The organism is Azospirillum rugosum, assembly GCF_017876155.1.
Taxonomy (GTDB): domain Bacteria; phylum Pseudomonadota; class Alphaproteobacteria; order Azospirillales; family Azospirillaceae; genus Azospirillum; species Azospirillum rugosum.
Genome location: NZ_JAGINP010000001.1, coordinates 112,408 through 335,751, shown reverse-complemented (window position 1 = coordinate 335,751; position 223,344 = coordinate 112,408). Strand labels below are relative to the sequence as shown.

Genomic DNA, 223,344 nt, shown 5'->3' with positions numbered 1-223,344 from the left:
AGCATCGTCTGCGCCGGGTTGAAGGCGAAGACCACGCGGTAATCGGGCCGCGCCGTGTTGTTCGGCGTCGTCGTGAAGTGGGTTTTCACGCCGCTGACGCGGTTCTGCATGTTGTCGGTGACCAGCTGGCCGAAGCTCTGCGCGTCCATGCCGAAGGGATTGCCATGGATGACCACGCGCAGATCGCGGTTGGACGCGGCGTAGGCGACCTCCGCCCGCGTGTAGGCGGGCATCGGCTCGTCTGCCACCACGCGTTCGTTGGAGCAGGCCGCCGCCGCCGCGCAGAGGGCCAGGGCGGCGATACGGGTGAGAACCGTCATGGGCGTGCTTCGCTCTCTGTTGTCTCCCTGTCAGGAGAATGGAGCGTGAACGCCCGGCCGACAAGGCGCCGGCCGACAAGACGCCAGCCGACTGGCCCGCCGAGTTACACGTCGATGTCGTCCACGCGGACGAACTTCGCGTTGTCCTGGATGAATTGGAAGCGCAGCTCCGGCTTGCGGCCCATCAGGCTTTCCACCAGGGTCTTGGTCCCCTTGAAGTCGTCCTCCTGCTCCGGGTCGGCGGCGTTGGGCACGACGACGCGCAGCAGCGAGCGCTTGGACGGGTCCATGGTGGTGTCGCGCAGCTGGGCCGGCATCATTTCGCCCAGGCCCTTGAACCGGCTGATCTCCACCTTCTTGCCCTTGAACATCTTGCCCATCAGCTCGTCCTTGTGCGCGTCGTCGCGCGCGTAGACGGACTTGGCGCCGTGGCTGATGCGGTAGAGCGGGGGCAGGGCCAGGTACAGATGCCCGTTCTGGATCAGGCCGGGCATCTCCCGGTAGAAGAAGGTCATCAGCAACGAGGCGATGTGCGCGCCGTCCACGTCCGCGTCGGTCATGATGATGACGCGCTCGTAGCGCAGCTTGTCGCTGGAGAAGTCCTTGCCGATCCCGCAGCCGAGCGCCTGGGTCAGGTCGTTCAGCTCCTGGTTCGCCTTCATCTTGTCGACCGAGGCCGAGGCGACGTTCAGGATCTTGCCGCGCAGCGGCAGGATGGCCTGGGTCTCGCGGTTGCGCGCCTGCTTGGCGGAGCCGCCGGCCGAGTCACCCTCGACCAGGAAGATCTCCGTCCCCTCCGGCGTGTTGCGGGAGCAGTCGGCGAGCTTGCCGGGCAGGCGCAGGCGGCGGGTGGCGGACTTGCGCCCCAGCTCCTTGGACTGCTTGCGGCGCGCCCGCTCCTCCGCCTTTTCGATCAGGCGTTCCAGCAGCGCGTTGGAGGAGGACGGGTTGCCCGACAGCCAGTGGTCGAAGTGGTCCTTGACCGCGGCCTCGACGAGGCGGTGCGCCTCCGCCGTGACCAGCTTTTCCTTGGTCTGGCCCTGGAAATGCGGCTCCCGGATGAAGACGGACAGCAGAATGCAGGCGTCGCCCACCACGTCGTCGGCGGTGACCTGGGCGGCGCGCTTGTTGTTGGTCAGCTCGCCATAGCCCTTCAGCGCGCGCGTCAGCGCGGCGCGCAGGCCGGCCTCGTGCGTGCCGCCCTGGGGCGTGGGCACCGTGTTGCAGTAGGTGTGCGAGAAGCCCTCGTCGTCGTCCGGCCAAGCGATGGACCATTCCACGCGGCCCTGCTGGTTCGGGAAGTCCAGCGCGCCGGAAAAGGGCGTCGGCGTCAGGGTCTTGCGATCCTTCAGCGCGGCGTTGAGGTAGTCGAGCAGGCCGCCGGGGAAATGCAGCGTTTCCTGCGCCGGGGTGGTCGATTCCGGCGTCAGCAGCGACGGGTCGCAGCTCCAGCGAATCTCGACGCCGCGGTAGAGATAGGCCTTGGAGCGCGCCATCCGGTAGAGCCGGAACGGCTCGAAATGGGCGCCCTCGCCGAAGATCTCCGGGTCGGGGTGGAAGCGGATGGTCGTGCCGCGGCGATTGATCGCACCCTGCTTGGCGAGCGGCCCCTGCGGCAGGCCGCGGCTGTAGTTCTGGATGAACAGCTGCCGGTCGCGCGCCACCTCCACCGTCAGCCGGTCCGACAGGGCGTTCACCACCGACAGGCCGACGCCGTGCAGGCCGCCCGAGGTCTGGTAGACCTTGTTGGAGAACTTGCCGCCGGAGTGCAGCGTGGTGAGGATGACCTCCAGCGCCGACTTGCCGGGGTACTTGGGGTGGTCGTCGATCGGGATGCCTCGGCCGTTGTCGCGCACGATCACCGTGCCCTCGGCGGTCAGCTCCAGGTCGATGCGGCTGGCGTGGCCGGCCACGGCCTCGTCCATGGCGTTGTCCAGCACCTCCGCGACCAGGTGGTGCAGTGCCCGGTCGTCGGTGCCGCCGATGTACATGCCCGGCCGTCGGCGGACGGGCTCAAGCCCCTCCAGAACCTCGATATCCTGGGCGGAATAGCTGTCGGCCTTGCGCGCCGTGTTCTCGAAAAGGTCGCTCATGACCCAACTTTATAGGAATTTCGTCAGGGCTGCGCAAGCGCATGCGGTGGCCTTTATATACCCCGCGCACAAGATTTTGTGATGTGCTTTTTCGCCGTTAAGGAGGACCGATGAGCGACCACGCCTCTCCCACCGGAGCGTCCGCGCACCACGCCATGCCAAAGACCATGGACGACGGCCCGGCGTTGCGCACCATCGCCATGCCCGCCGACACCAACCCGAACGGCGACATCTTCGGCGGATGGCTGCTGGCGCAGATGGACCTTGCCGGCGGCGTGGTCGCCCTGCGGCGCGCCGGTGGGCGCGTTGCGACGGTGGGGATCGAGGCGATGACCTTCCACAAGCCAGTCTTCGTCGGCGACGAGGTCAGCTGCTACGCCTTCGTGGAGAAGGTCGGCCGCACCTCCATCCGGGTGCGGGTCGAAACCTGGGTGCGCCGGCAGCGCACCGCGCCGGAGCCGATCAAGGTGACCGAAGGCGTCTTCACCTACGTCGCCATCGGCGAGGACCGCAAGCCGCGCGAGGTCCCGGCGGAGTAAGGGGAGGCGAGGGGAGGCGAGGGCGGGCCGCAACGCCCGCCCCCGCCGGTTTCCCGATTACTGGCTGTTGGTGTTGCTGCCGCCCGGAGCGGCCGAGGGAGCGGGCGTGGTCGTCGGGGCCGGCGTTGTCGGCGGGGCGTTCCCCGTCACGCCCGAGGCGTTCTGGCCCGGCGTGCCGGCCGGGGGCGGCGGGGTGGTCGCCGGCCGTTCCGCCGTGGAGGTGGTGTTCGTATTCCCGCTGTCGTTCTTGGCCGACTGTTCGTCGCACGCGGCGAGGCCGAGGGCCAGCGCCGGAACGACGGCCAGCCAGAGCTTGCTACGCATGGAGTTCTCTCCCTTCCATGTTTTGCGTCCGCCGACGCAGCACCCGCCCCGGGAGGAGCGGCCGCAGCGGCAGCGCAGTCCAACAAACACGCTTCGTCCTGTCCTATTCCATTCAAGGCGGCGTTTTCTGCCGATGCCTTTCGAACGGGGTATCTCCGCCGCCGTTGCGGCAAGCTGAATGGCCGCTTTACTGTGCGCAGGAAGACAGCGGACCCGTGAATTCTTTTGGATTGCTTCTTTTTCGTTTGACCGAAGGAATCCCCTGTGATTCCATCCTGCCATGACCATGCTCTCGAACCTCTCCGACTCGTTGAAGCGCGCGGCGAAGAGCGCCCTTCGGCACACCATCGGCCCGGCCATCGGCGCGAGCGTCGTTGCCTATTTCGTCTATTATGCCGTGCAGGGCGACCGCGGCCTGCTCGCCATGAAGCATTTGGAGACGGAAATCGCGACGGCCGAATCCGTGCTCCAGCAGGTGAGGGCGGAGCGCGAGCGCATGGACAAGCGCGCCCAGCTGATGCGCAACGACCACCTGGACCGCGACATGCTGGACGAACGGGCGCGCACGATGCTGAACCTCACCAGCCCGCGCGACGTCATCATCCAACTACCAAAGGCGCCGGCGCCGGATGATCCTAGCGCTGAGAATAGCGCTGAGAAACGGCCCAGATCAGTGAATTAACCGGAAGCCGGTTAACTTCCAAATTCGCGTTTGAAAACAGGTATTTGCGTAGTCCGCGCTTGTCGTGTACTGTGCGCGCCATATCCACTTCCGGTGCGAGGGGGATGTTCCCTCGTAACGTGTTGCGGCCACGGCTGTTCGCTTGCCGTTGCCGTATGAACCCTGGGGAGGAAAAACATGGCCGCGTCACGACGCCGTCCCAAGGCGCAGACCGAGTCCGCGCCGAAGCAGGCCGCTTCGGCCGAGGAAATGATCAAGTTCTACCGCGAGATGCTGCTCATCCGCCGCTTCGAGGAGAAGGCGGGCCAGCTCTATGGCATGGGCCTCATCGGCGGTTTCTGCCACCTCTACATCGGCCAGGAAGCCGTCGTGGTGGGTGTGCAGGCGGCGCTGAAGGACGGTGACGACGTCATCACCAGCTACCGCGACCACGGCCACATGCTGGCCTGCGGCATGGACCCCAAGGGCGTGATGGCCGAGCTGACCGGCCGCCGCGGGGGCTATTCCAAGGGCAAGGGCGGCTCGATGCACATGTTCAGCCGCGAGAAGAACTTCTACGGCGGCCACGGCATCGTCGGCGCGCAGGTCCCGCTGGGCACCGGCCTCGCCTTCGCGCACAAGTACAACAAGGACGACGGCCTGTCCGCCGTGTACAGCGGCGATGGCGCCATCAACCAGGGCCAGGTCTACGAGAGCTTCAACATGGCGGCTCTCTGGAAGCTGCCGGTGCTCTACGTGATCGAGAACAACAAGTACGCGATGGGCACCTCGCAGGAGCGCGCGGCCGCCGGCGAGCTGTACCAGCGCGGTTCGGCCTACGGCATCCCCGGGCACCAGGTGAACGGCATGGACGTCCTGGAAGTCCGCGCCGCCGCCGAGAAGTGGGTGGAATACATCCGCGCCGGCAACGGCCCGGTCATCCTGGAGATGAAGACCTACCGCTACCGCGGCCACTCGATGTCCGACCCGGCCAAGTACCGCACCAAGGAAGAAGTCGAGAAGATGCGGAGCGAGTCCGATCCGATCGACAACCTGAAGCGGACCCTGCTCGACGGCGCCTACGTCACCGAGGACCAGCTCAAGGACATCGACCGCGAGGTCAAGGCCGTGGTGACCGAGGCTGCGGAATTCTCGCAGCAGAGCCCCGAGCCCGATCCGGCGGAGCTGTGGACCGACGTGCTGGTCGAGGCCTGAGGGTCGAAGCCTGACATCAACGCATAAGCGAGCGGTGCCGAGGGCCGGGGCATGAACCCTGGATGTCCCGCGCCGCCGGAGGTTGAGGAATGCCGATCGAAGTGCTGATGCCGGCGCTGTCGCCCACCATGACCGAGGGCAAGCTGGCGAAATGGGTCAAAAAGGAAGGTGACGAGGTCAAGTCCGGCGACGTGCTCGCCGAGATCGAGACCGACAAGGCGACCATGGAGGTCGAGGCGGTCGACGAAGGGCGCATCGGCAAGATCCTGGTGGCCGAGGGCACCGAGAACGTCGCCGTGAACACCCCGATCGCCGTCATCGTCGGTGAAGGCGAGAGCGCCGTGGACGCCGTATCGGCCGCCCCGGTGCCGGCGCCCAAGGTCACCGCGGAGCCGGTGGTCAAGGACACCGGCGCGCGCCCCGACGCCACCCTGCCGACCGGCCCGGAAAAGGGCCCGGCCGCCGCGCCGCCCGCGTCCGACGAGGACAAGTTCTTCGACAAGACGGTCAAGAAGACCGTCCGCGAAGCGCTGCGCGACGCCATGGCCGAGGAAATGCGCCGCGACCCGACCGTCTTCCTGATGGGCGAGGAAGTCGCGCAGTACCAGGGCGCCTACAAGGTGTCGCAGGGCCTGCTGCAGGAGTTCGGCGCCGACCGCGTCATCGACACGCCGATCACCGAGTACGGCTTCGCCGGCCTGGGCGTCGGCGCGGCCTTCAAGGGCCTGCGCCCGATCGTCGAGTTCATGACGTTCAACTTCGCCATGCAGGCGATCGACCACATCGTGAACTCCGCGGCCAAGACGCTGTACATGTCCGGCGGCCAGATGGGCTGCCCGATCGTGTTCCGCGGCCCGAACGGTGCGGCCGCCCGCGTCGCCGCGCAGCACAGCCAGGACTTCACGCCCTGGTACGCCAGCGTCCCCGGCCTGAAGGTGGTCGCCCCCTACTCGGCGTCGGACTTCAAGGGCCTGCTGAAGTCGGCCATCCGCGATCCGAACCCGGTCATCTTCCTTGAGAACGAGATCCTCTACGGCCAGACCTTCGAGGTCCCGGAGAGCGAGGACTTCATCGTTCCCATCGGCCGCGCCAAGATCCGCCGCACCGGCACGGACGTGACCATCACCGCCCACTCGCTGATGGTCAGCTACGCGCTCGCCGCCGCCGAGCTGCTGGAGAAGGAGGGCATCAGCGCCGAGGTCATCGACCTGCGCACGATCCGTCCGCTGGACACCGAAACCATCGTCAACTCCGTCAAGAAGACCAACCGCCTCGTCACCGTTGAGGAGGCTTGGCCGACCTGCGGCATCGGCGCCGAGCTGTCGGCCCTGATGATGGAGCACGCCTTCGACTATCTGGACGCTCCGGTGATCCGCGTGACCGGCCTCGACGTGCCGATGCCGTATGCTGCCAACCTGGAAAAGCTCGTCCTTCCTTCGCCGGACCGCATCGCGGAAGCGGCGAAGAAAGCCTGCTACCGCAAGTAAGGAGGGCGAGCCCATGACCATCCAGATTCTGATGCCCGCCCTCTCGCCCACCATGACCGAGGGCAACCTCGCGAAGTGGCTGAAGAAGGAGGGTGACTCGGTGAAGTCCGGCGACGTGCTCGCCGAGATCGAAACCGACAAGGCCACCATGGAAGTCGAGGCGGTCGACGAAGGCCGCATCGGCAAGATCCTCGTCCAGGCCGGCACGCAGGGCGTCGCGGTGAACACCCCGATCGCCGTGCTGCTGGAAGAGGGTGAGGACGACAGCGCGCTGGACAAGGCTCCCGCCCCGGCCACCGGCACGGCCGGCACCGGCGGCTATGGCAGCCAGGGTGCGGGCGCCCCGCCGGCCGACCAGGCCGTCGCGCCGAAGACGCCGGCCCCGGCCGCGGCGTCCACTCCGGCCCCGGCCCAGCCGGCCGCCCAGGTGGCTGCCAGCCACGGCGGTGACCGCGTGTTCGCCAGCCCGCTGGCCCGCCGTCTCGCCGAGCAGGCCGGGCTCGACCTGAAGGCCGTCAAGGGCAGTGGCCCGAACGGCCGCATCGTCAAGGCCGACGTCGAGGCCGCCAAGGCCGGCGGCGGCGCCAAGGCCGCCGCTCCGCAGGCTCCGGCCGAGGCGAAGGCCCCGGCCGCCGCTCCGGCTGCGGCTGCGGCTCCCGCCCCGGCCGTCAAGGCCGCGGGCATCGACGCCAAGGACCTGTCGGACAAGCTCGGCATGGCCTACAAGGCCCAGCCGAACAGCAGCATGCGCAAGACGATCTCCCGTCGTCTGACCGAGGTCCAGCAGACGGTGCCGGATTACTTCCTGGCCATCGACTGCGAGCTGGACGCGCTGCTGAAGGTCCGCGCCGACCTGAACGCCCGCTCCAAGGATTACAAGCTGTCGGTCAACGACTTCATCATCCGCGCCGCCGCGCTGACGCTGAAGAAGTTCCCGAACATCAACGCCGCCTGGTCGGAAGAGGCCATCCTGCGCTACGACCACGTCGACATCTCCGTCGCCGTGGCCACGCCGACCGGCCTGATCACGCCGATCGTCAAGAAGGCGGAGACCAAGGGCCTGGCCGAAATCTCCAACGAGATGAAGGGCCTGGCCGAGCGCGCCCGCGACGGCAAGCTGAAGCCGGAGGAGTTCCAGGGCGGCACCTTCTCGATCTCGAACCTCGGCATGTACGGCATCCGGGAGTTCGCGGCCATCATCAACCCGCCGCAGGCCTGCATCATGGCCGTCGGGGCGGGCGAGCAGCGGCCGGTCGTGAAGAACGGCGCCCTGGCCATCGCCACGGTGATGACCGTTTCGGTCACCGTCGACCACCGCGTGGCCGACGGCGCCCAGGGCGCGGAGTTCCTGGCGGCCTTCAAGAAGCTGATCGAGGACCCGCTCGCCATGCTCCTGTAACGAAGGACCGGACCGATGAGCGCCAGCCTCTCCCCCCTGCGCGCGGAGATCGACGCACTCGATGCGGAGATCATCGACCTTCTCGGGAAACGCTTCGGCGTCGTCCGGCGGGTCGCCGTCATCAAGCAGAGGGAGGGGCTGCCCGCCGTCTTGCCCGACCGCGTTGAAGCGGTGAAGGAGCGGGCGGCGGCGCTGGGCAAAGCCCAGGGGCTCGACCCGGACTTCATGCGGAAGCTCTTTGACACGATCATCGACGAGGCCTGCCGGGTCGAAGACGCGTTCTTCGCCGCATCCGCCGCCGACAAGGACGGCGCGGGCACGCCTTGATCTTAGGGAGGAACAACCCTTGGCCGACATGAACTACGACGTCCTCGTCATCGGCGGCGGTCCCGGCGGCTATGTGGCGGCGATCCGCGCCGCGCAGCTCGGCCTCAGCACCGCGGTCGTCGAGCGCGAGAACCTGGGCGGCATCTGCCTGAACTGGGGCTGCATCCCGACCAAGGCGCTGCTGCGCTCCGCCGAGGTGCTGCGCAACGCCAAGCACGCGGCCGAATACGGCCTGGTCATCCAGAACCCGTCCTTCGACCTGGACAAGGTCGTCCAGCGCTCCCGCAAGGTCGCCGGCCAGCTGAACGGCGGCGTCAAGCACCTGCTGAAGAAGAACAAGGTCGCCGTCATCGAGGGCGACGCCAAGCTGCTCGGCAAGGGGCAGGTGGCCGTCACCAAGAACGGCGCCGCGGTCGGCACCTTCGGCGCCAAGAACATCATCATCGCCACCGGCGCCCGCGCCCGCACCCTGCCGGGGCTGGAGGATGACGGCAAGCTGGTCTGGACCTACCGCAAGGCCATGACCCCGAACACCACGCCGAAGTCGCTGCTGGTCATCGGCTCCGGCGCCATCGGCATCGAGTTCGCCAGCTTCTACAACGAGTTGGGCGCCAAGGTGACGGTGGTCGAGGTGATGGACCGCATCCTGCCGGTCGAGGACGAGGAGATCTCGACCTTCGCCCGCAAGCAGTTCGAAAAGCAGGGCATGGGCATCATCACCGCGGCCAAGGCCGGCAACCTGCGCAAGGGTGCCGACAACGTCACGGTGGCGGTCGAGGCCAACGGCAAGACCGAGGACATCACCGTCGACCGCGTCATCCTGGCCGTCGGCATCGCGCCGAACACGGAAAACCTGGGCCTGGAGAACACCAAGGTCCAGACCGACCGCGGCCACATCAAGACCAACCAGTGGTGCCAGACGGAGGAGCCGGGCGTCTACGCCATCGGCGACGTCACGGGCGCGCCCTGGCTCGCCCACAAGGCCAGCCACGAGGGCGTAATCGCCGCCGAGCACATCGCCGGCAAGCACCCGCACCCGCTGGACGTCCGCAACATCCCGGGCTGCACCTACTCGCACCCGCAGATCGCGTCGGTCGGCCTGACGGAGAAGAAGGCCAAGGAGGCCGGCTACGACGTCCGCGTCGGCCGCTTCCCCTTCATCGGCAACGGCAAGGCCATCGCGCTGGGCGAGGCCGACGGCATGGTCAAGACCGTGTTCGACGCCAAGACCGGCGAGCTTCTGGGCGCCCACATGGTCGGCGCCGAGGTGACGGAGCTGATCCAGGGCTACACGGTCGCCAAGACCATGGAGACCACCGAGAAGGAATTGATGGAGACGGTGTTCCCGCACCCGACCCTGTCCGAGATGATGCACGAGTCCGTCCTTGATGCCTATGGCCGGGCGATCCACTTCTAATCGGCATGCCGAATGACCTCGGTCGGAGGATAATCCGCAAGAGCGCCGTGCACGACGGGGATGGCCCAGCCGGTCGGAGACCGACGACGGTATCCCTGCGGGCAGGCGCTATTGCCGGTGCGGTCCAAGCGTCGCTTAGACCATCGTCGTCTAGGCGATCCGTGTCCGGACTGCTAAACAGACTTGACCGGTTGGTCATTCCGGCCTATCCGGCGGACCTGTTTCCGCCGGAATGGCGCGCGTGAGCGTGTCCCCGTTCAGCATCGGCGCTGCCCGCGGGCAGCCCGTTGGGAGCTATTGACATCATGACCCTGGTCGATCAGTCCGAAAAGCTTCGCCATCCCGAAAAGGCCCACAAGCCGGACAACCCCATTCAGCGCAAGCCGGGCTGGATCCGGGTGAAAGCGCCGACCAGCCAGGAGTACAACGAGACCCGCCAGCTCATGCGCGGGCTCAAGCTGAACACCGTGTGCGAGGAGGCGGCCTGCCCGAACATCGGGGAGTGCTGGAAGCACAAGCACGCCACCTTCATGATCCTGGGCTCGATCTGCACGCGCGGCTGCGCCTTCTGCAACGTCGAGACCGGCCGGCCGGACCAGCTGGACCCGCATGAGCCCGACAACGTCGGCGAGGCCGTCGCCCAGCTGAAGCTCAGCCATGTCGTGGTGACGTCCGTCGACCGCGACGACCTCGCGGACGGCGGCGCGGAGCATTTCGCGCGCACCATCCGCGCCATCCGCGCGGCGTCCCCCGGCACGACCATCGAGATCCTCACCCCCGACTTCCAGAAGAAGAAGGGCGCGCTGGAGGTGGTGGTCGAGGCCAAGCCCGACGTCTTCAACCACAATCTGGAAACGGCGCCGCGCCTCTACCCGACGATCCGTCCGGGTGCGCGCTACTTCACCTCGCTACAGCTGCTGTCGCGGGTGAAGGAGCTGGATCCGACGATCTTCACCAAGTCCGGCATCATGGTGGGCTTGGGCGAGATGAAGGAGGAAGTCGGCCAGGTCATGGACGACCTGCGCGCCGCCGACGTTGACTTTATGACGATCGGACAGTACCTCCAGCCAACGCCCAAGCACGCGGCGGTGGACCGGTTCGTGACTCCCGAAGAATTCGAGAGCTACGCAACACTTGGCCGCGGCAAGGGTTTCCTGATGGTGGCCTCGACGCCGCTGACCCGCTCGTCCTACCACGCGGGCGCGGATTTCGAGAAGCTGCGCGAAGCCCGCCTCCGCAAGCTCGCGGTGGCCGCCGGTTGAGGGGCGCGGGCTGACGGGCTGCTGGAGACGAACGGAGCGGGTATGCCGACGCACGCGGAAAAGAAGGTCCTTCCCTACACGCCGGAACAGATGTACCGGCTGGTCGCCGACGTGGAGAGGTACCCGGAATTCCTGCCCTGGTGCCTGGCCGCCCGCATCCGCCGCCGCGAAGGCAACGTGATGTTCGCCGACCTGGTCATCGGCTTCAAGATGGTGCGGGAGCGCTTCACCTCCCGCGTCGAGCTGGACGAGCCGGGCCGGCGCATCGACGTGCAGTACACCGAGGGGCCATTCCAGTACCTGAACAATCACTGGATTTTCACCCCGCACGAGCGCGGCGTCTGCGTGGATTTCTACGTGGACTTCGAGTTCCGCTCGAAGATGCTGCAGAAGATCATGGGCGTGCTGTTCAACGAGGCCGTGCGCCGCATGGTCCAGGCCTTCGAAACCCGCGCCGACCAACTCTACGGCAACGGCGCCGTGCGGCCCGCCGCAGCGCGCACGGCCTGAACGCCTGCACCCAATTCCTTCTCCCCTCCGGGGAGAAGGTTAGGATGAGGGGGCGGCCGAAGGCCGGAAACGCCGCCTCATTGCAGTGCTTTGACGCCCAGCGGGCGCCCCCTCACCCTAACCCTCTCCCCAGGGGGGAGAGGGAATAGAGACCATCACCGAATGCTGCTGTCCGGCCGGGCTGTCTTCAGACGCTCCAGGGCGGCCTGTACGGTCGCGAGGCGGACCTCCTCGCGGTCGCCGGGGAAGTTGTATTCCTTGTGCTTGGCGGCACCCCGCCGCACCGCCGTGGCGATGTAGACGCGCCCGACGGGCTTCTCCGGCGTGCCGCCGCCGGGGCCGGCCACTCCGGTGACCGCCACCGCCACGTCCGCCTTCGACTTCGCCAGCGCCCCGACCGCCATGGCGACGGCCACCTCCGGGCTGACCGCGCCGTGGGCGTGGATCAGGCTGGGCGGAACGCCGAGCATCTCCGACTTGGCGACGTTGGAGTAGGTGACGAAGCCGCGGTCCACCACCTTCGACGAGCCGGGGATGTCCGTCAGCGCGCCGGCGATCAGGCCGCCGGTGCAGGATTCGGCCGTCGCCACGCTGTAGCCGGCCAGTTCATATTCGGCCAGCACCTTGGCGGCGAGTTCGCGGATGTGGTCGGGGAACATGCGCCGGCTCCTTTCTTCTTTTGACGCCCCACCTTACCCCGGCAGGCGCACCGTCGCCACCGCCTGCGCGGCGATGCCCTCGCCGCGGCCGGTGAAGCCGAGCCGTTCGGTCGTGGTGGCCTTCACGCTGACGCGGCCGGGGTCCATGCCCAGGATCTCGGCGATCCGGGCGACCATGGCTTCCCGGTGCGGGCCGACCTTCGGGCGCTCGCAGATCACGGTGACGTCCACATGGGCGATCTTTCCGCCACGGTCCGCCACGAGGTCGGCGGCGTGCTTCAGGAAGCGGGCGCTGTCGGCGCCGCGCCACTGCGGGTCGCTGGGCGGGAAGTGGCTGCCGATGTCGCCGGAACAGAGCGCGCCGAGGATCGCGTCCGTCAGCGCGTGCAGGCCGACATCGGCGTCCGAATGGCCTTCCAGCGTCTGCGTGTGCGGCACGCGCACGCCGCACAGCGTGACATGGTCGCCGTCGGTGAAGCGGTGCACGTCGAAGCCGGTGCCGGTGCGGATGTCGGACAGGCCCGCGTCCAGGATTCGCGCGGCACGGGTCAGGTCGTCGGGGGTGGTCACCTTGAAATTCTCCTCCTTGGCGGGCACCAGGGCGACAGACAGCCCCGCGCGCTCGGCGACCGCCGCGTCGTCGGTCAGTTCCAGCCCGGCCGCGGCGCGGTGGGCGGCCAGGATGTCCGGAAAGCGGAACCCCTGCGGCGTCTGGGCGCGCCACAGGCCGGAGCGGTCCACCGTGTCGGCCACGACGCCGTCCCGCCCGCGCTTCAGCGTGTCGGCGACGGGAACCGCGGCGATGGCGGCCGGCTGCTGGCCGAGCGCGGCGATGACCGCGCTGATGGTCGTGTCGTCGATCAGCGGCCGGGCCGCGTCGTGGATCAGGACGAGGTCCGGCGCCGACTCGGCGAGCGCATCCAGGCCGTTGCGCACCGAGTCCTGCCGCGAAGCGCCTCCGGCGACCGGTTCGGCCAGACCGAGTCCGGCGACGGCCGTCTCGTACAGGTCGCGAAACGCGGGGTTGATCACGACGCGCACCGCGCTCACCTGGGGATGGCGCAGGAAGGCCTCCACCGTGTGGCGCAGGACCGGCTTGCCGGCGACGTCGAGATACTGTTTGGGGCGCTCGGCGCCGAACCGCTGACCGCTGCCGGCGGCGGCGATGAGCGCGATGCAGGAAGGCATGGGACGGATCCGGTCCAAGTGGGATATATGTGGCGAGCGCGCCGGAGCCTAGCCTGTCGCCAAGGTTCCGCCAAGACTGGTTCCGCCAAGGCCCGCAACGCGGTCGGCGCACGGGCTTGGATCGTCCAGAAGAGGGAAGGGCATAGGGCCGCCGCATGTCGCAGAACATCGTCTACAGCCTGACCGCGCTGATGGCGCTGCTGCCCGCCTCCATCTACCCGTACCGCCGTATCGCCGGGCAGGGGGTGGAGGGGCGTTCCGCCTATTTCTGGGGCGCGCTGGTGCTCGGCTTCGCCGGCCCGGCGCTGTGGTCGCTGACCCAGGTGGCCGGCCGCTGGCACACGGGCCTGTCCACCGCGCTGTGGGTGACCATCGCGGCCTGCATGCTGCTGTTCACCGCGCTCAGCGCCGTCACCCGGTCGGCGTGGCGGCTGTCGCCGCTGCTGCTGCCCTACCTGCTGCTGGTTGGCACCTTCGCGACGCTGGCGGAGGAGGCCCCGGCCCCGCTCCTGCGCGGCGGCGCGCCCGGCATTTGGATCGACCTGCACATCGCCGTGTCGGTCATCACCTACGCGCTCTTGACGCTCGCCGCCGTGGCGTCCTTCGCCGCCTTCCTGCAAGAGCGCGCGCTGAAGACGAAACGGCCGACCTCGCTGACCCGCTTCCTGCCGCCGGTGACGGAGAGCGAGCGGCTGCAACTGACCCTGCTCGCCGCGTCGGAGGCCGTGCTGGGCGCCGGCCTCGCCACGGGAATGGCGGTGCTCTACTACGAGCAGGGCGTGTTGCTGCGGGCGGACCACAAGACTCTTCTGTCGGTGGCGAGCTTCGTCGTCATCGGAGGGTTGTTGCTGGCCAACGCGCGCACCGGCGTGCGCGGCCGGAAGGCGGCGCGTCTCGTCCTGATCGCCTATCTTCTGTTGACCCTTGCCTATCCGGGCGTGAAATTCGTCACCGACGTCCTTCTGGGCTAGTCCGCCCTCGGGGCTCATACGGGCGCATGGCAGCCACGGCGGCGGCACGACCGCTGGACGCTTGCGGCATGCCAAATCGCTGTGCTAGCGTGCACAAAATCTCATCATATCGACAATGTGCCCATCTCGTGGGCAGGTGCAAATGACCATTCAGATCGGCTCCATCACGCTTGAGGGTCCGGTGATCCTCGCCCCTATGTCCGGCGTGACGGATCTTCCCTTCCGTCGGCTCGTCAAGCGGGCCGGCTGCGGCCTCGTCGTGTCCGAGATGGTCGCCAGCCAGGCGATGATCCGCGAGAACCGGCAGACCCTGCGCATGGTGGAATGCGAGCCGGAGCAGTTCCCCATGGCCGTCCAGCTCGCCGGCTGCGAGCCGGAGGTGATGGCGGAGGCGGCCAAGCTGAACGAGGACCGCGGCGCCGCGATCGTCGACATCAACTTCGGCTGCCCGGTGAAGAAGGTGGTGAACGGCCACGCCGGCTCCTCCCTGATGCGGGACGAGGCGCTCGCCGCGCGGATCCTGGAGGCGACGGTCAAGGCCGTCTCAATCCCCGTGACGCTGAAGATGCGCAAGGGCTGGGACGAGGGCAGCTTGAATGCGCCGCGTCTCGCCCGCATCGCCGAGGACTGCGGGATCAGGATGGTCACCGTGCACGGGCGCACCCGCAACCAGTTCTACAACGGCACCGCCGACTGGGCCTTCATCCGCAAGGTGAAGGAGGCCGTGTCGATCCCGGTGGTCGTCAACGGCGACATCGCCAGCTTCGACGATGTGGACCGGGCGCTTGCCGAATCCGGCGCCGATGGCGTGATGATCGGCCGCGGCAGCTACGGGCGCCCCTGGTTCCCCGCCCAGGTCATGCATTATCTGCGCACCGGGGAGCGCCAGCCCGATCCGCCGCTGTCCCAGCAGCTCGACACGCTGCTGGAGCATTACGACGCCATGCTGGAGCACTACGGCGTGGAGGGCGGCCTGCGCGTCGCCCGCAAGCATGTGTCCTGGTATTCCACGGGCCTGCGCGGGTCCAACGAATTCCGGTCCGAGGTCAACCGCATGTCCAACCCCGAGGCGGTGCGCGGCTTCATCCGCGATTTCTACGCCCCGGCGATTGAAAGGATGGCCGCCTGATGGCCCGCAGTTCCGCCGCAACGCCGCTTCCCCGCCGTACGCCGCGCAGCCAGGCGCCGTCTTTTTCGGCAACGGCCCGGCCCGGTCGCGGCATCGACCCGTCGGTGGTCGTGAACGCGCTGCCCGATCCGGTCCTCGTCGTCGACGGGGCGGGCGACATCCGCTGCGTGAACCTGGAGGCGCAGGAGTTCTTCGACCTGTCGGCCGCCATGATGGAAGGCATGCCGCTGGCCGACCTGCTGCCGGCCGACAGCCCGGTGATGGGGCTGATCGAGCAGGTGCAGCAGGGGCGCCGCCGCGTCTCGCAGGAAGGCGTCACCATCGACACGCCGCGCATCGGCCCGCACCACGTCACCGTCCGCGTGACCGCGCTCGGCGATCCCACCGACCATGTGCTGGTGACCATCAACGAGCGCACGCTGGCGCGGAAGATCGACAACTCCCTGACCCACCGCAACGCCGCGCGCTCCGTGACGGCCATGGCGTCGATGCTGGCGCACGAGGTGAAGAACCCGCTGTCGGGCATCCGCGGCGCCGCGCAGCTGCTGGAGGAGAATTGCAGCGAGTCCGACCGCGTGCTGACCCGCCTGATCTGCGACGAGGCGGACCGCATCGTGGCGCTGGTCAACCGGATGGAGGTCTTCTCCGACCAGCGGCCGCTGGAACGCGACGCGGTGAACATCCACACCGTGCTGGAGCATGTGCGCAAGGTGGCGCAGAGCGGCTTCGCGCGGAACATCCGCTTCATCGAGCGCTATGACCCGTCGCTGCCGCCGGTCTATGGCAACCGCGACCAGCTCATCCAGATTTTTCTGAACCTGATTAAAAATGCGGCAGAAGCTGCACCGGATCCGGGCGGTGAGATCATCCTCAGCACATCTTATCAGCACGGCGTCCGCATGGCCCTTCCGGGCGGCGACACGCGCCTGCACCTGCCGCTGCTGGTGTCCGTTCAGGATAATGGGGATGGCATACCCGAGGATTTGCGGTCCAACCTGTTCGACCCCTTTGTAACCACGAAGGTGAACGGGACTGGCCTCGGTCTTGCATTGGTAGCCAAAATCGTCGGCGATCACGGGGGCGTCATCGAGTTTGACAGCCAGCCGCGCCGAACCGTCTTCAAGGTCTCGCTACCCATGTACGATGAATCGCAGATTTCCGGCGATCCCGCTCCGGTCCGAGGCGTCCGGGGAGCCCGCGGATGAGTGCCGCGACCATCCTCGTCGCGGATGACGACCGCGCCATCCGTACCGTTCTCACGCAGGCCCTTGCCCGCCTCGGCCACGAGGTGCGCACCACCGGCAACGCCTCCACGCTGTGGCGCTGGGTGGCGGACGGGCAGGGCGACCTGATCATCACCGACGTGGTGATGCCGGACGAAAACGGGCTCGACCTGATCCCACGGATCAAGAAGATCCGGCCGGACCTGCGGGTCATCGTCATGAGCGCGCAGAACACGCTGATCACCGCCGTCAAGGCGGCGGAGCGCGGGGCGTTCGAATACCTGCCCAAGCCCTTCGACCTGAAGGAGCTGGTGTCGGTCGTCGAGCGCGCGCTGAACTCCAATACGCCGCCGGCGGCCCTGCCGGCCGACGCGGGGGAATCGGACGAGCAGCTGCCGCTGATCGGCCGCTCGCCGGCCATGCAGGAGATCTACCGCGTCCTTGCCCGTTTGATGGGCACCGACCTGACCGTGACCATCACCGGCGAGTCCGGCACCGGCAAGGAGCTGGTGGCGCGCGCGCTGCACGACTACGGCAAGCGGCGCAACGGCCCCTTCGTCGCCATCAACATGGCCGCGATCCCGCGCGAGCTGATCGAATCCGAGCTGTTCGGGCATGAAAAGGGCGCCTTCACCGGCGCCACCAACCGCTCGACCGGCCGGTTCGAGCAGGCGCAGGGCGGCACGCTGTTCCTGGACGAGATCGGCGACATGCCGCTGGAGGCGCAGACGCGCCTGCTGCGCGTGCTCCAGGAAGGGGAGTACACCACGGTCGGCGGGCGTACGCCCATCAAGACGGACGTACGCATCGTCGCGGCCACGCACCGCGACCTGCGTACGCTGATCCGCCAGGGCCTGTTCCGCGAGGACCTGTTCTACCGCCTGTGCGTCGTGCCGATCCGCCTGCCGCCGCTGCGCGAGCGTACGGAGGACGTGCCGCTGCTGGTCCGCCACTTCCTGAACCAGTGCTCCGCCCAGGGCCTGCCGGTGAAGAGCATCGACCAGCCCGCCATGGACCGGCTGAAGCGGTACCGCTGGCCGGGCAACGTGCGCGAGCTGGAAAACCTCGTCCGCCGCCTCGCCGCCCTGTACTCGCAGGAGGTCATCAGCCTCGACGTCATCGAGGCCGAACTGGCCGACGCCACACCCGCCGCCCAGCCGGTGGAGGAACCGCAGGGGGAGGGCCTGTCGTCGGCTGTCGAACGGCACCTGAAGGACTATTTCGCCGCCCACAAGGACGGGATGCCGTCGAACGGCCTCTACGACCGCGTGCTGCGCGAGGTGGAACGCCCGCTGATCTCGCTCAGCCTGTCGGCGACGCGGGGCAACCAGATCAAGGCGGCGCAGCTGCTCGGCCTCAACCGCAACACGCTGCGCAAGAAGATCCGCGACCTCGACATCCAGGTGGTCCGCGGACTGAAGTGAGCCACGCCGCGGCGGCGGGGCATCACCGCCGCCGCGGCGTTACGGCCGTCCCACAGCGTGCCCTTTTTGTGACACGGTCCTCCCGCTGCCAACGGTGACGCGGGGTCCCGGCGGGCTCCCGAAGGCCTATCCGAAAGGCCAAGGGGCTTGCGGCTTGGCAGCCCGGCAACAGATGGTGTATCATTCCGGCAACAATACAGCTGCCGGATTCATGTCTTTCACAACTTCCGAGAATGCCACGGCCTTGTGGCAGCAATTCCTCCGCTGGGCGGCCCGCGTCGGGCTGGCCAAGCGGCTGGCGGCCGCGCTGTCCATCGCCGCCCTTCTGGCGGGCTTTGCGACCTACACCGCGCTGACGGAGAGCGCCCCCTTCGGGGAGACCAACCCGCGCACGGTCACGCTTCTGCTGACTCTCGACCTCGCGCTGCTCCTCCTGCTCGGCGTGCTGATCGCGCGGCGCATCGTCACGCTGTGGATCGGGCGGCGGCGCGGCCTCGCCGGGTCGCAGCTGCACGTCCGGCTGGTGGCGGCCTTCAGCCTGCTGGCGGTGCTGCCGGCCATCATCATGGCGGCCTTCGCCACGGTGTTCTTCTACGTCGGCGTCCAGTCCTGGTTCAGCGACCGGGTGCGCACGGCGGTCAATGAGTCCCTGGCCGTCGCCAGCGCCTATCTGCACGAGCACCAGCAGAACATCCGCGCCGACGCGCTCGCCATGGCGAACGACCTGAACCAGGAGGCGGCGCGGCTGGTCAGCGACCCCGACCGGTTCGAGCAGGTGGTCGCCACCCAGGCAATGCTGCGCGCGCTGTCGGAGGCAATCGTCTTCAACGGGACCACCGGCTCCATCCTCGCCCGCTCCGGCTACACCTTCGCGCTGGAGTTCGACCCGATTCCCGACGACAAGCTCCAGACCGCGCGGCGCGGCGAGGTGGCGATGATCGTCAGCGAGAACGACGACCGCGTTCGCGCGCTGGTGAGGCTCGACCGCTTCGCCGACACCTACCTCTATGTCGGCCGCATGGTGGAGCCGCGCGTGCTGTCGCACATGACCGCGGCGGAGGGGGCGGTGAAGGAATACGCGGCGCTGGAAAGCCAGCGCGGCAGCCTTCAGATCACCTTCACGCTGATCTTCCTGGTCGTGGCGCTGCTGCTGCTGCTGGCCGCCGTGTGGGCCGGCCTGATCTTCGCGACGAAGCTCGCCCGCCCCATCAGCGCGCTGATCGGCGCGGCGGAACGGGTGCGCGCCGGCGACCTGACGGTGCGCGTGTCCGAACCGCCGGCCGAGGACGAGCTTGGCCTGCTGTCGCGCGCCTTCAACCGCATGACCACCGAGATCGAAAGCCAGCGGCACGAGCTTCTGTCCACCAACCGCCTGCTCGACGAGCGGCGCCGCTTCACCGAGGCGGTGCTGGGCGGCGTGTCGGCCGGCGTGATCGGGCTCGACGCCGAGGGGCGCATCAACCTGCCGAATTTCTCCGCCGCGCGCCTGCTGGGGGTGGAGGACGCGGAAACGCTGATCGGCCGCAAGCTGGCCGACCTGTCGCCGGAGATGGGCGAGCTTCTGCATCACGCGCCGGCGCGCGCCGGGCGGGTCGTGCAGGACCAGATCCAGATCCGCCGCCCGGGGACCACGCCGCTGACGCTGCTGGTCCGCATTTCGGCGGAAGGGCGCGGGGGCGGGGAGGTGCGCGGCTACGTCGTGACCTTCGACGACATCACCGAACTGGTCTCCGCGCAGCGCAAGGCGGCCTGGGCCGACGTGGCGCGCCGCATCGCGCACGAGATCAAGAACCCGCTGACGCCGATCCAGCTGTCCGCCGAGCGGCTGCGCCGCAAGTACCTGAAGGAGATCACCACCGACACGGAGGTCTTCACCATGTGCACGGACACCATCGTCCGGCAGGTGGACGACATCCGGCGCATGGTGGACGAGTTCTCCGCCTTCGCGCGCATGCCGCAGCCGGTGATGAAGCCCTGCAACATCAACGACCTGGTCCGGCAGGCCGTGTTCCTGCAATCGAGCGCGCACGCCGGCAAGATCAAGTTCGAGACGGCTTTGCCGCCCGGCCCGCTTTCCGTGCAGTGCGACAGCCGCCAGATCAGCCAAGCGCTGACCAACCTGTTGCAGAACGCCGCCGACGCCATCGAAGGGCGCACCGCCCCTGCCGACGGCACGGAGCTGCCGCCGGGCGCGGTGTCCATCCGCGTCACGGCGGGCGAGGAGCAGGTCACGCTGGTGGTCGAGGACAACGGCAAGGGCCTGCCGGCCGACGAGCGCGACCGGCTGACCGAGCCCTATGTGACCACGCGGGCCAAGGGCACCGGCCTGGGGCTCGCCATCGTCAAGAAGATCATGGAAGACCATGGCGGCGTGCTGACCCTGGAAGACCGCGACAGCGGCGGGTTGGGGGGCGGGGCCCGCGTCAGCCTGATCATCCCGAACACGACACCGGCCGAGGCCACCGTCCACGGCGGAAGCGACACGCCGGCGGAGACCGGCGGAGAGAAGAGGCACGCAGCCCATGGCGCATGACATTCTGATCGTCGACGACGAAACGGACATCCGGATGCTGATCGCCGGCATCCTGAACGACGAAGGCATGAAGACCCGCGAGGCCGGCGACGCCGATCAGGCGTTCGCGCAGGTCGCCGCCCGGCGCCCAAGCCTCGTGATCCTCGACATCTGGCTCCAGGGAAGCCGCCTCGACGGCTTGCAGATCCTGGAACAGCTGATGCGCGACCATCGGAATCTGCCGATCATCATGATCTCCGGCCACGGCAACATCGAAACGGCCGTGTCGGCGATCAAGATCGGGGCCTACGACTTCATCGAGAAGCCGTTCAAGGCCGACCGGCTGCTGCTGATGGTGGACCGCGCCATCGAGGCCGCCCGCCTGAAGCGCGAGAACGAGGAACTGAAGCTGCGCGCCGGCGGCGAGGTCGAGCTGATCGGCCGTTCCTCCGCCATCAACCAGGTGCGCCAGAGCATCGACCGCGTCTCGCCCACCGGCAGCCGCGTGCTGATCACCGGCCCCGCCGGCTCCGGCAAGGAGGTGGTGGCGCGGCTGATCCACGCCCGCTCCCGCCGCAACGGCGGCCCCTTCGTCGGGTTGAACTGCGCCACCATGCGCCCCGACCGGCTGGAGATGGAGCTGTTCGGGACCGAGGCCGGGGTGGACGGCACCGGGCGCAAGATCGGCACCTTCGAGCAGGCCCATTCCGGCACGCTGCTGCTGGACGAGGTCGCCGACATGCCGCTGGAAACCCAGGGCAAGATCGTCCGCGCGCTCCAGGAGCAGGTGTTCGAACGCGTCGGCGGCGGCCACCGGGTCGAGGTGGACGTGCGCGTCATCGCCACCTCAAACCGCGACCTCCAGGCGGAGATCGAGCAAGGGCGCTTCCGCCAGGACCTGTTCTACCGCCTCGCGGTGGTGCCGATCCGCGTGCCCTCGCTGGCCGAACGGCGCGAGGACATCCCGCTGCTCGCCCGCCACTTCATGCAGCGGTCGGCCGAGGCCGCTGGCCTGCCGCCGCGCGAGTTCGGCGAGGACGCCATGGCCGCCCTCCAGGCCTACGACTGGCCGGGCAACGTGCGCCAGCTGCGCAACGTGGTCGACTGGCTGCTGATCATGGCCCAGGGCGACCCGAAGGAGGCGATCCGCGCCGACCAGCTGCCGCCGGAGATCGGCGCCATCACGCCCACGGTCCTGAAGTGGGACAAGGGCGGCGAGATCATGGGCCTGCCGCTCCGCGAGGCGCGCGAGGTGTTCGAGCGCGAATACCTACTGGCCCAGGTCACCCGCTTCGGCGGCAACATCTCCCGCACCGCCTCCTTCGTCGGCATGGAGCGCTCCGCCCTGCACCGCAAGCTGAAGTCGCTGGGCGTGCACGGCAACGAGAAGGGCAAGATGTTCGTGGAGTGATGCCTTGCTCGACGCCTCCGCAATGGTCATATTGAAATGACCATAGCGGTGAGGCGATTATGCCGGGGTCTGTCCTGACGGTCAGCGTGACCGAGTTCAAGGCGAAATGCCTTGCGTTGTTCGACGATCTGGAAGGCCGGAAGGTCTCGAAGATCGTCGTCACGCGCCATGGCCGGCCGGTTGCCGAGCTGAACGCACCGTCGTCTGAGTTGGCACCCATCCACGGGGCGCATCGGGGGTCCGTCCGGTTTCTGGACAGCGATGACGGGAGCGAACCGGTGTCCAGCGACGATGATTGGGACGCCGCGCACGGAATCCTGCACCGGTGAACCTGCTCCTCGACACCCATGCCATCCTGTGGCTGGACAGCGGAACCCCCATGACTCCCGAAGCCGTCGCGGCGATCGAGGTCGCGCGGCTGGAGGGCGGCGTTCTGGTGTCGCCGATCTCCGCGTGGGAAATTGGCTTGTTGGTTCGCAAGCGGCGCATCGCCCTCGACGTTGATCCCGTGGCTTGGTTCCAGCGGTTCCTCGGCATTCCCGGCGTCCGCTTGACGCCGCTGTCCGTCGAGGCCGCCGCGGGCTCATCCCTATTGCCGGAGCCGTTTCACGGCGACCCCGGGGACCGTATGATCACTGCCACGGCGCAGACTTTGAGCATTCCCCTGGTGACGCGCGACCGTGCGATCCGCGAGTTCGCCGCCTTGAACGGCACGCCGCGCATCATCGTCTGCTAGGCCCCGGAGTCGGCGCTGAGGTTCAAGGCAGCTTTCCCACCTTGGTCGGGGTCGCGCTTGGTGGTAGCCTCAGCGGTAAGTGTACGAAAATGCGGGCAAGCCTGCTTCGTTTTGGCTTCGAATTGACCTGAGATGGCTCGACCCTGACATGGCGCGATGGGCATACGTCAACGGCCGCTACCTGCCGCACGCGCAGGCGACGGTTCATGTGGAAGACCGTGGTTTCCAGTTCGCCGACGGCGTCTATGAGGTGGTGACCATCCTCGACGGTCGCTTCGCGGACCTGGACGGCCATATGGAGCGGCTGGGACGCAGCCTTGCCGAGCTGCGCATGGACTGGCCGGCGGCGCCGCGCGTGGTGGAGCGGATCCTGCGGGAACTGGCGCGGCGGAACGGGCTGGTGAACGGCTCCATCTACCTCCAGATCACCCGCGGCGTGGCGCCGCGCGACTTCAAGTTTCCGGCCAACGCCAAACCGACCCTGGTGATGACCGCCAAGCGCGTCGCGGCCTTCGCCAAGCCGGAGCAGCTGGAGCAGGGCGTGGCCGTGATCACGGTGCCCGACATCCGCTGGGGCCGGCGGGACATCAAGACGGTCGGGCTTCTGGCGCCGGTGCTGGCCAAGCAGCAGGCCGCCGAGTCGGGCGCCTACGAGGCGTGGCTGGTCGATTCCGACGGCACGGTGACGGAGGGAAGCTCCTCCAACGCCTGGATCGTGACGGGGGCCGGCACTCTGGTGACCCGCCCGCCGTCCCACGCGATCCTGAACGGAATCACGCGGCTGTCGCTGCTGCGGCTGGCCGCCGAGCGCGGCATTCCCGTCGAGGAACGGCCCTTCACGGTGGAGGAGGCGCTGTCGGCGCGGGAGGCCTTCGTGTCCTCGGCCGGCACTTTCGCGCTGCCGGTGACGCGGATCGACGGCCGTCCGGTGGGCGACGGCAAGCCCGGCGCGGTCACCATGGCGCTGCGCCAGGCCTATCTGGATTACGCGAAGGGGAGCACGGCGGCGTGAGCGGCGTGGCGGACATCCTGGACAGCCTTCCGGCCCTGCCGCGCGCGGTCCTGTACGACTGGGACAACACGCTGGTCGACAATTGGGGCACCGTGCGCGCCGCGCTGAACCACGCGCTGGTCACCTTCGGCCATGCCCCCTGGAGCGAGGCGGAGGCCCGGGAGCGAATCAAGCAGTCCATGCGCGACAGCTTCCCGCGCATCTTCGGGGAGCGCTGGACCGAGGCGCGCGACCAGTTCTACGCCTATTTCGAAGCCCACCACCTGGACCACCTGTGCCCGCTGCCCGGCGCGGAGTCGCTGCTGCGCGGCTTTGCAGAGCGTGGGATCTACCAGGCGGTGGTGTCGAACAAGACCGGCCGCTTCCTGCGGGCGGAGGCGGACAAGCTGGGGTGGACCGGCTTTTTCGGCCGTCTGGTCGGTGCCCAGGACGCGGAGTACGATAAACCGCACGTGGCGCCGGTGCGGATGGCGCTGCAACCGGCAGGCATCGAACCGGGGCCAGACGTCTGGTTTGTCGGCGATGCCGACATCGATATGGAATGTGCCCATGGCGCGGGAATGGTACCGGTGCTAATAGGATCGGGAGAGGGGAGCGGTTTCGGCCGTTTCCCGCCGACCCATCGGTACGACACATGCCATGCGCTGTGCGGCTTGGTGGTGCGCGGTGGTGACACCATATCGGTTGAACAGTAGTCGAGACGGTTGCAACGCACACCAAACCTTATCGCTGCGGGGAGCGGGCTCTCTAACAAAGGGCCCCAAAAACACTGAAGAAGGGGGCGACATAAATGTCTGAAAAAAGCCAAAACGTGCAGGACGTATTCCTCAATCACGTCCGCAAGAACAAGACTCCCGTGACCGTCTTTCTCGTGAACGGCGTTAAGCTTCAGGGGATCATCACCTGGTTCGACAATTTCTCGGTCCTGCTGCGGCGCGACGCGCATTCGCAGCTGGTCTACAAGCACGCGATCTCCACCGTGATGCCCGCGCATCCCATCCAACTCTTCGAGCCGCCCAAGGAAGGTGAAAGCGTCTGATCTTCCGACCAATGGCAACGGCCGGGCGCCCACCGCCTCCGGCCGCGCCATCGTGGTCCACCCCGTCCTCCGCAGCGAGACGGACGGGGCCTTGCGCCATCCCGAGTCCTGCCTGGACGAGGCGGTGGGCCTTGCGCTCGCCATCGATCTGGACGTCGTGCACGCCGAATGCGCGCGGGTGAATCGCCCGCAGCCCTCGATCCTGCTGGGATCGGGGACGGTGGAGCATCTGGCGCAGATCGTGGAGGAGCATGAGGCCACCCTCGTCATCCTGGACCACGCCCTCTCCCCCGTTCAGCAGCGCAACCTGGAAAAGGCGCTGAAGGCCAAGGTCATCGACCGCACCGGCCTGATCCTGGAGATCTTCGGCGCCCGCGCCCGCACGCGCGAAGGCATGCTTCAGGTCGAGCTGGCGTCCCTGACCTACCAGAAGTCGCGTCTGGTGCGGTCCTGGACCCACCTGGAACGGCAGCGCGGCGGTTTCGGCTTCCTGGGCGGCCCCGGCGAATCCCAGCTTGAGATGGACCGCCGCCTGATCGGCGACCGGATCGTCAAGATCAAGAAGGAGCTGGACGACGTCCGCCGCACCCGCGGCCTGCACCGCAAGGCGCGCGCCAAGGTGCCGTACCCGGTGGTGGCGCTGGTCGGCTACACCAACGCCGGCAAGTCCACACTGTTCAACCGGCTGGCCAACGCCGACGTCTTCGCCAAGGACCTGCTGTTCGCCACGCTCGACCCGACCATGCGGCAGGTGACACTGCCGTCGGGGCGCAAGGTGATCCTGTCGGACACCGTGGGCTTCATCTCCGACCTGCCGCACGGCCTCGTCGCTGCCTTCCGCGCCACGCTGGAGGAGGTGGACGCCGCCGACATCATCCTGCACGTCCGCGACATCGCCCACATCGACACCGACGCCCAGAAGGCCGACGTGCACGAGGTGATGCGGGATATGGGCATCGACCCGGACGAGGATGAGCGCGTCATCGAGGTGCTGAACAAGATCGACGCGCTCGACGCCGAGTCCCGCGAAGCGGTCCTGGCCCAGTCCCAGCGCAACCCGCGCGCCGTGGCCGTCTCCGCCCGCACGGGGGAGGGGATCGAGGCGCTCGACCGCCTGCTGGACGAGCGCATGAACGCGCACCGCCGCGTGGTGGACCTGTCCATCGACCTCGGCGACGGGGCGGCCCTGGCGTGGCTCTACGCCAAGGGCGAGGTGCTGGAGCGGCGCGACGACGACGCGCAGGCCCATCTGCACGTCGCCATCGATCCGGCGGATCTCGCCCGATTCGAGAAGCGCTTCACGGTCGAATGATCGTATACATATGACATTGGGCGACGGGCGCGGCATCTCGCCGCGCCCGGTCCGCCCTTCGTCAGGTCCCGAATGTCTTCACCGTCATAACTCGTAAGTAGTCTAGCGACTTTCGGGTGCGATCCCGACTTCTGGATGGGAGCAACGGCTTCCCCGGGAGGAGAACTGCCAATGCGATTGCAAACCGATCCGTATCGCTTTTCGATCACCGCCTTCATGGCGGACCAGGTGACCCTGGTCGCGCGCCAGGAACGGTTGTCGCCGGGTGCCGCGGTGCTGCGCATTCAGGAACTGTCGCGCGATCCCGCGGGGCGCGCGCATCTGCTGGAAATCATCAGCGAGGCCGCCCGGCACGAGACCAACCCGGTCGAATCCCGGAAGATCGCCGCAGTGCGGTCCGAACTGGCCGCCTGGGCGCCGTCGGCGACCTCCGACAATGGGCGCCCGCACGCCTGATCCTCCGCGTTTCCGGATCGGCATCGCAGGAATTGTTCATGGCGGTAATACGGGCGGGGCGCCATAATGGCGCGCCCGCCTGTTTCACGTTCCGACCGCCGGAGTCCCGTGCGTCTTCTCCTCGCCCTTCTGCCCGCGTTATGCCTGGTTGCCGCTGCCACAGCGGCGGCCGACCCGGCGCTTCCTCCGGGTTATGTCGAGGAGCCGGAGGTGGCGCCGGAGGATCCGCTCCCGCCGATGCCGGACGATTTCCCGCCGGCCCCGGTCGGCCCGGTGGTGACCGCGCCCGACGCCCGCGACCTGCTGAAGCAATGCAAGGAAGCGAGCTTCACCGACTGTTTCCGCCTGTGGCGCCCCCCGCCGCCCCCGCCGGAGGAGGAAACCAAGGAGGCGCGGCAGTCGCCGCTGCCCTTCGACGTGAAGATTCCGCCGCGCAAGCCGGACCCGGGTCCGCTCGTCGGACCGCCGCCGGTCCCGAATCCGGCGGCCGACCAGGCGACCTACGAGGCGCTGGTCAGGGCGCTGAAAGAAACGGGACTGGAAGGCAAGGTGTTGATCCCGGAGCCGCCGAAGGACGGCAGCACCATCCTCGAACTCGATCCGAAACAGAAAACGGCGCCGAAAAAGTGACGACCCAACCGAATCCGGGCCCGGTCCCGGAGTTTGCAATACCGGATGTGGACCGCGTCTCCGCCCTGATCCGCGACGTGGCCGAAACCGAGATCCTTCCCTATTTCCGCGACCTTGCCAACGCCGGCATCCGCGAGAAGACCGGCCCGGCCGATCTGGTGACGCTGGCCGACGAAGCGGCGGAGCGCGCGCTGACGCCGCGCCTGATGGACCTGCTGCCGGGCAGCACCGTGGTCGGGGAGGAAGCGGTCTCCGCCGACAAGTCGCTGCTGGACCGGCTGCATGGCGACGCGCCGGTGTGGATCATCGATCCGATCGACGGGACGATCAATTTCGCCAACGGCCGCCCGCTGTTTGCGGTGATCGTCGCGCTCGCCCGCGCCGGGGAGACGCTGGCCGGCTGGATCTACGACCCGTGCGACGGCCGGCTGGCCACCGCGGTGAAAGGGCAGGGCGCGTTCCTGAACGGCAAGCGCGTGCAGGTCGCGCCGGCCGTCCCGCTGCCGGAGATGGTCGGGGCGTTGTCCACGCGCTTCTGCGAGGAGTCCCTGGGACGGCAGTTGGACGAGCGCGGCAGGGCGCTCGGCCCGCGCGCCTGCCTGTCCAGCGCCGCGCAGGAGTATCTGCGGCTGCTGGAGGGCAGGGCGCATTACTCGCTCTACCACCGCCTGATGCCGTGGGACCACGCCGCCGGGGTGCTCCTGCACGCGGAAGCCGGCGGCTACAGCGCGTTGTTCGACGGCGCGCCCTACCGGCCGACCGTGCTGGGCGGCGGGGTCATGATGGCCCCCGACCGCGACAGCTGGCAGGCGCTGCACCGGCACCTGTTCGGGTAACGGGCCCCGCGGGTCAGGCGGGAGGGCCGGCTTACGACCGCTCCTCGCGCTTGGCCTGCTGCCAGAGGGCTTCCATCTCGTCGAGCGTCGCGTCCTGGGGCTTGCGGCCTTGATCGGCCAGCAGCGCCTCGATGCGGTGGAAGCGGCGCTCGAACTTGGCGTTGGTGCCGCGAAGCGCCGATTCCGGCTCCACCTTCAGGCGGCGGGCGAGGTTGACCAGCGCGAACAGCAGGTCGCCCAGCTCGTCGGCCACGCGCTCCTGGGCGCTGCCCGCGTCCATCTCGGCGCGCAGTTCCTGGACCTCCTCCTCGATCTTGTCGAGGATGTCGCGGGCGTCGGTCCAGTCGAAGCCGACGCGGGCGGCGCGGTTCTGAAGCTTCAGCGCACGGGTCAGGGCGGGCAGGCCGGCGATGACGCCTTCCAGCGCGGACGGAACGCGGCCTTCCTCGGCGGCCTTGGCGGCGCGCTCCGCGGCCTTGTGCTCCTCCCAGCGGGAGGTCTGCAGGTCGGCGGTGTTTACCTCGTCGGCGCCGAAGACGTGCGGGTGGCGGCGGATCATCTTGTCGGCGATGACGCCCGCGACCTCCTCGAAGTCGAAGAGGCCTTCCTCGCGCGCCATCTGGCTGTAATAGACGACCTGGAACAGCAGGTCGCCCAACTCTTCGCGGAGCGCGGCCTTGTCGTTCTTTTCGATGGCGTCGGCGACTTCATACGCTTCTTCGATCGTGTGGGGCGCGATCGTCGCATAGGTCTGTTCCAGGTCCCACGGACAGCCGCCGTTGGGATCGCGCAGGCGGGCCATGATGTCGAGAAGACGGTCGATGTTGCGGGCCATGGGCTCTCGTCTGGGGCGGAGAAAAGGAAATGGAGTCCGGGCGACCTTATCCGACCCGGAAGGCGGATAAAAGCCAAGCCACCCTGCTGGAGCCAATAAATCCTATAAGCGGTATTATGGAAAGTTTTGGGCGGACTGCGTGCGGGGAGGGCGCGTGGCCGTCTTCGCCCGTTTCTCCGCTTCCGCCTGGATGACCGCCGGTCCGGGATCGTCGAGCAGCTGAGCGTTCGGCGGGCGGGCTTTGCGCCGCTGTGGCGGGACCACGCTGCCGACCGGGATGACTTCGTCGTGGGTGCGCGCGAAGACGTTGCCGCATTGCCCGTTCCTGTGGGCGTCCGCGATTTCCTGGTCGCTGAGCAGCGAGCAATCGACCGTCTTCACCGCACAGGCCGATGACGCCAGAAGTGCGATCAACGGCAGCACGCGCTTCAGCGCTTTCGCCTCCATGCTCCAACGCTCCGATGGCAAGGCAACGGCTTTCACCGTAGCCTATACAGCCTCCGGCGCAACACTGTTCCGGCGGTAAGCCGGCCTGTCGCCGGGCCGTCGGCGGTAGCCCATCCACCCGCGGGAACCAGGCGCGCCAGCCGAAAATTCAGCGAGTGTCGCTGGTTTCCAGCAAAGCCAACAGGCCGGCCAGCAGCTCCGCCGGCCGTGGCGGACAGCCGGGAATGTGCAGATCCACCGGCAAGACCTCGTTGACCGGGCCGATGCAGGCGTATCCACCCCGGAACAGCCCGCCGTCCACCGCGCAGTCACCGCAGGCGACGACCCACTTGGGGTCCGGCGTCGCGTCCCAGCTGCGGACCAGCGCCTCGCGCATGTTCCGGGTGACCGGGCCGGTGACCAGCAGCACGTCGGCGTGGCGTGGCGACGCGACGAAGCGGATGCCGAACCGCTCCAGGTCGTAGATCGGGTTGTTCAGCGCGTGGATTTCCAGCTCACAGCCGTTGCAGGAGCCCGCGTCGACCTCGCGGATCGACAGGCTGCGCCCCAGCCGCGCCTTGGCCGCCTTCTCCAGCTTGCCGGCCAGTTCGGCCAGCGCCGGATCGGCTGGGGCCGGGCCGGCCTCGGTGACCGGGCCGCCCGTCAAGGACTTGAGGATATGCTTGAACACCGCTCCCCCTTACAGGTCATGCCCCGCGTAGGAACAGTTGAAGGACTTGTTGCACAGCGGAAAGTCCGCGACGATGTTGCCCTCGATGGCGGCCTCCAGCAGTGGCCACTGGAACCAGGACGGGTCGCGCGGGTGGCAGCGCCCAACGGTTCCATCCGCCTCGATCCGCACCCAGGTCAGAATCTCACCGCGGAAGGATTCGACGAGGGACATGCCTTCGCGGGCCCCCTGCCCTGCCGCAAGCGGCACCAGAGGCAACGGAGTCGTGCCGTCCAGGCCGCGCGGCAGGCCCGGCATCCGCTTTGCGATCTGCTCGATCAACGCGATCGACTGCTCCACCTCGCGAATGCGGATCCAGACACGGGCGTTGACGTCGCCCTCCGTGAGGACCGGCACCTCGAACTCCAGGTCGTCATATGGCGCGTAGCCGGGGTTGCGGCGCGCGTCCAGCCCGCGGCCGGAGGCGCGCCCGACCGGGCCGCCTGCGCCGAAACGGCTGACCAGCCCCGTGGCGACGACGCCGGTCCCCACGGTGCGGTCCTGCAAGGACGCCTTGCCGTCGTAGATGGTCACCAACGGCGGGAAGCGCCGGCGCAGCTCCGCGCAGAGGTCGAGCAGCAGGGCCGGTCCCCGTTCCGGCAAATCCGCCGCCACGCCGCCGGGCACCACGCGGTCCATCATCAGCCGGTGGCCGAAGCACAGGTCGGCCGCGCGCAGCACGGCTTCGCGCAGCTGGCTCATCTCCGCCAGCATGAAGGCGAAGGCGGCGTCGTTGCAAATGGCGCCGATGTCGCCCAGATGGTTGGCGACGCGCTCCAGCTCCGCCATCAGCGCGCGAAGCCAGACCGCGCGCGGCGGCACCCGGACGTCCAGCGCCGCCTCCACCGCGCGGGCGAAGGCCAGGCTGTGCGCGACCGTGCTGTCGCCGGAAATGCGGGCCGCCAGCCGGGCGGCCTCGGCGATGGGCTTGCCGCGCATCAGCCCCTCGACGCCGCGATGCACGTAGCCGAGCCGCTCCTCCAGCCGCACCACCGTTTCTCCGTTGGCGGTGAAGCGGAAATGCCCGGGCTCGATAATGCCCGCATGGACCGGCCCGACCGGGATCTGGTGCAGCCCCTCCCCCTCCACCGACAGGAAGGTGTAGGGGCCGGGATTCGGCGATGGCGCGCCCGGCCGGTCCGACAGCGGGCGACGCACGCCCCAGGCGTCGTGGTCCAGCCAGGGACGCGGGTCGGTCGTCCGCTCCGCGGTCAGGCCGTACAGGTCGTGGGCCGCGCGCTCCAGCCGGTTGGCGGAGGGTCGCACGGGGCTGAGGCTCGGGTAGCGCCCCTGCGGGCAGTCCAGGCTGACGACGGCGATGTCGCCGGACATGTCCTCGCGCAGCGCGGCGTAAACCTCCTTCGGCTCGCCCCACAGGCCCAGCAGGCTCCAGGCGCTGCCCTCCAACTCGGCGATCAGTTGAAGCCAGCCGTCGCGGGTCATGCGATACCGCGGCCACGGGCCGTGGTCCGCAACGGGCGCGCCGCCGATGCGGTTGAGCAGGCCAAACAGGGGTTGTTCTCCGTACACGTCGCCTCCCCTACCCCAGCAGCGCCGCGACGGTCTGGAACCAGGCGACCAGCGGCCCCGGCAGCCACAGCCCGGCGACGAGCACCAGGGCCAGATGCGCGAACAGCGGCACAAGCGATCCTTGGATGGGCGCATTCGCGCCGGAGGGCGTGCCGAAGCAAACCTGCTGAACCCGCAGCACGAGCGCGCCGAAGGCGACGAGAATCCCGATGGTCAGCGGCACGGCCAGCAGCGGCTCCCGCGCGAAGGTGCTGGTGACCAGCAGGAACTCGCTCATGAAGATGCCGAAGGGCGGCAGGCCGGCGATGGCGACCACCCCGGCCAGCAGGCCCCAGCCGAGCACCGGATGGCTGACCGTCAGCCCGGCGATCTTCTCGATCCGCTGCGTGCCCTTCACCTGCACGGCGTGGCCGACCGCGTAGAAGATGGCCGACTTGGTCAGGCTGTGCATGGCCATGTGCAGCAGCCCCGCGAAGTTGGCGAGCGGCCCGCCCATCCCGAACGCGAAGGTGATGATGCCCATATGCTCGATGGAGCTGTAGGCGAAGAATCGCTTGATGTCGCGCCGCCGGTACAGCATCAGCCCGGCCAGCAGCAGCGAGGCGAGCCCCATGGCGACCATCAGCGGCCCCGGCGCGATGGCGGCCCCGTTGGCGGCCAGCAGCATCTTGAAGCGCAGCACGGCGTAGAGCGCCACGTTCAGCAGCAGCCCCGACAGCACGGCGGAGATCGGCGTCGGCCCCTCCGCGTGGGCGTCGGGCAGCCAGGCGTGCAGCGGCGCCAGCCCGACCTTGGTGCCGTAGCCGACCAGCAGGAACACGAAGGCGAGGTTCAGGATGGCCGGGTTCACCTTGGCAACGTGGACCATCAGATCCGTCCAGGTCATCGCCGCCATGCCCGGCCCCATCACCGGCTGGGCGGCGAGGTACATCAGGATGGTGCCGAACAGGGCCAGCGCGATGCCGACGCCGCACAGGATGAAGTATTTCCACGCCGCCTCGATGCTGGCGGCGGTGCGGTACAGGCTGACCATCAGGACGGTGGTCAGCGTCGCCCCCTCCACCGCCACCCACATGACGCCCAGGTTGTTGGCGCTGAGCGCCAGCAGCATGGTGAACATGAAGGCCTGGTACATGGCGTGGTAGAAGCGCAGCTTCCCGGCGTCGAGCCTGCGGATCGCCACCTCGTGCCCGATGTAGCCGGCGGAGAAGACGCTGGTCGTCAGCCCGACGAAGGCGGTCAACGCGATCAGCGTAACGTTGAAGGCGTCCACCACGAACAGCGCGCCGCTGGACGGCTCCACCCCGAACTGGACGAGTGCCGCCACGAGCGTGATGGCGGAGAACAGGATGTTCAGCTTTGCGGCCAGCCGGTAATTCGGCACCAGCGCGAGGATGATCGCCGACAGCAGCGGGGTCGCGACGATGACGGTGATGGCGCCCATCAGTCGCTCTCCCCCCGGAAGCTCTCGATCTTCTGCATGTCGAGCGTGTCGAAGCGCTCGCGAATGTGGAAGAGGAAGATGCCGAAGATGATGAAGGCCACCATGACCGAGAAGGCGACGGACATCTCCACCACCAGCGGCATGCCGGCGACACCGACCGCGGCCAGGATCAGCCCGTTTTCGATGGACATGAAGCCCACCACCTGGCTGACCGCGTTGCGGCGCGAGATCATCATCAGCAGGCCGAGCAGGACCACCGACAGCGACAACGCCAGATTCTCGCGCGTGAGCGCCGTGGCGTCCTCCGTCACCGGCAGCACGAGCAGGATCGACAGCGTCACCAGTGACACGCCCGCCACCATAGTCAGCCCGATGCCCAGCGCCGGCTCGATCGTGCGCTGGATGTTCATCTTCAGGATGATCCGGTGCAGCGCGACCGGAATCACCACGGCCTTCAGCACCAGGGTCAGCAGCGCCGTAATGTAGAGGTGCGGCTCGTCGTGCGAAAAGGCCTGCCACGCCGCGGTGGCCGCGAGCGCCAGCGCTTGCATCGTGAAGACGTGCAGCAGGGAAAAGAGCCGGCGCTGGTAGAGCAAAGCGAAGCTCATCAGCAGCACCACGGCCCCCAGCATGTGCGCGGCATCGTAGCCGAGGTCGGTCATGACGTGCCCCCCAGCAGCGCTTTTTCCGTCATCCCCGCGAAGGCGGGGATCCAGGGCATTTCGAGGACGCGTCCGAACAGCCCTGGATCCCCGCCTTCGCGGGGATGACAGTGACGTTGCTTCCGGGACGAGGAGATGAATGCCCGCATCACACCCCCCGCGACACGTAGAGGAAGATCGCGCCGAGCAGGCTCAGCAGCAGCGCGCCGCCCAGGAACTCGCCGACGCGGAACACGCGCATCTTGGCGATGGAGGTCTCGAACAGGGCCAGCAGCGCGCCGCCGACGGCGAGCTTCAGTGCGAAGGCGGCCACGCCCCACAGCACGGCGAGCAGCCCACCCCCTGCCGTCGCCATGCCCCACGGCGCGAAGATGCAGGCGATCAGCGCCATGTAGAGCAGCAGCTTCAGCATGCTCGCTGCTTCGACCAGCGCCAGATGGCGGCCGGAATATTCCAGCACCATCGCCTCGTGCACCATGGTCAGTTCCAGGTGCGTCGCCGGGTTGTCGATGGGGATGCGGGCGTTCTCGGCGATCGCCACCATGACCAGCGCGATCAGCGCGAGCGCCAGCGAGATGCGCAGCCCCACCGCGCCGGACATCATGAAGTCGGCGATCTCCGCCAGCGAGGTGGTCCGCACCAGGATGGAGACGGAGAACACGATCATCAGCATGGCCGGTTCGGCGAGCGCCGCGATCATCATCTCCCGCGACGAGCCGATGCCGCCGAAACTCGTGCCCACGTCCATGCCGGCGAGCGCCAGGAAGAAGCGCGCGGATCCCAAGAGCGCGATCAGCGTGATCAGGTCGGCGGTCGGGGCCAGCGCCAGCTGGGTCGTGAAGCTCGGCACCAGCCCGGCGGCCAGCCAGATGGCCGTGAACATCAGGTAGGGCACGGCGCGGAACAGCCAGGAAGCGTTGCGGGCCAGCACCACCTCCTTCCGCAGCAGGCGGCGCAGGTCGCGGTAGGGCTGGAGCGGCGACGGCCCGCGCCGGCCGACCAGCCGCGCCTTCGCCAGCCGCACCCAGCCGGTCAGCAGCGGCGCCAAGGCCAGCACCAGCAGCATCTGCACGATCTGATAGAGGCTGGCGAGCAGGACCGTCATCGTTGCGTTACCGCCACCATCACGAGGAGAACGACCAGCGCCAGGAACATCAGCGTCAGGTAGCGGCGGATGGTCATGAACTGCAGCCGGTTCGCCCGCTCCGCCAGGCGGTCCACGGCCACGCCGACGGGCGTGAACAGCAGGGCCCAGGCCGGGTCGGTCCAGCGGACGGTCAGGCGCGCCGGGCGCGTGTCGCCGGGCTCCGGCATCTCCACCTCGTCGCGGGCGCGGAAGACCGTGCTGCCGAAGGCGCGCCGGATCGGCTGGCCGAAGCTGGAGGCGGTGTATTGCGTCACCGCCGCCGGATCCGGCCCATCGAAGCCGCAGCCCCAGGGAATCGACAGCCGCACCCGGTCGCTGGCGCGCCGGTGGATGACCAGCACCAGCAGGACCGACAGCAGCGCGATCACCGCCAGCATGATCAGCCCGTTGTAGGAATTGCCGATGGCCGAGGTCGGGGCGAGCCAGAACCAGGGTTGGTAGGCGCGGTCGTCGAAGGGGCCAGCCTCCACCATCAGCCGCACCGCGGGCTCGAACAGCCGGATCAGCGGCGTCGGCAGCACGCCGAGCGCGACGCAGAGCGCCGCCGGAACCGCCATGCCGAGCCGCATCCCCGCCCCGACCTCCGCCGCCTCACCCGCCGCGCGCGACCGCGGGCGGCCGAGGAAGGCGATGCCGTAGAATCGCACGAAGCAGGCGCCGGCGAGCGCGGTGGCGAGCGCCAGGGCGGCGCCGACCACGGCGATTTCGATCTTCAGCGACCATTCCGGCAGCGCCGGCCCGTTCAGGATCGCCTGGAACAGCAGCCATTCCCCGACGAAGCCGTTCAGCGGCGGCAGGGCGGAGATGGCGGCAGAGCCGATCAGCGCCAGCACGGCCGTGGTCGGCATCCGGTGGATCAGCCCGCCGAGCCGGCCCAGGTCCCGGCTGCCCGTCGCCGTCAGCACGGCGCCGGCGGTGAAGAACAGCAGGCTTTTGAACAGGGAATGGTTGGCCACGTGCAGCAGCCCGGCCGTGAGCGCGAGGGCGGCGATGACCGGCGTGTGGCTCGCCTTGAACACCAGCGCGAGGCCGAGCGCGATGACGATGGCGCCGATGTTCTCCACCGTCGAATAGGCCAGCAGCCGCTTCACGTCCTCCTGCATCAGAGCGTAGAGGACGCCCATCACCGCGGTCAGCGCGCCGAAGCCCAGCATCACCCCGCCCCACCACCAGGCGGGCTCGCCCAGCAGGTCGAACAGGACGCGGATCATGGCGTAGACCGCGACCTTGGTCATCACGCCGGACATCAGGGCGGACACGTGGCTGGGTGCTGCGGAATGCGCCAGCGGCAGCCAGACATGCAGCGGCACGAGGCCCGCCTTCGACCCAGCCCCCAGCAGCACCAGGACCACGCAGAACGCCGCGGCGGACACCGACGGCGCTTGGGCGCGGATCGCGTCGAAGCTGTAGTCCCCATGCGCGGTCGCCAGAAGCCCGAAGGCCAGCAGCAGGCAGGCGGTCCCGAAGCTCGCCATGATCAGGTAGAGGCGCGCGGCGCGCGGCGTCCCCTCCTCCCGGTGGGTCGACAGGACCAGCAGCCAGGAGGCCAGCGACATGAACTCCCACGACACCAGGAAGGCGAAGGCGTCGTCGGCGATCAGCACCATGTTCATCGCCGCCAGGAACAAGGGGAACAGCGGCAGGACCGGTCCCGCGTGCGAGTCGCGGTGCGCGCGCTCGTACCCCCAACCGAACAGGCTGGCGGTGATGCCGCCGAAATTGACGATCAGCAGGAAGAAGGCGGACAGCGCGTCCGCGCGCAGGTGCGTCCCGATCCACGGCAGGCCGATGGGGAGCACCCAACCCTCCGCCACACCGCCACCGCCTGCCAGGGTCGCCGCGGCCCACAGCACGACGATCGCGCAGGCGGCGGCCGATCCGCCGTAGACGATCGTTGGCACCGACGGCAAGCGCCGTGCCGCGACCCCGGTGGCCGCCATGACGAACAGGAAGGCGATTGCCGAAACGACAAAGCCCAAGGGAGAGATTCCGGCTGAAGTAGACCCACAACAAGTAAGGATGTTTCTCCCAACCAACGCAAGGGGAAAAACCCTGTCCGTCGCACGTGCCGCCGGCCGGTGGGCAATGCGCAACAGTCGCGCAGAAAAATGGCGGCATGCCGGTGCGGCAGCCGCCAAAGTCGGTTCGGGAGGAAACGCAACCAAGTTGCTGATGACCACCCTATCAACGGGGCCTGAATTATTGGTTAACGTGTTAACCGAATATCTTCACTATGCTGGATCTTGCTTACGGAGCATTTTAGGCAAAGAAAAAGCGGCTCAGCCGCAGATGCAGCGAGCCGCTGGAAGTTTGGTTCGGGAGGAAACGCAACCAAGTTGCAAGACGATGTATAGGGCTGACATGGTTAACGACGGGTAAATGCCGGGGCCTTTTTCTTCCCTTATACTTTTTTGCAAAACATACCGCTTTATCGTGAAAAGGCGAGGTATGCTCCGCGGCGGCGCCTTGCGCCGGACTTCGGCACCTATCAGCCGGGCCGCGTCCGCATCCTTTCCGGCGGCGCCGCGCCCCGATGTTCCGTCATACCCCAGATCGCCACTGGTCGTGGGCACCTCCTTCGCGGTATAGGAGCCGCCTTGTCTTTCACCAGTGACCGGTCATCCATGCTGTCCATCAGCCAGCGCATCGCCGACGAGCTTTCGGTTCGTGAGTCCCAGGTCGCCTCGGCCGTCAAGCTGCTCGACGAGGGCTCCACCGTCCCCTTCATCGCCCGCTACCGCAAGGAAGCCACGGGCGGGCTCGACGACACGCAACTGCGCACGCTGGAGGAGCGTCTCGGCTACCTGCGGGAGTTGGAGGACCGGCGCGCCGCGATCCTGTCCTCGGTTCAGGAACAGGGCAAGCTGACGCCGGAGCTGGAACTCCAGATCAAACAGGCGGACACCAAGACGCGCCTGGAAGACCTCTACCTGCCCTACAAGCCGAAGCGCCGCACCAAGGCGCAGATCGCGCGCGAGGCCGGGCTGGAGCCGCTGGCCGACCTGCTGCTCGCCGACCCCGCCAAGGTGCCGGAGGCCGAAGCCGCCGCCTTCGTCAGCGCCGAGAAGGAGGTCGCCGACGTCAAGGCCGCGCTGGACGGCGCCCGCCACATCCTGGTGGAGCGCTTCGGCGAGGACGCGGAGCTGGTCGGCAGGCTGCGCGCAACCATGGCCGACAAGGGCGTGGTCACCTCCAAGGTGATCGAGGAGAAGCGCGCCGAGGGCGCTAAGTTTTCCGACTATTTCGAATTCGACGAGCCCTGGGCGAAGCTGCCGTCGCACCGCGCGCTGGCGCTGTTCCGCGGCCGCGCGCAGGGCGTGCTGGACATCCGCCTCGACCTTCCGCTGGAGGAGGGCCAGCCGCACCCGGCGGAGCGCACCATCGCCGCCCACACCGGCATCCGCGACCAGGGCCGCCCGGCCGACAAGTGGCTGTCCGACGTGGTGCGCTGGACCTGGAAGCTGAAGATCGGCCCGCACGTCGAGACCGACTTGATGAGCGACCTGCGGGACCGTGCGGAGGACGAGGCGATCCGCGTCTTCGCCCGCAACCTGCATGACCTTCTGCTCGCCGCCCCGGCCGGCCCGCGCACGACCATCGGCCTCGACCCCGGTATCCGGACCGGCGTGAAGGTCGCCGTGGTGGACGCGACGGGCAAGCTGGTGGACACCACCACCATCTACCCGCACCAGCCGCGCAACGACTGGGACGGCTCCATCGCCGTGATCGCCGCGCTGGCGGTCCGCCACAAGGCGGAGCTGATTTCCATCGGCAACGGTACGGCCAGCCGCGAGACCGACAAGCTGGTCGCCGACCTGTTCAAGCGCCACCCCGAACTGAAGCTGACCAAGCTGGTGGTCAGCGAGGCCGGCGCGTCCGTCTATTCGGCCTCCGAGACGGCTGCGGCCGAATTCCCGACCCTGGACGTCTCGCTCCGCGGGGCGGTGTCCATCGCCCGCCGCCTCCAGGACCCGCTGGCCGAGTTGGTGAAGATCGAGCCGAAGTCGATCGGCGTCGGCCAGTACCAGCACGACGTGTCCGCCGGCAAGCTCGCCCGCTCGCTGGAGGCGGTGGTGGAGGACTGCGTGAACGCCGTCGGCGTCGACCTGAACACCGCGTCGATCCCGCTGCTGACCCGCGTGTCGGGCCTGAACGAGACGATCGCCCGCAACATCGTGGAGTTCCGCGACAAGAACGGCGCCTTCCGCTCGCGCAAGCAGCTGCTGGAGGTGCCGCGCCTCGGGCCGAAGACCTTCGAGCAGGCGGCCGGCTTCCTGCGCATCCGCGAGGGCGAGAACCCGCTGGACACCTCGGCCGTCCACCCCGAGGCCTACCCGCTGGTCGAACGCATCCTGAAGAAGACCGGCAAGGATCTGGGCAGCGTCATCGGCGACGCGCGCTTCCTGCGCGGCCTGTCCGCGGAGGATTTCACGGACGAGCGCTTCGGCGTGCCGACCGTGGAGGACATCCTGAAGGAGCTGGAGAAGCCCGGCCGCGACCCGCGTCCGGAGTTCAAGACCGCCGAGTTCAAGGAGGGGGTGGAGGAGCTGAAGGATCTCCAGCCCGGCATGGTGCTGGAAGGCGTCGTCACCAACGTGACGGCCTTCGGCGCCTTCGTGGACGTCGGCGTCCACCAGGACGGCTTGGTCCACATCTCCCAGCTCTCGACCAGCTTCGTGAAAGACCCGCACACGGTGGTGAAGGCGGGCGACATCGTGAAGGTCAAGGTGCTGGAGGTGGACATCCCGCGCAAGCGCATCGGCCTGACCATGCGCCTGACCGACGCCGCCCCGCGCCCCGAAAAGGCCCAGGGGCCGCGTGGGGAACGCCCGCGCGACGACCGTCCGCGTGACGGCCGCCCCCAGGACGGGCGCCGCAATGGGCCGCCAGCCGGCAAGCCGGCCGCGAAGCCGAACCCGGCACCGGCGCGGGCGCCGGAGCCGATCAACAACGCCTTCGCCGAAGCCTTCGCGCGCGCCCAGGCCGGCAAGAAGCGGTAACCGCCGCGGGCGCGGCCGCGGCGCTCCTTGCTCTGGGACATCCAAGCGTCCACGCCGTTGCGCGTGGACGCTTTGCCTGCGAAAGGTTAGGTTGGCGGAAAGGGCAAGGGCACACCGTCTCATATGACCGCACCCGCAATCAGGATCGCCGGCGCCTACGCTGTTCTCGCCATTGTCTGGGTGGTCGGGTCGCACGATCTTTTGAATGCCGTCGGTCTCGGCGGGAACGCCCTCGTCGCAAAGACGAAGGGCGTTGCCTTCGTCCTGGTCACGGCGGTCCTGCTGTGGTTCTTCCTGCGCCGGGAATTTATCCGCCGGGCGCGGTCGGAGGAGGCGCTCCGCTCGACCATGGAGCGGCTGGCGCAGTCCGAGGCCGACCTCCGGTCGATCATCGAAAATTTGCCCGACGCCTTCTACCGCACCGACCTGGACGGGCGCGTGATCATGGCCTCCCCCCATTTCGCGCGGGAGTTCGGCATCCCGCCGGAACAGGTCGTCGGCACGCGGATCACCGACCATTACGTGGAAGAGGACGGGCGTAGCCGCTTCATCGCCGCGCTGAAGGACGCCGGGGGGCAGATCCGCGACTACGGTATCCCCATGCGGCGCAAGGACGGCGAGCTGATCTGGGTAACCGCCAACGCCTACATTCGCCGCGACCCTTCGGGGCGCGCGCTGGGCATCGAGGGGGTGGCGCGGAACACCACCGCGCAGCACCATCTGGAGGAGCGGCTGCGCTATCTGGCCGGGCACGACATGCTGACCGGCCTGTGCAACCGCATACGCTTCGAGGACCGGCTGCAGCACGCCATCGCCCGCGCCCGCCGGGAGAACCGGAGCTTCGCGCTGCTGTTCCTCGATCTCGACGGATTCAAGGAGATCAACGACACCTACGGCCACCATAAGGGGGACGAGGTGCTGGTGATCATCGGCAAGCGCCTTGCCGGCGTCCTGCGCGACAGCGACAGCACCGCCCGCATGGGAGGCGACGAGTTCGCCGCCCTGCTCGAAGGCGACATATCGACCGCGAGCGCGCGCGCCGTGGCGGAAAAGATCATCGCCGCCATCGACGCCCCCTTGCCCGACCTGTCCCACCGGGTGTCGGCCAGCGTCGGGCTGGCGCTCTACCCCTGGGACGGGGCGGACGCGGACACGCTGCTGCATTCGGCCGACCAAGCCATGTACCGCGCCAAGCGCCTGGGCAAGAACCGGCTCGAACTGGGCGCGACCTGAACGTCAGCCGGGCCGCGCCGCGTCAAGCGCCAGCCGCAGCCCCAACGCCCCGATGACCGACGCCGCGACACGGTCGATCCAGCCCTTGGAGCGGAGGTAGGCCGCCCGCGGGCGTCCGGCGGAAAAGGCGACGGCGACGATGGCGTACCAGCCCGCCTCGATCAGGAACACGGCGGGCGGCAGCGTCAGCAGGACCCACGCTGGCGGGGCCGCGGGAAGCAGTGCTGCGAAGATGCTGCCGTAGACGATCGCCGTCTTCGGATTGCTCAACTGGGTGGCGAGCGCGAACCAGAAGGCACGGCCCGCGCCGGCCGTGTCCGCTGGGCTTTCTGCCACATGGATGGGCTCTCCGGCGCCGCGCCAGATGCGCACCGCCAGGTGGATCAGATACAGCCCTCCCGCGACCTTCAACGCGAGATACAGCCAGCCGACCTGCGTCAGCAGCGCGTGCAGGCCAAGCAAGGCGAGCGCCGCGAACACCACGCCCCCGACGCCCATGCCCAACGCCGCGGCCAAGCCGGCCCGCCGCGACTGGGCGATCGACGTGCGCGCCACCAGCACGAAGCTGGGGCCGGGGCTCATGGCGCCGATCGTCAGGGCGCCGAGAATGCTCAACAGGGCAACGGACGCGTCCATGGCAGCGGCTCCGCAATTCTCACGATGAGAGACGATAATCGAGGAGCGCGCGCCTGTCAGGTGTCCGAACGCCGCACTCCCGGACCGGCCATTTTTCGCAAAGTAAAGATAGCGGCGTTCCCTGCCAGTAAAAAGGAACGTACAGGGTCAAAAATCGCTCATTTACAAATACAAGTGAGTGCAGATCATCGAGTATTTTCTTGGCGAGAGAGTGCGGCACCGTGTTTGAGACGCGCGAAAAAGACAGCTTTGAAGGTTCGGCTTACTGTCCGGCCTGCGCAATCGCGCTCAATCCTTTCAAGAGGCTACAATGTCCAACACCGCCGTCGTCACCCTGGCCGACATCGCTCCCGGCCAGACCTTCACCGTCGCCATCAACACCCAGTCCGGCTGCACCTACTCCGTGAAGGTGCTGGACCAGGCCAACCAGGTCCTGGTCGACAAGACCGCCGGTGGCGTGAACTGGAACTTCACCACGGCCGTCGCCACGGCCCCGACCGACGCCAGCCGCTGGCCGCTCTCGCTCCAGATCACCGGCAACGGCGGCTCGACGCTGAGCGTGCTGGACCAGGTGACCAAGCTCGCCGGCTACAACGCCACCTACATCACCAGCTACGTCGTCTGCCTCGACGACGCCGGCACCGGCTCCGACCGCGACTTCCAGGATCTGGTCGTCACGCTGAACGCCTACCGCACCGTGGGCTGATAAGCCGCTCCGCGGGCCGAAGAAGCGAACGCTCCAAGGCCGACGGGCCGCCATCCTTCGATGGCGGCCCGTTCCGTTTCGATCGGCACCGGACGCTGACCGCAGCCTATTCCGCCGCCATCATCACGCCGGGGTTCTTGCGCGGAGCGCTGCGGGGCCGGCCGCGCTTGGCCGCCGCCGCATCCGCCGGAAGCAGGCCCAGCGTGCGCCCGACCTCCTCGTCCGTCGGCTTGCGCCGGTAGGCGGCGACGTAGCGGTCCAGAGCCGTCAGGCATTCCGCGATGGTGCCCGATCCCACGGCCTTGCAGTCCTCGAAGGCGTGGGGTTCCGGGCGGAACCAATGGGTGATGTAGCACTCCTCGGTTCCGTTCAGGCTGAGGGTGAGGGCGAAGCGGCCCTCGTGCCCGATACGGGCGTGAGCCGCGCGCAGCCGGGCCTGGACCTCCTCGATCATCATGGCGTCGCGTTCCTTATCTCTAGGCCGCTTCCGTCAGCAGCCGTTCTTCCAACCGGCGGGCCCACTCGGCGTCACGCGCCAGCGATTCCACCAGTGCGCGGGCCGGTGCCGCCGTCTCGGCCGGCGTGTCGGGGCGGAGCAATGCTGCCAGCCGCATGGCCATGCTCTCCGCCTCCGCCTCGACCCAGCGGGCGTACTGGCGCCGCCGGTCCGCCTCGTTCCAGTACCAGCGCGGCAGCTGGGCGTTGCTGCGCTCCATCTCGCCTTCCCAGGCGCTCATGCGGAACAGGCCGCTGGGAGAGCGTTCGGCGCGGGTTGCGGTCATGACGTCTCCTTTCCGGCCTGTGTCATGAGCTTCAGGCGGCCTCCATTTCGCCGCCGTCCTGGTCGCCGCTCTCTTCGCGCTTCAGGATCTCCGCCTTCTTCTGGGCGAACAGGCTGGTGATCCGGTGCTGCGCGGCACGGTCGACGCTGCCGATCTCGCGCAGGCGGGTGCCGACGCCGGCCCGCCAGACCTCCTCCAGGTCGTCGAGGTCCAGGCAGGCGCCGAGGCGCTTCCTGACCTCCTCCTCGAAGGCGGCGATGGCGGTGGGCTGCAGGTCCGGATTGGCCTTGGCGGCGTAGAAGGCCTCCGACTCCTCCCGGTACTTGCTATCGTCGAACTGCCCCATGTGGACGTCGGCGGCGAGGCCGAGTTGCACGAGGCATTTGCCGACCGCGTCGGTCATCGACATCTTGAAGCACTCGTCGTCGGGCGCCTCGATGCCGTTGCGGCGGCGGACCATCTCGGTGCCGCCCCACTGCGGGCCGGTCCAGCACTTCTCGCCCGTTTCCGGGTCGATGTACCAGACGCGGGCGCAGATGAAGACCATGCGTTCCGCGATGGTCCAGTCCATCTGCTCGTAGCCCCAGCCCTTGCCGACGGGACCGAACACCTCGGTCATCATCATCAGGCGCCAGGTCGGGTCGATCTGCGTGCCGCGGAAGCCGCCGGAGCGGGTGAAGGGCTTGGTCGCCTTCGGGTCCGTCCGCTTCAGCTTGTTCCACAGATGCAGGTTCTCGAAGGTGGGAGTGTCGGCCTTCGAAGCGTGGGCGGACGCGGACGCCGTCTCCGCCTTCGAGCCCGTGATCTTCGGCTCGGCCTTGCTCTCGGCCTTTTCGGTTTCGGCGACGGTGTCGGTCTTGCTCATGCGTCCCATGGTCGGGTCCTTCGTCTCTAGAAGCGTTCGTCTCTCCCCTCACCCCAGCCGCCGCTGAGCACAGCGTCCAGGCTCGGGTCAGGGGACAATCCCTCAATACCGTCCGCGGCGGGCTGCCACGGTTCGGCGGTGTCCAGGGCACGCCGCGGCGGCGGCCCGTAGCGCAGCGACAGGCGTCCCTCGCGGTCGCGGGCGAGGTACAGGCCGCGGCCCGGCTCCTCCCCCGCGAAGAAGGCGATGCGCGCGTCGGCGGGCATCAGCGCCTTCAGCGCCACTTCCGCCTCCTTGACCGCGATCGCGGTGGAGCGCTGCTCCACCAGCACCGCCGCCAGCGAGACGAAGCGGTTGTGCCGGGCCATGTCCACGACCCGCCGTGTCTCGTAGACCGGCGCGTCGAAGGGCACGGGGTCGCTCGGCTCCACGTCGTTGGCGACGTGCCACCAGAAGGCGCTCAGCGTTTCCAGCAACCGTTCGCAATCGTCCTCGTTCCTGCGAACACGCACGATCGCGTGGCCGGTCGGCCGCAGGATCGACAGCAGCCCGCGCTCCAGCCCCATCACCGCCAGCTGGTGCTGGAGCTGCCAGTGGTAGCGCTGCGCCAGCTCCGCGTCGGACTGGAAGCCGCCGGTGAACTTCGCCTCAACCACCGTGTCCGGCTGGCTTTCGCGTTCTCCGCCTTCCCAGGTCAGGAAGTCGGGGTGGGCCACCATCCAGTCATGCTCGGGGTGAACCCAGGTGTCTTCCGCCGCCACGCAGCGCACGCCGGTGGCGTGCTCCACGAAGCGGGCGTGCAGGTGTTCCGTGGCGATGCCGATCTGCACGGCGGCGACGAGGTCCAGGTTCGCGGGATCCGCGCGCCCGGTCTTCTCACGCCACAGCGCCACCCAGTCGCCCGCCATGATGCGGGTGGCGTCGGAAGACCCGATCCGCCCTGCCCGCGCGGCGCGCTGCGCGTCGGTAATCGCCATTCCCCTGTCGGCCCCCCAGCCGTTGCTGTCCTCTCCGCCTTACGCCCGCCCGAAATGCGCCTTCGCAGCACCTTCGGCATTAACCATAAGCTGTAGCCTGAATATGGGCTGCGAACATGCAGGATTCAAGAACAAAAAGAGAACCTGGAACGTGGCCGTAAGGATCGAAAGATCGAATGTTTTCAGGAAAGTAAGTCGCCGCTTGAGGAGCCGCGGCAGCGCTTCGCGACTCGGCGCGAGAGAGCACAGAGATGGACACGACCACGCCCGGTTTAAGAGGTGGTTCGTAAATAATTATCCGCGCGCCTTTGCGGCTCTCTTTGCGAAATTCTTCGTCAAATCCGCAGGGAGCGGACGACGTGCACGGCCACGCCGGCGACGTTCGCATCGCCGATCGGAGTCGGACGGCAGTCGGGGTCGGTGCTCACCGGAAGCAGTTGCGGCGGGAAGAAGCGGTAGCCGCAGACCGTGCCCTCCCCCACCGTCACCACCACGTCGCCGGCCTGGGGGGCGAGCACGTCGGTCGGCTCCAGGACGACGCAGTCATCGGGCAGGACGCCGGCGGCGTTCAGGCTCTTGGACGCGATGGTCAGGGCGAAGGCCCGGCGGGAGGACGGCCGGTCCACGGCGATGCTGCGCGCCCCGTCGCGGAGCGCGGCGGCGATGAAGGCCTCCCCCGCCCGGCGGCCGAGGTCCAGGAAGGCGTGCACCTGCTCCACGTTCAGCACGGGAACGCGGGTCGTCGGGGGGTAGGCGCGCTCGTCCAGGAAGCGCGGCTCGGATCCCGCGACGCGGGCGAGCCGGCCCAAGGTTTCCGCGCTCGGCACGCTGCCGTTGATGGGGTCGCGCAGGAACCGGGTGAGGTTCGTCGCCGTGACGCCGGCCAGGCGCGCCCAGGCGCCGGCGCTCCAGCCGCGCGCCTCCATCACCCCGGTCATCCAGCGCAGGATCGCTCGCCGCGTGTCGTCCATGGCCCGGTCCTCAACACCCCAACGCCCCTTTTGCGCCGATATGAGAGAACATTGACGGAACGCGCAAGGGTCCATCGACTATGCCGCAATTTCGTCGAGGATACGCTGCGATTTCGCAGTATCGCCTTGGGCTCCTCCCAGCCCGTCCGTCGTTCCGCCGATTCCCCCTATTGCGGCGGAAGAATCCGGCGCCACCTTCATGGCGCACACCAACGGGGAGCGTTGCCATGATCGTCACCAGCACCGACAACGTCGAAGGCCGCCGCATCACCCAGTACCTGGGCATGGTCGCCGGGGAGGCGATCCTGGGCGTGAACATGTTCCGCGACCTGTTCTCCGGCATCCGGGACATCGTCGGCGGGCGGGCCGGCGGCTACCAGAACGCGCTGCGCGACGCGCGGGAGGCCGCCTTCGCCGATTTGCAGGAATCCGCGCGGGCACTCGGCGCCGACGCCGTGGTCGGGGTGGACATCGATTACGAGGTGCTGGGCAAGGAAAACGGCATGCTGATGGTGTCCATCAACGGCACGGCCGTGCGGCTGGGCTGACATCTCGGCTGGCTGCGGGTTCCCCTTCAGGCTCCGCCAATTGCCCTACTGGACAGGTGGGAGGCTGCCCGTAGACTTCGCGTCCAAGCAACGCTTCTGCGAACGAAAAACATCCGGAGGGGAACCAACATGCGATCCGTGGCCATGCGCCTCGGCGGCCTCGCCATGGCCGCCGGGCTTCTGTGCGCGGCACCGGCCCTGGCGCTCGACGGCCTCGTCGAGAAGAAGGTCTTCGAGATGCCGTCCTACACGACCACCGGCGGCGGCACGATCAAGAACGTCCGCATCGGCTGGGAGAGCTACGGCAAGCTCAACGACGCCAAGGACAACGCGATCCTCGTCACTCATTTCTTCAGCGGATCCAGCCACGCCGCCGGGAAATACAAGGCGGAGGACACCGCCACCGGCTATTGGGATTCGATCATCGGCCCCGGCAAGCCGCTGGACACCGACAAATACTTCATCATCAGTTCCGATACGCTGGTGAACCTGTCGCCCAAGGACCCGACCGTGGTCACCACCGGGCCGGCCAGCATCAACCCGGACACCGGCAAGCCCTACGGCATGAGCTTTCCGGTCGTGACCATCCGCGACTTCGTGAACGTGCAGAAAGCCCTGCTGGACAGCTTGGGCATCAAGTCGCTCCAGGCCGTGATGGGCGGCTCCATGGGCTCGCTCCAGGCCTTCGAGTGGGGCGCCTCATATCCGGAGATGGTCAGGCGCGTCATCGCCGCCATCGGCGGGGCGGAGGCGGACCCCTTCCTGATCGGCTGGCTGAACCTGTGGGCGGCCCCCATCAAGGTCGACCCCAACTGGCAGAACGGCGATTACTACGGCAAGGAGGAGCCAAAGGCCGGCCTGACCGAGGCGCTGAAGCTGGTGACCCTGCACGCGCGCCACTGGAAATGGGCGGACGCCACCTTCGGCCGCAAATGGGCCGAGGAGGGCAAGGACCCGCGGCTGTCGATGAACAACCAGTACGCGATCGAAGCCTGGCTGGACAAGGCCGCAGCCGCCCGCGCGTCGGTCAGCGATGCCAACCACTTCCTCTATCTCGTGAAGGCCAACCAGACCTTCGTCACCGGCAACGGCGGCACGGTGGAGGAGGGGCTGGCGAAGATCAAGGCCCCGGTTCTGCTGATCCCGTCGGCCGACGACATGGTCTTCCCGCCCGACGGCAACATGCGCCCGCTGAAGGAGCGGCTGGAAAAGCAGGGGCTGAAGGTCGAATACACCGACGCGATCACCTCCACGCTCGGCCACCTGGACGGGGTGGTGAACATCGGCAAGGCGGGCGACACCATCGCGCAGTTCCTGACAAAGTAGCAGGGTGAAGCAGCAGGCCACGGAAAGCGGCAGGCGGCGGGCCGGGATGCTCCTGCCCGCCGCTCGCCGTGCGCGATATTCGCGTCTTTGTCGTTCCCTGCGACGATTATCTCGATAAAATGGCGAAAGTTGTCCCATCCCCGTATCAGTGGGTGCATATCGCCATGAATGTTTTCGCCAAGACCGCAGCGCTCGGCGCCATCCTCGCCGGGGTGGCCTTTCCCGCCCTGGCCCAGCAGAAGGCCGCCCTTCCCGTGCCGACGCCCGCCACCCATCTGGCCGGCGTGACCGGCTCGCTGGCCAGCGTCGTGGGCAAGACGAAGTACGTCCACGAGCAGGAGAACAACAGCCCCGCGGCGGTCGTCCTGCCGCTCGGCGACGGGAAGTACGAGGTCGAGGCCGACTGCTCCGGCTGGGTGTCGCACAACCTGAAGAAGCTGCCGCTCCAGTACGAGGCGGTGCACGCCTACCAGTCCCAGGTGCCGGGCGAGGCTTCGAAGCCCTACCCGCGCGCCAACGTCTACCGGCAGTATTTCGCCAACCTGAAGCCGGGCGCGCCCTTCACGCCCGTCCGCAAGCTGGCCGACGTGCGGCCCGGCGACATCCTGTCCTGGTGCCTGCCCGGCCATTGCGGCATCCCCTACACGGGCAAGCCGGCCAACGACACCGGCCACGTCATGGTGGTGATGAGCCAGCCGATCCCGGCCGGGCGCGGCAAGGCCTTCCTGATGGTCCTCGACTCCTCGTCGGTGGCCCACTACAGCGCCAAGACCCTGCCGCCGGCCGTGCTGAAGGCCAACCCGGGGCTCGCCCAGGCCTACGCCCGCTATCCGGACGTGCGCGACACGGTGGTGGACGGCAAGGTTTCGGCCAACGGCGTCGGACCGGGCTTCATCCTCTTCGGCACGGACGAGAAGGGCGCCATCAACAGCTTCCAGTTCGGCCCCGGCGACCATGTGAACAGCGAGGGCATCCTGTTCGCCGTCGGCCGTCCGGCCCAGCCGGCGGCCACGGTCGCGGCCAAGTGAACGCGCATCCACCTCCCGGCCGCGCCCGGCCGGGAGGTGGATGTCATGGGCTTCCCTGCCCGATGTAGTTCGGCATCAGCCGCGCCTGCTCCCCGACATAGACCCGGCAGCGGCTGTCCTGCCCGTCGAAGAAATAGACTTGGCCCGGCCGCCGCTTGCCCTGCGGGTCGATGAGATTCGCCCCGCCGGAAAAGGCGACGCCGTAGCGCTTGTCCGGCGTGCGGGCCCAATAGAATCCGTCGCTCTCCTGCACGAAGGCCCCGCGCTGGCACAGGTGCGACAGCGCTGGATCGAACTTGGCGAGGCCATCGAAGCCCTTCGGCAGGCTGTAGACCGCCTGGGAGCGGATGAAGCGCGTGCGGGGCGGCAGGACCTCCCTGGGAATCACGGGCGGTTGCATGAGCGCGCGCAGATGGCTGGGGTCTGTGCGGTCCACCCGCACCGGGTCGGCCGCCGCGGGCGAAGCGACCAGGATGACCAGAGCGACGACGGCCAAGCCTTTCATGCTGTCACCGGACCGACGGGTTGTTGGCGACGAAGGCGACGTAGGGCAGCTTCCGCACCGCCGTGGCGACCAGCAGATAGGCGACCGCGAAGGCCAGCAGAGACGACAGGAAATAGCCGTAGCCATACCACGCGAAGCCCATGCGGCTGAAAACCAGCGTCAGCCCGCTGTTGGCGGCCAGATAGAAGATCTGCACGAACAGATTGCGCCGGCGCAGGTCGAAATAGGCCAGGATCACCGTGCAGAACAGGAATCCGACCTGGAAGAAGGCGCCCAACGCGCCGAAGCGGAACATGCCGATCTGCTGGTAATGCAGGCCGAGCGCCCCGACGACGTTCGGCGCCAGGAAGATGGCGAGCGCGCAGACCGCCCCCTGGAGGATGATCAGGTTGCGGGAGCTGTCCAGCAGCGCCTGAATGATCCCCCGATGGTTGCGCGCGATCTGGTCATAGGTCGCGTGCTCCTGGATGTCGCGGTAGAAGCCCTGGTAGCGTTCGAAGAATCGCGTCTCGACGTTCACCGTGAACAGGGTCAGCGCCGGCATAATCGTCAGGTAGGCGACGAACATGGCGCTGTCATAGGCCGAATAGATCACCATGGCGCCGGACACCGCCTCGCGCTCCGGCACGAACCACATGATCCATTTGTCGACCCAGACCGCCAGGTTGGCGACCAGCCCGACCAGCGCCAGATCCCAATATTTGCGGAAATAGCTGACGAAGGCGAACAGCCGCGCGACGCGGTACGGATACTCCGCGAAGACGCGGGCGATCAGGCCGAACTGGATGACGGCGAGGCCCGCCGAGAATCCCCAGACCATTCCGGTCGGGCCGGCAAACGCCCCCAGCCCGGCGGTCGCGACGGTTCCCACCGCCATGCCGATCCCGAAGGCCGCCGTGACCGCCACATAGTCCTTCAGCGCCGACAGGAAGATCGACACGACCCAGATGCCGCTGACCAGGAAGAAACCGATCAGCGCCGCCGTCATCATCGGCGCCGGCAGGTCGCTGTAGAACAGGTAAAACGGCCCCGCCGTCACCGCCGACAGCCCGTAGGCGAGCCCAAGCGTCGTCAGCAGCATGCCCGGTGCCGTGTCCACCTGCTTGGCGTAGATCGCGTCCGCCAGATAGCGCGTGGCGACCAGCACCAGCGGCCCGGTCAGCACGACCGAGAAGCAGAAATTGTAGATCACCACCACGCGGAAGAGCGTCAACTCCTCCATCGACACGATCGACTGCCCGATCAGGTTGATGCCGGCGAGCGCCAGGATGGTGAACATCCACGGGCCGGAGGTGATGAAGGCCGAATGGGCGTAGCCTTGCAGGACGCCCAGCAGGTCGTCCCGCCGGGCCAGCTTGCGCAGCGCGAAACCGATGCCGGCCATGTCACGCCGCTCCCCGCGCCGGAGCGCGCTCGAACAGGGTCGTCTGGGTCGGCAGGGCGATGTGCTCGTCGTAGATGGCGCGGTAGATGCGGTCGATCTCCACCTTGTCGTAATAGCGGGCGACGCGTTGCGCGATGGCGGCGGCGCAGCGGTCCCGCCAGGGCTGGTCGAGCAGCAGGGCACGCAGTTCCCGCGCCGTGTCCAAGGGGCTCGCCAGCGGGGTGATGGCGCCGCCCGGTCCCAGCGGCGGAACCTCGTCGTCGCGCCCCAGGATCAGTTCGGAGCAGGAGCCGACGTCCGTCGCCACGCTCGGCACGCCCGACGCGCCGGCCTCCAGGATCACCAGCGGCTGTGCCTCGCTGACGCTGGTGAGCGCGATGGCGTCCACCTTGCCCAGCCAGTCCGTCAGCTTCACGCGGCCGGCGAAGATCACCGTCTCCTCCAGCCCCAGATGCTTCACGATGGTCCGGCACTCCTCCACATAGCCCGGGTCTTCTTCCAGCGGGCCGAGGATCATCGCCTTCAGGTCTGGGATGTCCTCGCGCAGGATGCCGGCCGCGCGGATGTAGGTCTTCACGTCCTTGATGGGCACCACGCGGCCAATCAGAGCGATGGTCGGCGGGCGCTTGGAGGTGTCGCGCTGAACCTTCGAATATCCAGCATAATCAATGCCGTTCGGGACGACCTTCAAGCGGCTTGGGTCGGCACCCTGGCGCCGCTGGAATTCCTGGTTGCCGCCGTAGAGCGTGAGGATCCGGTCGCAGGCGTCGTAGCAGGCCTTCGAGTAACTTGCGAAGGTGTCGAGCCAAAGGTCTCTCAGATCACGCTTTTTCTTGTCCACGACCAGCGAGGTATCGGCCCCCTCGAACAGCCATTCGGCCATCAGGATCTCGATCCGCCGCTCGTTGGTGTAGATGCCATGCTCCGTCAGCAGGGCCGGACGGCCGGTTTCCAGCGTCGCACGGGCTGCGAACAAACCGGCATAACCCGTTGAAATGGCATGATAGACCTTGGCCGCGGGCATCGGCGCCAGCATCGTGGCGAACAGCCCGCTCATCAAGGCGCGGGAGCCCCAGAAATACTCAAGGAAGGAGGCGTCGGGCAGGGTCTCCCGGCACAGCCCGACCACCATGCGGAAGGCTTCCTCGGAGTTCAGCAGAACCCGCCGCCCGACCTTCCCGCGTCGGCGCGACAGCAGGCGCACGACCTCCTCGACCTCGGCCAGGCCGCCGCCCTGCTGAAGGCGCTTCAACGGCGCTTCCAGCCGGCGCATCAGTTCGGCCTTGCCGGGCACCCACGGCCAGCCCGGGTCCGGGTCCTGGAGGTAGACGTGGGTCAGGCCGGTGACGTTCGGCGGCAGCTCGTAGGCCATCTTGCGGGTGGCCCGGTCGGCGACCAGCGAGACGACGTGGAAGGTCAGGTCCGCGTGCGACTTGATCAGGTCGTGCGTCCAGGTCGACACGCCGCCGAGGATGTAGGGGTAGGAACCTTCCATCAGCAGGCAGACGTCGGCCGGATCGTCGGATTTGCGGAAATCACTCATGCGGGCACCGGCTCCTTCTCACCTTCGACCGGCGCGGCCCACAGCGCCATGACCGACGCCAGCGTGTCGGTGCTGTCCGCGCCAATCGGCATCAGGTCGGCGCGGCGTTGCGCCAAGACGCGCAGGTCGCCGTAGCGGCCCAGGCGGAACAGGCATTCCGCGTACCAGAACAGGACCCGCCGGTCGTCCGTCCGCTCGATGAGCGGTTCCAGCGCGCGCGCCGCCTCCTCCACCAGCCCGCAGCGCAGCAGCAGGCGGCCGAAGTCGTGCCGGGCGTCGTCGTCGTCCGGTGCCAGCTCCAGACTGCGGCGGTAGCCGTCCTGGGCCTTGTCGCGGATTTCCTGCTCCCGGTTGGTGTCGAGCAGGCCGCAGAAGGCGTAGTCGTCCAGGTGCCGCGCCAGGGCCAGCCCCGCCCGCGCGTCCTGCGGGTTCGCCCGGACGGCCTCCTCCAACTCCAGCCAGCGCTCGTTGAACTCGTGCTCCACGCGCGCGGTGGCGGTCGCCGCCTGGACGCGGACGGACGGGTCGGAATCGGCGAGCCCGGCCTTCAGCGCCGGCGTGAAGGCTGGGCGGAAGTGCCGGGCGACCAGCGCGATCACCGCCTGCTTCTGCTGGGGGGAGCCAACCGACATCACGTCGGTGAAGGATTCCGCGGCGGCGAGGTGCGAGGTCTCGCGGCCCGACACGATCAGCTCGTACAGCTCCTGCGCCGGTTCGGACTGGCTTTCCGGGAACAGGGACAGATACCAGTCCTGGAACCCTGTGGCGTAACGCCGGAACAGGGCGTGCAGCAGGGTCGTCAGCAGCGTGCAGACCGGCCCGAGCGGCCCCAGCACCGGCGTGGTGACCAGCAGCAGTCCAGCCAGCCGCAGGTCCAGCCCGCGCCTCACCCGCGACCGCACCCAGAACGCGACCGCTGCCACGATGCCGGCATGCGCCGCAATCGCCCCCGCAAGCCCGAAGGGCGACCCCAGCCATGCGGCGCAGGTGACCACGCCAGCCTCCGCAACCAGCACCAGCGCGAGCGCGGCCAGCAGGTCGGCGGTGCCGAGGTTCGGCGCCTCCTCCAGCACGGCGTCGGCGGGTTCGGCGTGGGTGCTCATTCCGCGCCCACCTTCTGCGCCGTGAAGGTGATCGGCAGGTCGGTGAGGTCGGCCGGCAGGGATTTGCGCACGGACGCCTCCAGCCGTTCGGACACCAGTTGCGCCCGGTCCATGGGCGTGCCGGGCAGGACGACGCCGAACACCATCCCGTGCTGGCCGACGTCGCAGGCCATGTCCGTGTCGCGCAGCCCCTGCCGCACCGCCCGCCCGATCGCCGACGCGACCTCCGCCCGCCGGTCGGCGCTCAGCCGGGACAAGCCCTGCGGCCGGATGGTGACGGTCGTCGTCTCGAAGCCGAGCCGGCGGCCGAGGTTGGCCAGGAAGATGGCCTGCCGGTCGATGAAGCCCGACGAATAGAGCGAGCCGTCGCCCGAATAGAGGCGCTGCTCGTTCAGCTCCCGGAACTGCCGCGCCTTGGCCAGGGCGGTTCCGATCCATTCGCAGAGGATGCGGAAGTTCTCCAGGCTGTTCACGCCGAGGTCCAGGAATCCCAGGCTTTCGATCTTCAGCATGCCGACGACCTCGCCCGTGTCGTCGCTGACCAGCGGGCCGGCCAGCACGCCCTCGCCCTTCAGGATGCGCTCATCCTCGGCGCGGGCGACGCACAGGATGCGCTGGCGGCCGACCACCGTCTCGAACAGCTGGGAGGAATGGTCGAACCAGCGGGCGTAGCTGTCATCCTCGTCGTCCCAGCCCTCGTTCGTCACCGATTCCAGGACGTCGTTGTTCAGGAGGAAGAGCGAGAACTTTTCCGGCCGCATGACGGAGCGGACCAGATCGGCGACGCCCAGCATCACCTCCCCCTCGTCCAGCTTGTCGATGGCGCGGGCCGCCTGATAGAGCGTGAAGACGGTGCGAAGCTGGCCGGCGACGCGGGTTTCCAGGCTTTCCTTGACCGACTTCAGCTGCCGGTAGGAGCGCGTGATCGCGTCCGATTCCCGGCGGGCGAGGTCCAGGCCGGCGCGCAGTTCGTCCCGTTCCCGGATCTGGCGCATGCGCAGCTCGCCGAACAGCACGGCGGCGACGAGCCACAGGATGGGCTCCCGGCTGATCGTGAACAGATACTGGTAGAAGTCCTGGGAGATCAGCTGTTCCGGCACATTGCCGAGCCGCAGCGCCACCGACGCCACGACCGCGGCCAGCACGCCCTCGTTCGTGCCGTACTGGATCGCCAGCAGCAGAACCGGAATCCAGAAGGGATGCGGCTGCACGCCGTCGAAGCGCAGCCCCGCCCCGACCATAGCGTCCAGCCCCAGCGCCACCAGGAAGAACAGGGCAAGCTCCACCAGCGCCACACGGCGCAGGCCTAGAATGCGGCGCGGCCCGGCCTGCGCCGCCGCGGTTCCGGGGTCGAGGCCCGGTTCCAGTGTGGATTCGCTCATGCCGCGGTTCTTTCCAATGGCCGTTCGTCCCGTTGGCCGCGCCGTCAATAGCGCATGATCAGATAGCCGCCCGCCCCGGTGGCGGTGGTGCCGCTGCCGCGCGCCGTGGCGCGGGTGTAGCTGGCCCGCAGGCCGAGTTCCAGACGCTCCAGGGGTTCATAGGCGAGCGCCAGCGAGCCCTGCGGCCCGCCCTTCCCGCGCCGATCGTAGGCGTAGCCGCCCTGGATGCTGTAGCGCAGATAATCGGTCAGGGCGTCGTCCAGCGCGAGCTGAAGCGCGTGCACCTCGCGCGTCTGGACCGGCAGGGGCAGGTAGGCGACCCCCGCCTCGTCGACCCGGTCGGCGCGCCGCGCGACGTATTCCGCGTCCAGCACATAGGCGATGCTAGTCACCGGCCATTCCCGGATCAGCACATAACGGACCGCCCCTTCGACCGTCGCCGAAGTGGCGAGGTCGCCGGCCCCCGCAAGGCCATAACGATTCCAGCCGGCGCCGAGGTTGGCGGACCAGCGCTCCGACAGCCGTTCCTCGTGGGTCAGGAAGACGCGGTCGCGCCGGCCGCCGCCGACGATCCCCTCGATGAAGGTGTAGGTCGGCTCTCGCCACGCCACGCCGGCGCGGGTCTCCGACCGCTCCTCGCGCCAGCCATGGACATAGCCGGCGCCGACCGTCTTCTGCGCGGCGAACAGCGATAGTCGCGACTGCTGCACCTCCGGCCAGTCGTGGCGCAGAGTCAGCTCCGCGCGCTGGCGGCTGCCGTGGAAGGGCGCCACGGTCCCGTCGGCCCGCACCGCTTGATCCACATCTACGTCGCGGTTCTCCAGCGCGTAGAGGACGCTGGTGTTGCCGCCCACCTCCAAGCTTCCGGTCAGCCGGCCGATGCGCTGCACGTCGGCGTTCTTCACCTGGAACAGGTCCCAATCGACGCGCGCATGCTCTCCATGCTCGCGCAGCAGGTTGTTCTTGCTGGTGACGAGCGACGGCTCGTTCGGTGCCAGCTCCAGGGCGCGGTCGTAGAGACCCACCGCCTCCCGCCAGCGGCCGAGCCGCTCCTCACCTTGAGCAAGCAGCGCCGTGGATTGGACGTCGTTCGGGTTGGCCCGCAGCAGATCGCCTAGCAGGCTGCGCGCTTCCCGCACATCGCCCTGTTCCATCAAGGTGACCGCACGGAAATAGTCGATGCGCCGTTGCGCCACCTGTTCCGCCGCCTGCTCCTCCACGGTGAGCCGGCCGGTCGCGCGTTCCCGGGTGAAGGCGATGGTCACCCCGTTGGACTCGACGGAGACCTCCGCGGTCACGCCCTGGGCGAGAACCAGCAGCAGGCTGTCGTAGCCGTAGCGGACATTGTCCACCCAACCCTGCAGCCGATCCGGAACCGTGTCCAGCGGCGCGTCGCCGAGCGGGCGTGAGGCGCGGATCGTCAGTTCGCGGCCATCGCGTCCCGGATCCACCCTGACCGCGCCGGGCCAGCGGAGTGCAAGCCGAGCGCCCGTCTCCTCGCGGGTCGCCTCCACGCGGACGGCGGCTTTCGTCTGCGCAGCCGCCGGGGTCGCGGCGGCCAGCAGCAGGGTGGCGAGAAGCGCCCAAAACCCCCTCGCCCGCCCCCGGCGGGAGAGGGGATTCTGCGCGTGACGATTACGGAAGGTTGAGCACACGGCGCGCCTCCGTCATTCGTCCGCTGTCGATCAGCATCGACGCGTAGTCCGCCTTCAGCTGCCGGTCGGCCGGCCGCAGCTTGCGCAGCGTCTCGAACAGGACCACCGCATCGTCCACCTTGCCCAACCGGTGCAGGATGTTCGCCTCCGTCTGCACGACGTTGTCGCTCTTTGCTTTCAGCGCGCGGACCTGCTCGAGCGCGCGGCGGTAGAAGGGCACGGCCTCGGCCGGTCGCTTCTGGCCGGTCAGGGACTCGCCGAGGAAGTAGTTGGCCTCATAGTCGCCCGGCCGCTGGGCGAGGAAGCCGCGCAGAAACCGTTCCGCATCGGCGAGCCGGTTCTCGTCGTAGGCCAGCATGCCCAACTGCCGCAGAGCATCGCCATCGTCCGGCCTCTGCGACAGCACGGCCTTCCAGGCCTCCGCCGCGGCCCCGCGCTGGCGGGCCTGCTCCGCCAGGCGGGCGTAGCGACGCAGGCGCTCCGGCTCCCGCTCCTGGCCGACGGCGGACTTGACGGCCTCCGCCAGTTCCTTCCCCTTGCCCTGGGCGGCGAGCGCTTCGATGTAGGGGCCCTTCAGATCCTTGGCCGCGGGTGCGCCGCCCTGCCCCAACCGGTCGGCGACCCGACGCGCCCCGCCGAGGTCCGCCAGCCGCTCGTACCAGGCCGCCTGTTCGGCGGGGGACGCCGCACCCTTCGCCCGCCCTTCGATCCAATCGAGCGCCGCCGCCGCCGGACGCGGCCCCCACAGGAAGGTCAGCTGCTTGAAATCCGCACTGTCCGGACCCTGGCCCGCGGCCAATCGCAGCAACGCTTGTTCGGCCGATGCCTTATCGCCCTGGTCGAGCAGCGCGAAGGCGATCTCGCGCCGTTCCTTCGCGGGCACCCGGTCGTCGTGGGCGCGGGCGGCCAGATGGCGGCGCAGTTCGTCCTTGCGCCCCAGCTTCGTCAGCGCGTCGCGGTACAGGCCATCCCACCGTGCCTCGCCGCCGGAGGCCAGCTGCTTCAGCACGGGAAGGGCGCGCGCCGGTCCCCCGACGTCGAGCAGCAGCCCGGCGCGGTCCTCCCGCCCCTTCGCGTCGAGGTCCGGGCGCGCGAGGTCCGCTTCCAGAAGGTCCGCCAACTCGCGGACGGCTCCAGTCTTGCGGGCGGCGTCGGCGTAGGCGAACAGCCACTCCCCGCCCAGCCGCCGCGCCCGGTCGCGCAGGAACGGCAGCGCCGGACGGTAAGCCTTGAGGTCGAGCAGCGTGTAGAGGAGCGCCGTCTCTTCCTCCTCGCGCAGGCTGCCGCGGTTGAGCTTCGCAGCGACGAACCGGGCAAGCTCCTCGTTGCGGCCGAGCGCGCCGAGGGCCGCCGCGTAGGCCGATTCCACCGCCATCGGCTCCACTGGGGCCCCGCCGTCGGCGAGCAGGTCCGTCAGGTGCGGCAGGGCGTCGGCCGGCCGCTTGGCCGACAGCAGGGCGGAGGCGAGCGCGAAGCGGCTGCGCGGCGTCGGTGCCGCGGCGTAGACCCGCTCCGCCGCCTTCAGCGCCAGGACAGAGGCGCCCCGCTCCGCCGCGATCCCGGCGACGTCCTGCAACAGCGCAGGATCGAGCCTGGGGTGTGCGTCGAGCCAGGACGCGACCCGCCCCGGATCGCCGGCCTTGGCGGCGAGACGCACCCAGCCGAGGTCGCCGGCCAGAGACGGCATAGCGGCGCGGCGGGCGTCGAACCAAGCCACGCCGGCCTTGGCGCGATCGAGGTCGAGGAACAGCCCACCCAACTCCTCCAGCACCTCGTCCGGCAGCGCTCCGGTCAGGGCCAGCCGGTCGAAAGCGGCTGCGGCCGCCTCGCGCTGCCCGGCGCGGTCCAGAAGGCGCACGGCCGCCAGATGCTCGGCCAGCGGCAGTGCCGCGTCGGCCAGCGCCGCCCGGGCGTGGCGCGCCGCCTCCCCCTTGTCGCCGCGGGCGATGGCGATGTTCGCGGCGAGCACGGGGTGCTGCGCCAGGACGGCGTCGCCCAGTTCGCGCGTCATGTGCTCGAGGAAGGCATTGTCACGCTCCCGGAAGGCCGTTTCGGCCATGCCGACCAGCGCCCAGTCGGGGATCAGATTGAGGTCGCGCCCCTTCGCCGTCTCCAGCGCTTTGCGCCCCAGGCCGACGTTCATCTGCAAGGCGACCAGCCGGCCAAGCGATAGGTCGTCCACCGCGTCCGGCAGGGCGTCCAGCCGCGCCCGCGCCTCCTCCACCCGGCCGGCGGCGGTCAGCAGGTCGATGTGGGTCAGCTCCAGCGCCAGCGGCCGGGCCGGATCGGCCAGCTTCGGCTCCAGCAGCTTGACGGACAGGTCCGGGCGGTTCGCCGCGGCGAACTGGCTGAGCAGGCCGATGGTGTCGCCGACGGTCGTGCCCAGCGCGATCCATTGCCGGGCGCGCGCGTAGGCCTCCCCCGCCCGCCCCTGGTCGAGCAGCAGGCTCATCAGCAGCTCACGGCCGTTCGGCTCGATGGCCCCCTTGGCGCGATCGTCGGCGTTGCCGAGACGCTCCATCGCCTCCGCGTAGGCGCCCTGCGAAGCCAACAGCGTGCCGAGTTCCATCTGGGCGTCGCCATCCTCCGGCCTCAGCTCGCAATAGCGCCGCAGCGCGTCGATCTGGCGGTCGATCTGGCCGTGGAAGCCGGCCAACGTGGCCAGTTCCCGGTAATTCTCGTCGGTCGGACGCAGCCGGGCCAGCACCTCCAGATTCTCCAGGTAATCGCCCATGCGCTGGGCGTCGCGGTAGAGGCGGGAGAGGATCTGCCGTCCCTCGGCGTAGGAGGCGTTCGCCTCCGGTTCGCGGGCGACGAACGCCTCCATCAGCGCGATTGCCCGGTCGACCTCACCGCCGTCGAGGTACAGACGGGTCAGCGGCATGACCGTCGCGGCGGAGTGGTCACCGGCGTCGAAGCGCTGCTCATAGGCCAGCCGCGCTGTCGCGTAGTCCTGATCGCGGAACTTCTGAAGGGCCAACTCCTCGCCGCGCGGGATCAGCAGCAGGCTCACGCCCACGCCGACGGCGATTATCAGAAGGACGAACAGGATGTTCGCGCGCATCCCGTCCCCCTACCGTGATGTCCGCTGGACGCGCAGCGTCAGCGGCCGGATCGCGGCGGCGTCGATGGCGACGTTCAGGCGCCGGTCGGCCCCGACCTCGGCTTCGCTCTGCCACAGGACCGTGCCGCCGCGCTCCGCGGTGATGGCGTAGCGGCCGGGCTCCGGCACGTGCCAAGCCATCTCCCCCCGGCCGTAGCCCTGGGCGCCGACGCGGAAGCCGCCGCCGTCCACGACCAGACCGCTGAACGCCCAGCGCCCCTGCACGAGGTAGGGCCGGTCCGCCGGCGGATCGTTGTCGGCGCGCGCCGTCTCGCCCAGGGCCACCACCGGCTCCGCAACCGCGGGGTCGAGCGCCACATAGAGGCTGCCCTGGTGGTGCCGCTGCCCGAGCACCCCCGTGGACCGATTGAGGTCCACCGCGGTGAAGCTGGCGCGGTCGAAGCGCAGCGTGTTGAGGTCGCCGCGGTCCGTGACGCGCCACCGCCGCTCCCCGTCCGGAACGAATCGCGTCGCGTAGAATCCGTCCGCGATGGCGGCGTAGGTGGAGGCCATCACCGGGGCGATCTCCGCTTCCCGCGCGGCGGTCAGGTTCCGGCGCAGCGCCTGGACGCTGGCGGTCTTCTGCCCGGAATACATGTGGTAGTAGATGTTGAACGGCTTCAGCCGCAGCGGGCTGTCGGTGTTGCGCACCGTGTTGATCAGGTTCTGGAACCCGAAGAATCGGTTGGTCCAGAGGTCGGTGTAGGTGTTCTCGTTGCTGTTCCCGGAGTAGATCTGCCGCTCCGTTCCCACCGGAAGACCGATGGGCGGCACCGCGGTGATGGACGGGAACTCCGCGTCGAAGCGGGAATCGCCGCCGTTCATGTTGCGCGCACCGGCCTTGCGCGTCGCCGCGACGGCGGCCGAGAAGGGGGAGGTGTCGCCGGGCCACTGCACCAGCACGGCCTTCTTCCCCTCCGGCGCCATGCGCGTGAAGTAATCGAGCGCGCCGCCGATCTCCTGGTCCAGGTCGAAGGGGCGTTCCAGATAGGCGCGCGGGATGGAATAGCGCCCGATGTCCGACACCTCCCCCACTGCCTCGTGGCCGGGGGCGGTGGCCTTGCGGCGCCCCAGAAGCTCGTCGAAATAACCGCGCCGCGGGGCGTCGTCGGCGCGTTCGTTGAACACGGCTTCCTTCTGCGGGGTGTAGTCGGCGAAGAAGGACCAGCGGAAGGGGTGCGTCCAGGTGTGGCTGGCGGGCTCCACCTGCGGCAGGGCGAACAGGCGCGAGGCCGCGCCCCGCGTCTCCGCGGTGCCCTTCCAGTCGGCGTGCACGTCGCCGACGATGGGGGCGACCGTCACCGGCAGGTCCGGGAAGGCCTCGATCGCCTCGCGCCGGACGACGTCGGCGGCGATGACCCCACCTTTGTTGTTTGGATCCTTGTTGTACGGCTCCACCTCCGTCACGTTGCGCCAGCCATCGCCGTCGATGTGGCTGAAGTAGATGCGGCGCCCCGACAGGGTGGTGACGTCCGGTTTCGGCAGGTCGTCGGTCGCGAAGACCGTGCGGAAGAAGGCGAAGGGGTCGAGAATCCAGAGGCTGCGGTTCAGCTCCGCGTCATAGTGCCGGACATAGCCGCTGTAGGCGAAGCCGCCGTTCGGCCCGGTGACCACCAGATGGGTGTCCGTCGCCTCATCCCCGTTGCGGCGGATCACCAAGTGCGAGTCGTAGCGCCCGTCGGTCTTGCGGTAGAGCGCGAAGCCGGGCAGCACGCCGATGAGCGGCCGTTCGTAGCCGACCATGGCGTCGCTGACCACCGGGCGCGCACGGTAGGTCAAGTCCACATAGCCGTCGTCGTCGCGCAGGCCGAAGCGCGCGAAGAAGCGGTTGGACAGGGCAAGCGGGACCGTCTGCCCGTTCGACCGGCCGCGCACCCCCGCCTGGCCGAGCACGGCGAAGCGCAGGCCGCGGTCCATGGCGGCCGACGCCCAGGCGATGTAGGCCTGCGGATCGGCGAAGGGCTCGTTGGTGAACCAGGTGACGACGCCGCGCAGGTCCGGGTAGCGCGACAGGTCCGGAAGACCGTCCGCCACGTTCCAATAGGCGACGGTCAGGCCCAGGTGGTTCAGCGGCATCTCCGCCATCGTGTGGATGCGCGTGCGGCGGACGATGCCCTCCTCCCGCAAGTCCACGAGCGCGAGGATGGTGCGCGGAACCGCACCCCGCTCCGCCGCCCGCGCCGCAGCAGGCAGGAGGGCCGCGGCGAGGATCAGCAGGACGGCCAAGCGGTGAAGGAGACTCCCGAGCCTCACGGGGCCTTCTCCACGCCCCGGGCGGTGGCCGCCGCGGGCTCCGGCACGATGCGGTCCAGGTCGACCACGGACACGTAGGGCGCAAAGCCGTTCGCGCGCTGGAGCGCGTAGATGCGGCGCAGGCCCTCCGCGTCGGCCGGGTCCCAGTAGTCGAGGGAATAGAGGCCCAGCGCGGCGTTCAGCCGTCGGGCGCCGGTCAGCGCCTCGACCTGGAATCGGTAGTCGTCGGCGGATTGCAGGCGCGGCTTCTTGGCCGCGAAGTCCCACCCCGCGTAGACGCTCTCCCCCAGCGCATAGTCGAGCACCGGCGCGACGTCCGGCAGGATCTCGTAGGCGCGGTTCTGCATGATGCGGATGCCCGGCCAGTTGGCGCGGATGGCGCGGACGAGCCGGGCTGCCCCCTCCGTCATGCCGGCCCAGCGCTTGGCGTCGGTGCGCTCCAGGTGCGGCGGGTTGTCGAGCGTGTCGAGGAAGATGCCGTCGAACCCCCGGCGCAGGATGGACGGGACCAGTTCCTCGACCACCAGCTTGACCCAGCGGCTGTCGCGGACGTCCACGTAGAAGCTGCCGGCCCAGTTCGGGTTCTCCTGCGACAGCAAGCCCCAGTCCTTCACCTGGGCGAACCAGGGGCGGTGCAGCTCCACCTCACCCAGGCTGATGTAGCCGAGCAGCGTCTTGCCGCGGTCCTTCAGCACGCGCAGCGGCGGGTGGTGCGCGCTGTCGAGCACGAGCAGCCGGTAGGGCTCGAAGGCCTTCACGGGCTCCTTGTCGGCGTAATACACCGCCCATGGGGCGGGCGCCGGGGACGCCTGCGCTCCACGCGGGAGGGTCAGCGCCGCCGCTCCGCCCAGAAGGCCGTGCATGAAGGACCGCCGTCCGATCACGCCAGCCACGCCAACGTGTCGCGCAAGCCCTCTTCCAGCGACGTCTCGCAGGCCATGCCGAAGGCGGCGACCAGCCGCGATGGGTCGCCGATCGACACGCGGATGTCGCCGGGCCGCGCCGGTCCGGTGCGGCGGTCGAGCGGCTTGCCGGCGACGGCGGCCAGCACCTCCGCCAGCCGGTTCACCGTGGTCGGCGTGCCGGTGCAGACGTTGTAGACCGGCGCACCGGGCTGCGGACGCTCCATGGCGGCGGTCAGGTAGCGCACGAGGTCCTTCACATAGACGAAGTCGCGCACCTGCTCCCCGTCGCCGTTGACGGTGATCGGCTCGCCGCGGGCGATGCGGCCGGCGAAGATCGAGATCACCCCGGAATAGGGCGACTTCGGGTCCTGCCGCGGCCCGAACACGTTGAAGAAGCGGAAGCCGGTCGTCGGCACCCCATGCACCCCGTCGGCGACGCGGGCGTGCAGCTCGCAGCCCAGCTTGTCGGCGCCGTAGGCGGACAGGGGTCGGGTCGCGGCGTCCTCCGTCAGAGGCATGTTCGGGTTGTCGCCGTAGACGGCGGCCGAGGAGGCGTAAACGACCGGGACCGGCCCACCGCCCCGGGCGCGGCGGGCCGCGTCGAACACGGCGATGGTGCCGGACAGGTTAGCGTGGTGCGTCTCCAGCCACGCCTCGCGCGAGCGATCCACGGAGGCGACGGCGGCGAGGTGGAAGCAGCCGTCCACGCCGCTCATGGCCGCGTCGACCGCAGCCGGGTCGGCGACGTCGCCGACGGTGACCGGGACCGAATCCGGCAGGTTCTCGCGCTTTCCCGTGGAGAGGTCGTCGAGCACGCGGACCTCGTGCCCGGCGGCCAGCAGGCGTTCGATCAGGTGCGAGCCGATAAAGCCGCAGCCGCCGGTGACGAGATAGCGCGCCATCGTTTCTTCCCCTCTTTGAAGGTGCTGTTAAGGCGTTCGAAGTAGCCCGTTTGGACGTCTACGCAAACGGCCGCGGCCCGGATCTCAAGGCAGCGAAAAGGTCTCAGACGGCCGGAGCCGGAAGGGTCCTGTCCATGATGCCCACGATCGTCGCCAGGAAGTCCTTCGGCTTGATCGGCTTCGACACGTGCGCGTCGAAGCCGGCGTCGGTGAGCCGGCGCTTGTCGGCGGGCGTGGCGAGGTTCGTCACGGCGACCACGGGCGTGGCGGCCAGGGCGGCGTCGGCGCGGATCATCTTGATCAGTTCGACGCCCGAGACGTTCGGCATCACGATGTCCATGACGACGAGGTCCGGCGGCACGTCGCGCATCAGGTCGATGACCAGGCGCGGGTCCTCCGCCTCCACCACCGTGTAGCCGCCTTCCTCCAGGCAGCGGACGAACAGCTTGCGCATCAGCACGTTGTCTTCCACCACCAGGATGGTCTGCGCCTTGTTCACCGAAGTCATCGCCGTGCTGTCCGCAAGTTGAATAGGGGCATCAGAAATGCGCCACGCGCAACGGCTGTGGTCAAGCTGAGATTTACCGAAATCCAGCTGCCCCCGCAACGCGACCGCGTGTCCGTGTTCGGCGCGAATAAAATAGAATTATTCTAAAACTGCAAGCGGCTTGCCCAGGCGCCCCACCGTTTCGGGGGCCCTGTGGCCGAAGCGCCGCAACGGCGTGCGGCGACCCTACGCCGGTCCGCGTTCGCCCGGTGGTGACAAGGTCAAGGTGTCGGAACGGCTACGCGCCGTCGTCGTCCGGAGCGGCGTGGCCGGCGCATCGATGCGCCATCCGGACGAGCTGCGCATCCTTGACGGGATGGCGGAGCACGCCGGCGGCGCAGAGCCGTTCCGCCGTCTCCTCCTCGGTCCCGGCGTCGATGACCACGCAGACGGGCATATGGGCGAGATCGGGGTCCTGAAGCAGCGCGGCCCGGAACTCCCACCCGTTCATGCCCGGATCCTGAAGGTTCAGGCCGAGGAGGATAAGCGCCGGGCACACGCCCTCGTTCAGGCGGGCGAGCGCCGCTTGGCCGCCCGCGACCTCTTCGACATCGAACCCCGCCTTGCGCAGAGCATCGGCCATGCGCGCCCGCAGGACCGCGTCGTGTTCGACCACCATGACTGTGCTCATGCCGGTCTCCTCCCGATAGACGCCCACATCACCGCGGCGGCTGCTCGGCCACCGACTTGGCGTCGCCGAGCCACCACGCGTCGAAGGCCAGCGAGTAGGGCGGCAGCGTGGCCGGCCGCTTCAGGCGGTTCCAGTAGGCCACGCGGTAGACGCCCGAATACCACTGCGGCACGACGTAGTGGCCCCACAGCAGAACGCGGTCGAGCGCGGAAACCGCCGCCTTCAGATCCTCCTCGCTGCCGGCGCTGACCACCTTGCCGATCAGCGCGTCCACCGCCGGGTCGCGGATGCCGGCGAGATTCTGGCTGCCCGGCCGCTCCGCCGCGCTGGAACCCCAGAATCCCGCCTGCTCGTTGCCCGGCGACAGGGACTGGCCCCAGACATGGACGGTCATGTCGAAGTCGAAGTCCCGGATGCGGTTCTCATACTGCGTCGTGTCCACCGTGCGCACGTTGGCCTGGATGCCCAGCCGCTTCAGGTTTTCCACGAAGGGCAGCGTCACCCGCTCGAAGGTCGGGCTGTCCAGCAGGATCTCGAAGGACAGCGGTTGTCCCGTCGCGACCATGACGCGCCGGCCGTTGCGGACGTCGGTCCCGGCCTCGTCCAGCAGGCGCTTGGCCTCCAGCAGGTTGCGGCGCAGTCCGTTCTGGCCGTCGGTCGACGGCGCCCTGTAGGGCTTTTCGAAGACCTCGTCGGGGATCTTGCCGCGCCAGGGTTCCAGCAGGGCCAGCTCGCGCCCCTGGGGAACGCCTTGCGATTGCAGCGGGGAGTTCTCGAAGTAGCTCTCCGTCCGCTTGTAGGCGCCGTAGAACAGCGTCTGGTTCGTCCATTCGAAGTCGAAGGCCTGGGCGATGGCCCAGCGCACGCGGCGGTCGGCGAACATCGGCCGGCGCGTGTTGAAGACGTAGCCCTGCATGCCCGCGGGAACCTGATTCGGAATCTCCTCCCGCACCACCTTGCCGGCCTGGACGGCGTCGAAGTCGTAGCCGGTCGCCCAGGTCTTGGCGACGTTCTCCTGGCGGAAGTCGTACAGCCCGCCGCGGAAGGCCTGGAGCGCCACGCTGGCGTCGCGGAAATACTCGTAGGCCATAGTGCCGAAGTTGTTGCGGCCGACGTTCACGGCCAAGTCGGCGCCCCAATAGTCGGCCACGCGCTCGTAGCTGATGCTGCGCCCGGGATCGAAGGCGGCGATGCGGTACGGCCCGCTGCCGAGCGGCGGGTCCAGCGTCGTCGCCTGGAACTCCTTGCCCTCCCAGTAATGCTTCGGCAGGACCGGCAGCTGCCCGACGATCAGCGGAAGCTCCCGGTTGTCGCCCGGCTTGAAGGTGAAGCGCACCCGCCGGTCGCCATCGGCCTCCACCTTGTCCACGGCGGCGTAGTAGCTGCGGTAGAAGGGGTGGCTCTCGGTCAGGGTGTGGAAGGTGAAGACCACGTCCTCGGCCGTTACCGGCTTGCCGTCGTGCCAGCGCGCCTGCGGGCGCAGCGTGAAGGCGACCCAGGACCGGTCCTCCGGCACCTCGATGCTCTCGGCCAGCTGGCCGTATTCGGTGAAGGGCTCGTCCGCGGCGTTGGCCATCAGCGTGTCGTAGATCATCGTGGCGCCGGCCGCTGGCACGCCCTTCAGCGCGAAGGGGTTCAGCGTGTCGAAGGACCCGATGGCCTGCAACGTGACCTTGCCGCCCTTCGGCGCGTTCGGGTTCACATAGTCGAAATGCTTGAAGTCCGCGCCGTATTTCGGCTCCCCGTAGAGCGCCATGCCGTGGCGCGGCTCGGCGGCCGCCGGGGCCACCGCCATCAGCGCAACCAGAGTGAGGGCCGCCATCGAAGCGGCCAGCGGACCGGCAATCCCACGCATCTCCGTCTTCCCTCGCATGTCCCCCACCGTCGACAATTCAACAGATGGGGCGCAGGGGTCGGCACGGCGCCCTCTCCTTTCGGAACCTTCAGCCCGGCCGCCGGTTGACGGGAACGCCCACCTGCGAAGGGTCCCCGGCCATGATCCAGCCCTATCACCCGATCGACACGCAGCACGTCCTGTTCCTCCTGCGCCAGTGGCTGAAGGCGGTGTCGCCGCCGGCCGGGGTCGAATGGCTGGACGACGCCCGCGACACGGTGAACGAGGGCATGGACGACGATGTCTTCACCGCCGCCGTTGTGGAGGCGCCGAAGCGCCTCGGCCACGCGCCCCTGCGCCTGACGCGCGAGGATCAGGCGGACGCCGCCAAGGCCCGGCCGGGCTGGCGCCCACAGCGCTGGACCGCCGACGTGGCGGCGCGCGCGGTCCTGCTGCTCAGCTACGACGACAGCGACGGGGAGGCCTACGCCGGGATGGTGACCGGGCTGCTGAAGCTCGGCCGGGGCGAGATCTCCGCGGTCCTGTACCGCTGCCTGCCGCTGCTGCCCTATCCGGAGCGGCACCTGTCCTGGGCCACCGCCGCGACGCGGTCCGACCACCGGGAGCTGTTCGAGGCGCTCGCGCTCGGCAACCCCTATCCGGCGGAGCGCTTCGACGAGCCGTCCTGGAACAGCCTGATCATGAAGGCGGTGTTCCTGGGCGTCCCGCTGTCCGACGTGGACGGCCTGGACCGCCGCGCGAACCCGGTGCTGGCCCGCGAGCTGCGGGACTATGCGCAGCAGCGCAAAGCCGTCGGGCAGCCGGTGGATCCCGGCATCTGGCATGCCGCGGGCTGACCACCCGCGCGGACGTCCGAAGGATTCCCCTGGCATCGCTCAGGCTTCGCCGTCATGGTGCGGCCGATTCCACGCGCCCAGACGCGACGCCAGAAGGGAGAATAGAGACCGTGACCGCCGCCTACACCGTTTATGGCCAGTACAATTCCCAGCCGGCGACCCGCGTCGTGCTGTTCCTGTCGATGGCGGGCGAGCCCTTCGCCTACCGCCACATCGACCTGCGCACCGACCAGCAGAAGTCCCCCGGCTACCTCGCCATCAACCGGTTCGGCCGCGTCCCCACCCTGGTGCACGGCGACGTCAACCTGTCCGAATCGGGCGTGATCCTGACCTATCTCGCGGAGAAGACCGGCAAGTTCGGCGGCCGCGACGAGCGGGAGAAGCTGAAGCTCGCGGAATGGCTGTCCTGGCTGGCCGACGTCCTGCTGCCGGTGCAGCGCGCCCGCGCCGTGCGGCAATTCAACGGCGACCGCAACGCCCTGCCCTGGCTCGACGCCGCCGCGGCGGCGGGTCTTGCCCAGTTCGACCGGCACCTGGACGGCCGCAGCTTCATCGAAGGCGAGCGGGTCACCATCGCCGACATCTTCGCCTTTCCCTGGATCGACCTCGTGGAAGAGGCGGCCATCGACCTCGCCAAATACCCGAACGTCCAGGCTTGGCACGCCCGCATGCTGACCCAGCCCGGGGCCAAGCGCCAATACGACCTGATGCCCCGCCAGGACGTCGGCTGACAAGAAAAAGCCCTTCTCCCGCCGGGGCTAAAGTATTCACATACTTAGCTTATGCGGTAAGTGACTGGCGCCGTAAGAAAAAGCCCCTCTCCCTTGAGGGGAGAGGGGTTGGGGTGAGGGTGGCGACGGCCTTCTGGCCGGCCGGAAGCAAGCACAAGCAACCGAAGACGAGCATTTCTCCAGGCTATCGCCCGTAACGCCCCTCACCCCAACCCCTCTCCCACAAGGGGAGAGGGGCTTTGGAACAATACCGTTACTTCTTGGCGCTGACCGAGGTTACGAAGCTGTCGTACGGCAGCTCGGCCACGCGGGCCCACAGCTGGGTCTCTTCCAGGAACGGCTTCCAGTTCTCGTAGATCGTCTTGAAGTTCTGGTTGTTCTTGGAGATCTCGTCGTACAGGTCGAAGGCGATCTTGTGCGCCTGCTCCATCAGGTCGCGCGGGAAGGCGCGGAGGATGGCGCCCTTGGCGACCAGACGCTTCAGCGCCTTGGCGTTCTCCGCGTCGTAACGGGCCGTCATGTAGGTGTTGGCCTCGGCGCAGGCGGCCGTCAGGATCGACTGATAGGCCTTCGGGAGCTTTTCATACTCCTGCAGGTTGACGTAGAGCGAGACGTTCGGTCCGCCTTCCCACCAGCCCGGGTAATAGTAGTACTTGGCGACCTGATAGAAGCCGAGCTTCTCATCGTCGTACGGGCCGACGAACTCGGTCGCGTCGATGGTGCCCTTCTCCAACGCCGGGTAGACGTCGCTGCCCGCGATCTGGGTCGGGGTGGCGCCCAACTTGGTCATGATCTGGCCGGCGATGCCGGCGATGCGGATCTTCAGGCCCTGGAAGTCGGCGGCGGTCTTGATTTCCTTGCGGTACCAGCCGCCCATCTGCACGCCGGTGTTGCCCGCGGCGAACTGGATGACGTTGTGGTTCTTCATGAAGGCGCGCATCAGGTCCAGGCCGCCGGCCTGGAGCCAGGCGTTCATCTGGCGCGCGTTCGGACCGAAGGGGATCGCCGTGTCGAAGGCGAAGGTCGGATCCTTGCCGACGTAGTAGTAGCCGCAGGTGTGGCCGCACTGGACCGAGCCGTTCTGCACGGCGTCGAGCACCTGGAGGCCGGGGACCAGCTCGCCGGCGGCGTGGACGCGGATCTGGAACTTGCCGTCGGTGGACTCGGCGACGCGGCGGGCGATGACCTCCGACGCGCCGATCAGGACGTCGGTGCTCTTCGGGAAGCTCGACGCCAGGCGCCACTGGATCTCCGGCTGCGACTGCGCGATGGCCGGGGCGGCCACGCCGGCAACCGCAAGGCCGGCACCCGCCGCCGCCGCACCGGCGCCCGCCGACTTCAGAAACGCACGTCTTTTCACGACTCTATCTCCCATGGGCGTTGCCTCCCCGACGGTTCCAAGGGGCTTGGCCGGACGTCTCCGGGACCACTTGTTGCGGGGGATTTTTCACCCGCGTAACAAAGCAGTGTTTTAGAACCGTTTCACCGCATAAATCCGCATGTCTGGTCTACGCTGGGTCACCCCGCGCCGGTGCGCAGCCCGAGGAAGGCCGACAGCGGCGGCAGCACCAGCGTCCGACCGTCCGCGGTGACCTCCGGCGCCGGCGCGCCGGGCGGGCGCGGCAGGTCGAGTGCGACAAGTTGCGGCTTGCGTTTCAGGGAATACTCGGCCGGCTCGTCGGCGAAGTTGAAGGCGGCCAGCAGGCTCTCCCCGTCCGCCACACGCTCGAACGCGAGGACGGAGCCCTTGTCCTCCACGGCCTCCACGCCGCCCGCGGTTAGGGCCGCGTGGTTGCGCCGCACACGGAAGGCTTGGCGCCAGATGTCCAGCGGGCTTCCCGGGCGGCGCTCCTGCGCGTCGACGGCCAGCGCCCGGTGGGTTTCGGCCACCGGCAGCCAGGGCTCCCGCGCGGTGGAGAATCCGGCGTTCGACGCGTCGCTCCGCCAAGGGATTGGCGTGCGGCTGCCGTCGCGCCCCTGGAACTCCGGCCAGTAGGTGATGCCGAAGGGATCACGGAGCTGGTGGTGCTCCAGCGCCGCGTTGGGCAGCGCCAGTTCCTCCCCCTGGTACAGGCAGACGGTGCCGGGCAGCGCCGCGAACAGCGAGGCCAGCAGCGCGTTGAAGCGCTCCGGATCGGCGCCGGCCGGCAGCCAACGGCTGGCCGCGCGCTCCACGTCGTGGTTGGAGAAGCTCCAGCAGATCGACTCCGGCCGCGGCGTCCCGTTCAGCGCGCTGGCGAAACCCTTGGCCGTGAAGGGCTGCTTGGCCAGCGCCAGGGTGTAGGCGGCGTGCAGCCCTTGCGGCCCGCAGTAGGAGGCGATGCGCTGGCCGGCGCCGGGCTGGCTTGACAGTTCGCCCAGCAGCACCCGCCCCGGATACCGGTCCACGACCTCGCGCAGCCGGGCCACCACGTCACGCACGCTTGGGTGCATCATGTCGTAGAGGTGCCGTTGCAGCGCAAAGGGCTTCAGCGGCGGCTCCGGCGCGTTCCACACCACCGAGGGGTTGGAGCGCAGCTGCGGGTCGTGCGCGAAGAAATCCACCGCGTCGATGCGGAAGCCGTCCACGCCGCGCTCCAGCCAGAAGGCGGCGGTGTCGCACAGCGCCTGCATCACCACCGGGTTGTGCAGGTTCAGCGATGGCTGGCTCGACAGGAAATGGTGCAGGTAGTACTGGCGCCGCCGCGGCTCCCAGGTCCAGGCGGCCCCGCCGAACACCGACAGCCAGTTGTTGGGCGGCGTGCCGTCCGGCCGCGGGTCGGCCCAGACGTACCAGTCCGCGAACTCCCCGTCGCGGGCGCGGCGGCTGGCCGCGAACCAGGGGTGCGCGTCGGAGGTGTGGCCGCAGACCAGGTCGACGATCACCTTCAGCCCGCGCAGATGCGCCTTGTGCACGATGTGATCGAAGGTCGCCAGCCGGCCCATGCGCGGATCGATGGCGCGGTGGTCGGTGATGTCGTAGCCGAAATCCTTCAGCGGCGACGGGTAGAAGGGGCTGATCCACACCCCATCCACCCCCAGCGACGCCACGTGGTCGATGCCGTCCAGCACGCCGTCGAGGTCGCCCCAGCCGTCGCCGTTCCGGTCCAGGAAGCTGAGCGGATAGATCTGGTAAAGGGCCGCACCGCGCAGCCAAGACGAACCCGGGGCCATCGCCACCCTCCGCAGGAAACCCGTGCGAAGGGTCGGCCCCTCCCCCTAACGATTGGTTACCCGGCTACTTTTGGTCACCAGCCGGCAAGCGCAGCCACGGCGCCCAGGCCTGCCGCACCATCCCGGTCCACGCCTGCGTCCAGGCCTGCATCGGTGCGGCCCACAGCGCCATCATCGGGTTCGCCATCAGGGGGTTCGCCATCATCGGATTCGAAGCGGTGTTCTGCAGCATCTGTCTCATCAGCGCAGGCCCGAACTGACCGAGCGCGGCGTCGAAGGACGGTGTCGCCGTGATCTGCACCGCGATCATTTCGGCCCCGCGCTCCGGGTCCTCCCGGTGCAGGATCTGGATGTCCATGTTGGGCAGGGCGGCGGTCAGCTTGGTTTCTTCCATCGTCACTCTCCCGTAGGGCACGGCGGCCAGGATAGGGCTTTTGCACGTGCGAAGAAACTCTTCGCCATCTCGTCAACCGCAACCCCGCGCAACCAAAAAGCTCCGGCCCCCGTTGAAAGGAAGAATTCCGCCAAAAGGTTCCGACCTCATAGGTTTCCGATATGGATGGCTCCATCCCCACCGACCTGCAAGCCGATTCGAAGGAGGCCGCGGCCTGCGCCGGCCTCATCTACGTCTCCGACGAGGAGCCGGGCATCCGTCGGCGACGGGCCGGCAAGGGCTTCACCTACAAATGGCCGGACGGGCAGACGGTGACGGAGGAGGATACGCTGGCACGCATCCGCAAGCTGGCGATCCCGCCGGCCTACCGCGACGTTTGGATCTGCACCGAGCCGGAGGGGCATCTCCAGGCCACGGGGCGCGACGACAAGGGGCGCAAGCAGTACCGCTACCACCCCCGCTGGACCGAAATGCGCGAGGGCACGAAGTTCGGCCGCATGCTGGAGTTCTGCCGCGCCCTGCCCGCCATCCGCCAGCGCGTGGACGAGGATCTGTCCCGCCGCGGGCTGCCGCGGGAGAAGGTGCTGGCGACCGTCGTCCGCCTGCTGGAGACCACCCTGATCCGCGTCGGCAACGAGACCTACGCCCGCGAGAACCAGAGCTACGGCCTGACCACGCTCCGCGATGACCACGCGGACATCGAAGGCTCGGAAATCCGCTTCTCCTTCAAGGGAAAGTCGGGAAAGGAGTGGAACGTCTCGCTGAAGGACCGCCGGCTCGCCCGCGTCGTCCGGGCCTGCCAGGACGTGCCGGGCGAAGAGCTGTTCCAGTATATGGACCAGGACGGGGAACGGCACGCCATCGCGTCCGGCGATGTGAACGACTACCTGCGGGCCATCACCGGCCAGGATTTCACCGCCAAGGACTTCCGCACCTGGGCCGGCACGGTGCTCGCCGCCATGGCGCTGAAGGAGTTCGAGAGCTTCGACAACAAGACCAAGGCGAAGCGCAACGTCACCCGCGCCATCGAGCAGGTGGCCTCCCGCCTCGGCAACACGGCCAGCGTCTGCCGCAAGAGCTACGTGCATCCGGAGGTGCTGGACGCCTACCTGGAGGGCGACCTGCTGCAATCGCTGAAGCGCGAGGTGGAGACGGAGCTTCGCGAGGATCTGTCCGGGCTCGACGCGGAGGAGGCCGCGGTGCTCGCCTTCCTGCGCGAACGGCTGGAACGGGAAACCCGTGCCCGCGCCAGCGAGGGTGCCCGGCGGCGCAATGAGCGGCGCAACGCCGCGTGAGCCCGGCTGTTCTCGTGGAAGAGAAGTCACCCTTAAGGGAAGGAACCGGGAGAACCGCCATGGCAAAGACGACGACCGACCACGACGAAATCCGCCATTGGGCCGAAAGCCACGGGGGAAAGCCCGCCGTCGTGCGCAGCACCCACCATGAAGGCACCAAGAGCCGGAAGACCGGCGTCGGCCTGCTGCGCCTGATGTTCCCGAAGGCCCGGCAGTCCGACCACGACGAGCTGGAAGAAATCCAATGGGACGAGTTCTTCAAGCAGTTCGAGGACTCGAAGCTGGCGCTGCTCTATGAGGAAGGGTCCAACTTCAACAAGCTGATCGGCCGCGACACCGCCGAGAAACGCGAGCACGGCGACCACAAGGCCGCGCGGCATTGAGGTGGTGGGGGTGAGTGGTCGCACAGGGCCCCCACCCAACCCTCCCCCACTTCGCGGGGGAGGGCTTTAAGCGTCGAGCGGCGGAGTTCCCTCCCTCGCCGAAGGTGGGGGAGGGTTAGGGTGGGGGCCCAGTGCGACCACTCCCCCTCACCGCACCTCCCGCGCGCCCCACGGCAGCATCCGCGTCAGCGCGCCGTCCTTCAGCACATACTGGTGGAACATGGCCGCGGCGGCGTGCAGGCCGGCGACGATCAGGATCAGGTTGCCCAGGACCTCGTGCGCCTCTTCCAGCAGGTGGCCGAGGTCCTTGTTCTCGCCCAGCAGCGTCGGCAGCGTGAACAGGCCCCAGACCTCGACCGGGCGGCCATTGGCCTGCGACATCAGGACGCCGACGACCGGCACGGCGATCATCAGGACGTAGAGCGCCACATGCCCGCCCTTGGCGGCCAGCGCCATCAGCGGCGACGTTCCCGCGGGCAGGGCCGGCGGCGGGCTGACGTAACGCCAGACGAGCCGCAGGACGACAAGCAGCATCACGGTGGCGCCCACCGACTTGTGCACGCCCATGAGCGCGCTGCGCTCCGGTCCGCGGGGCATGCCGTCCAGGACCTGGATCAGGACGAAGGCGGCGATGATCAGCAGCGCGATGGCCCAGTGCAGGGCCTGCATGGGCAGGTCGTAGCGATCCTTGGCGGGACTCGACAGGGCGGGGTTGGACATGGTCGTCCTCCGTTTGGCAGAATCGTTCGTTCCCGCCATTCTGGACGACCGCAGCTGAACCTTGCCTGAACGGGCGCGCCGACCCGGCGAATTACGCCGGGGTCGCCTCCACCACCACCTCGGCCGCGGGCAGCAGGCGGCGGACGGTCAGGCAGACGACGTCGCCGGCAAGGCCCTGGGTGCCCACGTGATTGCCCAGCGCGTGCAGCACGGTTTCGATCCGGTCGCGCGCCGACCGGCCGTGGCCGTGCGCCAGGGCGGCGGCCAGCCGCTCTTCCCCGAAGGGCTCGCGCTCCGCGTTGGGCGCCCGCAGCAGCCCGTCGGTGCACAGGAACAGCGTGTCCTCCTGGTCGAGCCGGATGATCGCCTCGCCATAGGGAACGCCCTTGCGGACGCCGAGCGCCGGGCCTCCGGCATCCGCCAGCGCCTGCACCGTGCCGTCCGCCAGCACCCGGCAGGGCGCGCGGTTGCCGGCGCTGGAATGGCGCAGCATGCCGGTGCTGCGGTCGTAGAGCGCCACGAAGGCGGTGGCGAAGCCGTCGAAGGGGCTTTGCCCGCACAGCAGGTCGTTGGCCCCGGCCAGGATCGCGGCCGGCGTGGAGTCGGCGCGCACCAGCTCGCGGATGGCGCCGCGGACCAGCAGCATCAGGAAGGCCGCCGGGACGCCGCCGCCGGACACGCCGGCGACCACCATCAGGGTGCGGGTCTCGTCCAGCTCGATCACGTCGTAGAAATCGCCGCTGACGGTGGCGCCGGGAATCAGCAGGCCGTGGAACTGGCTGTCGCGGCCGGTGGGGAGCTGGCGCGGCAGAAGGCTCGCCTGCACGTCGCGGGCGGCACGCTGCTCTTCCTCGATCAGGCACTCGGCGGCGGCAAGCTTCTCGGTCTTGGTCTCCAGCTCGGCCGACTTCATGACCAGCTGGGCGTCCAGCGTCTCCTCGCGGGCGCTCGCCTCCAACGCCATGCTGCGGAAGACGCGGGCCAGCCGGCCCATCTCGTCGTTGCGCTCCATCGCGTCGTTCAGGGTGAAGGGGTTGAAGCGGCCGGCCTCCACGGCGGCCACGGCTTCGCCCAGCCGCTCGATCGGGGCCATCTGGCGGCGCGCGAAGCGGACCGCGGCGGCGATTCCGAGTGCCAGCACCACGGCCCCGATCAGCACGCCGACCTTGGCCTCCCGCGCCACGACGGCGGAGGCGTCGGCGGCCGGCACACGGACCACGGCGGTTCCTGCCCCCTGCCCGCCCGCCGGCTTCACCGGGGCGAAGGCCGTCAGGAAGGCGCCCTCGCGCAGCGTGCGGACCTCGCCGGCGGCGGTCGCGGCCTTGGCGGCCTCGATGGCGGCGTCCGACAGCGGCCCGCCGTCACCGGGTGCTGCGGCCCGCACCAGTTGACGCCCGGCGCTGTCGAGCAGCCAGGCGCCGTCGATGGCCTTGGTGGCGACGAAGGCCTCCATCAGCCCGTCGGTGCCGGCCTTGCGGGCGATATCGCCCAGGCGCCGGACATCAGCGCCGACCTGCACGATGCGCGGCTTGTCCACGCCCGCGACGCCGGCGAACTTCATCAGCTTTCCGCCTTCGGTGGCGGCATCGGTCACCACCTTCTCCGGCGCGCGGTTCAGCAGGCCGTAGAAGGGTGCGTGCTGCGGCTGCGCCTTGGCGTCGGCCCCGAAGGTGATGTCCGGGCCCGGCAGGTTGTGGATGTAGGCGCGGCCGCGGTTGTCGGTCACCCACACCTCGTCGGGGCCGCCGGCCTCGGCGATCGCCTTGAAGCGGTCGCTGATCGGCTTCGGCGCGGCCTTCGCCCCTTCCATCAGGGCGACGATGTGCGCGGACAGCGTCGCCTCCGACAGCAGGCGTTCGCCCAGCAGGGCCTCCACGTCGCGCGGGATTTCGCGCGCCTGGACCGCCGACCGGGCGAGCAGCGCCGCGGCGAGGCGGCTGTCCGTCTCGATCCGCGCGAGCATCGAGGCGTGCGTCGTCCAGGCCAGCATCGCCGTGATCGACAGCACCGCCAGAGTCACCAGCCCGGTGATCAGAAGGATCAAACGCCCTTGAAAGGTCATGGAGGAGACCCGCCTCTTCAGCCAACCGCAGGATTCCGGTTCTACCGGGGCAATAGGCGGGAGTCCAGGAGAGGCGGGGTCGCAGGCTGTAACCGTTCAGTACCAGTAGCCGCCCAGCCGGTACCGCGGCCGGCGCACCGCCCGCGGCAGGACGAGCGGAAGCGGCGTCCGGTCGAGCCCCGGAAAGGCCGGCTGCGGGGTCCGCCGGCCGGCGCCCAGCTCCATCAGGCGGCGGACGCGCTCCTCCGTGTGGGGATGGGTGCGCAGAAGCGACGGGATGGCCTGGGCGCGGCGGCCTGGAAAGCGGATCCCCTCCCATGGGCCGCGCTGCAGCCCGTCGATGCGGGCGAGCGCCGTGGCGATCCCCTCCGGGTCGCCGGTCAGGTGGGCGGCGTCGAGGTCGGCGTCGAACTCCCGCGTCCGCGCCAGGGCGAGCTGCATCAGCGCCCCGCCCCAGGGTGCGGCGATCAGCAGCAGGATGAGCAGCCAGGGCATGGCCTCCGGCTGCATGACCAGCAGCGGCAGGTTGACGATCAGCAGCGCGATTCCGAACAGCGACATCAGCCGCGTCAGGTTGGTCACCGTGTCGGCGAGGCCCATAACCGCAAGGTCGTTGTTGCGGATGTGGCTGATCTCGTGCGCCAGCACGCCCGCCAGTTCGCGCAGGTCGAGCGAACGGAGCAGCCCGTCCGTCACGGCGATGGCCGACTGCCGGCGGCGCCCGACGGCGAAGGCGTTCAGGGTGGGGCTGGCGATGTACCACAGCTCCGGCGGGGCCGGCAGGCCGGCGCGGCGCGCGATGGCGCCCACCGTCTCGAACAGCCGCGGCGCGTCGGCGTAGGACAACCGGCGCGCGCCGAACATGCCCAGGATCACGCGCGGCGACAGGCGCGGGCTGAGCAGAAGGCTCACGCCGCCGCCGACCAGGGCCCACACCAAGCCGTCCGCCCCGGCGAGAATCCAGCCGCACAGCGCCAGCATCAGCACCATGCCGCAAAGCAGCAGGAGGGATTGCACGAGGTTGCCGATCTTGTGGCGCCGCCGCAGCCCGGCGACCGCCCCGTCGGTGGACGCGAAAGCCATGAACCGCCTTCCGGATTCCGTGAACTGGACCTCTTCGACGAAAAGGCACGGAAGAACATGTTGTGGCTGGAACCACGCCCGTCACCCCCGCCACAAGCACAGGGCCCTTGCGCGGACTGCACCGCCACCCCTCTTGATTTGGCAGGCAACGTTGAACACATACACGCCAGACGTGCTCAAAACCCCTTGTCGCTGGCCCCTTGTTGCTAGACGTGGTCACCGCCATGAGCAATCCCTACGAGATCCTCGGCGTATCATCCAACGCTTCCGATGACGACATCCGGAAGGCGTATCGCAAGCTCGCGAAGAAATACCATCCGGACCTGAATCCCGGAAAGGAGGAGGCGGAGCAGCGCTTCAAGGACATCAGCGCCGCCTACTCCCTGCTGTCCGATCCGGACAAGCGCGCGCGCTTCGACCGCGGCGAGATCGACGCCTCCGGGCAGGAGCGGCCGCAGCGCCAATACTACCGCGATTTCGCGGAGGGGCCGGGCGGCGCGCGCTACAGCCACGCGGAAGGCTTCGCCTCCGACGATTTGGAGAACATCTTCTCCGATCTTTTCGGCGGACGGGGCTTCTCGCGCGGCTTCACGGCCGGCGGCGCGTCGATGCCCATGAAGGGCGGCAACCTCAGCCTCGCGCTGACCGTCGACTTCGTCGACGCCGCCAAGGGCGGGAAGCAGCGCGTCACCATGCCCGACGGCAAGACGCTGGACATCGACCTGCCCGCCGGGCTGGAGGACCACGCGACCATCCGCTTGAAGGGCAAGGGCCTGCCGGGGGTCAACGGCGGTCCGCCGGGCGACGCGCTGATCACCGTCACCGTCGCCCCGCACGCCTGGTTCCGGCGGGAGGGCGACGACGTCCACCTCGACCTGCCGGTGACGCTGGCGGAGGCTGTGCTCGGCGGCAAGGTGCGCGTGCCCACCATCGACGGCGCGGTGATGTTGACCGTGCCGAAGGGGGCCAACAACGGGACGCGGCTGCGGTTGAAGGGCAAGGGCATTCCCGATCCGCAGAAGAACAGCCGGGGCGACCAATACGTGACGCTGCGCATCGCGCTGCCCGACACGCCGGATCCGGCGCTGGAGGAGTTCGTGCGCGGCTGGGCGGCGGACTACAATCCACGCCGGGCCATGGAGTCCGCATAGGAGCAACGCTGTTCAGCGGGAGGCCGCGCGATGGCACAGAGAACGGAAGAGGTTCTGACGGTCTGCCGGCGGGTCACGGCCCGCGACCTGACCCTGTGGGTGGAGCGGCACTGGGTTCGCCCGCAGCACGAGGGCGGCGCCCTTCTGTTCAGCGAGGCTGATATCGCGCGGGTCGAGATGATCTGCGACCTGCGGGAGGACCTGGCGCTCGACGACGAGGCGATGCCCGTCGTCCTGTCTTTGCTGGATTCGGTCTATGCCCTGCGGCGGCGTCTGCGCGTCCTGGCCGGGGCGATCGGCCAACTTCCGTCTGAGTCCCGCGACTTGCTGCGCGAGGAATTGCGGAAGCTGGAGGAGAAGTAGGTCAGCAGCGCAGCCCGAAGGCGCGGCCGCTCAGCGCGATGTCCTGGTTGAAGCCCTCGGCGACCCGGTCGTTGCCGCCGGAGAGGAGGCAGAGCGTCACGTTGATGGCGCAGAGGATGGCGTGGTCGATCTGTTCCGGCTGGGCGTTGTGGCGTTTGATGGCTTTGAGGGCGCGGGATACCGATTGGGCCATGACGCGAGTTCCAATGGTGTGGCGTTGATGGTCGGGTTCGTCGATGAAGGCAGGATGCCGCCTTCTCAAAGTTCCCGCTGTGCCCCGGACCACACCCGGACCACATTCCATCGCCGCGGATGAGCCATTCCTAGGGCCGGGATTCTTAACCGGACGTAAACGACCCTCCGCCCTACGGTACATACGTGCCTATGCCCCTCTTATGCGCATCCATAAAATACACATAAAACAAAGGGCCGAGCGGTGGCTCGGCCCTTGGTCATAGCGGCTGCGCGCAGGGGGTGCGACTATTTGACCTGCGGCAGCTCCTCGAACTGGTGGTACGGCGGCGGGGAGCTGAGCGTCCATTCCAGCGTCGTGGCCCCGGGCCCCCAATAGTTGGCGCCGACTCGCGCGCCGTAGCGCAGTGTCCAGATCGCCGCGGCGATGAAGATGATATGGCCGGTGAAGGACACGTAGGAACCGATCGAGGAGATCATGTTCCAGCCGGAAAACGCGTCCGGATAGTCCGGGATGCGGCGCGGCATGCCCGCGGTGCCCAGGAAGTGCTGCGGGAAGAAGGTCAGGTTGGCGCCGATGAAGGTCATCCAGAAATGGACCTTGCCCCAGAACTCCGGGTACTGCCGGCCCGACATCTTGCCGATCCAGTAGTACCAGCCGGCGAAGATCGAGAAGACCGCGCCCAGCGACAGCACGTAGTGGAAGTGCGCGACGACGAAATAGGTGTCGTGCAGCGCCTTGTCCAAACCGCCGTTGGCCAGCACCACGCCGGACACGCCGCCGACCGTGAACAGGAAGATGAGGCCGAGCGCGAACAGCATCGGCGTCTTGAACTCGATGGAGCCGCCCCACATGGTGGCGATCCAGGAGAAGATCTTCACGCCCGTCGGCACCGCGATGATCATCGTGGCCGCGGTGAAATAGGCGCGCGTGTCGACGTCCAGGCCGACCGTGTACATGTGGTGCGCCCACACGACGAAGCCGACCACGCCGATCGCCACCATCGCGTAGGCCATGCCCAGATAGCCGAACACCGGCTTCTTGGAGAAGGTGGACACCACTTGGCTGATGATCCCGAATCCCGGCAGGATCATGATGTAGACCTCGGGGTGGCCGAAGAACCAGAAGAGGTGCTGGAACAAGACGGGGTCGCCGCCGCCCTCCGGGTTGAAGAAGGTGGTGCCGAAGTTGCGGTCGGTCAGCAGCATGGTGATGGCCCCGCCCAGCACCGGCACGGCCAGCAGCAGCAGGAAGGCCGTCACCAGCATCGACCAGACGAACAGCGGCATCTTGTGCAGCGTCATGCCCGGGGCCCGCATGTTGAAGATCGTGGTGATGAAGTTCACGGCCCCCAGGATCGACGACGCGCCCGCCAGGTGCAGCGAGAAGATGGCCATGTCCACCGATGGCCCCGGGTGCGCCGTTCCCGACGACAGAGGTGGGTAGATCGTCCACCCGGTCCCCGCCCCCAATCCGACGAAGACGGAGCTGAAGAGCAGCAGCAGCGCCGGGACCAGCAGCCAGAAGCTGATGTTGTTCAGGCGCGGGAACGCCATATCCGGGGCGCCGATCATGATCGGCACGAACCAGTTGCCGAATCCGCCGATCAGCGCCGGCATGACCACGAAAAACACCATGATCAGGCCGTGCGCCGTGATCACGACGTTCCATATCTGCCCGTCGCCGACCACGCCAAGCCCCGGCTGCTGCAGCTCCGCCCGGATGATGCCGGAGAAGACGAGCCCGGCGATGCCTGCCACCACGGCGAACACGAGATAAAGCGTCCCGATGTCCTTGTGGTTGGTCGAGAACAGCCAGCGCTGCACGAATCCGGGCTTGTGGTCGTCATGCGCGTGGCCGTGTTGCGTCCCGGTCCCGCCGGCGTGAGGCGAATCAACCATCGCGGTCCTCGCTTGGTTCTGGTGTTGTTGTTGCCGGTGCGGCGGTCATTGCGGAATGGCGGCCAGCTCGGTCACTGCCGGAGCCTTCGGCGTGCCGGACTTGGCGAACTTCTGCTTCGCCTGCTCGGTCCACTCGGCGAAGCGCTCCTTCGAGACGGCCTCGATCGCGATGGGCATGTAGCCGTGGTTGGTGCCGCAGATCTCCGAGCACTGGCCGTAATAGACGCCCTCATGCTCGATCCGGACCCAGGACTCGTGCAGGCGGCCGGGCACCCCGTCCTCCTTCAGCCCGAAGGCGGGAAGCCCGAAGGAATGGATGACGTCGCCCGCGGTCACCAGCAGGCGGATGTTGGTGTCGACCGGCAGCACGACCCGGTTGTCGACCTCCAGCAGCCGGCGCTGGCCGGGCTTGATGTCGGTCTCCGGGATCATGATGGAGGAAAAGGTGAAGTTGCCGTGGTCCGGATACTCGTAGTCCCAATACCACTGCCGCCCGGTGATCTTCAGCGTCATCTCCGCGTCCCGTGCATGGTCGCCGAAATACAGCAGCTTGAAGGACGGCACGGCGATGACCACCAGGACGATCACCGGCACGACGGTCCAGATCACCTCGATCACCGTGTTGTGCGATGTGCGCGACGGGACCGGGTTCTTCTTCTCGTTGAAGCGCAGAACCACGACGGCCAGCAGCGCCAGCACCAGGACGCAGACCGCCACCATGATCCAGACCAGCAGGCGGTGGAACCAGTCCATCATGTCCATCACCGGCGAGGCGGCGGTCTGGTGCCACATCTGCCAGGGATGCGGCTCGCCGATCACCGGCAAGGGTGTCTCGGGTGGTGTCTGGCCGGGCGGTGTCGCCGGCCCGGACGGCTGCTGCGCCCACGCGCCGGACGCGGCGGTCATCATCGCGACCGACGCGGCGGCCCAGAGTTGCGCGATCGTTGCTTTCCCGATCGTCATCGTTCCTCCCTCGCCCCAAGGGTGCCAGCAAGAGGCGCCCACACCGGGAACGCCCCATCCAGGCCAGAACAGCCGGCGGCGAGGAAAGTTCACGGGCGCTAAATGTCGCCGTCCTCCTTCGACAGGCGGCGGTGGATCGCCGTGGCGGCGATGGCCGCCTGTCCCATGGCGACGGAGATCTGGTTCAGCCCCTCCACGATGTCGCCCGCGGCGTACAGGCCCTCGATCCCCGTCTGCTGGTGCCCGTCCGTGACCAGCCGCCCGTCCGGGCAGATCCGCACGCCGAGCGCCTTCACCGGGTCCGTCCGCGGCACGGTGCCCAGCGCGGAATAGAGCGTGTCGAAGGCCAGCCGCTCTCCCGTCGCGGTGGTCAGCGCGGCGATGCGCCCGCCTTCCGAATGGACCTCCACGACCGGATCCTCGACGGCGCGGATGCCGGCCTCGGCCATGCGCCGCTCCTCCGCCTCCTCCAGCTTCATCGGCTGGCCGAGCGTCAGCAGCGTGATGTCGCGGGAATAGGTGCGCAGGAACAGCGCCTCCCCCAGGGCGTCCGTGCCGTAGCCGATCACGCCGATGCGGTGATCGATCACCTCGAACCCGTCGCAGATCGGGCAATGGCGGATCAGCCCGCGCTGCACCGCCTGGTAGAGGTTGGGGAGTTCCGGCTCCAGGTCGATCACCCCGGTGGCGGCCAGCACGGTCCGGGCAAAGAACTCCCGCCCGTCCGCGGTGCGCGCGCGGTAGCCGTCCGCCGTCCGCTCCACGGACTCCACGGTGCCGGAGAGGATGCGCGATCCGTAGCGCTCCGCCTGCGCGCGCATGCGGGCGAGCAGGTCGTTGCCGGTCACCCCGTCGGGAAAGCCCGCGTGGTTGTGCGACAGCGGGATCCAGGAGGCCCGGCTGGCGCCCGCGTCGATCACCAGGAAGCGACGGCGGTAGCGCGCCAGATAGATGGCCGCGGTCAGGCCGGCCGGCCCTCCGCCGACGACCAGCGCGTCGAGACGTTCGTTGTTCATGGACTCAGGGTTCTCGCTGTCGTTGGCGACGGGCCACCAGGGCCAGGCAGCGGCGGACGGCTTCCAGCTCGCGCAGGTTGGCGGCGAAGCCGATCATCAGGAAACCGGCGAAGATGCCGACGAACACCACGGCGACGGCCAGCACCAGCCGCCAGGGACCGTCGAACGGGGAACGGACCAGCAGCAGGGCGCCCACCAACCCGCCACCGGCGACGGCGCCGATCCCCAGCATGTCCAGGAGGCGTGCCACCAGCGCGGGCGACCGAACGCCGGAGTCCAGCACCGGTGTTGGTCGCGTTGCGCCGTGGCGCGGATCCGGGACGGCCGTCATCGGTCGGACATTCCACGCGGGTTCCATCTGGACGAGGAACAAGGCCGGGCACCATAGGGTTCCGTGCCGGCCCGCGGAAGGCGGCGGGAGCGGCCATTCGCCGCGCGGAGGACGCCTTGACGGTGGAATATTGCCCCTCGACTGTATCACCTACAGTCGCAACCGCGAGCCCACCATGCCCGCGTCCCCACCGCCCAGCCCCTTGGATGCGCCCGCGGCGTCCGGCCCCGACCCAGAGGTCCTGGACGTGGAGCCGATGGTCCGCAATTTCGGCACCCTCGGTCCCACGGTCACGATGCTGTACGACCTGTTCCTGAAGAACGAGCGGGATCTGGCCGAGCGGTTGCGCGACCGGCTGGAGCAGGACGACCTGCCCGGCGCCCGTCTCGCCGCCCACGCCGCGGCCGGGGCCGCCCGAACCGCCGGGGCGCATCGGCTGGCCGGCCTCTTCTCCGCCATCGAGGAGAACCTGCTGAGCGGCGATGCGGATCGCGCGCGCCTTCAGGCCCGGGCCATCGCCCCCGCGCTCGACGACGTCCATTCCATGATCGCCCGCATTTGATTTATCATACCCCGGTACTCGTTTCACGAGAACGGGGGTGGCTGTGGGGTATGGGTCCTGTTCGGTGCTGGTCGTGGAGGACGAGGTGGTCACCCGCTCCGTCTCCGTCCGGCTGCTGCGCCAGCTCGGTGTCGGCGACGTGGTCGAAGCGGCCGATGGGGCGGAGGCGCTGGCCCGCTGCGACCGGCTGTCCTTCGACGCCATCCTCTGCGACGTCGACATGATGCCGATGGGCGGCCTTGCCTTCGTGGAGGCCTTGCGCGACCGCGAACGGGCGGTGAGCCGATCGGCCCCGGTCATCATGCTGACCAAGCACCGCGAGTCGGAGATCATCCAGTCGGCGCTCCGATTCGGGGCGAGCGGCTATCTGGTGAAGCCGCTGACGCCGGACACGCTGCGGCAGAAGCTCGACAAGGCGCTGTCCGCGAAACAATCGGGTCCGCCCACAGACAGAGCTTGACCCTGACATTATCCTTTTTGTAACCACGCCTCCGATAGACTGCCTACGAACCCTGCCGTCTTAACTCAGGGGCAGTCCGGGAGGCGCCGCATGCCGATGAACGTCCTGGAAGTCGCCATCTACGCGATGGTGCTGACGGCCTCGCAGCCGAAACCCTACGAGTGCGTGGCCGTGCAGCCGGAAGGCGTCAACTGCACCAACGGGCTGGCGGCGACGGCCAGCAGCCCCAACGTGCTCGCCTACAACACCGGCGTTCAGATCATCAAGGACAACCAGGGGCGCGTGCGCCTCAGCAACGGCCTGAACACCCATTTCGATTCCTCGGCCTGGGTGTCCTTCAAGGATAAATCCGGGCAGACCGCCATCAGCGTGCGCAAGACGGGCCCGTACCGCTTCAAGTTCTCCAACGGCTTCATCTGCGAAATCATCGGGCTTGAGCAGGACATGGCCCGCTGCTTCAAATCCTGACCGCGACCCGCCGAGAAAAGCCCTTCTCCCCTTGGGGGAGAAGGGTTGGGATGAGGGGTCGTTACGCCTGGCAGGGCGGATAAGATTTCCGGCCGGCCATGGCCGGCGCCACCCTCACCCCACCCCCTCTCCCCTCAAGGGAGAGGGGCTTTTCCATGCAATCAATCGATGGATATTTGTCTCTGTAGGCGATTTCCCCGTTACCGGCGGATGCCGCGGCGGTTCATCTCATCCTCAAGGCCGCGGCGTTCGCGCTGCATCTCGCGCTGTTCGTCCACGATGCGCTCGTAGCGGTCCTGCAGGTCGCGGTCGGAATAACGGCTGTATTCGGACCGGCCGCGCCGGTCGTCCGTGCTGGACCCTTCGTAGCGGCGGTCGTCGCGCACCTGTCGGTCGCGATCACGGTCGCGGTCCTGGTCGGCAGGATTGGCGTTGGGGTTGACGGCCCGGTTCAGTGTGTCGAGCGCGCCGCCCCACCCCTGGCCCTGGCTCTGCTGCGCCAGCGCCATCGGCGAAACCACCGGTGACAGGGCGAGAAGCGACCCGAAGGCCAAGACGGCGAAAGGCATGCCTCGCATGAACTCCACTCCTTGCAATGGCTGATGCCAAAGCCAACCGGCGGGAGCGGAGGATGTTGCGGGCCGCGATGTCCTTTTCCTTATCCCAGCCGCGCCCGGTCATGCGGCGCGTCGAGATCCAGCGCCGGCCCCTTCGGCACGACACCGGTCGGGTTGATCATGGTGTGGCTCGCGTAATAGTGCCGCTTGATGTGCGCGAAATTCACCGTCTCCGCGATGCCCGGCACTTGGTAGAGGTCGCGCAGGTAGCCCGACAGGTTCGGGTAGTCGGCGATGCGCCGCAGGTTGCACTTGAAGTGCCCGACATAGACGGCGTCGAAGCGAACCAGCGTGGTGAACAGGCGCCAGTCCGCCTCGGTCGGCCGCTTGCCGAACAAATAGCGCTGGTTGGAGAGCCGCGCGTCCAGCTCGTCCAGGGCGGCGAACAGGGCGTCGAAGGCCTGCTCGTACTTCTCCTGGCTGGTGGCAAAGCCGGCCTTGTAGACGCCGTTGTTGATCCGGTCGTAGACGAAGGCGTTCAGCTCGTCGATCGCACCGGCGAGGTCGGCGGGGTAGAGGTCGACGGACGGGTCGCCGAACGCGTCGAACTCGCGGTTGAGCATCCGGATGATCTCGGCCGACTCGTTGTTCACGATCGCGCCGGTCTTTTTGTCCCACAACACCGGGACCGTAACGCGCCCGGTGTAGTCGGGCTTGGCCTTTGCGTAGACCTCGTAGAGGCGGGTGGATCCGGTGATGGGGTCGGGCTCCGGAAAGGTCCAGCCTTCCTCGCGCATCAGCGGGTCGACGACGCTGACGCCGATGACCTCCGTCAGCCCCTTCAGCGCGCGGACGATCAGCGTGCGGTGCGCCCAAGGGCAGGCGAGCGACACGAACAGGTGATAGCGCCCGGCTTCGGGCCGGTACGGCGTCGAGCCGTCGGCCTTCACCCAGTTCCGGAACTGCGTCTCCGGCCGCACGAACGCACCGCCGGTGGTTTTCGTGTCGTACCACTGGTCTTGCCAGCGGCCTTCGATCAGCAGGCCCATCGCTCAATCTCCAAATGCAATCCAAACCCTCTCCCGGTCTGGCCGGGAGAGGGAACCATGATCAACCGTGCAGCTTCGTCGCGATCTCCGCGACGTGCTTGCCCTGGAAGCGGGCGCCGTCCAGTTCGACCGCGCTCGGCTGGCGGGAACCGTCGCCGCCCGCGATGGTGCTGGCACCGTAGGGGCTGTTGCCCATCACCTCGTCCACGCCCATCTGGCCCTGGAAGCTGTAGGGCAGCCCGACGATGACCATGCCCTGGTGCAGCAGGACGGTGTGGGTGGTGAGAATCGTGCTCTCCTGCCCGCCGTGCTGCGTCGCGGAGGAGGAGAAGACGCTGCCGACCTTGCCGACCAGAGCGCCCTTCATCCACAGGCCGCCGGTCTGGTCCAGGAAGTTCTTCATCTGGCCGGGCATGTTGCCGAAGCGGGTCGGCACGCCGAAGATGATCGCGTCGTAATTCGCCAGTTCGTTGGGGTCGGCGATCGGAATGTTCGGCTCTTCCTTGAAGTGCGCCTTCTGCCGGACGTCTTCCGGCACCAGCTCCGGCACGCGCTTGACGGTCACCTCGGTGCCGGGAACGGAGCGCGCCCCCTCCGCAGCCGCCTGCGCCATCGTCGAGATATGCCCGTAGCTGCTGTAGTAGAGGACCAGAACCTTGGCCATGTCCGAACTCCCTGTCGTTCCATGCGGTTGGATGTGCTGGTGCCAACAGACATAACGCGTTGTCGGCTCCCCGCAAATCCGGCGCGCTGGAACTTCATTGTTCGTGGGTGTACAACAATAGCATGGATCGCCTCGACGACATGCTCGCCTTCATCAAGGTGGTGGACACCCGGAGCTTCACGGCCGCCGCGGAGCGCCTGAACCTGTCCAAGTCCGTGGTTTCCCGCCGCATCGCGGAGCTGGAGAACCGGCTCGGCGCGCGGCTGCTGAACCGCACGACGCGCAAGCTGAGCCTGACGGAGGTCGGGCAGGCCTATTACGAGCGCTGCTCCCGCATCCTGACCGACCTGGAGGAGGCGGAGCAGGCCGTGGCCGACCTGCACGCCGCCCCACGGGGGCGGCTGCGGATCAACGCCCCGGTGTCCTTCGGCATGCAGCACCTCGCCCCGGCCATCGCGGAGTTCCTGGCGCGCTACACGTCCATCGAGATCGAGATGGACGTGAACGACCGCTATGTGGACCTGATCGACGAGGGCTACGACCTCGCGGTGCGCATCGGGCGGCTGCGCGACAGCTCCCTGATCGCCAAGCGCCTCGCCCCCGCCCGCCGTGTCGTCTGCGCCAGCCCGGCTTATCTGGAAAAGCATGGCACCCCGGCGACCCCGGAGGAGCTGATCAACCACAACTGCCTGATCTACACCAACGTTCCGGCCGCCGAGCAATGGCAGTTCCGGGTCGGGGAGGAGATGCGAACCGTCCGCGTGTCGGGATCGCTGCGGGCCAACAACGGCGATCTGCTGCACGCAGCCGCCATCGCTGGAGTCGGCATCGTCGTTCTGCCGACCTTCATGGTCGGGCAGGCGCTGTCGACCGGGGCGCTGAAGACGCTTCTGCTCGATTGCTACATGTCGGAATCGAACGTCTACGCGGTGTACCCGCAGAACCGGCACCTGTCGCCCAAGGTGCGGGCCTTCGTCGATTTCCTGGCCGAGTGCTTCGGGCCCAGGCCCTATTGGGACTGCGCCCTGCTGCAGCTGGAGAACGGGAACGCGCTTACTCCGGCTGATTTGGCCGGCGGCGGGCACGGAGGTTGAGGGCGTTCAGGAAGCTGGTCGGCTGAGCGGGGCCGGACGCGCCCGCCTCCCGCGCGGCCGGGGTCGCCAGGAAGCCGCCGACGCGGGCGCGCAGTTCCACCGCATCGTGGGCGGCGTTGTCGGCGTCCTCCGCCACCTTGCGGCGGATGTCGGGGTCGAGCGTGTTGAAGGCGCGCGAGGCGAACTCGAAGGCCGGCTGCGACTTGGTGGCAATCACCTGCCGCAGCGCCTTGGACACCAGCACCGTGTCGAGCCCGCCGGGGCCGTCCACCCCGTCCAGGACGTCGGCGAGGATGCCGATGGCCTGCAGGGTTTGGGTGTCATCGAGCGAGATGGGCTCAAGGCCGTCCATGGCACTCACTTCCGATGTTGGTCGGCACGATGATGGTGGGCCCCGTGTTTGTTGCCACGTTGGTTGCCACGCGGTCGATCGCCAGATTCCGGAGCGCCGCGGCGAGGGTCATCCCCGGCCCGGCGCCACCGCTGCTGATGCGAAGGAGAATAGTCGGACGCGGCGGCGCTGGCAATGCGCACGCTGCCGCGCCCGGGCGCAGGCCTCGTCTCAGGGCCACGCTCACGCCCGGTTGACCAGCGCCACGCCGCCCACGGCGATCGCCATGCCGGCCAGCGCCAGAAGGCCGAGCCGTTCGTCGAACATCGCCCAGGCGATCACCGCCGTGACCGGCGGGGTCAGGTAGAACAGGCTCGCCACGCGGGCCGCCGCGCCCCGGCGGATCAGCGCGAACAGCAGGAAGATCGCCCCCACCGACAGCACGAAGCTGAGCCAGAGCAGCGCGAAGACGAACTCCCCGGTCCAGCGGATCTGCATGGTCTCGAACAGCGGGGCCGCGACGGCCAGAACCGCGGCCGTGGCGGCGTACTGGATCGCGGCGCCGCTGCGCAGGTCCATCGCCGTGCCGTGGCGCTTCTGGTACAGCGTGCCGAAGGTGATGCCCAGCAGGGCGGCAACGGCCAGCCCGACCCCCGCGACGTTGCCCGAATCGAAATGGACTTTTTCACTCACCACGAGCGCCACGCCGACGAGCCCGAGCAGCAGGCCGCCCCATTGCCGGCCGGACACGCGTTCGCCCAGAAGCGGGCCGGACAGAGCGGCGGTGAGCAGGGGCTGCACGCCGACGATCAACGCCGCGACGCCGGCCGGCACGCCCTTGGAAATCGCGCAGAAGACGCCTGACAGATAGACGCCGTGGACAAGCAGCCCGGCGAGCGCGATGCGCCCGGCCTCGCGCCAGGTCTTCGGCCAGGGGGCCTTGGTCGCCAGGGCCACCGCCGCCAGAACCACCGCGACCAGCGCCAGACGCACCAGCAGGAAGGTCAACGGCTCCGCGTAAGGCAGACCGTATTTCGCGCCGATGAACCCCGTGCTCCACAGCACCACGAACACGGCCGGCATCGCGTTGACCCATTCCGGCCGGCCGCCCGCGGAGGCGGATGCTTGCACGGTCATCGTCCCATCGTCTCCTACCCCTGGGCTCCCGCACCCTGTGGCGCCGCCTCAACCGCGGGCTCGCCCGCGTCGGCCGGCGCCGCGACGGCCTGATCCGCCGCCGGCGCACGGTCGGCCGGCGGCTTCGGCTTCAACGCGTTGCGCCGCGCTTCGGCCAGCGCCTGGAAGTGCGCCCGCAGTTCGGTGTCCCGGCGCATCAGCTGGCGGAAGTCCTTCGCATCCAGCACCAGCATTTGGCAATAGCCGAGCGCCCGCACATCAGCGTTGCGCCGCTGGCGGGTCAGCAGCGCCATCTCGCCGAACACATCGCCGGTGCCGAGCTTCACGGGCTCGGCAAGGCCGGGCACCAGCACCTCCACCGCACCCGAGGCGATGAAGAACATGGCGTCGCCCCGCTCGCCCCGCCGCACGATGGTCTCCCCCGGCAGTGCGAGCCGCGGCTTCAGCAGCGTGGTGATGCCGCGCAGCCGCCCCTCCTCCAGCCCGTCGAAGAACCGCACGCGCCCGACCAAGTCCATCAGGTCGAGCCGCAGGTCGAGCTTCGGCAGCCGTTCCAGCGCGCGGCGGCGCGTGTCCAGGTCGCGCTCCAGGTCGGTCAGGACCTCGGCGCTGATGATGGATTCGGCGTGCAGGGCGCGGAAATCGGCCTCCTCCAGCCGCAGCGCGGCGCGGCCGACGTAGCGGCTCTGCAGCATCAGGGCGTAGTCCGGATATTGCAGCTTCATCGCAGCCAGCGCCTGCTCCACCATCGCCAGCCGCACGGCGAGCATCCCCTCCATCTCGCAGGACACGTCCTGGCCCAGCACCTGGGCGATCTTGGTCTGGGTGAAGTCCAGCAACTCGCGCTGCACGGTGCGCACGCCGACCAGAATCTCGAAGCGGAAGGCGAGCCGGCGGGCCAGCGGCGCCCGCCAGCCGAGACGGCGGTGCAGCAGGCTGGCCACCCGCATCCAGGGCGTGAAGGCGATGAAGGGCTCCTCGAACGCGCGGTAGCCGGCGCGGCCCTGCGCCCTCACGGCGTCAAGCAGGCGCGCGCTGCGCGCGGTCAGCAGCTCCGCCACGCCGCGGGACAGCACCCCTTCCTTGAAGTGGGCGAAGTACAGCTCCTCCTCCCGGTTGACCAGGATGGCGAGGCCGATGGTCACCCGGTCCTCGTTGCTGATCGGCAGTTCCGCCTCGCGTTCGCGGTCGATGGCGCCCAGCCGGTCGGCGTATTGGGAGACGACGGCCTCGGTCGCCGCCTCGTCCACCTCGTAATGGCGGGCGACGTTCTCCACCCGCTCCCGGATGCTGGCGAGCGACAGGGCGAGCGCCCGGTTGCGCATGGCGTGCTCCACCGGCGACAGCTGGTCGAGCTTCAGCAGGCGGATCAGCGCGCGCAGCGTCGTTCCGTTGACGAACAGCGTGTAGAAGACGAAGCCGGTGACGATGACGGCGACGAAGCTCTGCACCCGCTCCGGCAGCCGGCCGTTCTCCGTGACGGCGAGCGCCAGCGTCAGCGACACCGCCCCGCGCAGGCCGCCCCACAGCATCACCGCCTTGTAGGAGTGGCTGACCTGCTGCCCCAGCCCGGTGGCGGACAGCAGCGGCAGCAGCCCGAACAGGACCAGCGCCCGCGCCGCCGTCGCGGCGACCACGACGACCGCGAGAAGCCCGACGTCGACCCAGCCGATCCCCAGCAGCAGGCGCGGCACCAAGATGGCGGTCATCAGGAAGATCAGCGAGTTCGCCCAGAATCCCAGCTGCCGCCAGACATGCTCCAAGGCGCCCCAGGTGGCCGGGGAAATGCGCGTGCGCCCGACCGACCCGACCACCAGCGCGGAGGTCACGACGGCCACCACGCCCGACGCGCCGACGTAATGCTCCGCCAGCACATAGGTCAGGTAGGCGAGCGCCACCGTCAGCGTGATCTCGGCCATCGGCTGGTCGCGCACCGGCTCCACCAGGAAGCAGGCGACGCGGCCGCACACATAGCCGGTCAGCACGCCGCCGGCGAAATCGCGCAGGAACTCGGTCGCCGCCTCCATGGCGCCGCCGTGCGTCCGGCTGGTCAGCATGCCGAGCAACAGGGTGAACAGCGCGATGGCCGCGGCGTCGTTCAGCAGGCTTTCGCCCTCGACCAGCATGGTCAGGCGGCGCGGCGCGCCCAGGTCGCGGAACACGCCGACGACCGCCGCCGGGTCGGTGGTGGCGAGGATCGAGCCCAAAAGCAGGCAGGCCACCAGCCCCATGGAGGTGAAGAGGCTGAGCGCGAAGCCGATGGCAAAGGTGCAGACGAAGACCGCGACGACGGCCAGCACGAGGATCGGCCCGATGTCGTCAAACAGCCGCCGCACGTCCACCGCCAGCGCCGTCTCGAACAGCAGCACCGGCAGGAAGATATAGAGCAGCACCTCCGACGAAACGTCGAGCCCGGCCAGCGAATTCAGGAAGTCGTGGACCGGGCCGGCGCCCTGCACCCCGGCGAAGGATTGGATCACGGCGCCGAGCGCCACGCCGACCGCGGCCAGCAGAACCGTGTAGGGCACCTGCAACCGGGCTGCCAGAGGCGGCAGGAAACTGACCAGCGCGAGAAGGCCGGAGACGCCGAGGACGTAGATGACGATGTCGTGCATTGGCCCGCCTTGCCGGTTGAGGCTGGGGGCGCACGGTATCGCCGCACTCCGGCCGGGGCAAGGGCAGGATCGGTGACACTGGTATTCCCCTATCCCCGAAGAGAGGGGGGAATAAACCAGTGTCCAGCCACGTTTACGCTTTTCGTTTATGCCTGGGGCAGCGCGACGGTCATGCGGAAGCCGCCGGTCGGCCGGTTCTCGGCCCGGACCTTGCCACCGAACGCCTCGATGTTGCGGCGGACGATCCACAGGCCGATGCCGAAGTGGGTGGCCTCCGCTTGGTTCTGCACCGACTCGTCCTCGGGCATGCCGCGGCCGGGTTCGCGCTGCGAGAAGTAGCGTTCGAAGATGCGCGGCAGGTTCGCCGGATCGACGCCCGGCCCCTCGTCCTCCACCACCAGCTCCGCCCAGCCGCCGTTGCTGGTCAGGCGCACGCTGACGGTGCCTTCCTGGGGCGAGAAGCTGACGGCGTTCTCCACCAGGTTCTCGATGACGGTTTCCAGGATGTCCTCGCTGGCCCGCACCACCACGCCCGATTCGATGCGCGAGCGCATGTGGAGCTGCCGTTCGGCGAGCAGGCTGGTGTAGCCGCCGGCCATCCGCTCCACCAAGTCGGACAGGTCCACCCGGCGCCGCGGCGGGGCGATCAGGTCGGCCGCCGCCTCGTCCATGCGGCGGGAGAAGGAGACCAGGCCGTCCAGCTTGTCCACCGACTTCTCGATCATGGTCAGCGCGCGCTGGCTGCGGTGATCGCCGCCGGAGAGCGACCGGCGCAGCGGCTCCACCGACTGGCGGATGACCGCGATCGGCGTCTTGAAGGCGTGGGCGTTGTCCTCGGCCGCACGGCGGAGCGACCGGGCGCTCTCGCGCAGCGTATCCACCAGACGGTCGAAGTCCTCGGCCACGCCGCTCAGTTCGGGCACGGTGTTGCGGGCCGCGAAGGCTCCTTGCCCGCCGTCGCCGCCGATGCCGCCCGAGACGATGTCGCGGGCAAGGTCGCGGAAACGGTGCAGGTTGCGCCAGACGCCCAGCAGCACGGCCATCACCAGCGCCGCCATCCCCACATAGATCAGCGCCGCGGCCTGGACCACCGGCGTGCTCCAATAGGGCCGGCCGAGCGAGGATTCCAGGTAGCCGCCGGCCGTGTGGCTGGTGACCAGGGCCCAGCAGCCGAATTCGGTGTTCACCGGCGTGACGGAGGTCAGGATCTCCATCCCGCCGGAGGAGCGCGGCAGGCGCAGCGCCAGCGGCGCGTTGCCCGCGCAGGACGCCCCCAGCCGGTCGAGCACGCCCTGCTCCAGCAGCTGCCGGCGCTCCGCGTTCAGGTCGTCGGTCGGGACGGACGGCGCCGCCCCGACGTAGAAGAACGCTTCGCTGCCCGACATGGTGCGCGGCCGGACCAGCAGCTTCAGCCGCGTGTTCTCGTCCGCGAAGCGTCCGAGGACCGAACCGAGGTGCGGCAGGGCCGCCCGGTTGGCGCGGGACAGGTCCGGCTCAAGCGCGCGGGCGATCAGGTCGCCCTGCCGCTGCGCGCTTTGCAGCAGCAGGGTCTGCGTCGTCACGTCGGCCCGCTGGAACTGATCATAGATCAGCACCGGGACCGCCAGGAACACGATGGTCAGCAGCGCCAGCCGGCTGGCCAGCGAGCGCCACAGCCATCGCACCCGCAGCTTGGGAAAGCCCATGGTCACACGGCTCACCGGCACCCGTTCGGGGTGTCGGGCCTCAATCGGCAGCAGCGCCATCGGCCATCACATCGTCGGCGTCGTCACGCGTGCGGCCCGTACCACCGGCGCCATTGCCCCAGCGGTAGCCGAAGCCCGGATAGTTCTCGATGCAATCGAAGTTGCCGTCCACGACGCGGAACTTCTGGCGGATGCGCTTGATGAAGGCGCGGACGTTGGCGCGATAGCCCGACGGGCCGTAGCCGGCGAGGAAGCCCTTGCCATGCACGAGGTCGTAGATCTCGCGGTAGGACACGTCCTCTTCCGGGCGGGTCGCCATCAGCTTGACGATGTTGAACTCGGTCAGCGTCAGGTCGATGCGCTTGCCATTCCACAGGGCGCGGCTGTTGTCCAGGCGAAGCTCCAGCGCGCCCAGCGCGTAGATGGCTTCCTTGGACTCCGTCTCCTCGGGCGTGCCCTTGGAGCCGTCGACGATGAGGCGCATGCGCTTCAGCAGGATCGGCAGGCTGCGCGACTTCTCCACGAAGTCCAGCGCGCCGCCGGCCAGCGCGGCCTCTTCATAAATCTGGTCCGACAGAACGGTGAGGAAGATCACCGGCAGGTCGATGCCGCGGGACCGCATCTGCCGCAGGACGTCGATTCCGTCCATCTTGGGCATGCGCCAGTCCAGCAGGACGATGTCCACCGAACCGCCGTTGGCGAAGAAGTCGAGCGCGGGCTCCCCGCGGTCGAACGTCACGACCTCGTAACCCTCGTCGGCGAGGTTGAGGCTGAGGGATTCGCGGAACAGGTCGTCGTCATCGACCAGCGCGACGCGGGCGACCGTGCTCTCAGTCATGGGGGACATCCCAGCCTTGGGCGAGGAGTTGAGCGAAGCATCGTTTATCGACATCTGGGACATTGTCGCTGCTCTTCAGGTCGTAGGAGAGGGCTCGGAAGTCCTGGGAGGACGTCATGTCCATGAAGAAGAAGACTTTGAGCGTGCAATCGCCCTTGGCGTAATGCCACACCTTTGCAGGAGGTGCCTCTTCGGTGGCGGCAGGGGTGCCCAGGAGACGCCGGGTCTGGAGCTGGTCCAGGCCGACGAGCGTATCGGGTGACAGGTTGGTGGGAGTCTTGCGGCCCGCCGGATCCGAGATCATCGGGTTGGCGGGCAGTGCGGCGACTTCCGCTCCGGTCACGGCGACCGTTCCCGCGGTGGCGCCGGTCGTCGGACCGGTCACCGCCGGAGAGGCGGCCGCGTCCTTCGCCGTGGCGACGGCCAGCGGCGGAGGCTTGGGTTTCGTCCGCGGAACCGGCGGAACGGCCGCGGCCGTGCGCGCCGGCGAGGCGGTCTGCGTCTCGGGAGGAACGGCGGTGCCGGGACACCCCGCCAGCAGTAGAACCGCCAGCATCAGGCCCGCACTGCGCCGCCGGCACCCCGCTCCGACAGCAGCTCCAGCCACTTCGCGTATTGTACCCGTCATGGTCATGCTCGGGCCTTTCAAGCATCGTGGTTGAATTCGCGGGCGGTCTTGCCGGCTCCATGCCTGCACTTGCCGCCTCCGTGAGACACAAACTCAGTCCAGTCTGGTTAATGTGGCGTTAAGCGCCCCAAATCTACCCCCTTTTTGCGCGCATTTGCGACCACTTTTTATTCCCACTCCTATCGATAGGGTGATTTTCGAAACAATTTATCCATCAGGAGGTCAGTGGATTGAGGTGAGATCGCCTCAAATGCAAGGCGAAGCTCTGGCTCTCCCCTTGCGCGGGAGGGCTTGGAGACAATCACTCACGCCGCGCGTGGCCCGGTGACAGTTGCGGGGCACAGTGTTGGTGGGGACGGAAAGGGGACGGGCAAGCATGAAAAAGGCGCCCTGAAGGCGCCTGAAAGACAATCGGGGACAAAGGCAATCGGCGGCAGGGCCACCCGGGTATGGCCCCACCGCCGGTCAGCCGGATGGGCAACAGGTTCGTTCCGATGGGCGCGCCATAGGGCGGCCGAAGGGATGTTGCCGCGCGAACTCCAGCCTTCTATCCGGCCGGCCCCAAGACCGGTCGGCGCTGTGTGTCCAATGCATTTCGAGCATCAACCTTCACGGTCGCCATGGTGCGCCGACGCTTTCCCCGCGTCAAGATGCCGGCCGTCAACGCAATCGGGGCCCCTTCCCTTGCGGAATTACCTCGATCGACTCGCCCGCCACCGCGAAGGAGATGCGCGCCCTGCCCTTCTGTTGCGATGACGTCCTCACGCCAGCAGGTTCACCGCGGAGGCTCCGCCGGCGGACGCCGCATCCGCCGGTGAGACTGCCCCATTCGCCCCGGCCTCCGCCCCACCCTCCGTCGTGGCGTTGCCGTCATCGCCGCCGGTCAGGATATCCAGCACCTCCCGCGGGGATATGCCCGAACCGAAAGCCGCTTGGCGGAGTCCGTTGACCTCGTCCTGGGCGCCGTCGACGATCTTGTCGTAGGCCTTGAAGGACTCGCGCCGGGCCTTGCGCCGCTCTTCCGACAGGTCGGCCTCGTTGACGACCTTGGCTTCGCCGATGATCGACTTCACCGTCGCCAGAATCTTCTCGACCCGCTGGCCGAAGGCATCCGCCTCGCGGTAGCGGGACATCTTCAGGTCGTTGTCGGCGATCATCCGCTGCATCAGCGCGCGCCGGCCGTCGCTGGACAAGGCCCCCGATCCCGGCTGAATTCCGCCCAGCGCCGCCTTCACGGCCTCGGCGACGTCGGGCGGCATTCCGTCCGTCGGTGCTTCATTGGGCGCGGCGCCATCCTCCTCGCCGAGACTGGCCTGGGCCGCCTGATCCTCCAGATCCGACGCCTCGGCCGCCAGCGCGTCCGTCTCGCCGGCCGGCGGGCCATCGCCGGAGGAGTCCTGGTTGGCGGAGGACGAAGCCACGTCCCGCGCAAGGGCGGCGGCTCCCGCCGCATCCCCACCCTGCGCCATCGCCCCCTGCGCCCTCGCCAGGGCGTCCGGGCTGAGCGTCACCGTGACGTCCACGGACATCTCCGTCTGGACGACGGTCAGCGACGTCCGTGTGACCGTGTGCACGATTTCGGTCCCAGGCGCACCCGCCCCGCCCGGCAGCCCCATCTCCGCCGCGGCGGCGACGCCCTCGCCGTACTGTTTCGCCGCGCGCCCGGCCTCGCGGGCCAGGATCGCCGCCTCGCGGGCCAGCTGCGCCAGCTTCTCCCGGTTGCCGTGGGAATAGCGCATCATCAGCTTCAGCTCGGCGATCTTGCGCTCCACCTCCTCCAGCTTCTGCTCGGCCGCCGCCTTCGGCCCGCCGACGCGCTTGGCCTCCTCCAGCGCGCTCAACGCGGAGGTGCGCTCCTGCTGCTGCTTCGGGGTGAGCGCGAAGGGCTGGCGCACCGCGTCCGCCTTGTCGGTCAGGCGCTGCTTCGCGTCCTTGGCGTCCATCGCCTCCATATCGCGTTCCCAGGCCTTCTTGGCCTGCTGCAGGCGGAACAGGTTCGACTGGCCGTCGGACAGCACGCTGAAAATCCCGCTCACGCCCGCCTCCTCCGGTTCATCGGGGCCGAGTTCGCTTCGCGGCAAAGTTTAGCAGAATTCCGCGTTCTGTCCAATTGCGATGCCCAAGGGCAGGCGCGCGGCGGCAACCCCGCGTTGCCACGGCAAAGGATTGTACACACGGCGGAACTCCGAAGCCTGCGCTGTTGTTTGAAGGGTTGACATCGGTCGCCGCCCAGCGCGGCGAGACGCCGCATGCCGCGGAGAATGAAATCCCGGAGGAGGAAAGCAGATGGCAGACCGCGACACGTCGGGCATCGGAGGGGGCTTCGGAGCGGGTACCGGCGGACCGAACCGCAAGGACCAGAACAGCACGGGCCAGAACGGCACGAGCCAACCGGGCAGCCAGCCGAACGCAACCCGTCAGCAGGCCGGAGGCCAACACAACGACATGGGCCGCATGAGCAACACCGACCGCAACTCGAGCGCCAGCAACGCCATGGGCAACAATTCGACCAGTAACAATTCGACTGGCAACAATCCGTCTGACCGCATGACCGGCGACGTCAGCCGCATGGCCGACGACGCCACGCAGGCGGGCCGCGACAGCATCAGCTCCGCCCAGGGCCGGATCCGCTCGCTCCTGGAGCAGCAGAGCCACCGCGCCGCCGACCAACTCGGCAGCGTCGCGAACGCCCTGCACAAGGCCGCCGAGCAGCTGAACGACGAGAACAACGGCGCCGCCGCGCGCTACGCCGGGCAGGCCGCCGACCGCGTCGAGCAGGTTGCGGACATGCTGCGCACCTCCAGCGTCGACGACATGGTCGGCCAGGTCGAGCGCTTCGCCCGGCGCCAGCCGGAGGTGTTCGTCGGCGCGGCCTTCGCGGTCGGCTTCCTGTTCGCCCGCTTCATCAAAAGCTCGGGTGACCGTCGATTTCAAGGCCAGGGCGGCTACCGGGCCCCGACGTCGCGCATGACCTCGGATCGCATGTCCGGCTTCGGTCACGACGACCGGTCCAGCTTCAGCGCCGGCCGTTCCGCGACCGCTTCCGGCATGGGCACGGGCATGGTGTCCGGTGCGGGCCGCGACACCGGCCGGGGCATGGCGGGCGGCATCGCCGGCTCGACCGCCGCGGGGTCGTCCAGCGCCTATGACCGCAACCACGCCACCGCCGGCGCCGCCCCGCCGCGCGCGTCCCTGAACGCGGCCACCGCCGCGACCAGCGCCGCCCGCACCCGCGACGCGGCCCAGCTGGTGGCCGGCAGCACCGGCACCACCGGCATCGGTTCCGGCCAGACCAACCAGGGCCAAGCCAACCAGGGTTCGGCCGGCGCCAACTCCACCCCGGTGACCGGCGTCAAACCCCAAGGCACCCTGCCATGAGCGCCGCGGAGGACCGTTCCTACGATCCGCGTCAGGATCGTCCCTATGACCCGCGTCAGGATCGTCCCATCGCCGGCCTGTTCGCCGACCTGGCGCGCGAGACCACCAACCTCGCGCGCACGGAGATCGAACTCGCCAAGGCCGAACTCACGGAAAAGGCGGGACAGGCGGCGGGCGGCGTCGCCTTTCTCGCCGCCGGCGGTCTGATCGCCTTCGCCGGCGTTCTGGTCCTGCTGGCAGCCGCGGTGCTGGCCCTGGCGACCGTGGTGGCGCCCTGGCTCGCCGCCGTGATCGTCGGCGTGGTGGTGCTGGCCATCGGGGGCGTGATCGCCCTGATGGGCAAGAACCGGCTGAAGCCGGAGAACCTGCAGCCGCGGCGGACCATGGAGACGCTGCGCGACGACAAGCGCTGGGCCAAGTCCCAGCTCGCCCGATGAGCGGGCGCGCGGACCACGGGCGGGAACGGTCCTCCGCGGACCAGTCCCGCGACTATGACGCTCTGCAGCGGGACATCCGCGAAAGCCAGTCGCGGATCACCGAAACGATCGGCGCGCTGCGGCACAAGGCCGGGCAGCTCGCCCCAAGGACTGTGATGGAGAACGCCATGAACCGGATGCACAACACCAGCAACGGCGGGCGCGGCCAGCGCCAGGAGGACCGCAACTACAACCAGGCGCGGAGCGGCCAGTCCCGCGGCTGGACGTCGTCGGTGTCCAGCACCGTGCGCGACAACCCGATCCCGCTGGCCCTGATCGGCCTCGGCATCGGCTGGCTCGCGCTGTCGGGCAGCGGCTACGATCGGCGCATCGCGCGCAGCGGTGCGGTCCACTCCGTGCGCGACCGCGCGGGCAGCGCGGCGGAATACGCCCGCGACACCTTCTACAGCGCCACCGGCAGTGTGCGCGACGCCGCCAGCACCGCCTACGACCGCGCCAGCGATCTGGCCGGCGACGCCTATGACCGTGCCAGCGGCGCCGTGAGCGGCGCCCGCGACCACATCCCGGGCATGGGCGGCCGCACCTACAGCGTCGGCCAGTCCTCGCAGCAGACCTCCGCCTCGCACAGCGACGGCGGCCGCCACGGCCTGATGTCGACGGAGCGCATGCACAGCGCGACCAGCCGCCTGTGGGACATGGTGGACGAGCACCCGCTGGTCGCCGGCGTGATGGGCGTGGCGCTGGGGGCGGCGCTCGGCGCCAGCATCCCGTCGACCCGCTACGAGAACGAGTGGATCGGCGACTACGCCGACGAGGCGACCCACCGCGCCAAGGAACTGGCCCAGGAGGCCATGGACCGCGGCACCCGCGCGGCCCGCGCGGCCGTCGAAGCGGCGAAGGAAGAGGTCGGCGACGCGGTCACCGCCGCGGGCGACGCGGCCCGCGAGGAAGTGCGCAAGCCGTCCTGACGGACGGGCGCTCTTCCTGACTTTTCATCGCGTTCGACGTCTTGACGTCAGCGGCCCCGCGCCATCCCGCGGGGCCGTCTTTCTTTTTCCGTGCCGACACCCATGTTCCGGGGCGGCTCAACCGCCACCTGCGGCGGAACGTCGCAGTGCGCGCCGCGCAATCCTGCCATTAATATAACCGAGCGTTTCCGGCGGTTATTCGGCCACGGTTCCGCTTGACAAAGGTCTTATGATGGCCACTTAATCAGGACTAATTTAGTCCTGTATGGGGCGGTTATGATAAGGCTGAGCAAGCTGACCGACTACGCCATCGTCGTCATGAGCGAGATGGCGCGGCATGTGGGCACGGTCCACACCGTGACTCACCTGGCCGAACGCACCGGCGTGCCCGCCCCCACCGTCGCCAAGCTGATGAAGGCCCTCACCCCGGCCGGCCTGACGACCTCGCACCGGGGCGCCGCCGGGGGTTATGCGCTCAGCCGCACCGCCGATGCAATATCCATCGCCGAAATCATCACGGCACTCGACGGCCCCATCGCGCTGACCGCCTGCGTCGAGGGCGCCGACAGCCAATGCGGCGTGGAGCGGATGTGCCCCATGCGCGGCGGCTGGGAAAAGGTCAACCGCGCCATCCGCGGCGCGCTCGAACAAGTGACCCTGGCCGACATGATGGGGCCCGCCACCTGGCCCGACATCGATCTGGCCAATAACGAATCCGCACCGACACGGCGCGCCGTCTGACGTTCGGCGCAATCTGGAAACGCTTTTAGGGAACGAGAGCACATGGCCGCCACGACTGAAACCGTCGAACAGGTCCGCGCCGTTACGGAGCAGAAGTACAAGTACGGCTTCACGACGGACATCGAATCCGACGTCGCGCCGAAGGGCCTGAACGAGGACACCGTCCGCTTCATCTCCGCCAAGAAGGAGGAGCCGGAATGGCTGCTCGAATGGCGCCTGAAGGCGTTCCGCGCCTGGCAGCAGATGGAGGAGCCGCACCACTGGGCCAAGCTCTCCTACCCGCCCATCGACTATCAGGACGCGCACTACTACGCCGCCCCGAAGATGAAGGCGCGGCCGAAGTCGCTGGACGAGGTCGACCCGGAACTGCTGAAGACCTATGAGAAGCTGGGCATCCCCCTGCGCGAGCAGGAGATCCTGGCGGGCGTCGAAGGGTCCGAAGGCCGCAGCCCGGCGGTGGCCGTGGACGCCGTGTTCGACAGCGTGTCGGTCGCGACGACCTTCAAGGCCAAGCTGGAGGAGATGGGCATCATCTTCTGCGCCATCTCCGAGGCCGTGCACAAGTGTCCGGAGCTGGTGCAGAAGTATCTCGGCTCCGTCGTGCCCTACACCGACAACTTCTACGCCACGCTGAACTCGGCGGTCTTCACGGACGGCAGCTTCGTCTACATCCCCAAGGGGGTGCGCTGCCCGATGGAGCTGTCCACCTACTTCCGCATCAACCAGGCCAACACCGGCCAGTTCGAGCGCACGCTGATCATCGCCGACGAGGGCAGCTACGTCAGCTACCTGGAAGGCTGCACGGCGCCCAAGCGCGACGAGAACCAGCTGCACGCCGCGGTGGTCGAGCTGGTGGCGCTGGACGACGCGCAGATCAAGTACTCGACGGTCCAGAACTGGTACCCGGGCAACGAAGAGGGCGTCGGCGGCATCTACAACTTCGTGACCAAGCGCGGCGCCTGCCGCGGCAAGAACTCCAAGATTTCCTGGACGCAGGTGGAGACCGGCTCCGCCATCACCTGGAAGTACCCGAGCTGCATCCTGCAGGGCGACAATTCGGTGGGCGAGTTCTATTCGGTCGCCATCACCAACAACCTGCAGCAGGCCGACACCGGCACGAAGATGATCCACATCGGCAAGAACACCCGCTCGACGATCGTGTCGAAGGGCATCTCCGCCGGCCGTGCGCAGCAGACCTACCGCGGGCTGGTGAAGATCCTGCCGAAGGCGGAGGGTGCGCGCAACCACACCCAGTGCGACAGCCTGCTGATCGGCGACCAGTGCGGCGCCCACACGGTGCCCTACATCGAAAGCCGCAACCGCACCGCCCGCATCGAGCACGAGGCGACGACCGCCAAGATCAGCGAGGACCAGCTCTTCTACTGCCGCCAGCGCGGCCTGTCGGAAGAGGACGCCGTGTCGCTGATCGTCAACGGCTTCTGCAAGGAAGTGCTGAAGGAGCTGCCCATGGAATTCGCCGTGGAAGCCCAGAAGCTCGTCGGCATCAGCCTGGAAGGCAGCGTCGGGTAAGGACATCCGTAGGTTGGGTGGAGCGCCAGCGAAACCCAACAGTCGCAGCATTGGAAGGCATGTTGGGTTGCGCTGGCGCTCCACCCAACCTACCAAAGCCACCGCCAGGGTTAAGGAAGGCGAAGACACCATGATCGAAATCAAGAACCTGCACGCCACGGTGGACGGCAAGGAAATCCTGAAGGGCATCAACCTGACGATCCGCCCCGGCGAAGTCCACGCCATCATGGGCCCGAACGGCTCGGGCAAGAGCACGCTCAGCTACGTGCTGGCCGGCCGCGAGGGCTATGAGATCACCAAGGGCTCGGTGGAGTACTTCGGCCAGGACCTGCTGGCGATGGAGCCGGAGGAGCGTGCCGGCGCCGGCGTCTTCCTGGCCTTCCAGTACCCGGTGGAGATCCCCGGCGTCGCCAACACCACCTTCCTGAAGTCCGCGCTGAACGCCATCCGCAAGCAGCGTGGCGAACAGGAACTCGACGCCATGCAGTTCCTGAAGCTGGTGCGCGAGAAGACCAAGGCGCTGAACATGACCGACGAGATGCTGAAGCGCGCGGTCAACGTGGGCTTCTCCGGCGGTGAGAAGAAGCGCAACGAGACGCTCCAGATGGCCGTCCTCCAGCCGAAGTTCGCCATCCTCGACGAGACGGACAGCGGCCTGGACATCGACGCGCTGAAGATCGTGGCGGAGGGCGTCAACGCCCTGCGTTCGCCGGAGCGCGCGATGCTGGTCATCACCCACTACCAGCGCCTGCTCGACTACATCGTACCGGACTACGTGCACGTCCTGGCGCACGGCAAGATCCAGCGTTCCGGCGGCAAGGAGCTGGCGCTGGAGCTGGAGAAGAACGGCTACGCCGAGTTCGGCGTCAACGAGGCTGCCTGAGCCATGGCGACGACCACAACCTCGCACGGCACCTCCCCTGGGCCGTCCCGCGCCCCCGAAGCCGCCCCGCGCGGCTTCGACCCGGCGACCGCCCGGCCCTTCCTGGAGCAGTTCGACCGGCTGAAGGCCGACCTGCCCGGCGGGTCGCTGTCCTGGGTGCGCGACCTGCGCGACCAGGGCCGCGCCCGCTTCGCACAGCTGGGCTTCCCGACCGTCAAGAACGAGTCCTGGCGCTACACCAACCTGCGCGCGCTCGACAAGCTGGCCTTCCAGCCGGCCGTCGCGGCGGAAACCGGTGTCCGCTTCGACGTTCTGCCGACGGTCCGCGCCGCCGGCACCTCTGGCCCGCGGCTGGTCTTCGTCGACGGCCGCTTCCGGGCGGAGCTGTCCTCCACCGCCGGCCTGCCGGCGGGCGTGGAGCTGCTGAACCTCGCCGACGCGCTGACCCACAAGCCGGACCTCGTGGGTGAGCATCTCGGCCGCCTCGCCACGCCGGACGACCTGCCGCTGGTGGCGCTCAACACCGCCTTCCTAGCGGACGGCCCGGTGCTGCACGTGCCGCAGGGCGTCGAGGTGGCGGAGCCTGTGGAACTGGTCTTCGTCTCCGTCGGTTCCGACGAGCACCCGACCTCTTTCCACCCGCGCACTCTGATCGTCGCGGAGGACAACGCCCGCGTCGTGATCGTGGAGCACCATGTGGGCCTGGGCACCGGCGCCACCCTGTCGAACGGCGTGGGCGAGGTCTTCGTCGGCGCGAACGCGTCGGTCCACCACTACAAGGTCCAGCGCGAGCACACCAACGCCTTCCATCTGTCGCACACCGCGGCGAAGGTCGGCGGCCACGGCGTCTACGACAACTTCATCCTGACCACGGGCGCCAAGCTGTCGCGCAACGAGGTGCGCAGCACCTTCGACGGCGAGCACGGTGACATCCACGTCAGCGGCGCCTACATGGTGCGCGGCGACCAGCATGTGGACACCAGCACCTTCATCGACCACGCCGTCCCCTGCTGCACCAGCCGCGAGGTCTACAAGGGCGTGATCGACGACACCGCACGCGCGGTGTTCCAAGGCAAGATCCTGGTGCGTCCCGGCGCGCAGAAGACCGACGGCTACCAGCAGAACCGCGCGCTTCTCCTGTCGGAGACCGCGGAGATCGACGCCAAGCCGGAGCTGGAGATCTACGCCGACGACGTGAAGTGCAGCCATGGCGCCACCGCCGGCGAGCTGGACGACCAGCAGCTCTTCTATCTGCGCGCCCGCGGCATCGACAAGGAGGCCGCGCGCGGCCTGCTGATCGGTGCCTTCCTGGCGGAGGCGTTGGACGAGATCCCCGAGGAAGGCGTCCGCGAGGCCTTCCAGGCCTACGTCTCCGCCTGGCAGAACGCGCGCTAACGAAGGAAACGGGACATGGACACCCAGATCGCGGATCCCACCCTGACCACTTATGATGTTGAGCGCGTCCGCGCCGACTTCCCCGTCCTGTCGCGCACCGTGCACGACAGGAAGGGGAAGCCCGGCAAGCCTCTGGTCTATCTGGACAGCGCCGCCTCCGCGCAGAAGCCGCGTCAGGTCATCGACGCCATGACGCGCTTCCTGGAGGAGGACTATTCCAACATCCACCGGGGCGTCCATTTCCTGTCGCAGACCGCCACCGACCAGTTCGAGGCCGTGCGCGGCAAGGTCGCGCGCTTCCTGAACGCCCCGTCGGAACGCAACATCGTCTTCACCCGCAGCGCGACGGAGGCCGTCAACCTCGTCGCCCACAGCTACGGGCGCGCCTTCCTGTCGGAGGGCGACGAGATCATCCTCTCCGTCATGGAGCATCATGCCAACATCGTGCCGTGGCAGCTGCTCCAGGCCGACAAGGGCGTCCGGATCAAGGTTGTGCCGGTGGACGACCGCGGCGTGCTCGACCTCGACGCCTACGCCGACCTGCTGTCCGACCGCACGAAGCTGGTGGCGATCACCCACTGCTCCAACGTGCTGGGCACGGTCACGCCGGCCAAGGAGATCGCCCGGCTGGCGCACGAGCGCGGCGTGCCGGTGCTGTTCGACGGCAGCCAGGCGGCGGTGCACGGCGTGGTGGACGTGCAGGACATCGACGCCGACTTCTACATCATGACCGGCCACAAACTCTACGGCCCGACCGGCACCGGCGTGCTCTACGGCAAGTACGACCTGCTGAAGAAGATGCCGCCCTACCAGGGCGGCGGCGACATGATCGAGAGCGTCAGCTTCGAGGGCACCACCTTCAAGCTGCCGCCCGCCCGCTTCGAGGCCGGCACCCCGGCCATCACCGAGGTGATCGGGCTCGGCGCCGCGCTCGACTACATCGAATCGCTGGGCCGCGAGGCCATCGCCGCGCACGAGCACGACCTGCTCCGCTACGCCACGGAAAAGCTGTCGCAGGTGGAGGGCGTGCGCATCATCGGCACCGCACCCGGCAAGGGCCCGATCCTGTCCTTCACGGTGGAGGGCGTGCACCCGCACGACGTCGGCACCATCGTCGACCAGTACGGCGTGGCGGTGCGCGTCGGGCGCCACTGCGCGGAGCCGCTGTCGGAACGGTTCGGCGTCGGCCCCACGGCGCGGGCCAGCTTCGCCCTTTACAACACGCGGGCTGAGGCGGACGCTCTGGTCTCTTCGGTGATCGCGGTGAAGGAGTTCTTCGGAGCATGATGGACGAACTGCGCGAGCTGTACCAGGAAGTCATCCTGGACCACGGCAAGAACCCCCGGAACTTCCGGCATCCGGACGATGCCAACCGGGAGGCCAAGGGTGAGAACCCCATGTGCGGCGACCGCTTCATGGTCTACCTGAAGCTGAAGGACGGGGTGGTCGAGGACGTCGCCTTCCAGGGCCGCGGCTGCGCCATCTCCACGGCCAGCGCCTCCATGATGACCGAGGTGGTGAAGGGCAAGACCGAGGCGGAGGCCAAGGCCCTGTTCGAGACCTTCCACGACCTCTGCACCAAGGACGACCACGAGCACGGCGACCACGGCCCCGTGGACGAGGAAGCCATGGAAAAGCTGATGGTGATGTCCGGCGTCCGTCAGTTCCCGGTGCGCGTGAAGTGCGCCACCCTGGCCTGGCACGCGATGAACGCGGCCATTGAAGGCCAGGACAAGGCGTCCAGTGAATAGAGCCTTGGCGAGTAGCATTTTTCAGAGACGGTGAACCCGCGATGTCCGAAGACGCGATGACCAACGAGGCTGGGGCGAATGAAGCCCGGCCGATGAACCAGACCGAGGCGGACATGGCCGCGGCCAAGGCCGCCTATGACCCGCGCGCCGTGCTGGGCGACGCCGTGATTGCGGCGCTGAAGACCTGCTACGACCCGGAAATCCCCGTCGACATCTGGGAGCTGGGGCTGATCTACCGCGTCGACGTCGGCCCGAACAACGAGGTCGAGATCGACATGACGCTGACCAGCCCCATGTGCCCGGTCGCCGGCGAACTGCCCTTGCAGGTGCAGCAGGCGGTTGAGTCCGTCGAAGACGTCACCACATGCAAGGTGGAACTGGTGTGGGACCCGCCCTGGCGCCAGGACATGATGTCCGAGGTCGCGCGGATCCAGCTGGACATGTTCTGATCAAGGAGGCGAAGATCCCCATGGCTACTGCTGCTCTTCCCAAGGCCCTGTCCATCACCGACGCCGCCGCGGAGCGTGTGAAGTCGCTGATGACCAAGGCGACCGACGACATCATCGGCCTGCGCATCGGCGTGAAGGCGCGGGGCTGCTCCGGCCTCAGCTACGACGTCCAATACGCCAAGGAAAAGATGAAGTTCGACGAGGTGGTGGAGGACAAGGGCGTCACCATCCTGATCGACCCCGCCGCCGTCATGTTTCTGATCGGCAGCGAGATGGACTACGTCGACGACAAGTTCCAGACCGGCTTCGTCTTCAAGAACCCGAACGAAAAGGGCCGCTGCGGCTGCGGCGAGAGCTTCCACGTCTGACCGGTTCTTGAGCGCCGCGATCCGAAAGCCCCTTTCCACCCGGAAAGGGGCTTTTTCGTATGGCCCCGTAGGTTGGGTGGAGCGCCAGCGCAGCCCAACAAGACTCGCTCATGAACGATGTTGGGGTGCGCCTTCGGCTCCACCCAACCTACGCGCCTCATTGCGCACGGCCGTACCGGCGTTCGAAATCAGCCACGACATCGGAATGCTCGACGGCCTCTCCGGCCTGCCACGCGGCAATACCCTCGCGGACCGCTGCGGCGAATTGTTCTTCCGACTGCACGTAGACCTGCAGGGCCTGCTCGATCAACGCGTCCTTGGACCGGCCATGTTCGTCCGCGAGCCGTTGCAGGCTGGCGTTCAGCTCTTCGCTGATTTCCGCGTTCACGCGAACCGTCTTGCCCATCGTCCACCTCCGCATCCGATGATAGGCACAGCCACCCTTGGGAACAAGCACCTACGCTCCCCGGCTCAGGGCAATCGCAGTTGGAGACCGTATTCGTTTCTTGAGACGCCCGTCATCCCCGCGAAGACGCTGCGGTATGCACACATTTCGCCATTGCGGTAAGTGGCTGATACAGTGGAGAAAAAGCCCCTCTCCCTTGAGGGGAGAGGGGTTTGGGGTGAGGGTGGCGCCGGCCACAGGCCGGCCGGAACCACCCACCGCGGCCAGGTTTGAGATTTTCTCCGGGCTACCGCCCGTAACGACCCCTCACCCCAGACCCCTCTCCCCCAAGGGGAGAGGGGCTTTTTCTATGCTGCTCAATGCGTTACCGCATCCGCGAGATGTGTGCATACCGTAGCGCGTTCGCGGGGACAACGATGGTCCTATGGATGGTGGATTCCCGTCTTCCAACTCCACAGCCCTGCGGCCCCCACCCCGCCCTGTTGCCTCATTTTCCCGGATCATATAGGATAAAAAACTTACATCGCCGGAAGGGAGCCACCATGAAACATCACCGTCGCTCATGTTTCACAGTGTTTCATTCCATCGCACGCCCAGCAGCACGCAGACGGGAATGACGATGGCCCTGCTCCCCGGCCGATCGCCCCTGTCCAACGGCGCCCTTCATCCCCACTCTCTCCATGCTAAGGTTCGTCCCAGCGACGCCGTTCCGGCCAAACAAGGTTAGAGAAACGCCATCATGGACAAAGGCACGCCCAAGGCCATCCGCCTGCAGGACTACCGCCCGCCCGCGCACCTGATCGACACCGTCGATCTGCATTTCGACCTGGGCGAGGACGTGACCACGGTGCGCGCGGTGCTCGGCATACGCCGCAACCCGGCGCGCGGCGACGCGGCGGCGCAGCCGCTGACGCTGGACGGCCAGCGGCTGGAGCTTGTGTCGGTGGCGCTGGATGGGAAGCCGCTGACCGACGGCGACTACACCGTGACGCCCGACCACCTGACCGTCCACAGCGTCCCGGACGCCTTCACGCTGGAGAACGTCGTCCGCATCAAGCCGCAGGAGAACACGGCGCTGGAGGGGCTGTACAAGTCCTCCGGCAACTTCTGCTCCCAGTGCGAGGCGGAAGGCTTCCGCAAGATCACCTACTTCGCCGACCGTCCGGACGTGATGGCGCGCTACACCACCACCATCACGGCGGACAAGGCGCGCTACCCGGTGCTGCTGTCCAACGGCAACCTCGTGGAGTCCGGCGACCTGCCCGACGGCCGCCACCGCGCGGTGTGGGAGGACCCCTTCCCCAAGCCCTGCTACCTGTTCGCGCTGGTCGCCGGCAACCTGCGGCATCAGGAAGACCATTTCCAGACCATGTCCGGCCGCGACGTGACCCTGCGCATCTACGTGGAGCCGGGGAACGAGGACAAGGTCGACCACGCCATGCGCTCGCTGATCAAGTCGATGCGCTGGGACGAGGAGGTGTTCGGGCTGGAATACGACCTGGACATCTTCAACATCGTCGCGGTCGGCGACTTCAACATGGGGGCGATGGAGAACAAGTCCCTCAACGTCTTCAACACCAAATACATCCTAGCGAAGCCGGAAACCGCCACCGACCAGGACTTCCTGGGCATCGAGGCCGTGGTGGCGCACGAGTATTTCCACAACTGGACCGGCAACCGCGTCACCTGCCGCGACTGGTTCCAGCTGTCGCTGAAGGAGGGGCTGACCGTCTTCCGCGACCAGGAATTCTCCAGCGACATGAACTCGCGCGCCGTGAAGCGCATCGCCGACGTGCAGCGCCTGCGCACCGTGCAGTTCCCGGAGGATTCCGGCGCCATGGCGCACCCCGTGCGCCCGGACAGCTATGTGGAGATCAACAACTTCTATACCCCGACCGTCTACGACAAGGGGTCGGAAGTCATCCGCATGTACCACACGCTGCTGGGGCCGCAGGGCTTCCGGCAGGGCATGGACCTCTATTTCCAGCGCCACGACGGGCAGGCGGTGACCTGCGACGATTTCGCCGCCGCCATGTCCGACGCCACCGGCACGGACCTGACGCAGTTCAAGCTCTGGTACCGGCAGGCCGGCACGCCGGAACTGAACGTCACGGGCGCCTATGACGAGGCGGCGAAGACCTACCGCCTGACCGTCAAGCAGGCGGTGCCGCCGACGCCGGGCCAGCCCGAGAAGCAGCCGATGCACATCCCGCTCGTCATGGGCCTGCTCGGCCCCGACGGGAAGGACCTGCCGCTGCGCCTGAAGGGCGAGGATAAGCCCGTCGGCACCAGCCGCACGCTGCACGTCACCCAGGCTGAACAGACCTTCGAGTTCCTGGACGTCCCGGCCCGCCCGGTGCCGTCGCTGCTGCGCGGCTTCTCCGCCCCGGTGAAGCTGAAGGCCGACCTGTCGGACGCCGACCTCACCTTCCTGATGGCCAACGACAGCGACGCTTTCAACCGGTGGGAAGCCGGCCAGGTGCTGGCCACCCGGCTGTTGCTGTCGCTGGTCGCCGACCGGCAGGCCGGCCGCGAACTGGCCTTGCCTCAGAGCTTCATCGACGCGGTCGGGGCCGTGCTGAAGGACGCCGACAAGGACCCGGCCTTCGCCGCCCAGGCGCTGGTGCTGCCGACGGAGGGCTATGTCGGGACGCAGATGGAGGTGATCGACCCCGACGCCATCCACGAGGCGCGCGAGTTCGCCCGCAAGCGGCTGGCCGAGGCACTGCGGCCGGACTGGCTGGCGACCTACCGCCGCAACGCCGGCAACGAGCCCTTCTCCGTCGACGCGGCGGCGATCGGCCGGCGCGCGCTGAAGAACCTGTGCCTCGCCTACCTGATGGCGCTGGAGGACGAGGAGGCGCTCGGCCTCTGCCTCGGCCAGTACCACGGGGCGCAGGCGATGACCGACGTCATGGCCGCGCTGCAGTTCCTCAGCAACGCCGACGCGCCGGAGCGCGAGGAGGCCATCACCGGCTTCTACGAGCGCTGGAAGGGCGAGCCGCTGGTGGTGGACAAGTGGTTCGGCGTCCAGGCGACCTCCCACCGGCCGGACACGCTGGAGCGCGTGACCAAGCTGCTGTCGCACCCGGCCTTCGAGATCCGCAACCCGAACAAGGTCTACGCGCTGATCGGCGGCTTCGCCGGCGGCAACCCGGTGCGTTTCCACGACGCGGGCGGGGCGGGATACCGTTTCCTGGCCGACCAGGTGCTGCGAATCGACCCGATGAACCCGCAGGTGGCGGCCCGCCTGATGGGCCCCTTCTCGCGGCTGCGCCGCTACGATTCCCAGCGCCGCGCCCTGATGCGGGCGGAGTTGGAGCGCATCGTCGCCACGCCGGGCCTGTCCCCCGATGTGTTCGAGGTGGCGAGCAAGAGCCTGGAGGCGGCAGGTTAACCGCTCCCCCAAACACAAAACAGGGCCCGAATCGAAGCCGGGCCGGAGGTCGCCCTCCGGCCCGGCCCTACGCGGCGGAAATCCGCGCTCAGATCACTTCTGCTCGCTCAGGAAGGCGATCAGGTTGTCGAGCTTCTCCGGCTCCTTCAGGCCGGCGAAGGCCATCGTGCCGCCCGGGACGATCTCCTTCGGGGCGGCGATGTAGGCCTTCAGGTTGTCCGGGGTCCAGACCAGGCCGCCGGCGGCCTTCTCCTGCATCGGCTTGGAGTACTTGAAGCCCTCGATCGAGGCGGCCGGGCGGCCGACGACGCCGAACAGCGACGGGCCGACCTTGTTCTTGCCCTGCTCGGCGGTGTGGCAGGCCATGCAGACCTTGAACACGTCCTTGCCAGCGGCGGAGTCGGCCGCCAGAGCGGCGCCCGCGCCCAGGACGATACCGGCGATCACAGTGGCGCCCAGGAGATGCTTCTTCATTGTTGCTTTTCCCTATCCGGATGTGGCCGGCGCACAATGCCGGCGAGAACGTGGCGCAGGATACACATTCTTGGGGTAAGGCCAAACCCCCAAGGTGTCGCGCCACGTTAAATAAACACCAAGGACGGGTTATTTCATCCAGGCCAGCACGATGACGAGAACCGCCACGGCGAGGATAGCCAACCAAGGAACGTAAAGGCCGCCCCGGCCGCGGGCGGCCGGCAGCGGAAGCGGCAATTCGGGCGGCCTTTCCACGGCCGGAGTCACCGTGGCCGCGGGCGCGGCCGACGCCCCGCTGCTCTCCGCAGCCGGTGCCTCGGCGACCACGACGCGGCGCGGCGCGGCCTCCGGCTCGGCAGCAACGGGCTCCGCCGCCGGCACGGGCTCGGCAAGCGTTTCCGGCGCCGGTTCCGGCGCGCCGACCACCGCGGTGAAGCGGGTGAAGAAATCGTCGGCCATCTTGCGCGCGGTCGCGTCGACGAGCCGCGAGCCGATCTGCGCCAGCTTGCCGCCGACCTGGGCCTTCGCCGTGTAGGACAGGAGCGTCGCGTCGCCGTCGGGAGCGAGCGTCACCGTCGCGCCGCCCTTGCCGAATCCGGCGGCACCTCCGGATCCCTCACCGGTGATGGTGTAGCCGTTGGGCGGGTCGAGGTCCGACAAGGTCACTTTTCCCGCGAACTTCGCGCTGACCGGGCCGACCTTGGCGACGACCTTCGCGGTGAATTCCGTGTCGGAGACCTTCTGCACCTCTTCGCAGCCGGGAATGCACTGGCGCAGAATTTCCGGATCGTTCAGCGCCTTCCACACCGCCTCGCGCGGCGCCGCGATGCGCTGGCTGCCACTCATGTCCATGACGTCGTCCCTCCAAACCCCACGCCCGCATCGTTGAAGCCCGGTCCGTGCACCCTTCGGAACGCGTGCACGGCCAAGCTCAGGCCAGGACGATACGGCATCGCCGTGGCCCCGGACAGTCCCTCATTCCGGAGGGCTCCCCCTCGAAAAGTATGAGTCAGCGTGGGCCAGGCGGGATGCAGTTCTGGACGATGGGCGTGCAGGCGGACAGTTCGGAACTGGCCGGATAGGACACCTGCTCCACCACGCCGCCGCCAAGAACGAACGTCGCTTCGCAGCCGTTGCCGCTGCTGTAGCCGCCCACCGGCAGCCCAAACCCCAACCCGACTCCGACACCGCTGGAACTGCCGCCGAAACCGCCGATGCCGATGCTGGTGCCCGGCCCGGCGGCCACCGCCGGGCGCTCGACATAGGTGAAATACTCCTTGCCGCCCGCCGTCGCCTGACGCGCCGGCACGCCGGCGCAGGCGAGCAGCCGCTCCTTTGGCATGCCGAGCATTTCGGACTGGGCGCGCCGCGCCACCTGCGGGTCCGGCCCGGTCGCGCAGGAGGCGAGCAACAGCCCCGTCATTCCCAAAACAAGAAGCAGACCCGCCTTCATCGCCGCACGCCCGACCAACATCGCTTACACCCTCCGACCGGAGACCATTCCATGAACACAACCCCAGGGATGGCTTGCGGTTCCCGCCGGAAGACGGCTAGGAAACTGGGCATAGGACATTGCGACTGTGGCAGTTCGGGCGACTGTGGCAATTTGGATGGATAGGTCGCTTTGTCGATTGCGGCACAGGGGGATCATGCTATGACAGGTGAGGAAATGGTTTCGACTAGCGACGGCATCGCGATGACCACGGTCTACCTCGCTCTTGGCAGCAATCTCGGTGACCGCGCTGCGACCTTGCGGGAGGCGCAGCGGAAGCTCGGACCCCAGGTTCGCCTCGACCGTTTTTCGCGCGTCTACGAGACCGCGCCGATGTACGTCACCGACCAGCCGGCCTTCCTCAACATGGTCGTGCGCGGCCAGACCCTGCTCGGCCCCTGGGAACTGCTCCGCTTCGTGAAGGGGATCGAGGCGGCGCTCGGCCGGAGCGAAGGCGGACTGCGCTTCGGTCCCCGCCCCATCGACATCGACATCCTGCTCTACGGCGAACTGGTCATGTACGCGCCGGAGCTTGAGATCCCCCACCCGCGCATCGCGGAGCGGGCCTTCGTGCTGTGCCCGCTGGCCGACATCGCGGCGGACCTGGTCCATCCGGCGCTCAGCCGCAGCATCGGGCAGCTGGAGGAGGCCGTGCCCGGCCGGGATACGGTGGTGCCGGTGACCGGGGTGATCGCCGAAGCGGTCTGACGACTCCGTCCCGAACCGCGCCCACACCTACGCCCACACCTACGCCCACACGATGGCAATCGCGGACGCTTGCGCTATAGTGCCCGCCGGCGTAGCGCCGACACGGCCGCCTGGAGACTGCTTTTTTGCCCAACGACACCGATTCCCGACGCGCTGGCGCCGCCTCCGACGCGTCGGCGACCTACACCATCCTGCTTCGGGATTTCACGGCCACCGTGTCGCTCGCCGGCCGGACGGACCACACGACCGCGCGCATCAACCTGGAACTGAAGGTCAGCCATCCCGGCCGCGGCTTCCCGGACGACATCGCCGCCGTCATGTCCTACGAGGACATCGTCGAGGATCTGCGCCGCCTGTGTGCGGAGGATGCGGTTCCCGGCCCCGATTACCTGGCCGACCGGGCGGCCGCCCTGTGCCTCGCCCACGCCAAGGTCCGCCGCGTCCGCGTGGACGTGGAGTTGTCCTCCGCCCTGCCCGATGTGACGGGATCCGGCGTGTCGATCACGCGCGAACAGGCGACGTGACCCACCCGCAAGCGACTCCTGCGGAGCGGTTCCACTGATGCATTCGGCGTAATCCCCAAGAAGGCATAGGCGAAGAGTGGTGCGTTGAGGCATTTAGGCTGGATGGTCATTCGCCGCTTGGTAGAGTGACATGAAATTTCGCAATGCAGTATCATTGCGCAATTCTATTCTCCGCGTATAATAAAATTCATCGGTGGACAACAGCCGATGCCAGGGAGGAAAGCATGGACCATCAGAAGGATCCGACCCTGTCGGAGATCCTGGACGAGCCCATCATCGTGGCCCTGATGAAGCGCGACGGCATCAGCCGCGAGTGCTTGAGCCAGCTCCTGGAGCGCGTAAAGCGCAATCTTCGCGCCCGCGAAGAGCGGATGGCCGCCTGACGGCACTCCCGACGGGACCGCGCCCGCGGCGCACACCGCATCACCATCGCCAGCACCGGGACTGATCCGGCCGGTGTGCTGGACGCTTAGGCGCCCAGCACGTCGCGCACGGCGTCCATCACCTCGGCCGGGGTGAAGGGTTTGCGCAGGGTCTTCTGCGCGCCCAGCGCCTCGGCCACGGGAAGGACGTCGAGCGAGGCGCGCGCGCCGCCCCCGGAAATGGCGATGATCTTGATGCTGGGATAGCTGCGGCGCAGCTCCATGATTGTCGCGAGCCCTTCCTGGTTCGGCATGAAGATGTCGGTGATCACGAGGTCGGCGGGATTCCGGCGGAAGGCGTCGACGCCTTCGATTCCGTCCCGCGCGCCGACCGCCTCGTGTCCGCCGCGGGTCAGGGTGCGCAGAAGCATGGTGCGGACCATGTCGTCGTCGTCGATGATCAGCACGTTGGCCATGGCGGCGCGTCCTCCTCGTTGCTTATGTTTGCTTCCATCATGCCGGCCGGTGGCCCCGGCCCGTGGTGGCGCCCGTGGTGGAGTCGGCGTTCCGTCCGGCCTTCTGGGCCAGCCGCTCCTCCACGAGCTGGCGGACCAGGGTCACGAACTGGTCCGGAACGACCGGCGTCCGCAGGATGCGCGTCACGCCCGCCGCCTCGACCGCCGCTCCCTCCAGTTCGCTGTCGGGGCTCGCGCAGACCAGGATCGGAATGCCCGGCGACGCAGCGGCGAAGGCGCGCGCCAGCGTCAGCAGCCGCCACGCCTGCCCGGTCGGCCCCTGCTCCAGCACCACGAGGTCGAACCGCTCCGGCGCGATGGTGAACAGCGCCAGCCCCCGCCGGCTGCCGGCGGACGCGACGACCTGGAACCCCTGCATCCGCAGCAGGCGGCCGGCCATGCCCAGCATCGTCCGCTCGTCACCGACCAGCAGGATCCGCCCGCGCCCGCGCTTGATGGCGCGAAGCCCCAGCTCCGGATCGTGCCGCGGCAGGTAGATGGAAAAGCTCGATCCCTCGCCGGGCGCGCTGACGACGTCGATCACGCCGCCATGGTCGGCGACGATTCCATGGACCGCGGCCAGGCCGAGCCCCGTCCCCTTGTCCACGGCCTTGGTGGTGAAGAATGGTTCGAAGATCCGCTCGATCAGCGCCGCGTCCATGCCGCAGCCGGTGTCCGACACGCTCAGGCAGAGGTAGCGGCCGGGATTCAGCCGGGCGCGCGCCAGCTCCTTCGGCGCCCCGACCGTGGCGTGCGCCAGCGTCACGACGATCAGCCGCGGCAGGCCGCCGCCCTTGGGGCCGCCCTTGGGATCGTCGCCGATGGCGTCCAGCGCGTTCTTGCACAGGTTCACCACCACCTGGTGGATCTGCGTCGGGGCGGCGAAGACCGCCATGTCGCCATCGTCGCAGACGAAGCGGATGGTCACGTCGAGCGGGATGGTCGGGTGGATGAGCTGCAGCGCCTCTTCCACGATTCGCCGCAGGTCGACGACCTCGCGCCCGGCCTTCTCCTTGCGGGAGAAGGTCAGGAGTTGCTGGACCAGCCCCTTGGCCCGCTCCGCCGCGATGGTGACCTGGGCGACGTCGTCGCGGACCTCCGACCCCTCGGGCAGGCTGTCGAGCGCCAGATGGCTGTAGCCCAGGATCGCGGTCAGGATGTTGTTGAAATCATGGGCGATGCCGCCCGCCAGCACGCCGACCGCCTGCATCTTCTGGGCGCGGCGCATCTGCTCCTCCGCCTGCCGGCGCTCCGTCACGTCGTCGGCGGTTCCGATGATGTTGGTGATCCGCCCGTCGGCTTCGCGGACCGGCGCGATGGTCACCGACGCCCAATAGAGGCCGCCGTCGCTGCGGCGGGCGGGAAGCTCGCCCTGCCACGTCTCGCCGGCGGACAGGACGCGCCACATCTCCCGGAACTGGTCGGAGCCGGGCTCGGCAAAGCAGAGCGCGAAGCTTTCCAGGTCGTGGACCGCGGACGCCTCGCGCCCGGTCATCGCGGTGAAGCGGGCGTTGACGTAAGCAACCTTCCCCAGGGCGTCGGTGATCACCACCGCCACCGGGCTCTGCGCCACGGCCAGCGACAGGGTGCGCAGGGTCTCCTCGGTGCTGCGCGCCTCCGTCACGTCGCGGGCGACGGCGGCGAGGCCGAGAAGCTCCCCCGACGGGCCGCGGTAGGGCGTCTTGATGGTTTCCAGCAGAGCTTCGCGCCCGTCGGGCAGTTGCACCGTCTCGACGACGCGGCGCGGCATCCCGACCCGCAGCGCCTCGCGGTCGTCGGCGCGGAACGCCAGGGCCAGGTCGCGCGGCACGAGGTCGAAGTCGCTGCGCCCGACGATCTCCTCCTCCGACCGGCCGAGGAAGGCGGCGAAGGCGCGGTTGCAGCCGACGAAGACGCTGTCTAGGTCCTTGAAGAAGATCAGGTCCGGAATGGAGTCGAGCATCGCCTGCAGGAGCGCGCGCTCCGCGCAGGGTGCTGTGTCCTGCGGCAAGGACCGCCCACAGCCGCGCAGGTCCGTGACGTCGAAGGCGTGGCTGACCCCGCGCAGGCCGCCGTCGGGCTGCGGGTGCAGCACGGTGACGGTCTGCCACCACGACACCCGGCCGTCCCGGTCGACGACGCGGTGGTCGGCGTGCCGCGCGCGGTCGTGCCCGCAGCGGCGCGCCCGGGCGACCTCCGCCAGGAAGCGGTCCCGGTCGAACGGGTGAAGGAGCGTCTGAAGGCAGGGTTCCGCCTCCCCGAGCATGCGAAGCACGGCCGGGGACGCGGTATCGATCGGATGCCCGCCACCCTCGCGCCACCGGATGACCAGCAGCGCGTCGTCCGACGCCGGTGAGTTCGCGTCCGCCGCCACCCGTTGCACACCCCAAGCGGAGAAAGAGCCGGGGGCAAGTCTACCCACGCGCGCGGGCGATATGAAGCGCCGCCGTGCCGAACGGTCCTGTCCGGGCGGATTGTCGCAGGGGGGTGGCGCCGACCGCGCCCTTACCGCACGGACACCACGCGGAACGGCCGCTGGACACCGTCATGCTCGGTGATGGAGATGTATTCACCCTCCACCAGCGTGTGGCGGTCGAAGCGGAAGATCGGCTCGTCGTCGTCCACGTCGTCCTGGTCGTAGTCGAACAGCCAGCCCTTCCCACGATGGATCAGGTGGCCGGTCTCGTCGTCCTCGCCGCGCCAGAAGCGGTGGACGGTGCAGGCGGTCTTGTGCGTCCGCCATTCCTCGGGATCGAGATGGCCGTCCGCGGTCAGCGGGGCGGTGAACTCATAGCCGTGGTCGGCGCTTCCCTCCGGATGGTCGGCGGTGCGGGCCAGTTCGAGGCGGATTTTCTTGAGCGGCACGGGTTGCTGTCCTCCGGCAGAAACGGGGAGCGCGTCGCCCGCGCCCCCCGCGTTTTCCTCCCCATCCAACTTTGCGGGCGGCCCGGTTGTTCCGGCGCCTGCCCCTTCCCCGGCTGGTTTCCCCCCAAGCCGTTGCCCGAATGCGGCGTCAAAGCGCCGGGTGATGCGCCACGAACCCGTCCAGGACCACCGTCAGCTCGTCGGCGTGGCGGGGCTGGCCGTGGCTGCGCGCGTTTTCGATGTCGTCGCGGATGATGCGGGCAATCCGGCGCGGGCCATCGGCGGCGTGCACGAGGCAGCAGCCCAGCTCCACCGCGACCATTTCCGGCAGGTGCTCGTGTTCCGCGATGGCGTCGATCTCGTCTTCGGTCAGATCGCTCAGCGCGATGCAATCGTCGATCGTCAACATGGCGCGTTCCCTTCCCGATTGCCGGGCCGCCGTCGGATCAGGTCCGGCAGCGGCCCTGTGGTTGTTCACCACCGGCGTGGAGGGCGCCTTCAGCAGACAGCGCCGCGCGTCGGGTTGACGTTCCCGCCCGACGATCCGACCGCGGCGATCGTCCCGGACTCCGGCCCGGTCAGTGGGCCATCAGCACGGGCAGACCAGCGTGGTTCAGAACATAGCGGGTCACGCCACCCAGGATCATTTCCCGCATCCGGCTGTGCCCGTATCCCCCCATGACGAGGAGGTCCGAGCCCAAGTCCGTGGCCTTGTTGATGATGGTCTGGCCGACGGGTTCCGACCCCGGCTTCAATATAGTTAACTGAACGTTAACCCCGTGCCAAGCCAGATAATCGACCGTGCGACGACCTGCCGCAGCCTCGGTGTGGGAGGTTTCGGCGGTCAGCACATGGACCGTGTCGGCGCTGCGGATGAAGGGCATCGCCCCGGCGATCGCGCGGGCGGATTCGGCGCTTCCGTTCCAGGCGACGGTAATGGTGCGGCCGATCGCGTCCGGAAGAGTGCCAGGCACCAGAAGCATCGGCCGGGCGGCCCCGAGAAGCGCGGTCTCGACCGTGGCGTAGGCCTGGGTGTCGGTGTCCAGCCGGGTGTGGGCGAAGACCAGCAGGTCGGCAAGCCGCCCTTCCAGCGGCACCACGTCCTCGACCCGGCCGACGACCTCGCGCCAGCGGGCGCTCGGGCCTTCGACGCCCGAGGGGACGTCGCGCAGCTCGATCCCGGCCTCCTGCACGACGGCGTCGAAGGTGCGGCGCGCGGTGCGCAGGTGGACGTTCGCCTCGCCTTCCGCAGCGCGCATGATCTCCTCGACCATGGCGCCCGACATGCCTTCGCCCAGCATCGGGACGGCGTCCCGCGGGTCGAGCTTCACGAACAGCGCATCGACGTGGGCATCGAAGTTCCGCGCGATCTGAATGGCGGCGTTCAGCGCCGCCGGGTCGCTGTCGGTGCCGGCCAGCGGCACGAGAATCGTCTTCAGTGACATGATCTCCCCCCGGGCCGTTTCCGCCGGCCCTTTGTCGGACGGTGGTTCGGTGCGCCGCGTGCCCTTCGCCTGCGGACGTCGAGGACCGTGTTTCGGACAGTGTACCGCATCGGACGGCGGAGCGCCCGTCCCACCTGGAATTACGCCAGTCTTTCCCGCACGGCCGCAAGCGCGTCCCCCGCATCCCTGCCCGCGTCCACACGCAGCCAATCGATCGCGCCGACGTCGTAGGATTCCTGGTGTTTCGCCACCTCCGCCGTGGCGTCGGAGGCGTCGCCGCGGCGAGATGTCACACGGGCGACGCGCGTCTCCAGCGGCGCGTCCAGCCAGACGCCGTCGAACCGCACGCGTGAGTCCCGCGCCGCCGCCGCGATGGCCGCGCGCTCCTCCGGCCTGGCGTGGACCGCGTCCACCACCGCCGCGTGGCCGGCGGCGAGCACCCGCCGCGCCTCGTCCACCAGCATGGCGTAGACGCGCCGGGTGACCGCCGCGTCGTAGGCCTCCGCCGGCAACCGGTCGGTGTCCGCCACCCCGAACAGGCGCTTGCGCCGTACGTCGGAGCGCAGCACCACCGCCCCCGGCATGGGCCCCACCCAGGGCGCGAGCCCCAGCGCGAGCCGCGACTTTCCCGTCCCGCTCAGCCCGCCGACGGCGATCAGGCGCGGCGGGGCCGGGTCCAAAGCGCGAATGGCGAAGTCCAGATGGTCGACGGCCTCGCGCTCCAGCTTGGCCGCCGATCCTTTGGCCACAGCGCCTTCGTCGGCGCGCAGCCAGGCCGCCGCTGCGGCGACCTTCGCCCGCACGGCGGCGCGCATCGACAGGAACAGCGGCAGGAGCGCCAGCCCGTCCAGATCGCCGGTGACGTCCAGCCAGCGGTTCAGCACGGTGTTGGCGTGGATGCGCAGGCCCCGCTGCTCCAGGTCCATCAGCAGGAACGCCAAGTCGTAGACAACGTCGATGACCGCCAGGGACTCGTCGAACTCGATCCCGTCGAACAGGGTCGGCCGTCCGTCGAGGAGCACGATGTTGCGCAGGTGCAGGTCGCCGTGGCCGTGGCGCACGAAGCCGTTCGCCCGGCGCGCCTCCATCAGCGGCGCGAGGCGTTCCAAGGCGGAGATCGACCGGGACGCGAGCCGTTCCACCCGGTCGGGCGGGAACAGGGCGGGGCTTTCGCGAAGCTCGCGCAGGTTCCCGTCGACGACCGCGCGCATGGCCGTCGCCCCGCCGCCGTCCGTGCGGCGCTCGGCGGCCTGGTGGAAGGCGGCCACCGCGTCGGCCAGGGCGCGCATCAGGTCGTCGGTCAGCGCGCTGCGCTCGGCCATCCGCTCCAGGAGGGCGTCGGCCGGGAAGCGGCGCATGACGACGACCCAGTCCAATGCTTGGTCGGTTGGCGCTGTGCCGTCTCCGCCGAGCGCCAGCCCACCGGCGCGGCGCAGCACCGGCGCGACCCCGAGATAGAGGGTCGGCGCCGTGCGGCGGTTGAGCGCCAGTTCCGCCACGCAGGCGGCGTGCCGCCGCTCCACGGTGGAAAAGTCCAGGTAGGGATAGCGCACCGCGCGTTTCAGCTTGTACGCGCGGTCGCCGGCCAGGAACACCATGGCGGCGTGCGTGTCCACGCGCTCCACGGCCGCGCCGCCGTGGCTGCGCGGATCGCCGAGAAAGGCGGCCACCTTCCGTTGCACCGGATCGGGCTGTGCGTGCTGCATGGCCGAAGCCTAACACGGGCCGGTGCCCGCGGGGCAGGTTCGCCCGGTCCGGCGGCGCGTCCATGCGTCGCGTCCCGTCGCTCCATCGGTGCTAACCCCACTCCGCAATTGCGAGGGTGAACAGGGGCACGCCTCCCCTATTGACGTGGGGCCATTGCGAAACGACATCAGGGAGGTAGCACCGAAAGGCGCTTGCAAACGCGGAACGCGCGCCCGTAATGACACAGCAGTGACAAGTTCGGGCGTGGTAGAGTCCGATGGTTTTCGTCTCCGGTGGTTTCGTCTGGGTAACGGGCAAGCAGGAGTGTGGCGCCGTGGGCAGGGTTTCCCGGGGTTTCCCTGTGATGGTCGTGGCCGCGGGCCTTGCGCTCGCCCTGCCGGCACATGCCCAGGACGCGACTGCGCCCGGCGACCGCATCGGCAACTGGAAGATCGGCGCGCTGGCCTATGTGACCGGCGACGTTCCCGAAACCACGGTGTCCGACCTTCACAGCAAAGTGCGGATCGGATCGTCCCTGCTGCCCAAGCTGGAGCCCTACGCCGACATCCGGCCCTGGGTGTCGATGGGCAGCCCGTCGGTGGACGGCAGCCTGCACGGGATGGGCGGCGTGCTGATCGACGTGCCGCTGGGATCCTTCGTGTTCACGCCGAGCATCGGCGCCGGCACCCTGCCGCGTGCGAACCGCACGACCCGCGAAACCGGTTCGACTGTGGAGTTCCGCTCCCAGCTCGAACTCGGCTACCAGTTCGAGAACAAGTCGCGCTTCAGCCTCGGCTACAGCCGAATCGACAGCACCGGTTCGACCCCGGACTCGAACGCGTCGACCAACAATGTGTTCGGTCTTTACTACCGCCTGCCCTTCGGCGCACTGGCCGGACAGTGATCGCGGGCCGGAGCATTTTCGCACTGCAGCACAAACATCACCGAATCACCGCGCCGCTCCTCTGTCGCGGAGGCTGAACAGCAGCCCCGAAAATTCTAGTCTTAACCGGTTGTTAACAACACACCGATCTATTGGCCCTGGTACATCTGCCCGGGGACCCGACCATGGCCAAGCGCAAGACCGCCACCGCGAAGACCGCCACCGCGACAACCGCGAACGCTGCCGACACCATCACGTCGCCCGAAACCGCCGAGACGATCGCCACCGACACCGGTGCCGAGATCGTCCTGCAGACCAACTTCACGATGATCGAGCAGGACGCCGTCGCGCTGCTGCACGCCGCCAGCCTGCTGGTGGAAGCCGACACGCCGGAAAAGGCCAACATCGCGCTCGACCACAACCTGCGCCTCTGGGTCGCCATCAAGACGGTGCTCCAGAACGAGGAGAACACGCTGGAGCCGGCGGTGAAGGCCAATCTGCGCAACCTGGCGCAGTACGTGTCCACCACCACCATGGAAGCGACCACGGGCTCCATCGAGGCGGCGAAGCTGGTGTCGCTGTCGCGCATCAACATGCACATCGCGGAAGGCCTGCTGCGCGGCCAGCAGAACCGCATGGTGCAGGAGCGCGCCTACGAGATCTGGGAGCGCGAAGGCCGGCCCGACGGCCGGGAGATGGACCACTGGCTGCGTGCCGAGGCGGAAATCGCGGAGATGCTGCAACAACGCTGATTGCACCAGTCCGGCAAACGGGACTGCCGCATTCCGGCCATTCCGCCAGGGCATGACCGCCCGTGTCGCGACACCGTGACGCGGGTGGTTTCGCTTTGGTAGCATCCGGGGGTGTCCGCCCCATCCCTCTCCCCCGCCCGCACGCACACCCGCGTGGACAACACGCCGCTCGGCATCACGATGATGCTGGGCTCGGTGTTCCTGTTCTCCATGATGAACGTGCTGATCAAGATCGGCACCGAGCGGTACCCCGTGCCCGAGGTGACCTTCTTCCGCAACGCCTTCGCCCTTATTCCGGTCGCGCTGGCAATCACGCTGCAGCGCGGCTGGGGGGCGGGGCTGCGCACCGAGCGGCCGTGGGGGCATGTCTGGCGCTCCGTCATCGGCCTGTCGTCGATGTCGCTGACCTTCTGGTCGTTCCATCTGATGCCGTTGGCTGACGCGGTGGCGCTGAACTTCTCCGCGCCGCTGTTCCTGACCGCGCTGTCGGTCCCCTTCCTGGGGGAGAAGGTCGGCCTGCACCGCTGGAGCGCCGTGCTCGTCGGCTTCATCGGCGTGCTGATCATCGTGCGGCCGAGCGGGGAGATGCTGCTCCACCTCGGTGCCTTCGTCGGGCTTGGCGCGGCCTTCACGCAGTCCTTCGCGATGATCGCCATCCGGCAGCTCAGCGCGACGGAGCCGCCCAACACCATCGTCTTCTACTTCACGTTGATCACGACGATCCTGACCGCCTTCGCCCTGCCCTTCGTCTGGGTCACGCCGGCCAACCTGACGGATTTCGCCATCCTTGTCGGAACCGGGCTGCTGGGCGGCGGCGCGCAGCTGTTCATGACGCGGGCTTATTCCCTGGCCCCGGCGGCGGTGATCGCCCCCTTCAACTACGCCTCTCTGCTCTGGGCCGTGATCTTCGGCTGGCTGCTGTGGAGCGACGTGCCGTCCTCGCACATGGCGCTCGGCGCCTCGGTGGTCGCGGCGAGCGGCCTCTACATCCTGCACCGGGAAACGCGCAAGCGCCGCCCCCTGACCCCGCCGTCCGCCGGCCCGGGCGGGGACGACTGAGCCACCCTGACGCAGGCTCGATGGACAGGCGGCCGCCGATGCGTCAGAAACGCGCCATGCTCCCTTCGTCCTTCCATGCGCCCACGAATGGCGCCAGCAGGCTCGGCGCCGTCGATGTCGCGCGCGGCACAGCACTGCTCGCCATGGCGATCTATCACGGCTCCTGGGACCTGAACTTCCTCGGGCTGGCGCGGTTCGACCTGTTGGACGACCCGCTGTGGCTGGCCGCGCGGACCCTGATCCTCGGCAGCTTCCTGCTTCTGGCCGGCGTCAGCCTCGTGCTGGCGACCGACCGCGGGCTCGACCGGCGGCGCTTCGCGCGCCGGCTCCTGCTGCTGGTGCTCGCGGCGGCGGGTGTGTCGGCGGTGTCCTTCGTCATGTTCCCCGACAGCCCGATCTTCTTCGGCGTGCTTCACCACATCGCCGTGGCGAGCGTGCTGGGCCTGGCCTTCCTACGGCTGCCCTGGCCGGTGACGCTCGCGCTGGGGGTGGCGGTGGTCGCCGTCGGCGAGACCGTCGCCCTGCCCCTGTTCGACACCCCGACGCTGCGCTGGGTCGGGCTGATGACGTTCGAGCCGGAGTCGAACGACTATGTGCCGCTGTTTCCCTGGTTCGGCGCGGTGCTGTTCGGGATCGCGCTGGGCCGCCTGTGGCGCCCGCGGCCCGCGGGCTCGCCCCGGACACGTGTCGGCCGCGGATTTGCCTGGGCGGGCCGGCACAGCCTCGCCATCTATCTGATCCACCAGCCCATGCTGTTCGGCACCCTGTCGCTGGTGGCGCTTGGCGTCGGCGTGGAGCCGCTGGACGTCCGAAACTTCCTGGAGTCCTGCACCGCCACCTGCGCGAACAGCGGCATTGAGCCGGCGCAATGCACCGCCCGCTGCCGCTGCGTGACCGAGGGCCTGGGCCGGTCCGACCTGTGGACCGACTTCATCAACGACCGGCTGAACAGTCGCGCCCAGGCCCAGGTCGACACCATCATCCAGCGTTGCAGCGCACCCAACTGAGCGGCTACGCGCGGCGCCGGCCCACCGTGTCGGCGACGTAGGCGTCGCGGGTGCCCAGCGGCTTCTCGCCGCGCCCTTCCTGGTCGGTGGTGTCGCGGGCGGTCTGGTGCTCGATCTCCGCGTTCAACTCGGCGCCCATCAGGATGACGTAGGACGTCAGGTTGAACCACAGAAGCAGCACGACGCCCGCCCCGACCGACCCATAGGTCTGGTTGTAGCTGCCGAAGTGCGAGACGTAGAGCGAGAAGCCGACCGAAGCGAGGATCCACAGAATCGTCGCGGCCGCCGATCCCCAGCTGACCCAGCGCCATTTCGGCTCGCGCCGGTCGGGGCCGTAGCGGTACAGCACCGCCAGCACGAACATGATCGCCACCGCCAGGATCGGCCATCGCGCCAGGCTGGCGACCCAGCCGATCACGGTGTCCTGAAGGCCCAGCAGGTTGATCACGGCGGGAACCGCCACAATCAGGCCCAGCGTGACGATGAGGAACAGCAGCCCGGCGATGGTCAGCCCCAGGGAGATCAGCGCCAGCCGGAAGAAGCTGCGCCGTTCCTCCTCGCCGTAGGCGATGTTCAGCGCGGTGATCAGCGAGTTGGTGCCGCGAGACGCGCTCCACAGCGTCAGCGCGAAGCCGAACAGGACGCCGAAGCCCAGGCCCTGGCGGGGCGCCGTGGCGACGCTGTGCGCCTGGTCGCTCAGCACCTTCAGGGCATCGGGCGGCAGGAAGTCGGCCAGCAGGCCGATCTGCCGCTCCACGCCCGCCGGGTCGAGGAGGAGGCCGTAGATGGAGACCAGCGCCGCGATGGCCGGAAAAATCGCGAACAGGGCGTAATAGGCGACGCCCGCCGCGACGATGGAGATGTTGTCCTTGCCCTGCTGCTCCCAGGTGCGCCAGAGGATGTCCTTCCAGCCGGCCTTCGGGATGTCGGACGGCTTGTCCGCGGACCGGCCGCGACCGTCCTCCATCTGCACCCGGGGATAGTTGTAGTGGTGACGACGGCTCAGCCCCAGCATTCGCCGTCCCCCTTACGCGACCGCTTCGCGCAGCGCGCCGACGCGGTGGCGCACCGTCTCGATCTCGTGGAAATGGGCACCCACCACGACGCGCAGCTGTTCCGGCAGGTCGCCGTGCAGCCCGTCGCGGAACAGCCCCAGCACCCCGTCGACGCCGCGCTCCAGCCCGGCCAGCACCGCCCCGCGGGAGCGGTTCCCGCCAAGCTCACGGTGCAGGTCGTTCCACACCGGGTGGACCGGCCCCTCCGGCAGCGCCGCGCCGCCGCGACGGCTGAGTTCGGCGTCGAGCGCCGCGGCGCTGCGGTCGAACTGCAAGGCCACCTGGGTCAAGCGCGGGGTCAGACCCGGATCGTCCAGGATCAGGTCGGCCTGCCGGAAGCCGGTGGCGCCTTGCCGGCACGCGTCGATCAAGTCCGCCAGCAGGCTGCGGATGCTGTCGTCGTTCACCATCCCCGCCGGGCTCCCCAGCGGGGTCTTCTCCACCTCCGGCGTGCGGGAGACGTTCCAGGCGAGCCAGAGGGCGCCCGCTGCGATCACGGCCAGCGGCCACGGGTTGGAGCGGATGGCGCGGGCGACGCGCGTCGGGTTCCCCTCCACCACGTCGCGGACCACGTCGATGACCCCGCCGGACATCTGCCCGGGCGACAGGCGGAATTCGATCTCGTCCAGGACCGAGTCCATGCGGGCCCGGATGCCATGGATGTCGCGCTCGATCTCGTCCGGCGAGCGGCGCCCGCCGGACACACCGGCGGTGCCCGTCGCGCCGGTGGCGTCGAGCCCGTCGGCAACAACAACCTTGGATGGTGAATGGGGTGGCGCCGGAGGCACGGCCCCGGACCTCGCGGCCCGGGCCTCGGCATCCTCCGCGGCGGTGCCACCTCGGTTGACATACGTGTCCGTGGCTCGGTTCATGCCGGCGACTCCCCTCTTGAGACTGCCGCCACAACACGTACGAAAGGCAGAAGGTTCCGGCCCGAGCCCAGCATGAGCCCGGCCGGAAAGGCCCGGTTACAACGCCCCAGCCGCCGCTACGACCTCCAGGCTGCCCCGCCAGATCATCTCCAGCGCCACATAGGCGATCACCGCCAAGCCGATGTAGGCAATCCAGTGGAAGCGGTTGAGCAGGCGCGCGATCACGCTGGCCGCAGCCCCCATCAGCCCGACGGAGAGCAGGAGGCCAATCGCCAGGATGTAGGGATGCTCCCGCGCGGCGCCGGCCACCGCCAGCACGTTGTCCAGCGACATGGACACGTCGGCGACGATTACCTCCCACACGGCGGTGCGCACCGGCTTGGTGCCGCCCGTCGAGGCCAGCGCGGCGTCCTCGCCATTCTCATCCGCCACCAGGGCGGCGGCCATGGCCTCCTCCCGCTGGTTGCGCAGCTCGCGGAACAGCTTCCAGCAGACCCACAACAGCAGAAGGCCGCCGGCCAGCGTCAGCCCGATGATGTTCAGCAGGTGGGTGGTGATCAGCGCGAAGATGATGCGCAGCACCACGGCGGCGGCAATGCCCCAGAAGATGACCTGGCCACGCTTCTCGCGCGCGACGCCGGCCGCCGCCATGCCGACGACGATGGCGTTGTCGCCGGCCAGGACAAGGTCGATCAGGATCACCTGGCCGAGAGCGGCCAGCTGCGGAAGATACGTCTCTAGCACGGCGTGCAGCCCTCAATCCGAACGTGTGGTTGCCTATACCGTTCGGGGCCCTCCGGCGCAAGCCCGTCGACCGTCCTGGGTGCGTTGCGGCTGGAAACAGGCGGGGTCCGAAGGTGCCCGTTCTCCCCCCAAAGGGTGCACGGGTACCGTGTTGCGCAGCTTGCGGTTTGCTGTAGGAATGGCGAAGAAGACAAAAAACCAATGCGGACAACAATGAAGATCGGCCTTGTTCGTCATTTCGAAGTCACCCTCGGCATCCCGAACCGGCAATGGATGACACCGGAACAGATCGCTCAATGGCTGGCCGACTATGACGGGGCGGAAATCCGGCTGGGCAGCGTCGACCTGGGCGACGTCCGCTGGACGCGGTGCATTTCCAGCGATTCTCCGCGCGCGTTGAAGACGGCGCAGGCGATCTATCCCGGCCCGATCGTCAGCACCCCGATGCTGCGCGAACCGGCGCTGAAGCCCATCGCCCGCGCCAACATCCGCATGCCCTTCCCGTTCTGGAAGATGATGCTGCGGATCGCCTGGGCCACCTCGCACCGGTCGCAACGCGACGCGAAGACCGCGTTCCTCAACAACGTGAAGACCTTCGCCAACGAGGTCCTGCCGAACAGCGGCGAGAACACGCTGGTCGTGGGCCACGCCGGCTTCATGATCTTCCTGCGCAAGGAACTGCTGCGCCAGGGCTTCAAGGGCCCGAAGTTCACCGTGCCCGAGAACGGGAAGCTCTACCTGTTCGAGAAGCCGTGACGTGCCGTCACTGCCGTTTTCGAAACGCCTTCCTAATGCGGACACCCCCCGTTTCGTCATTCCCGCGAAGGCGGGAATCCAGGGCATATCAGCCACTTAGCAGCAATGTTTCCTGGATCCCCGCCTTCGCGGGGATGACGGATGCAAGGCGATAAGGTGGAAACGACCGTTTTGAAGCGATGTCTCACGCAGCCTCGGCCACCATCAGGTCGCCGAGCTTGGCGAGCAGATAGTCGAGGTCCTCCGCCGCCAGATCCTCGTACTGCGTCAAAATCCGCTCGATGACGCGGCGGCGGTGGCGTTCGATGTCGTGCGCCTCGCCGTCGTAGGGCGTCTCCTTCAGCACGTCGAGCGCGATCCGGCAGGCCGGCAGGAGTGCCGGCGGCAGCTTCGCCTTGTCGTAGATCGACTTCAGGCCGAGCCGCCCGGCGTCGTGGATCAGCAGCCGCGCGTTGGTCAGCGGCACGTTGCCGAGATAGGACATCGCCGTCTCGAAGAAGGCCACGTCGCCGACGCACAGCGCCCGCACCAGCAGCGACGAGGTCAGCCGCCCGGTCCGCGACAGCTGGGCGACGAGCCGTTCCAGCGCGCCCTCGTCGTTCTCGCCGGAGAACAGGGACACGGTGGCGCGCTCGCGGCTCTGCAGGATCAGGTCGGCGGCGACCTTCGCCGGCAACTCGTGGTTGGTGACCAGATGCTGCCGCAGCGTCTCCGACACGACGGCGACCAGCCGCTCCGCGATGGTGATCGGCAGCTTCGGCCGGTGCACCAGCGGGTCGCCCACGGCCTCGCTTCCGGCGAAGCGGTCGATGACACGGCCGAGGCTCTTCTCGCCCAGTTCCGCGCCGCTGTTGGCCACCAGAGCGGCCACGGCGCCTTCCGAGGCCGTCTCGATCAGGGCGTCGGCGACGCTGGCGGGCACGGCGGGCCGTTGGGCGATGGCGGTGTGCTTGGCGTCGGTGCCCGTGCGGACGATCTCCACCAGATCCGCGTCGGTCAGCACCGTGGAGACGCTGAGCACCGGGATCGCCACGGCCTCCACGTCGCGCGCGAGCGTCAGGGCGACGTCGCGCGGCAGCGACGGGCTCGCCTTCAGGTTCTCGGCCAAGGACTGGCGCACGCGGACGACGGCGTCGCGCGCCATCACGCGGATGATGTCCTCGGCCAGCTTGCGCTCGGCATCGGACAGCGCGGCCCCGGTGAATTGCTGGGCGACCTTGACGGCCAGTTCGGATCGGCCGTGGGGCGACGGGTCGGACAGCAGCCGGGCCACGTCTTCCTTCGACAACCGGTCGGCGGTTGCTTGGCCGGGGGTTGCTTGGCCGGCGGTCGGTTGGTTGTTCATGGGTCCTTGACCCTTCCTGCCCCGGTCTCTCCCGTTGAATGTTCGGGAGGACGTCGTTTCAGGATATCATCGGACCAAAAGCGTTGAGTCTTTGTTAATGGCCGCGCCAACGCTGTGGAAACTTGGCCGTCCCTTCACGGCTCCACAAAGCGCGGGGGTTCCGGCAGGACGGAGCGGCGGCGGCGGATGCCGCGCAGCGCCATCTCCACCGCGGCGATCTGCTCGTCCACCGAGATCATGATCTGCGAGGCGACCTCCAGCTTGCGGTCCTCGTAGACATAGCCGTCCGGGTGCCGGCCGGCCCAGTGGCGGATCGTCTCGTCGCGCTCCCGCAGCAAGGCCTCGATCTGCGGGCGGAACAGGCGCATCAGGGCGGTGATCCAGCGGTTGGCCGGCCAGGAGGGCCGGGCGTGGTCCACCACGAAACCGTCGAGCATGCGGATCACATCGTCGGCCGCGTACCACGTCTCCCCCGTCACCCAACGGTTGGTGGTGAACAGCCGCACCGGCTGCCCCGCCACGTCCATGGCGATGCCGACCAAGTGCGAAAGCGCGTCGTTCTGGTTCTCCGGCTCCTCGAAGTCCTCCAGCGGGGCCGGCGCGACGCCCGCCGGCATGCCGAGCGGCCGCAGGAAGGTGTGGAAATGCCCGTGCTCGCCGTCGGGCCGCTCCGTCTCCGGATGGCAGTGGTAATAATACTGGGCGTGGTACTCGGCGTCGTAGACGTCGCCCGGCGGGTAGTGCCGCCATTCGTAAAGCGTGCCGTGGCCGCGCAGCAGTTCGCCGACGACGGTGTCCCCGGTCTTCGTCAGGACGCGCTGGCAGGTCCTCAGTTCGCGCGCCGCCTCGGCCATCTCGTCGAGTTCTTCGCGGGAAAGCTCCGAAAGGTCCATCATCGGATGGTCAGCCCCGTGATCCCTTGCCCAACCCCGGCGGTTCCGTTCCGGCCTTCCGGAGTCCGCCGCAAGGCGGCCGATCCGAAATAACCACAATCCCGGAATCCTTGATCCCCATTAGGTATGAGGATTCGTATGCTTAGCAAGCGATTTCCTCAGCTGGTCCGACCACTTCCCGCCCGGTAAACGGCGTTGCCGTTGCGCAGCGCCCATTGGACCAGGGCGGCCTCCACCGTGCCCAGGGCCTCGTTGAAGGCGTTCACCACGTCCTGGAACGTCCGGCCACTCACGGGCACGATCGCCTCGAAAGTCTCCCCCGCCTCGATCGTCCGGCGCGGCATGCTGACCAACTTGGCGGCGATGCGGACATGGACGCGGTCGGGAAAGGTCGCGGTGGGCGTCACGAACTCCGCCTGGAAATCGCGCAGGTCGGTCTTCAGCACGAAGTCGGCGCGCAGGCCCACCGTGTCGCGCCCGACCGCCACGATTCGCCCACTGTTCTCGAAGGACTGGACGATCAGCCCCTGCACCAGGTTGGGCACGCGGTCCGCCCAGGACACGTCGGCGAAGTAGTCGATCGCGGTGACCCCGCGCGTGACCGCGATGCGCGGCGTGTCGATCCCGGCGCCGGCCACGGGGGTCTCGACCAGCAGCTGCCAGTCGGCGCGCGGCACTGTCGGGTCGGCGGGGCCGCTCGGCGTCAGGGTGTAGAGGTTGGGTGCGGTCGGGTCCAGCACCGCGCAGGCGCCCAGCCACAGGGGCGCGCCGACCAGAGCCGCCGCGAGCAGCGCCCGACGCGCCTTGCCGGTTGCCGTTTTCCTCCACCCGCTCATCGTCCGCGAATCTCCACGCCTTGCCGGGTCCCGCCGAACAGGAAGTTCGACGGGTCATTCTCGATCCGCGTGACCACGCGGGACAATTGCCCGGACAGGTCACGCAACTGGGTAATCAGCAGCGTCAATTCATACAGCCCGCTGCCCGTAAAGTCGCGCACCGCGTCGCGGTTTTCCCCGACCATCGCGTTCAACTGGCTGGACGTCTGCTTCAGCGACGTCGTCAGCTCGTGCAGGTCGCCGGTCAGCGTCTTGGTGCTGCCCTCCACGGTGGCCAGCGTGCGCTGCGCCTGGGCCATGGTATGGTTGAGCTGCGGCCCGACCGCCTCGAAGCCCTGGAGCGTCCGGCCGGCCTGCTGCATGGTCGATTCCAGGCCGTTGCTGGCCTTCGCCAGCTCCGCCGTCAGCGTGCGCGTGCTTTGCAGGATGTCGGCGATGGCCGCCTGGTTCTGCGGGGTCAGCAGGTCGGCCATCCGGTTGGTCAGGTCGAGCGCGCGGTTCAGCAGCTGCGGGGCCGCGTCCACGAACACCGTCAGTGATGATGGTCGCGAGGGGATCACCGGGGTCCCGCTGTCGTGCGCCGTGCGCAGCAACTCGCTCAGCTCCGTCCCGCCGGAAATCTGGATGTAGGCGCCACCCGTGATCCCCTGCACCTCCAGCGAGGCGATGGAGTCGGTCTTGATCGGCGTGCCTTCCTGCACCTCGATGGTGACGCGCACGCGGCTGACGTCGTTGGGGTCGAGCCGGATGTCGGTCACCGTGCCCACGGGAATGCCGCGGTAGCGCACCGGGCTGCCTTCCTGCAAGCCCGTGACGGACCCCGTGAAGTAGATGTAATAGGGCTGGCGGGTCTCCTCCAGCTGGACCTTGGCGACCCAGACCGTGAAGACGAACAGGCCGGCAAGGAGGGCCAGCACGAAGCTGCCGACCAGGATGTAGCTGGCGCGGGTTTCCATGGCGTTCGGTCAGGCCTCCGCATGGCGCGCGGCGCGGCCGCGCGGTCCGTGGAAATACTCGTGGATCCAGGGGTGGGGGTCCTGGAGAAGCTGGTCCAGCGTGCCGACGCGTACCTTCTTGTCCACCAGCACCGCGATGCGGTCGCAGATGGACGTCAGGCTGTCCAGGTCGTGGGTGACCATGAAGACGGTCAGCCCCAGGCTGCGCTGGAGGTTGTGGATCAGCTGGTCGAAGGCCGCCGCCCCGATGGGGTCGAGACCGGCGGTCGGCTCGTCCAGGAACAGGATTTCCGGGTCAAGCGCCAGCGCGCGGGCCAGCCCGGCGCGCTTGATCATGCCGCCGGACAGCTCCGACGGGAACTTGGCCCCGGCGTTGGGCGGCAGGCCGGCCATGCCGATCTTGACCCGGGCGATCTCCGCCGACAGGGCCGGCGGCAGGTCGGTGTGCTCCTTCAGCGGCACCATGACGTTCTCCGCCACGGTCATGGAGCTGAACAGGGCGCCATTCTGGAACAGCACCCCCGTCCGCGCCTGCAGCGCCACGCGCTCCGCCTCCGGCAGGCCGGCGGTGTCGCGGCCCAGCAGCTCGATCCGACCCTCCGCCGGGTGCATCAGCCCCAGGATTTCCTTCAGCAGGACGGATTTCCCGGTGCCCGACCCGCCGACGACGCCCAGCACCTCCCCCTTCCGCACGTCGAGGTCGAGCCCGTCATGGACCACCTGCGCCCCGAATCGGGTGACGAGCCCGCGCACGCGGATCACCGGCGGGGCGTGCGCCGTGAAGCTCGGGTCGGGCTGGGACTGGTCTTGCGGCGCCACGGGACCTCACAGCCTGAGGAAGGAGAACAGGACGGAGAAGACGGCGTCCAGCACGATGACCAGGAAGATCGACTCCACCACCGACTTGGTCGTCAGCGTTCCGACGCTCTCCGCGCTGCCGGACACCTTCAGCCCCTCGTAGCAGCCGACCATGGCGATCACGAGCGCGAAGACCGGCGCCTTGACCAGTCCAACCAGGAAATGCGGCAGCGTCACGGCGCCGTGCAGCTGCCGGATGAACTGCCCGAAGGTGATGTCGAGCGTCGCGTAGCTCATCACGGCACCGCCGAACAGGCCCATGATGTCGGCGTAGAAGGCCAGCAGCGGCAGGCTGATCATCAGCGCGAGCGCGCGGGGGACCACCAGCAGTTCGATCACGTCGAGGCCCAGCGTGCTGATGGCATCCACCTCCTGGTTCACCTTCATGGTGCCGATCTGCGCGGTGAAGGCGGAGCCGGAGCGGCCGGCGACGATGATCGAGGTCATCAGAATGCCGATCTCGCGCAGGATGGAGACGCCCAGCAGGTTCACGACGAACAGCTCCGCCCCGAATCGGCGCAGCTGGTCGGCGCCCTGGAAGGCCAGCACCACGCCGATCAGGAAGGACAGCAGCCCCAGGATCGGTAGCGCGTTCAGCCCGGTCTGCTCGATGTGGAACAGCACCGCGCGAATCCGCAGGCGCCGCGGGTTCAGGGCCAGCCGCCCGAAGGTGACCGTGATCAGGCCAAGGAAGGACAGCAGCGCCAGCCCTTCGTGCACGGCCTGCACCGCCGTGCGCCCGGTGCGCTCCAGCATGTCCAGGATCGGGTGCTGCGGTTCGGGGGCCTCGGGCTGCGGCGGGCAGACCGCCCGCACGGCGTCGAACAGGGCCGCGTGCTCCGGCCGGACCGCGGCCACGGTCACCGGGTGCCCGGCCGCCGTCAGGCGCTGCTCCAGCGCAGACAGCAGGTAGGCGCCGACCGTGTCCAGCGCGTCGAGGCGCGACAGGTCGATGCGGACCGCGGCGTTGCCGGCGCCGTCCAGGGAATAGGATTCAAGCTCGCGCGCCACGGCACCGGTGGCCCGCAGGTCCCACCGGCCGAGCGCCGCCAGCGTCCAGCCGCCGTCGCCGTCCCGTGACGGCTCCAACCGGGCCCCTTCGCGAGCCATCCTTCCCCTATCCAGCGTGGTGTAACCCAAAGGCGTCAGGGCGAACTTGGCCGCAAGACCCCGTGCCGGTCAACCATACCGCGGGATAGCGCGTCACGATGCCGGTTTGCACCGGGCGGACCGCGTCGATAGTATGGCGCCGCTGTTGCACAGGAACCACGCCCCTCATGTCGAACGCCATCAACCTCAAGGACCACATCCGCGGCATCGCCGATTTCCCGAAGCCCGGAATCCTGTTCTACGACATCTCCCCGCTGCTCGCGCACGCCGAAGCGTGGAAGGAGGCGGTGAACCAGCTTGCCGAGGCGATCCGCCCGCACAAGCCCGACCTGCTGGTCGGCATCGAGTCCCGCGGCTTCCTGATCGCCGCTCCGCTGGCTCTGGTGCTGGGCACCGGCTTCATCATGGTGCGCAAGCACGGCAAGCTGCCGGGCGACAAGGTGGCCCATTCCTACGACCTGGAATACGGCACCGACACCATCGAGGTGCAGGCCGACGCGGTGAAGCCCGGCCAGCGCATCGTGGTGCTGGACGACCTGCTCGCCACCGGCGGCACGATGGCCGCGGCGATCAAGCTGCTGCGCCAGGTCGGCGGCGATGTCCGCGCCGCGGCCTTCCTCGTCGAGCTGACCTTCCTGAGCGGCCGCGAGAAGCTGGACGTGCCCAGCGTCTCCCTGACGGCCTACGATTCGTAAAAGCACCCGTAGGTTGGGTGGAGCGCAGCGCAACCCAACATCGTCGCCGAGAGTGTTGGGTTGCGCTGCGCTCCACCCAACCTACGCTGCCTACGCGACCAAACGACTGTCACCGCCCAACGTGAAGGCGCTTGCCCAAATGTTGGGCGGCCATGCCGGGTCCTACGACCGGCTTTTTGGGCGCGAAGGCGTGGCACGAAGATTGCCTGTGTGAATCGTCAACGTCGCTCGGAAGGGCGCAGCATGACCCACATGGCTCCGGTGATCCTCGAACACCACCCGCTCCTGGCCGTTCGGCCGCCCGAGACCGTATCGATGCGGACCCGGGATGGAGCCCGCCTCGACGCCGACGTTTACCGTCCCGACGCACCCGGCTCCTGGCCGGTCCTGCTGGTCCGCGTCACCTGCGGGCGGCGCACCGCCCTGACCAGCCACTACGCCCACCCGCGCTGGTACGCGGCGCGCGGCTATGTGGTGGCGGTGCAGGACGTGCGCGGCTGCGGCACGTCGGAAGGCCGCTTCCGCCCCTTCGAGACCGAGCGCGAGGACGGCGCCGACGCGGTGGCCTGGGCGGCGTCCCTGCCCGGATCGAACGGCGCGGTTGGCATGTACGGCTGCGGCTACGCCGGCATGGCGCAGTGGCTTGCCCTGGCCGAGCGGCCGGACGCGCTGCGCGCGATGGTTCCGGCGCTGGCCGGGTGGGACGTCTTCACCGACTGGGCCTACGAAGGTGGCGCGTTCCGTCTCGCCGACGCCATGGGCTGGGCGCTGCGCTGCGCCACCGAGTCGGCGCGACGGCTGGAGGACGGCGCCGCCTTCCGCGCCCTGCTCCAGGCCACGCGCGACCTGCCGCTCGGCGACGAGATCCCGTCCCGCCCGAAGGTCCTGCGCGACTACGCGCGCCATTGCCATTACGACGACTGGCTGACCACGCCCGGCCCGGGGTCGAGCTGGGACGCCCTGTCGCCGTGCTGCTCGCTGGCCGGACTCCCGACGGACGTCCCGGTCCTGCAGATCGGCGGCTGGTACGATCCGCGCCTCAACGGAACGCTCGACGCCCACGCGGCCCTGTCGGAACGGTCGTCGGCGCCGGTCCGCCTGCTCGTCGGGCCGTGGGACGCCAACGGCGACGCGCCCTGGGCGGGGACGGAGGCGCCGTCCTTCGACAGCCTCCAGCTGGCCTGGTTCGACCGCTTCCTGAAGGGGGAGCCCAACGGCGCGGAACGGGCCGGCCCGGTCCGGCTGTTCGACCTGCTGGCGCGGCGCTGGCGCGACCTGCCCGCCCTGCCCGCGGCCATCACGCCGCTTCACCTTTCCAGCGACGGGCTGGCCTGCCGGCGCCAAGGCGGCGACTTGCAGGCCCACTCTCCGGACGAGTCCTTCCTCGACGTGCTGGTGCACGACCCGCGCGATCCCGTGCCCACGGTCGGCGGACACGCGGTGCCGGACGCCGGGCCGCGCGACCGCGCCGCGGTGGACGCGCGCCCGGACGTGGCGACCTACACGACGGCGCCGGTCGCGGAGCCCCTGCTGCTCGCCGGCCGGGTCGCGCTGGAGGTCTGGGTCGAAGCGGATGCCCCCTCCTTCGACGTCAGCGCCGTGCTGTCGGCGGTGCTGCCCGACGGCCGGGTCCTGCCGCTGGCCCAGGGGCACGCGCGGGTTGAGCCCGGCGACAACCAGCGCCCGCTGACGGTGACGCTGCGCGCGGTCTGCGCGACCTTGCCCGTGGGAAGCGCGCTGCGCCTCAGCCTCGCCGGGGCGAGCTATCCCGCCTATCCGGTCAACCCGGGCACGGGGGCGGAGCCGGGCGAGACGCGGCTGGTGGACGCGCAGCCGATCACGCTGCTGATCCACGGCGGCGGCAACCGGCCGTCGCGCCTTCTGCTGCCTGTGGCGGAGGACTGACGGAGACGGTCAGGCGTCCTCGCCGGCGCCCTCGGCCGCTCCGGCGTCGGCCGGCGCCTTGGAGGCGCCGAGCAGGCAGACGTCCAGGCTGCGGTCCAGGAAGCGCATCATCAGGTCGCGGAAGGGCGTCTTGTCGCCGACCGACCAGGCCCGTTCTACGAGCCCGCGGTACAGCTCCGCGTCCTCGGTTCGCACCGCCACCGGCGGGTACCCGGCCCGGTTCAGGATCAGGTTGCAGAGAAGAAGCGCCGTCGCGGCGTTGCCTTCGAAGAAGGGGCGGACGCTCATCAGCCGGTGATGCGCCTCGAAGGCGGCCTCGGGACTCGGTTCCGTGCGGCGCAGCCAGCCGGACAGGGCCGACATGGACACGCGCACCTTCGCCGGGTCGGGCGACGCGCCGACGCTGCCGTCCTTCAGCGGACCTTCGCGGTATTTGCCGGCGTCTTCGTCGATGCCCTGATAGAGCACGCCGTGGAAGGCCGCCACCGTCCGCTCCGTCACCACGCCGCCGGGCTGGTAGGACAGGCGCGCCATCAGTTCCAGCGCCGATCGGTGGTTCAGGACCAGGCGCTGGGCTTCCGGCGGGCGGTGGCGCAGCACGGCGCCGCGGTCGAGCACGGTGCGCACCTCGTCCGTCGCCAACTCCCCGCCCTCGACCGCGTTGCAGGCCTTGGTCAGTTCCAGTTCGAACCAGTCGGCCAGATCGCGCACGACCTCCGGCGGCAACGGCCTTGCGTCGTCCAAAGCCCGTTTTTTCTGTGTGATGTCGTCGAGCAGCGCCATGTGCCGGAACTCCGCAGATCCCTCGCATGTAATAATGCGTGCCCGCCCCGCCGGAAAGAACATCCTTGTTTGGCAATCGTCAGGTGGCGCGCATCGCCGCACCCCCGCCCTGCGGTTTTTTGCCGCTTGAATCGGCGCCGTTGCCGGCTCTAGGATCCCGCGCAAAGTATAAAGCGGCAACAATATTCACGCATTCCGGCCCATAGGGAGGATTGATGCCATGGAACATGTCGCCTGGGATGAAAAAATGAGCGTCGGAGTCGCCGTTCTCGACGACGACCATAGAAAGCTGATCGACATGTTCAACGGCCTCCTGAAGACGGGCATTGCGGAAAAGGACCGTGAAAGCCTGTCCGGCCTGCTCGGCGGACTCAACGACTACACGAAAGTCCATTTCGCCCGCGAAGAGGACTTGATGGAGCGCCAGGGATACCCGAACCTTGAGCAGCACCGGGCGGCGCACCGTTATTTCATCGACGAGGTGCAGAAGCTCTGCCAGGACAACGACGACAGCAACGAGATGATGCTGCGCATCGACCTGATCCTTTTGCTCAAGGAATGGCTGATCGAGCACATCCAGAACGTCGACGCCCAGTACACGCCTTTCATGGCGGACACCGCCCACTGACGGGTCACACCGCCACCATGAAAAAGGGCCCCTCTTCCGCGCGGGAAGGAGGGCCCTTTTTCCTTATGTGACCAAGGCGCTTAACGCGTCGTCGTGCGCGTCCCGCTCAGGTCACCGGTCGTCGTGGATCCGACCGTCGTGCCCGACGTCGTGCCCGTTCCCCCCAGGGTGCTTCCCGTCGTGGTGCCGGAAGAGGTTCCCGCCCCCGCCATGGCGGACGCGCCGGCCGTGGTCGTGCCGGTGCCGGTGAGGCCGCTTCCGGTCTCGCCGTGCTGGCGGACGCGCAGGTTGTTCTGCACATGCCGCACGCCGGAGATCGACTCGACGATGTCCTCGGCCCGCCGCTTCGCCATGCGATGGTCGACATGGCCGGTCAGTGTCGCCTCCCCGTTCGACACGGTGACGGTGATGTCCGACGCGTCGATGTGGGGATCGTCGGTCAGGCGGTCGTTGATGTCCTCGCGGACGCGGTCGTCGGAGCGGCTGTAGCCGCGCGGGCCACGGCCGTGATGGCGTCCGCCGCGCTGCGCGCGCATCTCGTCCTCACGACGGCGGCGCTCCGCGTCCTCGTCGCCGAACCAGGACGCGATCTCGTCGCCGGCGCGCTCCCAGAAGCCGCGGTCCTCGCGCTGATCGCGCCGGCCGCGGTCGCCGCCCTGGCTCCGATCGCTGTGGCTCCAATTGCTGTGGCCCCAATCGCTGCTCCAACGGCGACTCGGGTCGCGGTCCTCGCCGTAGCCGTATTCGGAGCCCATGCCCCGGTAGCCGGCGAAGCCCCGGCCCTGGCCATAGCCCTCCTCGCGGTCCGACCAGGAGCGGCCGGACGCGCGGCCGCCGTAATCTCCGCGCCCGTAATCCTGGCGGCCCCAGTCCGAAGAGCCGTAATTGGAACGGCCATGACCGGACGACTCCGAACCCGACCGGCCCCAGTCGTTGCGGCTGCCGTAGTTGCGATTCATGCCCGCGCTTCCAATGCCGGAGCCGCCCATGCCGGACCCGAATTCGCGGCCCCCAAAATCACGGCCCCCAACATCACGGCCCCCAACATCACGGCTGCCAAAGCCACGGCCGCCGGGATCGGAGCCCATGCGGTCTTCGCGGGCGTAGCCGGCGCCGCCATAGCCGCCGAAGCCGCTCGACCCCTCCCGGCCGGCATAGCCACCGTAATCCCGGCGCTGCTCGCCACGGTTCTGGTCGCGGTCCCAATCACGGTTCCGGCTCCAGTCCTGGTTGGCGCCGGTGTCCTGGCTGCGGTAGGTCTCGCGCCCGCCCTGCCAGTCGGACCGGGACGAGCCGTAATCCGAACGCCCATAATCGGAACGCCCGTAGCCCCCGCGGCTGTCGTCGCGGCTGTCGTCTCGATTGTAGCTGCCCTGCCCCTGGGTGCCTTCTCCGTAGCCGCCGCCGCGCATCGATTCGCCGCGTTCGTAATCACCACGGCCGTAATCGCCCACATCGTAGGCGCCCCGCCCGTAGTCCCCACGCCCATAGCCACGATTTTCGTCGCGGTCATGCGACCCTGCGTTGCGGCCCTGCCCGCCCCAGTCGCGGCTTTCGCCGCGCCAGCGATCGTCGTCACTCCAGGAGCGGCCCTCGTTCCTCCACCGATTTTCGTTCTGAGCCATGGTGCAAACGTCCCGTTTGTCGTTTCCCTGCCGCTCCGCGGGCCGTCCCGCACGATCGGCTTCTGGTCAACAGGGACCCGCCAAAAGACGTTCCCCCTTCAGAACGGCACGCAATTTGCTGTGGTAGGACCAGTCATCCACGCAGACTTGGGCCCCGGTTCACCGAACCGGGGCCTTTTTTCCGGGATGGCCGTGGTGAATCAGGCCGCGGCAAGCCAGCGGCGGATGGGGGAGCGGGACAGGGAGGAATTGCTGTAGGCCGGGACATGGGTCACTTCGGCCCCGACCCAATCCGGCAACGGAACGACCTGTTCGGGATGGGAAAGCTCGATCTCCGCGATGACGAGCCCGGCGTTCTCGCCATCGAACACATCCACTTCCCAACAAAGGCCGTGGTGGTGGACGAGGTAGCGGGTCTTCTCGATCAGCCCGGCGCCGCAGGCGGTGCGCAGAAGGCGCGCGGCGTAGTCCCCGGATATGGCATATTCCAGCTCGTCTCGGCACAGGCCGCGGCGGCGGCTCTTCATGGTCAGGGTGCCTTCGGACCCGGCAAGCCGGACGCGGATCGTGTGCTCCCCGTCCGACGGCAGGTACCCCTGCACGATGCGGACACCATCCCGGCAGAGACGACGGATGTCTTTCCGGACCAGAAAGCGTCGTTCGATCTCGATGGCCATGGCACTCGCCTTTCGGCATAGCTGAGACGCAGGATCATAGGTCGCCCGATCGCCACCAGCAAGGTTGCAAACCGGGCATGTCCCAAACAGCAGCCATGCGGTATTACCATTTCATCACAGGCCCCGCAAGCGCACCCATGGCCGTGGGCTTGGCTCCGGGGTGGGAGCGGACGGCCATTCTCGGGTAGTATGAGGCCATGTCCCATGATCCCACCCCCTGGCTGATCCTGTTCGCGCTGTACGGCGCGCCCCTCCTGCACATCCTGCTGTCGCCGCGCGGCGGGCCCTGGCGGCCGCCGCCCGGGTCGCGCTGCCCCTTCGGGCCGCGCGTGGGATGGCTGGTGATGGTTCTGATCCTGGGGCCGATCGGCTGGCTGATGTTCGTCCTGCGCCGCACGCCGCGGCGGGGCTGAAGACGCACAAAAGGCGGACCGCACCGGAGGCGCCGTTCCATTGCGTGGGTACGGAGCCTCCGGTGCGTTCCGCCGGTCAGGTGCAGTGCCGGATCTGTCCTTACCGAAGACCGAGGAAGGACAGGATCAGCAGAACGACGACGACAACGCCGATGATGTAGAAGATATTGGCCGGCATCCTTTGGTTCTCCTCCGTTGATGGCCCCGTGGGTGGGGCGGACCTTTGCCGAGCCGGTCGGCATCGCACCGGAAACGGGGCGGCGCCGCTTAAGGTTCCGGCCCGTTCGTCATGGTTAAATCCGTCCCATCAACAACAGGACGATCAGGATGATCAGCAGCACGCCGACAATACCGCTCGGCCCATAGCCCCATGACCGGCTGTGCGGCCACGCCGGCACCGCACCCAGAAGCACCAGAATCAGAATGATCAGTAAGATGGTGCCAACGGACATGGCATCCTCCGAAGTGACGAACATTCACACAGCAGAACGCGAACTCGACAGTTTTGTTCCTCTTCCCTGCGTGTGCTTCCGGGCGAGCCGCGAAAATTGGGCGAGCGGGAACATGCCTTTCGGATTAACGGAACGGCTTCTCGCGAAGCGCTTGCGGATTCCAATCGGCTCATCCTTCGGTGGCGTCGGCCGAAAAGGTACAAGTGAGGGAAATTTGCGACATAAGGCATAGGCAATAAGTCATTAACCAAGGTCGCGGAGTGTCGGCTCAAATTTTACCCAACTGCGCTCCGCGAGACCGACCATGGCTGCCACGCCGTCTTCAGCCGGACTGTTCTCCCTCTACGCCCGCGTCTTCCGTGAAGCCAAGCGGTTCCGGCCCCAGCTGGCGGGCCTGCTCCTGCTGGGCGTGCTAGGCACACCCATCGGCCTGCTGATGCCCCTGCCGGTGACCATCGCCGTGGACACGGTCATCGGCGGCAAGCCCCTGCCCGGCCCGGTGGCCGGCACGGTGCCGGAGTGGCTGCAGGGAAACCCGATCGTCCTCGCGGTCGGGCTGGTGGTGGTTGCGGCGCTGCTGACCCAACTGCACGGGCTGGCCGACCGCATGCTGCGGGATTGGACCGGCCAGCGCATGGTCGCCGATTTCCGCGCCAAGCTGTTCCTGCACGCCCAGCGCCTGGCGCTCGTCCGGCACGACAGCAAGGGCATCTCCGACGCGCTGAACCGCATCGAGGACGACGCCAGCGCCATCCAATGGCAGATCAGCCACGTGCTTCTGCCTTTCGTCACGTCGGCCGCCTATTTCGCCGGCATGGTCTGGGTGACGGCGCTGATCAACGCGAAGCTGGCGATCGTCGCGCTGGCCGTGTCCCCCCTGTTCGCCCTGCTGACCGCCCTGTCGCACCACCGGCTGCGCAGCCGCTGGGACGCCGTCTGCGAAAAGGACAGCGCGGCCAAGTCCGTGCTGCACGAGACGCTGTCGGCCCTGCGCGTCGTCCGCGCCTTCGGCCAGGAGGAGCGGGAGGTCGCGCGCTTTGCCCAGCGCACGGACGACCTGATCCGCAGCTTCATGCGCGCCGCTCTGGCGGAAAGCGGACTGGGCTTCCTGGTGTCGATCCTGCTGGCCTCCGGCACGGCGGCGGTCCTGTGGATCGGCGTCACCGACGTGCAGGCCGGGGCGCTGACGGTGGGCGAACTTCTCCTGGCGCTCTCCTATCTCGCCCAGCTGTACCAGCCGCTCCAGAACATGGGCCATCAGGTCGCCGCGCAGCAGAAGCTGATGGCGAACCTGCGCCGCGCCTTCTCCCTTCTGGACGAGACGGCCGACCCCGCCGAACGCCCCCACGCCACGCCGATGCTGCGCGCCCGGGGCGACGTCGCCTTCTCCAACGTGTCCTTCGACCACGGCACCGGGCGCCCCATCGTGCAGGGCATGACCTTCGCCATCCCCGCCGGCAGCCGCGTCGGCATCGTCGGCAAGTCGGGCGCCGGCAAGTCCTCCCTGGTCGGGCTGCTGACCCGCCTCTACGACCCGCAGGCGGGCACGGTCTATCTGGACGGGGAGGATCTGCGCGACCTGCGGCTCGCCGACCTGCGCCGCCAGTTCGCCATCGTCGGGCAGGACACCATCCTGTTCTCCACCACCGTCGCGGCGAACATCGCCTACGGCCGCCCCGACGCGACGATGAACGAGATCGTCGCCGCGGCAAAGGCCGCCGACGCCCACGACTTCATTCTGCGCCTGCCCGCGGGCTATGACACGCCGGTGGGCGAGCGCGGCATGCGCTTCTCCGGCGGCGAACGGCAGCGCATCGCCCTCGCCCGCGCCTTCCTGTGCGACGCGCCGATCCTCATCCTGGACGAACCGACCAGCGCCGTGGACCTGCGCACCGAGCAGGCGATCATGGACGGGGTCGAGCGGCTGATGGACGGCCGGACCACCTTCATGATCACGCACCGCCTCGCCACGCTGCGCGACTGCGACATGCTGATCGAGATGGAGGCCGGGCGCATCACCAACATCACCACCGACGTGCGCCGTTGGGTGTCCGGAATGACCCTGGCCGCGTAAGGACGAATCGTCGGAAATTGTGATTTCGTTAACCAAGATGAAAGCCCAATTCCGCTAACGTCCGCCCCTTCACGCAAGGCGTCTTGCCGAAGGGAGTGGCGCGGATGGCACGCTGGATGGGCTTTCCTCTTCTGGGATTGGGGCTGCTGGCATTGGGGCTGCAGACCGGGCTTTCCGCCCCGGCGTTGGCGGAAACGGCGGTCCCGGCCTCCACGGCCCCGCCCTCGGCCTTTCCAGTCGCCTGCGCGGGCGATGGGCCGGCCCGGCGCTGCACCGCCTCGGCGGTGGAGGACTTCGCGAACAACCGCGGCGGCCAGAGCGAGTTGAGCCTCAACGCCGTCCGCGACGGGACCTGCACCACGCTCCACATCGTCTTCGATGGCCCCATCGCGCTCGACCGTCCGGTGACGCTGACCGTCGACGGCGCGCCGCCGCAGCGCTTCTACACGCCCGGCGCCCTCAGCGAGCTGGCCCGCGCGCTCGACGACGGGAAGCTCCCCGACGACGCGCCGCCGGAATTCGCGAGCTTCCTCCAGCAGGTGACGAGCGGCCGCGTGAAGGACGCCGACGCGGGTCCGGAGATGCTGACCCGCTTCGCCGCGGTCAAGGAGGCCCGCCGGGTCGGCCTGACCTGCGGGCCCATGGAGCGCCTGCTGCCGCTGCTGCGAACCGGCCACACGGCGCGGCTGGAGTTCCAGGTCGCCAACGGGACGAAGCAAAGGGTCTATCACTGGCTTCGGCTGGACAGCCGGGTGGTGACGCTGCGAGTCGACGACCTGCTGGCGTCGCTCGACCGGGCGATGCCTGGGTCCTGATTGGGGCTCCTGACCAGCCAAGCGGATGGAGAGGCCCGCGATTCCGGCTTAACCGGAAGAGTGGATTGACATATCCTCGTATTCGCGACGGAAGTAAGCCGTCGCGGAGGGATGGAGCGAGCCCGTCCGCGTCCCCACCATAAGAACCGGCAAGACGTCGCCGATCAGATGTCGTTGAACCATAACGCAGGAGGAGTGCGTCGCGTGTTCGCCTTTGCGCGCAAGCTGTGGTCGGACCCGGCCCCCGTCGTGGCCGCGGTGCCGCGCGGCGTGCGCGTCTACGCGGTCGGCGACGTTCATGGCCGGTTCGACCTGCTGGAACAGCTTCTGGGGCAGATTGAACGCGACGCGGAATCCGCGGCCGACCTCGTCAAGTACGTCGTCTTCCTGGGCGACTATGTGGACCGCGGCCCGCAGTCGCGGCTGGTGATCGAGCGCCTGGCGGGCCCGCCCCCGCCCGGCTTCGGCGCCATCCATCTACGCGGCAATCACGAGGCCGCGATGCTGGACTTCCTGGCCGATGTCCATATCGGCGGCGCCTGGATCGCCTATGGCGGCAACGCCACCATCGCCAGCTACGGCATCGTCCCGCCCGCCGAGGACGCCCCGCCCGAACTGCTGGAGGAGGCGCGGCAGCAGCTCCTCGCGGCGTTGCCCGGCCATCACCTCGCCTTCCTCAAGCGGCTGCGGAACAGCATCGCCATCGGCGACTATCTGTTCGTGCACGCGGGCATAAAGCCCGGCGTTCCGCTCGACCGGCAATCCGAATCGGACCTGCTGTGGATCCGGCGGGAGTTCCTGCACTCGACCGCCGACCATGGCAAGGTCGTGGTGCACGGCCACACCATCGCGGAGCAGCCGGAACTCCGGTCGAACCGCATCGGCATCGACACCGGGGCCTTCGCCACCAACCGGCTGACCGCCCTCGTCCTGGAAGGCACCGAGCGGCGCTTCCTCTGCACCGTCTAGCTCAGGGCGGCATCAGCCGAAATTGGAGGTCGGGGCGTCGGGACCGGTCTGCGTCAGCAGGGTGGTCAGCCAGCGGAAGTCGTTGGACGCACCGCCCGACTGCAAGGCGCTCTGCACCACCTGCATCGCCTCGTCCGCGTTGGGCATCCGCGGGTCGGGGGTCTGGGCGTTGCCGTCCGCGCCGTCGTCGGGGGTGCTCTGCGCGAAGACGCTGACCGCGCCGATGCCCAGCCGGTGCTGGACAGCGGACACCGCACCCGGCGCCGCGGCCGCGATCTCCCCCAGTCCCGTTCCACCGCCGTTCGAATCGCCGACGCCGTTCAGCTGCTCCAGCATCGCCGCGAACTGGCCGGCGAGTTCCCCCGCCTGCCGGGACGCGCCCGTGCCTTTGCGCTCCAGAAGCTCTTCGGCCCGGATGCGCATCTGCTGGGAAGCATCGGCGTTTGCCAAGATCGACATGGGACGGGAACCCTGGAGCGTTCGGCAATCCTGGAGTGGTCAAGCAAACGCCGCGCCACGGCGGGGTCGCGGAAACGCGCCGGTTTCCGGCGGTGCGACGCCATCACCCGGCAAAAATTGCCCTACAGCCCGGCAAAAACTGACCGGTGCCCAAGGAAAATTTTGACGGGTGGAAATCTTTGACCGGTGCGGGATGGCCCTTCTCAGTCCCGGAAGTTCACGTATTGCAGCGGCTGCTCGATCTTCAGCCCGCGGACCAGCTGGATGGCGTCCTGCAGGTCGTCGCGCTTCTTGCCGGTCACGCGCAGCTCATCGCCCTGGATGGAGACCTGGACCTTCATCTTGGCGTCCTTGATCGCCTTGACGATCGTCTTGCCGAGGTCCTGGGCGATGCCCTGCTTCACCGTGATCACCTGGCGCAGGGCGTCGCCGGCCGCCCGCTCCGGCTTGTTGGAGAAGTCGAGCGCGCCGGCGTCCAGCTTGCGACGGGTCACATAGACGCGCAGCAACTCCTGCATCTGCTCCAGCTTCGGGCCGTCGTCGGCGAGAAGCGTGATGTCGTTCTCCGTCCGCTCCACCGTGCAACGCGATCCCTTGAAATCGAACCGCGTCTCGATCTCGCGGCGCATGCCGTTCAAGGCGTTGTCGATTTCATGGATGTCGGTCTTGGACACAATGTCGAACGACGGCATGACGCCCTCTTTCCTCCAGCGGACAAATGTCGGGAGACCCTAGTCGAGCCGGCCCGCCACCTCAAGCGTCCGGTTGCCTCTGTTGGTCACGTCGGCTGTCCGGGATGCTGGAACTCGATCCCGCCCGGCCCACCGTTGCCGGGGCTGTTCTGGTAGGGCTTGTCCGGCATCTTCGGCTGGGGCAGCGCGTAGAAGCGCGGCTCCCGGTCGTCCCACGACCGTTCGAAGGGCAGGCGCATCATCGGCTGGGTGCCGTTGCGCTGAGCCTCCTTCTGCGCCTCCTGGAGCTGCTCGGCCATGCGGCGGTCCCAGGGCAGGCGGTAGAGGTTCGGCGCGTGCTCCCACAGCAGGGTGAGGTAGATCGCCTCGTTCTCCACCAGCGTGGCGCTCAGCACCTTCGCCTCCTGGACGTGGGAGCCAAGCCATTCCAGCGTGACCGGCTTCGCCCGGCCCAGCAGGGTCGCCGGGGCCGCGTAGGCCGCCGGCAGCATCAGGACGAACAATCCCAGGATGATCGCCCGCGCCATGCGGTTGCGCGCCCAGCGCAACGCCGACAGCACCAGCAACAGCAGGACGATCGCGACGAAGCCGAAGATGACGGTGAGGCTTTCCATGGGCGCACTCTCGAAAAGGAAGGCGGATCAATTCTTTGCGGATCGAAGCGGCTTGGACACGGCGTTCAGGGACCCCGGCACCAGTTCGCCCTTTTCGGTCAGGTTGAAGCGGAAGGCGGTCACCTCTTCCCCTTCGTGGTCCAGCCGAACGCGCGTGGCGGCGACGGTGGCAGCACCCGACTCGTTTTCCGTCTTCACGCGGGCGACGACCCGGACCCAGATGGGAAAGGCATTCTCAAGATTGCGGAACAGATGCACGTTGACCGCGTATTCGCCGGGCGGAATCCCCCGCGAATAGGAGGTCTCGAAATTGATTTCGGTCGGATCGGCGTAGGCGCCAAGGTCGTCGCGCAAAAGATTGAAGATCAGACCCGATTTGTTGGAATAGCCGACCGGCACGTCGCCCGGGGCCTGCACCCACAGGTCCACGTCGGTGCGCAGCTTGTCGTCCCACCGCGCCTCGATGATGACGTTGCCCGGCGGTTCGGTCCCGGCCGCGGCGGAGGATGAGTTGTTCTGGTTTCCTTCCGTCTTCTTGGCTTCGTTGATGAAGGGCACCGCCAGCACGGCGCAGGCGACGAACCCGCAGAGCAGAAGCGTCAGCAGGTCCCGCGCGACGAGCACCCCCGTCTGGTCCTCGCCAAGGAAGTCGTTCATGGGGTGGCCTCGCCGCTCAGCGCGTTGTAGGCGGCGGCCTGCTTGGCCGCGTAGGACACGCCCTCGTTAGACGGGGGCATGGTCGGGGACACCCGGCGCCGGGCGTGCGCCTGGTCCATGATCAGCGCGCAGAGCGAGGCGGTGGCGCCGCGCAGAAGTTGCAGGTTGCAGGTGGTCCAGAGGCAGAGCGCGCCGCCCAGCATCGTCGCGTAGATCGCCACACCCAGGCCGCTCGCCAGCGTGGTGACCATGGCGCCGGCCGACGACGCGTTGCCGACCATGTCCGGCGTGATGTTGGCCGCGAACAGGCTGAAGCCCCAGGCGGTGCCGATCAGGCCCAGCATGCCCAGCGCGTTGGCGATGTGCTGAAGGTGCGAAATCCGCGAGAACATCCGGATTTCCAGCGCGCGCTCGCTCTCCACCGTCGCCATTCGGCCGCCGCCGGACTTGGCGCGGTCAAGCTCCCCGCCGATCTTCCAGACCCGGTAGGCGGACATGAACAGGCCGATCAGGAACACCACGCCGATGACCGCGGTCGCGACCGCGATGTGTCCCGTCAGAACGCGGTCGAGCCAGCCCTGGATATACAGGACGAGCACGAAGACCAGGGCGGTCAGGTTGAACGCGGTGAATTTGGCCTTGAGCAGCCACTGTTCTTCCATATGCCTGCCTCCTATGGGTCATGGAAAAGGCTCCGCGCGCAAAGCGAGCGGCCATGCGGGCGGCCATGCGGGCGGAAAGGGATTGGCGGCGTGGCGGGGTGTGATCGGAATGGAAGATCCCGGCTGCTTCGGGCCGGTGGCCGCCAAGCGAAAGGATCGCGCGGTTGTGAAAATCCGGCCGGTGCGGCGGCCCAGCCCCGTCGTTATGGCGGGTGTGCGGCGGTCGGCCGGGCACGCACTTGTCAGTACAACCTTCGGCGGTACAACCATCGGCGCACCTTCGCCGGCATTGCGCGATGACGGAGCCATCCAGGATTCATCCGTCAACCAATGAACCCCGGCCCCGCTCAAGAGTTCCCGACGGGGGTTCCCGGCTACGGGCTTTGTCACGGAACTTTCGGACATCCCCCTGGTTGAGCGGACATCGGCGCGCCGGTGCCGGTAGGCTGCCGCCGAAGCCCGGCGAAGCCCGGGACGGCGGCATGATCCTCATCATCCAAGCAGGAGGGAGAGCATCATGCAGATCCGGGAGATCATGACCCGGCAGGTCGAGCTTGTGAATCCCGACACGCCCCTTCAGGACGCCGCGCGGATGATGCGCGACGCCAACATCGGCTTCCTGCCGGTGGGCGAGAACGACCGTCTGGTCGGAACGCTGACCGACCGCGACATCGCCGTCCGCGCGGTCGCGGAAGGAAAGGACGTGAAAACCGCCAAGGTGGCCGACGCCATGACGCCGGACCTCGCCTTTGCCTTCGACGACCAGGACAGCAGCGAAGCCGCGCAGATCATGGCGGAAAAGCAAATCCGCCGGCTGCCGATCCTGAACCGCGACAAGCGGCTGGTCGGCGTCGTGGCGCTGGGCGACCTCGCCACCAAGACCGGGGACGACGACGTGGTCGGTCAGACGGTCCAGGACGTCAGCGAGCCCACGAAGGGCAAGCGCTAAACCAGGAAGCCCCTTTTCCTCACGGGAAAGGGGCTTTCCCTCATGCACTCACTTGATGCCCTTGCCGTTCAGGAAGGGGCCGTACTTCTTGTCCGTGCCCTGGATGTGCTTGACCAGCCAGTTCTTGAGGAAGTTCATCACCTCCATGCTAAGCGTGGCCGTGGCGCCGGAATGGTACTTCTGCTGGACGTCCAGCACCTGCCTGGCCAGCGCGTCGTGCTCTGCCTTGTGGGCGGCGAGGTCCGGGTAGCCGAGCTGCTGGAAGTAGCGTTCCTCGTTCGCGAAATGGGTCTTCGTGTAGGCGATCAGCCCGTCGAGGATCTTGCCCAGCGCGTCCTTGCCCCGGCCGGCCTGCACGGCGTCGAACAGCTCGTTGACCATGGCGACGAGCTTCTTGTGCTCGTTGTCGAACTGCGTCACCCCGACGCTCAGCTTGTCGTTCCACTCCATCAGCGGCATCGCGTTTCCCTTCCTCGTGACGAGACGGACGTTTCCCCCAGCGGGACAAGACCCCGTTTTGGGAAAGGGTACTCACTTCCGATGGATGATTCAACGGACGGTAGGCGGCTCAGGATATTTCACACGGAATATGGACGCTCTCCACCGCGCCATTCTCCCCGACGCATCGGGCGGAACTTTTCCGGAGGGTAGATTGTTGATCCATCGTTTTTCGGAGCATGGGAACATATCATGAACACGAAGCACCCCACCACGACGCATGATCGTCGCGACGACGCCCACGATGACCGGAGCCACGCGGCCGAGAATCCGAAGACCGGCGACGACCATTCCAACCGCGACAAGAACCCGGACGATTGGACCACGGGCGACGAGCCGATGACCGGCGCCCAGGCCTCCTATCTGAAGACGCTCAGCGAGGAGGCCGGCGAGTCCTTCGACGGCGACCTCACCAAGGCGGAAGCGTCGAAGCGGATCGACGCCCTCCAGGAGAAGACCGGCCGCGGGACCTGACCTCAGGCCGCCGCGTCCGGGAGCCCCGTGCGCAGGGGATCCTCGTCCAGCGTGTAGGCCAGCAGCGTCCGGCCGAAATCGGTGGCCATGCGGATGCGGTCCGGTTCGGGAGGCGTGGAGCCCGGAAGGTCTCCCCGGTATTGGAGGCGCAGAAGATCGCCCGCGTCCGACTCGGGAAACACGCCGGCGAAAGAGAAGCCCAGCGCCTCCAGCCGTCCGGCCATCATCTGGGTGGCCGGGTCGGCGAGCGGCAAATCCAGGAAGACCACCTCCGCGCGCCTCAGCACCGCCTCCCGCAGCCGCGTCCGCACCACCTCGACGAGGTCCAGCCCGCTCGTCGCCACGCGGATCATCGCCGCGCCGAAATCGGGCAGAACCTTCAGGCGGATGTCCGCATGGCCGGGCAGGCCGGCCAGGGCGCCGATGCGGGCCATGGCGATGCGACGGTCCAGCCCGGCGTGCCGGTAGATGCGCTCCACCATGCCCCAATGCGCCAAGGGGGCGTAGACGGTGCGCGACGGTTCCGGATTCAGGCGGATGTAGAAGAGAACGGCCGCCTGCCGCCGGGCGCCGGCGCCATCTCCGTTGCCGTCGAAATTTGTGAAGGTCCGCTTCGCCGGGATGTAGCCGAGCATCACGCCCGTCTCCCGGGCCCCCATGGCGATGTTGGCCTTCTGCGAATGGTCGTGGATGGTTACCGCCTCGCCGTACAGGCCCAGCAGCCCCTCCCGCTTGGCCTGGGCGAAGGCCACCTCCTTCAGGCGCTTGAACAGGCCGCCGCCGCGGTGCGCCGGGTCGACGATGCCCATGGTGACTTCCGCGATGCGGCTCTCCGGGTATTCCCGCATCACGCCCTGGTGCGCGACGATCTCCCCGTCCGGCGTGACGGCCACGACGGACCGCAGCCGCCCGTCGGCCAGAAGCTTTCGGACCGCGTCCGGCTCATAGACGAAGGGCTTGTAGGTGTCCCCATACACCCGCTGCATGCAGCGGGCAAAAGCCGGAGCGTCGTCCGCGACCATGGGACGGATGGCAACCATATCGGGGCGCATGCAGGTCTCTCCTTAACGTCAGAGAGGCGCATCCCGCGCCTCTGCACGAAAAAGGAGAATTTCACTTCAGCCCACACGTCAACTCAGCAATCCGAAAATCAGCCGCGACGAATACACCTACGACCGTCAGTGGCCACAAGTTAGATAACTTTGCAACGTATCACCGCATAGATAAATTCAATGATAGGGAATTTTTAGGCGAACACCGTTTATCCTGAAGTACTCGTAGCATACTTGAGTATTTTTACCCCAGGATTTCCCCTGCAAAGGCAAAGCGGGCGGCGGTCAGGCCGCCGCAGCGTCGAGCCAAGCGCGCATGGCGCGGTTTGCCTCAGCCGCCAACTCCGTGCGCCGGGGCACATCCTCGGCCAGGGCCGCCGGAAACAGGGCGCGCACCTCCGGCGTGACCATCAGGTCGACGGCGACGACGATCCGCTCCCGATCCGTGAAGTTTTCCACCTGGTGCGGGAAGCAGAAATCCCCCGTCCACGCCTGTCCCTCCGGATAGGCGGCGGCCTCGTGCCCCAGCAGGGTCACCGCGCCGGCCGGCGCATGGATCGGGATCAGCATCCGGAAATGCTCCAGGTGGAGCGCCTGGGGCTCGGCGTGCCACGCCAGCGTGCCCTGGGGCGCCTGGCGAAGCAGGTCGCAGCCCCAGGCGATCCAGCCCGGCCGGTCCAGCAGGGCGCGCAGGCTGGGCATGAAATCCAGCGCCGGCCGCGGCGCCCCCTTGCGGCCGCTGGACGAGCCCTCCCGCGGGTGGTGCAGAAGGGCGATGCTCGTCCACCCCTCCCCGATGCCGTTCTGGTAATGGCCGCGCTGGTCCTGCGGCAGGGCCGCGTCCAGGGCCGCGAACTCCGCCTGGAGCGTCGCCGCGTCCAACCTCAGGTCGGCAGGCGCGTGCAGCGTCAGGCCGGCGCCGATGGTGATCCGCTGCCAGAGGTGCGGCAGGTTGTCGGCTTCCCGGGTTTGCAGAACCGATTGCTCCATGACGCCGACACCTTTTCCCGCAGTGATCGATGCCCCTTTATCGCGACTTCCCGTACGGCGTGCAAACGAATCGGCGCCGGCGGAGACAGTTGGGCAAGGGCCATGAAAAAAGCCGGGCCGCGCTTGCGCACGACCCGGCCAATTCATTCATCACTGAGGAGGCGTCCTAAACCGCCATGTCCTCCGCGTAGTGGCAGGCGACCAGCCGCTCGTCGACCGGGCGCAGCGCCGGCACCTCCGACGCGCAACGGTCGGTGGCGTAGGGGCAGCGCTTGTGGAAGGGGCAGCCCGGCGGCGGGTTCAGCGGCGACGGCAGCTCGCCCTTCGGCACCACGCGCTCCGCCCGCAGGGCCGGGTTCACGCGCGGCGTGGCGGCCAGCAGGATGCGGGTGTAGGGGTGGCGCGGCCGGGTGAAGACCACGTCCCGAGGCCCATGCTCCACCGGACGGCCCAGATACATGACCATGATGGCGTCGGCGATGTGCCGCACCACGCTGAGGTCGTGGGAGATGAACAGGTAGGCGAGGTTCAGCTCCTCCTGCAAATCCATCATCAGGTTCAGCACCTGCGCCTGGATCGACACGTCGAGCGCCGACACCGGCTCGTCCGCCACCACCACGCGCGGGTTCAGCATCAGCGCGCGCGCGATGGCGATGCGCTGGCGCTGGCCGCCGGAGAACATGTGCGGGTAGCGGTCGACCTGGTCCGGCCGCAGGCCGACCTTGGCCATCATGGCGATGGCCCGCTCGCGCCGCGCCTGCTTGCCGAGGTCGGTGTTGATGACCAGCGGCTCCGTCAGGATGGAGCCGACCGTCTTGCGCGGGTTCAGGGAGCCGTAGGGGTTCTGGAACACCATCTGGACGGTGCGCCGCAGTTCCTTCATCTCCGCGACGCTGCGCCCGACCACGTCGCGCCCATCGTAGAGCAGCTGGCCCGACGACGGCGGCTCGATCATGGTGACGGAGCGCGCCAGCGTGGACTTGCCGCAGCCGGACTCGCCGACGATCGCCAGGGTCTTGCCGGCCTCCAGCTGGAAGGACACGCCGTCCAGCGCCTTCACGGTGGCCGGCGGCTTAAAGGCGCCGCGCTTGACCGCATAGTGCTTGCGCAGGTGGATGGCTTCCAGGACGACCGGGCCGGTCGTCGGCAGGGTTTCGGTGAGGGTGTCGGTCATCACACAGCCTCCTCGACGCCCAGGGGAGCGCCGGGACCGGAATTGGACAGCGGGTAGAAGCAGCGCGCCTTGCCCTGGTCCACGTCGAACAGGGCCGGCCGCTCGATGCGGCAGCGGTCCGTGGCGAAGCCGCAGCGCGGGTTGAACAGGCAGCCCTGCGGCCGGTCGCCGATGCCCGGCACCATGCCGGGGATGGTCGGCAGGCGGCGCTTGCCGAGCGCCCGCTCCGGCAGCGCGTCGAGCAGCGCGCCGGTGTAGGGGTGGCGCGGCGCGTTGAACAGCGCGCTCACGGGCCGCGTCTCCGCGACCTGGCCGGCGTACATCACCACGACGCGCTGCGCGGTCTCCGCCACCACGCCCATGTCGTGGGTGATCAGCATCAGCGCCATGCCCCGCTCCTTCTGGAGGCGGACCAGGAGGTCGAGGATCTGCTTCTGGATGGTCACGTCCAGCGCGGTCGTCGGCTCGTCGGCGACCAGCAGGCGCGGGTTGCAGGCGATCGCGATGGCGATCATCACGCGCTGGTTCATGCCGCCGGAGAGCTGGTGCGGGAAGGCCGACAGGCGGCTTTCCGGGGCCGGAATGCCGACCTGCTCCAACAGTTCGATGGCGCGGTTGCGCAGCGCCCGGCCGGACAGCCCCTCATGCACCTTCAGCGTCTCCATGATCTGGAAGCCGACGGTGAAGCAGGGGTTCAGGCTGGTCATGGGCTCCTGGAAGACCATGGCGATGTCCTTGCCGGTGAGGTTCCGGCGCTGCGACGCGCTCATGGTCAGCAGGTCCTTGCCGCCGAAGCTCATCCGGTCGGCGACGACCTTGCCGTTGGAGCCCAGGAGGCCCATGACGGCGAGCGAGGTCACCGACTTGCCGGAGCCGGACTCGCCGACGATGCCCACCACTTCGCCCTCGTCAACGGTGAGGTCGATGCCGTCGACAGCGCGGAAGGTGCCGGCGCGGGTGGTGAACTCGACGGACAGGTTCTTGATGTCGAGAAGAGGCATGATGACCCTGCGGGTTCAGCGTTTCAGCTTGGGATCGAGGGCGTCGCGGAGCCCGTCACCCAGCAGGTTGAAGGCCAGCACGGTCACCAGGATGGCCACGCCCGGCCAGGTCACGACCCAGGGGGCGCGCTGGAGGAACTGCAGCGAGGAGGCCAGCATGGTGCCCCACTCCGGCGTCGGCGGCTGCGCGCCGAGGCCGAGGAAGCCCAGCGCCGCGGCGTCCAGGATCGCCGTGGAGAAGCCCAGCGTCGCCTGCACGATCAGCGGCGCCAGGCAGTTCGGCAGCACCACGATCAGCATCAGCCGCAGCGGACCCGCCCCCGCGACGCGGGAGGCGACCACATAGTCCTTGCCGGTCTCCGCCATCACCGCGGCGCGGGTCAGGCGGGCGTAGTGCGGGATCACCACGATGGACACGGCCAGCATGGCGTTGACCAGCCCCGGCCCGAGGATGGCGGCCACCACCACGGCCAGCAGCAGGCTGGGCAGCGCCAGCAGGATGTCCATCAGGCGCATGGTCAGCACGTCGACCATCCCGCCGAAGAACCCCGCGACCAGACCCAGCGCCAGCCCGATGGCCAGCGACAGCGTCACGACGATCAGGCCGATCATCATCGACAGGCGGGCGCCGTAGATCAGGCGGGACAGCATGTCGCGCCCGATGTCGTCGGTGCCCAGGATGAAGCGCCAGCTCCCCCCGTCCTGCCAGACCGGCGGGACCAGGATGGCGTCGCGGTACTGGATGTTCGGGTCGTGCGGCACCACCAGGGGGGCGAACAGCGCCAGCAGCGCGATGACCAGGATCACCGTCAGGCCGATCATGGCGCCGGTGTTCTGCCGGAAATGGTACCAGAACTCGACCAGCGGGTGCGGCGGCTGGGAGGTCGGGACGGTGGCGGCGATCGCCGTGGCTTGGACTTCACTCGTCATGACGTCACCTCACCGCGAATGGCGGATGCGGGGGTTGAGGACTCCGTAGAGGAGGTCCACCAGCAGGTTCACGGCCATCACCGTGGAGGCGATCAGCAGCACTCCGCCCTGGAGCGCCGGATAGTCGCGGCGGTTGATGCTCTCGATCAGCCACTTGCCCACACCCGGCCAGGAGAAGATCGTCTCGGTCAGGATGGCGCCGCCCAGCAGCGTGCCGACCTGGAGGCCGATGACCGTCACCACCGGGATCAGCGCGTTGCGCAGCGCGTGCAGGCCGATCACCCGCTTGCCGGCCAGGCCCTTGGCCTTTGCTGTGCGGATGTAGTCCTCGCCCAGCACCTCCAGCATGGCGGAGCGCGTCATGCGCGCCACGACGGCCAGCGGCACGGTGCCCAGCACGACCATGGGAAGGATCAGGTGGTGCAGCGCCGACCAGAAGGCGCCGTACTCGCCGGCCAGCAGCGTGTCGATCAGCATGAAGCCGGTCACCGGCTCCACATAGTACAGCAGGTCCAGGCGGCCGGAGACCGGGGTCCAGCCGAGCCCGACCGAGAAGAACAGGATCAGCAGCAGGCCCCACCAGAAGATCGGCATCGAATAGCCGGTCAGGCTGATGCCCATCACGCCGTGGTCGAAGATCGACCCGCGCTTCACCGCCGCGATGATGCCGGCCGGCAGGCCGACCACGGTGGCGAACAGCATGGCGAGCGCCGCCAGTTCGATGGTCGCCGGGAACAGCGTCAGGAATTCGTCGAGCACCGGGTTGCGCGTCACCAGCGACAGGCCGAGGTCGCCGGACAGGACGCCGCCGATGTAGTCCAGGAACTGATGCCAGAGCGACTGGTCCAGGCCCAGCTCGTGGCGCAACTGCTCCAGCCGTTCGGGCGGAATGCCACGCTCGCCCACACGGACCTCGATGGGGTCGCCGGGGACGAGGCGGATCAAAAGAAAGGTCAGGAAGGTGACGCCGAGAAAGGTCGGAATCACCAGGCTCACCCGCGTCAGGATGAAGCGTAGCATCGGATGGTCACCGGGCTCGAAACGAAAGCAAGGGGGCCGATGCCCCCTTGTCCCTTGCTTACCAAAAGGGAAGCCGGGGGTTTAACGCCCCGGCTTACGCTTTGTAAAGCTGTTTGCGGCGAAGACTTATTGTTTCAAGTCGACGCCGTAGAAGCGATGGATGCCAAACGCCTCCATCTTGTAATCGACCACATTCTTGCTCAGGGCCATGTGAACGACGGAATGGGCGACCGGGAACCAGGGCGCCTCTTCCTTGAAGATCACCTGGGACTGCTCGTACAGCTTGGTGCGGGCGGCGACGTCGGTGGTCCGCTTGGCCTGCACCGTCAGGTCGTCGAACTCCTTGTTGCACCACTTGGAGATGTTCGAACCGCCGATGCGGGCGGCCTCGCAGCCGAGCAGCACGTTCAGGAAGTTGTCCGGGTCGCCGTTGTCGCCGGTCCAGCCCATCATGCCCATCAGATGCTCGCCGGCCTGCAGACGCTTGCGGTATTCACCCCACTCGTACTGCACGATCTTCGCCTTGACGCCGATCTTGGCGAGGTCGGCCTGCATCATCTCCGCCATGCGCTTGGCGTTCGGGTTGTAGGGGCGCTGCACCGGCATGGCCCACAGGTCGCTCTCGAAGCCGTTCGGGTAGCCGGCCTCGGCCAGCAGCTTCTTCGCGCGCTCCGGATCGAAGGGATAGTCTTCGATGTCCTTGTTGTACGACCACATGGTCGGCGGAATCGGGTTCTTCGCCGGGACGCCGGCGCCCTGGTAGACCGCGTCGACGATGGCCTTCTTGTCGATGGCCATGTTCAGGGCGCGGCGCACGCGGACGTCGTCGAAGGGCTTCTTCGTGGTGTTGAAGGCCAGGTAGCCGACGTTCAGGCCTTCCTGCTCCATCAGGGTGATGGAGGTGTCCTTCTTCATCGTCTCCAGGTCGGCCGGGTTCGGGTACGGCACGATGTTGCATTCGCCGGCCTTCAGCTTGGCGTAGCGCACCGCGGCGTCCGGCGTGATGGCGAAGACGAGGTTGTCGATCGGCGCCCTGCCGCCCCAGAACGGCTCGAAGGTCTTGTAGCGGATGACCGCGTCCTTCTGGTAGGCGACGAACTGGAACGGGCCGGTGCCGACGGGCACCTGGTCCATCTTGTCGATCTGGTTCTTCTTCTGCAGGAACTCGGCGTATTCGGCAGACTGGATCGGCGCGAAGGGCATCGCCAGGTTGGCGAGGAAGGGCGCCTCGACCTTGTTCAGCACGAACTTGACGGTGTAGTCGTCCACCTTGTCGATCGACTTCAGCAACGTCGGCATGGCCATGTCGTTGAAGTAATCGTAGGCGCCGCCGGAAACCTTGTGGAAGGGATGGTCAGTCTTCCACTGGCGGTTGAAGGACCACAGCACGTCGTCGGCGTTGGCGTCGCGCGTCGGTTTGAAGTCGCCGACGCTGTGCCACTTGGCACCCTTGCGCAGGTGGAAGGTGTAGGTCAGGCCGTCGTCCGAGATCTCCCAGGATTCGGCGAGGCCCGGCACCACCTTGGTGCCGCCGCGCTCGAACTCCACGAGGTTGTTGTAGACCGGCAGCGACACGTCGAAGCTCGTCCCGGTGGTGTTGACCATCGGGTTGAAGTTTTCGGGGCTGCCCTCGGAGCAGTAGACGAGGGTCTTCGCCGCCTGTGCCGGTGCCGCAAGCGCCAGCGCGGCGGCAACGCCGAGCCCGGCTCCCAGCAGAATACGCTTCATTCTTATAAGCCTCCCGCATTCGGACAGTGGGGGCCGCCGGTATACCCGGCCGGCCCTGTGGAATCCCGGTTCATTTGGCGCGCGGCCTGATTTTCTGTCAACACGCTAGCCAAGCCTTGTCCCGACCTTGCCCCACACCGTAAAGCGCGGGCGATCCGACGGCGAACGACACCGCCGCGGCCGGGACCGACGGACCTCATATACTACCAGGAAACCGCGGAATTCTGGCCTTTCCATGACAAAAGGCACGCCTGTTGCGGCGTGCCTTTCTTCACATGATCGTTACGTGCCCGAAAAGGATCGTTTCGGAAAGCAAATCACGCCGGCCGCACCGGCGGGGGGACCATCGGCGGCGGCGAACCGGTCATACCACTCCGAATCAGACCGGCACGGTTTCGAAGACCGTCGCCTCCAGCATGAAGCTGCCGTCCGGCTCGATGGCGAAATGCCGGCGCACCTCGTCCGACGCCATGTCCTGGAGGGAGCGGATGGCCCGGGCGTGGACCTCCGGCGTGCGCGTCCGCGCGGTCCAGCTGGCGAACTCCATCCGCAGGCGGCGGGTGGTCAGGCCGGTGACCGCGAAGCCGGCGCGGGCCAGCGCCGCCGTCCATTCCGCGACGCTGAGGTTGCGCACGTGCGACGGGTCGCGCAGCAACTCGACCGTTTGGAAATGCGTGTCCAGCAGCGGATGGGCCGGCGTGATGACGTCGGCGAAGACGGCGATGCCGTCGGCCGCGAGCACCCGCCGCGCCTCCCGCAGCCCGGCCTCGGCGTCCAGCCAATGGTGGGTGCTGAAGCGGCTGAGCACCACGTCGAAATGCCCGTCGGGAAAGGGCAGCCGCTCCGCCGCGGCCTGCCGGATCCGGATGTTGGTCAGGCCACGCTCCGTCGCGGTGCGCGCCACGCTGTCCAGCATCTCCGCCGTCACGTCGACGGCGACCACCTCCGCCACAAGGGGGGCGGCGCGGTAGCTGACGTGCCCGCCGCCGCAGCCCAGATCCAGCACTCGCGCGGCCGCCCGCCCGCGCAGCAGGGCCTCGATCTGGTCCAGGTCGGCGCCGGCCGCGTGCACGGCGCTTGTGACGTAATCGCCCGCGCGGGGGCCGTAATGGTCGGCGACGACACTGTGATGGGTGTTGGAATTGACGTTGCTCATGGGCCGGCGTCCTCTTGGGCGGGTTCGTTGTCGGGGCAGCATCCGCCGCCCGTTACCCTGGTACAAGGCAGGCACTTATCCTGGTATAAATCCTGCCACCATGCTCCCCTCCCCCGAACACCGGCGCCTGCTGGGCGCCTTCCTGCGCACCCACCGCGAGCGGCTGACCCCGGCCGAGGCCGGCGTCCATGGCGGCTCCGCCCGGCGCCGCACGCCCGGCCTGCGGCGGGAGGAGGTGGCGCATCTCTGCGGCCTCAGCCCGACCTGGTACACCTGGCTGGAACAGGGGCGGGACGTCTCCGTCTCCCCCACGGCCCTCGCCCGCATCGCCGAGGGCCTGCACCTGACGCCTGCGGAGCGCGCCTACCTCTTCGAGCTGGCCCGCAAGCGCGACCCGAAGGCGGACGGGGGCGCGGCGGGCGAACGGCCGCCGGCTCCGCTGCTCGCCGCCCTGGACGCCATCGCCGCGCCGGCCTATCTGCTCGACCGGCTGTGGACCGCCCGCGCCTGGAACGCGGCGGCGGAGACGCTCTTCTCCGGCTGGCTGGGCGGGGCGGAACGCAACCAGCTGCGCTACGTCTTCCTGGATCCGTCGGCGCGGGCGTTCATCTGCGATTGGGAGAACCGCGCCCGCCGCCTGCTGGCGGAGTTCCGCGCCGACACCGCCCGGCGCAGCGACGACGCCGACGTCAGCGCCCTGGTGCAGGAGCTTCGCGGCGCCAGCCCCGCCTTCGCCCGGATGTGGGACGACCACGGCGTGCTGGACCGCGAAGGCGGCGTCCGGTCCTTCAGCCATCCGCTGGAGGGATTGCTGGTCTTCGAACAAGTGACGTTGAACCCGGCGGGGAACCGCGACTACAAGCTGGTCATGCTCCTGGGGCCGACGGCGGCCGAGGATGCCCTTTGACCGCCACCTCAACAGGCCCCTTATGCCCAAGGCTTCGCCCAACACCGCGTTCGCGGCCTACAGCTTCTATCTCCTAAGCTCGGCCTTCTTCGCGTCGAACATCGTGTTCGGGCGGGCCGCGGCCCACGTCGTGCCGCCGGCCGGGCTGGCCTTCTGGCGCTGGGTGATCGCCTTCCTGATCATCCTGCCCTTCGCGGCGCGGGGCCTCCTGCTCCACCGGCACGCTCTGGCCGCCTCCTGGAAGCGGCTGCTGGTCATGGGCGTGCTCGGGCAGGTCATCTGCGGCGCCGGCCTCTATGTGGCCCTGGAATTCACCAGCGCGACCAACGCCGGGCTGATCTACGCGACCAGCCCGGTCATGATCCTGCTGATCACCGCCCTGTGGCTGGGCGAGGCCGTGACGCTGCGCCAGACCGGCGGGATCCTGCTCGCCATGGCCGGGGTGCTCGTCATCCTGACGCGCGGCGACCCGGCGGTGCTGCTGCATCTCTCCTTCAACATCGGCGACCTGATGATGGTCGGCGTCTCCACCGCCTGGGCCGTCTACACCGTGCTGGCCCGCCAGTCGAAAAGCTCGCTGCCCGTGGTGACCGGTTTCGCGGCCAACGCCTTCGCGGGCGTCGTCGCGCTGGCCCCCTTCTGCCTGTGGGAGACGGTGGCCCTGCACCCCGCGCCGATGACCCTGGACACGGTGGCTCGCATCGCCGGGTTGGCGCTGTTCGCGTCGGTCCTGGCCTTCATCACCTACCAGAAGACCATCCTGCTGATGGGCCCGTCGCGGGGCGGCACGTCGCTCTACGTCATGCCGCTGTGGACGGCCCTGGCCGCCTGGGCGCTGCTCGGCGAGGAGTTGCACCTCTTCCACCTCGCCGGCGTGGCGCTGGTCCTGCCGGGCCTGCTCCTGGCGACCCTGCCGCCGCGCAGCGGCAGGGTCTTGGCACCAATCACCCGATCATCGGCAGCGTGAGTCCCTGCTCGCGGGCGCAGTCCTTGGCGATGTCGTAGCCCGCGTCGGCGTGGCGCATGACGCCGGTGCCCGGATCGTTGGTCAGCACCCGCTCCAGCCGCTTGGCCGCGGCCGGCGTACCGTCGGCGACGATGACCATGCCCGCGTGCTGGCTGTAGCCCATGCCAACGCCGCCGCCATGGTGCAGCGACACCCAGGTGGCGCCCGACGCGCAGTTCAGCAGGGCGTTCAGCAGCGGCCAGTCGGACACCGCGTCGGAGCCGTCGATCATCCCCTCCGTCTCGCGGTTCGGGCTGGCGACGGAGCCGCTGTCCAGATGGTCGCGGCCGATGACGATGGGCGCCTTCAGCTCTCCCTTCGCCACCATCTCGTTGAAGGCGAGGCCGAGACGCGCGCGGTCGCCCAGCCCCACCCAGCAGATGCGCGCCGGCAGCCCCTGGAACCGGATCCGCTCCCGCGCCATGTCGAGCCAGTTGTGCAGGTGCGGGTTGTCGGGGATCAGCTCCTTCACCTTGGCGTCGGTGCGGTAGATGTCCTCCGGATCGCCGGACAGGGCGGCCCAGCGGAAGGGGCCGATGCCGCGGCAGAACAGCGGCCGGATGTAGGCCGGCACGAAGCCCGGGAAGGCGAAGGCGTCCGCCACCCCCTCGTCCTTGGCCATCTGCCGGATGTTGTTGCCGTAGTCGAGCGTCGGCACGCCCATGGCGTGGAAGTCCAGCATCGCCCGCACATGGGCGGCCATGGACTGCTTGGCCGCGGCGACCACCGCGCCCGGATCGCTGCGCCGGCGGGTTTCCGCCTCCTCCAGCGTCCAGCCGGCGGGCAGATAGCCGTTCAGCGGGTCGTGCGCGCTGGTCTGGTCGGTGACCGCGTCCGGCCGGAAGCGCGGGTCGGCCTTGGCGCGGCGCACCAGCTCCGGAAACACCTCCGCCGCGTTGCCGAGAAGGCCGACCGACACCGGGGTGCCCTTCGCCTGCGCCTCCCAGATCAGGGCCATCGCCTCGTCGAGCGTGGTGGCGGAGCGGTCCAGGTACTTCGTCTCCAGCCGCCGCTCGATGCTGCGGGCGGAGCATTCCACGGCCAGCATGGAGGCGCCGGCCATGGTCGCCGCCAGCGGCTGCGCCCCGCCCATGCCGCCCAGGCCGCCGGTCAGGATCCAGCGCCCCTTCAGGTCGCCGCCGTAGTGGCGCCGCCCGACCTCCGCGAAGGTCTCGTAGGTGCCCTGCACGATTCCCTGGCTGCCGATGTAGATCCAGGACCCGGCGGTCATCTGGCCGTACATCATCAGGCCCTTGGCATCCAGTTCCCGGAAATGGTCCCAGGTCGCCCAGGCCGGCACGAGGTTGGAGTTGGCGATCAGGACCCGCGGCGCGTCGGCGTGGGTGCGGAAGACGCCGACCGGCTTGCCCGACTGGACCAGCAGGGTCTGGTCCTCCTCCAGCGTCTTCAGCGCGGCGACGATGGCGTCGAAGCAGTCCCAGTTGCGCGCGGCGCGCCCGATGCCGCCGTAGACCACCAGCTCGTCGGGATTCTCCGCCACGTCGGGGTCGAGGTTGTTCATCAGCATGCGCAACGGCGCTTCGGTCAGCCAGCTCTTGGCGGACAGTTCGGTCCCGCGCGGCGCGCGGATCACGCGACGGTTGGCGGACGGGGTATCGGACATGATGCTCTTCCCTCGTTGGATTTTATTGTTGAGCAGAGATTCTTATTATGGGTTGTTTTCACTTCCGAGCAGGACCGTGAACCCTGCCCAGCGCGTGCTTCGTGTGCGTGCGTGTAGCCGCTTGTCGAGCGTGATGAGCGGAACCCCAAGATTTTCCGACAACGCCAAATAAAAGCAGTCGTAGACCGGGTGATCGAGCGACTCGGCAATGGAATAAGCACGGCGCATCAGCGAGGTCGTCCCGACCAAGCGGCTGAACCCACGCGGAATTTCCTCCAGCGCCTGATCCGCCTGCTCGGCGCCGATAGCGCCAGCGCGGCGCATCTTCCATAAAGCGTTCGCGACTTCCGGTATCACAAGGTCCGGAGCGACAATCGGTTGGCCGCTTTCAATAATCGCCTGCGCCGCTGGCGTAAAACTGTCCTTGATCGACCAGCGAATGGCCACGCTCGCGTCGACGACGGTCACCGGTCGCGGTCCTCGCGGATGAGCTGCGTCAGGTCGACATCAAAGTTGGTTGGAGTCAGTTCAGCGGTTCGCCGCATTTGTTCGAGCAATTCCCTTCTGCGCGCCATATCCACGGGAGGCGCCCCCAGCGCCCCGGCGATCATCCGCTTCGCCTCCTCCTCGGGCGTGCGCCCGGTGCTGGACGCCAGCGCCCGCAATCGATCCAGCGTGTCCTCTTCCACGTTCTCCAGAACGATCTTGCCCATCGCACCCTCCAGTCGCCGACAAACTACACCATCCCCATCAGGCCGTCATCACACCCCGCCGCGCACCAACCGACCGTCCCTGACCACCGCCGCGCAGGGGTTGGCGCCCAGCCAGTAGCACAGCTCCGCCGGGTCGCCGATGTCCCACACGGCGAGGTCGGCGGCTTTGCCGGCCTCCAGCGTCCCGTGCGTCGCGCCCATGCCCAGGGCCTTGGCCGCGTTCCGCGTCACGCCGGCCAGCGCCTCCTGCGGGGTCAGGCGGAACAGCGTGCAGGCCATGTTCAGCATGAGCAGGAGCGACACCGCCGGCGAGGTGCCGGGATTGCAGTCGGTGGACACCGCCATGGGCACGCCGTGCCGCCGGAACAGGTCGATGGGCGGCAGCTTGGTCTCGCGCAGCATGTAGAAGGCACCGGGAAGCAGCATCGCCACCGTGCCCGCGGCGGCCATGGCGCGCACCGCCTCCTCGCCCGTGTGCTCCACATGGTCGGCGGACAGCGCGCCGTAGCGCGCGGCGAGCGCCGCCCCGCCCCCGTCAGCGCCGCCGTCCGACAACTGGTCGGCGTGCAGCTTCACCGGCAGCCCGAGACGCCGGGCCGTGTCGAAGACGCGCGCGGTCTGCTCCGGGGAAAAGGCGATCCGCTCGCAGAAGGCGTCCACCGCATCCACCAGCCCTTCCTCGGCGAGCGCCGGAAGGATCGTGTCGCAGACCAGCCCGATGTAGTCGTCCGGCCGCCCGGCATAGTCCGGCGGAAGCGCGTGGGCGGCGAGGCACGTCGTCCGCACCGTCACCGGGTAGCGTTCCCCCAGCGCCCGCGCGGCGCGCAGCATCGCCCGCTCCGTCGGAAGGTCCAGGCCATAGCCGGACTTGATCTCCATCACCGTCACGCCTTCGGCCAGCAAGCGTTCCAGCCGCACGGCGGCGCTCGCCACCAGGGCGTCCTCGCTCGCCGCGCGCGTCGCCGCGACGGTGGACACGATGCCGCCGCCGGCGCGGGCGATCTCCTCGTAGGAGGCCCCCTCCAGCCGCATCTCGAACTCGCGCGCCCGGTTCCCGCCGAAGACCAGATGCGTGTGGGCGTCGATCAGGCCGGGGGTGACCCAGCGCCCGCCCAGGTCGTGTTCCTCGGCGGCCCGCCCCGGCGGAAGCTCCGCGCGCGGGCCGATCCAGGCGATCCGGCCGTCCTTCACCGCCACCGCGGCGTCCCGGACGACGCCCGCCGGACCCGCCGCCGTCGCCATGGTCGCCGCATGCCCGTTGAACCACAGGCTGTCCCAGTCCATTGTCCCCTCCCCGGCCACCAAAACGCGGCCATGCGCCAGTCTATCGAAACCCCGAACCGCCCGCACCGTCCCATGACGTCAGACAAAGCCCTCCACCCCGTCCTTCTCTGCGCCGACGATTACGGCCTGTCGCCGGGCGTGAACGAGGCCATCCGCGACCTGATCGCCGCGGGACGGCTGACCGCCACGTCGGTCATGTCCCTGTGCCCCCATTGGGCCGAGGGCGCGGCGCCGCTGAAGGCGCTGTCCGATAAGGCCGACGTGGGGCTGCATTTCACGCTGACCGACCAGCCGCCGCTCGGGCCCATGCCGAAGCTGGCGCCGGAGGGCACGCTGCCGCCGCTCGGCCGCCTGATGCGTCTGGCCTACACCGGCGGCCTCGACACCGCGGAGATCCGGGACGAGTTGGCCCGGCAGATCGCCGCCTTCACCGCCGCCTGGGGCGGGCCGCCGGCCTACATCGACGGCCACCAGCACGTCCACCAGCTGCCCACCGTCCGGGACGCCGTGGCCGACGCGCTGGCCGCCATGCCCGGCGCCTACGTCCGCCTGTGCGGGGAACCGTCGGCCGACATCCTGCGCCGGGGCGTCGCCGTGCCCAAGACGCTGCTGATCGGCGGCCTCGGCGGCGGCTTGGCGCGGATTGCCCGCGCCCGCGGAATCCCAGCCAACGACAGCTTCCGCGGAGTCTACGACTTCTCCGGCCGGGTTCCCTTCGGAACGCTGATGGAGCGGTTCCTCGACCGGCCGCGCCGGCGCACGCTGGTCATGGTCCACCCTGGCATCCCGGATGCGGCCTTGCGCCGCGCCGACCCGCTGGTGGACCAGCGGAAAGTCGAACACGACTACCTGAAGGGACCCGAATTCGCGGCCCTCCTGAAAAGCCGCAACATCCGGCTTGCGCGCTTCGCCGACCTCGCAACCGCTTGACGCAGCGCAACAAACACACCGTGCAGTGCGGTAGCCTTTGACCCGGCGCGGACAATTCTATACCTAGGATTTGTCACAGGCGGCGCCCCGTCGATTGAAGAGATCCGGTGGGTGTCACCTCTGCGTGGCGGGGCGGCTGCTGGATTTTACCGACGCATGACTCAGCATCCAACGTACGACCAGCGGTACCCCCTCGCCGCCGCCCTCGGCACGGTGGAGCGGGCGGCCGCGCAGGCAAAGGTCCAGGGGAAGCCGGTCTGGGACCAGCTCGCCCGGACGCTTCTCTTCTGCCTCGCCGTCATCGCGGCGCTGACCTTCCGCGACTACGGGATCAGCACCGACGAGGAGGTGCAGCACATCTACGGCCAGAAGCTGCTGCTCTTCTACACCAGCGGCTTCCAGGACTGGTCGGCCTTCCATTTCAAGGATCTGTACCTCTACGGCGGGTTGTTCGACCTCGTGGTCGCCCTGCTCGTCCCCGTCTCGCCCTTCGAGGAGTACGAGACCCGGCACCTCCTGTGCGCCATCGTCGGGGTGATCGGCATCGCCGGGACCTGGCGGCTCGGTCGGCTGCTCGGCGGCGCGCGGGCGGGGTTCCTGGCCGCCGTGATGCTGGCGCTGTCGGGCGTCTATTACGGGGCGATGTTCAACAACACCAAGGACGTGCCCTTTGCCGCCGCCATGGTGTGGACCGTCTATTTCGCGACGCGCATGGCCCTGCAATTCCCGCGGCCGCGCACCTCGGCGGTGCTGAAGTTCGGGCTGGCGCTCGGGCTGGCGCTCGGCATCCGGGTCGCGGCGATCCTCGCCGGGGTCTATCTCGCGGCGGCGGCCGGTCTTTACCTGGTCATGGCGATGCGGCGCGCGGGCTGGCGAGCGGCGCTGGCGGACGCCGGCACGATCGCCGTCCGTTCCCTCCCCGCCCTGCCGGTCGCCTACGGGCTGATGGCGGTCTTCTGGCCGTGGGGCGTGTTCGAGCCGCTGAACCCCTTCCGGGCGCTGTTCACCTTCTCCAGCTTCCAGCACCTCCAGTTCTCCCTTCAAACGCTCTTCCTTGGGGAGATGGTGCCGGCCGTCAACGCCCCGTGCCTGTACCTGCCGGTCTACCTGCTGATCAAACTGCCGGAGACGGTGGTGGTCGGCACGGCGCTGGCGGTGCTGTCCGGCGCCCACTGGGCGTGGCGGACGCTGCGCCGGGGCGGCGGCCCTGGCGCCGGCTGGGACCCGGCGGTGCGCCATGCCATCATCGCGCTGGCCGCCTTCCTGCCGATCGCCATGGTCATGGTGACCCGGCCGACCGTCTACAACGGTATCCGCCATTTCCTGTTCGTGGTGCCGCCGCTGGTCGTGCTCGCGGCACTCGCCTTCGAGCGCGTCTGGAGCTTTGCCGAATCCCGCGGCGAGCTGGCCGGGCGCGCCGTCGCCCTGGCGCTGGCCGCGACCGCCACCGTGCAGGCCTGGTCGCTCGGCACGCTGCACCCGAACCAGTATGTCTACTACAACCAGTTCGTCGGCGGCATGAAGGGCGCCGACGGCCAGTTCGAACTGGACTACTGGGGCAACTCCCTGCACGAGGCGACGAAGGAACTGATCGCCTTCGTGGAGCGGGAGAATGACGGGCAATCGCCGCCGCGCACCTACACCCTGACGGTCTGCGGCAACCCACTGGCGGTCCGCTACGACCTGCCGCCCTGGCTGAGGCTGGTCAACGGCGTCGAGCCGGATTGGCGCCGCGCCGACTTCTTCCTGGCCTTCACGCAAAGCCGCCGCTGCCCGTCGCTCCTCGACGGCCGCCCGATCATCGAGATCGGGGTGGACGGCGTGCCCCTGTCCATCGTCAAGGACCGTCGCCGCGTCGAAGAGTAGCGGCGTTTTTTTCGGCATCCGAAGGTTATAGGCCGCCCATGGCGACTTGACGCCTTCGGTGTGCCATCCGTACGCTTCGTCCAAGCATTGTTGCGGCAAGGGGCGGCATCTCCATCGTTACGGAGCCCAACAACGACCGTTCCCGCGCAACCGACAGGGTTCATGCGAAAGGGAGACGCATGGGATTTCATGACGTGGGAACGCCGCACGGCCGTCCCACCACGGATCGTCAGAGCACGCCGGACTGGGTCGATTTCTGGAACCGGCCGAACGCCATCTACGCCAACCGCCGCAATTTGGAAGCGCACTTCGCCTGCTTGCAGCGCGACCTCGACGCCTACCTGCCGCCCGGCGGAACGGTGCTCGACTTCGGCTGCGGTGACGCTTTGGCAGCGGAGGCGATGGCGGAGCGCTGCGGAACGCTGTACCTGTACGACGCCGCCCCGGCGGTACGCGACCGCCTCCTGGCCCGCTTTCCGGACCATCCGCGGATCAAGGTGCTGACGGATGCCGACCTGGCGGCCCTGCCCGCGGGCGGCATCGACCTCGTCCTGGCCGTGTCGGTCCTCCAGTACATCCCGCGGGCGGAGGCCGGCGATGTCCTGCGCCGCTGGCGCGGCCTGCTGAGCGCCAACGGCCGGATCCTGATTGCCGACGTGGTCGACCCGCGCACGCCGATGCTGCGCGACGTCGCCAGCCAGCTCGCCATGGCCCACCGGAACGGCTTCCTCATGGCGGCGCTGTTCGGGATCGGTCGGCTGGCCCTGTCCGACTACCGCCGCGTCCGCCGCGAGGCCGGCTTTTCCGCCTACACGCCGGAGGAGATGGGCGACCTGCTGGCCGAAGCCGGTCTTCACGCGGCAGCGCTGCCGCGCAACGTCGGGCCGACGCCGCACCGCCGCTCCTTCCTGGCGCGGCCGGCCGCTCAGGCTGCGGAGGAGCCGGCGCCGAACGTCCAGTAGCGGTTGGCGCCGAAGCTCCAGACCATCACCAGCGCGGTGGCGGTGACCTGCGCCAGCAGGTAGTGCAGGCCGATCCGCTCGGCCAGAATCCACATGATGGCGCTGTTCAGGCACAGCCCCACCGTCGCGACGGCCAGGAACTTCGCGGCGGTGGGCAGGTGGTCCTGCTCGCTGCGGAAGACGTGCCCGTAGTTCAACCAATAGCTGATGACGCCCCCGACGACGAAGCCGGCGGCCGACGCCAGAACCGGGGGCGTCGCCAGCAGCTCGGCCAGCACCACCAGCACGCCGTAATGGCCCACGGCGGCGGCGCAGCCGACCATGGCGAACAGGACGAACTGGATCAGCGCTTGGTGCCGGGTCACGGGCAATTCCATGGGCGTTCGCCGGTCACGCCCGGCCCCCGGTCAATCCTACAGTGTCAGTCCGCGTCATCCACCCACTCGCGCTGGCGCAGCTTGTAGCGCTGGATCTTGCCGGTTTCCGTCCGGGGCAGATGGTCCAGGAACTCCACCGCCCGCGGGTACTTGTAGGGGGCGATGCGGTCCTTGACGTAGCATTGCAGCAGCTCCGCCAGGTCGTCGCTCGGCCGGACGCCGTCCCGCGGGACGACGAAGGCCTTGGGAATGGTGCCGCGCAGCGGGTCCGGGGCAGCGATGACCGCGCATTCCTCCACCGCGTCGTGACGCAGCAGCACGTCCTCCACCTCCAGGCCGGAGATCTTGTATCCGGCCGACACGATCAGATCGTCGGTGCGGGCATGGTACCAGAAGTACCCGTCCTCATCCATGTGGAAGGCGTCGCCGGTCAGGTTCCAGCCACGCTGGACATAGCCTTCCTGCCGCGGGTCGTCCAGATAGATGCAGCCGGTCGGCCCGCGCACGGCGAGGCGACCGACCTGGCCGGGCGGCAGCGGGGTCAGCGTGTCGTCCACCACGCAAGCCTCGTAGCCCGGCACCACCTTGCCCGTGGCCCCCGGCCGGACGTCGCCGGGCCGGGCGTGGAGCACGGCGTTCAGCAGCTCCGTGGTGCCGAAGCTGTCCAGGATCTCGATCCCGGTCAGGGCCTTCCACCCCTCCAGCGTCGTGGCGGGCAGCGGCTCCCCGGCCGAGACGCAAGCGCGCAGGTTCCGCAACCCTTCGACCGCCGATCGGTCCGCCTCCAGCTGGGCGGTCATGGCGCGGTAGACGGTCGGCACGGTGAACATCACCGTCGCCTTGTGCCGAAGTGCTGCGTCCAGAAGCCGCTCCGGCGTGCCGCGGTCCAGCAGGATCACCGACGCGCCGGCCCGCAGCGGGAACAGAAGCATCCCGCCCTGCCCATAGGCGAAGGCCAGCGACGGCGTGCCGCAGAACACGTCGTCCGGCGTCGTGTGCAGGATCGATTGCGGCGACAGGTCGGCGACGGCCAGCAGGTCGCGGTGGTAATGGGCGGTGGCCTTCGGCTTGCCGGTGGTGCCCGAGGTGAAGGCGATCAAGGCGATATCGTCGCCGGCGGTGTCGGCGGCGTCGAAGACCGGCTCGGTCCGCGCGATGCGCTCCTCAAGGTCGCCGCCGTTGAAGGTCAGGATCGGCAGGCCGTTCGGCACGGCCTCGTTGGCGTAGGCCGCGCGGGCGTGGACGAGTTCCCCGAGGAAACGGACGTCGCAAAGCGCCAAGTTGACCGCCGCGCGGTCGAGAATGGCTTCCAGTTCCGGCGCCCGCAGCAGGGGCATCGTCGGGACCACCACGCCGCCGGCCTTCAGCACGGCGAGCCAGCAGGCCGCCAGCATCGGCGTGTTGGTGCCCCGCACCAGCACCCGGTTGCCGGGCACAAGGCCGAACTCCTCCACCATCACCCGCGCGATGCGGTCGACCGTGTCGCGGAAATGGCCGTAGCTCCACACCGTGTCGGTGCCGATCACGCAGGGGCGCGCGTCCCAGCCCCGGTCCCGCCAGACGTCCAGCAGGGCAACGGCCGCGTTCAGCCGGTCGGGATAGGTGAGTTCCGGTCTGTCGAAATTGAATTCGGGAAGTTGCTCCCGTGGGGGCAGGCGGTCGCGGGTGAAGGTGTCGATGTGACCGGACCTGACCATGCCCTAATTCCCTCCCCCGCACGCCGCGTCCAGCGATCCCGGGAGCCCCGCCGGCGCCTGCGCCCGGCGGCAAAGCCGATCGATGCCATGGGCGGCACCCTGCCCCGACCGTTGCCGTCCGGCGCCATCGGCCCGGCCCGGCCCAACGATCCACGCGTTCCCGATCGGCCCGGGCGCACGCCCGGCGGCCGCGGTGGCGGAACCCTTCATGGTCTGTCTCCACTCCCGGTGGGAGGCATCCGCGCACACGGTGCCCCCTCTTCGTATGAAAGCTTACTGTAGTGCGGGACTCGGCCTTTGAGCCATGCAAGGAATGAATGGTTGATGCACAAGCAATGGTCATTTGCGTCAGACGTGGGCGAGTATCGACCCGCCCGCGCGAATTTCGAACAGATCAGCCCGCGCTGAGGTAAAGGTCGATCTCGCCCTGCTCCATGACGTGGGCGGTTCCATGGATGATCCCGTTGGCGATCTGGATGATCCGGTGGATCATCGCCACCGAGGTCTGGCAGTCCGCCCGCAGCTTGTCGTCGGCCCCCTCCTCGATGTCGGCGCCGATGCGGGACAGGGTGTGGCCGATGACCTGATGGGCCTGGGCGATCGTGTCCTCGAAGGGCCGCTTGAACTTGGCCGGCACGTGCCCATAGGCCTCGATCGCCAGTTCCTTGTCGGAGAAGCCGCTGTCGCGGAAATGCTCCTGGTAGCTTTTCGGCTGCCAGATGCGGCACTCCTCCAGCATGTCGGGCATGTCCGGGACCATCTCGATCAGCATCACGATTTCGTTGAAGTGATTGAGGTAATCCGTCGCCAGAAGCGTCTTGTCGGAAATGTTGGTGCCCTTGACGCGCTCGCGCCACGCCTGAAAATCGGCCAATTCGTCCGGCTGAATGCCGTCGAAGACGGACGGGGCGGGATCTGGGTCTGCCATACGCGGTTCCAGGGCGGTGCGGGGGGTGTGGACGGCCACGGCTCTCACACCGCCGACGCGCGACACCCGGAAGCAGTCAGTAATACCCCTGAAATCGGTGCGCAAGTCCGTGAACGCAATTCGCCCCTCGCTTGTGATAAAAAAATACCGCCGCTGCGTTCCCGGGTCGGGTGCAGCCGGCGGCATCAGGGACTGGCGGTTCAGGGAGGAATCACACCATTGCCCCGATGAACACCCCGATTTCCCGTTTGGTTCCCGGCCCTTCGCATGCGCCTCATGCGACGGGGCCGGGAACCAAACGCAGGCGGCCAAAAAAATCGCGCCGCCACCGGGACCGGTGACAGCGCGCGCAGTCTTGGGAACACTCGCCATAAAACCCCATCGCGATCTCTCGGCGGGGGAGATCCCAGACTATGGACCGAGTCTTTCCCAAGCGTTAAGGACAACAGAGGTCACAGCCGGGGCGCGATCGGATGGAGAGTCACTCCTCCCCAATCAGCGACAAGACGTACCCCGATGCAGCTATCACCAATATCCCTTTAGAACTCACTCCTGATATGGCGCAGTTCGCGCCATATGTACGTAACGTCGTGAAGGCCCGAGACCCAGCACGAACACATCCTGAAGAATCGCGGCGGTGTCCACCGAACCGCTCTGCCAAGAAGGTACGGGGAGAGTCATGGATCAAAACACCCGCCACCTCATGGAGCATTTGCCCTACCTGCGCCGCTACGCTCGTGCCCTGACCGGCACCTCGGTGCAGGGCGATGCCCTGGTGACGCGCACCCTGGAATGGTTTCTGGAGAGCCCGACGGGCGGGGCCGCCGAGGACCTGTCGCGCGGGTCGCTGTACCGCCACCTCAACCAGCTGCAGGACAGCGCCGGGCCGAAGGAACGCGCGCCGGTCACGCCGCACCCGGTGGAAGCCGCGCTGCACAGCCTGGACGAGATGGACCGCCGGCTCTACCTGCTGGTCAACCTGGAGGACCTGCCGGTCGCCGACGCCGCGGCGGTGCTGGGCATCCCGCCGGAGGAGGCGGTGGAGCGCCTCAACCACGCGCGGGAGAGCGTGCGCGCCAAGCTGGCCGCCGTGATCCTGATCGTCGAGGACGACGCGATCATCGCCTTCGACCTGGCGGAGACGGTGCGCGGCATGGGCCACACCGTGTGCGGCAACGCCGCCACCATGGACGAGGCGCTGACGCTGGCCGCCAAGCACACGCCGACGCTCGCCCTTATGGACATCCGGCTGGCCGAAGGCGACAACGGCATCGAGGTGGCGCGGGAGCTGCGCCGGCAGCGTTTCCTGCCGGTGATCTTCGTGACCGCCTTCCCGAACGAGCTGTCCAAGCGCGGGCTGGACCATCTGGGCCCGGTCATCCCCAAGCCCTTCAACCGCGAGCAGATCGAGCAGGCGATCACCCGCGCCGTCTTCACGCCCCACCCGGAGGACGCGAGCGTCGCCGGAAAGCCGCACTGACCGCGGCTGAACCGGCCTTTCCCCTTACTTGAAGACGACGGTCTTGCTGCCGTTCAGCAGGACGCGATGCTCGATGTGGTAGCGCACGGCCCGGGCCAGCACGACGTTCTCGATGTCCCGCCCGATGGCCACCAGGTCGTCGGGCGTCATCGTGTGGTCCACGCGCTCCGCCTCCTGCTCGATGATCGGCCCCTCGTCGAGGTTCGACGTCACGTAATGGGCGGTGGCGCCGATCAGCTTCACGCCGCGGGCGAAGGCCTGGTGGTAGGGCTTGGCGCCCTTGAAGCTCGGCAGGAAGGAGTGGTGGATGTTGATCACCCGCCCCGCCATGCGCTCGCACAGCGCCGGCGACAGCACCTGCATGTAGCGGGCAAGCACCACCAGGTCGATCTTCTCCTCCTCCGCGATCTCCAGCAGCTTGGCCTCCTGCTGGGCCTTGCTCTCGCCGCTCACCGGAAGATAGTGGAACGGGATGTTGTGCCAGGCCGCGAGCTGGTAGAAGTCGCGGTGGTTGGACACGATCGCCGGAATCTCGATCGGCAGGTAGCCGTTGTGGTACCGGTAAAGCAGGTCGTTCAGGCAGTGCCCGAACTTCGACACCATGATCAGCACGCGCTGGCGCCGGCCGGCGTCGTGCAGCTTCCACGTCATGGAGAAGCGCTGCGCCACCTGGTCCGCGAAGGCGGCCTCGATCTCGGCCTGGGACGGCCCGCTGGGCGCCGCCGCGAAATGGATGCGCAGGAAGAACAGCCCCGACGTGCGGTCGCCGAACTGCGCGCTGTCGATGATGTTGCACGACCGCTCCGCCAGGAAGCCGGCCACCGCGAAGACGATGCCCACCGTGTCGGGGCAGGAAATCGTCAGGATGTACTCGGAACCGGTATCGGACATGCTCACCTACCACTGCGGACAGCCACCTCGCGGGCGCACTGCGTAGCACGAACCCGGGGGCGATGCACCCCACAACATTGGCACGCACGATCCGGCCGGTGCAGGTTGCAGCTTTTGGTAAAGGATTCCATGGCACACTGGGCGCTTCGACGGCGGGAGGTGACCATGGGCATGGGCGGCAAGATCATCGGCGAATACGCCAAGGGCAAGGTGGACAAGCTCCTGACACCGGAGGCCGCGGAGAACACGTCGCGGCACCGCATCATGCATTTCCTGGAAACGATGGAAGCCGCCGTGCTGGAGGCGAACTGCGAGGTCATCGGCCGGGAGATTCCGCACCTGAACCAGGAGTCCTTCCTGCGGATGGCCGTCCGCGTGGCCGAGCTGCGGGCCGACTACATCCGCGCCGGCATGAAGGTCGCGGAGGCGCGGCACCCCAACACCGCCGCCATCGACGAGCTGGCGCGCGTCCGCCGGGCCTATGAGGAGGTGCTGGCCGTCTTCGAAGCGGCCGAGCGGGTCATCGAGCGCGGCTACGTCAAGTTGTCCTGACCCAGGACGCGCAGTTGCCGCAAAGCAAAAACCCCTTCCCCGCCAAAGCGAAGAAGGGGCCCAGGAGTGTCGGCTGTCCGGTTCGGCGCCAACTCGACTGGGCCGATTCTTCAGACGCGCAAACCCTCCGCGATCGGTCAGACGTCGCGAAAGTGTTCCAGTTCCCGGCTCAGGTTCGTCGCCTGCTGCTTGAGCGCAACAAGGCGCCCCACGTCAGGGGTCTGGCGCTGCTCTTCCTTTTCGAGTTCGCCTTCGACCTCGCGCTGCTCCTGCCGGATGATGTTGAACAAGGCTTTTCTCAACATCGTCACCTCCCGAGCTTATTGCTAAAATTTTAGCGCTTTCGGAGAGTATCTTCAAGCAATGGGTTCGAAGAGTCGAATCCTCATCCGGCCATGTACCAGCGTATGAATATGTTCCGGGGACATTTGGCGGGGGTACCACCGCCGACCTTGACAACACTTTGTCGCGACATCATTGGTTAACGCGGGCTTGACGCTGGCGCCCGCCCTCCGCCGCCCCCCTCCGTCGCCCCTCGGCGCCGGTGGTTTCGGCCGCTCCGTCCAGGATGGGACGCCGGACCCGAACGGATGGCCCGGACGGCAGGCCCGGGCAGCGGATTGCGGCGGATGGCCGGGATGGGTGTTGGGGCGCATGGACCGAAGACGATTTCTTCAGCTTTCCCTGACCGTGCCGCTCGCCGGCGCCGCCGGGCTGCTGCCGGTCCCGTCGCTGGCGGCGGGCGCCAAGGCCGCGAATCGCCCGGCGCCGCGGCCGCGCATGATCGTGCTCGATCCGGGCCACGGCGGCATCGATCCCGGTGCCATCGGGACCCGCGGCACCCAGGAAAAGGAGGTCACGCTGGACATCGCGCGCGAGGTGGCGCGGCTGCTGTCCGGCCGGCACCGGCTGGGTGCTGCGCTCACCCGGTCCGACGACCGGTTCCTGGAATTGCAGGAGCGCGTCGACCGGGCGCGCGAGGCGCGGGCCGACCTGTTCGTTTCCATCCATGCCGACAGCGCCCCGAACCGGGAGGCGCGCGGCCTGTCCGCCTACACCCTGTCGGAGAAGAGCTCCGACGCCTTCGCCGCGTCGCTGGCACAGCGCGAGAACGCCGTCGACCGGCTGGGCGGGATCGACTTCAAGGCGCAGAAGCGGGTGGTCAAGGACATCCTGCTCGACCTGACCGCGCGGCACACGAAGCACGCGTCGCTGGTGGCCCGCCAATCCATCGTGAAGGGGGCCGGGAAGGACCTGCGCCTGCTCGACAACCCGATGCGCGCCGCGAACTTCGCCGTGCTGAAGGCGCCGGAGATTCCCTCCGTCCTCATTGAGACGGGATTCCTATCGAACAAGCTCGACGAGGAAATCCTGCGCGACCCCAAGGCGCGGCGTACCGTCGCACGCGTGCTCGCGCGCGAAATCGCCTCACTCGTCACGCGCGCGCCCTTCGCCTGAACCGCTCCGCCTTCGCGCCTGCGGCGAGTGCAACATTCGTGCATCACCTTGGAACAAAAAGACGATGACGCACACCACTCCCAAGATTCCCCATTGTCAACGCGCCTGCGGCATGACTTTTTCCGGCCGCCCGCCATCGCTGCGGGCCGGGGATCGGAGGCAGAGCGTGTCGGGGTTTGGCCGCCTTTGGGCGCTGGTTGGAATGGCCGCTGTGGCGGGTCTCGCCTCGGGCTGCGCGCCCTTGCTGCTGGGGGCCGCCGGAGGCACGGCGGCCGTCGCGTCGACGGAGCACCGCGGCCTGTCCGGCTTCGCGTCGGACACCGAAATCCAGGCCGAGATCAACCACCTGTGGTTTCAGAACTCACTCGAACTGATGCGGCGCGTCGACATGACCGTGTCCGACGGGCGCGTCCTTCTGACCGGCCGCGCGGCGGACGCGCAGATGCGGCTGGACGCCGTCCGGCTCGCCTGGCAGGCCAAGGGCGTGCAGGAGGTGATCAACGAGATCCAGGTGGACAACGACTCCGGCCTGATGGACAGCGCGCGCGACACCTGGATCTCCACCCAGCTGCGGACGAAGCTCACCTTCGATTCGCGTATCCATAGCCAGAATTACAGCATCGATACCGTCAACGGCGTTGTCTATCTGATGGGTCTGGCCGACAGCCAGGACGAGTTGAACCGCGCCATCGACCACGCCCGTGCGCTGCCCAACGTCCAGCGCGTCGTCAACTACGTCCGCGTCCTCTAGCGCTCCAAGGTCACCGCACCGCCATGGCCCTCCTGCCTGCCCTCCTCCGCCGCACCGCCGCTGCCCTCGCCACGACTCTGTTCCTGGCCGTGGCGGCCCAGACCCTGGTGGTGGTGTCCCTGGCGGTGCTCTCCGTGGTGGCGGGAGGCGCCCGCCCGGCGGCGGCCCAGCAGCCGCCGTTGCAGGAGCAGGGGCCGGCGAACCGTCTGTTCGTCCAGGCCATGCAGATGATCCGGCAGGCCGACAACACCTTCGACATCGCCGAGGAAGGCCGCCTGCTGAAGGAGGCCGACAAGCTCCTCAACGAGATCGTGGTGAAGTACCCGGACAGCGCGCTCGCCGTGCAGTTGGTCACCAACCAGTTCGTCGGCGACTTCGACTTCTACGAGTTCCGGGGCCGCATCCGCGCGCTGGTCTGCAACGAGCCGATGACCTCGCTCTGCTTCCTGCATCGCGTGGGGGAGATGCTGCCGCCGGTGGAGACGCCGATCAGCGCGGCCCGCTGGGACTGGCTGTCGCTCGCCGTCGCCTACAACACCATCGGCGACACCGCCCGCGCGCGGGAGATCATCGCCCCCTTCGTCAGCGCGGTGCGCCGCGGTGCGGCGTCGGACGGCAACGGGCAGGACCTGTTCGTCGCCCGCGCGCTGGCGCTGATGGGGCAGACGCAGCTGGCGCTGGACATCACCCGGCAAATCCCGGAATGCTCGACGCGCATCTACAACCTCGCGGACATCGCCAAGGCCGCGGCGTGGCGGGGTGACGTCAACCTGACCGTCCAGCTCGCGGACGAGGCCAAGGCCTACGCCACCGCCCGCGGCTGCTCCTGGGAGCTGGGTCTGGTCGCCCAGGCGCTGTTGCGCGCCGGCAAGGAGGCCGCGGCCCGCACCCTGTTCCTGAACACGGTGGAAACCCAGTTCTCCAAGTTCCGCGAGACCAAGGGCGACTGCTGCCCGCCCGAGCTGGCCGTGGCGGCGGCGGAGCTGGGCGACACCAACCTGGCGCTCGGCCTGCTGCGCACCGTGCAGGACGAGAATCCCTGGACCATCCCGGCGGTGCTGGGCCGGCTGGCGCGGCGCACCGACGCCTCCGTGGCGCTCGCCTACGCCGAGCAGGTGCAGGACGTCGACATCCGCGGCGAATCCTTCGCCGAGCTGGTCGAGGCGGCCGTGAAGCGCGGCGACCTGACCAGCGCAAACGAGCTGATGAAGCGCCTGAACAAGCTGGTGGACGACGCCGCCGGCAAGCGGCCCGGCTTGTTCGCCCAGAAGGCCAAGGCCGAAAAGGTGCTGTACCCGGACGACCGCTGGCGCAAGAGCTTCCAGGCCGCCATCAACGCGTCGGAGCGCGCCAGCAACTTCGTCCGCCGCGACATCGGCGCGCCGCTGCTGGCCGCCCTGGTGCGGATTGAAACCGGCCTGCCGATGCTGGACTGAGGCTTTTGCCCCGTAGGTTGGGTGGAGCGCCAGCGCAACCCAACAACCTTCGAATTGCAACGCTGTTGCGTTACGCTGCGCTCCACCCAACCTACGGTTTCCCGGTCACAGCACCTGCTTCGGCAAGGACAGCAGCTCCTTGCGGATTTGGCCGAGGCTTGGGCGGTTGGCCGGGCCGAAGGCGATGGGCCGGCAGAGATGCATGGCGGTGATGCCGACCCGCGCGGTCAGCAGCCCGTTGATGACCCCCTGCCCCATCCGCGTGGAGATCGCCGCGGCGATGGAGCCGCCCAGCGCCTCCACCGCCACATGGTGCGCGCTCTCCGCCACGCCCGCGACCGCGATGTTGGCGAGCATCCGGCGCAGCAGCTTCAGCGATCCGACATAGCCCGGCCGCGCGCCGTAGAGCGCCGCGATCTCCCGCACCAGCTTCAGGTTCCGCCACAGCACCACGGCCAGATCCACGACCGCCGCCGGGCTCAGCGCCGTCGCCACCGCCGTGTCGCGCGAGGCCCGCAGCACCGTCTGGTAGGCGCGCCGGTCGAGCGGGGCCAGCACCTCGCGGTCGAGCAGCCGCACGATCTCCGCATCGTCGTGGGCATCGGTGACGTGGTCCTTCACGCGTTGCAGCGCCGGCGCAAGGTCGGCCCGGCCGTCGTAAAGCCGCGTCAGCGAACCGGCGAAGCGTTCGGCCTCTCCGGCCGGGGTTTCCACGGCGGACAGCCGTTCCGCCTCCACCCGCAGCGCCTCGATCTTGCGCAGCCGGCGCAGGGAGCGCAGCTCGCCCAGCAGCATCGCCACCGCCGCCCCGCCGGCCACGGCGACCGCCGAGGCCACCAGCACGCCCAGCGCGATGCTCGTCGCGAAGGCGCGCGTGAACAGGTCCCAGGTGTCGAAGCCCAGCGCCACCAGCACCAGCGCGGCGATCCCGCCGACCAGCCAGCGCCCCAGCCGGCTTTTCGGCCGATCTTCGGCAAGCAGCGCGGGCAGCCGCTCCGCAGCCGCCCCGGCAATGATCGCCTCCTCCTCCACCGCGGGGACCGGGACGGCCCGCTCCGGGTCCAGCTCGATGGGCGGAACCCAGGCGCTGTCTCGTGTGCGCTCGGTCATGATGACCCTCCGGGCGCGTTCTTCCCCTCTCTCGCCCCCGGCGGGAGAGGGAGGGACCCGCGCCGAAGGCGTGGGAGGGTGAGGGCAAGGTCTTCCCGAGAAACCAAGCCCTCACCCTCCCACTTCGTGGGCCCCTCCCTCTCCCGCCGGGGGCGGGCGAGGGGACGTGTGCCAGCGTCGCGAAGCACGGTCATTCCAGGTAGTCCCCCAGCAGGAACTGCAATGCCTGGTCCAGGCGGATGTGCGGCAGGCCGCGGGTTTCGCGCGCCAGGTCGGCGGGGGGCTGGAAGGCCATGAAGTTGTAGGGCCGCTCGCGGCCGGGCGGGAAGTCGGCGTCCTCCGGGATCTCGCCGGGGTACAGCACGGTCGGCCGGTCGCGCCCGATGGGCACGCCGCGCACGCAGCGCAGCTGCCGCCCCTCATGCTCGCTGACCACCGTTTCGGTGGACTTCAGCGCGGCGATGGCCATGGTTTCCACCTGCGCGCCCTCGAACCGGATGCCGGAGCGCGCGTCCGACACCAGCCGGTCGAGCAGGTGCCGCAGGCTGTTGTGCTGGTGGGAGGCGACGTGGTCGGCCTTGGTCGCGGCGAACAGCACGCGGTCGATCTTCGTGCCCAGCAGCCAGTCCAGCCAGCCGCTGCTGCCGTGGCGGAACGGTTCCAGGCTCAGCTCCAGCGCGCGCTTCATGTCGGACATGCCGGCCGGGCCGGAGTTCAGCGCGCCCAGCACGTCGATCAGCACGATCTGCCGGTCGAGCTTCGCGAAATGCTCGGCGAAGAAGCCGCGCACCAGCGTCTTCTTGTAGGCCTCGTAGCGGTCCTCCATCAGCGCCCACAGGCTGCCGCGCCCGCGCCGGTCGCCGGGCAGCGGGCAGAAGGTCAGCAGGGGCGCGTTGGCGAGGTCGCCGGGTTCCACGAAGCGGCCGGGCTGGATCAGGCTCAGCAGGTTCTCCGACCGACGGCAGGCGTGCAGGTAGTCCGTGTAGAGCGCCGCCCCGCGCCGCGCCTCCTCCTCCTCGGCCGGGGCCGCCGGATCGATGGTGGCGAGCCAGCCGCGCCAGCTCTGCGACAGCTCATCGCGCGGCGGCCGGCCAGCGAGGTCGAGCGTAAGCGCGCTCCACTCCGCAAAGGATTGGTGCAGCAGCGGCAGGTCGAGGAGCCACTCGCCGGGGTAGTCGATGATGTCCAGGTTCAGCGTGGCGACCGGCTGGATCGTGCGCTTCAGCACCGCGTTGGGGCGGTAGCGCATCGACAGGCGCAGCTGGCTGATGCCCCGCGTCCGCTCCGGCCAGTGGGGATCGGGGCCGGTCAGCGCCGCCAGATGGTCCTCCAGCTCGAAGCGCGGTACGTCGGGGTCGGGCTGCGGCCGAAGGCGGGAGGCTTGGAAGCGCCCCGACGACACCACGTCCAGGAAGGGCAGCCGCCCCGCCTTCAGCAGGTTGTCGACCAGCGCCGTGACGAACACGGTCTTGCCGGCACGGCGCAGGCCGGTGACGCCCAGCCGCACGTCCTGTTCCAGGATGCCGCCGGACACCAGATCGCCGGCCCGCCCCAACAGGCGCGAACCGGCGTCGTACAGATCGTTGATGAGGGGAAGGCGCAAGGTCGAACGGCATCCGCGCAAGTGAACGAATGCCCTCTATATGGGATACGGATCCGCTTGCGTTAGGCCCGCGTCAGGATGCCCCGAAATCCAGGCCCCAGGCCTCGTAGCGTTCCGGGTCGTTCTCCCAGTTCTCGCGGACCTTGACGAACAGCATCAGGTGGACGCGCTGCTCCAGCATCTCCTCCAGCTCGGTGCGCGCGGCCTGCCCCAGCGCCTTGATGCGGGCGCCCTGCTTGCCCAGCACGATGGCCTTCTGGCTCTCGCGCTGCACGAACACGACCTGGGAGATCTTGACGGAACCGTTCTCGAACTCCTCCCACTGCTCGGTTTCGACCGTCGCGGCGTAGGGAAGCTCCTGGTGCAACTGCTGGAACAGCTTCTCGCGCGTGATCTCCGCCGCCAGCAGGCGCATGGGCATGTCGGAGATCTGATCCTCCGGGTAATGCCAGGGGCCCTCGGGCATCCGCGCGGCCAGGAAGTCGCGCAGGTGCTCCACGCCGTCCCCGGTGGAGGCCGACAGCATGAAGATGTCGGTGAAGATGCCCTCGCTGTTGAAGCTCTCGGCGAGGCCCAGCAGCTTTTCGCGCGGGACGAGGTCGATCTTGTTCAGGATCAGGATGGCCTTGCGCCCCTGCTCCTTCAGGCGGGCGATGATGCCGCGCGTGTCGTCGTCGATGCCGCGGCGCGACACGTCGTACAGCACGCCGACCAGATCGGCGTCCTCCGCGCCCTGCCAGGCCGCCTGTACCATGGCGCGGTCCAGCCGGCGCTTCGGCTTGAAGATGCCGGGCGTGTCCACGAAGATGATCTGGCTGTCGCCGGCGATGGTGATGCCCAGCACGCGCGTGCGCGTCGTCTGCACCTTGGAGCTGACGATGGACACCTTGGACCCGACCATGGCGTTCAGCAGCGTCGACTTGCCCGCGTTCGGCGCGCCGACCAGCGCCACGAAGCCGCAGCGCGGGTTCTCCGGCATGCCGCCGCCTTCGGCCTCGTCGCCGTCGTTGTCCATGTCCTCAAACTCGTCGTGACCGTCAGTCATCGACCTGCACTCCCAACTTGCGCAGCAGCTCGCTTGCCGCCTGCCGCTCCGCGACCCGCTTGGACGGGCCGACGCCGATCACCGGCTCCATGCCCTTCAGGTGAACAGAAATGCGGAACAGCGGTTCATGCGCCGGGCCGCTCTGCTCGATCAATTGATAGGTGGGCAGCGGCCGCCCGTGCCCCTGCGCCCATTCCTGCAACGCCGTCTTGGAATCGAGCGGCGGCGGTTCCGCCCGGTCGATCTGGCGGGCCCAGGCGGTGCGGATGAAGGTCCGCGCCTTGTCCATGCCGCCGTCCAGGTACAGCGCCCCGATCACCGCCTCGCAGGCGTCGGCCAGGATCGTGCGGTTGTTGCGCCCGCCACCCTGCGCCTCCGCCGGCGACAGGCGCAGGTAGCGCCCCAGCCCGATGGCGTCGGCGACGCGCCCCAGCGCCTCCCGCCGGACCAGCGAGACGTGCCGCTTGGCCAGCGCGCCCTCGCGCTCGTTCGGGAAGCGCTCCAGCAGCCATTCCGCGATGACGAGGCCGAGCACCCGGTCGCCCAGGAACTCCAGCCGCTCGTAATTCAGCCCCGGCCCCTGCTCCGGCCGGCCGGAGCCGCGCGTCGTGCGTTCCAGCCCCATCAGGCTGGGGTGCGTGACGGCGTCCGCCAGCATCCGCACGTCGGCGAAGCGATGGCCGAGCGCCGCGGCAAGCTCGCCGAGGTCGGCGGCCATCTCAGCCGTTGCGGGTTCCCCCGCGTTGTCCGCGCTCACGTCCTCTGGGCTCACGTTGGTCACCGCGCCCTTACTTCACGCTGTTGAACAGGCGGCTGAAGCGCAGGTCCACCGGCCAGCGCCACACCTCGAAGAAGCGGGTCCCGTCTTCCAGCGAGAAGAACAGGAATTCGGCGCGGCCGACCATATTCTCCAGCGGGACATACCCCACCTGCGACGGCACGCGGCTGTCCAGCGAGTTGTCGCGGTTGTCGCCCATCATGAACAGGTGGCCTTCCGGCACCTTGAACACCGGCGTGTTGTCGAGCGGGCCGTTGTCCGACTCCTCGATGATGCGGTGGGTGCGGCCGCCCGGCAGAGTCTCGATGTACTGCGCGACGCGGACCTCGCGGCCCAGCGAATCGCGGGACACGTAATCCTCGATGCGGTCGCGCTTCACCGGCTGGCCGTTGATGTGCAGCACGCCGCCGATCATCTGGATCGTGTCGCCGGGCAGGCCGATCACGCGCTTGATGTAGTCGGTCTTGTTGTCGCGCGGCAGCTTGAACACCGCGACGTCGCCACGCTCCGGCGCGTGGCCGAAGATGCGGCCCTCGAACAGCGGCAGCCCGAAGCCGACCGTGTACTTGCTGTAGCCGTAGGAGAACTTCGACACGAACAGATAATCGCCGATCAGCAGCGTCGGGATCATCGAGCCCGAGGGGATGTTGAACGGCTCGAACGCGAAGGTACGCACGCCGAAGGCGATGATCACCGCGTAGAAGACCGTCTTCACCGTTTCGGCAAAGCCGCCGGACTCTTTGGTTTTTCCAGCCAGGGCTGTGTCTTTGTTCATGGTCATGCGGGGGATGCCGTGGAGGTGTTGATGGGGGCGTCGATCGGTTCGGCGCTGATGATGACGAAGGCCTCCGCCATCGGGTATTCGTCGGTGAGCGTGACGTGGATGCGCGCCTGCATGCCCGGCGGCGTGATCGCCTTCAGCCGGTCCAGCGCGCCGCCCGTCAGCCGCATGGTCGGCTGGCCGGACGGCAGGTTCACCACCCCCATGTCGCGCCAGAACACCCCGTCGCGGAAGCCGGTGCCCAGCGCCTTGGAGCAGGCCTCCTTCGCGGCGAAGCGCTTGGCGTAGGTGGCGGCCCGTGCGCTGTGCCGCCCGGCGGCGCCCGCGCGGCGCTCCGACTTGGCACGTTCCACGTCGGTGAAGATGCGGTTGATGAAGCGGTCGCCGAAGCGCTCCAGCGACTGTTCCACGCGGCGGATGTCGATCAGGTCGTTGCCGATGCCCAGGATCATGCGGTTGCCCCGGCGGCTGCGCGCGCGTCCTTCATGACGGCGCGCATGCGCTGGATCGTGTTGCCCAGCCCGACGAAGATCGCCTCGCCCATCAGGAAATGGCCGATGTTCAGCTCCACGATGGTCGGAATCGCGGCGATGGCGCCCACCGTCTCGTAATTCAGGCCGTGGCCGGCGTGGCATTCCAGCCCGATCGCCTCCGCGTGGGCGGCGGCGCGCACGATGCGCTGCAATTCCGCCTCCCGCTCCGCGCCGGCCGGCGCGTCGCAATAGGCGCCGGTGTGCAGTTCCACCACCGGCGCGCCGAGCGCCTTGGCCGCGTCCAGCTGCGCCGGCTCCGGATCGATGAAGAGGGAGACGCGCACGCCCGCGGCGCCCAGTTCACAGACGTAGCGCTTCAGGTTCTCGAACTGGCCGACCACGTCGAGGCCGCCCTCCGTCGTCACCTCGGTGCGCTTTTCCGGGACGAGGCAAGAGGCGTGCGGCTTGTGGCGCAGCGCGATGCCCAGCATCTCCTCCGTCGCCGCCATCTCCAGGTTCAACGGCAGCCGGATTTCGGCCATCAGCCGGTCGATGTCGGAATCGACGATGTGGCGCCGGTCTTCGCGCAGGTGGGCGGTGATGCCGTCGGCCCCGGCCTCGGCGGCGAGCTTCGCCGCACGCACGGGATCGGGGTGGCGCCCGCCGCGCGCGTTGCGGACGGTCGCCACGTGGTCGATGTTCACGCCGAGGCGGAGAGGACGGGGCATGGGCTCAGGACTCCGATGTCGCACCGCCCCCGCGCGCCCGCGCGGCCGGTGTTCCCGTCTATATAGCGGCGGTGCGGCGTCCCGTCACGCCCCGCCTTCGGCATTCCGGCCCCCGCCCGCAGCGCGGGACGGGGGCCTCTGCGCTCAGTTGTAGCGGATCGTGACGGCCGAGGCGGCCTTCAGCGCCCGCTCCCGCGCGTCGTCGGTGGTCGCCCCGGCGGCGAGCGCCACGCCCATGCGGCGGTTCTTGCGCGTCGTCGGCTTGCCGAACAGCCGGACGTCCACATCAAACTCCGGCGTTCCGACCTTCAGCGCGTCGGCCAGCCCCTCGATGGCGAAGTCCTCCGACTCGCGGTCGGCGAGGATCACGGCGGAGGCCGTCGGGCCGTTGACACGGATGCTGGGAATCGGCAGCCCCAGGATGGCGCGGGCGTGCAGCTCGAACTCCGACAGGTTCTGCGACAGCAGGGTCACCATGCCCGTGTCGTGCGGGCGCGGCGACAGTTCGGAAAAGACCACCTCGTCCTTCGTCACGAAGAACTCGACGCCGAAGATGCCGTAACCGCCGAGGTTGTCCACCACCCGCTTCGCCATGTCCTTGGCGTCCGCCAGCAGGCGATCCGTCATGGCGACGGGCTGCCAGGATTCCTGGTAGTCGCCGCGTTCCTGCCGGTGGCCGATGGGCTCGCAGAACAGCACGCCGTCGCGGGTGCGCACGGTCAGCAGGGTGATCTCGTATTCGAAGGCCACGAATTCCTCGACGATGACCTTCTTGCGGTCGCCGCGCATGTTCGCCACCGCGTAGTTCCAGGCGGCCTCAAGCTCGTCGGCCGTGCGCACGGTGCTCTGCCCCTTGCCCGAGGAGGACATCACCGGCTTGATCACGCAGGGCAGCCCGGTGTGCTCGGCGCCGGCCTTCACCTCCTCCAGGCTTTCGGCGTAGCGGTACTTGGAGGTGCGCAGGCCCAGTTCCGTCGCGGCGACCTCGCGGATGCGGTCGCGGTTCATGGTCATGGTCGCGGCGCGCGCGCTCGGCACGACCGTCAGGCCGGCGTCCTCGAACTCGTGCAGCACCTCGGTGCGGATCGCCTCGATCTCCGGCACGATGAAGTCCGGCTTGTGCTTGGCGATGGCGGCGCGCAGCGCGGCCTCGTCGAGCATGGAGAACACCTCCGCCGCGTCGGCCACCTGCATCGCCGGCGCGTTGGCGTAGCTGTCGCAAGCGATCACCTCGCAGCCAAGCCGCTTCGCCGCGATGACGAACTCCTTGCCGAGTTCCCCGGAACCGAGGAGCAGGATTTTGGCCGTGAACATGCTGGAACTCCTGAAGGGGCGCGTGCTGCGGGTCGAAAGGCGGACAAACTAGCGCCGGCGGGGCGCGCCGTCACGCTCTTGTCTGTGTGGAAATGTTGTCGCGTTGGGCCCCCACCCTAACCCTCCCCCACCTTCGGCGAGGGAGGGAACTCCGCCACTTCGCGACCAAGCCCCTCCCCCCGCGAAGTGGGGGGAGGTTGGGAGGGGGGCCCAGCGCAACCACTCCCCACCCCCACTCACCCCACCACGATCCGCGTCGCGAGCGCCTTCAGCTCCTCCATCGGCGGGTTGCTGCGCGGCCAGACGAGGTCGGCGCCGTCGTTCGCGTAGCGCGGAACCACATGGACATGGATGTGCGGCACCGTCTGCCAACCCGCCGGCTTGTTGGCCTGGAGCAGCGTGATCCCCTCCGGCGAGAAGGCCGCCTGCACCGCGTGCGCGACCTTGTGGACGGTGCGGAACAGCGCCGCGGCCTCTTCCTCCGTCACGTCCAGGATCGTCGGGGCGGGCCGCTTCAGCGCGACCAGCACATGGCCGGGGTTCACCTGCCCGGCGTCCATGAAGGCGAAGGTCTGGTCGTCCTCATAAACCTTGGCGCAGGGAAGCTCTCCCGCGATCAGGCGGCTGAAGATGGTGGGCGTCGACATGATTCCTCCCGAACGATTTTCGGGAGTATAGCGCCCTCACCGCCCCCGCGCGCGGTCCACGGAGTTGATCGCCGGGGTCGCGCGCAGCGCCGCCATGATGTTGGTCAGGTGCTTGGCGTCCTTCACGTCGATGTCGATCAGCAGCTCGAAGAAGTCGGTGTTGCGGCTGGTGATCTTCAGGTTCGTGATGTTGCCGCCGTTCTTGCCGATCACCGTCGAGAGCGTGCCGAGCGAGCCCGGCTCGTTGGCGACCACCAGCGTGATGCGGCCGACATGCTCCTCCGGGTTGTCGGGGCCGATGTCCCAGGCGACGTCGATCCAGCGCTCCGGCGACTCGTGGAAGCTTTCCAGCGTCTCGCAGTCGATGGTGTGGATGGTGACGCCCTTGCCCGTGGTCACGATGCCGACGATGCGGTCGCCCGGCAGCGGGTGGCAGCAGCGGGCGTAGTGCACGGCCATGCCGGGGATCAGGCCCTTGATCGGCAGCGGCGCGTTGTTGCCCTTGACCTTCGGCTTGGGCTTCGGCACCGAGATGGCGTTCTTCTCGTCGCCTTCCTTCGGCGTGGCGACGTGCGGCTTGTGGCCGGGGAAGACGGCGTGGAAGACCTCGCGGCCCGAATGCAGGCCGGAGCCGACGCTGGCCAGAAGGTCGTCGGCGCTCGGCTGCTGGAAGATCTTGACGACGCCGTCCAGCGCCTTTTCCGAGAACTCGTAGCCTTCCGCCTTGAACTGGCGCTGCAGGATGGCGCGGCCGAGTTCGATGTACTGGGCGCGCTGCTGGGTGCGCAGGAACTTGCGGATGCGCGCCCGCGCCTTGCCGGTGACGACGAAGCGCTCCCACCCCGGAACCGGCGTCTGCGCCTTCGAGGTGATGATGTCGACCTGGTCGCCGTTCTGCAGTTGCGTGCGCAGCGGCAGCATGCGGCCGTTGATCTTGGCGCCGACGCAGTGGTCGCCGACCTCCGAGTGCACGGCGTAGGCGAAGTCCACCGGGGTGGCCCCGCGCGGCAGCGCGATCAGGTCGCCCTTGGGCGTGAAGCAGAAGACCTGGTCCTGGAACAGCTCCAGCTTGGTGTGCTCCAGGAACTCCTCGGGCTTCTGCGCGTGCTCCAGGATGTCCAGCAGCTCGCGCAGCCAACGGTACTCGCGCCCCTGCTGGGTGCGCTGCTCGCCCTGCTTGTAGGCCCAGTGCGCGGCGACGCCGAGTTCGCAGATCTCGTGCATGTCGCGGGTGCGGATCTGCACCTCGATCCGGTTGCGCTCCGGACCGATCACGCCGGTGTGCAGCGAGCGGTAGCCGTTGGGCTTGGGCGTGGAGATGTAGTCCTTGAAGCGCCCCGGCACGACCGGATAGTGGGCGTGGATGATGCCCAGCGCCTGGTAGCACTCCGCCACCGAATCGACCATGACGCGGAAGGCCATGATGTCCGACAGCTGCTCGAAGCTGACGTTCTTGCGCTGGAGCTTGCGCCAGATCGAATAGGCGGTCTTCTCGCGGCCGGAGATGGCGACGTTGGGCAGCCCCTCCTCCGCCAGCCGCTCGCGCAGTTCGTCGATGATGCGCTGGACGCGGTTCTCGCCTTCCGAGCGCAGGCGGGCGAGCTGCGCCAGGATGCTGTCGCGCGCGTCGGGGTTCAGCTCCGCGAAGGCCAGATCTTCCAGCTCGTCCTTGACCTGGTGCATGCCGATGCGCTCGGCCAGCGGGGCGTAGATTTCGATGGTTTCGCGGGCGATGCGCTTGCGCTTGTCCGGGTTCTTCAGGTGGAACAGCGTGCGCATGTTGTGCAGCCGGTCGGCCAGCTTCACCAGGAGGACGCGGATGTCCTCCGACATGGCCAGGACCAGCTTGCGGAAATTCTCGGCCTGCTTGGCCTGTTCGCTGTGCAGCTCCAGGCGCGACAGCTTGGTCACGCCGTCGACCAGCCGCGCGATCTCCTTGCCGAAGAGCTTCTCGATGTCCTCCAGCGTCGCGACCGTGTCCTCGACCGTGTCGTGCAGCAGCGCGGTCGCGATGGTCCCGGCGTCCAGCTTCAGCTGCGTCAGGATGCCGGCGACCTCCAGCGGGTGGAGGAAGTAGGGGTCGCCCGAGGCGCGGGTCTGCGACCCGTGCGCCTTCATGGAGAAGACGTAAGCGCGGTTGAGCAGATCCTCGTCGGCCGAGGGGTCGTACGCCTTGACGCGCTCGACAAGCTCATATTGCCGGATCATGTCACCGGACCCGGCGCAGCGTGCGCCTTGCTAGCGTGTAGACTGAAAGGGGGCCTTGCGGCCCCCGATCCATGGAGAGCGTCCAGCGTCAGAGGTCTCCGTCCGCGTCGCGGCCGACGACGTCGTCCTCCGTCATGCCGAAGGCCGCTTCGGGGTCGGCCTCCATGTCGGACAGCATGTCCTCGCCCTCGCCAACCTCCTCGGCGTCGCTCATCGCGTCGTCGTCGTCCAGGGAGTTGTCGCTGCGCGCGGCCCAGTCGTGCTCGCCGGCCATCAGCTCGACGATCTCCTCCTCGGGCTCGTCCGGCTCGACGTGCTTCTGGTGGCCCTTGATCAGGGCGTTCTTCAGGAACTCCAGCGACACCGTCTCGTCCGCGATCTCGCGCAGGGCAACGACGGGGTTCTTGTCGTTGTCGCGGTCGATCGACAGCGGCGCGCCGGACGCGATTTCGCGCGCGCGCTGGGCGGCCATCATCACCAGTTCGAACCGGTTGGGGACCTTGAGGACGCAATCTTCGACGGTAACGCGGGCCATACCAAACCAACTCCGGCATCTTCTGAAGGCAGTTGAATATATTGATGCCTCCGCGCGGGCGCAAGCGGTTCGAGCCATGTTCGGCCCCGCCGCCGTAATCCTCCCGCATCACTCCGCCCGCATCATTGCCTCCACCGACAACCCCTTGCTCCGAAGAAGGCCAAGCCCTAATTTCTAGTTAGGTGAAACGCATTTTGGCGTGTGCCGGCAATATAATACAATCCCTTGTGGAAGGAATACGACATTGGAGCGCAATACGACTTTGCCGAAGGATGTTACGAAGCTGTTTTATAAGGAAGAACGGCTGGCGATGTTCATCGACGGCGCCAACTTGTACGCCGCCGCGCGCGCCCTGGGCTTCGACATCGATTACAAACGGCTGCGCGACGGATTCGCCTCCGAAGGGCGGCTTGTCCGGGCCTTCTATTACACCGCGCTTGTGGAAGACCAGGAATATTCGCCGATTCGGCCGCTGGTCGACTGGCTCGACTACAACGGCTACACCATGGTGACCAAGCCGACCAAGGAATTCACCGACGCGTCCGGCCGCCGCAAGATCAAGGGCAACATGGACATCGAGCTGGCCATCGACGTGATGGAGATGGCCGAGCATGTCGACCACATCCTGCTCTTCTCCGGCGACGGCGACTTCCGCCGGCTGGTGGAGGCGGTGCAGCGCAAGGGCGTGCGCGTCAGCGTGATCAGCACCGTGCGCTCCCAGCCGCCGATGGTCGCCGACGAGCTGCGCCGCCAAGCCGACAACTTCATCGAGCTGCAGGACCTCGCCCCCAGCATCGCCCGCATCCATCACCACCGCGACCCGATGATGAACACGGGCGGCATGAGCACCAACGACCACGGCGCCCAGGCGCCGAACAACCTTTACGACAACCTGTAAGTCTCGACCGCGCGGCGCTGCCCCAACCGGGCTCAGCGCCGCGCCACGGTCGGCCGCAGGGCCGAGTCCGGAAGGCTGAACATCGCGAGATAGGTCCGCTGCAGCGGGCTCCGGTTGTCGTCGGACACGATGTAGACCAGCGTTTCGCCCGCCGCACCCGGCCGCACCGCGATCCCTTCGAAATTGTCCACCAGCAGCGGCGGCTCCAACCGCGCAAGCTCGACGCCCTCCACGATGGCGCCGGGCCGCAGCGATTCGGCCGGCACATGGACGATCCGCGCCGCCCATCCGCCCAGCAGGGACACCCGGCGTTCCAGCACGAGCACGCTTCCGTCCGGCAGCGCCGCCGCCCCCGTCGGGCGGAAGCGCGGGGCCGCGCGGTAGGTCAGCCGGTGCCAATCGGCGCGCGAGGCGATTCGCGCGTCGCCCAGCCAGGCCGGACGTTCGCGCACCCCGTCGTCGTCTCCTTCCTCGATGGCGAGCAGGCCGCCGTTCGGCAGCGCCGTCAGCGCCTCGATCCCGCCGTTGGGCGGCGCGTCCTCCAGCCCCGGCGGAGTCGGCAGCCGCGCCGGCGCGCCGTCGGGATGGCCGGGCCCGCCGGCATAGCGCAGGATGCGGTGGTTGCGCTCGAAGGACACCAGCCAGGCGCCGTTCGGCAGGCGCGCGATCTCCTCCGAGTCGTTGCGACGCCCGCGATAGGCGGGGTCGTCGTCTAGCGGCAGGGCATGGACGGCGATGTCGGAGGCCGCCGCCAGGTACCCGGCGCCGTCATAGGACAGACGTCCACCGACGGTCCGGCCGGTGTCGCTGACCGCCAGGAAACGGCCGCCGTCCGGGCTGACCCACAGGCCCGACAGCCCGCCGTGGACGGCGTTGTCGGACAGTTCCAGGGCGCCGCGGAACTTCAGCGCGCCGACCTCGGCGACGGCCGGGCGCTCCGGATCGAGGCGGACGGGATGGGATGGGGCGGACGGCCCACGGCCGCTGTCCGCCAGCACCGCGCAGCCGCCGGCGATCGCCAGGGCCGCAAGGCACGAAGCAAGGAGGAGACGCTTTCGCATGGCCGGCACTCAACCACGGGCGGCGGCGGCTGCAAACGCCTTTTCCGTCGTGCCACGACTTAGCTGGCCGCCCGTCCATCCGGGCGACTGTAACCCGCGGGCCGCATCACCTGTACGGCCGGCCCCCTTCGAACGATCGGACTATGCGGCCCGGGGTACTTCCTCAGAACCAATTCGAGAGTGGGTCGAAGCGCATAAATTGTTGTGGACCCAAGAAAAACGTCACTGGCTCCAACCGAGAAGCGCGTAATGCTCATTCATCCCCGGTACCAGCCGGTCGCCCTGCCACCGGATCGCCCCGCCACCGGTCCGGAAGCGCCGGACGATCCGCTCGCCGCGCGGATCCGGGAGCTGGAATCCGAGCTGCGCGAGTTGCAGCATCGCGCGAAGAACAGCCTTCAGTTGGTGATTAGCCTGCTGAAGTTGCAGACCGGCCGCATCCGCGACCCGGACGCCCGCGCCGCCTACGAACAGACGCTCGTCCGAATCGAGGCGCTGGCCATCCTCTACCGGCAGCTCCATGAATCGGGCACGGGAACGCATGTGGACCTCGGCCGCTACGTCGAGGCGCTGGCCGACGCGGTGAAGCACGGCACGCCCGGCGGGCTTGCCAACGTGCCCATCGAGGTGAAGAGCGACCCCATCCAGATCGGCCTGTACGAGGCGATGCCGCTGGGCCTGATCACGGCGGAGCTGATCACCAACAGCCTGCACCACGCCTATCCGGAGCAGGGCTGGATCAACGTGTCCATCTCGCAGGAGGCCAACGGGCGCGCGCGGCTGATCGTGGAGGACAATGGGCGCGCCCTGCCCGCCGGATTCGACACCACCGCCGAGGATGGCCTGATGCTGGCCGAAGCGCTGGCCGCGCAGCTGGGCGACACGCTCAACACCGAGAGCGACGCCACCGGCACGACCGCCAGCGTGTCCTTCCCGGTCTAACCGTCAGCCCTCCGACGGGCCATGGGCGTGCTCATGCCCATGGTCATGATGCTCATGGGGGAATTCGGGCTCCGGCGCCGTCTTCACCACGCCCGCGAGGTGGTCGCGAATCGCCTGCACGGGATCGGTCTCGGTGGTGGTCACCGGCTCGATGCCGCGGCGGCGCATGTGCTTGATGAAGCCCTGGCCGGAGCTTCCGGTGATGACGACCGCGACCTCGTCGATCGGGTGGGGGCGGCCGTCGCCGGCGAGGTGAAGCACCTCGTCCTCGGCCAGCTCGATGCGCTTGACCTCCACCGGGTCGCGGCCGGCCTCCGCCTCGTACACCAGGAAGCGGCGGGTGCGACCGCCGTGGGTGGCGATGCTGCGGTAATCCTGCGTGCCGACGGCGATCCTCATGCGCGACCTCTCCTGCTGCGGGCGCGCCACCGTCGCACGGCGAAACGGCGCCCGCACTGAGGGAGGTCAATGCGCGTTACAGGATCTCGGTTTCGTCGGAGCGGATGACGTCCGTCCACTTGCGCTCCAGCCGGCGCAGGGTGCGGTAGGTGACCTCGAAGTCCTGGGTGTCGCCGTCGGTGCGGATCAGCCCTTCGGAATGGACCGACGCCATGTGGCGCAGCCGTTCGCACAGCTCGATGCCCTTGGTGGACAGCTTCAGCCGGGCGGCCCGCTTGTCGCGCGGCGAGGCGGTGCGGTCCACATAGCCGGTGTCCACCAGCTGCTTCAGATTGTAGGACGCGTTGGAGCCCAGATAGTAGCCGCGCTCGATCAGGTCGCGCACGCTGATCTCCCCGTTGGAGATGTTCAGCAGCATCATGACCTGCACCGGGCTGATGTCATCGACGCCGATGCGTCCCAATTCGATGCGCAGCACATCCAGGAACCGGCGATGCATCCGTTCGATGATGCGCGCCACCTCATGGTACATCTGGGTGGCGGTCGCCTTGTCCTTGCGCGCGGCGTCTTCCGTCAATGGTTGGGCGAGCGTCGACATGGGCCTCGGGGTCTTCGTGGGAGGGCGGGAATACTCTCCGTATCGAAAACACCGTAGGGACCGAACTGTTTAAGATATGTTAACTGTGAACGACGGGGCGGCGGCGCATGCTTGCCAATCCTTGGCGGGCTTTTGCGCCGGTCCCATTCTTGTCACGGTTTGTCCTCGGCGCTGGACCCCCACCCTAACCCTCCCCCACTTCGCAGGGGAGGGAACTCCGCCGCACGCCCCTCAAAGCCCTCCCCCGTCGAAGATGGGGGAGGGTTGGGAGGGGGCCCAGCGCAACCACTCCATCACACCCAATTGTCGTCGCCGCCACCGCCGCCATCGTCGAAGCCGGGGTCATCCATCCCCGGGTCGTCGTTCTGGTAATCGACGTCCCGCGCGGTGTTGTCGGGCAGGAAGCCCTGCTGGTCGTCGCGCCCGGCCGAATCGCCAGCCGAGTCGCCGTAGTAGTTGTTGATGATCGTCTCGCTGGGGCCTCCCGTCGGCGCCGCCATGGCGGAGCCGAAGGGACCCGGGGAGTGATGGAGCAGCGACGAGATGGCGCTCGCCGCCAGCATGCCGCCGGCGACGCCGGCCGCGGTCTGGGCGGCGCCGCTCAGGAACCCGCCGCCGCGCGGCGCGAAGGCCTGGGCCTGCGGGGCGTAGCCCGGCTGCGGCGGATAGCCGGGCGGGGCGTAGCCGCCGGACTGCCCATAGCCCGGCTGGGGAGCGCCCCACGGGCCACGGCCGCCGGAGGGCGGGACCGGGTTGTAGGCGGGATCGGGCGCCCGCGGTTCCTCCGACCGGCTGCCCCAGGGGCTGCCGCGGCCGAGGCCGAGCGCGTTGGACAGGAAGCTGCCGCCGCCCGCCGGCTGCGTTTGCGGCTGCGCGCGCGACTGCGCGTCCTTCAGCTGCTGCTCCAGCTCCTCGATCCGCTTCTGGGCGGCGGTCAGCGCCTGCTGCTGCACCAGGACGGACTGCGCCATGTAATAGGACGATGCGGGCTGGGACTGGACCATCTGCTGGATGAAGCGTTCCGCCTCCTGGTCGCGCGGCTGGTTCTCCACCTCGCGCAGGTGCCTGAACAGGTCGGACAGAAGGTTGCGTTCCTCGGGCGTCATGCGGATGTCTCCTGTGCGCGCTCTTCTCGGGCGCTACCCATCATGTGGAGTCCCCGCCCCCTTCGGGACAAGGGTGCCCCACATTAAACGATCGTCACCAACCGATCATCACCGGCGCCGGCGACCGCTCATCCCACCTTCCGCTGCGTTTCGGCTTCCGCCGGGGCCAGCGCCGCGCGCACCGCGTCGTCCACCCGCTCCAGCCAGACGAAGCTCAGCTGGTCGCGCACGGCGGCCGGGATGTCGTCATAGTCCTTGCGGTTGCGGGCCGGCAGCATCACCGTCTTCAGCCCGGCGCGCTGGGCGGCCACCACCTTCTCCCGGATGCCGCCGACCGGCAGGACGAGGCCGCGCAGGCTGATCTCCCCCGTCATGGCCGTGTCGGCGCGCACGCAGCGGCCGGACAGCAGCGACACCAGCGCAGTGAACATCGCCACACCGGCGGACGGTCCGTCCTTCGGGATGGCGCCCGCCGGGACGTGGACGTGGATGTCGAACTTGTCCAGCCCCTCCGGGTCGAGGCCGAGGTCCTTCACCCGCGACTTGATGAGGCTGAGTGCCGCCTGCGCGCTCTCCTTCATCACGTCGCCGAGCTGTCCGGTCAGGATCAGCCGGCCGGAGCCGGGGAAGCGGCTCGCCTCGATGAACAGGATGTCGCCGCCGACCGGCGTCCAGGCGAGCCCCGTCGCCACGCCGGGCACGCTGGTGCGCATCGCCACGTCGTTCTCGAACCGCGGCGGCCCGAGGATTTCGGTCAGCATCGGCGGATCGACGCGAAGGCTCTGCACCTGCCCTTCCGCGATGCGCACCGCGACATGGCGCGCGACGGCGCCGATCATGCGCTCCAGGTTGCGGTTCCCGGCCTCCCGCGTGTGGTCGCGGATGATGGCGCGGAGCGTGTCGTCGGGAATCTCCAGCTGCTCCGGCTTCAGCCCGTTGGCCGCCAACTGGCGCTTCACGAGATAGCGCTTGGCGATCTCCAGCTTCTCGTCCTCGGTGTAGCCGCTGAGTTCGATCAGCTCCATGCGGTCGCGCAAGGGGCCGGGGATGGTGTCCAGCACGTTGGCCGTGGCGATGAACATCACCTTCGACAGGTCGAAGGCCACGCCCAGGTAATGGTCGCGGAACGTGGCGTTCTGCTCCGGATCCAGCACCTCCAGCAGCGCCGCGGACGGGTCGCCGTGGAAGCCCTGGCCCAGCTTGTCCATCTCGTCCAGCATCAGCACGCAGTCGCGCGTGCCGGCCTTGCGGATCGCCTGCACGATGTTGCCGGGCAGCGCGCCGACGTAGGTGCGGCGGTGGCCGCGGATTTCGCTCTCGTCATGAACGCCGCCCAGCGACACCCGCGCGAAGGCCCGCCCCGTTGCCCGCGCGATGCTCTGGCCGAGCGAGGTCTTGCCGACGCCCGGCGGCCCGACGAAGCACAGGATGGGGCTGCGCCCTTCCGGGTTCAGCTTGCGGACGGCCAGGAATTCCAGGATGCGGCGCTTGACCTTCTCCAGCCCGTAATGGTCCTCGTCCAGGATGCGCCGCGCCTCGGCGATGTCGATGCTGGATTCCGACAGGCGGTCCCAGGGCATCTCGATCAGCCAGTCCAGGTAGGTGCGCACCATGGAGTATTCCTGGGCGGCCTCCGGCATCCGCTCCAGCCGGCGCAGCTCCTTTTCCGCATGCTCGCGCACGTCGGGCGGCATGCCGGCCTTGACGATGGCGTCCTGAAGCTCCCCGATCTCCGCCTGCCGGCCCTCGTCGGCCTCGCCCAGTTCCTTCTGGATGGCGCGCAGCTGCTCGCGCAGCAGGAATTCCCGCTGCCGCTCGTCCATGGCCTCCCGCGTCCGCTCGCGGATGTCGCGGGAGATGCGCAGCACCTCGATGCGCTGGGCCAGCAGGCTGCCGACCTTGTCCAGCCGCTCCAGCAGGTCGACGGTTTCCAGAACCCCCTGCTTTTCGGCGGGTTTCAAGTCCATGTAGCTGGCGGTCATGTCGGCCAGCTCGGCGGGGCTTTCGATCGCCTGCACGGCGGCCAGCAGCTCCTGCGGGGCCTGGGGCAGCAGCTGGAGCGCCTCCACCGCCTCGTTGCGCAGGTTCAGGAAGCGCGCCTTCACCTCCGGCGAGTTGGTGTCGCTCTCCTCAACCATCTCGACGCGGGCGGCCATGAAGGGATGGCCCGACACCCACTCGACCACGCGGAAGCGCTGCAAGCCCTGGCAGACCAGATGGTGCGCCCCGTCGGGCGTGGTGACGTAGCGCAGGATGTTCGCGGTGGTGCCGATGCGGTGCATGTCGGCGCCGGTCGGCTCCTCCACCGCCTCGTCGCGCTGGAGCAGGATGCCGACCGCCCGTTCGCGCCGCGCCGCCTCCTGCGCGGCGGCGACCGACCGCGCCCGGCCCACCGTCACCGGCAGCACGACCCCCGGGAACTGCACGAGGTTCCGCACGGGGATGACCGGAATCACATCCTCCGGCAGGCTGTCGGCGGCGGCATCGGTGGTGGTGTCGGCAGCCGCGTCGGTGGCTTGGTCCGTGGCGTCGTCGTCCGTCATGCGTCTGTCCTTCAACCCATCTTGTCAAGCGCCAGCACCAGGCAGCCGGCGACGAGGTCGCGTCGGCCCATGCGGAAAGCGCCGGCGGGCAGTTCGATGCGCCGCTCGAAGCGGCCGTGGGGGATTTCCAGCCGGTGGATGATGCCATCCCGGCCGAGCGGCAGGGACCGCTCGCCGGCGACGACCAGGACCCCGTCCTCGATGGCGATGTCCAGCTGGTCCGCCGCGACGCCGGGAAGGGCCACGACGATCATCACCGCGTCCTCCGTCTCGTAGACGTCGACCGGCGGGGTCCAGCAGGCCCGGCGGGAGCCCGGTGGCGCCGGGCGGAAGAACTGGCGGTGCAGCCGCTCGGCACGGTCGAGCAGCTCGACGGCCTCCGACCACATGAAGGAACCGGGATCGCGGCGGGGTGGCATGGAACCTCCTCGGCTAAGGGTCAGCGTCGTGGGGACGGTCAGGCACCGCCGCCGGCTTCCTCGGCGGCGCCGGGCGCGCGATCCTCCGCGCCTCGCCGGCCATCCTGCGGTTCGTTCTCGATCCCCATCATGCCTTCCGCGGCGCGCCCCAGGTTCCCGCTCCCGGACACCACGTTGGCGTCCATGGCTTCCTCCGGGTGGGGCGTTGCCTGGGTCGCCGCGTCGCCGTTGCCGAGTTCCCGGCAGGCCCGCTCCCAGTTCTCCGCATGCCGGCCCTCCGGACGCCCTTCCTGCTCCCAAATCTCGTAAGCCCGCTGCCGGATGCGGTTTTCGTCCATGGCGCCTGCGTCCCTTCCCGTTGTTGCCCGATGGCCGCAGCGCGATGGCGCGCCACGGCATCCCCGGCGTTACGGCCGGGGCGCGTTCGTTGGCTTAGCAACGGCGTTGGGAAGTCGGGCGTTCCGCTGTCCGTCCGGACATCAGACGGAAGAGGAAGGCGTGGCCTTTTTGAGTCGCGGAATCGTTGAGATTTCAACCATGTCCGCCCCCATGCCCATCCGGCGGATCGGGCCGCCCGATGTCGTCGTCATGGCCGCTGCGGTTGCTGAGGAAGACCAGCGCCATCAGCCCGATGGCGACGGCGCTGGTCAGCACCGCCCCGGCGATCATCGCCAGCAGCCCCTGAAGGCTGAGGCCGAAGGTGTCGAACCCCTGCGCCGCCCAGGCACCGACCAGCACGACGGCGACCAGGACGGGACAGACGATCAGGAAGACGCGAAGCCAGCTCATGCACAGTCTCCAGGACAGGCGGGCGGCGAGGCAGCGCTAGGATCGATTTTGCCTCGGCATCCAGACGCGCAGGACGTCGACGTCGCCCGCCTCCTGCAACAGTCCGGTGTCGTTCTCGACCTGATAGATGATCGTGTGCTGTTCGACCACCAGTTCCCGGGTGCCCGGCTCGTCGCCCGGATGGCCCAGAAACGGCCTTTCGGCGAGGGAGCGCAAAACGCGGGCGATCCGTCTCGCCCGCTCCTTGGCCCGCGGGCCGGCGCCGGGTTGACCAAGCCACGCTCGGATGATGCCAAGGTCCCGCGTCGCGGCCGGGGACAAGAACACGCGGCGGGCCATCAGGGACGCGGCTTAGACACCAGGGAAGGTTCGGGAATGGGGCGCTCGTCCGATGTGTCCCAGGACTCGATCCAAGCCTCGACCTCTTCCAACGGAATACGCCGGCCAGCGGCGATTTCCGCGCGCCCAAGTGCGACGGCGGACCGCTTCTCCGCCGATCCGGGTTGTCGGGGAATGGGCGCAGGGGTGTGGGGAAGGGATCCAGCCATGGCTCAACTCTAGCAGTCGTTCGGCGTTCCCGCCAGCGGCGGAGCGAAAACCCGGTCACGCCGTTTGGGCCGCGTGGCCGGGCTCTGCCCCGTAAAAAATTGCCCCCGCCTCAGTGCGACAGCAGCAACGGCACCGGGCTGGTGCGCAGGACGTGGCGGGTGCCGCCGCCGCGGTGCAGGAAGGGGAAGCCGTAATGGCCGTGCGCGCCCATCACCAGCAGGTCGGCGCCGGCGTCCATGGTCCGGGCAAGCAGCGCGTCCATGGCGCCGATGTCGGACACGGTGAAGTGCGTCTGCTCCGCCTTCACGCCGTGCAGGGCCAGATGCTCCAGCAGGCCGACGCGCTCGGTGTCGGACACGTTGGCGGCCGCGGCCTGGGTCAGCACGGTGATGACGGTCACCTCGCTCGCCGTCGTCAGGAACGGCATGGCGTCGCCGAGCGCGCGGGCGGCCTCCCGCTCGGCGTTCCAGGCGACGGCGATGCGCTTGCCGATCGTCGGGAACACGCCGGCGTAGGGCACCACCAGCACCGGACGGCCGGAGTTCAGCACCACCTGCTCGTTCAGCTCCTCCGGCGCCGCGCCGTCGCCGGCGCTGCGGTCGTACTGGCCCAGCACGGTGATGTCGGCGAAGCGCGACCAGATGATCGTCTCGCGGATCACGTGGTTGTACTCGCCGTGCGACAGCGCGTGCCAATGGCCCTGGAGGCCGGCGGCCTGCAGCTTGGCGCGGAACATCTCCTCGCTGGCGGTGGCGGACTGGTCCAGATGGTCGCTCGACCGGCGGGCGATGATGCTGGTCGAGTTGCGGTCCGGCTGCGCGAACAGGCCGCGCAGAAAGGCGCCATGCCGCTTGGCCAGCGCGACGGCCGCGTCGAGCCGCTTCTCCACCTGTGGACCGGAATCGAGATGCACGAGAATGTGCTTGTAGGACATGAGAACTCCTCCCGTTTTTCTTGTGCAGCCGGGCGGGCCGCGAGGATGCCCATCGCCGCCAATTGTCCAACGAGCGTGAAAACAACGCCAGCACGAAAACCCGATGGCACACGAAAGAAATGCGGCGGCGCGGGACGAACGCGCGTCCTGCCTAGAACCGCACGCCCACGCGGGCGGTGAAGGCGTGGTTGTGGCCGTCCGCGCCCGACAGCTCCGCCCGATAGCCGACGGCGGCGGTCACCGCCTGCCCGATGTTGGCCGACAGGCCGGCGCCGACCACCAGCGCGTCGCGCCCGATGCCGCTGGGGTTCACGCTGTTGGAGGCGCCGCCGGGAAGGATCACCGTCACCGTGCGCGGGTCGTCGGCGAACTCGTGCTCCCAGGCGAGCGCGAGGCTCGGCTCCAGCACCGCCTGCCCGATGGTGAAGCTCGTGGAGGCCTCCGCCCCGACGCTGCTGGCGACCGACCGGGCGCTCTGCCGCTCGGTGCGCAGCGACAGCGGCCCGGCCCCAGTCTCGCCGTAGCCGTCGATCTCCGAGTAGAGATAGCGCAGCCCGAGCCGCGGCCCGACGGCGAAGCGCCCGACCTGCGCGGTGTAGCCGCCGGCGACCGAGAATCCATAGGTCTGTCCGTCGGTCTCCGCCGACGCGACCGGGAAGACCGCGAAGCCCGTGTTGCGGTCGATGTCGCCGTAATGGTCGAAGGAGACGCTGCCGAGTATGGCGAGGGAGAAGCCCTGCGCCTCGGTGATCGCGTGCAGGCCGATGATGGTGCTGGTGACGCCGACCTCCCCTTCCCCCTTGTCCAGGGTCGCGTGCCCGCGGGCGCCGCCGACCGACAGGCCGACGCGCGTCGACGGGTTGATCGTGTATTGCGCCCCGACCCCGCCGACCTGGGTGTCGTAGCGGAACCCCGCCTGTTCCGAATTGCCGGCGAGCCGCCCCCAGGAGGCGTCGCCGATCAGGAAGGCGGACAGCGGCCCGTCCCCCATCTTCTCCACCCGCGATCCGGCCGCCGTCCCCAGCGCCGTGCCGGTCACGGAGCCGAGCAGCGCGCGGTGCCAGCCGCGTGAGATGTCAAAGGCCAGTTCCGGTTGCATCGCCACCGTCTCCGCTGCGTCGTTCAGCGCCAGGACGGCGCCCTGCATGTATTGCGCGATCAGCAGGTGCGCGGCGCGGGTCGGGTGGATCTCGTCCCAATAGACGGTCTGGTCGACCTGCGCGTCGGTCGCGCAGGCGCCGGTGGCCTTGTTGCCGGAAATGCAGGGCGTCAGCGCGTTGGTAAAGCCGTAGGCGGCCGGGTTGGCCGCCACCGCCCGGTACAGCCCGTTCACGTCGGCGACGATGATCTTGACGCCCAGCCGCGTCTCCAGGTCGTTCATCGCCTGCTGGAGCTGCGCGTTGTGCGACCCGGTGACGAGGTTCAGCAGGGCCGCGCGGTCGGTGCCGCGCGTGTCGGGGATGTTGCCGAGGTCCGGCAGGTTCGGCACCAGGAAGGTGCGTCCGCCCAGCGCCGCCAGCCGCGTCACCGCCGTGGAGATGTTGCCCACCGTCTGCGCGATCAACGGGGCCGGGTCCTGCCCCGCCTTGACGCCGTTGAAATAGTCGTTGCCGCCCGCCCAGACGGTGAAGATGCCGCCGCCGCGGTTGCCCGGCCCGGTCAGGGCGAACTGGCTGACCTGCCCCAGCACGCCGGGGACGTTGGATGGCGATAGCGTCCCGGTTTCCGCGCCGCCGTAGGCGTAGTTGCTCTGCTGGTTGGGCGTGGCGCCGACGAGCGGCGCGAAGCGCTCGACCCAGATCGGGCCGTTGGAGAAGCGGCCGTCGAAATAGGGCGGGCTCTGCGGGATCAGGCCCTGCGTCAGCTCAAAGACGCGGCCGGTGTCGGACAGGCTGTCGCCGAAGACGAAGGTGCGGTCGAAGGGCACCGCCCCCGCCGCCCCCGGCAACGCCGCCAGCGCCGCCACTCCCGCCACCATCCCAATCGCGCGCATAATTCCTCCGCCGCTGTCCCGCTGGAAACAGCGCCGGGCGCCGTCGTGGCGCGTCGTCGCGGGCGTTACCGCCTTTTCGCGTGGATGAGAAGCCTTCCGGACACGTTCATCGGAACAAGAGGTCGTTTTTCTTGGGTCATCCACGGGGCCGCGCTTGCATGGAGCGGCCCCGTGGAGGAGGCAAGACCTCGAAACTGCACCGGGCGGCGCCGCAACGGCGGGGCCGCCCGTTTTTCATGAGCGCCCTTTACCGATGGCACTCACACGACGCCGCCGCCACCCCGGAAGTTCAGCAGGCTCGGCGCCTTGTCGATGATCTCCTCCAGGATCAGGGAGGCCGTCTCCAGGTCGCGCTCCAGCTCCGTGCCCAGCTTGCCGGCGTAGCTCGGCCGCTTCAGCTTCTCGTGCGCGTCGTGCAGGCTGCGCAGCTCCGCCACGAAGATCTCGCGCGCACCCATGGGCAGGATCGGGTTGGCCGACAGCACGAAGAAGAATCGCATGCTGGCGCGCACCAGCAGGGCCAGCATGACGGTGTCCAGCCGCTCGAACTGGTCGCGCAGGTCGTCGGAGCGCGTGTCCACGAGGTTGCGCAGCCGCTGCTCGATCAGGATGACCAGCGCCTGGAACTCCCCGACCTTGTCGCGGAAGTCGCGGTAGGCGCCGAAACTGTGCTTGCTGGCGTCGTGCTCGGCGCGCTGGGCAAGCTTCGACGCCTCGCGGCACTGCCGCTCCAGGGCGGACAGCAGCTCCGTGACCTCGGCGCGGGTGTACTGGCGCTTGCTCATGGCGGCGGGGCGGTTCTTTGATTGCGAAGGCCCGCCCTATAGCACGAACACGCGCCCCGGGTCACCGTGGCGCGTGTTCGCAACCGCGAAGGTTCAATGATCCGCGGCAGCAGGCTTGCCGCCCGGCCGCCGGACCAGCGGCATCAGCAGCAGGGCGGAGAAGAACACCCCGGCCATCAGCAGCAGGCAGTCGTTGAAGGTCAGGACCAGTGCCTCGCGCTGCACGATGCCGGCCAGCGTCTTCATCGCCGCCCCCTGCGGGTCGAGCACCATGCCGTCGAACTTGGCGGTCAGCCCGTCGATGGTGTCCTGCACCAGCGGGCGGGCCATGTTCAGGTTGTCGCCCAGCCGGTTCATGTGCAGGGCCAGCCGGTCGATCAGCACCGTGTTGATCGCCGCCAACCCGATGGCGCCGCCCAGGTTGCGCATCAGGTTGTAGAGGCCGGACGCGTTCTTCAGCTGCTCCGGCGGCAGTGTGCCGAGCGCGATGGTGTTCACGGGGATGAAACACAGCATCAGCGACAGCCCGCGCACCGCCTGCGGCAGGAACAGCTCCCAGAAGCCGGACTGGTTGGTCAGCTGCGCGTTCAGCCAGACGCCGGTGCCGAACAGCGTCAGCCCCATCCCCAGCATGACGCGCAGGTCGACCTTCTTCGACAGGGCGCCGGCGATGGGGGCGGACATGAACTGGAAGGCGCCGGTCACGAACATGATCGTGCCGATCTGCAGGCTGTTGAAGCCGCGCACCCGCGCCAGGAACAGCGGCTGCAGGTACACGGCACCATACAGCCCGATGCCGATGATGAAGCTGTAGAGCGAGCCGATGGCGAAGTTGCGGTCCAGGAAGGCGCGCAGCTCCACGATCGGGTTGCGGTAGGTCAGCACCCGCCAGAAGAAGCCGACGCAAGCCACCGCCGCGACGACGGCGAAGGCCGCCACATACTCGTCCTCGAACCAGTCCTGGCGCGGCCCCTCCTCCACCACGAACTCCAGGCTGCCGAGGAAGGCGGCCATCAGGCCGAGGCCCAAGAAGTCGAAGCCCCGGCGCAGCGCCGGGTTCGGCTTGTCCACGTCGACCAACGTCCAGACCAGCGAGGTCACGGCGATGCCCGGAAGGACGTTGGCCAGGAACAGCCAGTGCCAGGAGAAGCTCTGCGTCAGCCAGCCGCCCAGCGTGGGGCCCAGCGTCGGCGCCATGGTGGCGACCAGCCCGATCATCACCGACACGCCGGCCCGCTTTTCCGGCGGGAACAGGGAGAAGCTGGTGGCGAAGACGGTCGGGATCATGGCGCCGCCGATGAATCCCTGGAGCGCCCGCCACACGATCATCGATTCGATGCTGGAGGTGAAGGCGCAGGCGACGCTGGTCAGCGTAAAGCCGGCGGCGGCGAAGGTGAACAGCACCCGGGTGGACAGGATCCGCGCCAGCATGCCGGACAGCGGGATCATCACCACCTCGGCGATGAGGTAGGAGGTCTGCACCCACGAGATCTCGTCGGCGCTGGCCGCGAGGCCCGCCTGGATCTCCGACAGGGAGCTGGAGACGATCTGGATGTCCAGGATCGCCATGAACATGCCGACGACCATGGACAGGAATCCCGCCCAGTCGCGGCCCGTGACCTTGCGGAACGCTCCCGCACCGGGAGGCGGATTCGCTTGTGAAGGGGCCGCCGCGTCCCGACCCGCGGGGGTGGGGGATGGAAGCCGGGGCGCGGCGGCCTCGCCACCCGCGGCCGTCGGGGGAACGGCGTTGCGGGTGGAAGGCGTGTCGTCGTTGGTGATGGCGGTCATGGTCGCCCTCTCCAGGACGAAAAGAGTTTTGCTGCGGTTACTTCGATGCGACGGCCTGGCCGGGCCGCACGGCACCGAACACGGACCCGGCGACGTGCGGGGCGTCGCCTGAGCCGCGGGTGTCAACCTCGGCGGTGACCGACAGGCCGGGGCGCAGCAGGCCGGCCAGCGCGTTGTCGTGCGGCAGGGCGATGCGCACGGGCACGCGCTGGACGATCTTGGTGAAGTTGCCGGTCGCGTTCTCCGGCGGCAGCAGGCTGAACTGCGAGCCCGAGGCCGGCGCGAAGCTCTCCACCTTGCCCTCCAGCCGCTTGCCGGGGTAGGCGTCGATCTCCACGGTGACCGCCTGTCCCGGCCGCATGCGGCTGAGCTGCGTCTCCTTGAAGTTGGCGACCACATAGACGTCGGGCAGCGGCACCAGCGACAGCAGCTGCACGCCGGGGCGCGCGTACTGGCCGACCTGGACGCCGCGGTTGCCGACGACGCCGTCCACCGGCGCGCGGATCACCGTGTTGGCAAGGTCGTTGCGCGCGGTCTGCAGCGCCGCCTCGGCCTGGCGCAGGCGCGCCTCCGTCTCCACCCGGCTGGCGTTCAGCACGCCGACCTGGTCCTTTTCCGCGTCCAGCGCGGCGCGGGCCTTGTTGGTCGCGGCCACCGCCTTGCGCAGATCGGCGTCGGCCGTCTCAAACTTCTGCTTGCTCGCCCAGCTTTCGTTGGCGAGCGCGCGGGTGCGGTCGAAGTCCTGCTGGGCGCGCCGCTGCTCCGCCTCCGCACTGGCGACCGAGGCCGCGGCTTGGTCGATCAGCGCGCGCTGGAGTTCCAGCTTGCTGGCGATGGTGCCCAGCGCCGCCTTCTGCCCGGCGACGTTGGCCTCGGCCTCCGCGACCTTGGCGGTGAAGTCCTGATCGTCCAGCACGGCGAGCACATCGCCGGCGGCGACCTGCTGGTTCTCGGCCACCCGGACCTCCCGCACATAGGCGGAGACCTTCGGGCTGACCACGGTGATGTCGCTGTGGACATAGGCGTTGTCCGTCGACTCGATGAACCGCCCTTCGGTCCACCAATGCCAGCCGCCGAACCCGCCGCCCACCAGGGCGGCCACCGCGACTCCCGACAGAACGATCTTCCGAACGCCCTTGGCCATGTGTCTTCCGTCCATCCCATTCCGGTCCAGGAAGCCCTCCCTCGGGCCTCGCACAAACTGAACCGTTCAGTTTAGTCTTGCGGAAACATGGAGGACGGCCTACCTCTTGTCAAGAGTGAACTGAACGGTCTAGTTTTAACGGCAGGGATTGAGGTTCGATGCGGAACGCGGTACGGCATCGTGACGTTGCCCGCACTGTGGCAGGACGCGAGGAAGCCATGAACACGCTGGTCGCCCCCACCCCGGAAGCAGGGTCGAAGCCGGCCCAGATCCTGGACGCCGCCGGCAAGCTGTTCCTGGACCATGGCTATGGCGCGGTCAGCATGGACGCCGTCGCCAAGATGGCCAACGTGTCCAAGGCGACCCTCTACGCCCATTTCGGCAGCAAGGACGAACTGTTCCGCGCCATGGTCGCCTGCGTGTCCAAGGGACAGACGCTGGTCGCCATCTGCGAGGAGGCCAAGCGGCTGGACGTCGCCGACGGCCTGCGCCTGATCGCCCGCCATTTCGCCGACCTCGTGATGTCGCCGCGGGCGATGGCCGGTTACCGCGTCGTGGTCGGCGAGGCGCACCGCTTCCCCGAACTCGCCCAGGCCTTCTACGAGGCCGGCCCTGCCAAGACCATGGAGCAGATCGTCGGCTACATGGTGGAGGTCAACCGCAAGGGGCAGCTCTCCATCCCCGACCCGCAGCTCGCCGCCGAACAGCTGGTGGGCCTCGTGAAGTCGCACACCCATCTGCGCTACATGCTCTGCCTCGCCGACCGCCCGTCGGAACAGGAGCTGAACCGCATCATCGACGGCGCCGTGAACCTGTTCATCAAAGGCTACGCGGCGTAACGACACAGTCCTGTCGATCGCTGGATGCTGACACACGCACCGGTGTGCGTTATCCTAAGGCCCGCACCTTAATGGAGGTCGCAATGCCCGATGGTCGCTCCGTTCCGGCCCCCTCGCCGTCGGATTGTCCACTCGACTTCGATCACCAGACCTTCGTCGCGATGCTGGAAGAGGGCCTCGCTTCCTTGGCGTCGGAGGGTGCCGTCAGCCCGGATGAGCTGGATCGCATGATCGACGCCGCCTTCGACGAGCAGGACGCCCAAGCGGCCAAGACGCGGTTATGACCGCGTTCCGGCTGTCACCGAAGGCCGCCCGCGATGTCGTGTTGCTGCTGGTGGACAGCCGAAGCCGGTGGGGCGATCTGGTCGCCCGCCGAACGCGGAAGCGGTTGATCGCCCGCTTTTCCGCCATTGCCTCGGGAGCCGCGCAAGGTCACCGCCGTTCCGATGTCCCCGACCACCTTCCCTTGCGCTTTGTCCTCGAACCTCCGTTCGTCATCGCGTTCCATGCGGAAACGCGGGAAATCATCCGCGTCTTCCATGGTCGTCGCGACATCGGTGTGACGCTGGTCGAAGACGAGGGCTGAACCCGACAATCCCCGCTATCCGTGCCTTTTCCTGGCCGGCATGACCGGGTGGCTTTACCGGACGCGATCGCTCGTGCAGTATCCGGCGCGCAAGGCGGGCCGCAGAGTGCCGCCATCCCGATACAACGCACGTCTCACATGGTCGCGGTCCTTTCGAACCACGGGTCGGGCGGGTTGGCCCCGCAGCGCCCGCAGCTCACGCTCGGCAGCAAGTTCCGCATGATCAACTGGGGCCTCGTGTTCCTGGTCTGCGTGATCACCTCGGTCGGCGTCGGGCTGCTCTATTCCGCCGCGGGCGGCAACTGGAAGCCCTGGGCGCAGCCGCAGCTGGTGCGTTCCATCCCCGGCTTCGTCCTGATGCTGGGCATCGCGCTGATCGACATCCGGTACCTGATGAAGTCCGCCTACGTGATCTTCGTCCTGGTGCTGGGGCTGCTGGTCGCGGTGGAGCTGATGGGACGCATCGGCATGGGCGCGCAGCGCTGGATCGACCTGGGATTCTTCCAGCTCCAGCCGTCGGAGTTGATGAAGCCGGCCCTGACGCTGGCGCTCGCCCGCTATTTCCACGGCGTCTCGCTGGACCAGATCGGGCGGCCGCTGCTGCTGATCCCGCCGCTGCTTCTGGTCTTTACGCCCGTGGCGCTCGTGCTGATGCAGCCGAACCTCGGCACCTCCCTCCTGCTGATCATGGGCAGCGGTGCCGTCTTCTTCGCGGCCGGGGTGCGCATCTGGAAGTTCCTGCTGGTCATCGGCGGCGGCCTGTCGGCCATCCCCATCGCCTGGGAATTCCTGCACGACTACCAGAAGCAGCGCGTCTACACCTTCCTGGAGCCGGAGACCGATCCGCTCGGCGCCGGCTACAACATCCTCCAGTCGAAGATCGCGCTGGGCTCCGGCGGGCTGTTCGGCAAGGGCTTCATGGCCGGCTCGCAGAGCCAGCTGATGTTCCTGCCGGAGAAGCACACCGACTTCATCTTCGTCGTGCTGGCGGAGGAGTTCGGCATGGTCGGCGCGCTGACCCTGCTGGCCCTGTACCTGCTGCTGCTGATCTACGGCGTGGTGATCGCGCTCAGCTGCCGCAGCCAGTTCGCCCGCCTCGTGGCGGTCGGCCTGACGGCGCAGTTCTTCCTGTACGTCATGGTCAACGTGTCGATGGTGATGGGGCTGATCCCGGTCGTCGGCATCCCGCTGCCGCTGGTGTCCTACGGCGGGTCGGCGATGATGACGCTGATGGTCGGCGTCGGCCTGCTGCTGAGCATGTCCGTCCACCGCGAGATCCGCATCCCGAAGAGCGGCGTCACCGACGTGTGACGCCGCTCTTCACCGTCATCCCCGCAAAGGCGCTACGGTATGCACACATCTCGCGGATGCGGCAATGCATTGAGCAGCATAGAAAAAGCCCCTCTCCCCTTGGGGGAGAGGGGTTGGGGTGAGGGGTCGTTACGGGCGGCAGCCCGGAGAAAATTTCAAACCCGGCCGCGGTGGATGGTTCCGGCCGGCCTGTGGCCGGCGCCACCCTCACCCCAAACCCCTCTCCCCTCAAGGGAGAGGGGCTTTTCCTCCACTGTATCAGCCACTTACCGCAATGGCGGAATGTGTGCATACTTTAGCGCGAAGGCGGGGATCCAGAAAACCTTACCGACAGGCGGCTGATATGCCCTGGATTCCCGCTTTCGCGGGAATGACAGTGGAATGTGGATGGATATTCAGAGGGAGGGTGTCATGCCCCTACCCCTCCGACACTTCCTCGTTCTGCTGGATCAGCACCTTGTCGATCCGCCGGCCGTCCATGTCCACCACCTCGAACCGCATGCCGCCCCAGTGGAAATGCTCCGCCGCGGTGGGCACGTGGCCGAGGTGGTCGAGCATGAAGCCGGCGATGGTGTGGAAGTCGCCCTCGCCCTTCAGCCCCTTCACGCCGACCAGCGCCTCGACCTCCTCGATGGGGGTCATGCCGTCGACCAGCCAGGAGCCGTCCTCGCGCTGAACCGCGCCGCCGTCGCCCTCCTGCCCCAGTTCGGGCATCTCGCCGGCGATGGCTTCCATGATGTCGGTGACGGTGGCGATGCCCTCGACGCTGCCGTACTCGTCCACCACCACGGCCATGTGCACGGTCGCCTGCTTGAACAGCTCCAGCAGGCGCAGGACCGGCGTGCCGTCGTGCACGATCAGCGGCTTCACCATCGCGGCGCGCAGGTTGAAGGGCTGCCCCTGGAGCGACTGGTCGAGAAGCGCCTTGCTGGAGACGATGCCCTGCACCTCGTCCACGTCGCCGCGGCAGACCAGGAAGCGGGAATAGCCGCTGCCGTGGATTTCCCGCGCGATGGCGTCCGACGGGTCGTCGAGGTCGAGCCACACCAGATCCGGGCGCGGCGTCATGATGGAACGCACGGTCCGGTCCGAGAGGTGGAACACGCCCTCGATCATCTTGCGCTCGGCCGGCTCGAAGACGCCGGTCTGCGTGCCTTCCTTGATGAGGCTCTTCACCTCCTCCTCGGTGACCGTCTGCTCGCGGGCGGTCGGCAGGCGCAGCAGCTTCATCAGCCCTTCGGTGGACACACCCAGCAGCCAGACCAGCGGCAGGCAGATCCGCGACAGCACACCCATGGGGCCGGCGACGGAGGCGGCGATCCGCTCCGCGTTCACCAGCGCCATGCGTTTGGGCACCAACTCACCGACGATCAGCGAGAAATAGGTGATCAGCGCCACGACGATGGCGAAGGCCACCTGCTGGCCGTACGGGGCAATCCACGACACCTCCCGGTCCAGCACGACGCCCAGCCGGTCGGCCAGGGTGGCGCCGCCGTAGGCGCCGGCGATGATGCCGATCAGCGTGATGCCGACCTGCACCGTGGACAGGAAGTTGCCGGGGTCCTCCGTCAACGCCAGTGCGGCGCGGGCGCCCTTGCTGCGCTTTTCCTCGGCCATCTGCTGAAGCCGCGCCCGGCGCGACGACACCAGCGCCATTTCCGACATCGCGAAAAAGGCGTTCAGCAGGATCAGCAGAATGATGACCAGTACTTCCCAGATCATGGCGTCAAGCCCGCGGGCGCTCCCTCAACCGAAGATTTTGTGGAACATAAGAACCGCGGCCTGCCCGAGCCCGAGCACGACCGCGGCGACGATGGCGATGGCGACCAGCCCGGCCGCGAGGCCGGCGGCCACGAAGGCGCCGTCCTTCTCGATCAGGCCCAGCGCGATCAGCGCGATCGCGAAGGCCGGGGGCTGGTTGCCGAAGACGATGGGCAGCGCCAGGACGGCCGCCAGCACGATGACCGCGAGGCCGAGCAGCCGCTCCGCCGTTCCGTCGGTCAGCGCCGGCAGGCGCGGGCGCAGGTGGCGCTCCAGGCGGTCGATGGTGGGGTGGGCGCGCTTGACCACGCGCAGGAAGGCGTCGCGGTCCACCGTGGCGGCGGCCACGCGGCGCGGCAGCCAGGGGCGGTCCAGCCCCATCAGCATCTGGGCGCCGATCAGGATCATCGGCAGCCCGGTCACCGTGGACAGGCCCGGTACCGGCAAGACGTTGGGAATGGACAGGAGGAGAAGAAGCGCCCCGAAGGCCCGGTCGCCCAGGATGCCCATCAGGTCGCCCAGCGCGATGCGCTCGCCGTGGTCGTGCGACAGGAAGTCGTCCAGCAGGGCCGAGGCGGGATTGCGGCACGCGTCCGCCGTCGCCTCGGAACCGGTGGACGTCTCGGGAGGTCGGCCCTCGGGAGATTGGCCGTCGCTCACGGCGCTCCCCTTGGGGGCCGTGCGTGGCAGCGGGAGGGTAAACCCATGGACCTTTCGCGACGCAGCATCAGAGGAGTCCCTTCTACAGGATCAGCCGGGCGGGCGCCAGAGCCCAGGTGAGCGTCGGTACGAAACCATTGCGTATCAATGATTTGCCGAACCGACCGGCAGGTCGACCGTGAAGGCCGAACCCCGCCCGGGGGCCGAATCGACCGAAATGCGCCCGCCGTGGCCTTCCACGATCGTGCGGCAGATGTAGAGGCCGAGGCCGACCGTCGTCTCCCCCGCCGTGCCCAGCGTGCCGGACCGGCCGAAGGGCTGGAACAGCTGCCCAAGCTCCGCTTCCGGGATGCCGCGGCCGTTGTCGGCCACCACGATGCGGGCGTGCGGACCGGCTCCGGCGCTCCCTTCGGGCGTTGCACCCACCGTCACCCGGATCAGGGCGCCGCGGTCGGAGTATTTGATGGCGTTGGACAGCAGATTGTTGAGCACCTGCTCCACCTTGGCGGGGTCGACCTCAACCGCGCGCGGGGCGTCGTCGTTCACGGACAGCTCGATCGTCATGGCCTTGCCATCGGCCAACACCCGGTTCATCGAGACGTTCCGCCGCACCAGCTGAACGAGGTCGGTCGGCCGCCGCACCAGGCGCAGCCGCCCGGCCTGCACGGCGGCGAGCGACAGCGCGTCCTCCACGAGGTGGCGCATGAACAGGCTGGATTCGCGGATGCGCTCCAGGCAGCTGCGCTCCGCGTCCTCCAGCCGCCCGCCCAGCCGCTCCTCCAGGATCTGCGCGAAGCCCGCGACGACCTGGAGGGGGGAGCGCAGGTCGTGCGCGAGCATGCCCATCAGCCGGTTCTTCTGCTCGTTGCTGGCGGCCAGTTCGGCGTTCGCCTTGGCCAGCGCGCGCTGGGCATTGGCAAGGTCGCTGTTGAGGCGCGACATCTCCTCGAACAGGGCCTCGACCGACGCCCCGTCCATGGGGAACCCGCCGCCGGCCGGGCGGACCGCCCCCAGCGCCCGCACGCGCAGGGCGAGCGCCGGGTCGTTCTCCGCGACCTGTTCGGCTATGGCGTGCACGGCCATCGGCGCGCGGGCGACCGTCAGCACCAGACCCTCCGCATCGCGCCACCCGGACAGGTAGAGCGTGCCGCCCTGCTCCTGCGGCGACGCGAGAGGCCGGTCGAGCACGAGCCCGGTCCGCCGCAAATCGGCGAACAGGTCGAGCGCGCGTCCGACCGCGTCCGGCCCGAACAGCATCGGAAAGGGCCGTCCAGCCTCGGGGTGCAGCTCCGGCAGGCCGGCGCCGGTGGCGTGCGTCGTCCGCAGCCGCCCGTCGAGGTCGCAGGTCAGGACCAGCGCGTCCATCCGCACTCTCCCCTTACGCCGCGCCCGGCAGGGTGTCGGCCAGCGCCGCGGCGACCGTCACCGCCTCGGCGGCGGTCGCGGCGCAGGCGTCCGCCCCCACGGCCTTCCACAGGTCGGGCACCAGGTTGAACGGATAGCCGCCGACCAGGATGCGCAGGGGGCGGTCGCCCAATTCCGCCCGTACGGCGGCGATCAGGTCCGTGACGGTGCCGACATGGGCGCTGATGGTGGCGGACACCGCCAGGATGTGGGCGTTCCGCTCACGCACCGCCTGCACGATGGCGCGGGCCGGCGCGTTGGCGCCGAGATAATAGGTGTCCCACCCGGACATCTCGAAGAAGTCGGCCACCATGCGGATGCCAACCTCGTGCAGTTCCCCGCTGACGCAGGTGGCGACCATGGATCGGTGGCAGCGCTCAGTCGCGAAGATGCGCGGGTAGAGCTGGGCCATGACGGCCTGGGTGGCGGCGGTGGCGAAATGCTCGTGCGCCACGCTGATCGCCCCGGTCTGCCACAGCCGCCCGACCTCGCGCAGCGTCGGCTGGAAGACGTCCAGGTAGACGTCGGCGACGGCCATGCCGCCCTCAACCCTGTCGAGCACCAAGGCGGTCGCGCCGCGCCGGTCGCCCGCCAGCAGGCGGTCGAGGTAGGTCTTCGCGAGATCACCGTGCGGAGCGTCGTCGCGGACGAAGCGCGGGACGTCCACCGCCATGCCCGGCAGCCCGTCCAGCGCCGCCGCGACGCAGGCCTCCACCCGCTCCGCCGTCGCGCCGTCGACCCGCGCAGCGATCACATCGCGCAGGATCTCCAGGCTCTCCCCCAGCTCCTCCACCGGAATCCCGATGTTGGCGAACAGCACCTTGACCCAGCCGACATACTCGCGGAACAGCGCCGGGCTGTTCGCCGCGACGGCCTCCGCCAGATACAGCACGTGGAAGCGCAAATCCTCGGCGCACTTGTCGCGGCCCGCCTCGCCGTAGCGCGCGTAGAGCGCCGGCCACCGCTCAAACTGGATGGCGACCACGGCGCGGGACAGCTCGTCGCACCGGCTGGCGATGGGGTTGGGAGGTGGACGGACGGGGCGCATTCCGGCCTGAATGGTCCCCAGCATGGCGCGGCGTCTCCGATCTGCATCACGGTTCGGAACGATAGTTGCGCAATTGCGGCCGACCTTACAACCTCCGCACCGTCACGATCCCCGAATTTGCCCAGCCCGGGGTCGCTGCGATCGTCACCGCCCCTTCTGGATCACGAAGCTCAGGCGCTTGATCAGGTCGGCCTTGGACACCGGCTTCACCAGATAGCCGGAGATGCCGTAGGCGATGGCCCGCTTCACCGTGTCGGCCTCGCGGTGGGCGGTCAGGACGACCACCGGCAGGTCGGCCAGCGGGTTGCCGGTCGCCGTGCGCAGCGCGTGCAGCAGGTCCAGCCCGCTCATCCGCGGCATCTCCAGGTCGCAGATGGCGACGTCCACCTCGCCCGCGTGCTTGCGCAGGATCTCCAGCGCCGCCATGCCGTCCGACGCCTCCCACAGGCAGCGCACCTTCAGATCGTGGAGAAGCCGGCTCATCAGCCGGCGCGTGAAGTCGTCGTCCTCGACCAGGAGAACGCCGAGATCGTTGATGGCCCTGATTTGAGAAGCACTGTTCGCGCCGTCGGTCAGCATCCCTGGAACCCCGCTCCGCCCACAGCGGCGTTGCAGATCACGCCGCGCCAAACACGTTAACGCCGCTGCGACGGATAGAGAAGCCTCCAAAAGGGGAAACGGAATTCATATTTACAACCTATTTTTTTCCGCACCTTCCGATGGCGCTGCCCGTCTCCGAAGTCTTGGACATGGCATTCACGACCATGACCGCCTATGGTGGGCGACCACGCCGAAGCCACCGCCTGAAGACCCGCCGTGTCCCCGTCCCGCTTTCCCCCACCGTCCGAGACCGGCGACTGGCTGATCGACCCGTCGTGCGGCGGGGTGCTGGCCGAGGTGGCGGAGGCGACGACGTCGGGCATCGCCGTGGTGGACCCGGCCCAGCCCGACCGGCCGCTCGTCTACTGCAACCGCGCCTTTCGCGAGATCACCGGCTACGCCGAGGACGAGCTGATCGGCCGCAACATCCGCCTTCTTCAGGGGCCGGACACCGATCCGGCCACGGTGGAGGCCATCCGCGCCGCGCTGGAAACCGGGCAGCCGGTGTCGGTGGAGGTTCTCAACTACCGGAAGGACGGCACCCCCTTTTGGAACGCGCTGTCGATCCGCCCGGTGACGGACCCCGACGGGCGGCTGCGCTGGTTCGTCGGGACCTGCATCGACGTGACGCGGAGCCGCCGGTCGGAGCAGGAGCTTCGCGACGCGCAGGAGCAGCTGACCAAACTCGCCGCCGAAACCTTCGCGCTGGCCGAGGACCTGGATCGCGCGCGGGAGGAGGCGGAGGCCGCCCGTGTCGCCGCCGAGAACGCCAGCCGCGCCAAGTCGCGCTTCCTGGCCATGATGAGCCACGAGCTGCGCACGCCGATGACCGCGGTCATCGGCATGGGCGACCTGCTTCTGGGAACGCCGCTCAGCGAGGCGCAGAAGGGATTCGTCAAGACGCTGCGGTCCTCCGCCGACACGCTGCTGACCATCCTGAACGACATCCTGGACTTCTCCAAGATCGAGGCCGGGCAGCTGGAGATGGAGGAGATCGACTTCTCCCTGCACCGGCTGGTCGAGGACGTGGTGCAGCTTTTCGCCGTCCGCGCCGCCGCCAAGGGCCTGTCGCTGACCGCCTCCATTGCGGAGGACACGCCCCGTCACGTGCGCGGCGACCCGACGCGGCTGCGTCAGGTTCTGTTCAACCTCGTCTCCAACGCCATCAAGTTCACCGACCGCGGCAGCATCGAAATCGCCGCCTGGCGCCCCGACCCGGATGGAACCGATGAGGCCGCCGGCGAGAACTTGCTCCTGCGGTTCGAGGTCGCCGACACCGGCATCGGCATGACCGAGGAACAGCGCGCCCGCGTGTTCGAGGCCTTCATTCAGGCCGACGCCTCGACCAGCCGCAAATACGGCGGCACCGGCCTGGGTCTGGCCATCTGCAAGCGGCTGGTGGAGGCGATGGGCGGCGACATCGCCGTGTCCAGCCTTCCCGGCCGCGGGACGACTTTCCGCTTCACCATCCGCTCCCGCCCGGCGGAGGCGCCGCCCGCCGCCGACGCGCTGGCGCGGCCGCTGCCCGAGACCCTGGTCCTGCGCTCCGCGTCGGCCGAGGACGCGGCCGGACGTCCGGCGGCGTCGCTGCGGCTGCTGCTGGGGGAGGACAACGACGTCAACCGCATGCTGATCTCGGCCATGCTAACCCGGCTCGGGCATCGGATCGACGCGGTGGCGGACGGGCGTGCGGTGATCGCCGCGCTGCAGGCCGCCGACTACGACGCCGTGCTGCTCGACATGGAGATGCCGGTGATGGACGGCCGCTCCACCACGCGGGCCATACGCCGGATGACCGGTCCGGCTTCCCGCCTGCCGATCATCGGCATCTCCGCCGACGCGCTGCCCGAACACCGCGACGGCCACATGGCCGCGGGCCTCGACGCCTACCTGACGAAGCCGATCGACTGGGAGCATCTGAACGCCGTGATCATCGACTTGGCCAGCCGGCCGCTCGACGATCGGGCGGTCCCGGTGCCCGGCAAGGCCGACGCCGTTCCGGAGCGGGACCTGTTCGCCCGGCTGCCGCTGGTCGACCGCGTGAAGCTGTCGGAACTGAGGCTGGCGCTGGGCTCCGAAAGCTTGGACGGCATGCTGCGCCTGCTGCCGGAGACGGCGATGCGCGAGCTGACGGCGATCCGCTCGTCGCTGCAAGGAAACCGCCCGCGCGACCTGCGGCAGGCCGCCCACACGCTGGCCGGTCTGGCCGCCAATTTCGGAACGCCCCGCATGGCCGCCATCGCCCGCGCGCTGAACGACCATTACACCGACCCGGACAAGGTCGCGGCCCTGGTGCCGCTGCTGGAGGGCGTGGTGGACGCCACCAGCCGCGTGATCCTGGACAGCGAGGCGGGACCGCCTTCCCAGTAAAGCGTCGGCTGAGCGGCCCGTCGCGCCACTGGATTCCGGCCGGCCGGGATTGTTACGGTAGTGGAATGCAGCTTGACCTTTTGAACCGACCGGACGGTCGCACCGCGATCCTGATGCCGTCGGGCTTCATCCTCGATCTCTTGGAGCCGGACGCGACGGGCATGCCGATCACCGACATCGCCCAGTGCCTCGCCTCGCAGCCCCGCTGGGGCGGCGCCGCGCGGCCGTGGTATTCCGTCGCCGAGCATTCCGTGATGGTGTCGCGCCTCGTGCCGCCGCCGCTGGCCTTTTCGGCGCTCATGCACGACAGCGAGGAGTTCCTCGGCGACTGGCCGTCGCCGGTGAAGGTCTTGCTGGACCGGAGCTACGTCAAGCAACGGTTGCAGCCGGTCAAAGGCGCCCTGTGCCGCTGGTTCGGCTTCGAGGACGACTCGCCGGAGGTAAAGCACGCGGATCTCGTCTGCATGGCGACCGAACTGCGCGACCTGCTGCCGGCGGCCTGGATGGACTGGGGCCATCTTCCCCCGCCCCACCCGGACACCATCGTCCCGGTCGGTCCCGAACGCGCCTACACCCTGTTCCTCGACCGGTACGAGGAGGTGAAGCACCTGGCGACGCCCGCAGCGGCGAAACCCGCGCCGCGCCCGCGGAAGCGGCGCAATCCCATCTCCCGCTGAAGGCCCGGCGGCGCAATCGCGATCCTGGTGACGCGATGGGCGCCGCCGCGGCCCCCCTGCCGCGGCCTCACGCCTGTCCGACGGTGTGACCGGCGCCGCGTCCGCGACGGCTGCGCGCGGCGGCCTGCCCGATGGCGGCGTCGCCACCCATACCTGGGCCCATGCCCGGCATGCCCTCGCCCTCGGCCTGGTTCGCGCACCGCTCCGCCAGCTCGCGGATCGCGCCGCGGATCTGCGGGTCGCGGATGTTCTGGAAGTAGCGCGCCAGCATCAGCGCCTCGCGAGAGCGCAGCGTGCCTTCCGATTCCTCGGTCTGCGGCGCGCCGCCGGCCCCCTCCTGGGCGGCGTGGCGTTCCTCCAGCCCCTCGAAGAAGACCGAGACGGGCACCCGGAAGAACTGCGCCAGCTTGAACAGCCGGCTGGCCGACACCCGGTTGAAGCCGCGTTCGTACTTCTGCAGTTGCTGGAAGGTCAAACCCAGGGCCGACGCGACGTCGCTCTGGCTGAGACCGGCCAGCATGCGCAGTTCGCGCAGGCGCTGCCCGACGAACACATCGACCTCGTTGAGGCCTTCCTTCTTTTCACGGCCGCGTTTTTTCACAGCATCCCCCACCGTTGGCTTGGTTTCGACTCGACGCACGGCCCGGCACCACAGGACACCGCCGAACGAAAGGCCGGCGGAACTCTGGAATGAGTCGAGAAAGTTCCCGTGCCGCTTATGCCATGGCTAAAACGGCACAACGTCGGCGTCAATTGCAACTCAGCTATGACGTCGCACCCTCAAAGTCAACCTCTGCTGCGTCATTTACTACCACAGAAACTCCGTGATATCTGGGAACCACACCGAATGAGCGGTGATGTTATTCTTTCTTTCGGGGTATTTCCGCGGTATCGTCCCATAGCCGGCGCGAAAGGGGCACGCGCCTGCGGCGAAAGCGGACCGAATCCTTCTCCACCCGCGCAAGGGACGTGCGTTGCCGGCCCGCATCGGTAGGCATTTTTTGCCGGGGACTGGGCAATATCTGCCCACGCATTAACCCTCTGTTCATCAAGACAACGCAGCATGCCCGCTGAAGTAGACCCCGGCGCGGATTTTGCAGCCGCAGTTGCTGCGCCTGCGAAATCAAGGACTTCCCCATGGAGTTCCTTGCCGACGTCGGGGCATCCGATCGGGGTGGACGCGTGAACAACCTTTTGCAGACCTTGCGCAATCTCGGCCCCGCGCGCCTCGCGGCGATCGGCGGCGTGGGGATTCTGCTGATCGGATTCTTCGTCTACCTGATGACCCGCCTCTCCACCCCGGAGATGGAGCTTCTCTACTCCGACCTCCAGCAGGGCGAGGCCGCCGCCATCGCCAAGAAGCTGGACGAGGCGAAGGTCCCCTACACGGTCGACAAGACCGGCACGAAGATCACCGTCCCGGCCGACCAGGTGGGTCCGGTCCGCATGCGGATGGCCGCCGCCGGCCTGCCGTCGGGCGGATCCATCGGCTATGAGCTGTTCGACAAGGGCGAAGGCTTCGGCGCCACCAGCTTCATGCAGAACATCAACCACCTGCGCGCGCTGGAAGGCGAGATGGCGCGCACGGTGCAGACGCTGAACGGCGTGCAGCAGGCGCGCGTCCACCTCGTGCTGCCCAAGCGCGAGATGTTCGCCCGCCAGCAGAACCCGGCGACCGCCAGCGTCTTCCTGAAGCTGCGGCCCGGCGCGCAGCTGTCGCGCGAGAACATCCAGGCGATCCAGCAGCTGATCGCCGCCTCGGTCCCGAACCTCGACCCCAACCGCATCTCCATCGTCGACGACAAGGGCAAGCTGCTGTCGCGCGGCGCCGGCAGCGACAGCCCCGACGCCATGCTCGCGTCCGCCGAGGAGAAGAAGGTCGCCTACGAGGGCCGCATCGCGCGCACCATCGAGGATCTGCTGGGCCGCACCGTCGGCTACGGCAAGGTCCGGGCGGAGGTGTCGGCGGATCTCGACTTCGACCGCATCACCACCCAGTCGGAAATCTTCGACCCGGAAAGCCAGGTCGTCCGCTCCACCCAGACGGTCAGCGAATCGAACGAGAGCAGCGACCGCGACCCGCTGTCGCCGGTCACCGTGGACCAGAACCTGCCCACGGCGCAGTCCGGGAACAACGCCGGCCCCATCTCGCACAACAAGCAGGGCCGCAACGAAGAGACGATCAACTACGAGATCAGCAAGACCACCAAGAACCACGTCCGCGAGACCGGGCAGGTGCGGCGCCTGTCGGTAGCCGTGCTGGTGGACGGCACCTACGCCCCGGCCAAGGACGGCAACCCGCCCGCCTACCAGCCGCGGACGGAGCAGGAGGTGGAGAGCATCAAGGCGCTGGTCCGCTCGGCCGTCGGCCTCGACGCGGTGCGCGGCGATTCGCTGGAAGTCGTCAACATGCGCTTCTGGACTCCGGAAGACGACATGCAGAAGCCGGAGGAGCTGTTCCTGGGCATGACCAAGGAAGACCTGTTCCGCATCGCCGAGATGGTGGTGCTCGGGATCGTCGCCGTCCTGATCATCCTGCTGGTCATCCGCCCGCTGATCACCCGCGCCTTCGAGAAGGCCGATCAGCAGGAAGACGACGACATGGACCGCCTGCTGTCCGACCAGAGCGCCCTGCCCGCGGCCCTGGCCGCCCCGACCGGCGCGCTGGCCCAGGACTTGGCGCTGGAGGCCGCCCAGGCCGACGAGGAACTGGAGCAGATGATCGACATCAACCGCGTCGAGGGCCGCGTCCGCGCCTCCTCGCTGCGCAAGGTGGGCGAGATCGTGGAGAAGCACCCGGAGGAAGCGGTGTCGATCCTGCGCAACTGGCTCTACCAGGAGAGCTGACGCGATGAGTTCCGTCCGCAAGTTCCTCTTCGACGAATCCTTCGACGTGGACGCCCCGTCGCCGCGGCAGTACCAGGTCGAGGACGACTACCTGCCCGAGCCGGAGCCCGTGCCGGAGATCCCGGAGGAGCCGCCGCCGCCCCCGCCGCCGGTCTTCGGCGAGGAGGATCTGGCCGCCGCCCGCGCCCAGGGCTTCGCCGAGGGCGAGACGGCCGGCAAGTCCGCCGGCTACGGCAAGGGCTTCGTGGACGGCAGCAACGCCGGCCGCACGGAGGGCTACGAGAAGGCCCGCGTGGAGATCGAGGCCACCGTGCAGGCCCGCATCGCCAACGCGCTGGAAGCCATCGGCGGCGGCGTGCAGCATCTGATCAACGAACACAACGCGGCGCGCGGCGTCCTGTCCGACCAACCCGTGCACATCGCGCTGGCCATCGTCCGCAAGCTGATGCCGGAGCTGGCCCGCCGCGGCGGCCTGGCGGAGGTGGAGGGTGTGGTGCGCGCCTGCCTGACCGACCTGATCGACGAGCCGCGCCTGGTGGTGCGCGTGGCCGAGGACACGGTCGACCTGGTGCGCGAGCATCTCGACCAGGTGATCGGGTCGCGCGGCTTCGGCGCCAAGCTGATGGTCGCGGGCGACCCGGCGCTGGCACCGGGCAGCTGCCGGATCGAATGGGCCGAGGGCGGCGTGGAGCGCGACACCGCGCGGCTGATGGCCGACATCGAGCGCCGCGTCGCCGCGGTGCTGGAATCCCCGGCGCCGGCCTGAGACTGGATTTCTTTGGAGAGTTTAGATGGGCAAGGACAGCTTCTCCCTCGACGAGTTGGACAACGGCGGCCGCGGCGACGTCGCGGACTACGAGACCGGCCTTGGTCCAGCCAAGGATCTGGAGGCGGTCTACGACATTCCGGTCCAGATCTCGGCCGTGCTCGGCAAGTCCACCATGCAGGTGAGCCAGCTCCTGAAGCTCGGCCGTGGCGCGGTGGTGGAGCTTGACCGCAAGGTGGGCGAGGCCATCGACATCTACGTGAACAACCGCCTCGTCGCCCGCGGCGAGGTCGTGGTGGTGGAGGACCGCTTGGGCGTGACCATGACCGAAATCATCAAGTCGGACCGCGGATGAGCGTCACCCGGGATACGTCCGACCAGCCGCGCCGCGGCTCGCGCGGTGGCCCCAGCGCGACGTCGCCGTCGCGCGGCGCGCGGCTGCGCGGCGGGGTGGACGCGGCGACCCTGGTCGGGCTGGCCGCCGCCGCGGGCGTCATCCTCGTCGCCATCGCGGCGGGCGGGTCTTTGCGCGCCTTCCTTGACCCGCCGTCGCTGATCATCGTGGTCGGCGGCACGCTGGCGGTCACCACCGCGTCCTTCTCGCTGGGCGACGTGGCGCGGGCGTGGCGCGACGCCGGGGCCGTGCTGGTCCAGCGCACCAACGACCCGCGCGGCGTGGCTCGCCAGGTGCTTCTGCTGGCCGAAGCCGCACGTCGCGCGCCGGAAACGCTGCGCAACGTCCTGCCGGAGCTGCGCACCGACTCCTTCCTGCACCGCTCCGTCACGCTGGTGGCGGAGGGCCTGCCGCCCGACGACATCGAGCGCATGCTGACCGGGGAGGTGGAGGCCGTCGGCTCCAGCCACGTCAAGAGCGCCGGCGTGCTGCGCCGCGGGTCGGAGGTGGCGCCGGCCATGGGCCTGATCGGCACGCTGGTCGGCCTGGTCCAGATGCTGGGCAGCTTGAACGACCCGTCCGCCATCGGGCCGGCCATGGCGCTGGCCCTGCTGACCACCTTCTACGGCGCCGTCCTCGGCAACGTCGTGCTCGCCCCGCTCGCCGCGAAGGTGGAGCGGGCGGCCGAAGAGGACGCGCTCATCAAGACTCTGTACACCATCGGCGCCGTATCCATCGCGCGTCAGGAAAATCCGCGGCGTCTGGAGATGCTCCTGAACGCCGTCCTGCCGCCTGGAAAGCGGATCCAGTACTTCGACCGGGACTCCGACCGGGGATTTCCGAGGGGAGCGTAAACGATGCGTCTGCTGATCGTTGGAACGTTGGAAGGATACATCACCGCCGCGGGCAAGATCGCCATGCAGCGCGGTGCCAAGGTATCCCACACCGACAGCATCGAAGGGGCGCTGGGCGCCCTGCGCGCCGCCGCGGGTGCGGACCTGGTGATGATCGACGTCAAGTTGGACATCGCCAAGTTCATCGAAAGCCTGAAGGCGGAGCGTATCACGATCCCGGTCGTGGCCTGCGGCATCGGCACCGACGCCGCGGCGGCGGTGAAGGCGATCCGCGCCGGCGCCAAGGAATACATCCCCCTGCCCCCCGACGCGGAGCTGATCGCCGCGGTGCTGGAGGCGGTGGCGGAGGAAAGCCACGCCATCGTCTGCCAGGACCCGGCCATGCTGGCGACCCTGCGCATGGCCGACCAGGTGGCGCCCAGCGACGCCTCGGTCATGATCACGGGCGAGAGCGGCACCGGCAAGGAACTGATGGCCCGCTACATCCACCGCAAGAGCCGGCGCGCCGACGCGCCCTTCGTCGCGGTGAACTGCGCGGCCATCCCGGAGAACCTGCTGGAGTCGGAGCTGTTCGGCCACGAGAAGGGCGCCTTCACCGGCGCCGTCGCGCGGCGGCTCGGCAAGTTCGAGGAGGCCAACGGCGGCACCCTGCTGCTGGACGAGCTGTCGGAGATGCACCCGCGCCTCCAGGCCAAGCTGCTGCGCGCCATCCAGGAGAAGGAGATCGACCGCATCGGCTCCTCCGCGCCGGTGAAGGTCAACGTCCGCCTGATCGCCACGTCGAACCGCAACCTGGAGAACGAGGTCCGCAGCGGCAACTTCCGCGAGGACCTGTATTTCCGCCTGAACGTCTTCAACGTCGCCATCCCCAGCTTGCGGGAGCGGCCGGCGGACATCCCGCTGATCGCCGACCATTTCCTGCGGAAATACGCGCAGGCCAACGGACTGGGCGAGAAGCGCCTGTCCGACGACGCGCTGCTGATGCTGCGCAGCCACCACTGGCGCGGCAACGTGCGCGAGCTGGAGAACACCATGCACCGCGCGGTGCTGCTCTCCCGCGGCGAGGTGGTCGGGCCGGACGCCATCCTGCTGACCAGCCAGGTGCTGGCGCCGGAGGGCAGCGCCCAGGCCTCCATCCCGCAGAACTCGCCGGTGGCGAATCCCTTCGCCGGCCCCGGCGGCACCGTGCCGGCCGCCCCGCGCGGCTACGCCCCGCAGGGCCAGGGCTACCCGAGCCTGCCGACCTCCTACGCGCCGCCGCCGGGCTATGTCCCCGGCAGCACCCCGGCTACCCCCCAGGGCAGCGGCGCGCAGCCGGCCGCCGTGCAGGGGCTGGTCGGCCGCACCGTGGCGGAGGTGGAGCGCGACCTGATCATCGGCACGCTGTCCCACTGCCTCGGCAACCGCACCCACGCCGCGAACATCCTCGGCATCTCCATCCGCACGCTGCGCAACAAGCTGAAGCAGTACAGCGAGGAGGGCGTGCCCGTGCCGCCGCCGGGGGCCGAGGAACGGGCCGCGGTCTGATCCTCTAACGAGCGGACAATCGGGGATCGGACGGCATGGCGCTGACGGAGCAGACGAATACAGGACCGGGGACCGGCGGCCGGGCGGGCAACATGGCCGCCTTCGGCGACATGCTGGCTGTCGCGAAGTCGTCGCTGAAGCGCGGCGACATCGTGATGGCGGCCGGCATCATGCTGATCGTCGTCGGCCTGATCCTGCCGCTGCCGTCGATGCTGCTCGACATGATGCTCGGGCTGAACATCACGGTCTCCGTCCTGATCCTGATGGTCGTGCTGTTCATCGAGAAGCCGCTCGACCTGTCGTCCTACCCGACGATTCTGCTGAT

Annotated in this window: 224 protein-coding genes (2 of these 224 cut by a window edge); 94 read left to right on the top strand and 130 right to left on the bottom strand. The window is 68.5% G+C overall.

Features of this window, described 5'->3' with window-relative positions; genetic code table 11:
• Together J2851_RS01630 and parE are read right to left on the bottom strand one after the other, a co-directional pair.
• Positions 1-320, bottom strand: partial view of a hypothetical protein gene (locus J2851_RS01630; RefSeq protein ID WP_209762870.1) — the 5' portion only. 235 nt of this gene lie to the left of the window's left edge; only the first 320 of its 555 coding nucleotides appear in the window; its start codon is at positions 318-320; its stop codon lies off the left edge, out of view.
• Between the two features lie 104 nt (positions 321-424).
• Positions 425-2,413: a DNA topoisomerase IV subunit B gene (parE, locus tag J2851_RS01625; protein WP_209762867.1), complete on the bottom strand. Its 1,989-nt coding sequence runs from the start codon at positions 2,411-2,413 to the stop codon at positions 425-427.
• A 155-nt stretch (positions 2,414-2,568) separates the two neighbouring features.
• Between parE and J2851_RS01620 the strand changes: the two genes are divergently transcribed.
• A complete protein-coding gene (locus tag J2851_RS01620; RefSeq protein WP_370881307.1) occupies positions 2,569-2,952 on the top strand; it encodes an acyl-CoA thioesterase in 384 nt (127 codons plus the stop codon).
• A 57-nt stretch (positions 2,953-3,009) separates the two neighbouring features.
• On the opposite strand, the gene J2851_RS01615 is transcribed toward J2851_RS01620, so the two are convergent.
• A complete protein-coding gene (locus J2851_RS01615) occupies positions 3,010-3,276 on the bottom strand; it encodes a hypothetical protein (protein ID WP_209762861.1) in 267 nt (88 codons plus the stop codon).
• 280 nt (positions 3,277-3,556) lie between these two features.
• On the opposite strand from J2851_RS01615, the gene J2851_RS01610 reads away from it, so the two are divergent.
• The 8 genes from J2851_RS01610 (at position 3,557) to J2851_RS01575 (ending at position 11,554) form a co-directional block, all read left to right on the top strand.
• Positions 3,557-3,958 carry an FtsB family cell division protein gene (locus J2851_RS01610; RefSeq protein WP_209762858.1) on the top strand — a complete coding sequence of 134 codons (402 nt, stop codon included), beginning with the start codon at positions 3,557-3,559 and terminating at the stop codon, positions 3,956-3,958.
• A gap of 177 nt (positions 3,959-4,135) precedes the next feature.
• On the top strand, positions 4,136-5,152 hold the full coding sequence (gene pdhA / locus J2851_RS01605; RefSeq protein ID WP_209762855.1) for a pyruvate dehydrogenase (acetyl-transferring) E1 component subunit alpha: 1,017 nt from the start codon (positions 4,136-4,138) through the stop codon (positions 5,150-5,152).
• An 89-nt stretch (positions 5,153-5,241) separates the two neighbouring features.
• Positions 5,242-6,639, top strand: coding sequence for a pyruvate dehydrogenase complex E1 component subunit beta (locus J2851_RS01600; protein ID WP_209762852.1), 1,398 nt, complete (start codon positions 5,242-5,244; stop codon positions 6,637-6,639).
• A 13-nt stretch (positions 6,640-6,652) separates the two neighbouring features.
• On the top strand, positions 6,653-8,038 hold the full coding sequence (locus tag J2851_RS01595; protein WP_209762849.1) for a pyruvate dehydrogenase complex dihydrolipoamide acetyltransferase: 1,386 nt from the start codon (positions 6,653-6,655) through the stop codon (positions 8,036-8,038).
• 15 nt (positions 8,039-8,053) lie between these two features.
• Positions 8,054-8,365 carry a chorismate mutase gene (locus J2851_RS01590; protein ID WP_209762846.1) on the top strand — a complete coding sequence of 104 codons (312 nt, stop codon included), beginning with the start codon at positions 8,054-8,056 and terminating at the stop codon, positions 8,363-8,365.
• A gap of 19 nt (positions 8,366-8,384) precedes the next feature.
• Positions 8,385-9,782 (top strand): dihydrolipoyl dehydrogenase, encoded by a 1,398-nt coding sequence (gene lpdA / locus J2851_RS01585; protein WP_209762843.1) that lies wholly within the window; start codon positions 8,385-8,387, stop codon positions 9,780-9,782.
• A 305-nt stretch (positions 9,783-10,087) separates the two neighbouring features.
• On the top strand, positions 10,088-11,044 hold the full coding sequence (lipA, locus tag J2851_RS01580) for a lipoyl synthase (RefSeq protein WP_209762840.1): 957 nt from the start codon (positions 10,088-10,090) through the stop codon (positions 11,042-11,044).
• Between the two features lie 42 nt (positions 11,045-11,086).
• A complete protein-coding gene (locus J2851_RS01575; protein ID WP_209762836.1) occupies positions 11,087-11,554 on the top strand; it encodes a type II toxin-antitoxin system RatA family toxin in 468 nt (155 codons plus the stop codon).
• A 155-nt stretch (positions 11,555-11,709) separates the two neighbouring features.
• Here the strand turns inward: J2851_RS01575 and J2851_RS01570 are convergent, their stop codons facing one another.
• Positions 11,710-12,213 carry a CinA family protein gene (locus J2851_RS01570; protein ID WP_209762833.1) on the bottom strand — a complete coding sequence of 168 codons (504 nt, stop codon included), beginning with the start codon at positions 12,211-12,213 and terminating at the stop codon, positions 11,710-11,712.
• 33 nt (positions 12,214-12,246) lie between these two features.
• The gene (locus tag J2851_RS01565; protein WP_209762830.1) at positions 12,247-13,401 is read right to left on the bottom strand and encodes a bifunctional 2-C-methyl-D-erythritol 4-phosphate cytidylyltransferase/2-C-methyl-D-erythritol 2,4-cyclodiphosphate synthase; all 1,155 of its coding nucleotides are present in this window, start codon (positions 13,399-13,401) and stop codon (positions 12,247-12,249) included.
• A gap of 155 nt (positions 13,402-13,556) precedes the next feature.
• On the opposite strand from J2851_RS01565, the gene J2851_RS01560 reads away from it, so the two are divergent.
• The 15 genes from J2851_RS01560 (at position 13,557) to J2851_RS01490 (ending at position 28,092) form a co-directional block, all read left to right on the top strand.
• The gene (locus J2851_RS01560) at positions 13,557-14,372 is read left to right on the top strand and encodes a cytochrome C assembly family protein (RefSeq protein ID WP_209762827.1); all 816 of its coding nucleotides are present in this window, start codon (positions 13,557-13,559) and stop codon (positions 14,370-14,372) included.
• Between the two features lie 142 nt (positions 14,373-14,514).
• Entirely contained in the window at positions 14,515-15,501 is a 987-nt protein-coding gene (gene dusB, locus J2851_RS01555; RefSeq protein WP_209762823.1) for a tRNA dihydrouridine synthase DusB, read from the top strand.
• A complete protein-coding gene (locus J2851_RS01550) occupies positions 15,501-16,706 on the top strand; it encodes a two-component system sensor histidine kinase NtrB (protein ID WP_209762819.1) in 1,206 nt (401 codons plus the stop codon). The genes dusB and J2851_RS01550 overlap by 1 nt, the downstream gene beginning before the upstream one ends.
• Positions 16,703-18,148: a nitrogen regulation protein NR(I) gene (gene ntrC / locus J2851_RS01545; protein ID WP_209762816.1), complete on the top strand. Its 1,446-nt coding sequence runs from the start codon at positions 16,703-16,705 to the stop codon at positions 18,146-18,148. The genes J2851_RS01550 and ntrC overlap by 4 nt, the downstream gene beginning before the upstream one ends.
• Positions 18,149-18,359: 211 nt before the next feature.
• Positions 18,360-20,681 (top strand): sensor histidine kinase NtrY-like, encoded by a 2,322-nt coding sequence (locus J2851_RS01540; protein WP_209762813.1) that lies wholly within the window; start codon positions 18,360-18,362, stop codon positions 20,679-20,681.
• A complete protein-coding gene (gene ntrX / locus J2851_RS01535; protein WP_209762810.1) occupies positions 20,671-22,071 on the top strand; it encodes a nitrogen assimilation response regulator NtrX in 1,401 nt (466 codons plus the stop codon). The genes J2851_RS01540 and ntrX overlap by 11 nt, the downstream gene beginning before the upstream one ends.
• A gap of 86 nt (positions 22,072-22,157) precedes the next feature.
• On the top strand, positions 22,158-22,400 hold the full coding sequence (locus J2851_RS01530) for a type II toxin-antitoxin system Phd/YefM family antitoxin (RefSeq protein WP_307419161.1): 243 nt from the start codon (positions 22,158-22,160) through the stop codon (positions 22,398-22,400).
• Positions 22,397-22,807, top strand: coding sequence for a type II toxin-antitoxin system VapC family toxin (locus J2851_RS01525; RefSeq protein ID WP_307419159.1), 411 nt, complete (start codon positions 22,397-22,399; stop codon positions 22,805-22,807). The genes J2851_RS01530 and J2851_RS01525 overlap by 4 nt, the downstream gene beginning before the upstream one ends.
• Positions 22,808-22,955: 148 nt before the next feature.
• Complete coding sequence (locus J2851_RS01520) at positions 22,956-23,819, top strand: D-amino-acid transaminase (protein WP_209762804.1); 864 nt, start codon at positions 22,956-22,958, stop codon at positions 23,817-23,819.
• Positions 23,816-24,514 (top strand): HAD family hydrolase, encoded by a 699-nt coding sequence (locus tag J2851_RS01515; RefSeq protein WP_209762801.1) that lies wholly within the window; start codon positions 23,816-23,818, stop codon positions 24,512-24,514. Before J2851_RS01520 ends, J2851_RS01515 begins: the two co-directional genes overlap by 4 nt.
• A gap of 95 nt (positions 24,515-24,609) precedes the next feature.
• The gene (gene hfq, locus J2851_RS01510) at positions 24,610-24,858 is read left to right on the top strand and encodes an RNA chaperone Hfq (protein WP_012974114.1); all 249 of its coding nucleotides are present in this window, start codon (positions 24,610-24,612) and stop codon (positions 24,856-24,858) included.
• A gap of 52 nt (positions 24,859-24,910) precedes the next feature.
• Positions 24,911-26,170, top strand: a complete 1,260-nt coding sequence (gene hflX, locus J2851_RS01505; protein WP_209763695.1) for a GTPase HflX — start codon at positions 24,911-24,913, stop codon at positions 26,168-26,170.
• A 171-nt stretch (positions 26,171-26,341) separates the two neighbouring features.
• Entirely contained in the window at positions 26,342-26,626 is a 285-nt protein-coding gene (locus J2851_RS01500; protein WP_209762799.1) for a hypothetical protein, read from the top strand.
• A 108-nt stretch (positions 26,627-26,734) separates the two neighbouring features.
• Positions 26,735-27,256 (top strand): hypothetical protein, encoded by a 522-nt coding sequence (locus J2851_RS01495; protein ID WP_307419156.1) that lies wholly within the window; start codon positions 26,735-26,737, stop codon positions 27,254-27,256.
• 47 nt (positions 27,257-27,303) lie between these two features.
• The gene (locus tag J2851_RS01490) at positions 27,304-28,092 is read left to right on the top strand and encodes an inositol monophosphatase family protein (RefSeq protein WP_307419154.1); all 789 of its coding nucleotides are present in this window, start codon (positions 27,304-27,306) and stop codon (positions 28,090-28,092) included.
• Positions 28,093-28,123: 31 nt separating this feature from the next.
• Here the strand turns inward: J2851_RS01490 and mazG are convergent, their stop codons facing one another.
• The 8 genes from mazG to hyfB all read right to left on the bottom strand — a co-directional run bounded on the left by mazG (position 28,124) and on the right by hyfB (position 36,845).
• Positions 28,124-28,927 carry a nucleoside triphosphate pyrophosphohydrolase gene (gene mazG / locus J2851_RS01485; RefSeq protein WP_209762793.1) on the bottom strand — a complete coding sequence of 268 codons (804 nt, stop codon included), beginning with the start codon at positions 28,925-28,927 and terminating at the stop codon, positions 28,124-28,126.
• A gap of 114 nt (positions 28,928-29,041) precedes the next feature.
• Complete coding sequence (locus J2851_RS01480; RefSeq protein WP_209762791.1) at positions 29,042-29,374, bottom strand: hypothetical protein; 333 nt, start codon at positions 29,372-29,374, stop codon at positions 29,042-29,044.
• Positions 29,375-29,522: 148 nt separating this feature from the next.
• Complete coding sequence (locus J2851_RS01475; protein ID WP_209762789.1) at positions 29,523-30,044, bottom strand: NADH-quinone oxidoreductase subunit B family protein; 522 nt, start codon at positions 30,042-30,044, stop codon at positions 29,523-29,525.
• 9 nt (positions 30,045-30,053) lie between these two features.
• Entirely contained in the window at positions 30,054-31,613 is a 1,560-nt protein-coding gene (locus J2851_RS01470; protein WP_209762787.1) for a hydrogenase large subunit, read from the bottom strand.
• 10 nt (positions 31,614-31,623) lie between these two features.
• The gene (locus J2851_RS01465) at positions 31,624-33,057 is read right to left on the bottom strand and encodes a hydrogenase 4 subunit F (protein ID WP_209762785.1); all 1,434 of its coding nucleotides are present in this window, start codon (positions 33,055-33,057) and stop codon (positions 31,624-31,626) included.
• Positions 33,057-33,719: a hydrogenase-4 component E gene (locus tag J2851_RS01460; protein ID WP_209762782.1), complete on the bottom strand. Its 663-nt coding sequence runs from the start codon at positions 33,717-33,719 to the stop codon at positions 33,057-33,059. The genes J2851_RS01465 and J2851_RS01460 overlap by 1 nt, the downstream gene beginning before the upstream one ends.
• A gap of 148 nt (positions 33,720-33,867) precedes the next feature.
• On the bottom strand, positions 33,868-34,824 hold the full coding sequence (locus J2851_RS01455) for a respiratory chain complex I subunit 1 family protein (RefSeq protein ID WP_209762779.1): 957 nt from the start codon (positions 34,822-34,824) through the stop codon (positions 33,868-33,870).
• Positions 34,821-36,845, bottom strand: coding sequence for a hydrogenase 4 subunit B (gene hyfB / locus J2851_RS01450; RefSeq protein ID WP_246500344.1), 2,025 nt, complete (start codon positions 36,843-36,845; stop codon positions 34,821-34,823). The genes J2851_RS01455 and hyfB overlap by 4 nt, the downstream gene beginning before the upstream one ends.
• Here hyfB and J2851_RS01445 point away from each other — a divergent pair.
• The 3 genes from J2851_RS01445 (at position 36,805) to J2851_RS01435 (ending at position 41,099) form a co-directional block, all read left to right on the top strand.
• Entirely contained in the window at positions 36,805-37,245 is a 441-nt protein-coding gene (locus J2851_RS01445) for a hypothetical protein (RefSeq protein ID WP_209762776.1), read from the top strand. The two genes, hyfB and J2851_RS01445, sit on opposite strands and share 41 nt — an antisense overlap.
• 245 nt (positions 37,246-37,490) lie before the next feature.
• Positions 37,491-39,866 carry a Tex family protein gene (locus J2851_RS01440; protein ID WP_209763676.1) on the top strand — a complete coding sequence of 792 codons (2,376 nt, stop codon included), beginning with the start codon at positions 37,491-37,493 and terminating at the stop codon, positions 39,864-39,866.
• A 123-nt stretch (positions 39,867-39,989) separates the two neighbouring features.
• Positions 39,990-41,099: a sensor domain-containing diguanylate cyclase gene (locus tag J2851_RS01435; protein WP_209762773.1), complete on the top strand. Its 1,110-nt coding sequence runs from the start codon at positions 39,990-39,992 to the stop codon at positions 41,097-41,099.
• 3 nt (positions 41,100-41,102) lie between these two features.
• Here the strand turns inward: J2851_RS01435 and J2851_RS01430 are convergent, their stop codons facing one another.
• The gene (locus J2851_RS01430) at positions 41,103-41,735 is read right to left on the bottom strand and encodes a LysE family translocator (protein ID WP_209762770.1); all 633 of its coding nucleotides are present in this window, start codon (positions 41,733-41,735) and stop codon (positions 41,103-41,105) included.
• A gap of 310 nt (positions 41,736-42,045) precedes the next feature.
• Here J2851_RS01430 and J2851_RS01425 point away from each other — a divergent pair, with 310 nt between their 5' ends.
• Positions 42,046-42,441, top strand: coding sequence for a hypothetical protein (locus J2851_RS01425; RefSeq protein ID WP_209762768.1), 396 nt, complete (start codon positions 42,046-42,048; stop codon positions 42,439-42,441).
• 106 nt (positions 42,442-42,547) lie between these two features.
• Here J2851_RS01425 and J2851_RS01420 read toward each other — a convergent pair whose 3' ends face one another.
• The 5 genes from J2851_RS01420 to J2851_RS01400 form a co-directional block, all read right to left on the bottom strand.
• Complete coding sequence (locus tag J2851_RS01420) at positions 42,548-42,898, bottom strand: hypothetical protein (protein WP_246500343.1); 351 nt, start codon at positions 42,896-42,898, stop codon at positions 42,548-42,550.
• Between the two features lie 19 nt (positions 42,899-42,917).
• Positions 42,918-43,223, bottom strand: a complete 306-nt coding sequence (locus J2851_RS01415) for a hypothetical protein (RefSeq protein ID WP_246500342.1) — start codon at positions 43,221-43,223, stop codon at positions 42,918-42,920.
• A gap of 31 nt (positions 43,224-43,254) precedes the next feature.
• On the bottom strand, positions 43,255-44,097 hold the full coding sequence (locus J2851_RS01410; RefSeq protein WP_209762765.1) for a hypothetical protein: 843 nt from the start codon (positions 44,095-44,097) through the stop codon (positions 43,255-43,257).
• Between the two features lie 17 nt (positions 44,098-44,114).
• On the bottom strand, positions 44,115-45,065 hold the full coding sequence (locus tag J2851_RS01405) for a YqaJ viral recombinase family protein (protein ID WP_209762762.1): 951 nt from the start codon (positions 45,063-45,065) through the stop codon (positions 44,115-44,117).
• 335 nt (positions 45,066-45,400) lie between these two features.
• Entirely contained in the window at positions 45,401-46,036 is a 636-nt protein-coding gene (locus J2851_RS01400) for a helix-turn-helix domain-containing protein (protein ID WP_209762759.1), read from the bottom strand.
• Positions 46,037-46,263: 227 nt separating this feature from the next.
• On the opposite strand from J2851_RS01400, the gene J2851_RS01395 reads away from it, so the two are divergent.
• From J2851_RS01395 to J2851_RS01385, 3 genes are all read left to right on the top strand, one after another.
• Positions 46,264-46,584: a heavy metal-binding domain-containing protein gene (locus tag J2851_RS01395; RefSeq protein ID WP_209762756.1), complete on the top strand. Its 321-nt coding sequence runs from the start codon at positions 46,264-46,266 to the stop codon at positions 46,582-46,584.
• A gap of 129 nt (positions 46,585-46,713) precedes the next feature.
• Entirely contained in the window at positions 46,714-47,910 is a 1,197-nt protein-coding gene (locus J2851_RS01390) for an E22 family MetX-like putative esterase (protein WP_209762753.1), read from the top strand.
• 164 nt (positions 47,911-48,074) lie between these two features.
• A complete protein-coding gene (locus J2851_RS01385; protein ID WP_209762750.1) occupies positions 48,075-48,938 on the top strand; it encodes a hypothetical protein in 864 nt (287 codons plus the stop codon).
• 43 nt (positions 48,939-48,981) lie between these two features.
• Here the strand turns inward: J2851_RS01385 and J2851_RS01380 are convergent, their stop codons facing one another.
• The 13 genes from J2851_RS01380 to J2851_RS01320 form a co-directional block, all read right to left on the bottom strand.
• The gene (locus J2851_RS01380) at positions 48,982-49,443 is read right to left on the bottom strand and encodes a hypothetical protein (RefSeq protein ID WP_209762747.1); all 462 of its coding nucleotides are present in this window, start codon (positions 49,441-49,443) and stop codon (positions 48,982-48,984) included.
• 4 nt (positions 49,444-49,447) lie between these two features.
• Entirely contained in the window at positions 49,448-50,827 is a 1,380-nt protein-coding gene (gene pelG / locus J2851_RS01375) for an exopolysaccharide Pel transporter PelG (protein ID WP_209762744.1), read from the bottom strand.
• Between the two features lies 1 nt (position 50,828).
• On the bottom strand, positions 50,829-52,370 hold the full coding sequence (pelF, locus tag J2851_RS01370; protein ID WP_209762741.1) for a GT4 family glycosyltransferase PelF: 1,542 nt from the start codon (positions 52,368-52,370) through the stop codon (positions 50,829-50,831).
• Complete coding sequence (locus tag J2851_RS01365) at positions 52,367-53,473, bottom strand: tetratricopeptide repeat protein (RefSeq protein WP_209762738.1); 1,107 nt, start codon at positions 53,471-53,473, stop codon at positions 52,367-52,369. The genes pelF and J2851_RS01365 overlap by 4 nt, the downstream gene beginning before the upstream one ends.
• Entirely contained in the window at positions 53,470-54,855 is a 1,386-nt protein-coding gene (locus J2851_RS01360) for a GAF domain-containing protein (RefSeq protein ID WP_209762735.1), read from the bottom strand. Before J2851_RS01360 ends, J2851_RS01365 begins: the two co-directional genes overlap by 4 nt.
• A 44-nt stretch (positions 54,856-54,899) precedes the next feature.
• Entirely contained in the window at positions 54,900-56,510 is a 1,611-nt protein-coding gene (locus J2851_RS01355) for a tetratricopeptide repeat protein (protein ID WP_307419144.1), read from the bottom strand.
• Positions 56,491-59,574 carry a tetratricopeptide repeat protein gene (locus J2851_RS01350; protein WP_209762732.1) on the bottom strand — a complete coding sequence of 1,028 codons (3,084 nt, stop codon included), beginning with the start codon at positions 59,572-59,574 and terminating at the stop codon, positions 56,491-56,493. The genes J2851_RS01355 and J2851_RS01350 overlap by 20 nt, the downstream gene beginning before the upstream one ends.
• A gap of 9 nt (positions 59,575-59,583) precedes the next feature.
• Complete coding sequence (locus tag J2851_RS01345) at positions 59,584-61,866, bottom strand: polysaccharide deacetylase family protein (protein WP_209762727.1); 2,283 nt, start codon at positions 61,864-61,866, stop codon at positions 59,584-59,586.
• A complete protein-coding gene (locus J2851_RS01340; protein WP_209762724.1) occupies positions 61,863-62,729 on the bottom strand; it encodes a glycoside hydrolase family 191 protein in 867 nt (288 codons plus the stop codon). The genes J2851_RS01345 and J2851_RS01340 overlap by 4 nt, the downstream gene beginning before the upstream one ends.
• Positions 62,730-62,746: 17 nt before the next feature.
• The gene (locus tag J2851_RS01335; RefSeq protein WP_209762721.1) at positions 62,747-63,673 is read right to left on the bottom strand and encodes an NAD-dependent epimerase/dehydratase family protein; all 927 of its coding nucleotides are present in this window, start codon (positions 63,671-63,673) and stop codon (positions 62,747-62,749) included.
• A gap of 103 nt (positions 63,674-63,776) precedes the next feature.
• Positions 63,777-64,181: a response regulator gene (locus J2851_RS01330; protein ID WP_209762719.1), complete on the bottom strand. Its 405-nt coding sequence runs from the start codon at positions 64,179-64,181 to the stop codon at positions 63,777-63,779.
• 277 nt (positions 64,182-64,458) lie between these two features.
• The gene (locus J2851_RS01325; protein ID WP_209762715.1) at positions 64,459-64,851 is read right to left on the bottom strand and encodes a response regulator; all 393 of its coding nucleotides are present in this window, start codon (positions 64,849-64,851) and stop codon (positions 64,459-64,461) included.
• A gap of 28 nt (positions 64,852-64,879) precedes the next feature.
• Positions 64,880-66,706, bottom strand: a complete 1,827-nt coding sequence (locus tag J2851_RS01320) for an extracellular solute-binding protein (RefSeq protein ID WP_246500341.1) — start codon at positions 66,704-66,706, stop codon at positions 64,880-64,882.
• A gap of 140 nt (positions 66,707-66,846) precedes the next feature.
• Here J2851_RS01320 and J2851_RS01315 point away from each other — a divergent pair, with 140 nt between their 5' ends.
• A complete protein-coding gene (locus tag J2851_RS01315; protein WP_209762708.1) occupies positions 66,847-67,542 on the top strand; it encodes an EboA domain-containing protein in 696 nt (231 codons plus the stop codon).
• A 110-nt stretch (positions 67,543-67,652) separates the two neighbouring features.
• Positions 67,653-68,273: a glutathione S-transferase family protein gene (locus J2851_RS01310; RefSeq protein WP_209762705.1), complete on the top strand. Its 621-nt coding sequence runs from the start codon at positions 67,653-67,655 to the stop codon at positions 68,271-68,273.
• A 253-nt stretch (positions 68,274-68,526) separates the two neighbouring features.
• Here J2851_RS01310 and J2851_RS01305 read toward each other — a convergent pair whose 3' ends face one another.
• From J2851_RS01305 to J2851_RS01295, 3 genes are all read right to left on the bottom strand, one after another.
• Positions 68,527-69,633 (bottom strand): TRAP transporter substrate-binding protein, encoded by a 1,107-nt coding sequence (locus J2851_RS01305; RefSeq protein WP_209762702.1) that lies wholly within the window; start codon positions 69,631-69,633, stop codon positions 68,527-68,529.
• 158 nt (positions 69,634-69,791) lie between these two features.
• Complete coding sequence (locus tag J2851_RS01300) at positions 69,792-71,426, bottom strand: alpha-amylase family glycosyl hydrolase (RefSeq protein ID WP_209762700.1); 1,635 nt, start codon at positions 71,424-71,426, stop codon at positions 69,792-69,794.
• A 64-nt stretch (positions 71,427-71,490) separates the two neighbouring features.
• A complete protein-coding gene (locus tag J2851_RS01295) occupies positions 71,491-71,820 on the bottom strand; it encodes a hypothetical protein (RefSeq protein WP_209762697.1) in 330 nt (109 codons plus the stop codon).
• A gap of 161 nt (positions 71,821-71,981) precedes the next feature.
• Between J2851_RS01295 and J2851_RS01290 the strand changes: the two genes are divergently transcribed.
• The gene (locus tag J2851_RS01290; protein ID WP_209762694.1) at positions 71,982-73,115 is read left to right on the top strand and encodes a DNA topoisomerase IB; all 1,134 of its coding nucleotides are present in this window, start codon (positions 71,982-71,984) and stop codon (positions 73,113-73,115) included.
• Positions 73,116-73,174: 59 nt separating this feature from the next.
• Positions 73,175-73,498: a hypothetical protein gene (locus J2851_RS01285; RefSeq protein ID WP_209762691.1), complete on the top strand. Its 324-nt coding sequence runs from the start codon at positions 73,175-73,177 to the stop codon at positions 73,496-73,498.
• 147 nt (positions 73,499-73,645) lie between these two features.
• Here J2851_RS01285 and J2851_RS01280 read toward each other — a convergent pair whose 3' ends face one another.
• The 3 genes from J2851_RS01280 to J2851_RS01270 form a co-directional block, all read right to left on the bottom strand.
• The gene (locus J2851_RS01280) at positions 73,646-74,218 is read right to left on the bottom strand and encodes a cytochrome b (RefSeq protein ID WP_209762688.1); all 573 of its coding nucleotides are present in this window, start codon (positions 74,216-74,218) and stop codon (positions 73,646-73,648) included.
• 91 nt (positions 74,219-74,309) lie between these two features.
• Entirely contained in the window at positions 74,310-76,280 is a 1,971-nt protein-coding gene (locus J2851_RS01275; RefSeq protein WP_209762685.1) for a PP2C family protein-serine/threonine phosphatase, read from the bottom strand.
• A gap of 96 nt (positions 76,281-76,376) precedes the next feature.
• Positions 76,377-77,363 carry a zinc metalloprotease HtpX gene (locus J2851_RS01270; protein ID WP_209762683.1) on the bottom strand — a complete coding sequence of 329 codons (987 nt, stop codon included), beginning with the start codon at positions 77,361-77,363 and terminating at the stop codon, positions 76,377-76,379.
• A gap of 224 nt (positions 77,364-77,587) precedes the next feature.
• Here J2851_RS01270 and J2851_RS01265 point away from each other — a divergent pair, with 224 nt between their 5' ends.
• Positions 77,588-78,514 carry a DnaJ C-terminal domain-containing protein gene (locus J2851_RS01265; RefSeq protein WP_209762680.1) on the top strand — a complete coding sequence of 309 codons (927 nt, stop codon included), beginning with the start codon at positions 77,588-77,590 and terminating at the stop codon, positions 78,512-78,514.
• 30 nt (positions 78,515-78,544) lie between these two features.
• Positions 78,545-78,877, top strand: a complete 333-nt coding sequence (locus J2851_RS01260) for a chaperone modulator CbpM (protein WP_209762677.1) — start codon at positions 78,545-78,547, stop codon at positions 78,875-78,877.
• Position 78,878: 1 nt separating this feature from the next.
• Here J2851_RS01260 and J2851_RS01255 read toward each other — a convergent pair whose 3' ends face one another.
• From J2851_RS01255 to J2851_RS01235, 5 genes are all read right to left on the bottom strand, one after another.
• Positions 78,879-79,070, bottom strand: coding sequence for a hypothetical protein (locus J2851_RS01255; protein ID WP_209762674.1), 192 nt, complete (start codon positions 79,068-79,070; stop codon positions 78,879-78,881).
• 287 nt (positions 79,071-79,357) lie between these two features.
• Entirely contained in the window at positions 79,358-80,971 is a 1,614-nt protein-coding gene (ctaD, locus tag J2851_RS01250) for a cytochrome c oxidase subunit I (protein WP_209762671.1), read from the bottom strand.
• 45 nt (positions 80,972-81,016) lie between these two features.
• Positions 81,017-81,934 (bottom strand): cytochrome c oxidase subunit II, encoded by a 918-nt coding sequence (gene coxB / locus J2851_RS01245; RefSeq protein ID WP_246500340.1) that lies wholly within the window; start codon positions 81,932-81,934, stop codon positions 81,017-81,019.
• Positions 81,935-82,032: 98 nt separating this feature from the next.
• Positions 82,033-82,950, bottom strand: coding sequence for an NAD(P)/FAD-dependent oxidoreductase (locus J2851_RS01240; RefSeq protein WP_209762667.1), 918 nt, complete (start codon positions 82,948-82,950; stop codon positions 82,033-82,035).
• A 4-nt stretch (positions 82,951-82,954) separates the two neighbouring features.
• The gene (locus J2851_RS01235; protein ID WP_209762664.1) at positions 82,955-83,200 is read right to left on the bottom strand and encodes a hypothetical protein; all 246 of its coding nucleotides are present in this window, start codon (positions 83,198-83,200) and stop codon (positions 82,955-82,957) included.
• 256 nt (positions 83,201-83,456) lie between these two features.
• On the opposite strand from J2851_RS01235, the gene J2851_RS01230 reads away from it, so the two are divergent.
• The 3 genes from J2851_RS01230 (at position 83,457) to J2851_RS01220 (ending at position 84,771) form a co-directional block, all read left to right on the top strand.
• Positions 83,457-83,843: an Hpt domain-containing protein gene (locus J2851_RS01230; RefSeq protein WP_209762661.1), complete on the top strand. Its 387-nt coding sequence runs from the start codon at positions 83,457-83,459 to the stop codon at positions 83,841-83,843.
• 37 nt (positions 83,844-83,880) lie between these two features.
• The gene (locus J2851_RS01225; protein WP_209762658.1) at positions 83,881-84,303 is read left to right on the top strand and encodes a response regulator; all 423 of its coding nucleotides are present in this window, start codon (positions 83,881-83,883) and stop codon (positions 84,301-84,303) included.
• Positions 84,304-84,393: 90 nt separating this feature from the next.
• On the top strand, positions 84,394-84,771 hold the full coding sequence (locus J2851_RS01220; protein WP_209762655.1) for a hypothetical protein: 378 nt from the start codon (positions 84,394-84,396) through the stop codon (positions 84,769-84,771).
• A gap of 200 nt (positions 84,772-84,971) precedes the next feature.
• Here the strand turns inward: J2851_RS01220 and J2851_RS01215 are convergent, their stop codons facing one another.
• The 3 genes from J2851_RS01215 to wrbA form a co-directional block, all read right to left on the bottom strand.
• The gene (locus tag J2851_RS01215) at positions 84,972-85,340 is read right to left on the bottom strand and encodes a hypothetical protein (protein WP_209762652.1); all 369 of its coding nucleotides are present in this window, start codon (positions 85,338-85,340) and stop codon (positions 84,972-84,974) included.
• Positions 85,341-85,429: 89 nt separating this feature from the next.
• The gene (locus tag J2851_RS01210; RefSeq protein ID WP_209762649.1) at positions 85,430-86,377 is read right to left on the bottom strand and encodes a glutathione S-transferase family protein; all 948 of its coding nucleotides are present in this window, start codon (positions 86,375-86,377) and stop codon (positions 85,430-85,432) included.
• A 61-nt stretch (positions 86,378-86,438) separates the two neighbouring features.
• Complete coding sequence (wrbA, locus tag J2851_RS01205) at positions 86,439-87,041, bottom strand: NAD(P)H:quinone oxidoreductase (RefSeq protein ID WP_209762646.1); 603 nt, start codon at positions 87,039-87,041, stop codon at positions 86,439-86,441.
• 122 nt (positions 87,042-87,163) lie between these two features.
• Between wrbA and J2851_RS01200 the strand changes: the two genes are divergently transcribed.
• Positions 87,164-88,135 carry a LysR family transcriptional regulator gene (locus tag J2851_RS01200; protein WP_209762643.1) on the top strand — a complete coding sequence of 324 codons (972 nt, stop codon included), beginning with the start codon at positions 87,164-87,166 and terminating at the stop codon, positions 88,133-88,135.
• On the opposite strand, the gene J2851_RS01195 is transcribed toward J2851_RS01200, so the two are convergent.
• The 7 genes from J2851_RS01195 to J2851_RS01165 form a co-directional block, all read right to left on the bottom strand.
• On the bottom strand, positions 88,095-88,487 hold the full coding sequence (locus tag J2851_RS01195) for a hypothetical protein (protein WP_209762640.1): 393 nt from the start codon (positions 88,485-88,487) through the stop codon (positions 88,095-88,097). The genes J2851_RS01200 and J2851_RS01195 overlap by 41 nt on opposite strands.
• A 222-nt stretch (positions 88,488-88,709) precedes the next feature.
• Positions 88,710-89,603, bottom strand: coding sequence for a DMT family transporter (locus J2851_RS01190; RefSeq protein WP_246500339.1), 894 nt, complete (start codon positions 89,601-89,603; stop codon positions 88,710-88,712).
• A 14-nt stretch (positions 89,604-89,617) separates the two neighbouring features.
• Positions 89,618-92,218, bottom strand: a complete 2,601-nt coding sequence (locus J2851_RS01185) for a cation:proton antiporter (RefSeq protein ID WP_209762638.1) — start codon at positions 92,216-92,218, stop codon at positions 89,618-89,620.
• A gap of 146 nt (positions 92,219-92,364) precedes the next feature.
• On the bottom strand, positions 92,365-93,918 hold the full coding sequence (locus tag J2851_RS01180) for a sensor histidine kinase (protein WP_307419124.1): 1,554 nt from the start codon (positions 93,916-93,918) through the stop codon (positions 92,365-92,367).
• Positions 93,919-93,943: 25 nt separating this feature from the next.
• A complete protein-coding gene (locus tag J2851_RS01175) occupies positions 93,944-94,750 on the bottom strand; it encodes a response regulator transcription factor (protein WP_370881303.1) in 807 nt (268 codons plus the stop codon).
• Positions 94,734-95,297 carry a hypothetical protein gene (locus tag J2851_RS01170; protein WP_209762630.1) on the bottom strand — a complete coding sequence of 188 codons (564 nt, stop codon included), beginning with the start codon at positions 95,295-95,297 and terminating at the stop codon, positions 94,734-94,736. The genes J2851_RS01175 and J2851_RS01170 overlap by 17 nt, the downstream gene beginning before the upstream one ends.
• Positions 95,298-96,130: 833 nt before the next feature.
• On the bottom strand, positions 96,131-97,405 hold the full coding sequence (locus J2851_RS01165; protein ID WP_209762627.1) for a hypothetical protein: 1,275 nt from the start codon (positions 97,403-97,405) through the stop codon (positions 96,131-96,133).
• Between the two features lie 250 nt (positions 97,406-97,655).
• On the opposite strand from J2851_RS01165, the gene J2851_RS01160 reads away from it, so the two are divergent.
• From J2851_RS01160 to J2851_RS01110, 11 genes are all read left to right on the top strand, one after another.
• On the top strand, positions 97,656-98,747 hold the full coding sequence (locus J2851_RS01160) for a hypothetical protein (protein ID WP_209762624.1): 1,092 nt from the start codon (positions 97,656-97,658) through the stop codon (positions 98,745-98,747).
• Entirely contained in the window at positions 98,744-99,184 is a 441-nt protein-coding gene (locus J2851_RS01155; RefSeq protein WP_209762621.1) for a phage holin family protein, read from the top strand. Before J2851_RS01160 ends, J2851_RS01155 begins: the two co-directional genes overlap by 4 nt.
• Complete coding sequence (locus tag J2851_RS01150; RefSeq protein WP_209762618.1) at positions 99,181-100,152, top strand: hypothetical protein; 972 nt, start codon at positions 99,181-99,183, stop codon at positions 100,150-100,152. Before J2851_RS01155 ends, J2851_RS01150 begins: the two co-directional genes overlap by 4 nt.
• Positions 100,153-100,428: 276 nt before the next feature.
• Positions 100,429-100,893: an SUF system Fe-S cluster assembly regulator gene (locus tag J2851_RS01145; protein WP_209762614.1), complete on the top strand. Its 465-nt coding sequence runs from the start codon at positions 100,429-100,431 to the stop codon at positions 100,891-100,893.
• A gap of 42 nt (positions 100,894-100,935) precedes the next feature.
• Positions 100,936-102,423 carry a Fe-S cluster assembly protein SufB gene (gene sufB / locus J2851_RS01140; protein WP_209762611.1) on the top strand — a complete coding sequence of 496 codons (1,488 nt, stop codon included), beginning with the start codon at positions 100,936-100,938 and terminating at the stop codon, positions 102,421-102,423.
• A 130-nt stretch (positions 102,424-102,553) separates the two neighbouring features.
• Positions 102,554-103,306: a Fe-S cluster assembly ATPase SufC gene (gene sufC / locus J2851_RS01135; protein WP_209762608.1), complete on the top strand. Its 753-nt coding sequence runs from the start codon at positions 102,554-102,556 to the stop codon at positions 103,304-103,306.
• Between the two features lie 3 nt (positions 103,307-103,309).
• Positions 103,310-104,701 carry a Fe-S cluster assembly protein SufD gene (sufD, locus tag J2851_RS01130; RefSeq protein WP_209762605.1) on the top strand — a complete coding sequence of 464 codons (1,392 nt, stop codon included), beginning with the start codon at positions 103,310-103,312 and terminating at the stop codon, positions 104,699-104,701.
• A 15-nt stretch (positions 104,702-104,716) separates the two neighbouring features.
• Complete coding sequence (locus tag J2851_RS01125) at positions 104,717-105,988, top strand: cysteine desulfurase (RefSeq protein WP_209762602.1); 1,272 nt, start codon at positions 104,717-104,719, stop codon at positions 105,986-105,988.
• Positions 105,985-106,452 (top strand): Fe-S cluster assembly sulfur transfer protein SufU, encoded by a 468-nt coding sequence (sufU, locus tag J2851_RS01120; protein ID WP_209762599.1) that lies wholly within the window; start codon positions 105,985-105,987, stop codon positions 106,450-106,452. The genes J2851_RS01125 and sufU overlap by 4 nt, the downstream gene beginning before the upstream one ends.
• A 41-nt stretch (positions 106,453-106,493) precedes the next feature.
• Positions 106,494-106,901 (top strand): DUF59 domain-containing protein, encoded by a 408-nt coding sequence (locus J2851_RS01115; RefSeq protein WP_209762596.1) that lies wholly within the window; start codon positions 106,494-106,496, stop codon positions 106,899-106,901.
• Positions 106,902-106,921: 20 nt separating this feature from the next.
• Positions 106,922-107,269 carry a HesB/IscA family protein gene (locus J2851_RS01110; RefSeq protein WP_209762593.1) on the top strand — a complete coding sequence of 116 codons (348 nt, stop codon included), beginning with the start codon at positions 106,922-106,924 and terminating at the stop codon, positions 107,267-107,269.
• Positions 107,270-107,426: 157 nt separating this feature from the next.
• On the opposite strand, the gene J2851_RS01105 is transcribed toward J2851_RS01110, so the two are convergent.
• The gene (locus J2851_RS01105) at positions 107,427-107,675 is read right to left on the bottom strand and encodes a CopG family ribbon-helix-helix protein (RefSeq protein WP_209762590.1); all 249 of its coding nucleotides are present in this window, start codon (positions 107,673-107,675) and stop codon (positions 107,427-107,429) included.
• A gap of 739 nt (positions 107,676-108,414) precedes the next feature.
• Here J2851_RS01105 and pepN point away from each other — a divergent pair.
• Positions 108,415-111,072, top strand: coding sequence for an aminopeptidase N (pepN, locus tag J2851_RS01100; protein ID WP_209762587.1), 2,658 nt, complete (start codon positions 108,415-108,417; stop codon positions 111,070-111,072).
• 93 nt (positions 111,073-111,165) lie between these two features.
• Here the strand turns inward: pepN and J2851_RS01095 are convergent, their stop codons facing one another.
• The 3 genes from J2851_RS01095 to J2851_RS01085 form a co-directional block, all read right to left on the bottom strand.
• On the bottom strand, positions 111,166-111,546 hold the full coding sequence (locus J2851_RS01095) for a c-type cytochrome (protein ID WP_209762584.1): 381 nt from the start codon (positions 111,544-111,546) through the stop codon (positions 111,166-111,168).
• A gap of 129 nt (positions 111,547-111,675) precedes the next feature.
• A complete protein-coding gene (locus tag J2851_RS01090) occupies positions 111,676-112,398 on the bottom strand; it encodes an SRPBCC family protein (protein ID WP_209762581.1) in 723 nt (240 codons plus the stop codon).
• Positions 112,399-112,555: 157 nt separating this feature from the next.
• Positions 112,556-112,969: a hypothetical protein gene (locus J2851_RS01085; protein WP_246500338.1), complete on the bottom strand. Its 414-nt coding sequence runs from the start codon at positions 112,967-112,969 to the stop codon at positions 112,556-112,558.
• A 246-nt stretch (positions 112,970-113,215) separates the two neighbouring features.
• Between J2851_RS01085 and folK the strand changes: the two genes are divergently transcribed.
• The 3 genes from folK to J2851_RS01070 all read left to right on the top strand — a co-directional run bounded on the left by folK (position 113,216) and on the right by J2851_RS01070 (position 114,653).
• Positions 113,216-113,746: a 2-amino-4-hydroxy-6-hydroxymethyldihydropteridine diphosphokinase gene (gene folK / locus J2851_RS01080; protein ID WP_246500337.1), complete on the top strand. Its 531-nt coding sequence runs from the start codon at positions 113,216-113,218 to the stop codon at positions 113,744-113,746.
• Positions 113,747-113,871: 125 nt separating this feature from the next.
• Positions 113,872-114,270 carry a dihydroneopterin aldolase gene (locus tag J2851_RS01075; protein ID WP_209762579.1) on the top strand — a complete coding sequence of 133 codons (399 nt, stop codon included), beginning with the start codon at positions 113,872-113,874 and terminating at the stop codon, positions 114,268-114,270.
• A gap of 224 nt (positions 114,271-114,494) precedes the next feature.
• Positions 114,495-114,653 carry a hypothetical protein gene (locus J2851_RS01070; protein WP_209762577.1) on the top strand — a complete coding sequence of 53 codons (159 nt, stop codon included), beginning with the start codon at positions 114,495-114,497 and terminating at the stop codon, positions 114,651-114,653.
• Between the two features lie 86 nt (positions 114,654-114,739).
• Here the strand turns inward: J2851_RS01070 and J2851_RS01065 are convergent, their stop codons facing one another.
• The 6 genes from J2851_RS01065 to J2851_RS01040 form a co-directional block, all read right to left on the bottom strand.
• Entirely contained in the window at positions 114,740-115,108 is a 369-nt protein-coding gene (locus tag J2851_RS01065) for a response regulator (RefSeq protein ID WP_209762574.1), read from the bottom strand.
• Positions 115,109-115,145: 37 nt separating this feature from the next.
• Positions 115,146-117,500 carry a PAS domain S-box protein gene (locus tag J2851_RS01060; RefSeq protein WP_209762571.1) on the bottom strand — a complete coding sequence of 785 codons (2,355 nt, stop codon included), beginning with the start codon at positions 117,498-117,500 and terminating at the stop codon, positions 115,146-115,148.
• A 131-nt stretch (positions 117,501-117,631) separates the two neighbouring features.
• On the bottom strand, positions 117,632-117,991 hold the full coding sequence (locus tag J2851_RS01055) for a hypothetical protein (RefSeq protein ID WP_209762568.1): 360 nt from the start codon (positions 117,989-117,991) through the stop codon (positions 117,632-117,634).
• A 148-nt stretch (positions 117,992-118,139) separates the two neighbouring features.
• Complete coding sequence (locus J2851_RS01050) at positions 118,140-118,400, bottom strand: hypothetical protein (protein WP_209762565.1); 261 nt, start codon at positions 118,398-118,400, stop codon at positions 118,140-118,142.
• 169 nt (positions 118,401-118,569) lie between these two features.
• Entirely contained in the window at positions 118,570-119,436 is an 867-nt protein-coding gene (locus J2851_RS01045) for a universal stress protein (RefSeq protein WP_209762562.1), read from the bottom strand.
• A 140-nt stretch (positions 119,437-119,576) separates the two neighbouring features.
• Entirely contained in the window at positions 119,577-121,142 is a 1,566-nt protein-coding gene (locus J2851_RS01040) for a bifunctional aminoglycoside phosphotransferase/ATP-binding protein (protein ID WP_209762558.1), read from the bottom strand.
• Between the two features lie 344 nt (positions 121,143-121,486).
• Between J2851_RS01040 and J2851_RS01035 the strand changes: the two genes are divergently transcribed.
• The 4 genes from J2851_RS01035 to J2851_RS01020 all read left to right on the top strand — a co-directional run bounded on the left by J2851_RS01035 (position 121,487) and on the right by J2851_RS01020 (position 124,823).
• Positions 121,487-122,026 carry an acyloxyacyl hydrolase gene (locus J2851_RS01035; RefSeq protein ID WP_209762554.1) on the top strand — a complete coding sequence of 180 codons (540 nt, stop codon included), beginning with the start codon at positions 121,487-121,489 and terminating at the stop codon, positions 122,024-122,026.
• 164 nt (positions 122,027-122,190) lie between these two features.
• Positions 122,191-122,757 carry a DUF2934 domain-containing protein gene (locus tag J2851_RS01030; protein ID WP_209762551.1) on the top strand — a complete coding sequence of 189 codons (567 nt, stop codon included), beginning with the start codon at positions 122,191-122,193 and terminating at the stop codon, positions 122,755-122,757.
• A gap of 111 nt (positions 122,758-122,868) precedes the next feature.
• The gene (locus J2851_RS01025) at positions 122,869-123,816 is read left to right on the top strand and encodes a DMT family transporter (RefSeq protein ID WP_307419106.1); all 948 of its coding nucleotides are present in this window, start codon (positions 122,869-122,871) and stop codon (positions 123,814-123,816) included.
• 56 nt (positions 123,817-123,872) lie between these two features.
• Positions 123,873-124,823: an acetyltransferase domain-containing protein gene (locus J2851_RS01020; protein ID WP_209762547.1), complete on the top strand. Its 951-nt coding sequence runs from the start codon at positions 123,873-123,875 to the stop codon at positions 124,821-124,823.
• 4 nt (positions 124,824-124,827) lie between these two features.
• Here the strand turns inward: J2851_RS01020 and J2851_RS01015 are convergent, their stop codons facing one another.
• The 3 genes from J2851_RS01015 to J2851_RS01005 form a co-directional block, all read right to left on the bottom strand.
• On the bottom strand, positions 124,828-125,838 hold the full coding sequence (locus tag J2851_RS01015; RefSeq protein ID WP_209762544.1) for a YihY/virulence factor BrkB family protein: 1,011 nt from the start codon (positions 125,836-125,838) through the stop codon (positions 124,828-124,830).
• Positions 125,839-125,850: 12 nt separating this feature from the next.
• Positions 125,851-126,666: a DUF3618 domain-containing protein gene (locus tag J2851_RS01010; RefSeq protein ID WP_307419104.1), complete on the bottom strand. Its 816-nt coding sequence runs from the start codon at positions 126,664-126,666 to the stop codon at positions 125,851-125,853.
• Between the two features lie 180 nt (positions 126,667-126,846).
• Positions 126,847-127,494 (bottom strand): YjbE family putative metal transport protein, encoded by a 648-nt coding sequence (locus tag J2851_RS01005; RefSeq protein ID WP_209762538.1) that lies wholly within the window; start codon positions 127,492-127,494, stop codon positions 126,847-126,849.
• 273 nt (positions 127,495-127,767) lie between these two features.
• Between J2851_RS01005 and J2851_RS01000 the strand changes: the two genes are divergently transcribed.
• Positions 127,768-128,250, top strand: a complete 483-nt coding sequence (locus J2851_RS01000; RefSeq protein WP_209762536.1) for a histidine phosphatase family protein — start codon at positions 127,768-127,770, stop codon at positions 128,248-128,250.
• A 184-nt stretch (positions 128,251-128,434) separates the two neighbouring features.
• Here the strand turns inward: J2851_RS01000 and spbR are convergent, their stop codons facing one another.
• The 6 genes from spbR to J2851_RS00970 form a co-directional block, all read right to left on the bottom strand.
• Positions 128,435-129,595, bottom strand: coding sequence for a SpbR family protein (spbR, locus tag J2851_RS00995; protein ID WP_209762533.1), 1,161 nt, complete (start codon positions 129,593-129,595; stop codon positions 128,435-128,437).
• A gap of 134 nt (positions 129,596-129,729) precedes the next feature.
• On the bottom strand, positions 129,730-130,491 hold the full coding sequence (locus J2851_RS00990) for a DUF6969 family protein (RefSeq protein ID WP_209762530.1): 762 nt from the start codon (positions 130,489-130,491) through the stop codon (positions 129,730-129,732).
• A 155-nt stretch (positions 130,492-130,646) separates the two neighbouring features.
• On the bottom strand, positions 130,647-131,324 hold the full coding sequence (locus J2851_RS00985; RefSeq protein WP_209762525.1) for an ABC-type transport auxiliary lipoprotein family protein: 678 nt from the start codon (positions 131,322-131,324) through the stop codon (positions 130,647-130,649).
• Positions 131,321-132,280, bottom strand: a complete 960-nt coding sequence (locus J2851_RS00980) for an MlaD family protein (RefSeq protein ID WP_209762521.1) — start codon at positions 132,278-132,280, stop codon at positions 131,321-131,323. Before J2851_RS00980 ends, J2851_RS00985 begins: the two co-directional genes overlap by 4 nt.
• Positions 132,281-132,289: 9 nt before the next feature.
• Positions 132,290-133,099 carry an ABC transporter ATP-binding protein gene (locus J2851_RS00975; RefSeq protein ID WP_307419095.1) on the bottom strand — a complete coding sequence of 270 codons (810 nt, stop codon included), beginning with the start codon at positions 133,097-133,099 and terminating at the stop codon, positions 132,290-132,292.
• 6 nt (positions 133,100-133,105) lie between these two features.
• Positions 133,106-134,248 (bottom strand): MlaE family lipid ABC transporter permease subunit, encoded by a 1,143-nt coding sequence (locus J2851_RS00970; RefSeq protein WP_209762518.1) that lies wholly within the window; start codon positions 134,246-134,248, stop codon positions 133,106-133,108.
• A gap of 179 nt (positions 134,249-134,427) precedes the next feature.
• Between J2851_RS00970 and J2851_RS00965 the strand changes: the two genes are divergently transcribed.
• Positions 134,428-134,943 carry an adenine phosphoribosyltransferase gene (locus J2851_RS00965; RefSeq protein WP_209763650.1) on the top strand — a complete coding sequence of 172 codons (516 nt, stop codon included), beginning with the start codon at positions 134,428-134,430 and terminating at the stop codon, positions 134,941-134,943.
• A gap of 243 nt (positions 134,944-135,186) precedes the next feature.
• Positions 135,187-136,848, top strand: coding sequence for a CocE/NonD family hydrolase (locus J2851_RS00960; RefSeq protein WP_209762514.1), 1,662 nt, complete (start codon positions 135,187-135,189; stop codon positions 136,846-136,848).
• Between the two features lie 9 nt (positions 136,849-136,857).
• Here J2851_RS00960 and J2851_RS00955 read toward each other — a convergent pair whose 3' ends face one another.
• Complete coding sequence (locus J2851_RS00955) at positions 136,858-137,631, bottom strand: Fic family protein (protein WP_209762512.1); 774 nt, start codon at positions 137,629-137,631, stop codon at positions 136,858-136,860.
• A 220-nt stretch (positions 137,632-137,851) separates the two neighbouring features.
• Between J2851_RS00955 and J2851_RS00950 the strand changes: the two genes are divergently transcribed.
• A complete protein-coding gene (locus J2851_RS00950; RefSeq protein ID WP_209762509.1) occupies positions 137,852-138,259 on the top strand; it encodes a bacteriohemerythrin in 408 nt (135 codons plus the stop codon).
• A gap of 80 nt (positions 138,260-138,339) precedes the next feature.
• Here J2851_RS00950 and J2851_RS35485 read toward each other — a convergent pair whose 3' ends face one another.
• Positions 138,340-139,884, bottom strand: coding sequence for a BON domain-containing protein (locus J2851_RS35485; protein ID WP_246500335.1), 1,545 nt, complete (start codon positions 139,882-139,884; stop codon positions 138,340-138,342).
• A gap of 200 nt (positions 139,885-140,084) precedes the next feature.
• Positions 140,085-140,561 (bottom strand): CYTH domain-containing protein, encoded by a 477-nt coding sequence (locus tag J2851_RS00940; protein ID WP_209762506.1) that lies wholly within the window; start codon positions 140,559-140,561, stop codon positions 140,085-140,087.
• 197 nt (positions 140,562-140,758) lie between these two features.
• Between J2851_RS00940 and J2851_RS00935 the strand changes: the two genes are divergently transcribed.
• The gene (locus J2851_RS00935) at positions 140,759-140,974 is read left to right on the top strand and encodes a hypothetical protein (RefSeq protein ID WP_209762503.1); all 216 of its coding nucleotides are present in this window, start codon (positions 140,759-140,761) and stop codon (positions 140,972-140,974) included.
• Between the two features lie 293 nt (positions 140,975-141,267).
• On the opposite strand, the gene J2851_RS00930 is transcribed toward J2851_RS00935, so the two are convergent.
• A complete protein-coding gene (locus J2851_RS00930; RefSeq protein ID WP_209762500.1) occupies positions 141,268-141,426 on the bottom strand; it encodes a DUF3309 family protein in 159 nt (52 codons plus the stop codon).
• A 304-nt stretch (positions 141,427-141,730) separates the two neighbouring features.
• Here J2851_RS00930 and J2851_RS00925 point away from each other — a divergent pair, with 304 nt between their 5' ends.
• From J2851_RS00925 to J2851_RS00915, 3 genes are all read left to right on the top strand, one after another.
• A complete protein-coding gene (locus J2851_RS00925) occupies positions 141,731-143,500 on the top strand; it encodes an ABC transporter ATP-binding protein (RefSeq protein WP_209762496.1) in 1,770 nt (589 codons plus the stop codon).
• A 104-nt stretch (positions 143,501-143,604) separates the two neighbouring features.
• On the top strand, positions 143,605-144,315 hold the full coding sequence (locus J2851_RS00920) for a hypothetical protein (RefSeq protein WP_246500334.1): 711 nt from the start codon (positions 143,605-143,607) through the stop codon (positions 144,313-144,315).
• Positions 144,316-144,519: 204 nt separating this feature from the next.
• Entirely contained in the window at positions 144,520-145,284 is a 765-nt protein-coding gene (locus tag J2851_RS00915; protein WP_307420057.1) for a metallophosphoesterase family protein, read from the top strand.
• 12 nt (positions 145,285-145,296) lie between these two features.
• On the opposite strand, the gene J2851_RS00910 is transcribed toward J2851_RS00915, so the two are convergent.
• The 5 genes from J2851_RS00910 to J2851_RS00890 form a co-directional block, all read right to left on the bottom strand.
• Complete coding sequence (locus J2851_RS00910; RefSeq protein ID WP_209762489.1) at positions 145,297-145,743, bottom strand: hypothetical protein; 447 nt, start codon at positions 145,741-145,743, stop codon at positions 145,297-145,299.
• 203 nt (positions 145,744-145,946) lie between these two features.
• Positions 145,947-146,435 (bottom strand): YajQ family cyclic di-GMP-binding protein, encoded by a 489-nt coding sequence (locus J2851_RS00905; RefSeq protein WP_209762487.1) that lies wholly within the window; start codon positions 146,433-146,435, stop codon positions 145,947-145,949.
• Positions 146,436-146,521: 86 nt separating this feature from the next.
• On the bottom strand, positions 146,522-147,049 hold the full coding sequence (locus J2851_RS00900; protein ID WP_209762484.1) for a hypothetical protein: 528 nt from the start codon (positions 147,047-147,049) through the stop codon (positions 146,522-146,524).
• A gap of 27 nt (positions 147,050-147,076) precedes the next feature.
• Positions 147,077-147,706, bottom strand: coding sequence for a hypothetical protein (locus J2851_RS00895; RefSeq protein ID WP_209762482.1), 630 nt, complete (start codon positions 147,704-147,706; stop codon positions 147,077-147,079).
• Entirely contained in the window at positions 147,703-148,368 is a 666-nt protein-coding gene (locus J2851_RS00890; protein ID WP_209762479.1) for a MotA/TolQ/ExbB proton channel family protein, read from the bottom strand. The genes J2851_RS00895 and J2851_RS00890 overlap by 4 nt, the downstream gene beginning before the upstream one ends.
• Positions 148,369-148,885: 517 nt before the next feature.
• On the opposite strand from J2851_RS00890, the gene J2851_RS00885 reads away from it, so the two are divergent.
• Positions 148,886-149,317, top strand: coding sequence for a CBS domain-containing protein (locus J2851_RS00885; RefSeq protein WP_209762476.1), 432 nt, complete (start codon positions 148,886-148,888; stop codon positions 149,315-149,317).
• Between the two features lie 48 nt (positions 149,318-149,365).
• Here J2851_RS00885 and J2851_RS00880 read toward each other — a convergent pair whose 3' ends face one another.
• Positions 149,366-149,776 carry a bacteriohemerythrin gene (locus tag J2851_RS00880; protein WP_209762472.1) on the bottom strand — a complete coding sequence of 137 codons (411 nt, stop codon included), beginning with the start codon at positions 149,774-149,776 and terminating at the stop codon, positions 149,366-149,368.
• A gap of 231 nt (positions 149,777-150,007) precedes the next feature.
• Here J2851_RS00880 and J2851_RS00875 point away from each other — a divergent pair, with 231 nt between their 5' ends.
• Positions 150,008-150,289, top strand: coding sequence for a DUF3072 domain-containing protein (locus tag J2851_RS00875; RefSeq protein WP_246500333.1), 282 nt, complete (start codon positions 150,008-150,010; stop codon positions 150,287-150,289).
• A 2-nt stretch (positions 150,290-150,291) separates the two neighbouring features.
• Here the strand turns inward: J2851_RS00875 and J2851_RS00870 are convergent, their stop codons facing one another.
• From J2851_RS00870 to J2851_RS00835, 8 genes are all read right to left on the bottom strand, one after another.
• On the bottom strand, positions 150,292-151,341 hold the full coding sequence (locus J2851_RS00870) for a GNAT family N-acetyltransferase (protein WP_209762469.1): 1,050 nt from the start codon (positions 151,339-151,341) through the stop codon (positions 150,292-150,294).
• 285 nt (positions 151,342-151,626) lie between these two features.
• Positions 151,627-152,331 (bottom strand): aspartyl/asparaginyl beta-hydroxylase domain-containing protein, encoded by a 705-nt coding sequence (locus J2851_RS00865; RefSeq protein WP_209762466.1) that lies wholly within the window; start codon positions 152,329-152,331, stop codon positions 151,627-151,629.
• Between the two features lie 166 nt (positions 152,332-152,497).
• Positions 152,498-153,505, bottom strand: coding sequence for a peptide ABC transporter ATP-binding protein (locus J2851_RS00860; protein ID WP_209762463.1), 1,008 nt, complete (start codon positions 153,503-153,505; stop codon positions 152,498-152,500).
• Positions 153,505-154,506, bottom strand: a complete 1,002-nt coding sequence (locus J2851_RS00855; RefSeq protein ID WP_209762460.1) for an ABC transporter ATP-binding protein — start codon at positions 154,504-154,506, stop codon at positions 153,505-153,507. The genes J2851_RS00860 and J2851_RS00855 overlap by 1 nt, the downstream gene beginning before the upstream one ends.
• 15 nt (positions 154,507-154,521) lie before the next feature.
• Positions 154,522-155,436 (bottom strand): ABC transporter permease subunit, encoded by a 915-nt coding sequence (locus J2851_RS00850; RefSeq protein WP_209762457.1) that lies wholly within the window; start codon positions 155,434-155,436, stop codon positions 154,522-154,524.
• Between the two features lie 9 nt (positions 155,437-155,445).
• Positions 155,446-156,456 (bottom strand): ABC transporter permease subunit, encoded by a 1,011-nt coding sequence (locus J2851_RS00845; protein ID WP_209762455.1) that lies wholly within the window; start codon positions 156,454-156,456, stop codon positions 155,446-155,448.
• A 126-nt stretch (positions 156,457-156,582) separates the two neighbouring features.
• Positions 156,583-158,184, bottom strand: coding sequence for an ABC transporter substrate-binding protein (locus tag J2851_RS00840; protein WP_209762452.1), 1,602 nt, complete (start codon positions 158,182-158,184; stop codon positions 156,583-156,585).
• 379 nt (positions 158,185-158,563) lie between these two features.
• Positions 158,564-159,340 carry a class I SAM-dependent methyltransferase gene (locus J2851_RS00835; protein ID WP_209762449.1) on the bottom strand — a complete coding sequence of 259 codons (777 nt, stop codon included), beginning with the start codon at positions 159,338-159,340 and terminating at the stop codon, positions 158,564-158,566.
• A 100-nt stretch (positions 159,341-159,440) separates the two neighbouring features.
• On the opposite strand from J2851_RS00835, the gene J2851_RS00830 reads away from it, so the two are divergent.
• Positions 159,441-160,247, top strand: a complete 807-nt coding sequence (locus J2851_RS00830) for a helix-turn-helix transcriptional regulator (protein WP_209762446.1) — start codon at positions 159,441-159,443, stop codon at positions 160,245-160,247.
• Positions 160,248-160,269: 22 nt separating this feature from the next.
• Positions 160,270-161,214 carry a DMT family transporter gene (locus J2851_RS00825; RefSeq protein ID WP_246500332.1) on the top strand — a complete coding sequence of 315 codons (945 nt, stop codon included), beginning with the start codon at positions 160,270-160,272 and terminating at the stop codon, positions 161,212-161,214.
• Here the strand turns inward: J2851_RS00825 and hutU are convergent.
• Genes hutU through hutI form a run of 4 tightly spaced genes read right to left on the bottom strand, consistent with a single transcriptional unit; the run spans position 161,192 to position 164,874 of the window.
• Entirely contained in the window at positions 161,192-162,877 is a 1,686-nt protein-coding gene (gene hutU, locus J2851_RS00820; protein WP_209762440.1) for a urocanate hydratase, read from the bottom strand. The genes J2851_RS00825 and hutU overlap by 23 nt on opposite strands.
• 45 nt (positions 162,878-162,922) lie before the next feature.
• Positions 162,923-163,345, bottom strand: a complete 423-nt coding sequence (locus tag J2851_RS00815) for a type II toxin-antitoxin system VapC family toxin (RefSeq protein WP_209762438.1) — start codon at positions 163,343-163,345, stop codon at positions 162,923-162,925.
• Positions 163,342-163,590, bottom strand: coding sequence for a hypothetical protein (locus tag J2851_RS00810; RefSeq protein WP_209762435.1), 249 nt, complete (start codon positions 163,588-163,590; stop codon positions 163,342-163,344). Before J2851_RS00810 ends, J2851_RS00815 begins: the two co-directional genes overlap by 4 nt.
• Positions 163,591-163,638: 48 nt before the next feature.
• Positions 163,639-164,874, bottom strand: a complete 1,236-nt coding sequence (gene hutI / locus J2851_RS00805; protein ID WP_209762432.1) for an imidazolonepropionase — start codon at positions 164,872-164,874, stop codon at positions 163,639-163,641.
• A 72-nt stretch (positions 164,875-164,946) separates the two neighbouring features.
• Here hutI and J2851_RS00800 point away from each other — a divergent pair, with 72 nt between their 5' ends.
• The 3 genes from J2851_RS00800 (at position 164,947) to J2851_RS00790 (ending at position 168,632) form a co-directional block, all read left to right on the top strand.
• Entirely contained in the window at positions 164,947-165,804 is an 858-nt protein-coding gene (locus tag J2851_RS00800) for a ChbG/HpnK family deacetylase (protein WP_209762430.1), read from the top strand.
• Positions 165,805-165,960: 156 nt separating this feature from the next.
• Complete coding sequence (locus J2851_RS00795) at positions 165,961-167,670, top strand: glycosyltransferase family 39 protein (RefSeq protein ID WP_209762427.1); 1,710 nt, start codon at positions 165,961-165,963, stop codon at positions 167,668-167,670.
• A gap of 179 nt (positions 167,671-167,849) precedes the next feature.
• Entirely contained in the window at positions 167,850-168,632 is a 783-nt protein-coding gene (locus J2851_RS00790) for a class I SAM-dependent methyltransferase (protein ID WP_209762424.1), read from the top strand.
• On the opposite strand, the gene J2851_RS00785 is transcribed toward J2851_RS00790, so the two are convergent.
• The 3 genes from J2851_RS00785 to J2851_RS00775 all read right to left on the bottom strand — a co-directional run bounded on the left by J2851_RS00785 (position 168,596) and on the right by J2851_RS00775 (position 171,634).
• Positions 168,596-168,997 (bottom strand): GtrA family protein, encoded by a 402-nt coding sequence (locus tag J2851_RS00785; protein WP_307420045.1) that lies wholly within the window; start codon positions 168,995-168,997, stop codon positions 168,596-168,598. The genes J2851_RS00790 and J2851_RS00785 overlap by 37 nt on opposite strands.
• Before the next feature lie 56 nt (positions 168,998-169,053).
• Positions 169,054-170,706, bottom strand: coding sequence for an AMP-binding protein (locus J2851_RS00780; protein ID WP_209762419.1), 1,653 nt, complete (start codon positions 170,704-170,706; stop codon positions 169,054-169,056).
• Between the two features lie 394 nt (positions 170,707-171,100).
• Positions 171,101-171,634, bottom strand: a complete 534-nt coding sequence (locus J2851_RS00775) for an acyl-CoA thioesterase family protein (protein ID WP_209762416.1) — start codon at positions 171,632-171,634, stop codon at positions 171,101-171,103.
• A gap of 679 nt (positions 171,635-172,313) precedes the next feature.
• On the opposite strand from J2851_RS00775, the gene J2851_RS00770 reads away from it, so the two are divergent.
• Complete coding sequence (locus J2851_RS00770) at positions 172,314-173,114, top strand: response regulator (protein WP_209762413.1); 801 nt, start codon at positions 172,314-172,316, stop codon at positions 173,112-173,114.
• Between the two features lie 24 nt (positions 173,115-173,138).
• Here the strand turns inward: J2851_RS00770 and purU are convergent, their stop codons facing one another.
• Positions 173,139-174,005: a formyltetrahydrofolate deformylase gene (gene purU, locus J2851_RS00765; RefSeq protein ID WP_209762410.1), complete on the bottom strand. Its 867-nt coding sequence runs from the start codon at positions 174,003-174,005 to the stop codon at positions 173,139-173,141.
• Positions 174,006-174,134: 129 nt separating this feature from the next.
• On the opposite strand from purU, the gene J2851_RS00760 reads away from it, so the two are divergent.
• On the top strand, positions 174,135-174,557 hold the full coding sequence (locus J2851_RS00760) for a hypothetical protein (protein WP_246500331.1): 423 nt from the start codon (positions 174,135-174,137) through the stop codon (positions 174,555-174,557).
• 137 nt (positions 174,558-174,694) lie between these two features.
• On the opposite strand, the gene J2851_RS00755 is transcribed toward J2851_RS00760, so the two are convergent.
• Positions 174,695-174,847 carry a hypothetical protein gene (locus J2851_RS00755; protein WP_209763786.1) on the bottom strand — a complete coding sequence of 51 codons (153 nt, stop codon included), beginning with the start codon at positions 174,845-174,847 and terminating at the stop codon, positions 174,695-174,697.
• Positions 174,848-175,211: 364 nt separating this feature from the next.
• Here J2851_RS00755 and J2851_RS00750 point away from each other — a divergent pair, with 364 nt between their 5' ends.
• The 3 genes from J2851_RS00750 (at position 175,212) to J2851_RS00740 (ending at position 178,202) form a co-directional block, all read left to right on the top strand.
• The gene (locus tag J2851_RS00750; protein WP_209762408.1) at positions 175,212-176,015 is read left to right on the top strand and encodes an N-acetylmuramoyl-L-alanine amidase family protein; all 804 of its coding nucleotides are present in this window, start codon (positions 175,212-175,214) and stop codon (positions 176,013-176,015) included.
• Between the two features lie 202 nt (positions 176,016-176,217).
• A complete protein-coding gene (locus J2851_RS00745) occupies positions 176,218-176,766 on the top strand; it encodes a BON domain-containing protein (RefSeq protein WP_246500330.1) in 549 nt (182 codons plus the stop codon).
• Positions 176,767-176,789: 23 nt separating this feature from the next.
• Positions 176,790-178,202, top strand: a complete 1,413-nt coding sequence (locus J2851_RS00740; protein WP_209762402.1) for a hypothetical protein — start codon at positions 176,790-176,792, stop codon at positions 178,200-178,202.
• A gap of 105 nt (positions 178,203-178,307) precedes the next feature.
• Here J2851_RS00740 and J2851_RS00735 read toward each other — a convergent pair whose 3' ends face one another.
• The 11 genes from J2851_RS00735 to rpoZ all read right to left on the bottom strand — a co-directional run bounded on the left by J2851_RS00735 (position 178,308) and on the right by rpoZ (position 189,424).
• A complete protein-coding gene (locus J2851_RS00735) occupies positions 178,308-179,312 on the bottom strand; it encodes a YcjF family protein (protein WP_209762399.1) in 1,005 nt (334 codons plus the stop codon).
• A gap of 190 nt (positions 179,313-179,502) precedes the next feature.
• Complete coding sequence (locus tag J2851_RS00730) at positions 179,503-180,915, bottom strand: YcjX family GTP-binding protein (protein ID WP_209762396.1); 1,413 nt, start codon at positions 180,913-180,915, stop codon at positions 179,503-179,505.
• Between the two features lie 73 nt (positions 180,916-180,988).
• Entirely contained in the window at positions 180,989-181,960 is a 972-nt protein-coding gene (era, locus tag J2851_RS00725) for a GTPase Era (RefSeq protein ID WP_246500329.1), read from the bottom strand.
• On the bottom strand, positions 181,953-182,678 hold the full coding sequence (gene rnc / locus J2851_RS00720) for a ribonuclease III (RefSeq protein ID WP_209763637.1): 726 nt from the start codon (positions 182,676-182,678) through the stop codon (positions 181,953-181,955). Before rnc ends, era begins: the two co-directional genes overlap by 8 nt.
• A gap of 70 nt (positions 182,679-182,748) precedes the next feature.
• Positions 182,749-183,519, bottom strand: a complete 771-nt coding sequence (gene lepB / locus J2851_RS00715; protein ID WP_209762393.1) for a signal peptidase I — start codon at positions 183,517-183,519, stop codon at positions 182,749-182,751.
• A complete protein-coding gene (gene acpS / locus J2851_RS00710) occupies positions 183,516-183,971 on the bottom strand; it encodes a holo-ACP synthase (protein ID WP_209762390.1) in 456 nt (151 codons plus the stop codon). Before acpS ends, lepB begins: the two co-directional genes overlap by 4 nt.
• A complete protein-coding gene (locus J2851_RS00705; RefSeq protein ID WP_209762386.1) occupies positions 183,968-184,720 on the bottom strand; it encodes a pyridoxine 5'-phosphate synthase in 753 nt (250 codons plus the stop codon). The genes acpS and J2851_RS00705 overlap by 4 nt, the downstream gene beginning before the upstream one ends.
• A 144-nt stretch (positions 184,721-184,864) precedes the next feature.
• On the bottom strand, positions 184,865-186,034 hold the full coding sequence (gene purT, locus J2851_RS00700) for a formate-dependent phosphoribosylglycinamide formyltransferase (protein ID WP_209762383.1): 1,170 nt from the start codon (positions 186,032-186,034) through the stop codon (positions 184,865-184,867).
• A gap of 236 nt (positions 186,035-186,270) precedes the next feature.
• Complete coding sequence (locus tag J2851_RS00695) at positions 186,271-186,681, bottom strand: HIT family protein (RefSeq protein ID WP_209762381.1); 411 nt, start codon at positions 186,679-186,681, stop codon at positions 186,271-186,273.
• Between the two features lie 36 nt (positions 186,682-186,717).
• Complete coding sequence (locus J2851_RS00690; protein ID WP_209762378.1) at positions 186,718-188,889, bottom strand: RelA/SpoT family protein; 2,172 nt, start codon at positions 188,887-188,889, stop codon at positions 186,718-186,720.
• Positions 188,890-188,977: 88 nt separating this feature from the next.
• Positions 188,978-189,424: a DNA-directed RNA polymerase subunit omega gene (gene rpoZ, locus J2851_RS00685; protein WP_209762375.1), complete on the bottom strand. Its 447-nt coding sequence runs from the start codon at positions 189,422-189,424 to the stop codon at positions 188,978-188,980.
• A gap of 310 nt (positions 189,425-189,734) precedes the next feature.
• Here rpoZ and J2851_RS00680 point away from each other — a divergent pair, with 310 nt between their 5' ends.
• Positions 189,735-190,322 (top strand): LabA-like NYN domain-containing protein, encoded by a 588-nt coding sequence (locus tag J2851_RS00680; RefSeq protein WP_246500328.1) that lies wholly within the window; start codon positions 189,735-189,737, stop codon positions 190,320-190,322.
• 32 nt (positions 190,323-190,354) lie between these two features.
• Here J2851_RS00680 and J2851_RS00675 read toward each other — a convergent pair whose 3' ends face one another.
• Positions 190,355-191,383 carry an esterase-like activity of phytase family protein gene (locus J2851_RS00675; RefSeq protein ID WP_209762372.1) on the bottom strand — a complete coding sequence of 343 codons (1,029 nt, stop codon included), beginning with the start codon at positions 191,381-191,383 and terminating at the stop codon, positions 190,355-190,357.
• A gap of 249 nt (positions 191,384-191,632) precedes the next feature.
• Here J2851_RS00675 and J2851_RS00670 point away from each other — a divergent pair, with 249 nt between their 5' ends.
• Entirely contained in the window at positions 191,633-192,325 is a 693-nt protein-coding gene (locus J2851_RS00670; protein ID WP_209762369.1) for a sensor histidine kinase, read from the top strand.
• Between the two features lie 3 nt (positions 192,326-192,328).
• Here J2851_RS00670 and J2851_RS00665 read toward each other — a convergent pair whose 3' ends face one another.
• The 13 genes from J2851_RS00665 to J2851_RS00605 all read right to left on the bottom strand — a co-directional run bounded on the left by J2851_RS00665 (position 192,329) and on the right by J2851_RS00605 (position 205,375).
• Positions 192,329-192,724, bottom strand: a complete 396-nt coding sequence (locus J2851_RS00665) for a NifB/NifX family molybdenum-iron cluster-binding protein (protein ID WP_209762366.1) — start codon at positions 192,722-192,724, stop codon at positions 192,329-192,331.
• Between the two features lie 76 nt (positions 192,725-192,800).
• On the bottom strand, positions 192,801-193,322 hold the full coding sequence (locus tag J2851_RS00660; RefSeq protein ID WP_209762363.1) for a MarR family transcriptional regulator: 522 nt from the start codon (positions 193,320-193,322) through the stop codon (positions 192,801-192,803).
• Positions 193,323-193,615: 293 nt separating this feature from the next.
• Complete coding sequence (locus tag J2851_RS00655; protein WP_209762360.1) at positions 193,616-194,428, bottom strand: DUF2076 domain-containing protein; 813 nt, start codon at positions 194,426-194,428, stop codon at positions 193,616-193,618.
• Positions 194,429-194,556: 128 nt separating this feature from the next.
• Positions 194,557-196,971 carry an endopeptidase La gene (gene lon, locus J2851_RS00650; protein ID WP_246500327.1) on the bottom strand — a complete coding sequence of 805 codons (2,415 nt, stop codon included), beginning with the start codon at positions 196,969-196,971 and terminating at the stop codon, positions 194,557-194,559.
• An 11-nt stretch (positions 196,972-196,982) separates the two neighbouring features.
• Positions 196,983-197,390: an Hsp20/alpha crystallin family protein gene (locus tag J2851_RS00645; protein ID WP_209762355.1), complete on the bottom strand. Its 408-nt coding sequence runs from the start codon at positions 197,388-197,390 to the stop codon at positions 196,983-196,985.
• Positions 197,391-197,428: 38 nt separating this feature from the next.
• On the bottom strand, positions 197,429-197,728 hold the full coding sequence (locus J2851_RS35480) for a DUF2934 domain-containing protein (protein WP_246500326.1): 300 nt from the start codon (positions 197,726-197,728) through the stop codon (positions 197,429-197,431).
• A 193-nt stretch (positions 197,729-197,921) separates the two neighbouring features.
• Positions 197,922-198,179 carry a hypothetical protein gene (locus tag J2851_RS00635; protein WP_209762352.1) on the bottom strand — a complete coding sequence of 86 codons (258 nt, stop codon included), beginning with the start codon at positions 198,177-198,179 and terminating at the stop codon, positions 197,922-197,924.
• A gap of 36 nt (positions 198,180-198,215) precedes the next feature.
• Positions 198,216-198,518 (bottom strand): type II toxin-antitoxin system RelE/ParE family toxin, encoded by a 303-nt coding sequence (locus J2851_RS00630; protein ID WP_209762349.1) that lies wholly within the window; start codon positions 198,516-198,518, stop codon positions 198,216-198,218.
• A gap of 319 nt (positions 198,519-198,837) precedes the next feature.
• A complete protein-coding gene (locus tag J2851_RS00625; protein WP_209762346.1) occupies positions 198,838-199,662 on the bottom strand; it encodes a universal stress protein in 825 nt (274 codons plus the stop codon).
• Between the two features lie 151 nt (positions 199,663-199,813).
• Entirely contained in the window at positions 199,814-201,655 is a 1,842-nt protein-coding gene (locus J2851_RS00620) for an autotransporter domain-containing protein (RefSeq protein ID WP_209762343.1), read from the bottom strand.
• A gap of 260 nt (positions 201,656-201,915) precedes the next feature.
• On the bottom strand, positions 201,916-202,440 hold the full coding sequence (locus J2851_RS00615) for a hypothetical protein (protein WP_209762340.1): 525 nt from the start codon (positions 202,438-202,440) through the stop codon (positions 201,916-201,918).
• A gap of 93 nt (positions 202,441-202,533) precedes the next feature.
• Positions 202,534-204,231, bottom strand: a complete 1,698-nt coding sequence (locus J2851_RS00610) for a DHA2 family efflux MFS transporter permease subunit (protein ID WP_246500325.1) — start codon at positions 204,229-204,231, stop codon at positions 202,534-202,536.
• Between the two features lie 37 nt (positions 204,232-204,268).
• On the bottom strand, positions 204,269-205,375 hold the full coding sequence (locus J2851_RS00605) for an HlyD family secretion protein (RefSeq protein WP_209762337.1): 1,107 nt from the start codon (positions 205,373-205,375) through the stop codon (positions 204,269-204,271).
• A gap of 218 nt (positions 205,376-205,593) precedes the next feature.
• Between J2851_RS00605 and J2851_RS00600 the strand changes: the two genes are divergently transcribed.
• From J2851_RS00600 to rodA, 4 genes are all read left to right on the top strand, one after another.
• On the top strand, positions 205,594-206,214 hold the full coding sequence (locus J2851_RS00600) for a TetR/AcrR family transcriptional regulator (protein WP_209762334.1): 621 nt from the start codon (positions 205,594-205,596) through the stop codon (positions 206,212-206,214).
• 83 nt (positions 206,215-206,297) lie between these two features.
• Positions 206,298-206,498 (top strand): hypothetical protein, encoded by a 201-nt coding sequence (locus tag J2851_RS00595; protein WP_209762331.1) that lies wholly within the window; start codon positions 206,298-206,300, stop codon positions 206,496-206,498.
• A complete protein-coding gene (locus J2851_RS00590) occupies positions 206,495-206,800 on the top strand; it encodes a type II toxin-antitoxin system RelE/ParE family toxin (RefSeq protein ID WP_209762328.1) in 306 nt (101 codons plus the stop codon). The genes J2851_RS00595 and J2851_RS00590 overlap by 4 nt, the downstream gene beginning before the upstream one ends.
• A 138-nt stretch (positions 206,801-206,938) precedes the next feature.
• Entirely contained in the window at positions 206,939-208,111 is a 1,173-nt protein-coding gene (gene rodA, locus J2851_RS00585) for a rod shape-determining protein RodA (protein WP_209762325.1), read from the top strand.
• Positions 208,112-208,528: 417 nt separating this feature from the next.
• On the opposite strand, the gene J2851_RS00580 is transcribed toward rodA, so the two are convergent.
• The 5 genes from J2851_RS00580 to J2851_RS00560 all read right to left on the bottom strand — a co-directional run bounded on the left by J2851_RS00580 (position 208,529) and on the right by J2851_RS00560 (position 213,563).
• Complete coding sequence (locus tag J2851_RS00580; RefSeq protein ID WP_209762322.1) at positions 208,529-209,833, bottom strand: hemolysin family protein; 1,305 nt, start codon at positions 209,831-209,833, stop codon at positions 208,529-208,531.
• A 24-nt stretch (positions 209,834-209,857) separates the two neighbouring features.
• Entirely contained in the window at positions 209,858-210,532 is a 675-nt protein-coding gene (locus J2851_RS00575) for an exopolysaccharide biosynthesis protein (RefSeq protein ID WP_209762319.1), read from the bottom strand.
• A gap of 144 nt (positions 210,533-210,676) precedes the next feature.
• On the bottom strand, positions 210,677-211,897 hold the full coding sequence (locus J2851_RS00570; protein ID WP_209762316.1) for a sensor histidine kinase: 1,221 nt from the start codon (positions 211,895-211,897) through the stop codon (positions 210,677-210,679).
• 13 nt (positions 211,898-211,910) lie between these two features.
• A complete protein-coding gene (locus J2851_RS00565) occupies positions 211,911-213,008 on the bottom strand; it encodes a cobalamin B12-binding domain-containing protein (RefSeq protein ID WP_209762313.1) in 1,098 nt (365 codons plus the stop codon).
• Between the two features lie 120 nt (positions 213,009-213,128).
• Positions 213,129-213,563, bottom strand: a complete 435-nt coding sequence (locus tag J2851_RS00560) for a response regulator (RefSeq protein ID WP_209762310.1) — start codon at positions 213,561-213,563, stop codon at positions 213,129-213,131.
• A gap of 237 nt (positions 213,564-213,800) precedes the next feature.
• Between J2851_RS00560 and J2851_RS00555 the strand changes: the two genes are divergently transcribed.
• On the top strand, positions 213,801-215,954 hold the full coding sequence (locus J2851_RS00555; protein ID WP_209762307.1) for an ATP-binding protein: 2,154 nt from the start codon (positions 213,801-213,803) through the stop codon (positions 215,952-215,954).
• 65 nt (positions 215,955-216,019) lie between these two features.
• Entirely contained in the window at positions 216,020-216,631 is a 612-nt protein-coding gene (locus J2851_RS00550) for a hydrolase (protein WP_209762303.1), read from the top strand.
• 67 nt (positions 216,632-216,698) lie between these two features.
• On the opposite strand, the gene J2851_RS00545 is transcribed toward J2851_RS00550, so the two are convergent.
• Positions 216,699-217,232, bottom strand: coding sequence for a helix-turn-helix domain-containing protein (locus J2851_RS00545; RefSeq protein ID WP_307420030.1), 534 nt, complete (start codon positions 217,230-217,232; stop codon positions 216,699-216,701).
• Positions 217,233-217,813: 581 nt separating this feature from the next.
• Here J2851_RS00545 and fliF point away from each other — a divergent pair.
• The 6 genes in view from fliF to flhA are tightly spaced (at most 35 nt apart) and all read left to right on the top strand, a layout consistent with a single transcriptional unit that may run on beyond the window.
• Entirely contained in the window at positions 217,814-219,478 is a 1,665-nt protein-coding gene (gene fliF / locus J2851_RS00540; protein ID WP_209762297.1) for a flagellar basal-body MS-ring/collar protein FliF, read from the top strand.
• Positions 219,479-219,482: 4 nt separating this feature from the next.
• Positions 219,483-220,244 (top strand): FliH/SctL family protein, encoded by a 762-nt coding sequence (locus tag J2851_RS00535; protein WP_209762294.1) that lies wholly within the window; start codon positions 219,483-219,485, stop codon positions 220,242-220,244.
• A 25-nt stretch (positions 220,245-220,269) separates the two neighbouring features.
• The gene (gene fliN, locus J2851_RS00530) at positions 220,270-220,599 is read left to right on the top strand and encodes a flagellar motor switch protein FliN (RefSeq protein ID WP_209762291.1); all 330 of its coding nucleotides are present in this window, start codon (positions 220,270-220,272) and stop codon (positions 220,597-220,599) included.
• Positions 220,596-221,492, top strand: a complete 897-nt coding sequence (locus J2851_RS00525; RefSeq protein ID WP_209762288.1) for a motility protein A — start codon at positions 220,596-220,598, stop codon at positions 221,490-221,492. Before fliN ends, J2851_RS00525 begins: the two co-directional genes overlap by 4 nt.
• A 3-nt stretch (positions 221,493-221,495) precedes the next feature.
• A complete protein-coding gene (locus J2851_RS00520) occupies positions 221,496-223,019 on the top strand; it encodes a sigma 54-interacting transcriptional regulator (protein ID WP_209762284.1) in 1,524 nt (507 codons plus the stop codon).
• Between the two features lie 35 nt (positions 223,020-223,054).
• Positions 223,055-223,344, top strand: the start of a protein-coding gene (gene flhA / locus J2851_RS00515; RefSeq protein WP_209762281.1) for a flagellar biosynthesis protein FlhA. It continues 1,879 nt past the right edge of the window; 290 of the gene's 2,169 nt are visible here — the first part of the coding sequence; its start codon is at positions 223,055-223,057; the stop codon falls past the right edge of the window.

Excerpts from the sequence above, each read along its gene's own strand:
- parE (WP_209762867.1), bottom strand. The coding sequence starts at position 2,413 with ATGAGCGACCTTTTCGAGAACACGGCGCGCAAGGCCGACAGCTATTCC.
- J2851_RS01620 (WP_370881307.1), top strand. The coding sequence starts at position 2,569 with ATGCCAAAGACCATGGACGACGGCCCGGCGTTGCGCACCATCGCCATG.
- J2851_RS01615 (WP_209762861.1), bottom strand. The coding sequence starts at position 3,276 with ATGCGTAGCAAGCTCTGGCTGGCCGTCGTTCCGGCGCTGGCCCTCGGC.
- J2851_RS01610 (WP_209762858.1), top strand. The coding sequence starts at position 3,557 with ATGACCATGCTCTCGAACCTCTCCGACTCGTTGAAGCGCGCGGCGAAG.
- pdhA (WP_209762855.1), top strand. The coding sequence starts at position 4,136 with ATGGCCGCGTCACGACGCCGTCCCAAGGCGCAGACCGAGTCCGCGCCG.
- J2851_RS01600 (WP_209762852.1), top strand. The coding sequence starts at position 5,242 with ATGCCGATCGAAGTGCTGATGCCGGCGCTGTCGCCCACCATGACCGAG.
- J2851_RS01595 (WP_209762849.1), top strand. The coding sequence starts at position 6,653 with ATGACCATCCAGATTCTGATGCCCGCCCTCTCGCCCACCATGACCGAG.
- J2851_RS01590 (WP_209762846.1), top strand. The coding sequence starts at position 8,054 with ATGAGCGCCAGCCTCTCCCCCCTGCGCGCGGAGATCGACGCACTCGAT.
- lipA (WP_209762840.1), top strand. The coding sequence starts at position 10,088 with ATGACCCTGGTCGATCAGTCCGAAAAGCTTCGCCATCCCGAAAAGGCC.
- J2851_RS01575 (WP_209762836.1), top strand. The coding sequence starts at position 11,087 with ATGCCGACGCACGCGGAAAAGAAGGTCCTTCCCTACACGCCGGAACAG.
- J2851_RS01570 (WP_209762833.1), bottom strand. The coding sequence starts at position 12,213 with ATGTTCCCCGACCACATCCGCGAACTCGCCGCCAAGGTGCTGGCCGAA.
- J2851_RS01565 (WP_209762830.1), bottom strand. The coding sequence starts at position 13,401 with ATGCCTTCCTGCATCGCGCTCATCGCCGCCGCCGGCAGCGGTCAGCGG.
- J2851_RS01560 (WP_209762827.1), top strand. The coding sequence starts at position 13,557 with ATGTCGCAGAACATCGTCTACAGCCTGACCGCGCTGATGGCGCTGCTG.
- dusB (WP_209762823.1), top strand. The coding sequence starts at position 14,515 with ATGACCATTCAGATCGGCTCCATCACGCTTGAGGGTCCGGTGATCCTC.
- J2851_RS01550 (WP_209762819.1), top strand. The coding sequence starts at position 15,501 with ATGGCCCGCAGTTCCGCCGCAACGCCGCTTCCCCGCCGTACGCCGCGC.
- ntrC (WP_209762816.1), top strand. The coding sequence starts at position 16,703 with ATGAGTGCCGCGACCATCCTCGTCGCGGATGACGACCGCGCCATCCGT.
- J2851_RS01540 (WP_209762813.1), top strand. The coding sequence starts at position 18,360 with ATGTCTTTCACAACTTCCGAGAATGCCACGGCCTTGTGGCAGCAATTC.
- ntrX (WP_209762810.1), top strand. The coding sequence starts at position 20,671 with ATGGCGCATGACATTCTGATCGTCGACGACGAAACGGACATCCGGATG.
- J2851_RS01520 (WP_209762804.1), top strand. The coding sequence starts at position 22,956 with ATGGCGCGATGGGCATACGTCAACGGCCGCTACCTGCCGCACGCGCAG.
- hfq (WP_012974114.1), top strand. The coding sequence starts at position 24,610 with ATGTCTGAAAAAAGCCAAAACGTGCAGGACGTATTCCTCAATCACGTC.
- J2851_RS01500 (WP_209762799.1), top strand. The coding sequence starts at position 26,342 with ATGCGATTGCAAACCGATCCGTATCGCTTTTCGATCACCGCCTTCATG.
- mazG (WP_209762793.1), bottom strand. The coding sequence starts at position 28,927 with ATGGCCCGCAACATCGACCGTCTTCTCGACATCATGGCCCGCCTGCGC.
- J2851_RS01480 (WP_209762791.1), bottom strand. The coding sequence starts at position 29,374 with ATGGAGGCGAAAGCGCTGAAGCGCGTGCTGCCGTTGATCGCACTTCTG.
- J2851_RS01465 (WP_209762785.1), bottom strand. The coding sequence starts at position 33,057 with ATGGGCGCCATCACCGTCATCGTCGCGACCCCGCTGCTGTCGGCGATC.
- J2851_RS01460 (WP_209762782.1), bottom strand. The coding sequence starts at position 33,719 with ATGACCGACCTCGGCTACGATGCCGCGCACATGCTGGGGGCCGTGGTG.
- J2851_RS01455 (WP_209762779.1), bottom strand. The coding sequence starts at position 34,824 with ATGACGGTCCTGCTCGCCAGCCTCTATCAGATCGTGCAGATGCTGCTG.
- J2851_RS01445 (WP_209762776.1), top strand. The coding sequence starts at position 36,805 with ATGACGAACAGGAAGGCGATTGCCGAAACGACAAAGCCCAAGGGAGAG.
- J2851_RS01440 (WP_209763676.1), top strand. The coding sequence starts at position 37,491 with ATGCTGTCCATCAGCCAGCGCATCGCCGACGAGCTTTCGGTTCGTGAG.
- J2851_RS01435 (WP_209762773.1), top strand. The coding sequence starts at position 39,990 with ATGACCGCACCCGCAATCAGGATCGCCGGCGCCTACGCTGTTCTCGCC.
- J2851_RS01430 (WP_209762770.1), bottom strand. The coding sequence starts at position 41,735 with ATGGACGCGTCCGTTGCCCTGTTGAGCATTCTCGGCGCCCTGACGATC.
- J2851_RS01425 (WP_209762768.1), top strand. The coding sequence starts at position 42,046 with ATGTCCAACACCGCCGTCGTCACCCTGGCCGACATCGCTCCCGGCCAG.
- J2851_RS01420 (WP_246500343.1), bottom strand. The coding sequence starts at position 42,898 with ATGATGATCGAGGAGGTCCAGGCCCGGCTGCGCGCGGCTCACGCCCGT.
- J2851_RS01415 (WP_246500342.1), bottom strand. The coding sequence starts at position 43,223 with ATGACCGCAACCCGCGCCGAACGCTCTCCCAGCGGCCTGTTCCGCATG.
- J2851_RS01410 (WP_209762765.1), bottom strand. The coding sequence starts at position 44,097 with ATGGGACGCATGAGCAAGACCGACACCGTCGCCGAAACCGAAAAGGCC.
- J2851_RS01405 (WP_209762762.1), bottom strand. The coding sequence starts at position 45,065 with ATGGCGATTACCGACGCGCAGCGCGCCGCGCGGGCAGGGCGGATCGGG.
- J2851_RS01400 (WP_209762759.1), bottom strand. The coding sequence starts at position 46,036 with ATGGACGACACGCGGCGAGCGATCCTGCGCTGGATGACCGGGGTGATG.
- J2851_RS01395 (WP_209762756.1), top strand. The coding sequence starts at position 46,264 with ATGATCGTCACCAGCACCGACAACGTCGAAGGCCGCCGCATCACCCAG.
- J2851_RS01390 (WP_209762753.1), top strand. The coding sequence starts at position 46,714 with ATGCGATCCGTGGCCATGCGCCTCGGCGGCCTCGCCATGGCCGCCGGG.
- J2851_RS01385 (WP_209762750.1), top strand. The coding sequence starts at position 48,075 with ATGAATGTTTTCGCCAAGACCGCAGCGCTCGGCGCCATCCTCGCCGGG.
- J2851_RS01380 (WP_209762747.1), bottom strand. The coding sequence starts at position 49,443 with ATGAAAGGCTTGGCCGTCGTCGCTCTGGTCATCCTGGTCGCTTCGCCC.
- pelG (WP_209762744.1), bottom strand. The coding sequence starts at position 50,827 with ATGGCCGGCATCGGTTTCGCGCTGCGCAAGCTGGCCCGGCGGGACGAC.
- pelF (WP_209762741.1), bottom strand. The coding sequence starts at position 52,370 with ATGAGTGATTTCCGCAAATCCGACGATCCGGCCGACGTCTGCCTGCTG.
- J2851_RS01365 (WP_209762738.1), bottom strand. The coding sequence starts at position 53,473 with ATGAGCACCCACGCCGAACCCGCCGACGCCGTGCTGGAGGAGGCGCCG.
- J2851_RS01360 (WP_209762735.1), bottom strand. The coding sequence starts at position 54,855 with ATGAGCGAATCCACACTGGAACCGGGCCTCGACCCCGGAACCGCGGCG.
- J2851_RS01350 (WP_209762732.1), bottom strand. The coding sequence starts at position 59,574 with ATGCGCGCGAACATCCTGTTCGTCCTTCTGATAATCGCCGTCGGCGTG.
- J2851_RS01340 (WP_209762724.1), bottom strand. The coding sequence starts at position 62,729 with ATGCACGGCCTTCTGGGCGGAGCGGCGGCGCTGACCCTCCCGCGTGGA.
- J2851_RS01335 (WP_209762721.1), bottom strand. The coding sequence starts at position 63,673 with ATGGCGCGCTATCTCGTCACCGGCGGCTGCGGCTTTATCGGCTCGCAC.
- J2851_RS01330 (WP_209762719.1), bottom strand. The coding sequence starts at position 64,181 with ATGACTTCGGTGAACAAGGCGCAGACCATCCTGGTGGTGGAAGACAAC.
- J2851_RS01325 (WP_209762715.1), bottom strand. The coding sequence starts at position 64,851 with ATGAGCACAGTCATGGTGGTCGAACACGACGCGGTCCTGCGGGCGCGC.
- J2851_RS01320 (WP_246500341.1), bottom strand. The coding sequence starts at position 66,706 with ATGCGTGGGATTGCCGGTCCGCTGGCCGCTTCGATGGCGGCCCTCACT.
- J2851_RS01315 (WP_209762708.1), top strand. The coding sequence starts at position 66,847 with ATGATCCAGCCCTATCACCCGATCGACACGCAGCACGTCCTGTTCCTC.
- J2851_RS01300 (WP_209762700.1), bottom strand. The coding sequence starts at position 71,426 with ATGGCCCCGGGTTCGTCTTGGCTGCGCGGTGCGGCCCTTTACCAGATC.
- J2851_RS01295 (WP_209762697.1), bottom strand. The coding sequence starts at position 71,820 with ATGGAAGAAACCAAGCTGACCGCCGCCCTGCCCAACATGGACATCCAG.
- J2851_RS01290 (WP_209762694.1), top strand. The coding sequence starts at position 71,982 with ATGGATGGCTCCATCCCCACCGACCTGCAAGCCGATTCGAAGGAGGCC.
- J2851_RS01285 (WP_209762691.1), top strand. The coding sequence starts at position 73,175 with ATGGCAAAGACGACGACCGACCACGACGAAATCCGCCATTGGGCCGAA.
- J2851_RS01280 (WP_209762688.1), bottom strand. The coding sequence starts at position 74,218 with ATGTCCAACCCCGCCCTGTCGAGTCCCGCCAAGGATCGCTACGACCTG.
- J2851_RS01275 (WP_209762685.1), bottom strand. The coding sequence starts at position 76,280 with ATGACCTTTCAAGGGCGTTTGATCCTTCTGATCACCGGGCTGGTGACT.
- J2851_RS01270 (WP_209762683.1), bottom strand. The coding sequence starts at position 77,363 with ATGGCTTTCGCGTCCACCGACGGGGCGGTCGCCGGGCTGCGGCGGCGC.
- J2851_RS01265 (WP_209762680.1), top strand. The coding sequence starts at position 77,588 with ATGAGCAATCCCTACGAGATCCTCGGCGTATCATCCAACGCTTCCGAT.
- J2851_RS01260 (WP_209762677.1), top strand. The coding sequence starts at position 78,545 with ATGGCACAGAGAACGGAAGAGGTTCTGACGGTCTGCCGGCGGGTCACG.
- J2851_RS01255 (WP_209762674.1), bottom strand. The coding sequence starts at position 79,070 with ATGGCCCAATCGGTATCCCGCGCCCTCAAAGCCATCAAACGCCACAAC.
- ctaD (WP_209762671.1), bottom strand. The coding sequence starts at position 80,971 with ATGGTTGATTCGCCTCACGCCGGCGGGACCGGGACGCAACACGGCCAC.
- coxB (WP_246500340.1), bottom strand. The coding sequence starts at position 81,934 with ATGACGATCGGGAAAGCAACGATCGCGCAACTCTGGGCCGCCGCGTCG.
- J2851_RS01240 (WP_209762667.1), bottom strand. The coding sequence starts at position 82,950 with ATGAACAACGAACGTCTCGACGCGCTGGTCGTCGGCGGAGGGCCGGCC.
- J2851_RS01230 (WP_209762661.1), top strand. The coding sequence starts at position 83,457 with ATGCCCGCGTCCCCACCGCCCAGCCCCTTGGATGCGCCCGCGGCGTCC.
- J2851_RS01220 (WP_209762655.1), top strand. The coding sequence starts at position 84,394 with ATGCCGATGAACGTCCTGGAAGTCGCCATCTACGCGATGGTGCTGACG.
- J2851_RS01215 (WP_209762652.1), bottom strand. The coding sequence starts at position 85,340 with ATGCCTTTCGCCGTCTTGGCCTTCGGGTCGCTTCTCGCCCTGTCACCG.
- J2851_RS01210 (WP_209762649.1), bottom strand. The coding sequence starts at position 86,377 with ATGGGCCTGCTGATCGAAGGCCGCTGGCAAGACCAGTGGTACGACACG.
- wrbA (WP_209762646.1), bottom strand. The coding sequence starts at position 87,041 with ATGGCCAAGGTTCTGGTCCTCTACTACAGCAGCTACGGGCATATCTCG.
- J2851_RS01200 (WP_209762643.1), top strand. The coding sequence starts at position 87,164 with ATGGATCGCCTCGACGACATGCTCGCCTTCATCAAGGTGGTGGACACC.
- J2851_RS01195 (WP_209762640.1), bottom strand. The coding sequence starts at position 88,487 with ATGGACGGCCTTGAGCCCATCTCGCTCGATGACACCCAAACCCTGCAG.
- J2851_RS01190 (WP_246500339.1), bottom strand. The coding sequence starts at position 89,603 with ATGACCGTGCAAGCATCCGCCTCCGCGGGCGGCCGGCCGGAATGGGTC.
- J2851_RS01185 (WP_209762638.1), bottom strand. The coding sequence starts at position 92,218 with ATGCACGACATCGTCATCTACGTCCTCGGCGTCTCCGGCCTTCTCGCG.
- J2851_RS01175 (WP_370881303.1), bottom strand. The coding sequence starts at position 94,750 with ATGTCCCCCATGACTGAGAGCACGGTCGCCCGCGTCGCGCTGGTCGAT.
- J2851_RS01170 (WP_209762630.1), bottom strand. The coding sequence starts at position 95,297 with ATGCTGGCGGTTCTACTGCTGGCGGGGTGTCCCGGCACCGCCGTTCCT.
- J2851_RS01160 (WP_209762624.1), top strand. The coding sequence starts at position 97,656 with ATGGCAGACCGCGACACGTCGGGCATCGGAGGGGGCTTCGGAGCGGGT.
- J2851_RS01155 (WP_209762621.1), top strand. The coding sequence starts at position 98,744 with ATGAGCGCCGCGGAGGACCGTTCCTACGATCCGCGTCAGGATCGTCCC.
- J2851_RS01150 (WP_209762618.1), top strand. The coding sequence starts at position 99,181 with ATGAGCGGGCGCGCGGACCACGGGCGGGAACGGTCCTCCGCGGACCAG.
- J2851_RS01145 (WP_209762614.1), top strand. The coding sequence starts at position 100,429 with ATGATAAGGCTGAGCAAGCTGACCGACTACGCCATCGTCGTCATGAGC.
- sufB (WP_209762611.1), top strand. The coding sequence starts at position 100,936 with ATGGCCGCCACGACTGAAACCGTCGAACAGGTCCGCGCCGTTACGGAG.
- sufC (WP_209762608.1), top strand. The coding sequence starts at position 102,554 with ATGATCGAAATCAAGAACCTGCACGCCACGGTGGACGGCAAGGAAATC.
- sufD (WP_209762605.1), top strand. The coding sequence starts at position 103,310 with ATGGCGACGACCACAACCTCGCACGGCACCTCCCCTGGGCCGTCCCGC.
- J2851_RS01125 (WP_209762602.1), top strand. The coding sequence starts at position 104,717 with ATGGACACCCAGATCGCGGATCCCACCCTGACCACTTATGATGTTGAG.
- sufU (WP_209762599.1), top strand. The coding sequence starts at position 105,985 with ATGATGGACGAACTGCGCGAGCTGTACCAGGAAGTCATCCTGGACCAC.
- J2851_RS01115 (WP_209762596.1), top strand. The coding sequence starts at position 106,494 with ATGTCCGAAGACGCGATGACCAACGAGGCTGGGGCGAATGAAGCCCGG.
- J2851_RS01110 (WP_209762593.1), top strand. The coding sequence starts at position 106,922 with ATGGCTACTGCTGCTCTTCCCAAGGCCCTGTCCATCACCGACGCCGCC.
- J2851_RS01105 (WP_209762590.1), bottom strand. The coding sequence starts at position 107,675 with ATGGGCAAGACGGTTCGCGTGAACGCGGAAATCAGCGAAGAGCTGAAC.
- pepN (WP_209762587.1), top strand. The coding sequence starts at position 108,415 with ATGGACAAAGGCACGCCCAAGGCCATCCGCCTGCAGGACTACCGCCCG.
- J2851_RS01095 (WP_209762584.1), bottom strand. The coding sequence starts at position 111,546 with ATGAAGAAGCATCTCCTGGGCGCCACTGTGATCGCCGGTATCGTCCTG.
- J2851_RS01090 (WP_209762581.1), bottom strand. The coding sequence starts at position 112,398 with ATGGACATGAGTGGCAGCCAGCGCATCGCGGCGCCGCGCGAGGCGGTG.
- J2851_RS01085 (WP_246500338.1), bottom strand. The coding sequence starts at position 112,969 with ATGACGGGGCTGTTGCTCGCCTCCTGCGCGACCGGGCCGGACCCGCAG.
- folK (WP_246500337.1), top strand. The coding sequence starts at position 113,216 with ATGGTTTCGACTAGCGACGGCATCGCGATGACCACGGTCTACCTCGCT.
- J2851_RS01070 (WP_209762577.1), top strand. The coding sequence starts at position 114,495 with ATGGACCATCAGAAGGATCCGACCCTGTCGGAGATCCTGGACGAGCCC.
- J2851_RS01065 (WP_209762574.1), bottom strand. The coding sequence starts at position 115,108 with ATGGCCAACGTGCTGATCATCGACGACGACGACATGGTCCGCACCATG.
- J2851_RS01050 (WP_209762565.1), bottom strand. The coding sequence starts at position 118,400 with ATGTTGACGATCGACGATTGCATCGCGCTGAGCGATCTGACCGAAGAC.
- J2851_RS01045 (WP_209762562.1), bottom strand. The coding sequence starts at position 119,436 with ATGTCACTGAAGACGATTCTCGTGCCGCTGGCCGGCACCGACAGCGAC.
- J2851_RS01040 (WP_209762558.1), bottom strand. The coding sequence starts at position 121,142 with ATGCAGCACGCACAGCCCGATCCGGTGCAACGGAAGGTGGCCGCCTTT.
- J2851_RS01035 (WP_209762554.1), top strand. The coding sequence starts at position 121,487 with ATGGTCGTGGCCGCGGGCCTTGCGCTCGCCCTGCCGGCACATGCCCAG.
- J2851_RS01030 (WP_209762551.1), top strand. The coding sequence starts at position 122,191 with ATGGCCAAGCGCAAGACCGCCACCGCGAAGACCGCCACCGCGACAACC.
- J2851_RS01020 (WP_209762547.1), top strand. The coding sequence starts at position 123,873 with ATGCTCCCTTCGTCCTTCCATGCGCCCACGAATGGCGCCAGCAGGCTC.
- J2851_RS01015 (WP_209762544.1), bottom strand. The coding sequence starts at position 125,838 with ATGCTGGGGCTGAGCCGTCGTCACCACTACAACTATCCCCGGGTGCAG.
- J2851_RS01000 (WP_209762536.1), top strand. The coding sequence starts at position 127,768 with ATGACACCGGAACAGATCGCTCAATGGCTGGCCGACTATGACGGGGCG.
- spbR (WP_209762533.1), bottom strand. The coding sequence starts at position 129,595 with ATGAACAACCAACCGACCGCCGGCCAAGCAACCCCCGGCCAAGCAACC.
- J2851_RS00990 (WP_209762530.1), bottom strand. The coding sequence starts at position 130,491 with ATGATGGACCTTTCGGAGCTTTCCCGCGAAGAACTCGACGAGATGGCC.
- J2851_RS00985 (WP_209762525.1), bottom strand. The coding sequence starts at position 131,324 with ATGAGCGGGTGGAGGAAAACGGCAACCGGCAAGGCGCGTCGGGCGCTG.
- J2851_RS00980 (WP_209762521.1), bottom strand. The coding sequence starts at position 132,280 with ATGGAAACCCGCGCCAGCTACATCCTGGTCGGCAGCTTCGTGCTGGCC.
- J2851_RS00970 (WP_209762518.1), bottom strand. The coding sequence starts at position 134,248 with ATGGCTCGCGAAGGGGCCCGGTTGGAGCCGTCACGGGACGGCGACGGC.
- J2851_RS00960 (WP_209762514.1), top strand. The coding sequence starts at position 135,187 with ATGACCCACATGGCTCCGGTGATCCTCGAACACCACCCGCTCCTGGCC.
- J2851_RS00955 (WP_209762512.1), bottom strand. The coding sequence starts at position 137,631 with ATGGCGCTGCTCGACGACATCACACAGAAAAAACGGGCTTTGGACGAC.
- J2851_RS00950 (WP_209762509.1), top strand. The coding sequence starts at position 137,852 with ATGGAACATGTCGCCTGGGATGAAAAAATGAGCGTCGGAGTCGCCGTT.
- J2851_RS35485 (WP_246500335.1), bottom strand. The coding sequence starts at position 139,884 with ATGGCTCAGAACGAAAATCGGTGGAGGAACGAGGGCCGCTCCTGGAGT.
- J2851_RS00940 (WP_209762506.1), bottom strand. The coding sequence starts at position 140,561 with ATGGCCATCGAGATCGAACGACGCTTTCTGGTCCGGAAAGACATCCGT.
- J2851_RS00935 (WP_209762503.1), top strand. The coding sequence starts at position 140,759 with ATGTCCCATGATCCCACCCCCTGGCTGATCCTGTTCGCGCTGTACGGC.
- J2851_RS00930 (WP_209762500.1), bottom strand. The coding sequence starts at position 141,426 with ATGTCCGTTGGCACCATCTTACTGATCATTCTGATTCTGGTGCTTCTG.
- J2851_RS00925 (WP_209762496.1), top strand. The coding sequence starts at position 141,731 with ATGGCTGCCACGCCGTCTTCAGCCGGACTGTTCTCCCTCTACGCCCGC.
- J2851_RS00920 (WP_246500334.1), top strand. The coding sequence starts at position 143,605 with ATGGCACGCTGGATGGGCTTTCCTCTTCTGGGATTGGGGCTGCTGGCA.
- J2851_RS00910 (WP_209762489.1), bottom strand. The coding sequence starts at position 145,743 with ATGTCGATCTTGGCAAACGCCGATGCTTCCCAGCAGATGCGCATCCGG.
- J2851_RS00905 (WP_209762487.1), bottom strand. The coding sequence starts at position 146,435 with ATGCCGTCGTTCGACATTGTGTCCAAGACCGACATCCATGAAATCGAC.
- J2851_RS00900 (WP_209762484.1), bottom strand. The coding sequence starts at position 147,049 with ATGGAAAGCCTCACCGTCATCTTCGGCTTCGTCGCGATCGTCCTGCTG.
- J2851_RS00895 (WP_209762482.1), bottom strand. The coding sequence starts at position 147,706 with ATGAACGACTTCCTTGGCGAGGACCAGACGGGGGTGCTCGTCGCGCGG.
- J2851_RS00890 (WP_209762479.1), bottom strand. The coding sequence starts at position 148,368 with ATGGAAGAACAGTGGCTGCTCAAGGCCAAATTCACCGCGTTCAACCTG.
- J2851_RS00885 (WP_209762476.1), top strand. The coding sequence starts at position 148,886 with ATGCAGATCCGGGAGATCATGACCCGGCAGGTCGAGCTTGTGAATCCC.
- J2851_RS00880 (WP_209762472.1), bottom strand. The coding sequence starts at position 149,776 with ATGCCGCTGATGGAGTGGAACGACAAGCTGAGCGTCGGGGTGACGCAG.
- J2851_RS00875 (WP_246500333.1), top strand. The coding sequence starts at position 150,008 with ATGAACACGAAGCACCCCACCACGACGCATGATCGTCGCGACGACGCC.
- J2851_RS00870 (WP_209762469.1), bottom strand. The coding sequence starts at position 151,341 with ATGCGCCCCGATATGGTTGCCATCCGTCCCATGGTCGCGGACGACGCT.
- J2851_RS00865 (WP_209762466.1), bottom strand. The coding sequence starts at position 152,331 with ATGGAGCAATCGGTTCTGCAAACCCGGGAAGCCGACAACCTGCCGCAC.
- J2851_RS00860 (WP_209762463.1), bottom strand. The coding sequence starts at position 153,505 with ATGACCGACACCCTCACCGAAACCCTGCCGACGACCGGCCCGGTCGTC.
- J2851_RS00855 (WP_209762460.1), bottom strand. The coding sequence starts at position 154,506 with ATGCCTCTTCTCGACATCAAGAACCTGTCCGTCGAGTTCACCACCCGC.
- J2851_RS00850 (WP_209762457.1), bottom strand. The coding sequence starts at position 155,436 with ATGACGAGTGAAGTCCAAGCCACGGCGATCGCCGCCACCGTCCCGACC.
- J2851_RS00845 (WP_209762455.1), bottom strand. The coding sequence starts at position 156,456 with ATGCTACGCTTCATCCTGACGCGGGTGAGCCTGGTGATTCCGACCTTT.
- J2851_RS00840 (WP_209762452.1), bottom strand. The coding sequence starts at position 158,184 with ATGAAGCGTATTCTGCTGGGAGCCGGGCTCGGCGTTGCCGCCGCGCTG.
- J2851_RS00835 (WP_209762449.1), bottom strand. The coding sequence starts at position 159,340 with ATGAGCAACGTCAATTCCAACACCCATCACAGTGTCGTCGCCGACCAT.
- J2851_RS00830 (WP_209762446.1), top strand. The coding sequence starts at position 159,441 with ATGCTCCCCTCCCCCGAACACCGGCGCCTGCTGGGCGCCTTCCTGCGC.
- J2851_RS00825 (WP_246500332.1), top strand. The coding sequence starts at position 160,270 with ATGCCCAAGGCTTCGCCCAACACCGCGTTCGCGGCCTACAGCTTCTAT.
- hutU (WP_209762440.1), bottom strand. The coding sequence starts at position 162,877 with ATGTCCGATACCCCGTCCGCCAACCGTCGCGTGATCCGCGCGCCGCGC.
- J2851_RS00810 (WP_209762435.1), bottom strand. The coding sequence starts at position 163,590 with ATGGGCAAGATCGTTCTGGAGAACGTGGAAGAGGACACGCTGGATCGA.
- hutI (WP_209762432.1), bottom strand. The coding sequence starts at position 164,874 with ATGGACTGGGACAGCCTGTGGTTCAACGGGCATGCGGCGACCATGGCG.
- J2851_RS00800 (WP_209762430.1), top strand. The coding sequence starts at position 164,947 with ATGACGTCAGACAAAGCCCTCCACCCCGTCCTTCTCTGCGCCGACGAT.
- J2851_RS00795 (WP_209762427.1), top strand. The coding sequence starts at position 165,961 with ATGACTCAGCATCCAACGTACGACCAGCGGTACCCCCTCGCCGCCGCC.
- J2851_RS00790 (WP_209762424.1), top strand. The coding sequence starts at position 167,850 with ATGGGATTTCATGACGTGGGAACGCCGCACGGCCGTCCCACCACGGAT.
- J2851_RS00780 (WP_209762419.1), bottom strand. The coding sequence starts at position 170,706 with ATGGTCAGGTCCGGTCACATCGACACCTTCACCCGCGACCGCCTGCCC.
- J2851_RS00775 (WP_209762416.1), bottom strand. The coding sequence starts at position 171,634 with ATGGCAGACCCAGATCCCGCCCCGTCCGTCTTCGACGGCATTCAGCCG.
- J2851_RS00770 (WP_209762413.1), top strand. The coding sequence starts at position 172,314 with ATGGATCAAAACACCCGCCACCTCATGGAGCATTTGCCCTACCTGCGC.
- purU (WP_209762410.1), bottom strand. The coding sequence starts at position 174,005 with ATGTCCGATACCGGTTCCGAGTACATCCTGACGATTTCCTGCCCCGAC.
- J2851_RS00760 (WP_246500331.1), top strand. The coding sequence starts at position 174,135 with ATGGCACACTGGGCGCTTCGACGGCGGGAGGTGACCATGGGCATGGGC.
- J2851_RS00750 (WP_209762408.1), top strand. The coding sequence starts at position 175,212 with ATGGACCGAAGACGATTTCTTCAGCTTTCCCTGACCGTGCCGCTCGCC.
- J2851_RS00745 (WP_246500330.1), top strand. The coding sequence starts at position 176,218 with ATGGCCGCTGTGGCGGGTCTCGCCTCGGGCTGCGCGCCCTTGCTGCTG.
- J2851_RS00740 (WP_209762402.1), top strand. The coding sequence starts at position 176,790 with ATGGCCCTCCTGCCTGCCCTCCTCCGCCGCACCGCCGCTGCCCTCGCC.
- J2851_RS00735 (WP_209762399.1), bottom strand. The coding sequence starts at position 179,312 with ATGACCGAGCGCACACGAGACAGCGCCTGGGTTCCGCCCATCGAGCTG.
- era (WP_246500329.1), bottom strand. The coding sequence starts at position 181,960 with ATGACTGACGGTCACGACGAGTTTGAGGACATGGACAACGACGGCGAC.
- rnc (WP_209763637.1), bottom strand. The coding sequence starts at position 182,678 with ATGGCCGCCGACCTCGGCGAGCTTGCCGCGGCGCTCGGCCATCGCTTC.
- lepB (WP_209762393.1), bottom strand. The coding sequence starts at position 183,519 with ATGACCATGAACAAAGACACAGCCCTGGCTGGAAAAACCAAAGAGTCC.
- acpS (WP_209762390.1), bottom strand. The coding sequence starts at position 183,971 with ATGATCCTGGGCATCGGCAACGACCTGATCGACATCCGCCGCGTGGAA.
- J2851_RS00705 (WP_209762386.1), bottom strand. The coding sequence starts at position 184,720 with ATGCCCCGTCCTCTCCGCCTCGGCGTGAACATCGACCACGTGGCGACC.
- purT (WP_209762383.1), bottom strand. The coding sequence starts at position 186,034 with ATGTTCACGGCCAAAATCCTGCTCCTCGGTTCCGGGGAACTCGGCAAG.
- J2851_RS00695 (WP_209762381.1), bottom strand. The coding sequence starts at position 186,681 with ATGTCGACGCCCACCATCTTCAGCCGCCTGATCGCGGGAGAGCTTCCC.
- J2851_RS00690 (WP_209762378.1), bottom strand. The coding sequence starts at position 188,889 with ATGATCCGGCAATATGAGCTTGTCGAGCGCGTCAAGGCGTACGACCCC.
- rpoZ (WP_209762375.1), bottom strand. The coding sequence starts at position 189,424 with ATGGCCCGCGTTACCGTCGAAGATTGCGTCCTCAAGGTCCCCAACCGG.
- J2851_RS00680 (WP_246500328.1), top strand. The coding sequence starts at position 189,735 with ATGTTCATCGACGGCGCCAACTTGTACGCCGCCGCGCGCGCCCTGGGC.
- J2851_RS00675 (WP_209762372.1), bottom strand. The coding sequence starts at position 191,383 with ATGCGAAAGCGTCTCCTCCTTGCTTCGTGCCTTGCGGCCCTGGCGATC.
- J2851_RS00670 (WP_209762369.1), top strand. The coding sequence starts at position 191,633 with ATGCTCATTCATCCCCGGTACCAGCCGGTCGCCCTGCCACCGGATCGC.
- J2851_RS00665 (WP_209762366.1), bottom strand. The coding sequence starts at position 192,724 with ATGAGGATCGCCGTCGGCACGCAGGATTACCGCAGCATCGCCACCCAC.
- J2851_RS00660 (WP_209762363.1), bottom strand. The coding sequence starts at position 193,322 with ATGTCGACGCTCGCCCAACCATTGACGGAAGACGCCGCGCGCAAGGAC.
- J2851_RS00655 (WP_209762360.1), bottom strand. The coding sequence starts at position 194,428 with ATGACGCCCGAGGAACGCAACCTTCTGTCCGACCTGTTCAGGCACCTG.
- lon (WP_246500327.1), bottom strand. The coding sequence starts at position 196,971 with ATGACGGACGACGACGCCACGGACCAAGCCACCGACGCGGCTGCCGAC.
- J2851_RS00645 (WP_209762355.1), bottom strand. The coding sequence starts at position 197,390 with ATGCCACCCCGCCGCGATCCCGGTTCCTTCATGTGGTCGGAGGCCGTC.
- J2851_RS35480 (WP_246500326.1), bottom strand. The coding sequence starts at position 197,728 with ATGGACGAAAACCGCATCCGGCAGCGGGCTTACGAGATTTGGGAGCAG.
- J2851_RS00635 (WP_209762352.1), bottom strand. The coding sequence starts at position 198,179 with ATGAGCTGGCTTCGCGTCTTCCTGATCGTCTGTCCCGTCCTGGTCGCC.
- J2851_RS00630 (WP_209762349.1), bottom strand. The coding sequence starts at position 198,518 with ATGGCCCGCCGCGTGTTCTTGTCCCCGGCCGCGACGCGGGACCTTGGC.
- J2851_RS00625 (WP_209762346.1), bottom strand. The coding sequence starts at position 199,662 with ATGTCCTACAAGCACATTCTCGTGCATCTCGATTCCGGTCCACAGGTG.
- J2851_RS00620 (WP_209762343.1), bottom strand. The coding sequence starts at position 201,655 with ATGCGCGCGATTGGGATGGTGGCGGGAGTGGCGGCGCTGGCGGCGTTG.
- J2851_RS00615 (WP_209762340.1), bottom strand. The coding sequence starts at position 202,440 with ATGAGCAAGCGCCAGTACACCCGCGCCGAGGTCACGGAGCTGCTGTCC.
- J2851_RS00610 (WP_246500325.1), bottom strand. The coding sequence starts at position 204,231 with ATGACCGCCATCACCAACGACGACACGCCTTCCACCCGCAACGCCGTT.
- J2851_RS00605 (WP_209762337.1), bottom strand. The coding sequence starts at position 205,375 with ATGGCCAAGGGCGTTCGGAAGATCGTTCTGTCGGGAGTCGCGGTGGCC.
- J2851_RS00600 (WP_209762334.1), top strand. The coding sequence starts at position 205,594 with ATGAACACGCTGGTCGCCCCCACCCCGGAAGCAGGGTCGAAGCCGGCC.
- J2851_RS00595 (WP_209762331.1), top strand. The coding sequence starts at position 206,298 with ATGCCCGATGGTCGCTCCGTTCCGGCCCCCTCGCCGTCGGATTGTCCA.
- J2851_RS00590 (WP_209762328.1), top strand. The coding sequence starts at position 206,495 with ATGACCGCGTTCCGGCTGTCACCGAAGGCCGCCCGCGATGTCGTGTTG.
- rodA (WP_209762325.1), top strand. The coding sequence starts at position 206,939 with ATGGTCGCGGTCCTTTCGAACCACGGGTCGGGCGGGTTGGCCCCGCAG.
- J2851_RS00580 (WP_209762322.1), bottom strand. The coding sequence starts at position 209,833 with ATGATCTGGGAAGTACTGGTCATCATTCTGCTGATCCTGCTGAACGCC.
- J2851_RS00570 (WP_209762316.1), bottom strand. The coding sequence starts at position 211,897 with ATGGACGCGCTGGTCCTGACCTGCGACCTCGACGGGCGGCTGCGGACG.
- J2851_RS00565 (WP_209762313.1), bottom strand. The coding sequence starts at position 213,008 with ATGCTGGGGACCATTCAGGCCGGAATGCGCCCCGTCCGTCCACCTCCC.
- J2851_RS00560 (WP_209762310.1), bottom strand. The coding sequence starts at position 213,563 with ATGCTGACCGACGGCGCGAACAGTGCTTCTCAAATCAGGGCCATCAAC.
- J2851_RS00550 (WP_209762303.1), top strand. The coding sequence starts at position 216,020 with ATGCAGCTTGACCTTTTGAACCGACCGGACGGTCGCACCGCGATCCTG.
- J2851_RS00535 (WP_209762294.1), top strand. The coding sequence starts at position 219,483 with ATGAGTTCCGTCCGCAAGTTCCTCTTCGACGAATCCTTCGACGTGGAC.
- fliN (WP_209762291.1), top strand. The coding sequence starts at position 220,270 with ATGGGCAAGGACAGCTTCTCCCTCGACGAGTTGGACAACGGCGGCCGC.
- J2851_RS00525 (WP_209762288.1), top strand. The coding sequence starts at position 220,596 with ATGAGCGTCACCCGGGATACGTCCGACCAGCCGCGCCGCGGCTCGCGC.
- J2851_RS00520 (WP_209762284.1), top strand. The coding sequence starts at position 221,496 with ATGCGTCTGCTGATCGTTGGAACGTTGGAAGGATACATCACCGCCGCG.